The 230,686-nt window shown below is 56.5% G+C and carries 195 protein-coding genes, 1 tRNA gene, 2 pseudogenes and 1 riboswitch (1 of these 199 only partly in view); of the genes and pseudogenes, 78 read left to right on the forward strand and 120 right to left on the reverse strand.

What is annotated here, in order from left to right; all coding sequences use genetic code 11:
• The 16 genes from wcaJ to DG357_RS15130 all read right to left on the reverse strand — a co-directional run.
• On the reverse strand, window positions 1–520 hold the 5' end (the start) of the coding sequence (gene wcaJ / locus DG357_RS15055) for an undecaprenyl-phosphate glucose phosphotransferase (RefSeq protein ID WP_041909129.1). The gene continues 875 nt to the left of window position 1, outside the view; only the first 520 of its 1,395 coding nucleotides appear in the window; its start codon is at window positions 518–520; its stop codon lies off the left edge, out of view.
• Between the two features lie 46 nt (window positions 521–566).
• Window positions 567–1,937 carry a colanic acid biosynthesis phosphomannomutase CpsG gene (cpsG, locus tag DG357_RS15060; RefSeq protein WP_088204821.1) on the reverse strand — a complete coding sequence of 457 codons (1,371 nt, stop codon included), beginning with the start codon at window positions 1,935–1,937 and terminating at the stop codon, window positions 567–569.
• Between the two features lie 108 nt (window positions 1,938–2,045).
• Window positions 2,046–3,482 carry a mannose-1-phosphate guanyltransferase gene (gene cpsB, locus DG357_RS15065; protein ID WP_028013792.1) on the reverse strand — a complete coding sequence of 479 codons (1,437 nt, stop codon included), beginning with the start codon at window positions 3,480–3,482 and terminating at the stop codon, window positions 2,046–2,048.
• A 3-nt stretch (window positions 3,483–3,485) separates the two neighbouring features.
• Window positions 3,486–4,709 (reverse strand): colanic acid biosynthesis fucosyltransferase WcaI, encoded by a 1,224-nt coding sequence (gene wcaI / locus DG357_RS15070; RefSeq protein WP_045260413.1) that lies wholly within the window; start codon window positions 4,707–4,709, stop codon window positions 3,486–3,488.
• A complete protein-coding gene (locus DG357_RS15075) occupies window positions 4,706–5,185 on the reverse strand; it encodes a GDP-mannose mannosyl hydrolase (protein ID WP_088204850.1) in 480 nt (159 codons plus the stop codon). The genes wcaI and DG357_RS15075 overlap by 4 nt, the downstream gene beginning before the upstream one ends.
• A gap of 2 nt (window positions 5,186–5,187) precedes the next feature.
• The gene (gene fcl / locus DG357_RS15080) at window positions 5,188–6,153 is read right to left on the reverse strand and encodes a GDP-L-fucose synthase (RefSeq protein ID WP_024908102.1); all 966 of its coding nucleotides are present in this window, start codon (window positions 6,151–6,153) and stop codon (window positions 5,188–5,190) included.
• A 2-nt stretch (window positions 6,154–6,155) separates the two neighbouring features.
• Entirely contained in the window at window positions 6,156–7,277 is a 1,122-nt protein-coding gene (gmd, locus tag DG357_RS15085) for a GDP-mannose 4,6-dehydratase (protein WP_003863514.1), read from the reverse strand.
• Window positions 7,278–7,301: 24 nt separating this feature from the next.
• The gene (wcaF, locus tag DG357_RS15090) at window positions 7,302–7,850 is read right to left on the reverse strand and encodes a colanic acid biosynthesis acetyltransferase WcaF (RefSeq protein WP_088204820.1); all 549 of its coding nucleotides are present in this window, start codon (window positions 7,848–7,850) and stop codon (window positions 7,302–7,304) included.
• A gap of 15 nt (window positions 7,851–7,865) precedes the next feature.
• On the reverse strand, window positions 7,866–8,612 hold the full coding sequence (gene wcaE / locus DG357_RS15095) for a colanic acid biosynthesis glycosyltransferase WcaE (protein WP_088204819.1): 747 nt from the start codon (window positions 8,610–8,612) through the stop codon (window positions 7,866–7,868).
• 16 nt (window positions 8,613–8,628) lie between these two features.
• Window positions 8,629–9,849 carry a colanic acid polymerase WcaD gene (wcaD, locus tag DG357_RS15100; RefSeq protein WP_028013797.1) on the reverse strand — a complete coding sequence of 407 codons (1,221 nt, stop codon included), beginning with the start codon at window positions 9,847–9,849 and terminating at the stop codon, window positions 8,629–8,631.
• Window positions 9,824–11,038 carry a colanic acid biosynthesis glycosyltransferase WcaC gene (gene wcaC / locus DG357_RS15105; RefSeq protein WP_108780338.1) on the reverse strand — a complete coding sequence of 405 codons (1,215 nt, stop codon included), beginning with the start codon at window positions 11,036–11,038 and terminating at the stop codon, window positions 9,824–9,826. The genes wcaD and wcaC overlap by 26 nt, the downstream gene beginning before the upstream one ends.
• Window positions 11,035–11,526: a colanic acid biosynthesis acetyltransferase WcaB gene (gene wcaB, locus DG357_RS15110; RefSeq protein ID WP_045260418.1), complete on the reverse strand. Its 492-nt coding sequence runs from the start codon at window positions 11,524–11,526 to the stop codon at window positions 11,035–11,037. The genes wcaC and wcaB overlap by 4 nt, the downstream gene beginning before the upstream one ends.
• Complete coding sequence (gene wcaA, locus DG357_RS15115; protein ID WP_028013800.1) at window positions 11,526–12,368, reverse strand: colanic acid biosynthesis glycosyltransferase WcaA; 843 nt, start codon at window positions 12,366–12,368, stop codon at window positions 11,526–11,528. The genes wcaB and wcaA overlap by 1 nt, the downstream gene beginning before the upstream one ends.
• 116 nt (window positions 12,369–12,484) lie before the next feature.
• Window positions 12,485–14,647 carry a tyrosine-protein kinase Wzc gene (gene wzc, locus DG357_RS15120; RefSeq protein ID WP_041909110.1) on the reverse strand — a complete coding sequence of 721 codons (2,163 nt, stop codon included), beginning with the start codon at window positions 14,645–14,647 and terminating at the stop codon, window positions 12,485–12,487.
• 2 nt (window positions 14,648–14,649) lie between these two features.
• On the reverse strand, window positions 14,650–15,093 hold the full coding sequence (gene wzb, locus DG357_RS15125) for a low molecular weight protein-tyrosine-phosphatase Wzb (protein WP_045629833.1): 444 nt from the start codon (window positions 15,091–15,093) through the stop codon (window positions 14,650–14,652).
• 6 nt (window positions 15,094–15,099) lie between these two features.
• Window positions 15,100–16,239, reverse strand: coding sequence for a polysaccharide export protein (locus DG357_RS15130; protein WP_014170829.1), 1,140 nt, complete (start codon window positions 16,237–16,239; stop codon window positions 15,100–15,102).
• 692 nt (window positions 16,240–16,931) lie between these two features.
• Here DG357_RS15130 and DG357_RS15135 point away from each other — a divergent pair.
• Entirely contained in the window at window positions 16,932–18,515 is a 1,584-nt protein-coding gene (locus DG357_RS15135; RefSeq protein WP_047363153.1) for a TerC family protein, read from the forward strand.
• A gap of 92 nt (window positions 18,516–18,607) precedes the next feature.
• Here the strand turns inward: DG357_RS15135 and asmA are convergent, their stop codons facing one another.
• From asmA to udk, 3 genes are all read right to left on the reverse strand, one after another.
• Window positions 18,608–20,458 carry an outer membrane assembly protein AsmA gene (gene asmA, locus DG357_RS15140; RefSeq protein ID WP_045260421.1) on the reverse strand — a complete coding sequence of 617 codons (1,851 nt, stop codon included), beginning with the start codon at window positions 20,456–20,458 and terminating at the stop codon, window positions 18,608–18,610.
• Between the two features lie 22 nt (window positions 20,459–20,480).
• On the reverse strand, window positions 20,481–21,062 hold the full coding sequence (dcd, locus tag DG357_RS15145) for a dCTP deaminase (protein WP_028013805.1): 582 nt from the start codon (window positions 21,060–21,062) through the stop codon (window positions 20,481–20,483).
• A gap of 91 nt (window positions 21,063–21,153) precedes the next feature.
• Window positions 21,154–21,795, reverse strand: coding sequence for a uridine kinase (gene udk / locus DG357_RS15150; RefSeq protein WP_008500855.1), 642 nt, complete (start codon window positions 21,793–21,795; stop codon window positions 21,154–21,156).
• Between the two features lie 343 nt (window positions 21,796–22,138).
• Between udk and DG357_RS15155 the strand changes: the two genes are divergently transcribed.
• Window positions 22,139–25,468: a diguanylate cyclase gene (locus DG357_RS15155; RefSeq protein ID WP_088204818.1), complete on the forward strand. Its 3,330-nt coding sequence runs from the start codon at window positions 22,139–22,141 to the stop codon at window positions 25,466–25,468.
• Here the strand turns inward: DG357_RS15155 and alkA are convergent.
• Complete coding sequence (alkA, locus tag DG357_RS15160) at window positions 25,433–26,305, reverse strand: DNA-3-methyladenine glycosylase 2 (protein WP_088204817.1); 873 nt, start codon at window positions 26,303–26,305, stop codon at window positions 25,433–25,435. The genes DG357_RS15155 and alkA overlap by 36 nt on opposite strands.
• A gap of 130 nt (window positions 26,306–26,435) precedes the next feature.
• On the opposite strand from alkA, the gene yegD reads away from it, so the two are divergent.
• The 7 genes from yegD (at window position 26,436) to baeR (ending at window position 38,885) form a co-directional block, all read left to right on the forward strand.
• The gene (gene yegD, locus DG357_RS15165; protein WP_088204816.1) at window positions 26,436–27,788 is read left to right on the forward strand and encodes a molecular chaperone; all 1,353 of its coding nucleotides are present in this window, start codon (window positions 26,436–26,438) and stop codon (window positions 27,786–27,788) included.
• A 159-nt stretch (window positions 27,789–27,947) separates the two neighbouring features.
• Window positions 27,948–29,150, forward strand: a complete 1,203-nt coding sequence (locus DG357_RS15170) for an MdtA/MuxA family multidrug efflux RND transporter periplasmic adaptor subunit (protein ID WP_041909096.1) — start codon at window positions 27,948–27,950, stop codon at window positions 29,148–29,150.
• Window positions 29,150–32,272 (forward strand): MdtB/MuxB family multidrug efflux RND transporter permease subunit, encoded by a 3,123-nt coding sequence (locus DG357_RS15175; protein ID WP_088204815.1) that lies wholly within the window; start codon window positions 29,150–29,152, stop codon window positions 32,270–32,272. Before DG357_RS15170 ends, DG357_RS15175 begins: the two co-directional genes overlap by 1 nt.
• Window positions 32,273–35,350, forward strand: coding sequence for a multidrug efflux RND transporter permease subunit MdtC (gene mdtC / locus DG357_RS15180; protein ID WP_088204814.1), 3,078 nt, complete (start codon window positions 32,273–32,275; stop codon window positions 35,348–35,350).
• The gene (gene mdtD, locus DG357_RS15185; protein WP_088204813.1) at window positions 35,351–36,766 is read left to right on the forward strand and encodes an MFS transporter; all 1,416 of its coding nucleotides are present in this window, start codon (window positions 35,351–35,353) and stop codon (window positions 36,764–36,766) included. It begins immediately after the preceding gene.
• A complete protein-coding gene (gene baeS, locus DG357_RS15190) occupies window positions 36,763–38,166 on the forward strand; it encodes an envelope stress sensor histidine kinase BaeS (protein WP_028013813.1) in 1,404 nt (467 codons plus the stop codon). Before mdtD ends, baeS begins: the two co-directional genes overlap by 4 nt.
• Window positions 38,163–38,885 (forward strand): envelope stress response regulator BaeR, encoded by a 723-nt coding sequence (gene baeR / locus DG357_RS15195; protein WP_047367938.1) that lies wholly within the window; start codon window positions 38,163–38,165, stop codon window positions 38,883–38,885. The genes baeS and baeR overlap by 4 nt, the downstream gene beginning before the upstream one ends.
• A 125-nt stretch (window positions 38,886–39,010) precedes the next feature.
• On the opposite strand, the gene DG357_RS15200 is transcribed toward baeR, so the two are convergent.
• A complete protein-coding gene (locus tag DG357_RS15200; RefSeq protein ID WP_088204812.1) occupies window positions 39,011–41,026 on the reverse strand; it encodes a hypothetical protein in 2,016 nt (671 codons plus the stop codon).
• Window positions 41,027–41,400: 374 nt separating this feature from the next.
• Between DG357_RS15200 and trhP the strand changes: the two genes are divergently transcribed.
• Entirely contained in the window at window positions 41,401–42,762 is a 1,362-nt protein-coding gene (gene trhP, locus DG357_RS15205; protein ID WP_008500866.1) for a prephenate-dependent tRNA uridine(34) hydroxylase TrhP, read from the forward strand.
• A gap of 248 nt (window positions 42,763–43,010) precedes the next feature.
• Complete coding sequence (gene yegS / locus DG357_RS15210) at window positions 43,011–43,910, forward strand: lipid kinase YegS (protein WP_088204811.1); 900 nt, start codon at window positions 43,011–43,013, stop codon at window positions 43,908–43,910.
• A 68-nt stretch (window positions 43,911–43,978) separates the two neighbouring features.
• Here the strand turns inward: yegS and fbaB are convergent, their stop codons facing one another.
• Window positions 43,979–45,031: a class I fructose-bisphosphate aldolase gene (gene fbaB, locus DG357_RS15215; protein WP_008500869.1), complete on the reverse strand. Its 1,053-nt coding sequence runs from the start codon at window positions 45,029–45,031 to the stop codon at window positions 43,979–43,981.
• Between the two features lie 250 nt (window positions 45,032–45,281).
• Between fbaB and DG357_RS15220 the strand changes: the two genes are divergently transcribed.
• The 3 genes from DG357_RS15220 to DG357_RS15230 are packed head-to-tail and all read left to right on the forward strand — an operon-like array spanning window position 45,282 to window position 48,510.
• The gene (locus DG357_RS15220) at window positions 45,282–46,559 is read left to right on the forward strand and encodes a nucleoside permease (protein WP_028013818.1); all 1,278 of its coding nucleotides are present in this window, start codon (window positions 45,282–45,284) and stop codon (window positions 46,557–46,559) included.
• Window positions 46,556–47,560 (forward strand): ADP-ribosylglycohydrolase family protein, encoded by a 1,005-nt coding sequence (locus DG357_RS15225; protein WP_048959203.1) that lies wholly within the window; start codon window positions 46,556–46,558, stop codon window positions 47,558–47,560. The genes DG357_RS15220 and DG357_RS15225 overlap by 4 nt, the downstream gene beginning before the upstream one ends.
• Window positions 47,557–48,510 (forward strand): PfkB family carbohydrate kinase, encoded by a 954-nt coding sequence (locus DG357_RS15230; RefSeq protein ID WP_088204810.1) that lies wholly within the window; start codon window positions 47,557–47,559, stop codon window positions 48,508–48,510. Before DG357_RS15225 ends, DG357_RS15230 begins: the two co-directional genes overlap by 4 nt.
• On the opposite strand, the gene DG357_RS15235 is transcribed toward DG357_RS15230, so the two are convergent.
• From DG357_RS15235 to thiM, 3 genes are read right to left on the reverse strand one after another with little or no spacing between them, the layout of a single operon-like run.
• Window positions 48,484–49,230, reverse strand: coding sequence for a GntR family transcriptional regulator (locus DG357_RS15235; protein WP_028013821.1), 747 nt, complete (start codon window positions 49,228–49,230; stop codon window positions 48,484–48,486). The two genes, DG357_RS15230 and DG357_RS15235, sit on opposite strands and share 27 nt — an antisense overlap.
• Window positions 49,231–49,272: 42 nt before the next feature.
• Complete coding sequence (gene thiD, locus DG357_RS15240; protein WP_088204809.1) at window positions 49,273–50,073, reverse strand: bifunctional hydroxymethylpyrimidine kinase/phosphomethylpyrimidine kinase; 801 nt, start codon at window positions 50,071–50,073, stop codon at window positions 49,273–49,275.
• Window positions 50,070–50,840, reverse strand: coding sequence for a hydroxyethylthiazole kinase (thiM, locus tag DG357_RS15245; RefSeq protein WP_088204808.1), 771 nt, complete (start codon window positions 50,838–50,840; stop codon window positions 50,070–50,072). Before thiM ends, thiD begins: the two co-directional genes overlap by 4 nt.
• Window positions 50,841–50,875: 35 nt before the next feature.
• Window positions 50,876–50,973: riboswitch (TPP riboswitch) on the reverse strand.
• Between the two features lie 643 nt (window positions 50,974–51,616).
• On the opposite strand from thiM, the gene DG357_RS23205 reads away from it, so the two are divergent.
• Window positions 51,617–52,687 carry a YadA C-terminal domain-containing protein gene (locus tag DG357_RS23205; RefSeq protein ID WP_224222658.1) on the forward strand — a complete coding sequence of 357 codons (1,071 nt, stop codon included), beginning with the start codon at window positions 51,617–51,619 and terminating at the stop codon, window positions 52,685–52,687.
• A gap of 159 nt (window positions 52,688–52,846) precedes the next feature.
• Complete coding sequence (locus DG357_RS15255; RefSeq protein ID WP_088204807.1) at window positions 52,847–53,317, forward strand: hypothetical protein; 471 nt, start codon at window positions 52,847–52,849, stop codon at window positions 53,315–53,317.
• Between the two features lie 48 nt (window positions 53,318–53,365).
• Here the strand turns inward: DG357_RS15255 and DG357_RS15260 are convergent, their stop codons facing one another.
• Window positions 53,366–54,799, reverse strand: coding sequence for a glycoside hydrolase family 32 protein (locus DG357_RS15260; RefSeq protein WP_088204806.1), 1,434 nt, complete (start codon window positions 54,797–54,799; stop codon window positions 53,366–53,368).
• A 17-nt stretch (window positions 54,800–54,816) separates the two neighbouring features.
• Window positions 54,817–56,058, reverse strand: coding sequence for an MFS transporter (locus DG357_RS15265; protein WP_063943473.1), 1,242 nt, complete (start codon window positions 56,056–56,058; stop codon window positions 54,817–54,819).
• A gap of 236 nt (window positions 56,059–56,294) precedes the next feature.
• Between DG357_RS15265 and DG357_RS15270 the strand changes: the two genes are divergently transcribed.
• From DG357_RS15270 to DG357_RS15280, 3 genes are all read left to right on the forward strand, one after another.
• Window positions 56,295–57,302, forward strand: coding sequence for a LacI family DNA-binding transcriptional regulator (locus tag DG357_RS15270; protein ID WP_088204805.1), 1,008 nt, complete (start codon window positions 56,295–56,297; stop codon window positions 57,300–57,302).
• Between the two features lie 343 nt (window positions 57,303–57,645).
• Window positions 57,646–59,022 (forward strand): diaminobutyrate--2-oxoglutarate transaminase, encoded by a 1,377-nt coding sequence (locus DG357_RS15275; protein WP_014884533.1) that lies wholly within the window; start codon window positions 57,646–57,648, stop codon window positions 59,020–59,022.
• Between the two features lie 18 nt (window positions 59,023–59,040).
• Window positions 59,041–60,507, forward strand: coding sequence for a pyridoxal phosphate-dependent decarboxylase family protein (locus DG357_RS15280; RefSeq protein ID WP_028013828.1), 1,467 nt, complete (start codon window positions 59,041–59,043; stop codon window positions 60,505–60,507).
• Window positions 60,508–60,543: 36 nt separating this feature from the next.
• On the opposite strand, the gene DG357_RS15285 is transcribed toward DG357_RS15280, so the two are convergent.
• The 4 genes from DG357_RS15285 to DG357_RS15300 all read right to left on the reverse strand — a co-directional run bounded on the left by DG357_RS15285 (window position 60,544) and on the right by DG357_RS15300 (window position 64,897).
• Window positions 60,544–61,059 carry a protein disulfide oxidoreductase gene (locus DG357_RS15285; protein WP_088204804.1) on the reverse strand — a complete coding sequence of 172 codons (516 nt, stop codon included), beginning with the start codon at window positions 61,057–61,059 and terminating at the stop codon, window positions 60,544–60,546.
• A 75-nt stretch (window positions 61,060–61,134) separates the two neighbouring features.
• Window positions 61,135–63,309, reverse strand: a complete 2,175-nt coding sequence (locus tag DG357_RS15290; RefSeq protein WP_088204803.1) for a polysaccharide biosynthesis tyrosine autokinase — start codon at window positions 63,307–63,309, stop codon at window positions 61,135–61,137.
• Complete coding sequence (locus DG357_RS15295; protein WP_028013831.1) at window positions 63,309–63,758, reverse strand: arsenate reductase/protein-tyrosine-phosphatase family protein; 450 nt, start codon at window positions 63,756–63,758, stop codon at window positions 63,309–63,311. Before DG357_RS15295 ends, DG357_RS15290 begins: the two co-directional genes overlap by 1 nt.
• Window positions 63,758–64,897, reverse strand: coding sequence for a polysaccharide export protein (locus tag DG357_RS15300; RefSeq protein WP_088204802.1), 1,140 nt, complete (start codon window positions 64,895–64,897; stop codon window positions 63,758–63,760). The genes DG357_RS15295 and DG357_RS15300 overlap by 1 nt, the downstream gene beginning before the upstream one ends.
• Window positions 64,898–65,373: 476 nt before the next feature.
• On the opposite strand from DG357_RS15300, the gene DG357_RS15305 reads away from it, so the two are divergent.
• Entirely contained in the window at window positions 65,374–65,706 is a 333-nt protein-coding gene (locus DG357_RS15305; protein ID WP_008500887.1) for an RcnB family protein, read from the forward strand.
• Window positions 65,657–66,136 (forward strand): GNAT family N-acetyltransferase, encoded by a 480-nt coding sequence (locus DG357_RS15310; protein WP_088204849.1) that lies wholly within the window; start codon window positions 65,657–65,659, stop codon window positions 66,134–66,136. Before DG357_RS15305 ends, DG357_RS15310 begins: the two co-directional genes overlap by 50 nt.
• 93 nt (window positions 66,137–66,229) lie before the next feature.
• Here the strand turns inward: DG357_RS15310 and apbC are convergent, their stop codons facing one another.
• Entirely contained in the window at window positions 66,230–67,339 is a 1,110-nt protein-coding gene (gene apbC, locus DG357_RS15315; RefSeq protein ID WP_028013834.1) for an iron-sulfur cluster carrier protein ApbC, read from the reverse strand.
• A gap of 137 nt (window positions 67,340–67,476) precedes the next feature.
• Between apbC and metG the strand changes: the two genes are divergently transcribed.
• Window positions 67,477–69,510, forward strand: coding sequence for a methionine--tRNA ligase (gene metG / locus DG357_RS15320; protein ID WP_049137331.1), 2,034 nt, complete (start codon window positions 67,477–67,479; stop codon window positions 69,508–69,510).
• A 31-nt stretch (window positions 69,511–69,541) separates the two neighbouring features.
• On the opposite strand, the gene DG357_RS15325 is transcribed toward metG, so the two are convergent.
• The 3 genes from DG357_RS15325 to DG357_RS15335 are packed head-to-tail and all read right to left on the reverse strand — an operon-like array spanning window position 69,542 to window position 72,457.
• Complete coding sequence (locus tag DG357_RS15325) at window positions 69,542–70,012, reverse strand: YehS family protein (protein ID WP_045259745.1); 471 nt, start codon at window positions 70,010–70,012, stop codon at window positions 69,542–69,544.
• A 46-nt stretch (window positions 70,013–70,058) separates the two neighbouring features.
• Window positions 70,059–70,778 carry a two-component system response regulator BtsR gene (btsR, locus tag DG357_RS15330; protein ID WP_023312443.1) on the reverse strand — a complete coding sequence of 240 codons (720 nt, stop codon included), beginning with the start codon at window positions 70,776–70,778 and terminating at the stop codon, window positions 70,059–70,061.
• Window positions 70,772–72,457, reverse strand: coding sequence for a sensor histidine kinase (locus DG357_RS15335; protein ID WP_059354110.1), 1,686 nt, complete (start codon window positions 72,455–72,457; stop codon window positions 70,772–70,774). Before DG357_RS15335 ends, btsR begins: the two co-directional genes overlap by 7 nt.
• A 218-nt stretch (window positions 72,458–72,675) precedes the next feature.
• Between DG357_RS15335 and mlrA the strand changes: the two genes are divergently transcribed.
• Both mlrA and DG357_RS15345 read left to right on the forward strand, forming a co-directional pair.
• Window positions 72,676–73,416: an HTH-type transcriptional regulator MlrA gene (gene mlrA, locus DG357_RS15340; protein WP_028013838.1), complete on the forward strand. Its 741-nt coding sequence runs from the start codon at window positions 72,676–72,678 to the stop codon at window positions 73,414–73,416.
• Between the two features lie 69 nt (window positions 73,417–73,485).
• The gene (locus DG357_RS15345; protein ID WP_008500895.1) at window positions 73,486–73,599 is read left to right on the forward strand and encodes a protein YohO; all 114 of its coding nucleotides are present in this window, start codon (window positions 73,486–73,488) and stop codon (window positions 73,597–73,599) included.
• On the opposite strand, the gene DG357_RS15350 is transcribed toward DG357_RS15345, so the two are convergent.
• From DG357_RS15350 to bglX, 5 genes are all read right to left on the reverse strand, one after another.
• Window positions 73,574–74,311: an ABC transporter permease gene (locus tag DG357_RS15350; protein ID WP_088204801.1), complete on the reverse strand. Its 738-nt coding sequence runs from the start codon at window positions 74,309–74,311 to the stop codon at window positions 73,574–73,576. The genes DG357_RS15345 and DG357_RS15350 overlap by 26 nt on opposite strands.
• A complete protein-coding gene (locus DG357_RS15355) occupies window positions 74,295–75,245 on the reverse strand; it encodes an ABC transporter ATP-binding protein (RefSeq protein ID WP_088204800.1) in 951 nt (316 codons plus the stop codon). The genes DG357_RS15350 and DG357_RS15355 overlap by 17 nt, the downstream gene beginning before the upstream one ends.
• Window positions 75,238–76,395, reverse strand: a complete 1,158-nt coding sequence (locus tag DG357_RS15360; protein WP_063155030.1) for an ABC transporter permease — start codon at window positions 76,393–76,395, stop codon at window positions 75,238–75,240. The genes DG357_RS15355 and DG357_RS15360 overlap by 8 nt, the downstream gene beginning before the upstream one ends.
• 12 nt (window positions 76,396–76,407) lie before the next feature.
• Window positions 76,408–77,325 carry a glycine betaine ABC transporter substrate-binding protein OsmF gene (gene osmF, locus DG357_RS15365; RefSeq protein WP_041909045.1) on the reverse strand — a complete coding sequence of 306 codons (918 nt, stop codon included), beginning with the start codon at window positions 77,323–77,325 and terminating at the stop codon, window positions 76,408–76,410.
• Between the two features lie 146 nt (window positions 77,326–77,471).
• Window positions 77,472–79,769: a beta-glucosidase BglX gene (gene bglX / locus DG357_RS15370; protein WP_041909044.1), complete on the reverse strand. Its 2,298-nt coding sequence runs from the start codon at window positions 79,767–79,769 to the stop codon at window positions 77,472–77,474.
• Between the two features lie 189 nt (window positions 79,770–79,958).
• Between bglX and dld the strand changes: the two genes are divergently transcribed.
• Both dld and DG357_RS15380 read left to right on the forward strand, forming a co-directional pair.
• Window positions 79,959–81,707 (forward strand): D-lactate dehydrogenase, encoded by a 1,749-nt coding sequence (gene dld / locus DG357_RS15375; RefSeq protein ID WP_041909041.1) that lies wholly within the window; start codon window positions 79,959–79,961, stop codon window positions 81,705–81,707.
• 112 nt (window positions 81,708–81,819) lie between these two features.
• Complete coding sequence (locus DG357_RS15380; protein WP_088204799.1) at window positions 81,820–82,374, forward strand: GNAT family N-acetyltransferase; 555 nt, start codon at window positions 81,820–81,822, stop codon at window positions 82,372–82,374.
• Window positions 82,375–82,458: 84 nt separating this feature from the next.
• Here the strand turns inward: DG357_RS15380 and pbpG are convergent, their stop codons facing one another.
• A complete protein-coding gene (gene pbpG, locus DG357_RS15385) occupies window positions 82,459–83,382 on the reverse strand; it encodes a D-alanyl-D-alanine endopeptidase (RefSeq protein WP_028013846.1) in 924 nt (307 codons plus the stop codon).
• Between the two features lie 167 nt (window positions 83,383–83,549).
• Window positions 83,550–84,137: a Yip1 family protein gene (locus DG357_RS15390; RefSeq protein ID WP_028013847.1), complete on the reverse strand. Its 588-nt coding sequence runs from the start codon at window positions 84,135–84,137 to the stop codon at window positions 83,550–83,552.
• A 157-nt stretch (window positions 84,138–84,294) separates the two neighbouring features.
• Here DG357_RS15390 and DG357_RS15395 point away from each other — a divergent pair, with 157 nt between their 5' ends.
• Window positions 84,295–84,867 carry a DedA family protein gene (locus DG357_RS15395; RefSeq protein ID WP_088204798.1) on the forward strand — a complete coding sequence of 191 codons (573 nt, stop codon included), beginning with the start codon at window positions 84,295–84,297 and terminating at the stop codon, window positions 84,865–84,867.
• A gap of 44 nt (window positions 84,868–84,911) precedes the next feature.
• Here DG357_RS15395 and DG357_RS15400 read toward each other — a convergent pair whose 3' ends face one another.
• The 4 genes from DG357_RS15400 to DG357_RS15415 form a co-directional block, all read right to left on the reverse strand.
• Window positions 84,912–85,676: an SDR family oxidoreductase gene (locus DG357_RS15400; protein ID WP_047367956.1), complete on the reverse strand. Its 765-nt coding sequence runs from the start codon at window positions 85,674–85,676 to the stop codon at window positions 84,912–84,914.
• Window positions 85,677–85,726: 50 nt separating this feature from the next.
• Window positions 85,727–87,145, reverse strand: a complete 1,419-nt coding sequence (gene mdtQ / locus DG357_RS15405; RefSeq protein ID WP_028013850.1) for a multidrug resistance outer membrane protein MdtQ — start codon at window positions 87,143–87,145, stop codon at window positions 85,727–85,729.
• 152 nt (window positions 87,146–87,297) lie between these two features.
• Window positions 87,298–88,230, reverse strand: a complete 933-nt coding sequence (gene dusC / locus DG357_RS15410; protein ID WP_028013851.1) for a tRNA dihydrouridine(16) synthase DusC — start codon at window positions 88,228–88,230, stop codon at window positions 87,298–87,300.
• Window positions 88,231–88,271: 41 nt separating this feature from the next.
• Entirely contained in the window at window positions 88,272–89,069 is a 798-nt protein-coding gene (locus DG357_RS15415; protein ID WP_045259735.1) for an AraC family transcriptional regulator, read from the reverse strand.
• A 59-nt stretch (window positions 89,070–89,128) separates the two neighbouring features.
• Here DG357_RS15415 and DG357_RS15420 point away from each other — a divergent pair, with 59 nt between their 5' ends.
• The 6 genes from DG357_RS15420 (at window position 89,129) to DG357_RS15445 (ending at window position 94,481) form a co-directional block, all read left to right on the forward strand.
• Window positions 89,129–89,833 carry a type 1 glutamine amidotransferase gene (locus tag DG357_RS15420; RefSeq protein ID WP_028013853.1) on the forward strand — a complete coding sequence of 235 codons (705 nt, stop codon included), beginning with the start codon at window positions 89,129–89,131 and terminating at the stop codon, window positions 89,831–89,833.
• A 190-nt stretch (window positions 89,834–90,023) separates the two neighbouring features.
• Window positions 90,024–90,419, forward strand: coding sequence for a CidA/LrgA family protein (locus DG357_RS15425; protein WP_047363090.1), 396 nt, complete (start codon window positions 90,024–90,026; stop codon window positions 90,417–90,419).
• The gene (locus tag DG357_RS15430; RefSeq protein WP_041909023.1) at window positions 90,416–91,111 is read left to right on the forward strand and encodes a CidB/LrgB family autolysis modulator; all 696 of its coding nucleotides are present in this window, start codon (window positions 90,416–90,418) and stop codon (window positions 91,109–91,111) included. The genes DG357_RS15425 and DG357_RS15430 overlap by 4 nt, the downstream gene beginning before the upstream one ends.
• A gap of 129 nt (window positions 91,112–91,240) precedes the next feature.
• Window positions 91,241–92,125: a cytidine deaminase gene (gene cdd / locus DG357_RS15435; RefSeq protein WP_088204797.1), complete on the forward strand. Its 885-nt coding sequence runs from the start codon at window positions 91,241–91,243 to the stop codon at window positions 92,123–92,125.
• 126 nt (window positions 92,126–92,251) lie between these two features.
• A complete protein-coding gene (gene sanA / locus DG357_RS15440; RefSeq protein ID WP_028013857.1) occupies window positions 92,252–92,971 on the forward strand; it encodes an outer membrane permeability protein SanA in 720 nt (239 codons plus the stop codon).
• 121 nt (window positions 92,972–93,092) lie between these two features.
• Window positions 93,093–94,481 carry a glutamine synthetase family protein gene (locus tag DG357_RS15445; protein ID WP_088204796.1) on the forward strand — a complete coding sequence of 463 codons (1,389 nt, stop codon included), beginning with the start codon at window positions 93,093–93,095 and terminating at the stop codon, window positions 94,479–94,481.
• A gap of 49 nt (window positions 94,482–94,530) precedes the next feature.
• Here the strand turns inward: DG357_RS15445 and mglC are convergent, their stop codons facing one another.
• The 7 genes and pseudogenes from mglC to DG357_RS15480 form a co-directional block, all read right to left on the reverse strand.
• Window positions 94,531–95,541 (reverse strand): galactose/methyl galactoside ABC transporter permease MglC, encoded by a 1,011-nt coding sequence (gene mglC, locus DG357_RS15450; RefSeq protein ID WP_013097952.1) that lies wholly within the window; start codon window positions 95,539–95,541, stop codon window positions 94,531–94,533.
• A gap of 15 nt (window positions 95,542–95,556) precedes the next feature.
• A complete protein-coding gene (mglA, locus tag DG357_RS15455) occupies window positions 95,557–97,077 on the reverse strand; it encodes a galactose/methyl galactoside ABC transporter ATP-binding protein MglA (protein ID WP_028013859.1) in 1,521 nt (506 codons plus the stop codon).
• A 79-nt stretch (window positions 97,078–97,156) separates the two neighbouring features.
• A complete protein-coding gene (mglB, locus tag DG357_RS15460; RefSeq protein WP_008500923.1) occupies window positions 97,157–98,155 on the reverse strand; it encodes a galactose/glucose ABC transporter substrate-binding protein MglB in 999 nt (332 codons plus the stop codon).
• A gap of 294 nt (window positions 98,156–98,449) precedes the next feature.
• Entirely contained in the window at window positions 98,450–99,472 is a 1,023-nt protein-coding gene (galS, locus tag DG357_RS15465; protein ID WP_048960194.1) for an HTH-type transcriptional regulator GalS, read from the reverse strand.
• Window positions 99,473–99,627: 155 nt separating this feature from the next.
• Window positions 99,628–100,785 (reverse strand): DUF418 domain-containing protein YeiB, encoded by a 1,158-nt coding sequence (gene yeiB / locus DG357_RS15470; protein ID WP_088204794.1) that lies wholly within the window; start codon window positions 100,783–100,785, stop codon window positions 99,628–99,630.
• A gap of 18 nt (window positions 100,786–100,803) precedes the next feature.
• Window positions 100,804–101,470 (reverse strand): annotated as a pseudogene (gene folE / locus DG357_RS15475) (GTP cyclohydrolase I FolE).
• A 102-nt stretch (window positions 101,471–101,572) separates the two neighbouring features.
• Window positions 101,573–102,721, reverse strand: a complete 1,149-nt coding sequence (locus tag DG357_RS15480; RefSeq protein ID WP_063943449.1) for a YbfB/YjiJ family MFS transporter — start codon at window positions 102,719–102,721, stop codon at window positions 101,573–101,575.
• A 138-nt stretch (window positions 102,722–102,859) separates the two neighbouring features.
• Between DG357_RS15480 and fghA the strand changes: the two genes are divergently transcribed.
• Window positions 102,860–103,687 (forward strand): S-formylglutathione hydrolase, encoded by an 828-nt coding sequence (fghA, locus tag DG357_RS15485; RefSeq protein WP_088204793.1) that lies wholly within the window; start codon window positions 102,860–102,862, stop codon window positions 103,685–103,687.
• A 268-nt stretch (window positions 103,688–103,955) separates the two neighbouring features.
• The gene (locus tag DG357_RS15490) at window positions 103,956–105,941 is read left to right on the forward strand and encodes a ligand-gated channel protein (RefSeq protein ID WP_088204792.1); all 1,986 of its coding nucleotides are present in this window, start codon (window positions 103,956–103,958) and stop codon (window positions 105,939–105,941) included.
• Between the two features lie 54 nt (window positions 105,942–105,995).
• Here the strand turns inward: DG357_RS15490 and DG357_RS15495 are convergent, their stop codons facing one another.
• Together DG357_RS15495 and yieE are read right to left on the reverse strand one after the other, a co-directional pair.
• Window positions 105,996–107,465, reverse strand: coding sequence for an amino acid permease (locus tag DG357_RS15495; RefSeq protein ID WP_028013865.1), 1,470 nt, complete (start codon window positions 107,463–107,465; stop codon window positions 105,996–105,998).
• A gap of 158 nt (window positions 107,466–107,623) precedes the next feature.
• Complete coding sequence (gene yieE, locus DG357_RS15500) at window positions 107,624–108,490, reverse strand: DNA-binding transcriptional regulator YeiE (protein ID WP_045629869.1); 867 nt, start codon at window positions 108,488–108,490, stop codon at window positions 107,624–107,626.
• Between the two features lie 97 nt (window positions 108,491–108,587).
• Between yieE and DG357_RS15505 the strand changes: the two genes are divergently transcribed.
• Together DG357_RS15505 and nfo are read left to right on the forward strand one after the other, a co-directional pair.
• On the forward strand, window positions 108,588–109,634 hold the full coding sequence (locus tag DG357_RS15505; RefSeq protein WP_028013867.1) for a YeiH family protein: 1,047 nt from the start codon (window positions 108,588–108,590) through the stop codon (window positions 109,632–109,634).
• A 64-nt stretch (window positions 109,635–109,698) separates the two neighbouring features.
• Entirely contained in the window at window positions 109,699–110,556 is an 858-nt protein-coding gene (gene nfo / locus DG357_RS15510; RefSeq protein ID WP_088204791.1) for a deoxyribonuclease IV, read from the forward strand.
• 46 nt (window positions 110,557–110,602) lie between these two features.
• On the opposite strand, the gene fruA is transcribed toward nfo, so the two are convergent.
• From fruA to fruB, 3 genes are read right to left on the reverse strand one after another with little or no spacing between them, the layout of a single operon-like run.
• A complete protein-coding gene (gene fruA / locus DG357_RS15515; RefSeq protein ID WP_049000371.1) occupies window positions 110,603–112,288 on the reverse strand; it encodes a PTS fructose transporter subunit IIBC in 1,686 nt (561 codons plus the stop codon).
• 16 nt (window positions 112,289–112,304) lie between these two features.
• Window positions 112,305–113,243, reverse strand: a complete 939-nt coding sequence (fruK, locus tag DG357_RS15520; RefSeq protein ID WP_010433510.1) for a 1-phosphofructokinase — start codon at window positions 113,241–113,243, stop codon at window positions 112,305–112,307.
• Window positions 113,243–114,373 (reverse strand): fused PTS fructose transporter subunit IIA/HPr protein, encoded by a 1,131-nt coding sequence (fruB, locus tag DG357_RS15525; protein WP_028013870.1) that lies wholly within the window; start codon window positions 114,371–114,373, stop codon window positions 113,243–113,245. Before fruB ends, fruK begins: the two co-directional genes overlap by 1 nt.
• A 361-nt stretch (window positions 114,374–114,734) precedes the next feature.
• On the opposite strand from fruB, the gene setB reads away from it, so the two are divergent.
• The gene (setB, locus tag DG357_RS15530) at window positions 114,735–115,916 is read left to right on the forward strand and encodes a sugar efflux transporter SetB (RefSeq protein WP_088204790.1); all 1,182 of its coding nucleotides are present in this window, start codon (window positions 114,735–114,737) and stop codon (window positions 115,914–115,916) included.
• Here setB and DG357_RS15535 read toward each other — a convergent pair.
• Window positions 115,913–116,167: a YkgJ family cysteine cluster protein gene (locus DG357_RS15535; protein WP_028013872.1), complete on the reverse strand. Its 255-nt coding sequence runs from the start codon at window positions 116,165–116,167 to the stop codon at window positions 115,913–115,915. The two genes, setB and DG357_RS15535, sit on opposite strands and share 4 nt — an antisense overlap.
• 162 nt (window positions 116,168–116,329) lie before the next feature.
• On the opposite strand from DG357_RS15535, the gene yeiP reads away from it, so the two are divergent.
• Window positions 116,330–116,902, forward strand: coding sequence for an elongation factor P-like protein YeiP (gene yeiP / locus DG357_RS15540; RefSeq protein WP_008500940.1), 573 nt, complete (start codon window positions 116,330–116,332; stop codon window positions 116,900–116,902).
• Between the two features lie 45 nt (window positions 116,903–116,947).
• On the opposite strand, the gene uxuA is transcribed toward yeiP, so the two are convergent.
• Window positions 116,948–118,138: a mannonate dehydratase gene (gene uxuA, locus DG357_RS15545; RefSeq protein WP_069733501.1), complete on the reverse strand. Its 1,191-nt coding sequence runs from the start codon at window positions 118,136–118,138 to the stop codon at window positions 116,948–116,950.
• A 205-nt stretch (window positions 118,139–118,343) separates the two neighbouring features.
• On the opposite strand from uxuA, the gene DG357_RS15550 reads away from it, so the two are divergent.
• The 9 genes from DG357_RS15550 (at window position 118,344) to yejF (ending at window position 129,936) form a co-directional block, all read left to right on the forward strand.
• Window positions 118,344–119,810, forward strand: a complete 1,467-nt coding sequence (locus DG357_RS15550; RefSeq protein WP_088204789.1) for a mannitol dehydrogenase family protein — start codon at window positions 118,344–118,346, stop codon at window positions 119,808–119,810.
• A 123-nt stretch (window positions 119,811–119,933) separates the two neighbouring features.
• Entirely contained in the window at window positions 119,934–120,920 is a 987-nt protein-coding gene (locus DG357_RS15555) for a CobW family GTP-binding protein (protein ID WP_088204788.1), read from the forward strand.
• A gap of 33 nt (window positions 120,921–120,953) precedes the next feature.
• Window positions 120,954–121,667, forward strand: a complete 714-nt coding sequence (locus tag DG357_RS15560) for a phosphatase PAP2 family protein (protein ID WP_028013876.1) — start codon at window positions 120,954–120,956, stop codon at window positions 121,665–121,667.
• A gap of 415 nt (window positions 121,668–122,082) precedes the next feature.
• A complete protein-coding gene (gene mepS / locus DG357_RS15565) occupies window positions 122,083–122,652 on the forward strand; it encodes a bifunctional murein DD-endopeptidase/murein LD-carboxypeptidase (protein WP_028013877.1) in 570 nt (189 codons plus the stop codon).
• Between the two features lie 127 nt (window positions 122,653–122,779).
• Complete coding sequence (locus DG357_RS15570; RefSeq protein ID WP_028013878.1) at window positions 122,780–124,336, forward strand: cyclic di-GMP phosphodiesterase; 1,557 nt, start codon at window positions 122,780–122,782, stop codon at window positions 124,334–124,336.
• 74 nt (window positions 124,337–124,410) lie between these two features.
• Window positions 124,411–126,216, forward strand: coding sequence for an extracellular solute-binding protein (locus DG357_RS15575; RefSeq protein WP_028013879.1), 1,806 nt, complete (start codon window positions 124,411–124,413; stop codon window positions 126,214–126,216).
• A 9-nt stretch (window positions 126,217–126,225) separates the two neighbouring features.
• Window positions 126,226–127,320, forward strand: a complete 1,095-nt coding sequence (locus DG357_RS15580; protein ID WP_028013880.1) for a microcin C ABC transporter permease YejB — start codon at window positions 126,226–126,228, stop codon at window positions 127,318–127,320.
• Complete coding sequence (locus tag DG357_RS15585) at window positions 127,320–128,345, forward strand: ABC transporter permease (protein ID WP_088204786.1); 1,026 nt, start codon at window positions 127,320–127,322, stop codon at window positions 128,343–128,345. The genes DG357_RS15580 and DG357_RS15585 overlap by 1 nt, the downstream gene beginning before the upstream one ends.
• 1 nt (window position 128,346) lies before the next feature.
• Window positions 128,347–129,936 (forward strand): microcin C ABC transporter ATP-binding protein YejF, encoded by a 1,590-nt coding sequence (gene yejF / locus DG357_RS15590; protein ID WP_088204785.1) that lies wholly within the window; start codon window positions 128,347–128,349, stop codon window positions 129,934–129,936.
• 3 nt (window positions 129,937–129,939) lie between these two features.
• Here yejF and DG357_RS15595 read toward each other — a convergent pair whose 3' ends face one another.
• The 3 genes from DG357_RS15595 to rsuA all read right to left on the reverse strand — a co-directional run bounded on the left by DG357_RS15595 (window position 129,940) and on the right by rsuA (window position 132,483).
• Window positions 129,940–130,284 (reverse strand): YejG family protein, encoded by a 345-nt coding sequence (locus DG357_RS15595; RefSeq protein WP_088204784.1) that lies wholly within the window; start codon window positions 130,282–130,284, stop codon window positions 129,940–129,942.
• Between the two features lie 279 nt (window positions 130,285–130,563).
• Window positions 130,564–131,760, reverse strand: a complete 1,197-nt coding sequence (locus DG357_RS15605) for a Bcr/CflA family multidrug efflux MFS transporter (protein ID WP_048958051.1) — start codon at window positions 131,758–131,760, stop codon at window positions 130,564–130,566.
• 15 nt (window positions 131,761–131,775) lie between these two features.
• A complete protein-coding gene (gene rsuA, locus DG357_RS15610; RefSeq protein WP_028013885.1) occupies window positions 131,776–132,483 on the reverse strand; it encodes a 16S rRNA pseudouridine(516) synthase RsuA in 708 nt (235 codons plus the stop codon).
• A 152-nt stretch (window positions 132,484–132,635) separates the two neighbouring features.
• On the opposite strand from rsuA, the gene DG357_RS15615 reads away from it, so the two are divergent.
• Together DG357_RS15615 and rplY are read left to right on the forward strand one after the other, a co-directional pair.
• Window positions 132,636–134,396 carry a DEAD/DEAH box helicase gene (locus DG357_RS15615; protein WP_088204783.1) on the forward strand — a complete coding sequence of 587 codons (1,761 nt, stop codon included), beginning with the start codon at window positions 132,636–132,638 and terminating at the stop codon, window positions 134,394–134,396.
• Between the two features lie 125 nt (window positions 134,397–134,521).
• On the forward strand, window positions 134,522–134,806 hold the full coding sequence (rplY, locus tag DG357_RS15620; RefSeq protein WP_028013887.1) for a 50S ribosomal protein L25: 285 nt from the start codon (window positions 134,522–134,524) through the stop codon (window positions 134,804–134,806).
• Between the two features lie 50 nt (window positions 134,807–134,856).
• On the opposite strand, the gene yejK is transcribed toward rplY, so the two are convergent.
• Entirely contained in the window at window positions 134,857–135,864 is a 1,008-nt protein-coding gene (gene yejK, locus DG357_RS15625; RefSeq protein ID WP_008500957.1) for a nucleoid-associated protein YejK, read from the reverse strand.
• A 134-nt stretch (window positions 135,865–135,998) separates the two neighbouring features.
• Here yejK and DG357_RS15630 point away from each other — a divergent pair, with 134 nt between their 5' ends.
• The 3 genes from DG357_RS15630 (at window position 135,999) to DG357_RS15640 (ending at window position 138,155) form a co-directional block, all read left to right on the forward strand.
• Window positions 135,999–136,226, forward strand: a complete 228-nt coding sequence (locus DG357_RS15630) for a YejL family protein (protein ID WP_014884596.1) — start codon at window positions 135,999–136,001, stop codon at window positions 136,224–136,226.
• 19 nt (window positions 136,227–136,245) lie between these two features.
• On the forward strand, window positions 136,246–138,006 hold the full coding sequence (yejM, locus tag DG357_RS15635; protein WP_028013888.1) for an LPS biosynthesis-modulating metalloenzyme YejM: 1,761 nt from the start codon (window positions 136,246–136,248) through the stop codon (window positions 138,004–138,006).
• A gap of 72 nt (window positions 138,007–138,078) precedes the next feature.
• Window positions 138,079–138,155, forward strand: a tRNA-Pro gene (locus tag DG357_RS15640).
• A gap of 38 nt (window positions 138,156–138,193) precedes the next feature.
• Here the strand turns inward: DG357_RS15640 and DG357_RS15645 are convergent.
• On the reverse strand, window positions 138,194–139,381 hold the full coding sequence (locus DG357_RS15645) for an MFS transporter (protein ID WP_088204782.1): 1,188 nt from the start codon (window positions 139,379–139,381) through the stop codon (window positions 138,194–138,196).
• 123 nt (window positions 139,382–139,504) lie between these two features.
• The gene (locus DG357_RS15650) at window positions 139,505–139,765 is read right to left on the reverse strand and encodes a DUF2534 family protein (protein ID WP_008500962.1); all 261 of its coding nucleotides are present in this window, start codon (window positions 139,763–139,765) and stop codon (window positions 139,505–139,507) included.
• Between the two features lie 209 nt (window positions 139,766–139,974).
• Between DG357_RS15650 and eco the strand changes: the two genes are divergently transcribed.
• Window positions 139,975–140,478: a serine protease inhibitor ecotin gene (eco, locus tag DG357_RS15655; protein WP_028013891.1), complete on the forward strand. Its 504-nt coding sequence runs from the start codon at window positions 139,975–139,977 to the stop codon at window positions 140,476–140,478.
• 80 nt (window positions 140,479–140,558) lie between these two features.
• Here eco and mqo read toward each other — a convergent pair whose 3' ends face one another.
• Window positions 140,559–142,208, reverse strand: coding sequence for a malate dehydrogenase (quinone) (gene mqo, locus DG357_RS15660; protein ID WP_028013892.1), 1,650 nt, complete (start codon window positions 142,206–142,208; stop codon window positions 140,559–140,561).
• 188 nt (window positions 142,209–142,396) lie between these two features.
• Here mqo and DG357_RS15665 point away from each other — a divergent pair, with 188 nt between their 5' ends.
• A complete protein-coding gene (locus tag DG357_RS15665) occupies window positions 142,397–143,686 on the forward strand; it encodes a SulP family inorganic anion transporter (protein ID WP_045259768.1) in 1,290 nt (429 codons plus the stop codon).
• Here the strand turns inward: DG357_RS15665 and mgtE are convergent.
• The 6 genes and pseudogenes from mgtE to DG357_RS15695 all read right to left on the reverse strand — a co-directional run bounded on the left by mgtE (window position 143,649) and on the right by DG357_RS15695 (window position 151,014).
• On the reverse strand, window positions 143,649–145,085 hold the full coding sequence (mgtE, locus tag DG357_RS15670; protein ID WP_028013894.1) for a magnesium transporter: 1,437 nt from the start codon (window positions 145,083–145,085) through the stop codon (window positions 143,649–143,651). The two genes, DG357_RS15665 and mgtE, sit on opposite strands and share 38 nt — an antisense overlap.
• A gap of 147 nt (window positions 145,086–145,232) precedes the next feature.
• The gene (locus DG357_RS15675) at window positions 145,233–146,876 is read right to left on the reverse strand and encodes a multidrug ABC transporter permease/ATP-binding protein (RefSeq protein ID WP_041911987.1); all 1,644 of its coding nucleotides are present in this window, start codon (window positions 146,874–146,876) and stop codon (window positions 145,233–145,235) included.
• 69 nt (window positions 146,877–146,945) lie between these two features.
• A complete protein-coding gene (gene alkB, locus DG357_RS15680) occupies window positions 146,946–147,602 on the reverse strand; it encodes a DNA oxidative demethylase AlkB (RefSeq protein WP_041908975.1) in 657 nt (218 codons plus the stop codon).
• A complete protein-coding gene (gene ada / locus DG357_RS15685; RefSeq protein ID WP_088204781.1) occupies window positions 147,602–148,660 on the reverse strand; it encodes a bifunctional DNA-binding transcriptional regulator/O6-methylguanine-DNA methyltransferase Ada in 1,059 nt (352 codons plus the stop codon). Before ada ends, alkB begins: the two co-directional genes overlap by 1 nt.
• A 72-nt stretch (window positions 148,661–148,732) precedes the next feature.
• A complete protein-coding gene (gene apbE, locus DG357_RS15690; RefSeq protein WP_045629880.1) occupies window positions 148,733–149,788 on the reverse strand; it encodes an FAD:protein FMN transferase ApbE in 1,056 nt (351 codons plus the stop codon).
• A gap of 114 nt (window positions 149,789–149,902) precedes the next feature.
• Window positions 149,903–151,014 (reverse strand): annotated as a pseudogene (locus DG357_RS15695) (porin OmpC).
• 743 nt (window positions 151,015–151,757) lie between these two features.
• Here DG357_RS15695 and rcsD point away from each other — a divergent pair.
• A complete protein-coding gene (gene rcsD / locus DG357_RS15700; RefSeq protein WP_048960697.1) occupies window positions 151,758–154,430 on the forward strand; it encodes a phosphotransferase RcsD in 2,673 nt (890 codons plus the stop codon).
• A gap of 16 nt (window positions 154,431–154,446) precedes the next feature.
• A complete protein-coding gene (gene rcsB / locus DG357_RS15705) occupies window positions 154,447–155,097 on the forward strand; it encodes a response regulator transcription factor RcsB (RefSeq protein ID WP_006176468.1) in 651 nt (216 codons plus the stop codon).
• Window positions 155,098–155,209: 112 nt separating this feature from the next.
• On the opposite strand, the gene rcsC is transcribed toward rcsB, so the two are convergent.
• Both rcsC and gyrA read right to left on the reverse strand, forming a co-directional pair.
• Window positions 155,210–158,056: a two-component system sensor histidine kinase RcsC gene (gene rcsC, locus DG357_RS15710; RefSeq protein ID WP_047367976.1), complete on the reverse strand. Its 2,847-nt coding sequence runs from the start codon at window positions 158,054–158,056 to the stop codon at window positions 155,210–155,212.
• Between the two features lie 134 nt (window positions 158,057–158,190).
• The gene (gyrA, locus tag DG357_RS15715; protein WP_028013903.1) at window positions 158,191–160,827 is read right to left on the reverse strand and encodes a DNA topoisomerase (ATP-hydrolyzing) subunit A; all 2,637 of its coding nucleotides are present in this window, start codon (window positions 160,825–160,827) and stop codon (window positions 158,191–158,193) included.
• A 146-nt stretch (window positions 160,828–160,973) separates the two neighbouring features.
• On the opposite strand from gyrA, the gene ubiG reads away from it, so the two are divergent.
• From ubiG to yfaE, 4 genes are all read left to right on the forward strand, one after another.
• On the forward strand, window positions 160,974–161,702 hold the full coding sequence (ubiG, locus tag DG357_RS15720) for a bifunctional 2-polyprenyl-6-hydroxyphenol methylase/3-demethylubiquinol 3-O-methyltransferase UbiG (RefSeq protein ID WP_020690665.1): 729 nt from the start codon (window positions 160,974–160,976) through the stop codon (window positions 161,700–161,702).
• A 347-nt stretch (window positions 161,703–162,049) separates the two neighbouring features.
• The gene (nrdA, locus tag DG357_RS15725) at window positions 162,050–164,335 is read left to right on the forward strand and encodes a class 1a ribonucleoside-diphosphate reductase subunit alpha (protein ID WP_028013905.1); all 2,286 of its coding nucleotides are present in this window, start codon (window positions 162,050–162,052) and stop codon (window positions 164,333–164,335) included.
• Between the two features lie 49 nt (window positions 164,336–164,384).
• Window positions 164,385–165,515 (forward strand): class Ia ribonucleoside-diphosphate reductase subunit beta, encoded by a 1,131-nt coding sequence (nrdB, locus tag DG357_RS15730; RefSeq protein WP_041908962.1) that lies wholly within the window; start codon window positions 164,385–164,387, stop codon window positions 165,513–165,515.
• Window positions 165,515–165,769 carry a class I ribonucleotide reductase maintenance protein YfaE gene (yfaE, locus tag DG357_RS15735; RefSeq protein ID WP_088204780.1) on the forward strand — a complete coding sequence of 85 codons (255 nt, stop codon included), beginning with the start codon at window positions 165,515–165,517 and terminating at the stop codon, window positions 165,767–165,769. Before nrdB ends, yfaE begins: the two co-directional genes overlap by 1 nt.
• 23 nt (window positions 165,770–165,792) lie before the next feature.
• Here the strand turns inward: yfaE and glpQ are convergent, their stop codons facing one another.
• Together glpQ and glpT are read right to left on the reverse strand one after the other, a co-directional pair.
• Window positions 165,793–166,845 (reverse strand): glycerophosphodiester phosphodiesterase, encoded by a 1,053-nt coding sequence (gene glpQ, locus DG357_RS15740; protein WP_041908960.1) that lies wholly within the window; start codon window positions 166,843–166,845, stop codon window positions 165,793–165,795.
• Window positions 166,846–166,856: 11 nt separating this feature from the next.
• Entirely contained in the window at window positions 166,857–168,209 is a 1,353-nt protein-coding gene (glpT, locus tag DG357_RS15745) for a glycerol-3-phosphate transporter (protein WP_028013908.1), read from the reverse strand.
• Between the two features lie 250 nt (window positions 168,210–168,459).
• Here glpT and glpA point away from each other — a divergent pair, with 250 nt between their 5' ends.
• The 3 genes from glpA to glpC are packed head-to-tail and all read left to right on the forward strand — an operon-like array spanning window position 168,460 to window position 172,482.
• On the forward strand, window positions 168,460–170,088 hold the full coding sequence (glpA, locus tag DG357_RS15750) for an anaerobic glycerol-3-phosphate dehydrogenase subunit A (RefSeq protein WP_088204779.1): 1,629 nt from the start codon (window positions 168,460–168,462) through the stop codon (window positions 170,086–170,088).
• Complete coding sequence (gene glpB, locus DG357_RS15755; protein WP_088204778.1) at window positions 170,078–171,295, forward strand: glycerol-3-phosphate dehydrogenase subunit GlpB; 1,218 nt, start codon at window positions 170,078–170,080, stop codon at window positions 171,293–171,295. Before glpA ends, glpB begins: the two co-directional genes overlap by 11 nt.
• A complete protein-coding gene (gene glpC, locus DG357_RS15760) occupies window positions 171,292–172,482 on the forward strand; it encodes an anaerobic glycerol-3-phosphate dehydrogenase subunit GlpC (protein WP_047363036.1) in 1,191 nt (396 codons plus the stop codon). The genes glpB and glpC overlap by 4 nt, the downstream gene beginning before the upstream one ends.
• A 33-nt stretch (window positions 172,483–172,515) precedes the next feature.
• Here the strand turns inward: glpC and DG357_RS15765 are convergent, their stop codons facing one another.
• The 4 genes from DG357_RS15765 to tctD all read right to left on the reverse strand — a co-directional run bounded on the left by DG357_RS15765 (window position 172,516) and on the right by tctD (window position 176,547).
• Entirely contained in the window at window positions 172,516–173,715 is a 1,200-nt protein-coding gene (locus DG357_RS15765) for a nicotinamide mononucleotide deamidase-related protein YfaY (RefSeq protein WP_088204777.1), read from the reverse strand.
• A 93-nt stretch (window positions 173,716–173,808) separates the two neighbouring features.
• On the reverse strand, window positions 173,809–174,348 hold the full coding sequence (locus tag DG357_RS15770; RefSeq protein WP_088204776.1) for a YfaZ family outer membrane protein: 540 nt from the start codon (window positions 174,346–174,348) through the stop codon (window positions 173,809–173,811).
• A 128-nt stretch (window positions 174,349–174,476) separates the two neighbouring features.
• Window positions 174,477–175,886: a sensor histidine kinase gene (locus DG357_RS15775; protein WP_088204775.1), complete on the reverse strand. Its 1,410-nt coding sequence runs from the start codon at window positions 175,884–175,886 to the stop codon at window positions 174,477–174,479.
• Window positions 175,873–176,547 (reverse strand): transcriptional regulator TctD, encoded by a 675-nt coding sequence (gene tctD, locus DG357_RS15780; RefSeq protein WP_028013915.1) that lies wholly within the window; start codon window positions 176,545–176,547, stop codon window positions 175,873–175,875. The genes DG357_RS15775 and tctD overlap by 14 nt, the downstream gene beginning before the upstream one ends.
• Window positions 176,548–176,684: 137 nt before the next feature.
• On the opposite strand from tctD, the gene DG357_RS15785 reads away from it, so the two are divergent.
• From DG357_RS15785 to DG357_RS15795, 3 genes are read left to right on the forward strand one after another with little or no spacing between them, the layout of a single operon-like run.
• Window positions 176,685–177,665: a Bug family tripartite tricarboxylate transporter substrate binding protein gene (locus DG357_RS15785; protein ID WP_047363034.1), complete on the forward strand. Its 981-nt coding sequence runs from the start codon at window positions 176,685–176,687 to the stop codon at window positions 177,663–177,665.
• A gap of 11 nt (window positions 177,666–177,676) precedes the next feature.
• Entirely contained in the window at window positions 177,677–178,108 is a 432-nt protein-coding gene (locus tag DG357_RS15790) for a tripartite tricarboxylate transporter TctB family protein (protein ID WP_014884622.1), read from the forward strand.
• 11 nt (window positions 178,109–178,119) lie between these two features.
• Window positions 178,120–179,634 carry a tripartite tricarboxylate transporter permease gene (locus DG357_RS15795; RefSeq protein ID WP_041908947.1) on the forward strand — a complete coding sequence of 505 codons (1,515 nt, stop codon included), beginning with the start codon at window positions 178,120–178,122 and terminating at the stop codon, window positions 179,632–179,634.
• Here DG357_RS15795 and menE read toward each other — a convergent pair whose 3' ends face one another.
• The 8 genes from menE to DG357_RS15835 form a co-directional block, all read right to left on the reverse strand.
• Window positions 179,635–180,996, reverse strand: coding sequence for an o-succinylbenzoate--CoA ligase (menE, locus tag DG357_RS15800; RefSeq protein WP_088204774.1), 1,362 nt, complete (start codon window positions 180,994–180,996; stop codon window positions 179,635–179,637). It abuts the gene before it with no gap.
• Entirely contained in the window at window positions 180,993–181,958 is a 966-nt protein-coding gene (gene menC, locus DG357_RS15805; RefSeq protein WP_088204773.1) for an o-succinylbenzoate synthase, read from the reverse strand. The genes menE and menC overlap by 4 nt, the downstream gene beginning before the upstream one ends.
• Window positions 181,958–182,815 carry a 1,4-dihydroxy-2-naphthoyl-CoA synthase gene (menB, locus tag DG357_RS15810; RefSeq protein ID WP_088204772.1) on the reverse strand — a complete coding sequence of 286 codons (858 nt, stop codon included), beginning with the start codon at window positions 182,813–182,815 and terminating at the stop codon, window positions 181,958–181,960. Before menB ends, menC begins: the two co-directional genes overlap by 1 nt.
• Window positions 182,812–183,588 (reverse strand): 2-succinyl-6-hydroxy-2,4-cyclohexadiene-1-carboxylate synthase, encoded by a 777-nt coding sequence (gene menH, locus DG357_RS15815; protein WP_088204771.1) that lies wholly within the window; start codon window positions 183,586–183,588, stop codon window positions 182,812–182,814. The genes menB and menH overlap by 4 nt, the downstream gene beginning before the upstream one ends.
• A complete protein-coding gene (menD, locus tag DG357_RS15820) occupies window positions 183,585–185,255 on the reverse strand; it encodes a 2-succinyl-5-enolpyruvyl-6-hydroxy-3-cyclohexene-1-carboxylic-acid synthase (protein WP_048960708.1) in 1,671 nt (556 codons plus the stop codon). The genes menH and menD overlap by 4 nt, the downstream gene beginning before the upstream one ends.
• An 88-nt stretch (window positions 185,256–185,343) precedes the next feature.
• Entirely contained in the window at window positions 185,344–186,639 is a 1,296-nt protein-coding gene (menF, locus tag DG357_RS15825) for an isochorismate synthase MenF (RefSeq protein ID WP_088204770.1), read from the reverse strand.
• 85 nt (window positions 186,640–186,724) lie between these two features.
• Window positions 186,725–187,030 (reverse strand): stress response protein ElaB, encoded by a 306-nt coding sequence (elaB, locus tag DG357_RS15830; protein ID WP_028013924.1) that lies wholly within the window; start codon window positions 187,028–187,030, stop codon window positions 186,725–186,727.
• Window positions 187,031–187,083: 53 nt separating this feature from the next.
• Window positions 187,084–187,545: a GNAT family N-acetyltransferase gene (locus tag DG357_RS15835; RefSeq protein ID WP_069733486.1), complete on the reverse strand. Its 462-nt coding sequence runs from the start codon at window positions 187,543–187,545 to the stop codon at window positions 187,084–187,086.
• Window positions 187,546–187,616: 71 nt separating this feature from the next.
• Here DG357_RS15835 and rbn point away from each other — a divergent pair, with 71 nt between their 5' ends.
• Together rbn and DG357_RS15845 are read left to right on the forward strand one after the other, a co-directional pair.
• Complete coding sequence (gene rbn / locus DG357_RS15840) at window positions 187,617–188,534, forward strand: ribonuclease BN (protein ID WP_088204769.1); 918 nt, start codon at window positions 187,617–187,619, stop codon at window positions 188,532–188,534.
• Window positions 188,535–188,598: 64 nt separating this feature from the next.
• Window positions 188,599–189,603 carry a chemotaxis protein gene (locus DG357_RS15845; RefSeq protein ID WP_088204768.1) on the forward strand — a complete coding sequence of 335 codons (1,005 nt, stop codon included), beginning with the start codon at window positions 188,599–188,601 and terminating at the stop codon, window positions 189,601–189,603.
• Between the two features lie 91 nt (window positions 189,604–189,694).
• On the opposite strand, the gene nuoN is transcribed toward DG357_RS15845, so the two are convergent.
• The 14 genes from nuoN to lrhA all read right to left on the reverse strand — a co-directional run bounded on the left by nuoN (window position 189,695) and on the right by lrhA (window position 206,204).
• Window positions 189,695–191,152, reverse strand: coding sequence for an NADH-quinone oxidoreductase subunit NuoN (gene nuoN, locus DG357_RS15850; protein ID WP_028013929.1), 1,458 nt, complete (start codon window positions 191,150–191,152; stop codon window positions 189,695–189,697).
• A 6-nt stretch (window positions 191,153–191,158) separates the two neighbouring features.
• Window positions 191,159–192,688 carry an NADH-quinone oxidoreductase subunit M gene (gene nuoM, locus DG357_RS15855; protein WP_008500214.1) on the reverse strand — a complete coding sequence of 510 codons (1,530 nt, stop codon included), beginning with the start codon at window positions 192,686–192,688 and terminating at the stop codon, window positions 191,159–191,161.
• 76 nt (window positions 192,689–192,764) lie between these two features.
• On the reverse strand, window positions 192,765–194,606 hold the full coding sequence (gene nuoL / locus DG357_RS15860; protein WP_045629894.1) for an NADH-quinone oxidoreductase subunit L: 1,842 nt from the start codon (window positions 194,604–194,606) through the stop codon (window positions 192,765–192,767).
• Window positions 194,603–194,905: an NADH-quinone oxidoreductase subunit NuoK gene (nuoK, locus tag DG357_RS15865; protein ID WP_003861496.1), complete on the reverse strand. Its 303-nt coding sequence runs from the start codon at window positions 194,903–194,905 to the stop codon at window positions 194,603–194,605. The genes nuoL and nuoK overlap by 4 nt, the downstream gene beginning before the upstream one ends.
• Entirely contained in the window at window positions 194,902–195,456 is a 555-nt protein-coding gene (gene nuoJ / locus DG357_RS15870; RefSeq protein WP_008500212.1) for an NADH-quinone oxidoreductase subunit J, read from the reverse strand. The genes nuoK and nuoJ overlap by 4 nt, the downstream gene beginning before the upstream one ends.
• 10 nt (window positions 195,457–195,466) lie before the next feature.
• Window positions 195,467–196,009: an NADH-quinone oxidoreductase subunit NuoI gene (nuoI, locus tag DG357_RS15875; RefSeq protein WP_003861491.1), complete on the reverse strand. Its 543-nt coding sequence runs from the start codon at window positions 196,007–196,009 to the stop codon at window positions 195,467–195,469.
• 13 nt (window positions 196,010–196,022) lie between these two features.
• On the reverse strand, window positions 196,023–197,000 hold the full coding sequence (gene nuoH, locus DG357_RS15880) for an NADH-quinone oxidoreductase subunit NuoH (RefSeq protein WP_008500211.1): 978 nt from the start codon (window positions 196,998–197,000) through the stop codon (window positions 196,023–196,025).
• Window positions 196,997–199,720, reverse strand: coding sequence for an NADH-quinone oxidoreductase subunit NuoG (gene nuoG / locus DG357_RS15885; protein WP_045629895.1), 2,724 nt, complete (start codon window positions 199,718–199,720; stop codon window positions 196,997–196,999). Before nuoG ends, nuoH begins: the two co-directional genes overlap by 4 nt.
• A gap of 55 nt (window positions 199,721–199,775) precedes the next feature.
• On the reverse strand, window positions 199,776–201,113 hold the full coding sequence (gene nuoF / locus DG357_RS15890) for an NADH-quinone oxidoreductase subunit NuoF (protein WP_006811381.1): 1,338 nt from the start codon (window positions 201,111–201,113) through the stop codon (window positions 199,776–199,778).
• The gene (gene nuoE / locus DG357_RS15895; protein ID WP_006176513.1) at window positions 201,110–201,610 is read right to left on the reverse strand and encodes an NADH-quinone oxidoreductase subunit NuoE; all 501 of its coding nucleotides are present in this window, start codon (window positions 201,608–201,610) and stop codon (window positions 201,110–201,112) included. The genes nuoF and nuoE overlap by 4 nt, the downstream gene beginning before the upstream one ends.
• Before the next feature lie 2 nt (window positions 201,611–201,612).
• Complete coding sequence (nuoC, locus tag DG357_RS15900) at window positions 201,613–203,415, reverse strand: NADH-quinone oxidoreductase subunit C/D (RefSeq protein ID WP_028013933.1); 1,803 nt, start codon at window positions 203,413–203,415, stop codon at window positions 201,613–201,615.
• Between the two features lie 89 nt (window positions 203,416–203,504).
• On the reverse strand, window positions 203,505–204,179 hold the full coding sequence (gene nuoB, locus DG357_RS15905) for an NADH-quinone oxidoreductase subunit NuoB (protein WP_003861482.1): 675 nt from the start codon (window positions 204,177–204,179) through the stop codon (window positions 203,505–203,507).
• Window positions 204,180–204,194: 15 nt separating this feature from the next.
• Window positions 204,195–204,635, reverse strand: coding sequence for an NADH-quinone oxidoreductase subunit NuoA (gene nuoA, locus DG357_RS15910; RefSeq protein WP_014171000.1), 441 nt, complete (start codon window positions 204,633–204,635; stop codon window positions 204,195–204,197).
• A 630-nt stretch (window positions 204,636–205,265) separates the two neighbouring features.
• Window positions 205,266–206,204 (reverse strand): transcriptional regulator LrhA, encoded by a 939-nt coding sequence (gene lrhA, locus DG357_RS15915; protein ID WP_028013934.1) that lies wholly within the window; start codon window positions 206,202–206,204, stop codon window positions 205,266–205,268.
• 938 nt (window positions 206,205–207,142) lie between these two features.
• Between lrhA and alaA the strand changes: the two genes are divergently transcribed.
• Both alaA and yfbR read left to right on the forward strand, forming a co-directional pair.
• Window positions 207,143–208,357 carry an alanine transaminase AlaA gene (alaA, locus tag DG357_RS15920; protein WP_003861471.1) on the forward strand — a complete coding sequence of 405 codons (1,215 nt, stop codon included), beginning with the start codon at window positions 207,143–207,145 and terminating at the stop codon, window positions 208,355–208,357.
• Between the two features lie 94 nt (window positions 208,358–208,451).
• Complete coding sequence (yfbR, locus tag DG357_RS15925; protein ID WP_028013935.1) at window positions 208,452–209,051, forward strand: 5'-deoxynucleotidase; 600 nt, start codon at window positions 208,452–208,454, stop codon at window positions 209,049–209,051.
• Window positions 209,052–209,102: 51 nt separating this feature from the next.
• Here the strand turns inward: yfbR and DG357_RS15930 are convergent, their stop codons facing one another.
• The 4 genes from DG357_RS15930 to yfbV form a co-directional block, all read right to left on the reverse strand.
• Window positions 209,103–210,935 (reverse strand): SLC13 family permease, encoded by a 1,833-nt coding sequence (locus tag DG357_RS15930; RefSeq protein WP_088204766.1) that lies wholly within the window; start codon window positions 210,933–210,935, stop codon window positions 209,103–209,105.
• Window positions 210,936–211,010: 75 nt separating this feature from the next.
• The gene (locus DG357_RS15935) at window positions 211,011–211,670 is read right to left on the reverse strand and encodes a sugar phosphatase (protein ID WP_041908926.1); all 660 of its coding nucleotides are present in this window, start codon (window positions 211,668–211,670) and stop codon (window positions 211,011–211,013) included.
• 11 nt (window positions 211,671–211,681) lie between these two features.
• Entirely contained in the window at window positions 211,682–212,176 is a 495-nt protein-coding gene (locus tag DG357_RS15940; protein ID WP_003861461.1) for a YfbU family protein, read from the reverse strand.
• Between the two features lie 92 nt (window positions 212,177–212,268).
• Window positions 212,269–212,724 (reverse strand): terminus macrodomain insulation protein YfbV, encoded by a 456-nt coding sequence (gene yfbV, locus DG357_RS15945; protein WP_028013938.1) that lies wholly within the window; start codon window positions 212,722–212,724, stop codon window positions 212,269–212,271.
• Between the two features lie 337 nt (window positions 212,725–213,061).
• On the opposite strand from yfbV, the gene ackA reads away from it, so the two are divergent.
• Both ackA and pta read left to right on the forward strand, forming a co-directional pair.
• Window positions 213,062–214,264 (forward strand): acetate kinase, encoded by a 1,203-nt coding sequence (ackA, locus tag DG357_RS15950; RefSeq protein ID WP_041908924.1) that lies wholly within the window; start codon window positions 213,062–213,064, stop codon window positions 214,262–214,264.
• Window positions 214,265–214,339: 75 nt separating this feature from the next.
• The gene (gene pta, locus DG357_RS15955) at window positions 214,340–216,481 is read left to right on the forward strand and encodes a phosphate acetyltransferase (protein WP_041908921.1); all 2,142 of its coding nucleotides are present in this window, start codon (window positions 214,340–214,342) and stop codon (window positions 216,479–216,481) included.
• 107 nt (window positions 216,482–216,588) lie between these two features.
• Here the strand turns inward: pta and DG357_RS15960 are convergent, their stop codons facing one another.
• From DG357_RS15960 to DG357_RS15980, 5 genes are all read right to left on the reverse strand, one after another.
• Window positions 216,589–217,542, reverse strand: a complete 954-nt coding sequence (locus DG357_RS15960) for a transketolase family protein (protein ID WP_088204765.1) — start codon at window positions 217,540–217,542, stop codon at window positions 216,589–216,591.
• Window positions 217,535–218,365 (reverse strand): transketolase, encoded by an 831-nt coding sequence (locus DG357_RS15965; protein ID WP_088204764.1) that lies wholly within the window; start codon window positions 218,363–218,365, stop codon window positions 217,535–217,537. Before DG357_RS15965 ends, DG357_RS15960 begins: the two co-directional genes overlap by 8 nt.
• Window positions 218,362–219,753 (reverse strand): PTS ascorbate transporter subunit IIC, encoded by a 1,392-nt coding sequence (locus DG357_RS15970; RefSeq protein ID WP_045631476.1) that lies wholly within the window; start codon window positions 219,751–219,753, stop codon window positions 218,362–218,364. Before DG357_RS15970 ends, DG357_RS15965 begins: the two co-directional genes overlap by 4 nt.
• A 21-nt stretch (window positions 219,754–219,774) precedes the next feature.
• On the reverse strand, window positions 219,775–220,047 hold the full coding sequence (locus tag DG357_RS15975; protein WP_041908914.1) for a PTS sugar transporter subunit IIB: 273 nt from the start codon (window positions 220,045–220,047) through the stop codon (window positions 219,775–219,777).
• Between the two features lie 80 nt (window positions 220,048–220,127).
• Entirely contained in the window at window positions 220,128–220,571 is a 444-nt protein-coding gene (locus DG357_RS15980) for a PTS sugar transporter subunit IIA (RefSeq protein WP_047367993.1), read from the reverse strand.
• Window positions 220,572–220,803: 232 nt separating this feature from the next.
• Here DG357_RS15980 and DG357_RS15985 point away from each other — a divergent pair, with 232 nt between their 5' ends.
• The gene (locus DG357_RS15985; RefSeq protein WP_041908911.1) at window positions 220,804–221,823 is read left to right on the forward strand and encodes a LacI family DNA-binding transcriptional regulator; all 1,020 of its coding nucleotides are present in this window, start codon (window positions 220,804–220,806) and stop codon (window positions 221,821–221,823) included.
• A 3-nt stretch (window positions 221,824–221,826) separates the two neighbouring features.
• Here the strand turns inward: DG357_RS15985 and yfcD are convergent, their stop codons facing one another.
• From yfcD to yfcF, 3 genes are read right to left on the reverse strand one after another with little or no spacing between them, the layout of a single operon-like run.
• Window positions 221,827–222,393 (reverse strand): NUDIX hydrolase YfcD, encoded by a 567-nt coding sequence (gene yfcD, locus DG357_RS15990; RefSeq protein ID WP_006811396.1) that lies wholly within the window; start codon window positions 222,391–222,393, stop codon window positions 221,827–221,829.
• Window positions 222,394–222,448: 55 nt separating this feature from the next.
• Window positions 222,449–223,000, reverse strand: a complete 552-nt coding sequence (gene yfcE / locus DG357_RS15995; protein WP_028013947.1) for a phosphodiesterase — start codon at window positions 222,998–223,000, stop codon at window positions 222,449–222,451.
• 55 nt (window positions 223,001–223,055) lie between these two features.
• Window positions 223,056–223,700, reverse strand: a complete 645-nt coding sequence (gene yfcF / locus DG357_RS16000; RefSeq protein WP_047367994.1) for a glutathione transferase — start codon at window positions 223,698–223,700, stop codon at window positions 223,056–223,058.
• Window positions 223,701–223,840: 140 nt separating this feature from the next.
• Here yfcF and yfcG point away from each other — a divergent pair, with 140 nt between their 5' ends.
• From yfcG to DG357_RS16020, 4 genes are all read left to right on the forward strand, one after another.
• Window positions 223,841–224,470, forward strand: a complete 630-nt coding sequence (gene yfcG, locus DG357_RS16005; RefSeq protein WP_028013949.1) for a GSH-dependent disulfide bond oxidoreductase — start codon at window positions 223,841–223,843, stop codon at window positions 224,468–224,470.
• A gap of 75 nt (window positions 224,471–224,545) precedes the next feature.
• Window positions 224,546–224,914 carry a dihydroneopterin triphosphate 2'-epimerase gene (gene folX, locus DG357_RS16010; RefSeq protein WP_028013950.1) on the forward strand — a complete coding sequence of 123 codons (369 nt, stop codon included), beginning with the start codon at window positions 224,546–224,548 and terminating at the stop codon, window positions 224,912–224,914.
• Window positions 224,915–224,927: 13 nt separating this feature from the next.
• The gene (locus DG357_RS16015; protein WP_048961438.1) at window positions 224,928–225,821 is read left to right on the forward strand and encodes a TIGR01777 family oxidoreductase; all 894 of its coding nucleotides are present in this window, start codon (window positions 224,928–224,930) and stop codon (window positions 225,819–225,821) included.
• Window positions 225,822–225,865: 44 nt separating this feature from the next.
• Entirely contained in the window at window positions 225,866–226,375 is a 510-nt protein-coding gene (locus DG357_RS16020) for a GNAT family N-acetyltransferase (RefSeq protein ID WP_047367996.1), read from the forward strand.
• Window positions 226,376–226,474: 99 nt separating this feature from the next.
• On the opposite strand, the gene hisP is transcribed toward DG357_RS16020, so the two are convergent.
• The 5 genes from hisP to argT form a co-directional block, all read right to left on the reverse strand.
• Window positions 226,475–227,248: a histidine ABC transporter ATP-binding protein HisP gene (gene hisP, locus DG357_RS16025; protein ID WP_028016220.1), complete on the reverse strand. Its 774-nt coding sequence runs from the start codon at window positions 227,246–227,248 to the stop codon at window positions 226,475–226,477.
• An 8-nt stretch (window positions 227,249–227,256) separates the two neighbouring features.
• Window positions 227,257–227,973: an ABC transporter permease gene (locus tag DG357_RS16030; RefSeq protein ID WP_028013953.1), complete on the reverse strand. Its 717-nt coding sequence runs from the start codon at window positions 227,971–227,973 to the stop codon at window positions 227,257–227,259.
• Complete coding sequence (locus tag DG357_RS16035; protein ID WP_028013954.1) at window positions 227,970–228,656, reverse strand: histidine ABC transporter permease HisQ; 687 nt, start codon at window positions 228,654–228,656, stop codon at window positions 227,970–227,972. The genes DG357_RS16030 and DG357_RS16035 overlap by 4 nt, the downstream gene beginning before the upstream one ends.
• A gap of 87 nt (window positions 228,657–228,743) precedes the next feature.
• Window positions 228,744–229,526, reverse strand: a complete 783-nt coding sequence (gene hisJ / locus DG357_RS16040) for a histidine ABC transporter substrate-binding protein HisJ (protein ID WP_047367997.1) — start codon at window positions 229,524–229,526, stop codon at window positions 228,744–228,746.
• A gap of 213 nt (window positions 229,527–229,739) precedes the next feature.
• Entirely contained in the window at window positions 229,740–230,522 is a 783-nt protein-coding gene (gene argT / locus DG357_RS16045; protein WP_028013956.1) for a lysine/arginine/ornithine ABC transporter substrate-binding protein ArgT, read from the reverse strand.
• Window positions 230,523–230,686 lie beyond the last annotated feature (164 nt).

The raw sequence follows: 230,686 nt of genomic DNA on the forward strand, positions 1-230,686 counted from the left end.
CCACTTCAAAGCCTAACCACGGCTCTTTGCGGAAGCTGTCGAGCAGCACTCTCCCGACCGGTAAATCACCCGCTACGGCGACGAAACGACGGTTATAGCCGCGGTTACGCAGCCAGCCCGCGCCAAAGCGGATCAGGGAACGGCACACGACCATGCCGACGCTGGTTAACAGGTACCAGCAGAGATAGGTCACGAAGCGGTTGTCAAAATCATGGCTGAACGCCACCAGACCGGCGCTGAAGATCAGGCTCAGGGTCCAGTTCTGCAGCAGCAGCATCAGTTCGGTGGTCATTTTCACGCCGCGCCACGAGCGGTAGAAATCGGTCATTCCGCCGATCATCTGAAACACAACCAGCGCAATCAGGGCCATCAGAAGATGCATATATAAGAACGGCAGCCCGCTGATCCGACACACCGCCCACAATCCACCGACCATGATGGTGATATCAGAAAAACGCTGCACCATAGAGATTAACGATGCATTCGTTCTCGCTCGTTCGCGTTTTTTTAGATTCGTCATCGTTGTTCCTGTATTCGGTTCCCCCTCCCGCCGGGAGGGGCAATTGTTACTGATTCAACAGCGCCAGAATGTCCTTCGTTCGGGCTTCCATCAGCGCCGTATCAGCGCGGGATTCCACGTTCAGGCGCACCACCGGCTCGGTGTTGGACGAACGCAGGTTAAAGCGCCACTGCGGGAACGCCATGCTGATGCCGTCCGTACGGTCAATCTCCAGCGCGTGAATGGCAAAGTGCTGTTCAACGCGGGCAATCGCCTCGGCCGGCTGCGCCAGCTTGCTGTTGATCTCCCCGCTCGCCGGGAAGGCCGCCATGCGGTCGCGCACCAGCTCGCCCAGGCTCTGCCCTTTCAGGCACAGCAGCTCGGTCACCAGCAGCCACGGGATCATCCCGCTGTCGCAGTAGGCAAAATCACGGAAATAGTGGTGGGCGCTCATCTCGCCGCCGTAGATGGCGTCTTCTTCGCGCATGCGCTCTTTGATGAAGGCATGGCCGGTTTTAGACATCACCGGCTCGCCGCCCGCGGCCTTCACCACGTCGACGGTGTTCCAGGAAAGACGCGGATCGTGAATGATCTTCGCGCCCGGGTTTTTCTCCAGGAACGCTTCCGCCAACAGGCCAACGATGTAGTAGCCTTCGATAAACTGCCCTTTCTCGTCGAACAGGAAGCAGCGGTCGAAGTCGCCGTCGAAGGCGATGCCCATATCGGCACCGTGCTCGATCACCGCGTTACGGGTGTCGTCGCGGCAATCCGGCAGCAGCGGGTTAGGAATACCGTTCGGGAAGTTACCGTCCGGCGTGTTGTGTACCTTGACGAAGGTCACCGGCACGTTCAGCGCCTTAAAGCGGGCTTCCAGCGCATCGACAACCGGGCCGGCCGCGCCGTTACCGGAGTTGATAACCAGCTTCAGCGGCTTGAGGTTCGCCACGTTGATGTAGCCCAGCAGGTGGTCGATGTACTCTTTCTGCAGGTTAATCTGCTTGTAGCTGCCGCGCTTCGCTTCGTTCACCGGCGGGAAGTCGTTGGCTTCCGCAAGGCGCTGCACGTCGCGCAGGCCGGTGTCGCCGCTAATCGGGCGGGCGCCCTTGCGCACCAGCTTCATGCCGTTGTAGTCCATTGGGTTGTGGCTGGCCGTCACTTCGATACCGCCGTCCACGCCGAGGTGGAAGGTGGCAAAATAGATCTCTTCGGTACCGGACAGGCCGATGTCCAGCACGTCCACGCCCGCGTCCTGCAGCCCTTTTGCCAGCGCCAGCTTCAGGGATTCGCTGGTCAGACGCACGTCGCCGCCCAGCACGATGGTCTTAGGTTTTAAATATTCGCCGTACGCGCGACCGATGCGCCACGCGATGTCTTCATTCAGCTCTTCGCCCAGCTTGCCGCGAATATCGTAGGCTTTAAAACAGGTTAATTTTTCCATGATGACCCCTTTTTCAGGCAACAGTTGGCCCTGACCACTTAATGGCCAATTTATTTTTGTCATTCGTAGGCCCGGCAGGCGCAGCGCCGCCGGGCATGATGCGGCGTGCTACACGCGCCCGTAGCGATCCTGGAAGCGCACAATATCGTCCTCTTCCAGATACGAGCCGGAGCGCACCTCAATTAAGTCGAGAGGAATTTTTCCCGGGTTTTCCAGACAGTGCGTGGCGCCCAGCGGAATATAAATGGACTCGTTTTCACCCAGCAGCTTCACTTCGCCGTCGATGGTCACTTTGGCCGTACCCGCCACCACCACCCAGTGTTCAGCGCGGTGATGGTGCATCTGCACCGACAGCCCCTCGCCCGGCTTCACGGTGATGCGCTTCACCTGATAGCGGTCACCCGCGTCGATGGAGTCATATTTGCCCCACGGACGGTACACTTCACGGTGAATGTGGTGTTCGTGACGGCCATCGGCCTTAATCTTCTCAACCACTTTTTTAACGTCCTGCACGGCGTTACGGTCGGCAATCAGCACCGCGTCTTTGGTCTGGACAACCACCAGATCCTTTACCCCGACGGTGGTGACGAGGCCAGACTCGGCGTAAACGTAGCTGTTTTCGGTTTTGTGGCTAATCACATCGCCGTGATGGACGTTACCCTCCGGGGTATGGGCGCTGATCTCCCACAGGGAGGACCAGGAGCCAACGTCGCTCCAGCCTGCATCCATCGGTACCACCACCGCGTCAGCCGTGCGTTCCATCACGGCGTAGTCGATAGACTCTTCCGGGCAGGCGAGGAACGCCTCTTCATCCACGCGGATAAAGTCGAGATCCGGGTCCACCACCGCCATCGCTTTTTCGCAGGCGTTCAGAATATCCGGGCGGTATTTGCGCAGTTCTTCGAGATAGCGTCCGGCGCGGAACAGGAACATCCCGCTGTTCCAGTAATATTCACCGCTGGCGACATAGGCCTGCGCGGTTTCGAGATTCGGTTTTTCGACAAACTGCGCCACGTCAAACGCCACGCTATCGCCCTCACCCGGCGTTACGCTGCCGCGACGGATGTAACCGTAGCCGGTTTCCGGCAGATCCGGCACGATGCCGAAGGTCACCAGCTTGCCGCTCTCGGCGTAAGGGATCGCGGCACGCACCGCGTCGCGGAATGCGTCTTCCTGCTGGATAACGTGATCTGCCGCCAGGACCAGCATCAGCGGGTCACAGTCAGGGCTGCTGCGTTTTGCCGCCAGCGCCGCCAGTGCGATCGCGGGCGCGGTATTACGTCCGGCAGGCTCCAGGATGATGTTTTCCGTGAGCTTGTTCAGCTGGCGCAGCTGCTCGGCAACGATAAAGCGGTGCTGTTCGTTACAAATCACCACCGGGCTTTCACACTCCACGCCGTGCAGACGGTTTACCGTCGTCTGCAGCATGGTGAGATCCCCTTTCAGGCAGAGGAACTGTTTTGGATAGAGCACGCGGGACAGCGGCCACAACCGGCTACCAGAGCCACCAGCCATCACAACCGGATACAAAGTGGTTTGACTCATGATTTATCCCCGTATATCTGCAATAAATTGGCTCAGCACGTTCTCTTTCTCGAGCGTGCGTTCGGCATATTCACGTGCCACCGTGTTCACTTTTGGCATGGCGAGTGCCTGTTCAATGCCGGTGACCAGCGCGGGAACGGATTCCGGCTCCACGCACACGGCAATCCCCGGATAGCTGCCACACAGCTGGCCTAATTCAGTTTCGGCTTCGGCCGTAATCACCGCGTTACCGCCCACTGCCAGAATGTTGGTCAGCTTGGACGGCAGCACCGCATCCGCCGCGCCGCGTTTTTGCACGACCAGATGGCAATCCGCCATTTTCAGCAGCGCAGGCAGCGCGTCGTACGATTGCAGCGGGAAAAACTTCACGTTGGTCAGGCCGCGTTCACTGGCCATCTTTTCCAGCCGCGCTTTTCCCCCGCCCTGTCCGACAATCACAAACGTCCACGGCTGTTCGATCAGCAGCTGGGCCGCTTCAATAACGCTCTCCAGCCCCTGCTTTTCGCCAATGTTGCCTGAGTAAAGAATGATTTTTTGGTCTTCAGGCAAGCCGAGCCGGGCGCGCAGCGCCTGAGCCTCTTGCTCCGTCACGTCGCGAAAACGCGCCACTTCGGACCAGTTCGGGAAGAAGATCACCTTCTCCGCCGGGACGCCCTTCTCCTGCGCTTTGTTCATCATCGAGCGCGAGATCGTTGAAACGTAATCCACGTTATGCAGGCCGCTGCGCTCAAAGGCGCTGGCGAGCTTCGCCACCTTGCCGCCCTTGCCTTTCCCGGCCATACCCAGACCGAGCATGGCGTCCACTTCATAATCCTGAATGTGCAGCAGGGTGCGCGCGCCGGAGAGTTTTCCCAGCAGGCGCATGCCCGGCGTGCAGAACAGCGTCGGCACCACGCCGATAATGCGATCCGGCTTCCAGCGACGCTGCGCCATCAGCGGGAAGAAACTGCTGAGGGCAAAGCTGCCCAGATGAATTAAACGTTTCAGCGTCGAGGGCTGTTTCGGCACGTAGAGCGGGCAGCGCCAGACGGTCGCGGCCCCCTCTTCGCGGCGATAGCGCCAGCTGGAATAGCGTTCGCCTACCTTCCACTCCGGGTAGTACGGCGGGGCAGTAATCACCCGCACGTCATGTCCCTGGCTCGCCATCCACTCCACCATCTCGCCGGTGTATTTCCCGATACCGGTTAATTCCGGCGAGTAGTTAATTCCGTAGACGAGGATTTTCATAGTCCTGGCACCTCGGCCTGACGTTCCGCGAGGAAGTACGCCCGACTGTTGTCATGGACGTTGTCGCTTGCCAGCAGCGCCTCTGGCGTTAGCCAGCGGTAATCGTCATGCTGAGAATCAGGCAGACGCAGGTCTGCCTCACTCACCTTCAGGCGGAACCCCAGCACGACGTAGTGCGTGGAGAACCCGGTGCCTGAAAAGTTATCGTCATAGAAGTGCTGCCAGACCCCGTAAAACTGGCCCGCTGCCATCGGCAGCTGCAGGCCCAGCTCCGCCAGAGTGAGACGCTCAAACGCATCAACCAGCGTCTCATCCTTCTGCACGCGCCCGCCGGGCACGAACCAGAAGCCCTGTGCAGGACGATTGGTTCGTTTCCCCAGCAAGAACTCGCCGCGTTCGTTCTCCACGATCAAATCAATCGAAATGAGCGGAGTGGAACGCACTACCGTGGCAAAATCTTCCTGACTTAAAAACATCATTACCCCCGGAAGCGGTGCTGGTTTTCCAGGAACCACTGGTAGGTGCTGGCCAGCCCCTGCTCCAGTGAGACCTCGTGATACCAGCCCAGCTGATGCAGACGGGTCACGTCCAGCAGCTTGCGCGGCGTGCCGTCCGGTTTGGTCGCGTCAAACACCACGCGGCCCTTGTAGCCAACCACCTGCGCGATGGTCTGCGCCAGCTCGCGAATGGTGCAGTCCACGCCGGTACCCACGTTAATGTGCGACAGCATCGGCTCGGTGTTTTCCTGCCACACCTCGCGATCCAGCTCCATCACGTGAATGCTGGCAGCCGCCATGTCGTCCACGTGCAGGAACTCGCGCATTGGCGTCCCGCTGCCCCACACCACCACGTCCGGGGCGTTTTCGGCAGTCGCCTCGTGGAAGCGACGCAGCAGCGCCGGGATCACGTGCGAGTTGCTCGGGTGGAAGTTATCGTGCGGTCCATACAGGTTAGTCGGCATCACCGAGCGATAGTCGCGGTTGTACTGACGGTTGTAGGACTCGCACAGCTTGATCCCGGCAATTTTGGCAATCGCATACGGCTCGTTAGTGGCTTCAAGCGTGCCCTGCAGCAGCTCGCTTTCGGCAATCGGCTGCTTCGCCATCTTCGGGTAGATACAGGATGAACCGAGGAACAGCAGCTTGTTCACGTTGTGCAGATGCGCCGCGTGAATGATGTTGCTCTCAATCATCATGTTCTCGTAGATGAAATCCGCCGGGTAGGTGTTGTTAGCGACAATGCCGCCCACCTTCGCCGCCGCCAGATACACCTGGTCAATGCGTTCGTTGGCAAAGAAGTCCTGTACCGCACGGCTGTCGAGCAGGTTCAGCTCGTCACGGGTGCGGACAATTACCTCTACGTCACCGCGCTGTTCCAGCTGGCGGACAATCGCGGAACCCACCATTCCGCGATGACCGGCGACAAAAATACGTTGTTTTGTCATTCTCAGGACTCCAGCGCGATGGCAACCTCGTAGCCATGAGACTTGAGCAGGGAGTGTTTTTTCGCTGCTTCAAGATCTTTGGCCACCATCTCGGAAACCATCTCCTGCAGAGTGGTTTCTGGTTTCCAGCCCAGCTTCTCGTGCGCTTTGGTTGGGTCGCCCAGCAGGGTTTCTACTTCAGCAGGACGGAAGTAACGCGGGTCAACCTGCACAATCACGTCGCCTGGCTTCACGCCCGGCGCGTCGTGGCCGGTCACGGATACAACGATACCCTTCTCTTCCACGCCGGTGCCTTCGAAGCGCAGTTTGATGCCCAGCTGCGCCGCAGCCATCTCAACGAACTGACGCACGGAGTACTGCACGCCGGTCGCGATAACGAAGTCTTCTGGCTGTTCCTGCTGCAGCATCATCCACTGCATTTTCACGTAGTCTTTGGCATGGCCCCAGTCACGCAGGGAGTCCATGTTGCCGAGGTGCAGGCAAGATTCCAGACCCTGAGCGATGTTGGCGATCGCACGGGTGATTTTGCGGGTCACGAAGGTTTCGCCGCGACGCGGAGATTCGTGGTTAAACAGAATGCCGTTACAGGCGTACATACCGTAGGATTCACGGTAGTTCACGGTGATCCAGTAGGCGTACAGTTTTGCTACCGCATACGGAGAGCGCGGGTAGAACGGCGTGGTCTCTTTCTGTGGAATTTCCTGCACCAGGCCGTACAGCTCGGAGGTAGATGCCTGGTAGAAGCGAGTTTTCTTCTCAAGACCGAGGAAGCGAATCGCCTCCAGCAGACGCAGGGTACCCATGGCGTCAACGTCAGCGGTGTATTCCGGGGACTCGAAGGAGACCGCAACGTGGCTCATCGCCCCCAGGTTGTACACTTCATCCGGCTGTACTTCCTGCAGGATACGGGTCAGGTTGGAGGTATCGGTCAGGTCGCCGTAGTGCAGGTGGAATTTCGGGTTTGCCGCGTGAGGATCCTGATAGATGTGATCCACACGTTCGGTGTTAAAAGAAGAGGCACGACGTTTAATACCGTGCACTTCATACCCTTTCTCCAGCAGCAGTTCTGCCAGGTAAGAACCATCCTGCCCGGTAACGCCGGTGATGAGAGCGACTTTAGACATGTTTATATTCCTCTACTTATGAATTTAATCAGTTTCAACGCGTTCGCGTATCACCACTGCGGGGTTGCCACGGCAAATTTTATTTGCCGGTAGCGATTTAAAAACGCTGCTGCGGGCACCGACTACCGTGCCATCGCCAACAGAAATACCTGGTGCAACAAAAACATCCGTTGCCAGCCAGCACTTTTCACCGATCACAATAGGCGAAGCGGTAATATCAAAATGCGGGCTCATAAAGTCGTGGCTGCCGGTGCACAAATAACACTTCTGTGAAACCACCGAATTTGCGCCAATCGTAATCTCGCCCAGGGTATATAACACCGCGTCATCCCCTACCCAGGCGTAATCCCCGAGGGTTAATTTCCAGGGGTAGGTAATCTTTACCGAAGGTCGAATAACTACGTTTTTTCCGATTTTTGCGCCAAACAGGCGCAATAAAAAGGCTCGCCAGCGGTACAGTATTTGCGGTGACCAGGCAAATAAGGTTGCCTGAACCGCCCACCATAACTGTACCTTAATACCGTTCCCGCCCCGAAAACCTTTCGGTACGGAGAAACCTTTTAAATCCTGCATTGCGTTTCCTTATATTCAGGCTTTGTTATATAAGGTTTTCGTTTTACCTGTCGTACGCAGGCGTAATAAATAAGACAATTCCGCCCAGAATCCCGGCACGCGTAATATTTGACGCTGCACCTTTTTTGCATCCTGGCATAATTCCAGATTATTAGACGTTGACACGCCGCCCATCGAAAATTCAGACACCAGCCCTTTAATTCGACGGAACGGGTAACCTGATTTATACAGGCTGGCGGCCAGCGCATAATCGGATGACACCTTGTACTGCAAATCGTAAGGCTGTTTTTTCAGACCGTTTACCGGGAAGAAAATGGCCTGATGGCTGGCTGGCAGGCTGTGGTAGATATACCAGCCTGGCTTGGCGCTGCGGCAGACTTTATGCCCGTCGCCAAAATCGAGCAGCGCATCGCCAATATACATGGCATCCTCTTTCTGGCGCGCCAGCTGACGGGCAAACAGCGCCACGTCGTCGTGGAAAATATCGCCGGAGTTGAGGAAGATGGCATAACGGCCCTGGGCCATATCAATGCCCTTGTTCATCGCATCGTAGATGCCTTTATCTTTCTCGCTGATGTAGCGTAAGTTGAACTCACCGTTGAGTTTTTCCAGAAACTCCGCCGTGCCATCGTTCGAGCCGCCGTCGACCACGATCCACTCAAAGGTGAGGCTTGGATCGCGCGCCAGGTTGCGCAGCGAGCGCCAGGTTTCTACCACCCCTTCGTAATTACGAAAAGCGACAGTAATGACGCTAAGAAACATAAATCACCTCATTTCGTCATACGTTCGTAATATTAAGCGCCTTACGCAAAATAAACGGACAGACAATCAAGAAAGCATATTCCGGGCTAAATATTGACCCGGTAAAAAACAGCGACACCGGCGTAAAAAGATAAAGCTGCACGCGAAAGTTCTGGTTATCACCAAACGCGTTGATCATCATTTTGAAAACTTTAAACAGATACCACAGCGTCAACAGTACGGCGAACCATGAAAAATAAATAATTAACAGATACAGACCATTGTCTATGGTTTTACCGACATCCGCACCGTTAAAGATTCCGAATGATGCAACATATTCGTAAAGTGAGCCGAATCTTACTACACCATCGATATGGGTTAAGGAATAACCCACCATCACCAGCGGACCAATGATGCGATAATAGGACGATGACCCTTCCGTTCCCAAATCACCCAGACGTTCTGAAATGTACGGAAACGCGAATATGACGCCTACTAAAAATACCGTCAGAGAGATTATCGCCAGCGGCAGTTTTTTCTTAATCGCATCTTTGTTCAGGTACTGGAACGCCCACTCCAGCAGGTAAAACAGGATAAATGTCATTACCCCTGAGAACGATCCAGACAGAACGATTCCTGCAAGAATCATAGCATCGGTCTTAGGCGTTTTGATACCAAACTGTTTGATGCTGAGCCAAATTGAGATTAACGCCAGAGCGAAAAACGCCGGTTCAAAATAGAGCGCCGTTGTACGCTTCCCACCAAACTTAATGAAGTTCAGTACATAGCTGTTACTGTAAATGAGATATTTCGAAATTATCTCCATCAGGCTGCTGCCACCGGTCAAAATAATCTGCGCCATTTCCAGTGCGGCAAGCACAACAATTAACGCAACGGCAATATAAAAGAACCTGAGGATTTTCCGATAATTGTGCGGTGAAATAGTTTTGAAGCGAATACTCCAGACCATGCCAATAATAATAACGATATAAACAAACAGCATGGTTGAAGTGACATATTTACTGGCATCCAGCGACTGGCCAAAGATGTAGTTAAACAGCGTCAGGCCCGTGCCCAGCCCCAGGGCAATCATCAGCTTCTTCAGGTTGATTTTATCGACATACAGCAGAAGCAGAACGGGCAAAAAAGTCACGATGGTTATCGGGAAGCTTTCGCCGAGCTGGGCAATTTTGACGTTGACCAGCAGGTAGATCAGCGGCAGCAGCAGATAACTACAGATTCTGATAGAACGAGACATACTCCTCCAGCATCTGTTGTCCACTGTAGGCCTTGCGGCTGCGGTTGCGGAACGATTCCAGGTCAGTGCCAAAAACGGCCTCGGCGATCTGCGCCTTCGGCAGTTGCACCAGAGGCAAAACCTCGTGCGCGGCGAAGGTTTTTCCGCCAGATTTTTCCAGCACTTCGCGCGCTGCATCGCTGTGGGTGGCAATCACCGGCACGCCGATGGAGAGCGCCTCGCAGAGGATCAGCGGGTAATTATCAACGCGAGAGCTGAACACCAGTGCGTCCATACCATTCAGGGCGCTCATCAGCTTGCGCTTGTCGGTTTCAAACCCGTGATTCACCACGTTAGCGCCTTCGAACGGGGAAAACTTGCCGAAGGTGTGCAGTTCAATTTTGTCGCCGAGCGCCATCATGTCGCGCACCAGCTGCTGGTTGGTTTTGCCGTCGTAGCGCAGATCGTGCGCAACGATGGCAATTTTCGGTTTGCCCGCGGTTTCCGCCACCGGCGTCAGCTCGGCCAGGATGGCTTCCGTCGCCACGTCGATACCGTTGTTGATAATCTGACAGCGCCCTGCCCCATACAGGCTGTTGAAGGCGTCGGCCACGTGCTGGCTCGGGGAGATAAACGTGCAGCCGAGCGAAAGCATGTCGCGGAACAACTGACGCTTTCCGTCTACCAACTGATGCGCGCGATCCACTTTCACCGGCGGATAGTTGCTCAACGTCGGGCATTTCTGGCAGCTATCTTTCCAGCCTTCGCAGCCGTCGGTAAACGCGCAGCGTCCGGTCACGCTCCAGTGATCGTGCAGCGTCCAGACGAAGCGGGTGTCGGGCTTGTGGGCCTGCACCTTCTGACAAAACGCCACCACCTCTTCCAGATTCAGCCAGTAGCTGTGCAGCACGTGAAAATGCAGCACAACCGGGCCGGTAGTGCGGGTCACGGTGCGATAAAGACTGTTCAGGTTGCCAAACAGATCGCGGTTAAACAGGCGGAACAGCGCAATGTTGGCAACAGAGGTCAGACGCGGCGTGTGCTTGTGCACCTGCGGGAAGTTATCATGGCTGACGCTTTTCTTGCCGCCTTTGCCGTAGCCGTAATAAACCGGGACTGAGTCCTTTTGCAGGGCACGCTGGTGCAGATCCAGCGCCACGCCTGCCGCTCCGCCTTCTGCGAGGCGTACGTTAAATTGCAGAATGTTCATTTAATCACCTTCACGCGGGCTTTCTCACCCACCACCAGCGCGTTATCCGGAATGCTGTCCAGCACCACGCTACCCGCCCCGATCGTCACGTTGTTACCAATCGTAATGTCGCCAATCATCACCACGTTCGCCCCCAGCTCGACGTTATTGCCGATCACCGGGCAGGCCAGGCTGTCCGGCCCGCGGTTACCGATCGTCACCCCGTGGCGAATGGTGAAATCATCGCCCGCAACCACGAACTTGTTGATCACCACCGCATAGCCGTGGTGGATGGTAAAGCGGCGGCCAATGGTGGCAGCGGCCTGGATTTCATAGCCAAAAAAGCATTCGGTGATGATGCGGTACAGCACCAGAATCGGTGCCGCCCAGATATTGTTCAGTACGTTTTTTTTGCGCCACACCGAGCAAAAGTGCGCGATGCGGTACGCCAGAACCATGCAGCACGGGCGCAGGCTCCAGCTGTTTGCGCGGCAATCTTCCAGAAACATTATTTCCCCCGAAGCCCGTCAGCCAGACGCTTGCCGTTACGCACCGACAGCAGCGTCAGCAGGGTGCGCCAGTTCATGCGCTTATTGCGGATCTGATACAGGGTAAAGAGCTGATACTTACGGCTGGCACGGTCAAACTTGTCCTTGTGCTTGCGATAAAAATGGAAGTAGCCTGAAAACTTCTTCGGTGAGGAGGTGATCTGCATCTCCCCGTGGTTGATGTGCAGGATCTGCGTGGCCTCTTCCACTTTCCACGGCTCGCCGTACTCCACCACCATCCGCAAGAAGATGTCGTAATCCTGCGCGGCCTTCAGTTCGGTATCGAACAGGCACTCCTTAAAGCGCCACGCCCAGGTAAAGACCTGATTACCGATAATGTTGCGCTTGTAGAACAGGCGACGGGAGTACGGTGATTTCGGGTACAGCGGCAGGCTCGCGGGCTGCGAGTAAACCTCGCCCTGGCAGACATAGTCGTTGGCATACAGAAAAGCGTGCGTGACCAGCTGCTCTTTATGCGAAAGGAAGACGGACAGGCGGTTCGGCGTCCATTCGTCGTCATCGTCGATGCCGGTCAGATACTGCCCTTTGGCCTGCATAATCGCCTGATTACGCACCGCGCACGCCCCGGAGTTAATCGGGTTATGGGTATACATCACGCGCGGATCGTTAAGTTCGGTGACAAATTTTTGCAGCTGTTCATACGAGGAAGAACAGTCATCCACGATGATCAGTTCCCAGTTATCGTAATCCTGACGTAAGACCGACTTAATAGCGCGGATCGCCAGCTGCTGACGGTTCCATGTCGGCATATAGATAGAAACTAAAGGGCGTTGTGTGGTCATCTTTTCCTCCTACCCCTCACCCCGGCCCTCTCCCCTGAGGGGAGAGGGTGAAAGGCGGCACCGGACAGTTCCCTCTCCCCTCAGGGGAGAGGGTTAGGGTGAGGGGGGGTGTTTTGTTATTTGCTGTCAGACTTGTATTCGTACTCGTAATAACCGTAATCCTGGTACCCGGTCGCACGACGGAAGATGGAGTTCAGGATGACCCCTTTCACCTCAATGCCGTTCTGCTCGAAGCGGCTCAGGCTGGTTTCCACTTCCTTCAGGGTGTTCACCGCATAGCGCGCCACCATCAGCGTGGTACCCGCATGACGGCCAACCACGGCGGCATCGGTCACGGCCAGAATTGGCGGCGTATCGATCAGCACCAGGTCATAGTTTTTGCTCGCCCACTCAATCAGCTGGGTGAAGCGTTCGCTCATCAGCAGTTCAGACGGGTTCGGCGGTACCTGACCACGCGGGATCAGGTCGAATCTCGGAATCGAGGTCGGCTTGGCGCTCTGGCTAATCTCTCCCTGACCCAGCAGGATTTCCGACAGACCGTTCACATTGTTGGTGCCCAGCAGTTCGTGGGTATAACCCTTACGCATATCGCAGTCGATCAGCAGAACGCGCTTGTTGGTCTGGCTCACCACGGCCGCCAGGTTGGCACAGACAAAAGTCTTACCGATAGACGGGCTGACGCCGGTTAACATCAGGACGTTGTTTTTAGCCTGCATCATGGCGAAGTGCAGACTGGTACGCAGGCTGCGGATCGCTTCAATCGCCAGGTCGGTTGGGTTACCCACGGCCAGCAGCTGGCTCTGTTTGTAACGCTTAACGCCCTTGATGGTCTTGACGCTGTCACGGGATTTTTGCCACTCAGACAGCGGAATGCTGGCATAGACGTTGATACCACTCTCTTCCAGCACCTGCGGGCTTTCGATACCGCGGTTGAACAGCGAGCGCAGCAGGACGCCAACGATAGAGAGCATCAGGCCAAGAATAATGCTGCCGAGAATAATCAGCGCTTTCTTCGGCTTCAGCACGCCAGGCTGGGTAATGGCCGGGTCGACGATGCGCACGTCGCCCACGGTGCTGGCCTCGGTGATTTTCAGCTCCTGCTGTTTGTTCAGCAGCTGCATGTAAACCTGCTGTCCGGACTCCACGTCGCGGGTCAGGCGCACAATCTCCTGCTGCGTTTTCGGCATCGCGGTCACGCGGTCGTTCAGCTTCGCCTTCTCTTCTTCGAGAGTGCGGCGCTTCTCCAGCAGCGTGCGGTAGGCCGGGTGGCGTTTGGTGTATAGCTTGGAAATCTCTGCCTCTTTGAAGGTCAGCTCGTTGAGCTGCGCATCAATATTTACCATCGAGTCGAGAACCGATTTCGCCTCCAGCGGCAGGTCGACGGAGTCTTTATCCTGACGGTAGGCATTCAGCTTGTTCTCGGCATCATCCAGACGGGCACGCACTTCCGGGAGCTGTTTAGCGAGGAACGCCAGGCTTTTCGCCGCTTCCGCCGACTTGCGCTCGACGTTCTGCTCAAGGTAGTTGCGGGTAATGCTGTTCAGGATGTCGCGAATTTGATCCTTATCTTCACCGGTAAAGGTCATGCTCAGCACGCCGGTGTCCTTACCGTTTTCGGTGACGGTCAGGTTGTTCTGCAGATTGTTGATCATTCCCAGCGTGGAGAATTTGGTGACGGTGAATTCACCGCCCTCCTGGGCGTGGATCGCGCTAACCATCATGCTAACGCCGTCTTTGTTCAGCATCTGCCCCACTTCGCCGCGTGCGCTAAAGCCCGCATCGCTGGTCAGCTGATACTGTTTCGGGCCCAGCACCGTCAGGGTAAAGGTTTGATCCCCCGCCCCTTTAGGCAGCACAAAGTCAGTGACCTTTACGGTGTCATTGCTGCGCCCCATCAGACGGTCCCAGCCGGCACCGAAGATCGGGAACGTATTTTTGGTGACGGAGATGTCGAGTCCGAGGTCGTGAACCGTTTTACCCAGCACCAGACGCGACTGGATCAGCTGAATTTCAGCGTCGGATGCTGGCGGTTTGTTCGCCAGCGCGGAGCCGATATCCTGCACCAGCGAGTTGCCGGTATTCTGCTCGATCTGCACCAGCGCGTCGGCGCTGTAGATAGGTGTGGCGAACAGCGTATACACGACGGCCGCTGCGGCAAACACGGCGGTAATGCCAAGCACCCACCACTTTGCCTCGATAACCGTGCCGACCAGGCGACCAATATCAATTTCATCACTGCCCGAAGTCGGGGCGGCAGAAGGTCTTGTTTTTTCTGTCATTGTTATCCCTGCTGAGCTTTCAGTGCCTGCGCCCACTGTTGGGCAGACTGGTCAAGTAAGGTGTAAACCGCCTCGAAGGCTTCATGGCTCTTGCGATACGGATCGGGGATTTCGCGTTCGTTGTCCCAGTGACCAAACAGCATCACCTTGCCGCGCATCTCCGGAGCGATATCGCATAGCGCATGAATATGGCGTTTTTCCATTGCCAGAATCAGGTCATACTCCCGGCACATGCGGCCGGTGACCTGGCGGGCGATATGCCCGTCAAGAGAAAGGTTGTGATCGCGGGCCACGCTCGTGGCGCGCTCGTCGGCACCTTTGCCCACCAGCGCGCCCAGCCCTGCGGACTCGACCGTTAACTCGGGCTGGTACTGTTTCAACAGCCGTTCAGCCGTGGGGGAACGGCAAATGTTCCCCACGCATACCACCAGAATTTTGTTAAACATCGCGGATTACCAGGTATGAATGTCGCGCGCCGTATCCGTCATGTAGCGAACGCCACTGATGGTTGGCAGCAACTGGTTGATCAGACGGTTCCAGCGGGCAACCGGCGCGGTGGTGACGTAAACCACATCGTATGGCTGGAGACGGAACTCCGTCGCCATCACCAGAGACGTCGCATCGGACATATCCAGCTGGTAGATGTTGGCAATCTTGCCCTTCGCGCTGCCTTCACCCTTCAGCGGACGGATGACGAAGATACCGGTCGCGTTAGAGGTGGTCAGATCGATACCTTCAGCATTGCCCAGCGCTTCGGTCAGGGTCATGCCGCTGAAGTCCATTTTGAGGGTGCTCTGTTTCTTCACTTCACCCATCACGAAGACTTTCAGATCGTCGTTGCGCGGTACGTAGAGAATATCGCCCGGATAGAGCAGGCGGTTCTGGGTCAGGTCGCCGTTTTGCATCAGCGCCTGCAGCGAAATGCGCTGCTCTTTGCCGTTGTGGGTCAGCACCACGTTGCGCCAGTCGGCGCCGTCGGTTAAGCCGCCCGCGGCGTTAATGGCGTCCAGAACGGTGAGCGGAACGTTGGTGATGGCCTGCTGGCCGGATTTGTTCACCTGACCGGAGATATAGGCTTTTTGCGAGCGGAATGCGGCGATATTAACGTCCACCTGCGGGTCGGCGATGTACTGCGCTAAGCGGCCGGTAATATCACTACGGATCTCGGCAAGCGTTTTCCCGGCGACATGTACTTTACCAATGTACGGATAGAACATGGTGCCATCTGACTGTACCCAGTTCCCGGTGTCGCTTGAGCTGCGGTACTGGCCCGCTGGCGTGGTCAGTTCAGGGTGGTCCCAGACGGTCACGTTGATCACGTCGCCCGGCCCCACGCGATACTGATAGGAGGCAATTTCCTGGTCCAGAGACATATTCGGCTGGGCAACATTCGGACGTGGACGTAATTGTTCGACCAGACGTGGCGTAAGTGGATAAACATTCACCATTTTGTCGAGATCAAAATCGGCATCCTGTTGCTTGATCACATCCTTACCCATTGTTGACATATTGCTGCCGGGAAAGACCGTGCAACCACTCATCAAGGTCACAGACACCAATAATGGCATCAATTTCATTTTGGATTTCATCATTGATTATTTATCACTTTGGCAGAGTAATTATCCTGTGCAATTTAAATAAGCCTGAGACGTATTGGGTTTCAGCATGCAGTTAATCAAATAGAAATATAACTGGCATCAGTCCTAAAAAAAGCTTATTCATCCATTGGCTATTGACAGAATAATCGAGGCTGATTCACACGCTTCCAGGCACGCTACCGCCCTTGGCTTTCAGTTACCAATCCACTGACTAAACAATGTGTTATGGATAGACACCCTCTTGAGTAAGGTCTTCTGGAAATATATCAGCCGCTTGAAATACACAACGGATAATGAATGACCATTCCGAAGACCAAAACAATAATAGCAACAACAAGATTTAACATTTGATGCTGGGAGAATTGTTGCAGCTAACCTAATAGCAGGCAAGGAGACAACTGTCCTAATATCTGTTTTTAAGATTAATATTAAGAGCAAAGTTTTGACCTTTTAGGATTTTCTTTATATTGACAAAAAGAGAGTAAAAACCATTATCTGCGATATATCCTAAAAAGCACTCAAAATAATAAAATATACGTATTTTGCTTATTTACACTCACCTGAGACTGCTCTCTTTTTTACGCATCGTATTAAGAGAAATCTCAGCCCGACATTGCATTTTCCCCCAGCTTTATCCATGATCGAAGTGTGACATTCGTCATATAACAGAAGGTATTGCTATTACTATGGAATGGATTGCCGATCCATCAATCTGGGCCGGGCTGGTGACGCTGGTCGTCATCGAATTAGTGCTCGGTATTGATAATCTGGTGTTTATCGCCATCCTCGCTGAAAAACTGCCCCCTTCCCAGCGCGACCGCGCGCGCGTGACGGGTCTGCTGCTGGCGATGGTGATGCGTTTACTGCTGCTGGCCTCTATCTCCTGGATGGTCACGCTCACTCAGCCTCTGTTCTCCGTTCGCGGCCTGAGCTTTAGCGCGCGCGACCTGATCATGCTCTTCGGCGGGCTGTTCCTGCTGTTCAAAGCCACGGTGGAGCTTAACGAGCGGCTCGAAGGCAAGGACAGCGAGAACCCGACCCAGCGACGCGGGGCGAGATTCTGGCCGGTGGTGGCGCAAATTGTGGTGCTCGATGCAGTCTTCTCCCTGGATTCGGTGATTACCGCCGTCGGGATGGTGGACCATCTCGCCGTCATGATGGCCGCGGTAATCATCGCCATCACGCTGATGGTGATGGCAAGCAAAGCACTGACCCGCTTTGTGAACAGCCACCCGACAATCGTGATCCTCTGTCTCAGCTTCCTGCTGATGATTGGCTTTAGCCTGGTTGCCGACGGTTTCGGCTTCCACATTCCGAAAGGCTACCTGTACGCCGCCATTGGCTTCTCCGTCATGATTGAAGCGCTCAACCAGCTGGCGATATTTAACCGCCGCCGGTTTCTCTCCGCGAATCAGACCCTGCGCCAGCGCACGGCCGACACCGTGATGCGCCTGTTGAGCGGCAGGAAAGAGGATGCCGAGCTGGACGCCGAATCCTCTGCCCTGCTGGCCGATCACAGCGACGGGCAAATCTTTAACCCGCAGGAGCGGCTGATGATCGAGCGCGTGCTCAACCTGAATCAGCGCACGGTCAGCAGCATCATGACCTCCCGGCATGACATTGAGCATATTGACCTCACGGCACCGGAAGAGCAGATCCGCGCCCTGCTGGATAAAAACCAGCACACCCGCGTGGTGGTCACCGGCGGTGAAGAGGAAGAGGAGCTGCTGGGGGTGGTACACGTGATTGACCTGCTCCAGCAGCAGCTGCACGGCGAGCCGCTCAACCTGCGCGCGCTGGTACGCCAGCCGCTGGTTTTCCCAGAAGCGCTTCCGCTGCTCTCCGCGCTGGAGCAGTTCCGCAACGCGCGCACCCACTTCGCGTTTGTGGTGGATGAATTTGGTTCGGTGGAAGGGCTGGTCACGCTCAGCGACGTAATGGAAACCATCGCCGGTAATCTGCCAAACGAGGTGGATGAGATTGATGCCCGCCACGACATTCAGAAAAACGCAGACGGCTCGTGGACGGCCAACGGCCACATGCCGCTGGAAGACCTTGTGCAGTACGTGCCGCTACCGCTGGATGAAAAACGGGAATACCACACCATTGCCGGTCTGCTGATGGAGTATTTGCAGCGCATCCCGCAGCCGGGAGAAGAGGTTCAGGTGGGCGACTATCTGCTTAAAACCCTGCAGATTGAAAACCATCGCGTGCAGAAAGTGCAGCTTATTCCACTGCGGGATGAGGAAGAGCTGGATTTTGAGGTCTAGGTAAACCAAAACGGCAACCCCGTTGCCGTTTTAGTGTTTGCTCCCTCTCCCGTGGGAGAGGGTCTGGGTGAGGGCATCAGGCCGCACCGCCGTCAAAGCTTATCCAGAAGCTTCTTTACATCCTTGCCGTTCTGGGAATCTTTATTACGATCCGCCCAGCTGTTGAGCCGACGCTTCGCTTCATCCTGCAGATGCTTACGCAGGATCTGATCTACCTGAAGGCTGTAGTTCAGCGCCTGCCATTTGCCGTATACGCTAAGCGGAACCGGCGTCTCTTTGAGGAAGTCAATCAGCTTGCTTTCGCCCTGCCAGCCGGACAGCACCCGGACATTAAAGCGCGTGTCCGCCGTCTCTTTGACGAGATCCAGCGAGCCTTCTCCGGTTAACGACAGCATAGATGAAGTTCCCTGCATCCCGGCCAGCGTCAGCACCCCGTTATCCAGCGTCAGGTCAGTGGTGAAGCTGTCGAGGCGAGTTGCGCTGTCGTAGTTTTCCTGGGCTTTAACATCGCTGCTGCGCTCCACCGCCTGCTGAACCAGCTGCTGGAAGTTGAGCCCTTCCATTCGCGAATCTTTCAGGTCAACATGCGCCTCGCCCTGCCACTCACGGCGGAAGGCGTTGGCATCAATTTTGGTGCCTGAGAAATCGCCCGCCAGCGTCAGCTGACCCGTCAGGGATATCGGATAGTTAAAGGCTTTGAGGATGCTGCCAATCTCAACGTTGTCGAGACGCGGCTGGAATTCAGCGCTGGCAACGTCCTTACGCACGTCCAGCGTACCCGGAAGTGACAGGTGACCCACCCCCATTTTGCCGCTCAGTTCTGAAATTACCAGCAACCCGTTGTGGTTGAACATCTGGCCGCTCACGTCGGTAAAATCAATACCGCGCCAGCGCACGCTGTTGGCTTTCAGCAGAATATCCGCCGTGAAGCCGCGCAGCACGTTATAGTCAGGCTGTTCAAGGTTGGATGAGATAACCGGACGCGACACCGGTGACTGGCTTTGCCCCGTCTGCACGGCATCGCTGTCCGTTGCGCTTGCTGGCACCGGTGGCAGGATGTTCTCCAGGTTGAGCTTGTCAAACTGCAGGTTCAGCACCCACTTCGGCTTATCGTCGAGCGTGACGCTCGCCTGCCCTTTCAGGCTGCTGTCGTTGGCCTGCAGGTTAAGGTTATCCAGCGCCAGCTGTTTTTGCTCTTCGCGCCATACGGCCTGCAGCGTCCCCTGCCCGGCGATCCCCTGGGTCGGGAGATCCGCTCCCGTCAGCTGCCAGCTAAGCTGCTGGATGTCGGCCGTCAGCTGATGCGGATAGTCCGACGCATTCACGTTTGCATTCAACGAGAGGGACAGATCGCGCTGGTCGCGGTTTACCCGTCCGCTAAATTCCAGCGACGCAAGATGGTGTTCATCCTGTTCCATCTGCAGGTTGATGTTGCGAACGGTGACCTGCTCCTGATCCTCATGCTGGAACACCAGCACGCTATCGGCCACTTTCAGTTTGCCTATATCAAAGGACCAGCCCGTATCGGACGGTTCATCCGGTAAGGTATTCTCGCGCGGCGCAACCGGCGCATTCGCGTCGCGCACGGCTTCGGTCTGCGGGGTAAGCTGAATGACCGCGCCCTTCAGCATCACCTGATTAACCTGCAGCTGATGGGAGATGAGCGGGATCAGCGCCACATCGAGACGCATGTTGTCCGCAGAGACCAGCGGCTGTGCCGCGCCCGGCGCGGTTAACGACATGCGGCCAGAGAGAATGCTGAGCTGCGGCCAGACATGCCAGCGCAGCGGCCCGTCAAGCTTCAGTTGGTAACCACTGCGTGCCTCGACCTGCCGCACCATGTAAGCGCGGAAATCATTCGGGTTAACCAGCAGAACCAACGCCGAAAGGCCAGCAACCAGCACTACCAGCAAAATCATCAGCGTTGTCAGAACTCTTCTCATGGCATCCTCAATGGACTAACGATCAGTCTTTATCAATACGGCTGGCAACCGCACCCTGCTGGTCGCGGTATTTTGCGTCCTGGCGGCGGTTATAAGGCCTGTCTGCCGGGCCTGTGAGAGGTTCAAAGCTTAACGCACCGATCATCATTCCGGGGCGCAGCGCCAGCGGCAGTTTACCGGCGTTGAAGAACTCCAGCACGATACGGCCGGACCAGCCTGGGTCGATACGGTGCGCGGTCACGTGAACCATCAACCCCAGGCGGGCCAGAGAAGAACGGCCATCAAGCCAGCCGACGAGATCCGCAGGCAGGGTCACGGATTCATACGTCACCGCCAGCGCCAGTTCACCCGGGTGCAGATAAAAAGCTTCACCTTCGTCAATGATGATTTCATCACTCATGACGCGATCGAGCGCGGCGCTGACTTCATCCTTCGGCCCGCTGAGGTCGATGAACGGCGCAGTATGGCCGCTAAAGGTGCGGAATTTATTCCCCAACCGTACATCAACGGTCACCCCATTGATGCGCTCCACGGGGGGACGTGGGGTAATAGACAAGCGGCCTTCATCCAGCCAGGCTTCAATATCACGATCGCAAAGACGCATGGTTCTTTCTCCTTTCATGCATCGTACCCTGAGCCGTTGAACGCTCAGGGTAAAACCAGGTTATCTCTGAACGGTACACAATTCGCGCGGCTTATTCAAAAAACTGGCTGATTTTCGCTTTTAAGATATCAATAGCAATGCGGTTTTTGCCCCCGCGAGGCACGATGATATCGGCGTATTGTTTGGATGGTTCAATAAACTGCAGGAACATCGGACGGACCGTTTTCTGGTATTGCGCCATGACGGAGTCCATCGAACGGCCGCGCTCGTTAACGTCACGCTTGATGCGGCGCATCAGGCAGATATCCAGCGGGGTATCGACGAAGATGGAGAAGTTCATGGATTCACGCAGGCGGGCATCGGTCAGGAGCAGGATGCCTTCAAGAATAATGACCTTCTTCGGCTCGATGCGGATCGTTTCCTGGGTACGGGTGTGTTCTACGTAACTGTAAACGGGCAGTTCGATCGCCTGGCCGCTCTTAAGCGCTTCTAAATGCTGGAACAGTAAACTGTGATCCATCGCATTCGGGTGGTCGTAGTTGGTTTTTACACGTTCTTCCATCGACAGATGGGATTGATCTTTGTAGTAGCTGTCTTCGGGAATGACGCCGATATGCTCATCACCTACCTGTTCACGCAGTTCGCGATAAAGCGTACTGGCAATTAGACTTTTACCTGAAGCCGATGCGCCGGCGATGCCTATAATGACGCACTGATGAGACTTATCAGTCATAAATTTAGCGACCTGAATAACCTGGATGTTAAGGAAGGACGACGCCGGAGCGTCAAACGCGGCAATTATAGGGATTTCGCGGGCGTGATACCAGTCGAATGCGCAGGTTCTGCGAGACAGGCTGAAAAGTGGCGCATTGATCCCTGAGAGAAATTTTAATGACCGTTTTTTCAGCGTTTAACAGGAATTTTTTAGCGAGTAACTATTTAATAAGTCTATGATGTCAAATTATGAGCAGTCGCCATATGAATTGTAAATTGTTTGTACTAGCATAAACCAAATTATCAAATTCACTCGTGCGTACTTCTCTCCTGACGGCATGGCGTCTCTGGATAAAGCGGTAATGAATAAACAATACCAGCGGGTTTTGGTTACCACCCCACATCCTTTATTACGACTTGTCTGTCTGGGCCTGGTCACCTTTATCTTTACCTTATTTTCGCTGGAGCTTACCCGCTTCGGTACCCTGCTGGCGCCACTCTGGTTTCCTACCGCCATTATGATGGTGGCGTTTTACCGCCATGCAGGAAAAATGTGGCCCGGGATAGCCCTGGCCTGTTCATTTGGCAATATTCTGGCCTCGTGGATGCTGTTCTCCTGGGCGTCGATAACCCCCACCTACACCGCAATAAACGTTATTGAGGCCCTCATCGGTGCCGTGTTACTGCGCAAGCTGCTTCCGTGGTACAACCCGCTGCAAAATTTAAACGACTGGATCCGCCTGGCAATAGGCAGCGCGCTGGTGCCGCCGCTGGTGGGCGGTATTCTGATGACGCTTCTGATCCCCGGCCCTGAACCGCTGCGTAATTTCATCGTCTGGGTGCTATCTGAATCCATTGGCGCGCTGGCGCTGGTGCCGCTGGGGCTGCTGTTTAAATCCCATTACCTGCTCCGCCACCGTGACCCGAGATTGCTGCTGGAAACCCTGGTTACCATGGCCGTAACGCTGGCCCTCAGCTGGGCATCCATCACCTGGCTGCCGTGGCCCTTTACCTGCGTGATTGTCCTGCTGATGTGGAGCGCCGTACGCTTGCCGCGGATGGAAGCGTTCATGGTGTTTCTGGTTACCGTGATGGTCGTTTCACTGATGATTGCCCATAACCCTTCGGCGCTGACCACCCAACATGCCGGGCCGATGATGAACGCGCCGTGGCTGCCGTTCCTGATGCTCCTCCTCCCCGCTAACGTGATGACCATGGTGATGTATGCTTTCCGTGCCGAACGCAAACACATCACCGAGAGCGAAGAGCGCTTTCGTAATGCGATGGAGTATTCCGCTATCGGTATGGCGTTAGTCAGCATGGAGGGCCAGTGGCTTCAGGCCAACAAGGCGCTGTGCAATTTCCTCGGTTACAGCCAGACCGAGCTACAGTCGCTCACCTTCCAGCAGCTCACCTGGCCGGAAGATTTGCATACCGACCTGGAACAGCTGGAGCAGCTGGTCAACGGCGAGATCAACACCTACACCCTTGAAAAGCGCTATTACACGCGCAACGGAGAGGTCGTCTGGGCGCTTCTGGCCGTCTCCGTCGTGCGCCATGCCGATGGCTCGCCGCTCTATTTCATCGCCCAGATTGAAGACATTAACGATCTGAAGCAGACCGAGTGGGTCAATAAACGGCTGATGGAGCGCATTACGCTGGCCAACGAAGCGGGCGGCATCGGCATCTGGGAGTGGGATCTGGAGCCAGACATCATCAGCTGGGATAAGCGGATGTTTGAGCTGTATGAAATTCCGCCGCACATTAAGCCCACCTGGCAGCTCTGGCACGAAAGAATATTGCCGGAGGATCGCGCCCATGCGGAGCAGGTGCTGCGGGATTCACTGGTTTCTCGTCTGCCGTTTAAGCTTGAATTCCGTATCCGCGTGAAGGAAGGCGTGCGCCATATACGATCCCTGGCAAACCGGGTGCTGAATAAAGAGGGTGAAGTCGAACGTTTGCTCGGCATCAATATGGACATGACCGAGGTGAAGGAGCTTAACGAAGCGCTGTTTCAGGAAAAAGAGCGTCTGCACATCACGCTCGACTCCATCGGCGAAGCGGTGCTCTGTACCGATATCGACATGAACGTCACCTTTATGAACCCGGTCGCCGAGAAGATGAGCGGCTGGCTGCAGACCGAGGCCATCGGCCAGCCGATCCTGAAGGTGTTACACATCACCTTTGGGGAACGGGGCCAGCTGATGGAGAATATTCACAGCGGCGATATGTCACGCTCCGATATCGACCAGGATGTAGTGCTGAACTGCCGCACCGGCGGATCGTTTGATATCCACTACAGCATTACGCCACTCAGTACCCTTGATGGGCACAGTATTGGCTCGGTGATCGTTATTCAGGACGTCACCGAGTCGCGCAAAATGCTGCGTCAGCTAAGCTACAGCGCGTCGCACGATGCCCTCACCCACCTGGCAAATCGGGTCAGCTTCGAAAACCATCTCAAACGGCTTCTGCAAACCGTTCGCGAGACGCGTCAGCGTCATGCGCTGGTCTTTATCGATCTGGACCGCTTCAAAGCCGTCAATGATAGCGCAGGCCATGCGGCGGGAGATGCCCTGCTGCGGGAACTCTCTTCCATGATGCTAACCATGCTTCGCTCCAGCGACGTGCTGGCGCGCCTGGGCGGTGACGAGTTTGGGCTGCTGCTGCCGGACTGCAATATTGAGAGCGCGCGCTATATCACCGGTCGTTTGATCCATACCATCAATGACTATCACTTTATGTGGGAAGGTCGCCTGCACCGGATTGGCGCCAGCGCAGGGATCACGCTGATTGATGAGCATAATAACCAGGCGTCAGAAGTGATGTCGCAGGCGGATATTGCCTGTTATGCCTCGAAAAACAGCGGTCGCGGCATCGTGACGGTGTACGAACCGCAGCAGGAGCGGGATCGGAGCGCGCGCAGCATGATGTCGCTGGACGAACAGTGGCATATGATCAAAGACAATCATCTGATGATGATAGCCCGCAGCGTCGCCTCCCCGCGCATACCGGAAAGCTGTAACTTCTGGCTGATTTCGCTACGCCTGTGGACCAGCCAGGGTGAAGTCCAGGAGGAGCACGCCTTCCGTTCTGGTCTGGCGGAGCCCGAACTGCTGCACGCCCTCGACAGACGTATCTTTGGTGAGTTTTTCCGCACCTATGCCGCACAGGTCGCCCGTAAAGGGATGGGGGTAGCACTGCCGCTTTCTGCCGCCGGTTTAGCCAGCGTAACGCTGGTCGATGAACTCCTCGACCTGCTCGATAACAGCCCCATGCCGGGCCGTCTGCTGCATCTGGTTATCGCGAGCGACGTGGTGTGTAATCCGGATGAGAATCTGCAGCGAGGGCTGCAAAAGCTTCGCCAGGCGGGCTGCCGGGTGATCTTCAGCCAGATAAGGCGCGACATGAACGTCTTCAGCCACCTGAGCCCGAACATGGCCGATTATCTGATGCTGGACGCCGAGGTGGTGAGCAACGTGTATGGTAATCTGATGGATGAGATGATGGTGACCATCGTTCAGGGCCACGCCCAGCGTCTGGGGATGAAAACCATCGCGGGCCCCTGCAACCAGCCCATCATGATGGATACGCTTTCCGGCATCGGCATTGATTTTATCTATGGCGACACCATCGCCGAGCCGCAGCCGCTGGATCTACTGCTCAACACCAGTTATTTCGCCATCAACTGACGGCGTCCAGCCGTCGGTATACCAGATGTGCAGCAGCGCGTAGGAGCGCCACGGCTGCCAGCGCTCGGCGTAACGACGGATCTGCGCGGGAGTCATCCCGGCGAAGCGTTGCTTAATCAGATAATCATCCGGCAGGAACACATCTTTCGCCTGCCAGCCTCTCAGGGCCAGGTAATTTGCCGTCCAGCGCCCGATGCCCGGCCGCTGCTGTAGCGCCTTCATGCTCGCCTCAACGTCCTCGGGCGGCGTCAACGGAAACGTCCCGTCAACAACCGACTGCGCCAGATGAATCAGCGCCTCCGCGCGTTTTACCGGCATCCCGAGCGCCTTGAGCGCCAGCGGATCGGCAGCGGCCAGCGCTTGCGGGGAGGGAAAGCAGACATAACCCGGTGCATCCTTCACCGGCTCACCGCACAGGGCGACAACGCGGGAAGCCAGCTTCGCCGCCATCGCCACGCTGACCAACTGCCCGAGAATGGCCCGTACGCCCTGCTCGTACGCATCCATCGCCCCCGGCAGACGCAAGCCGGGGCGGGCAGCGCCGAGATCCCCCAGCGTATCCGCGATGTGCTGCGGGTTACAGGCGAGATCGAACAGGCGCGCGATGCGTTCAAGACACGTCTGCGCAACCGGAACCAACCCCGGGCTGAGCGTCACAATCAGCGTGTGGGTAGCGATATCCGGCGTCACGCGAAATATCCCCTGATGGCCGTCGCAGGCAAAGCTGCGCTCGTAGTAGTCGCTCGTGACGGTTTCAATGCCCGTCACCGCACGCGCGCCGAGAAAGCCAAACATCCACTGCCAGTCGTAAGGGGGTTGCCACGTCAGGGTATACATCGCTGCTCCTTTTTTATTTTTATCAGCATAAACGGAAAGACCTTGTTTTGCCTTGCTTTCATATTCCTGTTGTCGCGATGCAGACATTTCGTTAAAGTCTCGCCCCTTCTCACCGGCATGGGGATTAATCGTGTTTATTGGATTTGACTACGGTACGGCAAACTGCTCGGTTGCGATCATGCAAAACGGCCAACCGCAGCTTCTGAAAATGGAAAAAGAGAGCACGCTGCTGCCATCAATGCTCTGCGCGCCGACGCGCGAAGCGGTGAGCGAGTGGCTGTTCCGCCACCATCAGGTTCCGGCTACCGCGGCGGAGACCCAGGCGCTGCTGCGTCGGGCGGTCAGCTTTAACCGCGAGGAAGACATCGACGTTACCCCTTCAAGCGTGCAGTTTGGCCTCTCCTCGCTCGGGCATTACATTGAAGACCCGGAAGAGGTCTACTTCGTTAAATCGCCAAAGTCCTTCCTCGGCGCGAGCGGCCTGAAGCCGCAGCAGGTGGCGATGTTTGAAGATCTGGTGTGCGCCATGATGCTGCATATCCGCAATCAGGCGCAGTCGCAGGTGCCGGATACTATCACCCAGGCGGTGATTGGCCGCCCGATCAACTTCCAGGGGCTGGGCGGTGACGAAGCCAACCAGCAGGCGCAGGGGATCCTTGAACGTGCGGCGCACCGGGCGGGATTCCGCGACGTGGTGTTTCAGTACGAGCCGGTTGCGGCGGGGCTGGATTTTGAAGCCACGCTGACGGAAGAGAAGCGCGTGCTGGTCGTCGACATCGGGGGCGGTACAACGGACTGCTCGCTGCTGCTGATGGGACCGCAGTGGCATCACCGTCGTGACCGCGAAAACAGCCTGCTCGGGCACAGCGGCTGCCGCGTAGGCGGCAACGATCTGGATATCGCCCTGGCCTTTAAGAGCCTGATGCCGCTGCTGGGCATGGGCGGGCAAACGGAGAAAGGCATTGCCCTGCCGATCCTGCCGTGGTGGAACGCGATTGCCATCAACGACGTTCCGGCGCAGAGTGATTTTTACAGCACCGCGAACGGGCGCTTCCTCAACGATCTGGTGCGCGACGCGCAGGATGCCGAGAAGGTCGCCCTGCTGTATAAAGTGTGGCGTCAGCGCCTGAGCTACCGCGTGGTGCGAACTGCGGAGGAGTGCAAAATCGCCCTTTCCGACCGTCCTGAACATGCGGTCTCCTTGCCGTTTATCAGCGAGGATCTGGCCACGGCGATTTCACAGGAGGGGCTGGAAACGGCGCTTGCTCAGCCGCTGCAGCGCATTCTGGAGCAGGTCCAGCTGGCGCTGGAGAACGGCAAAGAGAAGCCGGATGTGATCTACCTGACCGGCGGTAGCGCCCGTTCGCCGTTGATCAAGAAAGCGCTGGCGGAACAACTGCCGGGCATTCCGATTGCCGGTGGGGATGACTTTGGCTCCGTTACCGCAGGGCTGGCGCGCTGGGCGCAGGTGATGTTTAACTAATGCGGTTGTGCCGGGTGGCGGCTTCGCCTTACCCGGCTAAAACGATCGCCACACTCAGACCATTCCTGACAGTCTTCCATATTTCCTCCATTTTTCCGCTGTGTTAGCTGACTAAACTAGTATCATTCCCCGAAGTATTCAGGATGAGAACGTATAACGATGAAAGGCAGTAACAAATCCCGCTGGGCAATCGCCGCTGGCATCATTGTGGTGGTCCTTGCCGCCGCCTGGTACTGGCACAGTCAATCTGCGAACTCCGCCGCTCCCGCTGGCGCCAGCAGCCAGGCCCAGCGCCCGGCTGGCGGCGGCCGTCACGGCATGCGCGGCGGCGCGCTGGCACCGGTTCAGGCGGCGACGGCGGTGAGCAAAGCCGTTCCGCGTTATCTGACAGGACTCGGAACCATTACCGCCGCCAACACCGCCACGGTGCGCAGCCGCGTTGACGGTCAGCTCATCGCAATCCACTTCCAGGAAGGTCAGCAGGTCAAAGCGGGCGATCTGCTGGCGGAAATCGACCCGAGCCAGTTTAAAGTCGCCCTCGCTCAGGCGCAGGGGCAGCTCGCGAAAGACAAAGCCACCCTCGCCAACGCCCGTCGCGATCTGGCGCGCTACCAGCAGCTGGTGAAAACCAACCTTGTTTCTCGTCAGGAGCTGGACACCCAGCAGTCGCTGGTCAGCGAAACGCAGGGCACCATCAAAGCCGACGAGGCCGCCGTCGCCAGCGCGCAGCTGCAGCTGGACTGGAGCCGCATCACCGCGCCGATTGACGGACGCGTGGGCCTGAAGCAGGTCGATATCGGTAACCAGATCTCCAGCGGCGACACCACGGGCATCGTGGTGATCACCCAGACCCACCCGATTGATTTAGTCTTTACCCTGCCGGAAAGCGATATCGCAACCGTCATGCAGGCGCAAAAAGCCGGCAAAGGCCTGGTGGTGGAAGCCTGGGACCGCACCAACAAGCAGAAGCTGAGCGAGGGTTCCCTGCTCAGTCTGGACAACCAGATCGATACCACCACCGGCACCATCAAGCTGAAGGCGCGCTTTAACAACCAGGACGATGCCCTCTTCCCGAACCAGTTCGTCAACGCGCGAATGCTGGTCGCTACCGAAGAGAACGCGGTAGTGATCCCCACCGCAGCGCTGCAGATGGGTAACGAAGGAAGCTTTGTCTGGGTGCTGAACAGCGACAATAAAGTGAGCAAGCATCTGGTGAAAACCGGGATTCAGGACAGCCAGACGGTGGTCATCAGCGCCGGGCTCTCCGCCGGCGACCGCGTGGTCACCGACGGCATCGACCGTCTCACCGAAGGCGCGAAAGTTGAGGTGGTTGAACCTGCAAAACAGGGAGCGACCTCCTGATGCAGGTTATGCCCCCGAGCTCTACAGGTGGGCCGTCACGCCTGTTTATCCTCCGCCCTGTCGCCACCACGCTGTTGATGGTGGCGATCCTGCTGGCCGGGATCATTGGCTACCGCTTCCTGCCCGTGTCGGCGCTGCCGGAGGTGGATTATCCAACGATTCAGGTTGTCACTCTCTATCCTGGCGCCAGCCCGGACGTGGTGACGTCCGCCATTACCGCCCCGCTGGAGCGCCAGTTTGGCCAGATGTCCGGATTAAAACAGATGTCCTCCCAGAGTTCCGGCGGGGCATCCGTCGTGACGCTGCAGTTCCAGCTAACGCTGTCGCTGGACGTCGCCGAGCAGGAAGTGCAGGCCGCCATCAACGCCGCCACCAACCTGCTGCCGTCGGACCTGCCTAACCCGCCGGTCTACAGCAAGGTGAACCCGGCGGATCCGCCGATCATGACGCTGGCCGTCACCTCCTCCGCCATGCCGATGACCCAGGTCGAAGACATGGTCGAAACCCGCGTGGCGCAGAAGATTTCTCAGGTCTCCGGCGTCGGCCTCGTCACGCTGGCGGGCGGCCAGCGCCCGGCCGTGCGCGTGAAGCTTAACGCACAGGCGATTGCCGCGCTGGGGCTGACCAGCGAAACCATCCGCACCGCCATCAGCAGTGCCAACGTCAACTCGGCAAAAGGCTCGCTGGACGGCCCGACCCGAGCGGTCACCCTCTCGGCAAACGACCAGATGCAGTCCGCCGATGAATACCGTCAGCTGATTGTGGCCTACCAGAACGGCGCGCCGATCCGCCTGGGCGACGTCGCCACCGTGGAACAAGGCGCGGAAAACAGCTGGCTCGGCGCGTGGGCGAACAAGCAGCAGGCGATCGTGATGAACGTGCAGCGCCAGCCGGGCGCCAACATCATCGAAACCGCCGACAGCATCCGCACCATGCTGCCACAGCTGATTGAAAGCCTGCCGAAATCGGTCAGCGTAAAAGTCCTTTCCGACCGCACCACCAACATTCGTGCGTCGGTCACCGATACCCAGTTCGAGCTGATGCTGGCGATTGCGCTGGTGGTAATGATCATTTACCTGTTCCTGCGCAACGTTCCGGCAACCATTATCCCCGCCGTCGCCGTGCCGCTCTCGCTGGTCGGGACCTTTGCGGTGATGGTGTTCCTCGACTTTTCGATTAACAACCTGACGCTGATGGCGCTGACCATCGCCACCGGGTTCGTGGTGGATGACGCCATCGTCGTTATCGAGAACATCTCGCGCTATATCGAGAAAGGTGAAAAGCCGCTGGCCGCCGCGCTGAAGGGCGCAGGGGAAATCGGCTTTACCATTATCTCGCTGACCTTCTCGCTGATTGCGGTGCTGATCCCGCTACTGTTTATGGGCGACATCGTCGGGCGGCTGTTCCGCGAGTTTGCCGTGACGCTGGCGGTCGCCATTCTGATCTCTGCCGTGGTGTCGCTGACCCTGACGCCGATGATGTGCGCCCGCATGCTAAGCCACGAGTCCCTGCGCAAGCAAAACCGCTTCTCCCGCGCCTCCGAGCGGATGTTCGAGCGAATTATTGCCGCCTACGGTCGCGTGCTGGCGAAAGTGCTGAACCATCCGTGGGCAACGCTTGGCGTGGCGCTGGGCACGCTGGCGCTCAGCGTAATGCTGTGGATTTTTATTCCGAAAGGTTTCTTCCCCATCCAGGATAACGGCATTATTCAGGGCACGCTTCAGGCTCCGCAGTCGGTCTCCTTCGCGAACATGGCGCAGCGCCAGCAGCAGGTGTCTGAGATCATCATGAAAGACCCGGCGGTGGAGAGCCTGACGTCCTACGTGGGGGTGGATGGCACCAATCCGTCGCTCAACAGCGCGCGTCTGCAGATCAACCTCAAGCCACTGGATGAGCGCGACGACCGCGTGAACGCCGTCATCGAGCGCCTGCAAAGCGCCGTGGCCCGCGTGCCGGGCGTTGAGCTTTACCTGCAGCCGATTCAGGATCTGACCATTGATACCCAGGTCAGCCGCACGCAGTATCAGTTCACGCTCCAGGCTACGTCGCTTGACGCCCTCAGCACCTGGGTGCCGCAGCTGGTTGAAAAACTTAACACCCTGCCGCAGCTCGCCGACGTCAGCAGCGACTGGCAGGACAAGGGGCTGGCGGCCTACGTCAACGTTAACCGCGACACCGCCAGCCGTCTGGGCATCACCATGTCGGACGTGGACAACGCCCTGTACAACGCCTTCGGTCAGCGCCTGATCTCCACCATCTACACTCAGGCGAACCAGTACCGCGTGGTGCTGGAGCACAACACCGAGCACACCCCCGGCCTGGCCGCGCTGGACTCGGTGCGCCTGACCAGCAAAGACGGCGGCATTGTGCCGCTGAGCGCCATCGCCACGGTGGAGGAGCGCTATACCCCGCTGTCGATTAACCACCTGGATCAGTTCCCGTCCACCACCATTTCCTTCAACGTGCCGGACGGTTACTCGCTGGGCGAGGCGGTGGAAGCCATCCAGGCTGCTGAAAAAGCGCTCAGCTTCCCGTCCGACATTCAGACCCAGTTCCAGGGCAGCACGCTGGCGTTCCAGGCCGCGCTGGGCAACACCGTCTGGCTAATCGTCGCGGCGGTCGTGGCGATGTACATCGTGCTTGGCGTGCTGTACGAAAGCTTTATCCACCCGATCACCATCCTCTCTACCCTGCCAACGGCGGGCGTGGGGGCGCTGCTGGCATTGATGCTGGCGGGCAGCGAGCTGGACGTTATTGCCATCATCGGCATCATCCTGCTTATCGGGATCGTGAAGAAAAACGCCATCATGATGATCGACTTTGCGCTGGCCGCCGAGCGCGAGCAGGGCATGTCGCCGCGCGATGCCATCTTCCAGGCCTGCCTGCTGCGTTTCCGCCCGATCCTGATGACCACGCTGGCCGCCCTGCTGGGGGCGCTGCCGCTGATGCTCAGCACCGGCGTCGGCGCAGAGCTGCGCCGCCCGCTGGGTATCGGTATGGTCGGGGGCCTGCTGGTGAGTCAGGTGCTGACGCTCTTCACCACGCCGGTGATCTATCTGCTGTTTGACCGCCTGGCGCTGTGGACCAAAAGCCGTTTCCCGAAACGTGAAGAGGAGGCGTAAGTGAAGTTTTTCGCCCTCTTCATTTACCGTCCGGTGGCGACGATTTTACTCTCCGTCGCCATTACCCTGTGCGGCGTGCTGGGCTTCCGGCTGCTGCCAGTAGCCCCCCTGCCGCAGGTGGATTTCCCGGTGATCATGGTCAGCGCCTCGCTGCCGGGTGCGTCACCGGAGACCATGGCCTCGTCCGTTGCCACGCCGCTGGAGCGTTCTCTTGGGCGGATTGCGGGGGTCAACGAGATGACCTCCAGCAGCTCGCTGGGCAGCACGCGCATCATTCTGGAATTCAGCTTCGACCGGGATATTAACGGTGCCGCCCGTGACGTGCAGGCGGCCATCAACGCCGCGCAAAGCCTTCTGCCGAGCGGGATGCCGAGCCGTCCGACCTACCGCAAGGCCAATCCGTCCGACGCGCCAATCATGATCCTGACGCTGACCTCGGACACCTATTCTCAGGGGCAGCTCTACGACTTTGCGTCGACCCAGCTGGCGCAGACGATCTCACAAATCAACGGCGTGGGTGACGTGAGCGTTGGCGGCAGTTCCCTGCCCGCCGTGCGCGTGGGCCTCAACCCGCAGGCGCTGTTCAACCAGGGCGTGTCGCTGGACGACGTGCGCTCCGCCATTAGCAGCGCCAACGTGCGTAAACCGCAGGGGGCGATTGAGGACGGCAGCCACCGCTGGCAGATCCAGACCAACGACGAGCTAAAAACCGCCGCGGAATACCAGCCGCTAATTATTCACTACAACAACGGCGCGGCGGTACGCCTGAGCGACGTCGCCAGCGTCACCGACTCGGTGCAGGACGTGCGCAACGCCGGGATGACCAACGCTAAACCGGCGATCCTGCTGATGATCCGCAAGCTGCCGGAGGCGAACATTATTGAGACGGTGAACAGCATTCGCGCCCGCCTCCCGGAGCTGCAGGAGACCATCCCGGCAGCAATCGATCTGCAGATTGCCCAGGATCGCTCCCCGACCATCCGCGCCTCGCTTGAAGAGGTGGAGCAAACGCTGATTATCTCCGTCGCGCTGGTGATCCTGGTGGTGTTCCTGTTCCTGCGCTCCGGCCGCGCGACGCTGATCCCGGCGGTGGCCGTGCCGGTGTCGCTGATTGGGACCTTTGCCGCCATGTACCTGTGCGGCTTTAGCCTTAACAACCTGTCGCTGATGGCGCTGACGATTGCGACGGGCTTCGTGGTGGATGACGCCATCGTGGTGCTGGAGAACATTTCCCGCCACCTTGAAGCGGGCTTGAAACCGCTGCAGGCCGCGCTGCAGGGCACGCGCGAGGTGGGCTTTACGGTACTTTCCATGAGCCTGTCGCTGGTGGCGGTATTCCTGCCACTGCTGCTGATGGGCGGGCTGCCGGGCAGGCTGCTGCGGGAGTTTGCCGTCACGCTCTCGGTCGCCATCGGGATTTCGCTGGTGATTTCCCTGACGCTGACGCCGATGATGTGCGGCTGGATGCTCAAGCGCAGCAAGCCTCACTCGCAGCCGCGCCGCAAAGGCTTTGGTCGTTTTCTGATGGCGATGCAGGAAGGCTACGGCAAATCGCTGAAGTGGGTGCTGAACCATACGCGGCTGGTCGGCCTGGTGCTGATCGCCACCATTGGGCTCAACGTCTGGATGTACATCACCATCCCGAAAACCTTCTTCCCGGAGCAGGACACCGGCGTGCTGATGGGCGGCATCCAGGCGGACCAGAGCATTTCATTCCAGGCGATGCGCGGCAAGCTGCAGGACTTTATGAAGATCATTCGTGAGGATCCGGCTGTAGACAACGTCACTGGCTTTACCGGCGGCTCGCGCGTTAACAGCGGGATGATGTTCATTACCCTTAAGCCGCGCGGCGAGCGCAACGAAACGGCGCAGCAGGTGATTGACCGCCTGCGTGTGAAGCTCGCCAAAGAGCCGGGCGCAAACCTGTTTTTGATGGCCGTTCAGGATATCCGCGTCGGCGGGCGGCAGGCGAACGCCAGCTACCAGTACACGTTGCTCTCGGATGATTTAGCCGCCCTGCGCGAGTGGGAGCCGAAGATCCGTAAGGCGCTGGCCGCCCTGCCGGAGCTGGCGGACGTGAACTCCGATCAGCAGGACAACGGCGCGGAGATGGCGCTCACCTACGACCGCGAAACCATGTCGCGGCTGGGCATCAACGTTGAAGCCGCCAACAGCCTGCTAAATAACGCCTTCGGCCAGCGCGAGATCTCCACCATCTATCAGCCGATGAACCAGTATAAGGTGGTGATGGAGGTCGACCCTCGCTACACCCAGGACATCAGCGCGCTGGACAAAATGTTTGTGATCAACAGCGACGGCAAGGCGATACCGCTCTCCTACTTTGCCAGCTGGCGACCAGCCAACGCGCCGCTGTCGGTGAACCATCAGGGGCTGTCGGCGGCGTCGACCATCTCCTTTAACCTGCCCGCCGGTTCGTCGCTTTCCGAGGCCAGCGACGCGATCAACCGCGCGATGACGCAGCTTGGCGTGCCGTCCACCGTGCGCGGCAGCTTTGCCGGGACCGCGCAGGTGTTCCAGGAGACGATGAATTCGCAGGTGATTTTGATCCTGGCGGCCATTGCCACGGTCTATATTGTGCTGGGCGTACTGTATGAGAGCTACGTTCATCCGCTGACCATCCTCTCGACGCTGCCGTCGGCGGGCGTGGGAGCGCTGCTGGCGCTGGAGCTGTTTGGCGCGCCATTCAGCCTGATCGCGCTTATCGGGATTATGCTGCTGATCGGCATCGTGAAGAAAAACGCCATCATGATGGTGGACTTCGCGCTGGACGCCCAGCGCAACGGCAACCTCTCGCCGGAGGAGGCGATCTTCCAGGCCTGCCTGCTGCGTTTTCGTCCGATCATGATGACCACCCTGGCGGCGCTGTTTGGCGCGCTGCCGCTGGTTATCTCGGGCGGCGACGGCTCAGAGCTGCGCCAGCCGCTGGGGATCACCATCGTCGGCGGCCTGGTGATGAGCCAACTGCTGACGCTGTACACCACGCCGGTGGTCTATCTGTTCTTCGACCGCCTGCGGCTGCGCTTTTCGCGTAAAAACAGAGAAACGGTAAACGGGTAAATGACTGAGCTTCCCAGCAACGTTCGCTGGCAATTGTGGATAGTCGCCTTCGGCTTCTTTATGCAGTCGCTGGATACGACCATCGTCAACACCGCCCTCCCCTCCATGGCGAAAAGCCTGGGAGAGAGCCCGCTGCATATGCACATGGTGATTGTCTCCTACGTGCTGACGGTGGCCGTGATGCTGCCTGCCAGCGGCTGGCTGGCGGACAAAGTGGGCGTGCGGAATATCTTCTTTACCGCCATCGTGCTGTTTACCGCTGGCTCGCTGTTTTGCGCCCAGGCCAGCACCCTAGACCAACTGGTGACGGCGCGCGTGCTGCAGGGCGTCGGCGGGGCGATGATGGTGCCCGTCGGGCGGTTAACGGTGATGAAGATTGTGCCACGCGAGCAGTACATGGCGGCGATGACCTTCGTCACGCTGCCCGGCCAGGTAGGGCCGCTGCTGGGCCCGGCGCTCGGCGGGATGCTGGTGGAGTACGCCTCCTGGCACTGGATCTTCTTGATCAATCTGCCGGTGGGCATCATCGGCGCCATCGCCACCCTGACGCTGATGCCGAACTACAAAATGCAGACCCGACGCTTTGATTTCTTCGGCTTTATCCTGCTGGCGGCTGGCATGGCTACGCTCACCCTGGCGCTCGACGGGCAAAAGGGACTGGGGATCTCCGCCCTGACGCTCGGGGTGCTGGTGGTTATCGGCATCACCGCCATTTTGTGGTATCTGTGGCATGCTCGCGGGAATGACCAGGCCCTGTTCAGCCTGAACTTATTTAAAAACCCCACCTACCGCCTTGGCCTGTTCGGCAGCTTCGCCGGACGTATCGGCAGCGGCATGCTGCCGTTTATGACGCCCGTGTTTCTGCAAATTGGCATGGGGTTTTCGCCGTTTCACGCGGGCCTGATGATGATCCCGATGGTGCTCGGCAGCATGGGGATGAAGCGCATCGTGGTGCAGGTGGTGAACCGCTTTGGCTACCGTCACGTGCTGGTGGCCGCCACACTGGGGCTGTCGCTGGTGAGCCTGCTGTTTATGACCGTGGCGCTGATGGGCTGGTACTACGTCCTGCCGCTGGTGCTGTTCTGCCAGGGGATGATCAACTCCATGCGCTTCTCGTCGATGAATACCCTGACGCTGAAAGACCTGCCGGACGATCTGGCGAGCAGCGGCAACAGCCTGCTGTCGATGATCATGCAGCTCTCCATGAGCGTGGGCGTGACTATCGCGGGGTTACTGCTCGGCATGTACGGCCAGCACCACCTCAGCGTCGACACGCCAGTGGCGCATCAGGTCTTTTTGTATACCTATCTCAGCATGGCGGTGATTATCGCCCTGCCCGCCGTCATCTTTGCCCGCGTGCCGGATGATACCAGCAAGAACGTCGTGATTAGGCGCGGCAAAAGGAGTGGCTCATGAAATTCTGGCGTCCGGGTATTACCGGCAAGCTCTTCGTGGCGATCTTCGCCACCTGTATCGTCCTGCTGATCACTATGCACTGGGCGGTGCGGATCAGCTTTGAGCGCGGTTTTATTGATTACATTAAGCATGGCAATGAACAGCGTTTACAGGGCTTAAGCGATGCGCTGAGTGAACAGTACGCCCAGCACGGCAACTGGCGTTTTCTGCGCAACAATGACCGCTTTATTTTCCAGATCCTGCGCTCGCTGGAGCACGATGCCGGCGACGATCGGCCTGGCCCGGGCATGCCGCCGCACGGCTGGCGCACCCAGTTCTGGGTAATCGATCAGGATATGCGCACGCTGGTTGGGCCGCGCGCCCCGATACCGCCGGACGGCACCCGCCGGGCGATTAAGGTGAATAACGCGACCGTCGGCTGGGTTATCGCCTCACCGGTGGAGCGCCTGACGCGCAACACCGATATCAACTTTGACCGCCAGCAGCGCCGGACCAGCTGGCTGATCGTCGCTCTCTCCACCCTGCTCGCCGCGCTCGCCACCTTCCCGCTGGCGCGCGGTCTGCTCGCGCCGGTGAAACGGCTGGTGGAAGGCACGCACAAGCTGGCCGCCGGGGATTTCACCACCCGCGTCGACACCCGCAGCCAGGACGAACTGGGCAAGCTGGCGCAGGACTTTAACCAGCTCGCCAGCACGCTTGAGAAAAACCAGCAGATGCGCCGCGACTTTATGGCCGATATTTCCCACGAGCTGCGCACCCCGCTGGCGGTGCTGCGCGGCGAGCTGGAGGCGATTCAGGACGGCGTACGCCAGTTTACGCCCGAATCGGTGGCCTCTCTGCAGGCGGAGGTGGGCACGCTCACCAAGCTGGTGGACGATCTCCACCAGCTCTCTATGTCCGACGAAGGCGCGCTGGCCTACCAGAAGGCGCCCGTTGATGTCATTAACGTACTGGAGGTGGCGAGCGGTGCCTTCCGCGAGCGCTTTGCCAGCCGCAACCTGAAAATCGACCTCTCCCTACCGGACAGCGCGGTGGTGTTTGGCGACAAAGACCGGCTGATGCAGCTGTTCAACAACCTGCTGGAGAACAGCCTGCGCTATACCGACAGCGGCGGCGGGCTGCATATCTCCGGCAGGCAGGACAACGGGCGCTTCGCCCTCACCTTCGCGGATTCCGCCCCCGGCGTGCAGGACGCACAGCTGGAAAAATTGTTCGAGCGCTTTTACCGCACCGAAGGCTCCCGCAACCGCGCCAGCGGCGGTTCCGGCCTGGGGCTGGCGATTTGCGTTAACATCGTCGAGGCGCATAATGGCACCATTCGCGCCGCCCATTCGCCTTTTGGCGGGGTTAGCATTACAGTAGAGTTACCTCTGGAACGGGATTTATCGAGAGAAGTATGACCGAGTTACCGATTGACGAAAACACGCCGCGCATTTTGATCGTCGAAGACGAACCCAAGCTGGGACAGCTGCTGATCGACTATTTACGCGCGGCCAGCTATGCCCCGTCACTGATCAGCCACGGCGACCAGGTGCTGCCGTACGTGCGCCAGACTCCGCCGGATCTTATCCTGCTGGATTTAATGCTGCCTGGCGTTGATGGCCTGACCCTGTGCCGGGAAATTCGTCGCTTCTCCGACGTGCCTATTGTCATGGTCACCGCTAAAATCGAAGAGATTGACCGCCTGCTGGGACTCGAAATCGGCGCGGACGACTACATCTGCAAGCCCTACAGCCCGCGTGAGGTGGTGGCCCGCGTGAAAACCATTCTGCGCCGCTGCAGGCCGAAGCGCGAGCTTCAGATGCTGGACGCCGAAAGCCCGCTGATTGTGGATGAGAGCCGCTTCCAGGCGAGCTGGCGCAGCAAGCTGCTGGACCTCACCCCTGCGGAGTTCCGCCTGCTGAAAACCCTCTCCCACGAGCCGGGAAAAGTCTTCTCCCGCGAACAGCTGTTGAACCACCTGTACGACGATTACCGCGTGGTGACCGATCGCACCATCGACAGCCACATCAAAAACCTGCGCCGCAAGCTGGAGGCGCTGGACGCCGAGCAGTCATTTATTCGCGCGGTGTACGGCGTGGGGTATCGCTGGGAAGCGGATGCGTGCAGGATTGCGTGATTTTGCAATGAGTATCGGTGGAAAACAATCCACACGATACTCATTTCTTAGAGACTTAATACAATAATTTGCTTAAATATTTTTTGGGTATAAATATTCATTAAAATAATATTTTCATATTGAACTTAACGTAATGACTTCAAAATTGTGTTTTGTTCAGTTACCATACTATCATAATCAGTTTCAATTATTTTATTAATAAATACTCTTTCCCTGTCAACTTGAAGCGGGTATACATTAACTTTCTCGTGTTTTTTGAAATCATTTACTTGTATAGGTTCTTCAAAAGATCTAATTATATCCATTGCAGATAAGACCTCCCCTTCCCATTGATTTATTATTGCTCTCGACTCCGACATCTTAAACCTTTCCTCATGTGAAATCATTGTTGCATTTATATACTTTGACTTTATTAATCGACTAAATGAAGATGAATCGGTCACATAAACACCATTAATTTTCCCTGGAATTGAATGGGGGAGATTATTCATAATAACAGGGATTATTTCATAATTATGCAGATCAAAACCAAAGTATTCTTCGAATATTTCCGGATATATCTCAAGACCTTTAACGAGCCTCTTGACTTGATAGGTGGTTTCAAAAAGAAATTTTTTCCTCTGATAGGCTCTAGTAACGGATCCAGAAGATAAATTAGTATTCTTGCATTCTAGAACAAATAACTTATCATCTAATAAAAATACAGCGTCATATTCATATTCTTCTTTATCTCGAGTAAATTTAAATTTTTTAACATTTAAGCCATGATCTTCAAGCGTACTTATTATATCCTTTTCAAATCCATATCCTTTTGCCGTAAGATCTGCTTCTTCAGAGGCGAATTTTGATAGTATGATGTTACTAATTAAAGGGGATGTATAAGCAGGAGTGAATAATACATATGTATTATCCTCAACTTTAATTAATGGCGAGTCATATATATCTCGACTTTTCATACTGAATGTAAGCTTATCAATAAATGTTTTCGCACTACTCTCTGACAAACCTCCAAGACGCAGAATGCCTACAAGAGCACTGTGACTATAATGTATTTTTTTCTTTTTATTTTTGGAAATATAAGTAATAACAGAATATCCCCTAACCCACTCACGGATGGTGAGCCCTAGAACTACAGTATTAACATCATTACTCGAAATTACATCAAAGAGAGAAACCAAGGCAGGTAACTCTTCAAGGATTACCATCCTATGGTCAATTTTTCCAGGCCACTCTGTAATATCTTTAAGTAAATTTTCCTCAAGATTATACTTAGCGACTCCTTCCCAAAAATTCTGGCTAATTTTTCTTGAAAGTCTTTCATTGGAGATCACATCATACCTCTCAAGACTATCAATTGTTCTATCAAAAACTACAACTGATTCAACCCCCTCTCTCTTGTAATCTTCTGGAATATCCTTTGACTCCATCGTTAATAATTGATTATCAAAATAGATACAGCTTTTTGTACATGTGAGAAGTTCATTCCAAATGAGAGCATAGTAAAAAACAGGGATTGCTTTTTTTATATCCTCTTCAACCATTACAATATTTTCCGGCAAGACAATTACGTCCCCTTTGCAGAGTTTATTCTCATAGGAAAACATTTTTAACGTAAGAGTCAAATAGTTCACTATTTTATCTAATGCTGAATCAGGAGAGAACGACTTTCCTTCATCATTTTTAATATTCCGAGCATTTGTAGTAAGCATTGATTCTTTGAAATCAAAGCTTTGTATATTTTTCTCTATCAAATCCTGGAGAAAATACCCCTCATCCAGAGCATGGCTAATTACGGACCAACATTGTTCCCGTACCGATTTTTTCATGATCTCTAAATTATGTAATCCATCCTTGATGCCATCAAGTAGATTTTCAGAAATTTGACATGTTGTTAATACTTTTTTCGTCAAGTCTATTATTTCCTGACTACTACAATTTTTAATAATTGATTCTAAAAAAACATTTCTTTTCTCTCTTTTATCAAAGTCATGCATTTGGAAATTTTTAAAATTTTTAACATGATACTCAAGAAAGCTATGTAACCCTCCTTCATTTCCAGTCGAGCTTAATGCATTGACTAATCGTTTGGTTTTGTAATTAACGCAATCCTTAGCTAATTCTTTAAAATTTATATTTGACATTGAAAAGGTTCCTTTTAAATTGAATCCACCATATTTAAAACTGTCAGACTTCATAAAAAATGACAGCAAGTAAAAAAACACGCATAAAAGAAACGGCTTATGCGATATTAAAATTAATAACATAAAAAATCAATAAAAGATAAAACCACTGTTATTTTGCATTTAGATAAATTATTTTAAATCGCATTATTGACTTATTAAATATGAAATAAATTTCAACTACCATAAAGAGTAGTAAATTACTTTTTTAAGAGTCCCGCGCTTTACCTCCCTGCCCCGCAGCGCTACAATGCCCGCCCTTAAAGTGGGGGATCTCCCCTTACCGCTGCACCTGGTGCATGCGGATCTGACCTGTCATCAGAACGAGAACAAACATGTTTAAACCGGAACTCCTTTCCCCGGCGGGAACGCTGCAAAATATGCGTTACGCTTTCGCCTATGGCGCCGACGCCGTGTATGCGGGCCAGCCGCGCTACTCGCTGCGCGTGCGTAATAACGAATTCAACCACGAGAACCTGCAGCTCGGCATCAACGAGGCGCATGCTCTGGGTAAAAAATTCTACGTGGTGGTCAACATCGCGCCGCACAACGCCAAGCTGAAAACGTTCATCCGCGACTTGAAGCCGGTGGTGGATATGGGGCCGGACGCGCTGATCATGTCGGACCCGGGTTTAATCATGCTGGTTCGGGAGAACTTCCCGGAGATGGATATTCACCTCTCCGTACAGGCTAACGCCGTCAACTGGGCGACGGTGAAATTCTGGAAGCAGATGGGGCTGACCCGCGTCATCCTGTCTCGCGAGCTTTCGCTGGAAGAGATCGAAGAGATCCGCACTCAGGTGCCGGACATGGAAATTGAAATCTTCGTTCACGGCGCGCTGTGCATGGCCTACTCCGGCCGCTGCCTGCTCTCTGGCTATATCAACAAGCGCGACCCGAACCAGGGCACCTGCACCAACGCCTGCCGCTGGGAATATAACGTCCAGGAAGGCAAAGAGGACGATATCGGCAACATCGTCCACAAGCATGAGCCGATTCCGGTGACGAACGTTGAGCCGACGCTGGGCATCGGCGCGCCAACCGACAGCGTGTTTATGATTGAAGAAGCCAAACGTCCGGGCGAGTACATGACCGCCTTCGAAGACGAGCACGGCACCTACATCATGAACTCGAAAGATCTGCGCGCCATCGCCCACGTTGAGCGCCTGACGCAGATGGGCGTGCACTCCCTGAAGATCGAAGGCCGCACCAAGTCCTATTACTATTGCGCGCGTACCGCACAGGTGTACCGTAAAGCCATCGACGATGCGGCGGCCGGTAAACCGTTCGATACCAGCCTGCTGGAAACGCTGGAAGGCCTGGCGCACCGCGGCTATACCGAAGGTTTCCTGCGCCGTCATACCCACGACGACTACCAGAACTACGAGCACGGCTACTCCGTTTCCGAGCGCCAGCAGTTTGTCGGTGACTTCACCGGCGAGCGCAAAGGCGCGCTGGCGGCCGTGGCGGTGAAAAACAAGTTTACCAAAGGCGACAGCCTGGAGCTGATGACCCCGCAGGGCAACATGAACTTCACGCTGGAGCATCTGGAAAACGGCAAAGGCGAAGCGATTGAGGTCGCGCCGGGCGACGGGCACACCGTCTGGCTGCCGGTTCCGGAAGAGGTGGAGCTGAAGTTCGCACTGCTGATGCGTAACTTCAACGGTGAAAGCACACGTAATCCACACGGCAAATAGTCAATCAGGGAAATTTTTTCGCGCTGGGATAATTCTTAGAATCGGATCACATACCGCTTCGTTCAATACGGGTATTATCCCCCCGCTGAAAAACATAACCCATAAATGCTAGCTGTACCAGGAACCACCTCCTTAGCCTGCGTAATCTCCCTTACGCGGGCTTATTTTTTGCCTTTCATCCTGTTCTTACCCGCTTTTTTCCTCTCTGCTATACACTCTTATTAACGCTAAAAAAGGGAGCAGCGAGGATGGCAACCTATCCAGACAGTTTATTGATTCTCAATGGCAAAAGTGCAGGCAACGATCCGTTGCGTCAGGCGATTATGGGTTTGCGTGACGACGGCGCACGTATCCACGTGCGCGTGACGTGGGAAAAAGGCGACGCGGCACGCTATATCAACGAAGGCTTAGCGTTAGGTATCAGCACCATCATTTCCGGCGGCGGCGATGGCACCATCAATGAGATCGCCTCTGCGCTTATCGACCTGCCACCGGCAGATCGCCCGGTGATGGGCATATTACCGCTCGGCACCGCCAATGATTTTGCCACCAGCGCCGGGATCCCGGAAGATTTAGAGAAGGCGCTTCAGCTGGCGATCCTCGGCAAAGCCACCGCCGTGGATATCGCCCAGGTGAATGACAAAACCTGCTTTATCAATATGGCGACGGGTGGATTCGGCACGCGCATTACCAGCGAAACGCCGGAAAAACTGAAGGCGGCGCTGGGCGGTGTGTCATACCTGATCCACGGATTGATGCGTATGGACACCCTCAAGCCGGACCGATGCGAAATTCGCGGTGAGGATTTTCAGTGGCAGGGCGACGCGCTGGTAATTGGGATTGGCAACGGACGTCAGGCAGGCGGCGGACAGCAGCTCTGCCCGGAGGCGCTGATTAACGATGGTCAGCTACAGCTGCGCATTTTCACCGGCGACGGTCTGCTGCCCGCGCTGTTTACCACGCTGACGCAGCCGGAAGAGAGCCCGAATATCATTGACGGTAAATCGGCGTGGTTCGAGGTGAATGCTCCGCACGGGATGACGTTTAACCTCGACGGAGAGCCTCTAAGCGGGACGCAGTTCCGCATTGAGGTATTACCCGGCGCGCTGGAGTGCAGGCTGCCGCCGGACTGTGTGCTTTTGCGCTGATGTTTCACACGGTGCGCGATGATGCCCTCACCCCAACCCTCTCCCACAGGGAGAGGGAGATGGAGACGTCAGGCAATTGTGACTTTACTGTCCAGATAGACGTCCTGAACCGCATTGATCAGCTTCACACCGTCGGCCATTGATTTCTTGAACGCCTTACGGCCAAGGATCAGCCCCATGCCGCCCGCGCGTTTGTTGATAACTGCCGTACGCACCGCGTCTGACAGGTCGGTATCGCCGCCCGCCGCGCCGCCGGAGTTAATCAGCCCTGCACGACCCATGTAGCAGTTCGCCAGCTGGTAGCGCACCAGGTCGATCGGGTTATCGCTGGTCAGCTTGCTGTAGACGCGATCGTCGGTGTAGCCAAAGTTCACCGCTTTATAGCCACCGTTATTCTCCGCCATTTTCTGCTTCACGATGTCCGCGCCGATGGTGGCCGCCAGATGGTTCGCCTGGCCGGTCAGGTCGGCGGAGACGTGATAATCCACCCCGTCTTTTTTGAACGCCGAGTTACGCAGGTACGCCCACAGCACGGTCACCATGCCCAGCTCGTGCGCGCGCTCAAATGCTGCGGAGATCTCTTCAATCTGACGACGGGACTGTTCAGAGCCGAAGTAAATCGTCGCCCCGACGGCCACCGCCCCCATGTTGAACGCCTGCTCGACGCTGGCGTAGAGGGTCTGGTCATACTCGGTGGGGTAGCTGAGAGTTTCGTTGTGATTCAGCTTCACGAGGAACGGAATGCGGTGGGCATAGCGACGCGAAACCGAAGCCAGCACGCCGTAGGTGGAGGCTACACAGTTACAGCCCGCTTCAATCGCCAGCTCAACAATATTCTTCGGATCGAAGTAGAGCGGGTTCGCCGCGAAAGAGGCGCCCGCCGAGTGCTCAACGCCCTGGTCCACGGGCAGAATAGAGAGATACCCGGTACCGCCGAGTCGCCCGGTGTTGTAGAGGGTCTGCATGTTTCGCAGAACCGCAGGCGGACGGTTGTTATCCACCATCACGCGGTCAACGTAGTCGTGACCAGGCAGATACAACTGGTCGGCTGGAATGGTCATACAACGATGCTGTAAAAGGCTGTCGGCGTCTTTGCCAAGCAACTGCGCAATATCAGTCATGTGATACTCCCGTAAATCCGACGTCGTGTCGGTGTGTGTTTATCCAGTCCCATCTTTTATGGGCAGACTAAGCCTGGTACCGACTTAACAGATTTTCCACCATATGCATTTTTTTTCAGCACAATCTGCTGGCTCGATTCGTGTACAACAAAACTGTTACATTGATCAAACAATCGCCACAAAGGTATTTAAAAGGTATTATTGAGTGGTATGTTAAAGGCGTACCTTATCTGACATGCAGGATTAAAAAATGAAAACGAAAGTCCAACTGTCATTCATGATGTTTGTTGAATGGTTTATCTGGGGCGCGTGGTTTGTGCCATTGTGGCTGTGGCTGAGCAAAAGCGGGTTTACCGCCGGGGAAATTGGCTGGTCTTACGCCTGTACCGCGATTGCCGCGATCCTCTCTCCTATCCTGGTCGGCTCGCTGACGGACCGTTTCTTCGCCGCGCAGAAAGTGCTGTCGGTGTTGATGTTCGCCGGCGCGATCCTGATGTACTTCGCCGCGCAGCAAACCCAGTTCAGCACCTTCTTCCCGCTGCTGCTGGTCTATTCCCTGACCTATATGCCGACCATCGCGCTGACCAATAGCATTGCCTTCGCGAACGTGGACGACGTTGAGGCTGATTTCCCGCGTATCCGCGTGATGGGCACCATCGGCTGGATCGCCTCGGGGCTGGCGTGCGGGTTCCTGCCACAGATGCTCGGCTACAGCGATATTTCCGATACCAATATTCCGCTGCTGATGACCGCAGCCAGCTCCGCCCTGCTCGGCGTCTTTGCCCTGTTCCTGCCGAACACGCCGCCGAAAAGTACCGGCAAGCTGGATTTCAAAGTCATGCTGGGGCTGGATGCGCTGGTCCTGCTGCGCGACAAAAACTTCCTGGTATTCTTCTTCTGCTCGTTCCTGTTCGCCATGCCGCTGGCCTTCTACTACATCTTCGCCAACGGCTATCTCACCGAAGTGGGGATGAAAAACGCCACCGGCTGGATGACGCTCGGCCAGTTCTCTGAAATCTTCTTTATGCTCGCCCTGCCGTTCTTTACCAAACGCTTTGGTATTAAGAAGGTCTTACTGCTGGGCCTGATTACCGCCGCCATCCGCTACGGCTTCTTCGTCTACGGTGGCGCTGAACAGTACTTCACCTACGCCCTGCTGTTCCTCGGCATCCTGCTGCACGGCGTGAGCTATGACTTCTACTACGTGACCGCGTACATCTACGTGGATAAAAAAGCGCCGGTGCACATGCGCACCGCCGCGCAAGGCCTGATTACGCTGTGCTGTCAGGGGTTTGGTAGCCTGCTGGGTTACCGCCTGGGCGGCGTGATGATGGAAAAAATGTTCGCTTACAAAGAGCCGGTGAATGGGCTGACCTTCAACTGGGCCGGAATGTGGACATTTGGTGCAGTCATGATTGCCGTGATTGCCGTGCTGTTTATGCTGTTTTTCCGCGAATCGGATAAAGAGATCACCGCAATTGAGGTGGTTGATGGCGATACCGCGCTGACACAAGGGGAAGTTAAATGAAACAAGACCGTATTCTCGGGGCCCTTTACGGCCAGGCGTTAGGGGATGCGATGGGCATGCCGTCGGAGCTGTGGCCGAGAAAGCGCGTCAAGGCGCACTTCGGCTGGATCGACCGCTTTTTACCCGGCCCGGCAGAGAATAACGCGGCCTGCTATTTCAAACAGGCAGAGTTCACCGATGACACCTCGATGGCGCTGTGCCTGGCCGATGCGATCATCGAGTGCGATGGGGAGATTAACGCGGACGTTATCGGCAAGCATATCCTGAACTGGGCGCTCGACTTCGACGCGTTCAACAAGAACGTGCTCGGCCCGACCTCGAAAATCGCGCTTAACGCGATTCGTGACGGGAAGCCGGTCAGCGAGCTGGACAACAACGGCGTGACTAACGGGGCGGCGATGCGCGCCTCCCCGCTGGGCTGCCTGCTCCCGGCGACGCGGCTGGAGCACTTTGTGAACCAGGTGGCGCAGGCCTCCAGCCCGACGCATAAATCGGATCTCGCCATTGCCGGCGCGGTGGTGATTGCCTGGGCGGTTTCCCGCGCCATCGATGGGGAACGCTGGCAGAACATCGTCGATGCCCTGCCGGGGATCGCCCGCTATGCGCAGGAGGCGAAAACCACCACCTTCAGCGCGTCGCTCGCGGCGCGCATTGAGCTGGCGCTTAAGACCGTGCGGGACGCCAACGGCATCGACTCCGCCAGCGAGCAGATTTATCAGCTCACTGGCGCAGGTACCAGCACCATTGAGTCCGTTCCGGCAGCCATCGCGATGGTGGAGCTGGCGGGAACCGACCCGAACCGCTGCGCCATTTTATGCGCCAATCTGGGTGGCGATACCGACACCATTGGCGCGATGGCGACGGCCATCTGCGGCGCGCTCCACGGCGTGCAGGCCATTAACCCGGCGCTCAAAGCCGAACTCGACGCCGTTAATCAGCTCGATTTCGGTCACTACTGTGAAAAACTGCTGCACTTCAGGGAGCAAAGGGAGGGCGTATGAATGCATTTGCCCAACGTCTCGACACCCTGCACGCCACGCGCCCGGTGACGGTGTTGGGCGCGGCGGTGATTGACGTCATCGCCGACGCCTACGCCCTGCCCTGGCGCGGGTGTGATATCGAGCTTAAACAGCAGGGGGTGAATATCGGCGGCTGCGCGCTGAATATCGCCATCGCCCTGAAACGGCTCGGCATTGCGGCGCAAAACGCCCTTCCCGTCGGCCACGGCGTGTGGGCGGATATTATCCGTAACGCAATGGCGAAGCAGGATCTGCACAGCGCCGTGGAGGCTGAAACCGGCGACAACGGCTGGTGTCTGGCGCTGGTGGAGCCTGACGGCGAGCGCACCTTTATGTCCTTTAGCGGCGTCGAGAACCAGTGGCAGCAGCGCTGGCTTGACGAGCTAAACGTCCCGCAAAATAGCCTGGTTTATCTCTCCGGCTACCAGCTGGCCTCGCCGTGCGGCGAGCTGCTGACGGGCTGGCTTGAAGGGCTGGAGGACGTGACGGCGCTTATCGATTTCGGCCCACGCATCGCGGATATCCCCGACGCGCTGATGGGGCGGATTATGGCCTGCAGGCCGATCGTGTCGCTTAATCGTCAGGAAGCGGAGCTCGCTGCTGAAAGGCTGGGCGTTGAGGCTGAAAACCTGGGCGAGGAGTGGCAGCAGCGCTTCGGCGCCGCGCTGATTGTGCGGCATGATAAAGACGGTGCTGCCTGGTATGACGGCGACGCATCGGGCGTTGTTCCGGCGTTTCCCGCCACGGTAGTGGACACCATCGGCGCTGGTGACAGCCACGCGGGCGGCACGCTTGCCGGGCTGGCGGCGGGATGGTCGCTGGCAGACGCCGTTCTGCTGGGGAATGCCGTGGCGTCCTGGGTGGTGAGCCATCGCGGCGGCGACTGCGCGCCCACTCGTGAGGAATTACTCCTCGCACACAAAGACGTATAGGTCGCTGCGACAGTAGCTGATGCTGTACTCAATCGGCCGGTGCTGCTGGTCAAGCGCAACCTGCTTGATCACCAGCACCGGTATTTTTTCGTCCATCTTAATGTGCGCCTGAAACTCGCTGTCCGGCATGCGGGCGCTGACCCGTGAACGGGTGCGCTGCGGGAAGATATTCTGACTGCGGAAGTAGTCGTACAGCGAAATCCCTATCGCATCCGGTTCGGGAATGAGCCCGACCGGCACCCAGGACTCTTCAATCGACACCGCATCGTCATCCACATAGCGAATACGCTTCAGCAAAAAGACGTCGCTGTTCGGCTCCAGTGACAGGTGGCCCGCCACCTCTTCCGGGCATTTCACCACGCGTTTATTGACCCACAGCGTATTAGGCGTTTTACCGCGCAGCACCACCTGCTGAGAGAACCCGCGCGCTTCCTTGAGCGAGTATTCGAAGATGTTGTTAATTTGCGTGCCGTAACCCCGGGCACGCGTGACAACGCCCTCGGCTTCCAGCGCCTGCATCGCTTTGCGCACGGTGATCCGCGACACGCCGGTTAACTGGCTCAGATCGCGCTCGCCGGGCAAAATGTTCCCGTGCTCCAGCACGCCGCTGCGCACCGCGTTTTTTACCGTTTCGGCAAATTTCAGGTACAGCGGCGTGTTGTCAGGCGCGGCGATCCGTTCAGTCAGTTGAGCGATTAACCGGGTATGCGCTTGTTCCATCTCTGTTTTCTCAGGCGTGGTGTTTCCTGCCAGTATACTGGGTTACCACCACGCATGAAAATGATGAACCGGCCCAATACCGTGACCGACTTCCAGAGTATCGGCTTTTGCCAGCGCCGCCGACAGCCAGATTTTCGCTTCTCGCACCGTATCAGCCCAGCCGTCATGCCGCGGGCGCAGCGCCGCCAGCGCGGCGGAGAGAGTGCACCCCGTGCCGTGGGTGTTTTTGGTCTGTACGCGCGGAGCCGTAAAACGTTGCTCGCCGTCGCGGGTAAAGAGCCAGTCCGGGCTTTCAGCGTCATCCAGATGACCGCCTTTCATCAGCACCGCCCCGCAGCCCATCGCCAGCAGCGCATACCCCTGCTCTTTCATTTCGCGTTCAGTTTGCGCGTGCGACGTGCCTAACAGCGCGGCGGCTTCCGGCAGATTGGGCGTGATGAGCGCCACCTGCGGCAGCAGCTTATTGCGGAGCGTCTCAACGGCGGAGGCAGAGAGCAGCGGATCGCCGCTTTTTGCCAGCATGACGGTATCCAGCACCACGTTTTGCACCTGATAGCGTTTAAGCCGCTCGGCCACCGCCTCCACAATGTCCGTTTCGGCCAGCATGCCGATCTTGGTGGTATCAATCCGCACGTCGCTGAACACCGAATCCAGCTGCGCGGCAACAAAATCCGGCTCGATACGGTAGACCGACTGCACGCCGCGCGTGTTTTGCGCTACCAGCGCGGTAATCACCGAGCAGCCATACGCGCCAAGGGCCGAGAAGGTTTTCAGATCGGCCTGGATGCCCGCGCCGCCGCTGGGGTCGGTACCGGCAATGGTCACGGCGTTAATCCGCTTCATGCCTGTTCCTCCAGCGTATAGAGCGCATCCAGGAAGGCGCTGGTAAAACTGCCTGGCCCGCGCGAGCGCGCAACGGCTGCCGTTCCGGCGCGCTTCATCCATCCGCAGGCGGCGGCAACATTATCCAGCCTGTTCCCCGGCAGCGAGCAGCTCGCCGCCACAACGGCAGAAAGCGCGCACCCGGTTCCCACTACGCGCGTCATTAACGGGTCTCCGCCCGTTACCGTTCGGGTCCGCTCTCCGTCAGTGATGTAGTCCACCTCGCCGGTGACCACCACAATGGCATAGGTCTGGCGGGCCAACGCCTGAGCGGCAGGCAACGCGCTGGCGGCGGTGTCGGTGGTATCAACACCGCGCCCGCCCGCGCTCATTCCGGCCAGAGCCAGGATTTCAGAGGCGTTGCCGCGAATGGTGGTCGGGTTCAGGGCCAAAATTTGATGGCAAAAACGGGTGCGGAACGTCAGGGCACCCACCGCAACCGGGTCCAGCGTCCAGGGTTTGCCTGCCGCCACCGCGCTTTCAATGGCACGACGCATCGACTGGGCGCGCGGTGCGGTCAGCGTGCCGACGTTGATTAACAGCGCATCGGCTATCGCGGCAAACTGTTCGGCCTCTTCGGCCTCAATCACCATCGCCGGGGATGCGCCAAGGGCCAGCAAAACGTTGGCCGTAAAGGTCTGTACGACATCGTTGGTCATGCAGTGGGTCAGCGGAGAACGGGTACGGAAGTAGTGTAAAACGTGTAAATCGAGCAGGTCAGGCTGCATGGGTTCGCTCCTGCCTTGCGTGAAGAAGCGATGACCGGGAAGGCATCTGACTTCCCTACGCTGGCATTATCCAGATCAGGTAATACGGGTATTTCTCAGCCTTCAACGAAGAAGGGCACCCCGAGTCATTTGGTAAGAATTGACTTACTTTTTGCCAGATTAGGGGAAGTTGCTGGCTGACGCAAGCGCCCTTGTGGGGATCGCTTCTTCACGCAGGGTTGGTGCGAAAGAAAAGGCTAGCAGCGATAATTACAGAACTATTATGCCACTTCTTTAAATCAACACCATCCGCTATAACATTTCCATTACGTCCAAAAAACATCCACTTTTTCAGCGTGTAAGAAATAGCTCGACCAACATAATTTTTTTCCGCTTTCAGTTAGTCTATTTTACGTTTCATTAATCATTAAAACTTATTTCGAATGAAATATAAAGCAATCCCCAAACGGTTTAACCCCGCTAAACATTTAGCCTCTCAATCAAGGGGTTACCGCGAAACTCGCGTTTGGCCTCTCATCTTATAAGTTAATGTAAACATTGAGATATTTGCCTTCACCTCTTAAAAATTCACTTTGGCTATTCATGCCATTTATGATTTAGATCAATATCCAAAAGCTCGCATTAATTGATAGTTACCGCACGTTACGAATTAAGTGATTTATTCAAAATTTAACGTAACTCCGTTATTTTAATCGGGCGTAACCAGACGTTACATCAACACGCCAGGATAGCCAGCCTTGCCCATTTTTACTTTTTAAATGATGAGTGTTTTACAAATGAAAGTTGTTAAAAATGCCGTTACTGCTTTTTTATTTGGTGTTATTTTCACTGGCTCTATGACCGTAACTCAAGCAGCTGATGTAACCGTAAACCTTAACGATAACGTATTCAATTCAGGTTCTTTTATTCAGGTCCAGGGGACTGACAATACCGCTTATAATCTGGATAATATGAAAGCTGAAAATGTAAAACAAGACGGGCAGATCTATAACTTACAAGGCGATCGTGAGCGGATGCAAAACGAGATTGACGCAAGTAATGGTAATATCAGCACTAACGCCAATAATATTTCCTCTCTTCAGACTTCTGTCTCTGGTGTCGATCATGAAGCTAAATTAGCAGGCGCTCTTGCTGACACCGCTAATAAAAAAGGTGATGCGGCGTTACAGGGCGTGCTGACTAACGGAACTGCAATTACTAATATTGAAACTGCTAACGCTGTCCAGGATAGCCGCCTTGCAACTGTTGAAGCTACTAACGGTATACAAGATGGCCGCCTGTTAGCTCTTGAGAATGCACCAAAACCAACTAACGGGGTTGATGGAAAAGACGGCGCTAAGGGTGAGAAAGGCGACACCGGCGCACAGGGCGTTGCCGGAATTAACGGACGTGACGGAGCGAATGGTAAAGACGGCAAAGATGGAAAAAATGGCGTGATGACCACTGTGACACGCACGCAGGTAGACACGACAACAAAGGCTAAAGTCGCTACTAATAGTCAGGCGGTTACGGCCGAGGCTCAGGAGCTGCAGGCGACCAAACAGACATTACAGGCTCTGAATAACAACGCTAACCAGCAATTTAAATCGCTGCGTGAGGAAGTCGATAATAACAAGAAAGAAGCAAACGCAGGTATCAGCGGCGCGATGGCGATGGCCGGTTTACCTCAGGTGCAAACAAATCAGCGCGTGATGTTCTCGGCTGGCGGTGCGACTTACAACGGTGAAAGCGCGTTAGCGGTTGGGGCGTCGGTTAACTTTAACGAACATATGGTTGGTAAAGTGAGCTTCTCTGATGACACAGCAAATAATATGGGGGCTTCAGTCGGCGTAGGGATTGGCTTTTAATAAATAACCAGTATGACAAAATACATTGTTATCTCTGTAATAGTGTACCTGATGCTTATTATCGTTGGCGCATGGTTAGGTATTATGTATCAGGCTTATTATATTTGCGGCTATTAAACCTTCTTCTATAGAATATATTTCACCAAAGGTATCATCGTAATGATAAAGTCACTCTTAGCGGTATTAATAGCTGGTGCTGCCATCCTGCTTTCTGCGTGTACTTCAACTGCTCAGCGCATGGCCGAATGTGAGCGCCAGGGCATTAGCAAAGATACCTGCTACCTGGCTGAGCAAAATCGCCAGAATGCTTATAATGAAGCCGCACAAAATGCAGCATGGGCGAACGCGCGTGATGCCGCATCGGGTACGGGTATCTGGGTTAAAAAAGACGTGAAACAACATGCTCAGGCGGCCAAAGCGTTACACGCCTTTAAATGGGAAGGAATGAAGATCACAATTAAAGGCGAGATCCTGGATGTCGATGGCGTATTGGGCGCGCTGGATGAAAATGAGCCTCAGGCAAAAGTTTATTCACAAGGGCTATACACCTTCATTTACTATCCTGCTAAAGGCAAATTAGCGGTGAGTAAAGAAGGAAAGTTCGAAGGCTACGCAACAAAGATTAAATAGAAGCAGAGGCGACACCTGTCGCCTTTTTAATTCGCAGGCCTTAACGTATTACTCTAGCTGCCACGCCCCGGCATCAATAAGCGATGCGGTTCCCGTCCAGGCAAACATTGCCAGTTCGCGCGCCCCTTCATCAGGATAAATGCGGCTGCTCAGGCACGCCTCCCCTTCATTGACAAACACTTCCACTGACGAGCTGTCAACGAACAGGCGCAGGCTTAGCGTGTCGTTCAGATTCAGCGCGACGCTTCGGGTACCGCACAGGCCATACTGCGGATAATAACGCTCCAGCACCAGGCGCTGCATCTGCGCATCAACGTAGAGACGGAATCCGTCGCCAAGACGAATGCCGTACTGCTCCGCGCTGCTGTTAGCACAGTCCCACTGCAGAATAACCTCCATCGCATCGCAGCTTTCCACCTGAACGATCTGCTGATTGTTGAGCGTGCTCACCGGCCAGGGGAACCACGCTCCCCGCAAGCTTTCCACTTCTCTGGCTGGCCGCATCTGCAGGCGGTTATCCGCGCTTAGCGTCAGTTCGCGCGGTAAAGAGAGCATGCCAGCCCACCCGTCCTGCTGTTCCGGAAGGGGAGATTCCCACATGTCCAGCCAGCCGATAACGATGCGGCGGCCGTCAGGCGTCAGGAAGCTTTGCGGCGCATAGAAATCATGCCCGCTATCCATCTCCACAAACTCACCTTCACGCGCGAAAGGTTGGCCGGGCTGCCACTCCCCCAGCAGGTAACCGCTCTGGAAAAGATTGCGATTTTTGAATCCCTCCGCAGCCAGCCCCTGAGGTGAAAACATCAGCACGCGTTTGCCGTTGAGGGTGAAAAAGTCCGGGCATTCCCACATGTAACCCATCTCTTTTTCAGCCACCGCAAGCACGCCCATATCCTGCCATTCGCGCAGGTCGTCAGAACGGTAAACGCGCACCTGGCCCATCTCGCCATCCCGCGCCCCGACAACCATGTACCAGCGCTCCCCTTCCCGCCACACTTTTGGATCGCGAAAGTGATGCAGCCCAGGCGGCGTGTCAACGATCGTTCCTTGCCGCGTAAAATGGACGCCATCACGGCTGGTTGCCAGGCACTGCACCTGGTAAAGGTTAGCCTCGTCATCCGGATCGCCGTGGAATTTGTGGCCGGTATAAATCAGCGCCAGCGTATCGCCATCCACCACCGCCGAGCCGGAAAAACAGCCGTCCTTATCCTCTGGCCCTTCCGGTGCCAGCGCCACCGGGAGGTGTTCCCAGCGAACTAAATCCTTGCTGCGCGCATGACCCCAGTGCATCGGCCCCCACTGGGTCGAGTACGGATGATGCTGGTAAAACGCGTGATACCAGCCGTCAAACCACACCAGACCATTCGGGTCGTTCATCCAGCCGGCACGCGCGGCGAGGTGGTAACGCGGATACCAGCGCAGGTTAAGATCGCCGCGTTTGGCCTGTAATGATTGTTCAGCTTTGGCAATGGAATACATCATTTGTTTACTCTTTTCAGTCATATAGTGGAAGGTTGCGGCATGAGCGGGTCAGAAGAAGACTTACCCGAGCGCAACAGGAAGATGGAGATGAGCGTGGTGCTGAACACTAACAGCCCCATAATGAGATAGGATTGGGCAAAGCCGTATTTCTCATAGCTGTAACCCGCCAGCGGCGACAGCACAGACGCAATCACCGAGCTTGTACAGGCAAAGCCCACCAGATAGAGCGTGGAAGAGAGCCGCTTATCAAAATGTAAGCTGTTGTATTTAAATACCGAGACCAGCAATACGGGCAGTTCTACCGCGTGCAGCAGCTTGGTAATGGAGATGAGCACCGGCCCCTCAACCAGACCAGATGCCACCATACGCATTGCCATCACCATTCCCGCGAATATCAGGCCGTTTTTCGCGCCGAGGCGGTTCACCAGCCACGGGGCGCAAAACATGCCCGCCGCCTCAAGGAAAACCTGGAAGGAGTTGAGATAGCCGTACATGGCGTTCCCTTCCTGCAACGTCGGGAACTGTGATGAGAAATAGACCGGGAACTGCTGATCGTAAACGCCGTAAATGCAGGTGCCGATAACGAAAAACACCAGCGCCCAGAAACGCGGCAGCGTCAGCAGGCGCAATGCGTCTTCCAGCGTCACCTTGCCACCGGACACCGCTTCCTGCATGGCATGCGGTGCGGAAGAGACCCGCAGGCGCGCGAGCAAAACAAAAAACACCAGCCCGGCGCCGCTCGCGACAGCGAAATTCAGCTTCGGATTGATGTTAAACAGGAGCCCCGCAAAAAAGGTTGCCGCCGCCCAGCCAAGCGATCCCCACATTCTCGCCTTGCCAAACTCAAACTGGCTCTGACGGGCCACGCGTTCGGTATAGGATTCCAGCACCCCAATCCCACCGTTAAACGTCAGGCCAATAAAAATCCCGCCGAAAATACTGCCCAGCAACACGTTAACTTGCAGCAGATAGCCAAACAGCAAAAAGGCCGGACCGGAAAGAATAAGCAGACTGGTCAGAAACCAGAGCAGGTTTTTGCGCAGGCCGAGTTTGTCCTGAATAAATCCATAGCAGATTTGAGCAAACAGCGCGGAGACGGAAAGCACGGCATAGATAACGCCCGTATCCCCCGCTTTTAACCCCACTTCCTGGTGGAGCCAGATAGAGAGCAACGAGCCGGAAGATGACCAGGTGACAAAAAAGAAAAACAGTAATGCGCTCAGTAAGGGATAGCTGTGAGAGTGATGCGTTTTCATCATGGCATTCTCGTGTTGGAGTAATGACCTAATGGTAACGTTAACATACATGCTTTCTCATGCTGCCTGATTAAGATTTAAGATGTTAATCACGAAAGTTAACGTTAACATTAAGGAAGTGAGATCGCGATCATAAATTCATAACTGAGGTAAGCATGACTTAACCTGGTCATCAGCCTTCCTTTTACATCAGCGACTTAGTTGTATACCCTCTCACAGAGCATTAACGGAGTAAGAAAATGGCTTCCCTGAAGGACGTCGCAAAGCTGGCTAACGTATCGCTGATGACGGTTTCCCGCGCGCTTAATAGCCCGGAGCACCTTAAACCGGAAACGCTGGCGCGCGTACAGTGGGCTATCGAACAAACCAGCTACGTTCCCGATCTGTCCGCCAAGAAAATACGCGGCGCGAATGCTTCGCCTAAAACCATAGGCGTGCTAGCGCTCGATACGGTCACGACACCTTTTTCGGTGGAGATTACGCTGTCCATTGAAGAGACGGCCAGGATGCACGGCTGGAATAGCTTCGTCATGAATATGTTTGCTGACGACAATCCGGATGCCATTGTCGATCTTCTGCTCTCCCACCGGCCAGACGGGATTATCTACACCACGATGGGGTTACGTCAGGTTCCTCTTCCTGCCAAGCTGCTCACCCTCCCCTGCGTGCTGGCCAACTGTGAGAGTGTCGGTGAAAAGGTCGCCAGCTATATCCCGGATGATGAACAGGGGCAGTACGCCGCCGTCAGGGCATTACTCGCAGAAGGCTATCGGCAGCCCCTGTGTCTGCATTTACCTGTGGGCCATCTGGCCACAACCCGACGCCGTCAGGGGCTTGAACGCGCCTGCCGTGAAGCCGGAATCGACCCGGACAGCCTGGAGCATGAGTATATGGCGCACGGGGATGAGCATTATCGTGATATTCCGACCGCATTGCTGGCGCGTATCCGGAACGGCATCCCGCGGTTTGATTCCGTTATCTGCGGTAACGATCGTATCGCGTTTATGGTGTACCAGACGCTGCTGGCGCAAGGGCTTCGCATCCCTGAAGATGTCGCGGTTATCGGCTATGACAATATGGTGGGCATTGGCGAGCTGTTTTTGCCGCCTCTTTCAACGGTTCAGTTGCCCCACTACGAAATTGGTCGCCTGAGCGCCCTGCACATTATTAACGGAGCACAACACCGGGAAACGACGCGCGTTGAAAGTCCATTTTTAATGCGTGATTCCATTGCGCGCGCCATGTGACTACCGCTTTTTGTCGTTGATGGAAAAATAAGGGGGTATGAAGGCAGCATACCCCCTTCTTTTGTCAGCCAATGGCACGATTTGTCACACTCTTTTCTGTCATTTAACAACCCAAACAAACTCCGAATAAGCAATTGTTTTTATTGCCAATAAAGTGCAATTTTCTTTTTAAAAATGGTGATATTGCCTCTCCTGTGCTCCATGTCACAAAACAGTAAACAAATTAACCATTGAGCCCCGTGACAAAAGGCTCTATATTGGCGGCGTTTTTTTCAGGCCCCATCTGTTTTTTAACTTTTTATTCAATCGTGGCTCATAGCGAAGCGGCGGTTGTAGGAGTGATATGATGACGGATAAAGTCCGTATTGACACCGTAGATGCCCACAAAAGCAACGAAACCTATCTGGCCCGTCAGGCCGAGTTTGAATCTAACGTCAGGAGTTATCCGCGCAAACTGCCTTTAGCGATTACTAAAGCAGAAGGCGTGTGGATCACCGATGCAGATAATAAAGAATACCTTGACTGTTTAGCAGGCGCAGGGACCCTTGCGCTTGGCCATAACCATCCTGATGTGCTGAAAAGCATCCAAAATGTCATTACCAGCGGCTTGCCGTTACACACTCTGGATCTGACTACGCCTCTGAAAGACGCGTTTTCTGAATATCTGCTCTCTCTGCTGCCTGGTCAGGGCAAAGAGTACTGCCTGCAGTTCACCGGTCCATCCGGTGCCGACGCCGTTGAAGCGGCGCTGAAGCTGGCGAAAAAAGTGACCGGCCGTAGCGGTATCATCAGCTTCTCTGGTGGTTACCACGGCATGACCCACGGCGCACTGTCCGTGACCGGCAACCTGTCTCCGAAAGAAGCGGTTGACGGAATGATGCCAGAAGTGCAGTTCATGCCTTACCCGCACGAGTACCGCTGCCCGCTGGGTATCGGTGGTGAAGCGGGCGTGAAAGCGCTGACTTACTACTTCGACAACCTGATCAACGACGTTGAAAGCGGCGTGCGTAAACCTGCCGCGGTGATCCTGGAAGCCGTTCAGGGCGAAGGCGGCGTGAACCCGGCTCCGGCTGAGTGGTTGCAGCGCATTCGTAAAGTAACTCAAGAACACGGCATTCTGCTGATCCTCGACGAAGTTCAGGCTGGCTTTGCCCGTACCGGTAAATTCTTCGCCTTCGAACACGCGGGCATCGAGCCAGACATCATCGTGATGTCTAAAGCGGTTGGTGGCGGTCTGCCGCTGGCCGTGCTCGGTATCAAAAAGCAGTTCGACGCATGGGCGCCAGGCCACCACACCGGTACTTTCCGCGGCAACCAGCTGGCAATGGCAACCGGCCTGACGACGCTGAAAATCCTGAAAGACCAGAACATCGCGGGCAAAGTGGCTGCACAGGGCGAATGGCTGAAAGGCCAGCTGAAAGAGATGGCAAAACGTTATCCGGTCATCGGTCACGTGCGCGGTCTGGGCATGATGATCGGTATCGAGATCGTTAAGCCACACGAAGCTGCTGACCATATGGGCTGCTTCCCTGGCGACGGCGAGCTGTCTGCGCTGATTCAGAAGAAGTGCTTTGAAGCCGGTCTGATTCTGGAGCGTGGTGGTCGTAACGGTATCGTTCTGCGCCTGCTGCCTTCCCTGCTGATCAGCGACGAAGAGCTGAAAATCTTCCTGGATAAATTCGAGCAGGCACTGCTTGCTGCGGGCGTTCGCCCGGCGTAACCGGAGTAGTTGATTACGATGTCAGATTCAAACCCAATTTTGTTCTCCTCTGCGCAGAGCATTGAAGCTTACCAGCAGGCGATTGAACAAAGCACTCAGGCTGTGATGCAGTGGCTGAAGCAGCCTGAGATGTACCAGGGCAAAACGGTCGCGGAGCTGCGCGACCGTATTAAGCTGGATTTCAACCCGAAAGGGCTGGGCAACGAAGCGGCGATTGAACGCGCCGTGGAGTTCTTCCTGAAAGACAGCTTGTCCGTTCATCACCCGCAGTGTGTGGCGCACCTGCACTGCCCAAGCCTGGTGGTAAGCCAGGCGGCGGAAGTGCTGATCAACGCCACTAACCAGAGTATGGACTCCTGGGATCAAAGCCCGTCCGCAACCATTATTGAGATCAAACTGATCGAGTGGCTGCGTACCCGCGTGGGTTATCAGGCTGGCGACGCGGGTGTGTTCACCAGCGGCGGTACCCAGAGCAACCTGATGGGTCTGATGCTGGCGCGTGACGCATTCTTCGCGCGTCAGGGCCACTCCGTTCAGCAGGACGGTCTGGTGGGCGATCTGCGCAAAATTCGCGTGCTGTGCTCCGAAAACGCGCACTTCTCCGTGCAGAAAAACATGGCGCTGATGGGCCTGGGCTATCAGTCCGTAGTGCAGGTGAAAACCGACGAGTTCTCCCGCATGGATCTGACCGATCTGGCGGCGAAAATCGAGCAGTGCAACGCGAACGGGGAGCAGATTCTGGCCATCGTCGCGACGGCAGGTACTACCGATGCCGGTGCTATCGATCCGCTGCGTGCCATTGCTGAACTGGCGGCGAAGCAGAACATCTGGGTACACGTTGACGCGGCCTGGGGCGGCGCGCTGCTGATGTCTGATCAGTATCGTCACTACCTGGACGGCATCGAGCTGGTGGATTCCGTCACCCTGGACTTCCACAAGCAGTTCTTCCAGACCATCAGCTGCGGCGCGTTCCTGCTGAAAGAAGCGCGTCACTATGAGCTGATGCGCTATCAGGCGGCCTACCTGAACTCTGAGTTCGACGAAGAAGCGGGCGTGCCTAACCTGGTGTCCAAATCTCTGCAGACCACCCGTCGTTTCGACGCGCTGAAGCTGTGGATGAGCCTGGAAGCGCTGGGTCAGGAGCAATACGCGGCGATCATCGATCACGGCGTAACGCTGGCGCAGCAGGTTGCGGCCTACGTGAAAGAGCAGCCTGCTCTGGAACTGGTTATGCAGCCACAGCTGGCAAGCGTACTGTTCCGCTTCCGTGGCCAGGTGCAGATGGACGACGCGGGCATCGCCCTGCTGAACCAGAAAATTGGTGATGCGCTGCTGGAATCCGGCCGTGCAAACGTCGGTGTAACCGAGCATAACGGCATCACCTGCCTGAAGCTGACTCTGCTGAACCCAACCGTGACGCTGGAGGATATCAAAATCCTGCTGTCGCTGGTTGAGCGCACCGCGCAGGAAGTTCTCGCGAAGTAATACAAAACCCCTCTTCCGTCGGAAGAGGGGTTATCTTTATACGCCTGCCCACCACATTCTGCTTTTCAATCCCCAGTAGCTCGTCCAGCCCGTTGTGGTACTGACTACTTTCCCCTTTGACACAATCACCAGCGTCGGCGTTACGCTCACTTGCCACTGCTGCGACACGGCACCGTTTGAATCGTTAATCACCGGCATACTCAGGTTTTTCTTTTCAACCCAGCGAGCGAGCTTTGCATCGTCACCGGAGCGCATGGCAATACTTACGACGTTACCGCCCTCTTTTGCCAGCTTATCGACCGCAGGTGTCGTATAACGACAGATGCTGCACCAGGTTGCCCAGACGTAAATCAGCAGGGGGCGCTCCTTGCTGAGCGCCGAGATATCGTGAATGTTACCGTCGATGCTCTGCATAGGCGTTGCGCTAAAGCTGGCGGGTAATGACGGCTTTCGGTATTGATCCACGCCCCACATAACCGCCAGCGTAAGCAGAATGAGTATGCTCCCTTCCCGCGCCCAGCGGCGCAGGCGACTCAATTTACGGTTATCCATTATGACCTCTCGATTTAACGGAGGTCATCTTAGCGGGCTATACGGCGTCATGCTGTAAAGAAGTGTCGCGTCACTTTATTCCGGGGTATAGCCGTAGTTGTAATGGCTATAACCCGAGTGGTAATAGAACGCAGCGGATTTCACAATGTCATTGAGAATCGCGCCTTCAACCTGGACGCCCATCTGCTGCAGACGCTTCCGGCAGTTTTCGATCTCTTTGACGCTGGTTTTACCGAAACGGGCAACCAGCAACGTGGTTGCCGCGGCTCTGGCGACGAGTAGCGCATCCGTCACGGCCAGCACCGGTGGCGTGTCGACAATCACGATGTCGTACTCTTTGTCTATTCGTGACATTACCGTCTGGAAGCGCTCATTCATAAGCAGCTCGACAGGATGCGAAGGCTGAGGCCCACAGGTCAAGACATCAAAGCCACCTTTCTCGAAGCGTTGAATCGCATCCTGCCACTCTACGCTTCCCCCCAGCACGCCGGACAACCCATGCTGGTTGTTCAGTTTGAAAATATTGTGAACATATCCCTTGCGCATATCCGCATCAATAAACAGTACCCGTTGACCTGCCTGAGCGGCAATCGACGCCAGCGAGGTGCTCACTAAAGTCTTTCCGCAGTCCTGCGAAGGGCCTGAAATCACCACTATCCGATTAACGGCATTCATCATGGTAAAATGCAGACTGGTGCGTAACCCGCGCACCGCCTCGACAAATATATCCGCCGGACGGTCAACGGGCAGGAAAGGTACGTTTGACGTCCTGTGCTTCCAGTGGGAAGCAAACAGCGTCCTCCTGCGCAAATGCGTTTTTTTCCATAGCCACACTGAGCGCGGGAGCGTAGCCAGAAGAGGCATTCCCTGCGCTTCCAGCTGTTCAGACGAGGTGATGCCCCGTTTAAACGCAGAGCGCACCAACACCGTTCCTGCAGAGAGCATCAATCCCACCAGCATACCGCACACAATGATAATCACTTTGTGCGGTTTGACGGGTCCAGGCTGCGTTACTGCCGGATCAATGATCCGCACGTTTCCGATGGCGCTGGAGCGCGAGATATTCAGCTCCTGCTGACGCGTCAGCAGCTGCAGGTAGATGGTGCGCCCGGACTCTACGTCACGGCTTAAACGCAAAATTTCCTGCTGTGTAGAAGGCATGGATGAGACACGGTTATTCAGGCGCGTACGTTCCTGCTCCAGGGTCTGTTTTTTTTCCCGTAAGGCGCGGTAGGTTGGGTGATCCTTTTTGAAAAGCTGAGAAACTTCTGCTTCGCGGAACGTCAGCTCGTTAAGCTGATTTTCCACATTAACAACCTGATCGAGAACCGTCTTCGCCTCAAGGGATAGATCGACAGAATCGCGCTGCTCTCTGTAGGCGTTCAGTCGTGCTTCTGCTTCATCCAGTTCGCGCCTGATTTTAGGTAATTGGTCCTGTAAAAACGTCAGGCTGCGGGTATCTTTAGCTTCCTGGCGCGCAATATTCTGGCTGAGATAATTTTCAGCAATGGTGTTGAGCACCACGGCGATCTTGTCAGGGTCCTCGCCCGTCAGCGTTAAGGTGATAATTCCGCTCTGCTTCGCCGACTCAGAAACAATGAGTCGGCGCTGAAGGGCGTTAATTGCTTCAAGCTTTGTGACGGTTTTGAGGGCAAACCGGGTGCCTGGTGCCGCACTGAGCGAGGTGACAAGCAGCGTTATTCCGTCTTTAACCAGCGTTTTCCCAACAACGCCATCAGCCTCAAGCGTTTTTCCTTCGAGGTGATACCGGCCCTGCTCCTGAACGGTCAGTAAAAGTTCCTGTGGCTTGTCTTCCAGAAGAGGAAGGGTAAGCGCGCCAATTGTCAGTTCACCGGCTTTACGCCCTCGTTCCAGCAGCGGCCCAATGACGGGCAGCACGCGCCGTTTGACGCTGTACGTTAGCCCCAGCTTATCAACGGTCTCTCCCAGAATCATCCGCGACTTGAGCAGCAAGAGTTCGGGCGCAACATCAGGTGAAAGATCGGTACCAAACTGGCTTAAGCTTTTGAGCAACGAGTTGTCCTGCTTCGCTTCTATCTGCACAAGGGCATCAGCCTGATAGATCGGTGTGACGCTATACGCATAGATCCCGGCGCATACGGTGAACAGGAGCGTGATGCACGCTATCATTACCCGATGATCAAACATCTCAGCCAACAGCTGAATGAGATCAATTTCATTATCATGCGGTGTCGCAGCACCAAATTTGTCTGATTTATGAGACGACATTACTGCTTCATTCCTTGTTGACGCAAACGACGAGCCCATTCCTGACTGGCTTTACCTAACTGCTCGAAAACATATTCGAAGGCTTCCCGGCTTTTGCGATACGGGTCGGGAATGTCCTTTGTTTCCAGCCACTGACCAAACAACAGCGATTTCCCCCGATTCTCCGGCGCCACTGAGGCAATAAAACGGAGATGCTCTGGCTCCATCACCAGAATCAAATCGGATTTTTGTAACAGAAAACGTGTGACCTTACGCGCCACGTGACCTTCCAGCGAAACGCCATGACGTAAGGCGACTGCCTTTGCAGTCGCATCCGCCGGGCGTCCTTCAAGCCCGAAAATACCTGCCGAGGTCACCTGCGCGTCGGGTAGCTGCTGGCGCAACAGCCGCTCACCAATCGGTGAACGGCAAATATTGCCGGTGCAAACCACGAGAATTGAATTGAACATTATTGCGGCCACGACCTGATGTAACGGACGGTTTCGGTCAGGTCATGTACGCCACTGATGGTGGGTACCAGCTGGGCGATCACACGATTCCAGCGTGAAAGCGGTGCCGTCGTGACATAGACAATGTCGTACGGTTCCAGCTCGAATTCTGTGCTCAGCACCATGGCTGAGGCATCTTCCGCATTGAGTTGATAGATGTTGGCGATTTTGTCTTTCTCGCCTTTTCGTGAAACCGGGCGAATAACAAAAATCCCGGTTGCATCGGCCATATTCTGGTTCAGCCCGCCTGCATTCCCCAGGGCTTCGGCCAGCGTCATGCCGCTACGATCCATCTTAAGGGTGCTCTGTTTAACCACCTCGCCCATCACAAACACTTTCAGCGCGTCGTTCCGGGGAACAAACAGGATATCGCCCGGATAAAGCAGCTTATTTTGGGTTAAATCGCCATGTTGCATCAGAGCATAGAGTGAAAGGCGCGAGTCATGGCCATCATGCGTGAGCACGACGTTACGCCAGTCGGCATCCGCAGAGAGACCGCCCGCGGCGTTCACCGCATCCATTACCGTCAATGGAATATTGGTTATTGGCTGCTGGCCCGATTTCTCAACCTCTCCGGTGATATAGGCTTTTTGAGAACGGAAGGAGGCAACGCTGACGTCCACCTGAGGGCTCTCAATGACCTCATCCAGCCGCTCGGTGATCTCCTCACGTACCTGCGAAACCGTTTTGCCCGCCACTTTCAGCTTGCCGACGTAGGGGTAGAAAAGCGTACCATCGGCGTTAACCCAGTTACCCGCGTCGCTCGCGCTACGGTACTGCCCTGCGGGCGTCGTGAGTTCAGGGTGATCCCAGACGGTGACCGTCAAAATGTCCCCTGAGCCAATGCGGTATTCCCAGTTTTTGAGCTGCTCATCAAGAGTAGGATTTGCCTGAGATTTAGAAACGGGTGGGCGCAGTTTTTCAATCAATCCAGGGGTTAAAGGAAAAACTTCCACGCGTTTGTCCAGCGGATCGTTAATTTCCTCACCGGTAATGACTTTTTTCCCGGAAAGACTTAAGTTCTGGCCTGGTGAAAATACACATCCTGTTAGCTGGCTGAGCGTCAGAAAGGACAGTAAAAGAGCAGTTGTATTTTTCATTTATATAAAATGTTGATTTATCGTTGCGCTGGGTAGTTAACTCGCAAAAAAAAAGCAAGCAAGACCTTGAAATATCGTTATTTATTATTTCCCCGTGACACTGTAAAACACACGTTCGCTGTTGTTTAAAAAGTTAAAAAACAGCGCACAATTGCGCAAGAAAACGGAGAGTAATAATACTTTATGCGCCGCGATATTAAATGTTATCCCTTACGAAAGCATTCGCTTAACGGTGCTATTTTGACGTATAAACTTATTTTCAGAATAGATTAATAAAATAATAAAAATAACAAATATTCCGCACAATCAACATTCACCGCAATGATGAGCATCACCGTTATCGACTACCCAAACCCCTCCACTTTTGTTACATTTTTTATCAAACGCATCATGCTTTGATACTTAAAATAGACCGTCTGTCTTGTGCTGGGTGCCCTGCAGACGAAAGTCTCTGAAACAATATCACTGGAGAAAAAATGGCTAAGCGTAAATTGCTGCTTCTGGGTGTATTACTGTCTCTGGCGGGCTCCGCGTTTTCTGCCCCGCAAACCGCCGCTGCGCCATCGGGCATCAAGGCCTATGAAGAACAAGAGTTCATCGCCGATTTCACGAAGTTTAAAATCGGCGATACGGCACCGGCGCAGTATCAAACGCCGGAGTACACCATTAAACAGTACCAGCTGCGTAATCTTCCGGCACCGGATGCCGGTACCCACTGGACCTACATGGGCGAAAACTACGTCCTGATTGGCGATGCAGATGGCAAAATCTACAAAGCCTACAATGGAGATATTTTCTATCATCGCTGATACGATCGTAATCCGTCCGTGGCAGGAGAGCGACCGCCCTTTCCTGCGTACGCTCTACCTCCACGCCCGGCGTGAAGCCTGGCCGTGGCTGGACAGTTCTGCGTGGCAGCTTGAAGATTTTGACGCGGCAACCCTGGACGAAGAGATTTGGGTGGCGGAGCAGGATGGGCACCGACTTGGCTTCGCCTCAGTCTGGACGAACGATAATTTTCTGCACAACCTGTTTGTCGACCCGCAGTATCAGAGCCTGGGCGTCGGACATGTGTTGCTTGAGCACGTACATAAGACGTTTACCAGCACGGGCTCACTCAAGTGTCTGGTGAAAAATGCGCGGGCTATTACGTTTTACCAGCGGCACGGCTGGCACATTGAGGCGACGGGGAATTCTCCTGAGGGAGAGTACTATCTTATGCATTACCGGCTTGGGTAAAGTCAGGTGGCGCTTCGCTTACCTGACCTACAAAATCGTATTTCGTAGGCCGGGTAAGGCGAAACCGCCACCCGGCAATCCTGCGCTGGGGGGTTACACCGCGCGGAAGGCGATTTCACCCGGGATCACTTCACCCTGCCAGTAGAGCTGCGCCGCAACGCGCCCCGCCAGCTGGCGATACATCTCAGCGAACTCGCTGTCCGGACGGCTGACGACCGTCGGCTTCCCGCTGTCCAGATCTTCACGCAAGGAAATATGCAGCGGCATCTGCCCCAGCAGCTGGGTGTGATACTGCGCTGCCAGTTTTTCCGCCCCACCCGTACCAAAGATAGGCTCATGGTGTCCGCAGTTGCTGCAGATGTGCATGCTCATGTTCTCGACGATGCCGAGCACCGGCACTTCCACTTTCTCGAACATCACGATGCCTTTTTTGGCGTCGATCAGCGCGATATCCTGCGGCGTGGTGACCACAACGGCCCCCGTTACCGGGATGTTCTGCGCCAGCGTCAGCTGAATGTCACCGGTGCCCGGCGGCATGTCCAGCACCAGATAATCCAGATCCGGCCACATCGTTTCCTGCAGCATCTGCAGCAGCGCTTTGCTGGCCATCGGGCCGCGCCAGACCATGGCGTTATCGTCGGTCACCAGGTAACCGATGGAGTTGGTCGCCAGACCGTGCGCCACGATCGGCGCCATATGCGTGCCGTCCGGCGAGGTTGGACGCTGATTTTCCGCACCCAGCATGTTTGGAATAGACGGACCGTAGATATCGGCATCCAGAATACCAACCTTTGCCCCTTCCGCCGCCAGCGCGAGCGCGAGGTTGACGGCGGTAGAGGATTTACCCACCCCACCCTTACCTGAACTCACGGCGATGATGTTTTTCACCCCGTTGACGCCCGGCTGATTTTTCACACGCTTCAGCGTGGCAATGCTGTGGCTCAGCTTCCAGTCAATCGCTTTCGCACCGGTAATGCGCAGCAGCTCGGCGCTGGTCTGCTCTTTCAGCGCGTCAAAGGCACTGGTCCAGACGAACGGCATCTGCACTTCAACGTGCAGCGTATCGTCCAGCCACGCGACGTGGTGCAACGCTTTCAGCGTAGTGAGGTTATGTTTCAGGGTTGGATGCTGAAAGTTAGCCAGCGTCCCGGCGACCATTGCTCGTAAGGCTTCCGGTGATTTGGCCTGGGATTGAGAACTCATCCCGACTCCTTTGTTCTTGTGAATAAGACCTTAGACAAACAAGTTTACCTGAAAGGCCGTGGTTTGTGCTTACTTAATAATGCCCCTTTTGGTAATATCGAAAACCCTTTTCACAGTTAAAAGAAGTAATGCCTACTATGACTCAAGTCGCGAAAAAAATTCTGGTAACGTGCGCCCTGCCGTACGCCAACGGCTCAATCCACCTCGGCCACATGCTGGAGCATATCCAGGCTGATGTCTGGGTCCGTTACCAGCGAATGCGCGGCCACGAGGTTAACTTCATCTGTGCGGACGATGCCCACGGCACGCCGATTATGCTGAAAGCGCAGCAGCTGGGGATTTCCCCGGAGCAGATGATTGCCGAAATGAGTCAGGAGCATCAGACCGATTTTGCTGGCTTTGACATCAGCTATGACAACTATCACTCCACGCACAGCGACGAAAACCGCGAGCTGTCGGAGCTGATCTACACCCGTCTGAAAGAGAACGGTTTCATCAAAAACCGCACTATCTCTCAGCTGTACGATCCGGAAAAAGGCATGTTCCTGCCGGACCGTTTCGTCAAAGGCACCTGTCCAAAATGTAAATCCCCGGATCAGTACGGCGATAACTGCGAAGTCTGCGGCGCGACCTACAGCCCGACCGAACTGATTGAGCCCAAATCCGTGGTATCCGGCGCCACACCTGTGATGCGTGATTCCGAGCACTTCTTCTTCGACCTGCCGTCCTTCAGCGAAATGCTGCAGGCGTGGACCCGCAGTGGCGCGCTGCAGGAGCAGGTGGCGAACAAGATGCAGGAGTGGTTCGAATCCGGCCTGCAGCAGTGGGATATCTCTCGCGATGCGCCGTACTTTGGCTTCGAAATCCCGAATGCGCCGGGCAAATATTTCTACGTCTGGCTGGATGCGCCAATCGGCTACATGGGCTCCTTCAAGAACCTGTGCGACAAGCGGGGCGACACCGTCAGCTTCGACGAATACTGGAAGAAAGACTCTACCGCCGAGCTGTACCACTTCATCGGCAAAGACATCGTTTACTTCCACAGCCTGTTCTGGCCGGCCATGCTGGAAGGCAGCAACTTCCGCAAGCCAACCAACCTGTTTGTTCACGGCTACGTCACGGTGAACGGCGCCAAGATGTCCAAGTCCCGCGGGACGTTCATCAAGGCCAGCACCTGGCTGAACCACTTCGACGCGGACAGCCTGCGCTACTACTACACCGCGAAGCTCTCTTCCCGCATCGATGATATCGACCTGAACCTGGAAGATTTCGTGCAGCGCGTGAACGCAGACATCGTCAACAAGGTGGTGAACCTGGCGTCCCGTAACGCGGGCTTTATCGCCAAGCGCTTTGACGGCGTAATGGCCGCTGAGCTGGCGGACCCTGCCCTGTACCAAACCTTCACCGACGCGGCAGCCACCATTGGCGAAGCCTGGGAAACGCGCGAGTTCGGTAAAGCAGTGCGTGAAATCATGGCGCTAGCTGACCTGGCTAACCGCTATGTGGACGAGCAGGCGCCGTGGGTTGTCGCTAAACAGGAAGGCCGCGATGCCGATCTGCAGGCCATCTGCTCCATGGGCATCAACCTGTTCCGCGTGCTGATGACGTACCTGAAGCCGGTTCTGCCGCAGCTGGCAGCCCGCGCTGAAGCGTTCCTGAACACCGAACTGACCTGGGATGCAATGGCGCAGCCGCTGCTCGGCCACAAGGTGAACACCTTTAAGGCGCTGTATAACCGCATCGAGATGAAGCAGGTTGAAGCGCTGGTCGAAGCCTCTAAAGAAGAGGTGAAAGCGGCTGCAGCACCGGTAACCGGCCCGCTGGCGGACGATCCGATTCAGGAAACCATCACCTTTGATGATTTCGCTAAAGTCGACCTGCGCGTGGCGCTGATTGAAAACGCAGAATTCGTGGAAGGCTCTGACAAGCTGCTGCGCCTGACGCTGGATCTCGGCGGCGAGAAGCGCAACGTCTTCTCCGGCATCCGTTCTGCCTACCCGGACCCGCTGGTGCTGATCGGCCGTCAAACCGTGATGGTCGCTAACCTGGCGCCGCGCAAAATGCGCTTCGGCATTTCCGAGGGGATGGTGATGGCAGCAGGCCCTGGCGGGAAGGATATCTTCCTGTTAAGCCCAGACGAAGGCGCGAAGCCGGGCCAGCAGGTGAAATAACAAAAAAGCCGGAGATAATCTCCGGCTTTTTTTATGGTTTCGGGTGATGCACCCGATGGGTCAGCCCGCGCAGGAAATTACGCAGAAACTGGTCGCCGCACTCGCGGTAATTTTTGTGGTCCGGCGCGCGCATCATGGCGGTGATTTCCGGCATCGACACGCGGTATTTCTGCTCGGTCATGATCGCCTGGATATCGTCCGTTTTCAGCGAAAAGGCGATACGCAGCTTTTTCAGCACCGTGTTGTTGTTCACGCGACGCTCCAGCGCCAGCTCGGGCGCGGAGTCATCTTTTCCACGTTTATCGTAAATCAGCCCGTTCAGAAAACCCGACAGAATGATGTCCGGGCAGCGGACGAAGCCCTCTTCGTCTTCTTTGGTCATCCAGGTATCAAAATTTGCAGACGTGGATTCCATGTCGGACAGCGCAAGAATGCGCACCATGTCGTTATTGTTTGCTTTCAGGGTGTAGCGCAGGCTACGAAGAATATCGTTACTTAGCATAGAGCCTTCGAATGTCGATGATGCAATGGCGCGCAGTGTACCAGTTTTACAGGCCAATCGCCTCTTTCAAACTTTTCAGATAGCGGCGGCTGACGGGGACGGTCTGCCCGGCGCGCAGCACCAGCTCGGCCTGACCGTTATCTTCCAGACGGATCTCCTTCAGGTGCGCCATGTTCACCAGATACTGACGGTGACAGCGAATCAGCGGCGTGCGGCTCTCGAGCGTACGCAGGGTCAGCTCGGTAAACCCTTCGTTCCCTTCCGCGCTGGTGACAAACACCCCGCTCAGGCGGCTGCTGACAAACGCCACATCATCCATTTGCAGCAGATAGATCCGGCTGTGCCCGGTGCAGGGGATAAATTTCAGCGGCTGCTGGTTCTCCGGCAGCAGCGTGACGTCCTGGACGGTTCGCTCCTGGCGTAAGCGGGTGAGCGTTTTTTCCAGCCGCTTCTCTTCAATCGGCTTGAGTAAATAATCGAACGCGTGCTCCTCAAAAGCCTTAACGGCATATTCGTCGAACGCCGTCAGAAACACGATATAGGGGCGATGCGCCGGGTCGAGCATGCCGACCATCTCCAGCCCGCTGATGCGCGGCATCTGAATGTCGAGGAACAGCACGTCCGGGCGCAGCTTGTGCACCGCACCGATGGCCTCAATGGCGTTGGCGCACTCCCCCACAATCTCAATGTCTGGCTGCTCCTGCAGCAGAACGCGCAGGTTTTCCCGTGCCAGCGGCTCGTCATCCACGATCAGCACTCTTAACATGCGTTTTCCTCCAGCGGCAGTCGAACGGTAATACGGGTAAAACGGTCAGGCTCGCAGGCGACGGTAATGCCACAGTCGTCGCCAAAATGGGCGCGCAGACGTTTATCAACCAGGCTCATCCCTAATCCGCCCGAAGCGGAAGGCTGGTACAGCCCGGCGTTATCTTCAATATCCAGCACCAGATGGTGGTTAAAACGGCTGGCGGCAATGGTTATCTCCCCTGTCCCCAGCAGCTGCGAGGTACCGTGCTTGATGGCGTTCTCCACGATAGGCTGCAGGGTAAAGGCCGGAAGATGCTGATACGCCAGCTCGTCCGGAACGGAGAGCGACACCTGCAGGCGGGACTGAAACCGCGCCTGCTCAATTTGCAGATAGGCATTCACGTGCTCAATTTCATCGGCGAGGGTAACGATCTCTGACGGGCGCTTCAGGTTTTTACGGAAAAAGGTCGACAAAAACTGCACCAGCTGCGCGGCCTGATCGCTGTCGCGGCGGATCACTGCTTTGAGCGTGTTGAGGGCATTAAACAGGAAATGCGGATTGACCTGGGCATGCAGCAGCTTAATTTCAGACTGCGTCAGCAGGGCTTTCTGCCGTTCATACTGCCCGGCCAGAATTTGCGCGGAAAGAAGCTGGGCGATACCCTCCCCCAGCGTGCGGTTGATGGAGCTGAACAGACGGTTTTTCGCCTCATACAGCTTGATGGTGCCCATCACTCGCTGATTTTCCCCGCGCAGCGGAATGACGAGCGTGGAGCCCAGCTTGCACTGCGGATGCAGCGAGCAGCGGTAAGGCACTTCGTTACCGTCGGCATACACTACTTCGCCGGTTTCAATGGCGCGCAGCGTATAGGTCGACGAGATCGGTTTGCCCGGCAGGTGGTGATCGTCTCCGGTGCCGGTAAACGCCAGCAGCTTTTCGCGATCGGTAATGGCCACCGCACCGATATCCAGCTCTTTATAAAGCACCTGCGCGACCTTCATGCTGTTCTCTTCGTTAAACCCCTGACGCAGGATCCCTTCGGTCGAGGCGGCAACCTTCAACGCCGTGGCGGAAAAGGCCGAGGTGTACTTCTCAAACATGGCGCGCTTGTCGAGCAGAATACGCATAAACAGCGCCGCGCCGACGGTGTTGGTCACCATCATCGGGGCGGCAATACTGCTGACCAGGTGCAGCGCATCCTCAAACGGGCGGGCAATCAGCAGAATGATCGCCATCTGCGCCATTTCAGCCACAAATGTAATGGCCCCGGCGGTAAGCGGGCTAAACACCTTGTCCGGGCGACCGCGCTTAATCATATAGCTGTGCACCAGGCCACCAAGCAGCCCTTCGACGATCGTCGAGATCATGCAGCTGAGCGCCGTCATCCCGCCCATGGAATAGCGATGCAGCCCACCAGTTAAACCGACAAGACCACCGACGACCGGGCCGCCCAGCAGCCCGCCCATCACCGCGCCGATGGCACGCGTATTAGCAATAGAGTCTTCGATGTGGAGGCCGAAGTAGGTCCCCATGATGCAAAAAATAGAGAAGGTGACGTAGCAGAGCAGCTTGTGCGGCAGGCGTACGGTGACCTGCATCAGCGGAATGAAAAGACGCGTTTTGCTCATCAGCCAGGCAATGACCAGAAACACGCACATCTGCTGAAGCAACAGCAGCACCAGGTTAAACTCGTACATACTCAAAACCGCACACGCTAAAAAACGCGTAACATACACGGATGCGGCTGAACTTTCTTTGAAGCGCCCCAAAAAAGCGCAAAATCGTGTCCGTTATCACATCTTTTTCTGCACATCGTGCATGGCTCGCATTATTTGTTTAAAAATTAATCAATTCTTCCTGGTTCGGCAAAGTGGGTCTACAGTTAAGCTGGGGACGCGTAAGCCAGGGGGCAAATATGGCGCTTTACACAATCGGTGAAGTGGCACTCCTTTGTGATATCAATCCCGTTACCCTACGGGCGTGGCAGCGACGGTATGGATTGCTCAAACCGCAGAGGACGGACGGTGGTCATCGCCTTTTCAACGATGCCGATATCGACCGGATCCGCGAAATCAAAAGCTGGATCGACAACGGGGTGCAGGTCGGGAAAGTAAAGTCCCTGCTGAGCCACGACGACCCGGACACGCAACGCCTCTGGCGCGAGCAGCAGGAAACGCTGCTGCGGCTCCTTCAGGCGGGTAACCTGCAGCGACTGCGCGCCTGGATCAAAGAGCAGGGTCGCGATTATCCGGCGAAAACGCTTATCACCCATCTTTTCATTCCGCTCCGTCGGCGCCTGCAGTGCCAACAGTCTACCCTGCAGGCGCTGCTCAGCATGCTTGACGGGGTGCTGATCAACTATATTGCCGTCTGTCTTGCCTCGGCGAAGAATAAGGCAGGAAAAGATGCGCTGGTGGTCGGCTGGAACGTGCACGATACCACCCGTCTGTGGCTGGAAGCGTGGATCGCCACCCAAAAGGGCTGGCGCGTGGATGTCCTTGCGCACTCGCTGGGGCAGCTCAAACCCGAGTTTTTCGACGGCCAGACCCTGCTGGTCTGGTGTGGCGAAGTGCCGTCCGCCACGCAGCAACAGCTGCTGACGGAGTGGCGTGAGCATGGTTATCCGGTTTATTCCCTTGGCCCGGATGAGCCATAACGGCATTTAATGGTTCATTAACAGCTGCGCTTCACCGTATAATTGTTCCGTTAACAACAGGAGCACATGATGAAGGCAACTAAACTCGCCATTATTACCCTTTTTGTCCTGATGGCCGTAAGCGGTATCGGCGGCGTGATGCTTGCAGGATACTCGTTTATCGTTCGTGGCGGTGTCGGCTGAGGTACAGCGCCAGCCGCTCAAAAAGGCGATCGACAACGATGGCCGCCAGCGCGACCAGCACCGCCCCCTGCATAATATAAGCCGTATTAAACCCGCTTAAGCCGATGATGATCGGCGTTCCCAGCGTATTGGCACCGACCGTAGACGCAATGGTCGCCGTCCCGATGTTAATGATCACCGACGTGCGGATCCCGGCAATAATAACCGGTGCCGCAAGCGGCAGTTCTACCTTGCGCAGCCGCTGCCAGCGGCTCATCCCCATCCCTTCCGCCACGCTTAAAACAGACGCCGGGACCGCCGCAACGCCCGCCAGCGTGCCCTGCAGAACGGGCAACACGCCGTACAGAATCAGCGCAATAATCGCGGGCTGCTGACCAAAACCCATCACCGGCACCGCTATCGCCAGCACCGCCACCGGCGGAAACGTCTGCCCAATGGCCGCAACCGTCTCCACCAGCGGACGAAACTCCCGGCCCGCAGGTCGCGTGACCGCGATGCCCGCTCCTACTCCCAGCACCACCGCGATGACGCTTGAGAGCGCCACCAGCCAGAGATGCGCCAGGGCAAGGTTAATAAAGCTCTCCTGCTGATACACCGGCCGCGGTAGCCCCGGAAAAAGAGTGTTAAACAGCGCCGCGCTGTGAGGCATCAGAAACAGTAAGGCGACAAAGAGCGCTACCAGCCAGAGGAGTGGATCACGCAGTGCCTTCACGCGTCACCTCCCCGGCCAGCAGATCGCGAAAATGCAGGCTGCCGCACGGCGCACCCCGGACATCCGCCACGGGCAGGACTTCGCACCGGCGCGCGACAAACGCGGAGAGGGCATCCCGCAGGCTCATCTGCTCCTGTAACGGTTCCCCGCCGGGCGGTGCATTCTCCCGGCGCATATAGTCTCCGACCGTCCGCAGGGAGAGCAGCCTGACGCCCAGCTCGCTGCGGCCAAAAAACTCGCGTACAAAGTCATTCTTCGGGCTGGTCAGCAGCGCAAGCGGCGCGCCCTGCTGCACCACCTCGCCGTGGTCCATCAGCACCAGATGATCGGCCAGGCGCAGGGCTTCATCTATATCGTGCGTCACGAGGACGATGGTTCGACCAAGAATGCGGTGAATGCGGGTCATCTCCGTTTGCAGCGCCCCGCGCGTAACGGGATCCAGCGCGCCAAAGGGTTCATCCATCAGCAGCACCTGCGGGTTAGCCGCCAGCGCGCGCGCCACGCCCACGCGCTGCTGTTGCCCACCGGAGAGCTGGTGAGGATAGCGGTCGCGCAACGCGGGCTCCAGCCCCAGCAGAGACATCAGTTCATCAACGCGGTCAGCGATTTTAGCCCGCGACCATTTCTCCAGCTGCAGCACGGTGGCGATGTTCTGTGCCACCGTCCAGTGCGGAAACAGGCCGATAGACTGAATGGCATAGCCTATTCGGCGGCGCAGATCCAGCACCGGCAGGCTGCGGATCTCTTCCCCGGCAAAGCGAATTAACCCGCTGTCATGCTCCACCAGCCGGTTGATCATCTTCAGCGTGGTGGATTTTCCCGAGCCCGAAGTGCCAATCAGCACGGAAAATGCCCCCTCGGCAAAGTTCAGGTTCAGATGGCTCGCCGCCGGGCGGCCGGCAAAGGTTTTACTCACATCATGAAATTCAATCATTGGCTCTTCTCCTGAGCAGCGCGAGCCATAAGGCAAACAGCGCGTCGACGACAACCGCCAGCGCAATGGTAGGGACTACGCCTAACAACACCAGATCGAGGGCGCTGCTCAGCAGCCCCTGGAACACCAGCGCGCCAAAGCCGCCCGCTCCAATCAGCGCGGCAATCACCGCCATGCCAACGGTCTGAACTGCCACCACCCGCAGGCTGCGCAGCAGCAGGGGCAGCGCCAGCGGGAGCTGAATCTTCCAGAAACACTGTCGCGCGCTCATCCCCATCGCATGGGCGCTTTCCAGCACATCCGGCGCAACCTGGCTTAAGCCGGCGACCACGCCGCGCACCAGCGGGAGCAGCGCATACAGCACCAGCGCAATCAGCGCGGGCGTTAACCCCGTTCCGGCGATACCCACCGCGCCCAGCGCGGGAAACGACTTCACCAGCCCGGCCAGAGGGGCAATCAGCAGGCCAAACAGCGCAACGGAGGGAATGGTCTGGATGACGTTGAGCACGGCAAAGATGCTACCCTGACGTGAGGGATGACGATAACACCACATGCCGAGCGGTATCCCGATCAGCAGCGCCGGGATCAGCGTGCCGAAAAGGATCGTCAGATGTTGCGCCAGGGCATCATCAAATACCTCCTGACGGTTGGCGTACTCTTTTAACAGCGAGAGGTTGTTCAGTTCACCACTGAACAATAACAGCAGCGGAATAGACCATATCTGCGCATTAAGCACCCAGCGCCAGACAGAACTGGCGATGAGACGACGAATCGCATCGCTGCTGGCCAGTAAACACAAAGCCAGCCAGAGCCACAGGCCGCTGCCTGGCGTGGTTCTCGCCAGCGGACTTTCCGCCGAGGCCATATGCGTTGCCGCCAGCCCCGCGCTCCAGAACAGCGCGATAAAGAGACCTTCCGAGAGCAGCAGCGTCAGCCACTGCGCCGTTCGCCCTTGCCAGAGCGACAGTGCAACCCACGCGGTCAGCGCAGCCGCCAGCCACCACGGCGTGAAAGACCATACGTCCCAGAGAGCACGCCCTTCCCCCGACATCAGGCGGTTAGGCGCGACGTTCACAAACGGTAACGCGACTGCCGCGATGGCCACGCAGGCCAACAGCAGCAGTACGCGGTTATGACATTTTATTGGCACAGCCCTTTCCCGTTACTTCACAAGCCCTTGTTGTTTCAGGAAGTCGGCGGCCACTTTTTTGGCATCCAGTCCCTCGACGGCAATGCTGGCATTCAGCTGTTGCAGCGTTTTTTCATCCAGCTTTTCGAAGACCGGTTTGAGCCATTCCGCAATATCCGGGTAGGCTTTCAGCACCGCCTCACGCACAACCGGGGTTGGAGCGTAGATCGGCTGAACGCCTTTTGGATCGGTCAGGGTTTGCAGGCCCAGCGCCGCGACCGGGCCGTCGGTGCCGTAGGCCATCGCCGCGTTAACACCGGAGGTTTGCTGTGCCGCCGCCTTGATGGTTACCGCGGTATCCCCGCCCGCCAGCGAGAGCAGCTGCGCCTGGTCGAGCTTGAAGTCGTAGGCTTTTTCAAACGCCGGCAGCGCGTCAGGACGCTCGATAAACTCCGCGGACGCCGCGAGCTTGAAGTCGCCCTTCTCTTTCAGGTAGCGGCTGAGATCCGCAAGCGAGGTGAGCTTCCCTTTCTCCGCCACGTCCTTACGCACGGCGATAGTCCAGGTATTGTTGGCCGGGGCCGGGGTCAGCCAGACCAGCTTGTTCTGTTCCGCGTCGAGTTTTTTGACTTTTTCATAGCCAGCTTTGGCGTTTTTCCATGCTGGATCGTTCTCTTCTTTAAAGAAGAACGCGCCGTTGCCGGTATATTCAGGATAGATATCCAGCTCGCCGGAGGTAATCGCGCCGCGCACGACGGGCGTGGTGCCCAGCTGAACTTTATTGACGGTTTTCACGCCGTGGCTTTCCAGCACCTGGAGAATAATATTCCCGAGCAGCGCGCCCTCGGTATCGATCTTTGAGCCCACTTTTACCGGCTCCGCCGCCTGTAACGGCAGGCTTAGCGCCGCGAGTAGCGCCGCAGAAACTACCATCCCCGATTTAATCGTCATTCCGCTATCCTCATTTTTTTGCTGCCTTTTTCAGAGGCTTGAGAGAAAAGCGTAGCTTAAAACGGCGGATTTACCCGGCAAAATGCCTTTTTAGCATAAGGTAAGACGCATCCCCCGATGGACAGGGGATGCAAAGGAGGGAAAGGTTACAGCAGCTCGAACTCGCCTTTATTTACGCGGGCGGAATCCACCCCGATAAAGACGTTAAACTTGCCCGGTTCCGCATCATATTTCATCTGCTGGTTCCAGAACTTCAGCGCATCCACGTCAATCGGGAAGCTGATGGTTTTGGTTTCGCCAGGCTTGAGATTGACCTTCTCAAAGCCGCGCAGCTGCTTCACAGGACGGCTCATCGAGGCGGTGACATCCTGCACGTACATCTGAATCACCGTTGCCCCTTCACGCTTGCCGGTGTTGGTCACCTCGACGCTGGCGGTGACCTTGCCGTCACGCTTCAGGCTCGGCGCCGACATTTTCACCTCAGAGACCTTGAAGGTGGTGTAGCTCAGGCCATAACCAAACGGGTAGAGCGGGCCGTTAGCTTCGTCAAAGTAACGAGACGTGTATTTGTTCGGCTTGTCGGCGTTGTACGGGCGACCGGTGTTCAGGTGGCTGTAGTAAACCGGGATCTGCCCGACGGAGCGCGGGAAGGACATCGGCAGCTTGCCCGACGGGTTGTAATCGCCAAACAGCACGTCGGCGATGGCGTTACCGCCTTCGGTGCCGGCGAACCAGGTTTCCAGAATGGCGTCAGCCTGCTGGTCCTCTTTCACCAGCGCCAGCGGACGACCGTTCATCAGCACCAGCACAAGCGGCTTGCCGGTCGCTTTCAGGGCGGCGATCAGATCGCGCTGGCTCTGCGGGATGGTGATGTCGGTACGGCTGGAGGCTTCGTGCGCCATACCCTGCGCTTCCCCCACGACCGCGACAACGACGTCAGACTGCTTCGCCGCGTTGACCGCTTCGTCGATCATCTCCTTCGGCGTGCGCGGATCGACCTTCACCGCTTCCTCGTACTGGTTGAGGAAGGTGACGATGTCTTTATCGTCGGTGACGTTCGCCCCTTTGGCGTACACCACTTTGGCGTTTTCACCGACGGCGCTCTTGATGCCGGTCAGGACGGTAACGGACTGATCGGCCACGCCCGCAGCAGACCAGCTCCCCATCACGTCGCGCTTGCTGTCAGCCAGCGGGCCGACCACAGCAATAGTGCCGGATTTTTTCAGCGGCAGCGTGTCAAGGCGGTTCTTCAGCAGCACCAGACTTTCGCGCGCCACTTCACGCGCCTCTTTACGGTGCAGGCGACTTTCGGCGTTGGTATCCGCCGGGTCAGAATCTTTCGGCCCCAGGTGGCTGTACGGATCGTTAAACAGCCCCATGTCATATTTCACGTTCAGCACGTGGCGCGCGGCATCGTCCAGCTCCGCCATCGTTACCTTGCCGCTCTTCACCAGCCCCGGCAGGTATTTGCTGTAGTACTCGTCGCTCATGCTCATGTTGATGCCGGACTTAAGCGCCACGCGCACCGCGTCTTCCGGATCGGACGCCGTGCCGTGCTTGATCAGCTCTTTAATCGCGCCGTGGTCGGAAACGGTGATGCCCTTAAAGCCCCACTGGTCGCGCAGGACGTCTTTCAGCAGCCAGGAATCGGAGGTCGCAGGCGTGCCGTTCAGCGAGTTCAGCGCCACCATCACCGCGCCGCTGCCCGCATCCAGCCCTGCCTTGTACGGCGGCATGTAGTCGTTAAACAGGCGCTGTGGGCTCATGTCGACGGTGTTGTACTCTTTACCGCCTTCCACGGCGCCGTAGGCCGCGAAGTGTTTAACGCTGGTCATCACCGAGTAGCGGTCCGCCGGGCTCTTGCCCTGCATCGCTTCCACCATGGTTTTGCCCATCGTGGCCGTTAAATAGGTATCTTCACCGAAGCCTTCCGAGGCGCGGCCCCAGCGCGGATCGCGCGAGACGTCCACCATCGGTGCCCAGGTCATGTTCAGGCCGTCGTCCGCCGCTTCATAGGCCGACACGCGCCCGACGGTTTTCACCGCGTCGAGGTTAAACGAGGAGGCTAAGCCGAGGCTGATCGGGAAGACAGTGCGTTGGCCGTGCACCACGTCATAGGCGAAGAACAACGGGATTTTCAGGCGGCTGAGCTGCATCACCTGATCCTGCATGGCGCGGATATCCTGGCGGGTGACGGTGTTAAAAATCGCGCCCACCTGGTTCTCTTTGATCATCTCGCGGATGGCCTCTTTCGGGTTATCCGGGCCAACGCTGATCAGACGCAGCTGGCCGATTTTTTCATCGACCGTCATCTTCTTAAGCAACTCCGTGACAAACGCGTCGCGGGCTTCAGGCGTGAGCGGGTGATTACCAAACAAATCCTCTGCCAGCGCAGGTTGCAGCGCCAGGCTGACGGCGACACCTACAGAACATAGCCATTTCATGTTGTTATTCTCTCTCATCAATAATCGCGGGAAGCACCCGGCCAGACCGTGCGAAAAGCGCAGTGTGCCATAAACCCTCTGAACGTTGCAGGGTTATTCTCTGATTTTTCTCGTGAATACTCGACCGCTGAACAGTTAATCGCGCTATGCTTTACAGCGAGAAATTTGCCCCACCACAAGGAGTGGAAGATGACTTCTGTTCGAACTGACGATAACAAAACATTTATTAACGAACTGTCGCGCCTGGTTGGCTCCTCTCACCTGCTTACCGACCCGGCCAAAACCGCCCGCTACCGCAAGGGTTTCCGCTCCGGCCAGGGTGACGCGCTGGCGGTGGTCTTCCCCGGCACGCTGCTGGAGCTGTGGCGCGTGCTGAGCGCCTGCGTTGCGGCGGACAAAATTATTTTAATGCAGGCGGCCAACACCGGCCTGACCGAAGGTTCCACGCCGAACGGCAACGATTACGATCGCGATATCGTGATTATCAGCACCCTGCGCCTCGACAAGCTGCACCTGCTGGACAAAGGCGAGCAGGTGCTCGCGTTCCCGGGTACCACGCTCTACTCGCTGGAAAAAGCGCTTAAGCCGCTGGGCCGCGAGCCGCACTCGGTGATCGGCTCCTCCTGCATTGGCGCCTCGGTGGTCGGTGGGATCTGCAATAACTCCGGCGGTTCGCTGGTCCAGCGCGGCCCGGCCTACACCGAAATGTCACTTTTTGCCCGCATTGATGAAAACGGCAAGCTGACGCTGGTGAACCACCTGGGCATCGATCTGGGCGTGACGCCGGAACAGATCCTCAGCAAGCTCGACGACGACCGCGTGAGGGACGAAGACGTGCAGCACGATGGTCGCCACGCGCACGACCACGATTACATCACCCGCGTACGCGATATCGAGGCCGATACCCCGGCGCGCTACAACGCCGATCCGGATCGCCTGTTTGAATCGTCCGGCTGCGCGGGCAAGCTGGCGGTTTTTGCGGTGCGTCTCGACACCTTCCCGGCAGAGAAAAAGCAGCAGGTATTTTACATCGGCACCAATCAGCCTGAGGTCCTGACCGAAATTCGTCGCCATATTCTGGGCGAATTCACCCACCTGCCGGTGGCGGGCGAGTACATGCATCGGGATATTTACGACATCGCGGAGCGCTACGGGAAAGACACCTTCCTGATGATCGATAAGCTTGGCACCGACAAAATGCCGTTTTTCTTCACCATGAAGGGCCGCACCGACGCGATGCTGGAGAAAGTGTCGCTGTTCAAGCCCCACTTTACCGACCGCTTTATGCAGAAGCTGGGCAACGTTTTCCCTGCGCATCTGCCGGAGCGAATGAAAACCTGGCGTGATAAGTACGAACATCACCTGCTGCTGAAAATGGCCGGGGACGGGATCGCCGAAGCGCAGAGCTGGCTGACCGAGTTCTTCAGGACGGCTGAGGGTGATTTCTTTGCCTGCACGCCGGAAGAAGGCAGCAAAGCCTTCCTGCACCGCTTCGCCGCGGCGGGTGCCGCTATCCGTTACCAGGCGGTGCATTCCGAAGAGGTGGAAGATATTCTGGCGCTGGATATCGCCCTGCGACGCAACGACACCGAATGGTTTGAGCATCTGCCGCCGGAAATCGACAGCAAGCTGGTGCATAAGCTCTATTACGGCCATTTTATGTGCTACGTCTTCCATCAGGATTATATCGTCAAAAAAGGGGTAGATGCTCACGAACTGAAGGAGCAGATGCTCGCCCTGCTGCGCGAGCGTGGCGCACAATATCCTGCGGAACACAACGTCGGGCATCTTTATAAGGCCCCTGACGCCCTTAAGCAGTTTTATCGCGAGAATGACCCTACAAACAGCATGAACCCCGGGATCGGGAAAACAACGCGGAAGAAATACTGGAAAGAGAGTGCAGACGCGGAGCAGCGCATAACGCAAGCGTCTGATTAAACCTTACAGCCAAATTTGAGAGATTGTTTCGCGCGCCTTAATCGTAATAGAGTAGCGGTCTGTCGCCGGAGAAATGTTTCTCCGGCATTCTATAACGAGGAGCAGGCGCATCATGTCGGCTGTTGATGTTTTATCCGAAACCGAACTGGAAGTGCGCGACGCCCTTCCCGATGATGTGCATGCCATCGCCGCCATCTATTCCTGGCATGTGCTTCACGGACGCGCGTCATTCGAAGAAGTCCCCCCCACCATCGACGAAATGCGTCAGCGCATGAAAAGCGTGGCCGAGAACGGTTTACCGTGGCTCATCGCGCTCTATCGCGGCATCGTGGTGGGCTATTGTTACGCCACCCCTTATCGACCGCGTCAGGCCTATCGCTATACTCTGGAAGAGTCGATTTACGTGGATGCCAGCATCACCGGACGCGGTTTTGGCACCGCATTAATGAACGCGCTGATCGCGCGCTGCGAGCAGGGCCCGTGGCGGCAGATGATTGCGGTTGTGGGAGATGGCAATAATAATTCCGGCTCGTTACGGCTGCATAAAAAACACGGCTTTGAGATTGTCGGTCAGCTTCGCAGCGTGGGGTATAAGAAAGGCGACTGGCGGGATACGGTGATAATGCAGCGCCCGCTCAATGACGGTGACTGGACGCTGCCGGAATAAACGCAGTGCGGTCTGGTGCCCTCACCCACAGGGAGAGGGAGAAAACATAAAAAACGGTAACGCATGTTACCGTTTTGCTTTTACCTAATCGTTTTGCGCCGTCGCCATCTGCTCCGCTTTCTGCTTTTTATAGGTCAATGCTGCAGCCGGAACGGGCTGCACTTTCCCGGTCTCAATCCAGGTCCGCAGGCGGCTCGCATCCGCAAAGTGGGTATATTTCCCGAAGGCATCCATCACCACCAGCGCCACCGGCTTACCGTTAAACACGGTGCGCATCACCAGGCAGTGGCCTGCCGCATTGGTAAACCCGGTTTTGGTTAACTGAATATTCCAGTTCTCGCGGTACACCAGATGGTTCGTGTTGCGAAACGGCAGTGTGTAAGACGGATTCGAGAATGTCGCCATGTCCTCACGCGTGGTGCTGAGCTGGCCGAGCAGCGGGTACTGCTTGCTGGCAATCAGCAGTTTCGTCAGATCGCGGGCCGTGGAGACGTTGTTAATCGACAGACCCGTCGGTTCAACAAAATGAGTATTGCTCATCCCCAGCGCTTTGGCTTTGGCGTTCATCGCGCGGATAAAGGCATCGTAACCGCCAGGATAGTGGTGCGCCAGACTTGCCGCCGCACGGTTTTCGGACGACATCAGCGCCAGCAGCAGCATATTTTTACGGCTGATTTCACTGTTCAGGCGCACGCGAGAGTAGATCCCTTTCATCTCCGGCGTGTGGCTGATATCCACTTTCAGCTTTTCGTCCAGCGGCAGGCGAGCATCAAGCACCACCATCGCGGTCATTAATTTGGTTATTGAGGCGATTGGGCGCACCAGGTCCGGGTGGCTGGCGTAAATCACCTTATTGGTATTGAGATCAACAATCATCGCGCTGCCGGACGCAATTTGCGGCTGAGCAGCAGCGGTGGTCACAGCGGGCGTTTTGGCGACAGCTGGCACGGCAGCGGACGCGCCCAGCAGCAGCGCCAGGCTAAGTAAGGAGACACGAAATTTCAGCATGGTGAGACTTCTGATAATTATTCACGCACGTAATGACGTACACCGCCTGTGTCGACGGATAAACACAGGCTGGCTTCGGCATCATAGCGGTCACCGTGCTTTGTCGCCAGCGGATAATCGTGAACAGATGCTGCATTGCTGGCATTTACGCCAGCAATGCAGTGAGCTTAGAAGAGACGGTATCCATAACCCCAGAGAATAACCGTCAGTGCCAGTAACACCTCCAGTACCAGCACCCCGATGGCAAGCGTGGAACCGGAGAAGCTCAGGCCCTCTTCTTTATTGATATTCAGGAAGGTTGGAACGCCCAGATACAGCAGATAACCGGTGTAAAAGAGCGCAACAGTACCGATCAGCGCGCACAGCCAGACCAGTGGATAGAGCGCAACAATACCGCTTAAGAACAGCGGGGTCGCGACGTATCCGGCAAAGACCATACAGTGTGCCAGCGATGGGCGCTGTGGGTAGTTACGCGCCATCCAGTGAATGACGCGCCCCATGACCGCCACCCCTGCCAGCATCAGGCCATAAAAGAGAATGGCCAGATAAAGCCCGGTAAACCAGGAGAGCTGAACCACGGTACCGTCACCGAAGTTCCAGCCGATTTGTGTTGTGCCAATAAACGCGCATATTACCGGCACCGCGGCCATCAGCAGCACATGGTGGGTGTAATGATGCGAGACCGTTTCGTTCTCACTTTTGATGACATGCATTTCACGATCGGGATGGGAGAAAAGTCCCCAGACATGGTTCATAGCGCCCCCTTGTTGTCGGCCCGTCAGCGATACCTTAAGTATAATGCAGGCTTTAGATTATTTTATGTACAGTGGGAAATTTCCGTTGATTGCCGCGCGGTTGATTCATGAGGTATATGATTAAACGAGGAACGCAGAGGGAGATAACCGTTACGTAATGGATATTAACGCACTCATTGAACAATATGGATATGCCGCGCTGGTCATCGGCAGCGTGGCGGAAGGTGAAACCATAACGCTGCTGGGCGGCGTCGCCGCGCATCAGGGCTTACTGAAGTTTCCGCTGGTCGTCGCTGCGGTCGCGCTGGGCGGCATGATTGGCGATCAGCTGCTCTACTTCCTGGGGCTACGCTTTGGCCCGACGCTGCTCAAGCGTTTCGTTAAACACAAAAAGAAAATCAACCGCGCGCAGCGCCTGATCCAGCGTCACCCTTATCTGTTCGTCATAGGCACCCGCTTTATGTACGGCTTCAGGATCATCGGGCCGATACTGATTGGTGCCAGCCGCCTGCCGCCAAAAATTTTCCTGCCGCTGAATATTGTTGGCGCGATAGCCTGGGCGCTGATCTTCACGGCGCTTGGTTACGTGGGTGGTGAGGTGATTGGCCCGTGGCTGCATAACCTTGACCAACACCTGAAGCACTGGGCGTGGTTGATTCTGGTGGTTGTGGCGGTGATTGGGGTCAGGCTGTGGATGCGGCACAGAGAGAAGAAGCGGGATGAGGAGTGAGTCATCCTGGTGCCCCTCCCCCCTTTGGGGAGAGGGGAAACCTGTTACCCTTCCGGCTTAAACTGCGGGTTCGCCAGCATAAAGCCCCCGTCGACGATAAACGATTGCCCTGTGGTATAGCTGGCGTCGCTGTCACACAGCCACGCCACCAGGCTGGCGATTTCTTTGGTGTGGCCCGGCCTTGCCAGCGGGATTTCCGGCATTGACCCTTCCTTCACTTCGCTGTCATCCATATCGTTCATCGGCGTGGCAATGGCCCCCGGCGCGACGGCGTTCACCAGAATCTTGTGCTTCACCAGCTCCATCGCCATCGATTTGGTTAAGCCGCCGAGCGCGTGTTTCGCAGCCGTGTAAGCGCTGGCATCAGGCAGCGGCGTGTGCTCATGCACCGAGGTGATGTTCACAATCCGCCCGCCTTCCCCCTGCTTCACCATCTGCCGTGCCGCAATCTGCGAGCAGAGAAACGCGCCGTCCACGTCGACGGTAAAAATGTTCCGCCAGTCGTCAAACGCCATCTCAAGAAATGGCGCTTTGGTCATCGCTCCGGCATTGTTAACCAGCACGTCCAACCGGCCGAAACGCGCAATGAGCGTTTCAATGGCTTCAGCGCCGTCCGGGAGCGTGCTTAAATCAAGATGGATAGCCTCTGCACGCTGCCCACGCGCTTCAACTTCACGGCAGGATTCCAGCGCCCCTTTTTCATCCGAATGCCAGGTGACGCCAATATCAAACCCGCGCTCTGCCAGCATCAGCGCCGTGGTTTTACCGATCCCGGAATCCGATGCGGTTACAATCGCTACTCTGTTCATACTCACCTCCTGAAAAACTGCAAAGAGGTAAGTATAGATAATGGCCCTGTTTAGCCATGATGATAGCCGCCGCCCAGCGCTGACGTCAGCTGCAGCGTGGCGTCGAGATACTGGCCTTTCAACATGACGCCTTCGAGATGCTCTTTCAGTGCCGGGATTCTGGCTTCGCTGACCCGCGAACCGGCAATAATACCTGCGCTAAAACGCGCCTGCGCCAGCGCCACCACGCGCGCCGCGTCTTTTTCGATCTGCTGCTGGTGACGATTTTTTGCCGTCAGGGTTTCAACTTCACTTGCCGTACGCGCCACCTGATTGACCGCCTCCACCACCGCTTTGTTGTAGTTCGCGACCGAGAGGTTATTCTGCGCCTGGGCGATATCCAGATTAGCGTTCAGCCTGCCGCTGTCGAAGATCGGCAGCGTCAGTCCGGCAGTCACGCCCATCTGCTGGGCTGAAGAGCGGAACAGATCGCTCAGGTGCAGGGCATCCTGCTGTAAGAACGCCATCAGGTTCACGTCAGGATAGAACGCCGCTCTGGCGGCTTCCACCTCGCTCATAGAGGCTTCGATATACCAGTGCGCCTCCTGCAGATCCGGACGGCGTGCCAGCAGTTCATATCCCAGCGTTGACGGTAGCGAGGCTTCGGCTGCAGGCAACGGGTGGCGCGTAAGGTGTGTTGCCGGGGTGCCGGTCAGCGCATCCAGACGCGCTTCAATGGCCTTCATTTTGCCCTTTACGTCGGCCAGCTGTTCATTAGTCTTACTGGCGTGTATATCGGTTTCGACGCCCTCCACCGAGGAGGTAATACCGTGCTGATACAGTTCGCGATCGGCGTCGATAATATTTTCCTGCTCCTGTTTAATCCGGGTAAGAACTTCCCCTGCTTCGGCCTGGGTCTGCCACGCCCAGTAAAGGCGCGCAACGCTGGTTGAAAGCAACTGGCGGGTCTGCTCCAGCTCCGCTTTTTGCGCATTCACTTTACCGATACGCGCTGCAATCCGGGCGCGGTTTTTTCCCCACAAATCGAGATCCCAGCCCGCCGTCAGGCCAAAGGTGCCGTTGGTATACCATGGGCCGGTGGTGCCCGCCGCCGGGTCGGTAAGGGCAAACGGCCCCATCAGCCCCTCTGCCGACATTTTTTGCCGTTCAACATCCGCTGAAAAATCCATTTGTGGGCCATCGGCTGCGATAGCGGCTCTGGCCTGCGCTTCGGCAAGCGTAATGCGCTGCCGGGCAATTTGCATATCGGGCGCATCCGCTATGGCTTTGGCAATAAGCGAATTTAACTGCGGGTCGTTATATTCTTTCCACCATTCATTTTTCGGCCAGTCCGCATGACGAAGTTGGGTATTAACGGACGCGGCTGTCGTTTGCGTTTGAATTGGCGACACCGTGGAATGTTCCGGTGCGCAGGCAGCCAGCATAAAAACAAGGGGAGCACTCAGAGATAAAATAAGAAAACGTTTCATTACGCCATGCACTCAAAAAAATAAAGGCGCAACTTACGCTTGATGACGCGCTATTTTTTAGTAACGCGTGGCAATCCGCAAATTGTCATACACTTACATACTCGGCAAAATATTCACCGAGTGAATTATTTATTTTTAAATATAAATGCCGATTATTTTGACTGTATAACCCGCGCAATATCAGCCGACGTTTGTAGCGTGCGGATCTCCTGAAATAATCCCAGCGCTTCGCTGTACTCTTTACGTAAATAACTCAGCCACTGTTTAATTCGCGCGACGTGATACAAACCGGTGTCGCCCTGTTTCTCCAGACGGCTATATTTTTGCAGCAGCGTGACGACGTCTGCCCACGGCATCCGCGGCTCGTTATATTTCACCACCCGGCTGAGGTTCGGCACGTTCAGCGCGCCGCGGCCAATCATCACCGCATCGCAGCCGGTGGCTTTCAGGCACGCCTGCGCGCTCTCGTAATCCCAGATTTCGCCGTTGGCGATCACCGGAATAGTAAGTCGTTTGCGGATTTCACCAATCGCCTGCCAGTTAATGCGCTCGGCTTTGTAGCCGTCTTCTTTAGTGCGGCCATGCACCACCAGCTCGGTGGCCCCGGCCTGCTGCACCGCATCGGCAATTTCAAACTGTCGGGCGTCGCTGTCCCACCCCAGGCGCACCTTAACCGTCACCGGCAAATGCGAGGGCACGGCCTCACGCATGGCTTTCGCGCCGCGGTAAATCAGCTCAGGATCTTTCAGCAACGTCGCTCCGCCGCCGCTGCCGTTCACCAGCTTCGACGGACAGCCGCAGTTGAGATCCACCCCGTAAGAGCCAAGCGCTACCGCGCGGGCGGCATTTTCCGCCAGCCATTCAGGATACTGGCCGAGCAGCTGAATACGTACCAGCGTGCCGGAAGGGGTCCGGCTCTGGCGATGCAGTTCAGGGCAGAGACGATAGAATGACTTTTCTGGCAGCAACATATCGACCACGCGCAGGAACTCCGTCACGCAGAGATCGTAATCGTTCACCTCGGTCAGAAGCTCGCGCACGAGGGAGTCGAGCACGCCTTCCATTGGGGCCAGTAAAACACGCATAGCAGTACCTGTGAAAAAAGACGCGCTATAGTAGCCGCTCTCTATATCGCTGGGAAGCGCTTCTGTTCAGGCAGAAAATCACCCGGCGTTGCCCCAACAATAGCGCGAAACGCCGCCGCAAATGCCGCCGGGCCGGAAAACCCCAGCATCCAGGCCACCTGCTTAACTGGGTATCCGTTGGCGAGGAGATCCAGCGAGGCACAAATCCTTGCGCGCTGTCGCCAGGCCCGGAAGCTAAAGCCGGTATCGTTGATAAACGCACGTGAAAATGTGCGTTCAGACATCGCGGCCCGTTCCGCCAGCCTTTCCAGAGAGAGATCCCAGAGATTGTTGGCAATGATGTCACAGGCCACGCGATGTAAGCGCTCATCCACGGGCATCGGCAGTTCGGCAGAAATCTGCTGCGTCTCGCTGAGGATGTCGAGCAGCAAAACGGCCATGCTGCGCTGGCTTGCTGGCCGGTATTCCGCGCTGAACAGCCCGGCAATCAGCTCTTTGAACAACGCTGTGGCCATAATCACGTGAACCTCGTCTTTCCGCTTAAAAGGTTCGCATTGCGAAATCAGTGCCGGGCTAAACCAGACCGCGCGAAGCTCCGTTGCGGATAACACGCTGTAGGTATGTTCCTGAAAGGGAGGGATCCACAGCGCGCGCTGCGGCGGTATGACCCAGCGTTTACTGCCGGTTTCAACCAGCATAACCCCCTTAATGGCAAACAAAAGTTGTCCCTGCGAATGCTGGTGAGGCGGATCGACTTCGCCGCGCGTATAGCGAATTGCCCCTCTTGACCATCCGATAGCATCGTCGTGAATTGGCGTTTTATCGATAACGGTTGGCATTTCACATTCCCCCCTTCCTCTTATGATGCTGCTTGTACACGTAACCAGAGAGAGACGCAATGCACATCCATTTTATTATTCATGAACATTTCGAGGCGCCAGGCGCCTATGAAATCTGGGGGAAAAGTCGCGGCTGCAGTCTGAGCTACACCAGAGTGTATCAGGGCGAACCTTTACCTGAGGAACTGGGGGGCACAGACCTGCTTATCATCATGGGAGGCCCGCAATCCCCCGCAACCACGCTTGAGGAATGCCCCTGGTTTGATGCGCAGGCGGAAAAGGCACTCATCAGCCGCGCAATAGAGGCAGGTAAAACGGTGATAGGCGTTTGTCTGGGCTCACAGCTTATCGGCGAAGCGCTGGGCGCAGCGTTTTGCCACAGCCCGGAAAAAGAGATCGGCAAATTTCCCGTCAGGCTCACAGATGCAGGCAAGGCGAACCCGCTGTTTGAGGACTTTGGCAGCGTGCTGAACGTCGGTCACTGGCATAACGATATGCCTGGGTTGACGCCGCAGGCTAAGGTTCTGGCTTACAGCGAGGGTTGTCCCCGCCAGATCGTGCAATACAGCGAACGGGTTTACGGTTTCCAGTGCCATATGGAGCTGACGCCGGAGGTGGTAGAGTTGCTGATTGAGCATTCGCAGAATGACCTCCGCCGTGCGGGTGAATTCCGTTTTGTCGAAACGGCGGAAAAACTCCGCTCGCATGATTATCGCGAAATGAACCAGGTGCTGTTTTCTTTTCTCGATAAACTGACCGCCTGACGCTGATACCTTCTCTGGCGCGTGACTTCGCCAGCGCAATCCCTTTCCTCTAAACTGTAGCCTGCACCAGTAAGGTGATACCGGACGTTCCATTCCGGAATGTCTGGTATGCTCAAAATTCATGATGTGATCCGTGGCACATTTTTAGGTTTAATTGTATGATGAATGCGTTTCAGCAAGGACTATCACCATGAGCAAATCATTGAACATTATCTGGCAATATCTGCGCGCATTCGTCCTGATTTACGCCTGCCTGTATGCCGGCATTTTCATCGCGTCGCTGCTGCCCATCACCATTCCCGGCAGCATTATCGGTATGCTGATCCTCTTCGTTTTACTGGCGCTGCAAATTCTGCCTGCAAAGTGGGTTAATCCAGGCTGCTTCATTCTTATCCGCTACATGGCGCTGCTGTTCGTGCCTATCGGCGTGGGCGTCATGCAGTATTTTGATTTGCTCAAGGCGCAGTTCGGCCCGATTGTCGTTTCCTGCGCGGTCAGCACGCTGGTGGTTTTCCTGGTGGTGAGCTGGAGTTCTCATCTGGTACATGGAGAACGTAACGTGGTCGGGGAGAAAACAAAAAAATGATGGCTAATATCTGGTGGTCACTGCCGTTAACCCTGCTGGTATTCTTCGCCGCGCGCAAGCTTGCCGCACGATTTAAAATGCCCTTGCTGAACCCCCTGCTGGTGGCGATGGTGGTGATTATTCCCTTCCTGCTGCTCACCGGCATTCCTTATGAGCGTTACTTTGCGGGCAGCAAAATTTTAAACGACCTCCTGCAGCCCGCCGTTGTCGCGCTTGCCTTTCCTTTATATGAGCAGCTGCACCAGATCCGCGCACGGTGGAAGTCCATCATTACTATCTGTTTTGTGGGAAGCCTGGTGGCGATGATTACCGGCACGTCGGTGGCGCTGTTGATGGGGGCCTCCCCGCAAATTGCCGCCTCTATCCTGCCTAAATCAGTGACCACGCCTATCGCGATGGCGGTAGGCGGCAGCCTCGGCGGTATTCCGGCCATCAGCGCGATGTGCGTGATTTTCGTCGGTATTCTCGGCGCGGTGTTTGGCCACACTCTGCTGAACGGGATGCGTATTCACACCAAAGCGGCGCGCGGGCTGTCGATGGGCACCGCCTCGCACGCGCTGGGTACCGCACGCTGCGCGGAGCTGGACTATCAGGAAGGGGCGTTTAGCTCTCTTGCGCTGGTGATCTGCGGGATTATCACCTCCCTGCTCGCCCCGTTCATTTTCCCGCTGATTCTGGCGGTGATGGGCTAAAATTTGCGATGCGTCGCGCAAATTTCATTTTGATTTCATAAGTTGCATACATAATGAGAAGTGGATCACATATAAAGGCCTTACGGCTCCGTAAACTACCGATCCATTAACCTTTATGAGGCAAACGCCATGCACCCACGTTTTCAAGCTGCCTTCGCTCAGCTTGCAGATAATTTGCAGTCAGCCCTGGCTCCCGTTCTGGCAGATGCACATTTCCCCGCCCTGCTGACGGCGGAGCAGGTCACGGTGCTTAAACAGGCAACCGGGCTGGATGAAGACGCGCTGGCTTTCGCACTGCTGCCCCTGGCTGCCGCCTGCGCCCGGGCCGATCTTTCCCACTTCAACGTCGGCGCCATCGCGCGCGGCGTCAGCGGAACCTGGTACTTCGGCGGGAACATGGAGTTCCTCGGCGCAACCATGCAGCAGACCGTTCACGCCGAGCAGAGCGCCATCAGCCACGCCTGGCTGCGCGGTGAGAAAGCCCTGAGCGCCATCACCGTAAACTACACCCCATGCGGCCACTGCCGCCAGTTTATGAACGAGCTGAACAGCGGGCTGCAGCTGCGCATTAACCTGCCGGGCCGCGCGCCGCACACGCTGGGCGATTACCTGCCTGACGCCTTCGGCCCGAAAGATCTTGAGATTAAAACGCTGCTGATGGACGAGCAGGATCACGGTTTCGCCCTGTCCGGCGATGACCTGAACCAGGCGGCCATACGCGCGGCGAACAAGAGCCACACTCCGTACAGCAACTCCCCGAGCGGCGTGGCACTGCAGTGCCGCGATGGCCGTATCTTCACCGGCAGCTATGCGGAAAACGCCGCGTTTAACCCAACGCTGCCGCCGCTGCAGGGCGCACTCAACCTGCTGAGCCTGAACGGCTACGATTATCCGGACATTCAGCGTGCCGTTCTGGCCGAAAAGGCCGATGCGCCGCTGATTCAGTGGGATGCCACCGCCGCAACGCTCAAGGCGTTAGGCTGCACGACGATCGACCGCGTCCTGCTGGCGTAAACCTTCCGGCGGACAGAAATGTCCGCCACGTTGCTGAAAAACCCCTCAGTTGAGTCGCTGTTTCTTGCGCTAACCAGGCGGGTAAAGTAGCCTGAGTTAAATTTCATCCACGAACGAGCCATCTTCATGTTAAAGCGCGTTTTTTACAGCCTGTCTGTCCTGGTCGGCATACTGCTGTTTATCGTGCTGGGTCTCGACCGCTGGATGAGCTGGAAAACGGCCCCCTACATCTTTGATGACCTGCAGGATCTCCCCTATCGCCAGGTGGGCGTGGTGCTCGGCACCGCCAAGTATTACCGCACAGGGGTGATCAACCAGTATTATCGCTACCGCATTCAGGGTGCGCTGAACGCCTACAACAGCGGCAAGGTAAACTACCTGCTGCTGAGCGGCGATAACGCGCTGCAAAGCTATAACGAGCCGGTGACGATGCGGAAGGATTTGATTGCCGCGGGCGTGGACCCTGCCGATATCGTGCTCGACTACGCCGGGTTCCGCACCCTGGACTCCATCGTGCGCACGCGCAAAGTCTTCGATACCAACGACTTCATCATCATCACCCAGCGCTTCCACTGCGAGCGCGCGCTGTTTATCGCCCTGCACATGGGCATTCAGGCCCAGTGCTACGCGGTGCCGTCGCCAAAAGATATGCTGAGCGTGCGCGTCCGCGAGTTTGGTGCCCGCTTTGGCGCCCTGGCCGATCTGTATATCTTCAAACGCGAACCGCGTTTTTTAGGCCCGCTGGTGCCGATCCCGGCAATGCATGAAGTGCCGGAAGACGCGCAGGGTTACCCGGCGGTGACGCCAGAGCAGCTGCTGGATATGCAGAAAAAAGAGAAAAAGTAGGCCTGCCTTTATACTTTCTTTACGCCGGCACTGACGCTTTTTATCCCCCCTTTACGCCAGCTCTTTTAACCTGAGTTCACTGCCGCTACGGCTTCATTGAAGAATGACTATGAACTCGATAATGAATGCGTTTTTCCTCAAAAGTCTTCGCCCGTATTTTAATTTCCCCGGTTTATCACTCCCCGGCGCACTTAATTCTGGTCTCTGGCTGGATGAAAAAATTGACGCCCTGCAGCACAATATTGCCGTGGAAGTGGCCGACTATCTGGAACGCTACCCGCAGACGAAACACGTTGACGTTTACCTGAACGATATCAACGGCACGATGCGCGGCAAGCGCCTCACGGTGGAGAGCATGCTGAGTCTGGAAAAAGGCTGTTATTTTCCGCTTTCCGTCTACTCCATGGATCAGAAGGGAAAAATCGCCGCCCCGCTTTATGATGAACCCGACCGGCTGTGCGTCCCGGTCGCCGGTTCTCTGCGTCCCTGTCCGCAGGATCCGGAGCATACCGCGCAGATCCTGCTGACGATGAAGGACAGCGACGGTAACCCCTGCCCGCTTGAGCCACGCGCGATACTGCAGAACGTCGTGGCCCGCTTCCACCAGCACGGCCTTTTCCCGGTCATTGCCCCGGAAATCGAGTTTTACCTGACGGGACAGGGCGAGCGCGATCCGCAAAATCAGGGCTGTTTTCACATGGACACCTCGTCGGCGCATGCGGCGCTTTTTGACGAACTGGAACAGCTGGCGCACCTTCAGCGCATCCCGCTGTCAGGGGTGGTAGCGGAAGCCGAGTCCGGACAGTACGAATTAAACCTGAAGCACAGCCAGCGCGTCGTAGAGGTCTGTGATAACGTGCTGGCCCTGCGCCGCCTGACCCGCTATGTCGCTGAAAAGCACGGTCTTCAGGCTAACTTTATGGCTAAGCCCTTCAGCCAGCTCTCCGGCAGCGGTTTGCACATCCATTTCAGCCTGAACAACAGCCGTGGCGAGAACGTTTTTGCCTCGCCGGTGAACGCGCTGAGCAGCATGATGCGCTTGTGCATCACGGGCCAGCTGGCGCTGATGCCCGCCTCCGTCGCCATTCTTGCGCCGGGGGTCAACGCGTTTCGTCGCCTGCGAAAAAACCTGACGGAACCCGTCTTTAACTCGTGGGGCTATAACACCCGCTCCGCTGCCCTGCGCATTCCCTGCTCGGAAGTGAGCAACCGTCGTATCGAGTACCGACTGGCCGGAGCCGATGCGAATCCGTATCTGGTGGCGGCCACAATCCTGACCGGCATGCTGTACGGGCTGGAACATATCGACGAGGGGGAACTCCCGGAACCGCAGCAGGACCATCCGGAACTCCCGCTGTTCCAGCAGGAGGCAATTGAGGCCTTCGCCCGCTGTCAGTATCTCACCGACAGTCTAGGCGACGCCTTTTCCGAACAGTGGGTCGCCTGCAAGCTTTCTGAACTCGAGTGGTTTGAGCGCATTGTGACGCAAGAAGAGTCCCATCTGGCATAGGGCATAAAAAAGCCCGCTCGGTGAGCGGGCCGGGTATGGCGAGTGACGATTACTTCTTACGGGCGTACTTCAGTGAATCCAGCGCCACCGCGAAGATAATGATGGCGCCCTTGATGATGTACTGCCAGTACGGGTTCACGCCGATGTAGGTCAACCCGTAGTTGATGACGGTAAAGATGATCACACCGGTGACCACGCCGAGCACGGTACCCACCCCGCCGCTGAAGGAGACGCCGCCGACCACGCAGGCCGCAATCGCATCCAGCTCGTACATGAAGCCAAGGTTGTTCGTTGCGGAGCCGATACGGCCTGCTTCCAGCATCCCGCCGAAGGCGTAGAACACACCGGACAGCGCATAAATCATCAGCAGGTTCAGGGCAACGTTTACCCCGGACACTTTCGCCGCTTCCGGGTTACCGCCGATAGCGAAGATGTTTTTACCGAAGCGCGTTTTGTTCCACAGGATCCAGACGAACGCCACCGCAATCAGCGCATAGAAGGTAATGTACGACAGGCGGAAGCTGCCCAGCGCGATAAACCCCTGCGTGAAGGTGGAGAAGCCGCTGTCAAAGCCCGAAATCGGCGACGCGCCCACAAAGTCGTAGTACAGGGAGTTGATACCGTAAACGATGATCATCGTACCCAGCGTAGTGATAAATGGCGTCACGTTCAGGTAAGCGATGATAATACCGTTGATCAGGCCAATCACCGCCCCGATGGCGCAGACAATCAGGATCACCACGAAAATCGGCATAGTCGCCATCTCCGGGAACACCTTGTTGGCGTTTTCCATCGACTGCAGCAGGGTTGCCGCAATAACCGCCGCCAGGCCGACCTGACGACCGGCAGAAAGGTCCGTCCCCTGGGTGACGATAAGGCCCGCCACGCCCAGCGCAATGATGATACGCACGGAGGACTGGGTCAGAATATTACTCAGGTTCAGCAGGCTTAAGAACGTAGGGTCCTGGAAAATAATAATGGCCAGCAGGACTAAAAGAACAACGTAAATACCGCCTTCTTTCAGGTAAGTGAGAAAACTTTTTTTATTTAACGCACTCATGAGGAGCCCCTGATCTTAAAGGTGCAAAGACGCAAGACGCAAAATTTCGTTTTGCGTTGTCGTTTTGGTGTCAACAATACCGGCAACGAGACCATTGCTCATAACCAGAATACGGTCCGTGATCCCTAACAGTTCCGGCATTTCGGAAGAAATAATAATGATCCCTTTATTCTTTTTCGCCAGCTCGGCAATCAGCTGATAAATTTCAAACTTCGCGCCGACGTCAATACCGCGGGTCGGTTCATCCAGCATCAGAATTTCTGGCTGGGTTAATAACCAACGGCCAATAATAACTTTTTGCTGGTTACCACCGGAAAGCGAACCGATTTGGGTACGGTGGCCAGGCGTTTTCACGCGCATGGAGTCAATTACCCACTGGGTATCGCTCTTCATGCGGGAGTTATCCAGCAGCCCGACTTTGTTTTTGTAATTGCGAATATTAGAGATTAACGAGTTAAAGTTAATATCCAGATAAGCATAAATACCGGTCGAGCGACGTTCTTCCGTCACCAGCGCAAAACCGTTATTAATGGCTTCGTTGGCATTATGGTTGTTAATTTTCTTCCCGTGCAGCGTGATGGTGCCGTCGGCCTTCTCGCGGATGCCAAACAGGGTTTCCACGATGTCGGTACGCTTTGCCCCTACCAGGCCAGCAATGCCAAGAATTTCGCCTTTGTGAAGGTCGAAAGAAACATCGCGGATGGACGGCTGACGCAGCGAGGTCAGATTGCGCACTTCGAGGATTACTTCACCTGGCTTGTTCTCTTTGTCCGGGAAGCGCTGGTTCAGGGAACGGCCGACCATCATGGCGATGATCTTGTCCATGTCCAGCCCTTCAAGCGGCTGCGTGGCAATCCACTGGCCGTCGCGCAGGATGGTAATTTCATCGCACAGCTGGAAGATCTCTTCCATTTTGTGCGAGATGTACACAATGCCGCAGCCGCGCTCTTTCAGCTTACGAATAATGGTAAAAAGGTGATTAACCTCTTTTTCCGTTAATGACGAGGTAGGTTCATCCATGATGACGATTTTCGCATCATAGGAGAACGCTTTGGCAATTTCGATCATCTGCATCTGGGAAACGGATAATGTCCCCACGCGAGCGCGCGGATCGATATCAATATCCAGCTCATCGAAAATCGCTTTTGTGTCGCGATACATTTTATCCTGATCGACAAACACACCTTTGGTTGGGTAACGTCCCAACCACATGTTATCCATTACCGAGCGTTGCAGTACCAGGTTTAATTCCTGGTGAACCATCGAGATACCGTTTTCCAACGCTTCTTTCGCTGAATGGAAATCGATCTCTTTCCCCTGAAAAAGAATGCTGCCAGAATCTTTTTGATAGATCCCAAAAAGACATTTTAATAACGTTGATTTACCCGCACCGTTCTCCCCCATTAATGCATGAATAGAGTGAGGACGGACTTTTAAATTAACATTATCAAGTGCCTTAACACCGGGGAAGGACTTGTTGACGCCTGTCATTTCCAACAAGTATTCACCGGACGACTGAGTAGTTGTGCTGACCATAATTATACCTTGTTGGCCTCGCATATCGCGTTATAAAAGGGCGCAACGAATTGCGCCCAGTGAAGACAAAACGAAGATCTTATTTACCGATAAACTCAGCCAGGTTGGACTGGTCTACGCCCACGTAAGGCACGCGAACGATTTTGTTGTCAATTTTCCAGTTGGTGCCATCCGCCGCGCCTTTACCGTCGGCGAGGTTTTTCGCCAGATCGAAGGTCGCTTTCGCCTGGTTGTTGGCATCGTTCAGAACGGTACCAGCCATTGCGCCAGATTTAACCAGCGCCAGCGCTTCCGGCAGGGCATCCACGCCAAATACCGGGATGGACGATTTATTGTGAGCTTTCAGCGCTTCAACCGCACCCATTGCCATCGCATCGTTGTTGGCAATGACCACTTCGATTTTGTTCGCGTTCGGGCCAGACAGCCACGCGTCCATCTTATCTTTCGCCTGAGCGGTGTCCCACATCGCGGTATCTAACGCCAGCTGCTGGGTTTTCAGGCCCTTGTCGTTCAGCTCTTTAATAACATAGGTGGTACGCGCTTCAGCATCCGGGTGGCCAGGTTCGCCTTTCAGCAGCACGAACTGGATCTGACCGTCTTTGTTCAGGTCCCAGTTCGGGTTCGCCGCCCAGTGCTTCGCGATCAGATCGCCCTGAATAATGCCGGACTCTTTAGAGTCAGTACCGACGTAATACGCTTTGTCATAGCTGTCCAGCGCTTTACGGGAAGGTTCTTTGTTGAAGAAGACGATTGGCACGTTCTGGCCGCGCGCTTTCTCAATAACCGTGCCTGCTGCAGCCGGGTCAACCAGGTTGATCGCCAGGGCCTTAACGCCTTTAGCCAGCAGAACGTCGATCTGATCGTTCTGTTTGGACTGGTCGTTCTGGGAGTCATTCATCAGCAGCTGTACGTCTGGCGCTGCTTTCGCATCTTTCTCAATTGCTTTACGCACAACAGACATGAAGTTGTCGTCGTATTTATAGATGGTCACACCAATACGGGTATCCGCAGCGTGCGCTGCTGCACCAAAAAGCATGCTTGCCATTACAGCAGACAGGGTCAACACCTTCTTATTCATGGTATCTCCGGTTTTTTTATGCAGGGTAGTTCTTGTGAATAACGATCGGCAGGCAGGTGTTAATAAAACGTTACTGACAGCCGACGTTCACTTATAAAATTTCTATCTTCCGTGGTCGGTAACGCTCCAGAAATGCGTTTTATTCGTTGTTTGCGGCACATTGGCTATGGTGAAAGCGAATAATCACCGTTACATAGCGTTTCAGCCCCTAAAACGCTGACATCATAGTCAGCGCCTTGTTAAGATACTGTGAATTTACTCACAGATTGAAAACGGTTACATCACCTGGTGTAATCAGTTAGTGATCGGAACCACAATTTGCCGGGCGGCGACGGAATGACGACGCACCAGCGTCGGCATGAAGCAGTGAGTTGCCCCCGGATCCAGCAGCCCTGCCGCTCCCTGTAGCGCCAGCTCGGTCGCCAGTTTTGCCATAGAAGCAATGGGATAGCGCACCGTAGTCAGCTGCGGGTCGGTGTAACGGGCAATCGGAATATCATCGAAACCAATCAATGACAAATGCTGTGGCACCGCAATGCCGTTATCCTTCAGCGCAGTCAGCGCACCTGCCGCCATGCTGTCGTTATAGGCAAACACGGCAGAAAGCTGCAGATTACGGCCCAGCAGTTCCACCATTGCCGCCTCACCGCCCTGCATATCCGGCGTGCCGGTGCCAATCCAGCTTTCTGATGGCGTAATACCGTGCTCTTTCAGGGCGTTTTGCCACCCCTCACGCCGCAGCTCGTCATCTTCAATGTGATGGCTGGAGGCCAGATAGCCGATCCGCTGATGACCGTTATTGATGAGCATTTTGGTGGCCATCATGGCGCCGCTGACGTTATCCAGCCCGACACAGCGGTGGGCATAGCCCGGGACGATGCGGTTGATCAACACCATGCCCGGGATCTGCTCCATAAACCCGACCAGCTCTTCATCGCTTAAGGCTTTTGAGTGAACAATCAGGGCGTTGCAGCGCTGACGGATCAGTACTTCAATGGCATAACGCTCCTTTTCCGCCTCGTGATAGCTGTTGCCAATCAGCACGTATTTCTGATGCTGCTGGGCGACCACATCGACCGCTTTCACCAGCGCACCGAAAAAGGCATCCGAGACATCCATTACCACCACGCCGATGGTATCGCTGACCTGTGTTGCCAGCGCCTGCGCGTTGGCATTTGGCCGGTACCCGAGTTGAGTCACGGCTTTCATTACGGTTTCACGGGTTTCAGGGCTGACCAGCGCGCTGTTGTTCAGCACGCGGGAGACGGTAGCCACAGAAACGCCCGCCAGACGGGCGACGTCACGAATGGTGATCATATTCACCATCCTTCAAAGAATTGCAGCAACTCACAGACACCCCCTGTGTTTAGCAAGGTGGCTATTTTGGCAGCGAGAGAAAGGGGACTACGTGAAGAAGCTCACACTCATGAAAACGCTTACATCCGTTTTGTTAATGATTGTGATCCAGATCGTTATCTGGATGTATTACTCAATGATACCCCCGAAGCATGTGCGGTTAACTGACGCCACACCCACTCCAGCGGTCCCTGGCGGAAATAACGCAGCCAGATGACAGAAAACGCCAGGTTTACTATCCAGACCGGAATAACAAACGCCATTAGTCCGAGGCGGTCGAATTTCATAAACAGGCCAAAGCGATAGAAAATCGTGGTGCAGATCAGCGTCTGCAGGAGGTAATTACTTAACGCCATCCGCCCAACGCAGGCTACGGCGCTGACGATCCACAGGCGAGAAAGCTGCGGCCAGAAACCATAGATCAGCGCCGCATAGCCGATGGTCTGGAACGGCGCGCTCAATTCACGCGGCGCCTGCAGCAGGAACGCGCACCAGCGGTAATCCCAGTGAAGGTGCCACTGCGCCATCACCGCCGGAAGGTTAATCAGCACGCCCAGCAGGACCAGCCCCGCGCCGGTGCGGCGGTAGTGACGCAGGCTGAATTCCCCTTTCAGCCAGCCGGTGCGCATCAGTGACGCGCCCATCAGCATCATGCCCGCCAGCTGCCAGCCGTATTGCGCCCCCAGGGCAAGCAGATTGTCGCCCAGCATATCCGCACGGTTGCTTATCGCTTCCGTACCGCCCTTCAGCTTCCAGTACTGCTCGTACTGGAGGTTAGCGGCGTCCGGGATCCAGGAACGGTTTGTCGCGTCACCGGAGATCAGCCCCAGCAAAAGCAGGACACCGAGCCCCATGAGATAGAGCATCACGCCGGTGTTAAACAGGCTTTTCACGCTGTGCGCGTCGCGAATCAGCCGCCAGCAGATCAGCCCGACTAACCCATAAGCGAGAAGAATATCACCGTCCCAGAAGAACAGGCCGTGGATAAAGCCGAGAATTGCCAGCAGCGTTAAGCGCGACTGGATCCAGCGCGTGCCGCGTTTGAGCAGAAGCTGCAGGCCCGCGCCAAACAGCAGCGCAAACAGCGTGAGGAATTTAACCTGGGCAAACAGGTCGAGGATCGCCCACGTCCAGGCATCGCTTCGGGTGATGTCGCCGTACCAGGCGGGATTGAGGTAAGCGGCCTTCGGCAGACCGAAGGCGCTGATATTCAGCAGCAGGATACCCAGAATGGCGACGCCGCGAACAAAATCGAGCGTGACGTTTCGCTCCATGGTCCCTGCCCTGTCTGATTAGTTGTGGTGACGCACGGCGCGCAGGAACTCCTGGCGGGTGTTCTGGCTCGATTTAAACAGGCCGCCCAGCGAGGTGGTGGTGGTCGCACTGGTCGCATCACGCACGCCGCGCGCTTTCACGCAGTAGTGCACCGCATCAATAGAGACCGCCACGTTATTGGTACCCAGCAGCGTTTGCAGCGCGATCAGGATCTGCTGCGTCAGACGCTCCTGCACCTGAGGGCGCTGCGCGAAGAACTGCACAATACGGTTGATCTTCGACAGGCCAATCACCGTGTCTTTCGGGATATACGCCACGGTCGCTTTACCGTCGATGGTCACGAAATGGTGCTCGCAGGTGCTGGTCAGCGTAATATCACGGACCGTCACCATCTCATCCACCTTCATCTTGTTTTCGATGACGGTAATTTTCGGGAAGTTGGCGTAATCCAGTCCGGAGAAAATTTCGTCAACGTACATTTTCGCGATACGCTTGGGCGTCTCCATCAGGCTGTCATCGCTCAGATCGAGATTCAGCAGTTGCATGATCTCGGTCATATGCCCGGAAATCAGACTTTTACGGGTTTCATTGTCCATATCCTGAACGGGCGGACGCAGTGGCGTTTCAAGACCGCGCGCGAGCAGGGTCGTGGACCAGGGCAGCTTCTTTACTGAGTGATGACATTTTGTTCTCCTGCAGGTGTGGCGTCTTTCGCCCTCGTTGTGGCAAAAGTATGCGCTCATTGTGCGTGAGGCGACGCACATAATCCAGTATTCACGACGATAATTATTGCAATTGCTGTTGCCTTTCAGCGTGGCGATTCCAGACCAGGGCACCTGCGACAAACAGCGCAACGCCAGCCAGCCCCAGCGCAGGCTCCAGCCGGTGGGTTAGCCAGGTTGATAACGCCGAGGTCACCGGCCCCACCAATTGCCCGATGGCATACCCGGTGGTGAGCAGCCCCGCCATATAGCGCGTGTGGTGTGGCGCCAGCTCGCGGCCGTATAAAAGAGAGAGCTGCACCGCGCAGAGGAACCCGCCTCCCACCAGCAGCCCGCCCGTCAGCAAGCCGCCAATGCCCGGCAACAGCCAGGCCGCCAGCACGCCCGCGCCCTGTAACCACAGCACGATAGCCAGCCTGCGGTTAGCCGTTGAGGTGTGGCGCAAAAGAATGCTGAGCGCAATCCCCACCACGGCCGCGGCACCAAAAATCGGCCAGACAAACTGGGCAAACAGGCTGCCGGGAAAACGCACCGCCGCCATTTGCGAAAGGAAGGTCGCCGGAAGGATATAGCCAAATCCCGCCAGGCTGTAGCTCCAGACCAGGCGCTTGAGATCCGTCGTCAGCAACAGCGGCTCTGGCGCGCTGCCGGGTCGATGAAGCTGTCCGGAACGCGGCAAATAGCGCGCCACCAGCGCGACCAATACCAGCGCCAGCACGCCGTAGATTTGCCACGCCGCACCGGCCGAAAGGGATTTCGCCTGAATATAGACCGCGAGCAGGCCGCTCAGGGCGATGCCCGCGCCAGGACCAGCAAACACGGCGGCACTGAGCCCCGGTTTACCCAGCTGTCCCAGCCGCTCGTTGCTCCAGGCGGCAATCAGCACCATTGACCAGCCGCTCATGCAGCCAATCACAAAGCGCAGCAGGCCGTGCACAACGGCGTTATCCGCGGCGGCGGAGAGCAAGGTCAGCGCAACCGCACCGGTGATGCCAAGCCAGAGTCGCGTTTCAACAAAGCGGTGGGCCCGCATGGCATCCCATGCGCCCACCAGATAGCCCAGATAATTCATCGCCGCCACCAGACCTGCGCTGGTGAGCGTGAGTTGCCCGGCGGCAATCATCAGCGGCACCTGAGGCGTAAAGGCGAAGCGCCCTATCCCCATCGCCACCACCAGAACGACAAACCCACTAAGCGCAATACGCAGCGCCATGACCGCTCCAATTGTTAAAGAAAAGTAAATTTATGATGCAGCATCTCGCCGCTCCGCGAAAGTGAAAGTTGCTCACAGGTAAATGAAAACGCTGTATTATGGCTCTAATGAATAGCTATTCTCATTAAGGAGCCCTGCATGGAACTGCTCGAAGAGCACCGTTGTTTTGAAGGTCGACAGCAGCGCTGGCGGCACGACTCCACCACGCTGAACTGTGCTATGACGTTCAGCATTTTCCTGCCCCCGACGGAAAATCCGCCGGTTCTATTCTGGCTTTCAGGCCTGACGTGTAATGACGAAAACTTCACTACCAAAGCGGGCGCGCAGCGTATTGCGGCCGAGCTGGGCATTGCGCTGGTGATGCCCGACACCAGCCCGCGCGGCGATGATGTGGCGGACGATGCCGGGTACGACCTGGGCAAAGGTGCCGGATTTTATCTCAACGCCACCGAGCAGCCGTGGGCGAGCCATTACCGCATGTATGACTACATTCGCGACGAGCTGCCAGCGCTGATTAAGGCCGAATTTACGGTGAGCGACCGCTGCGCCATCAGCGGGCACTCCATGGGCGGGCACGGGGCGTTAATCATGGCGCTGAAAAACCCGGGGAAATACACCAGCGTCTCTGCGTTCGCGCCGATTGTGAACCCAACGCAGGTGCCGTGGGGACAAAAAGCTTTCACAAACTATCTGGGTAAAGATGAAGAGAAATGGCAGGAATGGGACAGCTGCGCGCTGATGCTGGCAAGCCGGACGGAAGATGCGATTCCGATGCTTATCGACCAGGGTGATGCGGATCAGTTCCTCGCCGGACAGTTACAGCCAGCGGTTCTGGCTGAAGCGGCGCGCCAGAAGGACTGGCCGCTGACGCTGCGCATTCAGCCCGGGTATGACCACAGCTATTACTTTATGGCGTCCTTTATTGAAGATCATCTCCGCTTCCATGCGGAACATCTGTTCAGGTAAGTTCAGCCTTTTTGCCCGGTAGCCTCCTGCATACCGGGCCTTTCCCCTCCCCCTCATTTACATAGTTCTATCCGCTTGAATCCAGGCTGGTTTCCTTTCACTCTCCTCAAACACAAATGATTTCAATTATCATTTGTGTTTACAATTCTTCATTCTTTTGTACAATTCCAGGCTCTTCTCCATCTTAAAGAGTTCTTAAAAGACAAAAACATACAGTTCTCAGGGTTATCCTGATGGAGTTTTATTCATTTTTATACGGAATGTACAAATGACAATACCCCGCATTAAGCTCCTGGCCGTCGCCGTTGGCGCTGCCACATTCACCCCTCTCGTTCACGCAGCCGATCAGGACACCGTTGTCGTCACCGCGACGGGTTTTGAACAAAAGATCCAGAATGCCCCCGCCTCCATCTCTGTTATTTCGAAACAGCAGATTGAAGATAAAGCCTACCGTGATGTTACCGATGCCCTGAGAGACGTCCCGGGCGTGGTCGTCACCGGCGGCGGGAGTAGCAGTGATATCAGCATTCGCGGCATGGCATCTCAGTACACCTTGTTCCTCGTGAACGGCAAACGCGTCAGTACGCGAAGCACCCGCCCAAACAGCGACAACTCGGGTATTGAACAAGGCTGGCTGCCGCCGCTGGAGTCCATTGAGCGCATTGAGGTTATCCGCGGCCCGATGTCCTCACTTTACGGCTCCGATGCGATGGGTGGCGTCATCAACGTCATTACCAAAAAAGTCTCAAACACTAAAGCCTGGACCGGTTCGTTGCACGGCGATGCAACCTTCCAGGAAAACCATGATTCCGGCGATATCTTCCAGACCAACGCCTACGCTTCTGGTCCTCTGATTGACGGTCTGCTTGGCGCAAAAGTGACGGGGCTGTTGTCACGCCGCGCCGAAGATAAAATCGTGAACGGGTATAACGAGCAGAAAATGCGTAACGGTGGCATTACCCTGAACTTCACGCCGGACGAGAAGAACGATTTCGACCTCGACTTTGCTCGCGAGCTTCAGGACAGAAACAGCACGCCAGGGATGTCGAAAGCGGCTGAAACCTGCCGGGGAACAACCTGTACGCCAAATACCAAAAGCGACTCGCGCTATGAGCACACGACCTACTCGTTAACCCACAGCGGGTATTACGACGACTTCAATACCACCAGCTATATCCAGCAGGAAGAGACCAATAATCCAGGTCGCGAAATGCGCTCCTATAACACCACCTTCAACAACCAGAACCAGATTTTCCTCGGCGATCATACGTTGACCCTCGGCGGACAGTATCGGTATGAGAAACTGCGCGACAAGGGCAATCAGCTGGAAGCGGCGGACGGTCTGAATAAACTGACGCGCTGGAGCTGGGCCCTGTTTGCCGAAGATGAATGGTCAATGACGGAAAGTTTTACGTTGACCGGCGGCCTGCGTATGGACAAAGACCAAAACTACGGGACGAACTGGACGCCGCGCGGTTACGGCGTATGGCACCTGGCCGATCACTGGACGTTGAAAGGCGGGGTTTCGGCTGGCTATCGTGCGCCGGATCTGCGTCAGTCGTCTGCCAGCTGGGGCCAGGTAACGGGTGGCGGCCGTCTTGACGGTATCATCGTCGGCAACCCGGATCTGAAACCAGAGAAGAGCCTGAGCGAAGAGCTCGCCCTGCTCTGGGATAACAACGATAACCTGAATGCCGGCGTGACGCTGTTTAATACCGACTTCAAGGACAAGATTACGGAAGTTCGCCGCTGTAACAGCAGCGCCGATCCCGCCTGTACGATTGGCGATCACAGCTATGATTTCGTGAGCGACCGCGTTAACGTGGACAAAGCCAACATGCGCGGCGTGGAGTCCTCCTTCGGCTGGAAAATCTCACGCGATGTAAACTGGACCGCAAACTATACCTATACCGAATCTGAGCAGAAGAGCGGTCAGTTCTCAGGCAAGCCGCTGAACAAGATGCCGAAGCACATGTTCAACACTACCCTGGACTGGCAGGCGACGCCCGACGTCGGTTTCTGGAGCCGTCTGAACCTTCGCGGTAAAACGTCTGAGTACCTGAGCCGCACGTCAATGTCCCAGGGCACACCGTCCTACACTCAGGTTGATGTCGGTCTGCGCTACAACGCGAACAAAAACCTGCTGGTTACCGCCGGTGTGTATAACGTGCTGGATAAGCAGATTGACTACGACACGTATGACACCGTGCTGGACGGGCGTCGCTATACGGTTGGCATGACCTACAGCTTCTGATCTGCCCATAAAAAAGCCCGCTCGGTTGAGCGGGCTGAAAGAGAGGAAGCGCGGTTATTGTTTAAATCGTTCCGGGAAATCCATTTCACTGTAGCGAACGAAGCGGGTTCCTTTCGTCAGTTTGTAGCCAAACCAGATGATCAGGAACAGCGGAATACCAATGTAGGTCGCCGTGACGGCACCCCAGTCAATGGTGTCCGCAAGGAAGGCCTCATAGTTCTGACCCAGAGTAATGATCAGGCACAGAACGAAGGCGAAAATCGGCCCCAGCGGGAAGAACCCTGAACGGTACGGCAGGTTATTCAGGTCATGACCCTGCATGACGTAGCCGCGACGGAAACGGTAGTGGCTGATGGCAATGCCCAGCCAGGCGATAAAGCCCGTCATCCCGGAGGTGTTAAGCAGCCACAGGTACACCGTCTGGTTGCCGAACATGGAGGTCAGGAAGCACAGGCCGGCAATCACCGTGGTGGCATACAGCGCGTTGCGCGGTACGCCGCCGCGGGACAGTTTCGAGAAAATGCGCGGCGCTTTGCCGTCGCAGGCCAGGGTATAAAGCATACGGGTGGAGGCGTACATGCCGGAGTTACCCGCCGACAGCACCGCCGTCAGGATCACCGCATTCATTACCGCCGCCGCTGAGAGCAGGCCCGCGTGCTGGAAGACCAGGGTGAACGGGCTGACGCTGATGTCTTTCACGTCGTTACGCAGCAGGCTTGGATCGGTATACGGAATGATCAGGCTGATAATCAAAATAGCGAACACGTAGAACAGCAGGATACGCCAGAACACCTGACGCACCGCGCGCGGAATGTTCTTCTCCGGGTTTTCGGATTCACCGGCCGCGATACCAATCAGCTCCGTGCCCTGGAAGGAGAAGCCGACAATCATCGCCACGCCAATCATCGCCGAGAAGCCCCCGGCAAACGGCGCGTCGCCGATGGTCCAGTTACTCCAGCCCGCAGGTTCAGCCCCTTTGAAAATACCCACGATCATCGCCACGCCGACGACGATAAAGATGATGACGGTGGCCACTTTGATCAAAGAGAACCAGTATTCCGCTTCGCCAAAGCCGCGCACGGAGATGTAGTTCAGCAGGAAGATGACGGCGAGGAACAGGGCGCTCCAGATCCAGCCCGGCGTGTCCGGGAACCACCAGGTCATCACCAGCTGCGCGGCGACGAGGTCCACGGCGATGGTGACGGCCCAGTTGTACCAGTAATTCCAGCCCAGCGCGAAGCCGAAGCCTTCCTCAACGTATTTTTGTCCGTAGGTCGAAAACGAACCTGACACCGGCATGTATGCCGCCAGTTCGCCCAGGCTGGTCATCAGGAAATAAACCATCAGGCCAATCAGGATATAAGAGAATAATGCCCCACCCGGGCCGGCTGCCGAAATCGTTGCGCCAGAGGCAACGAAAAGACCTGTACCGATAGAGCCGCCAATGGCGATCATCGTCAGGTGACGCGCCTTGAGTTCACGACGTAGCGTGGGCGCTTCTGTGGTTTTAGTTTCTGAAACCATGTGAAAATGCTGTCCATTTAATAAATGAGGCGCAATTGTAGCAGACGATCTGCGTTCCTTCCGGCAGAAATACCCTGTTATAAGAGAGCTTCATGACGCGTCCAGGATTATAAGTAACGCATTATTTTTCCCTCTCCCCTTTGGGGTGAGGGGCGCTTTTACATCTCGCAGTAGCGCAGAAAACGCTGCAGCGAACTGGACAGGTGTTTCTGACGATGGTGGATGCACCACAGCGTGCGCACCAGTTTTGGCAGCGGAACGGGGATTTCCACCAGCGATCCGGTCTCCAGCTGTTCGGCAATCACCCGCCGGGAAAGACAGCTGATGCCCAGGCCATGACGCACCGCGTGCTTAATCGCCTCTGAGTTTCCCAGCTCCATTCCCAGCTGGAAATGCGGCAGATGCGACAGCAGCAGGTAGTCGACAATCTCACGCGTGCCGGAACCCTGCTCGCGGAGGATCCACTGCGCCTGCGCCAGCCGCTCCAGCGTCACCTCACCCTGCAATAACGACGAGGCCGGAGACGCAAACACCACCAGCTCATCCTCCAGCCAGGGCTCGGCAATGATATCGACGTTGTGGCAAGGACCTTCGATAAGTCCGATATCCACGCGGAAATCAATCACCGCGTTGATCACGTCCTGGCTGTTACCCACGCTCATCTCCAGCGGCAGGGTCGGGAAATCCCGGCGGTAGCGGGCAATCACTTCCGGCAGGATGTAGTTGCCGATGGTGCTGCTGGCAAAAACGCGGATCGCGCCGTTGTCCTCGCGGAACAGCTGCTCGATTTCAATAGCCTGCTCCAGCAGCGCCAGCGCGCGCGGGTAAAGCAGGCGGCCATGTTCGTTAACCACCAGTCGCTTCCCTACCCTGTCAAACAGCTGGACGCCCAACTGGCCTTCGAGATCGGTCAACGCCGCGCTGACGGCAGACTGCGAGAGCGCCAGCATTTGTGACGCCTGGGTCGTCGAGCCGCTTTTCAGCACCTCGGCAAACACTTCCAGCTGACGCAATGTAATGTGCATGGTTGCTTACCACTTATAAAGATTGATTATAAATATATAATCAATTTTATTTTTAAGCCAGCGCGCCGTAACCTTTAGCCAGACAAAGGAGAAGGTTATGTCAGAAATCACCTTACAACATCATCGTACAGTGTGGCACTTCGTGCCCGGCCTTGCGCTCAGCGCCGTCGTCACCGGCGTGGCCTTATGGGGCGGCAGTATTCCGGCAGTGGCCGGTGCAGGGTTCAGCGCGTTAACGCTGGCCATTTTGCTCGGCATGGTGGTCGGGAACACCGTTTACCCCCACATCTGGAAATCCTGTGACGGCGGCGTGATTTTCGCCAAGCAGCATTTATTACGTCTCGGGATTATCCTTTACGGCTTCCGTCTCACCTTTTCGCAGATTGCGGACGTGGGCGTCAGCGGGATTGCCATTGACGTCCTGACGCTGACCAGCACCTTTTTACTGGCGTGCTTTATCGGTCAGAAAGTGTTTGGCCTGGATAAGCAAACCAGCTGGTTAATCGGCGCAGGCAGCAGCATCTGCGGCGCGGCCGCAGTGCTGGCAACAGAACCCGTCGTTAAAGCCGAAGCCAGTAAAGTGACGGTGGCGGTCGCGACGGTGGTTATCTTCGGTACGCTGGCAATCTTCCTGTATCCGGCCATGTACCCGCTGGTGGCGCACTGGTTTAGCCCGGAAACCTACGGCATCTATATTGGCTCAACCATGCACGAAGTGGCGCAGGTGGTGGCGGCAGGTCACGCCATTAACCCGGAAGCGGAAAACGCGGCGGTCATTGCCAAAATGCTGCGCGTGATGATGCTGGCCCCGTTCCTGATTTTCCTCGCGGCCCGTGTTAAACAGCTGGCACCGGCTGGCGGCAGCGAGAAGAGCAAAATCACCATTCCGTGGTTTGCGATCCTGTTCATCGTGGTCGCTATCTTTAACTCCTTCCACCTGCTGCCGAAAGCGGTAGTGGAGATGCTGGTGACGCTGGATACGGTGCTGCTGGCGATGGCGATGGCGGCGCTGGGGGTGACCACGCACGTCAGCGCGCTGAAAAAAGCCGGTGCGAAGCCGCTGCTGATGGCGCTGGTGCTCTTCATCTGGCTGATTGTCGGCGGCGGTGCGATTAACCTCGCCGTGCACAGCCTGATGGCATAAACCATCTCGTCCTTCTCCTGTTAACCCGCTATCATAAGCGTTTCGGGTTAACAGGAGTTTTTTTATGAAATACGTTGGAGCGCACGTCAGCGCTGCAGGTGGCCTGGCGAATGCCGCCATTCGCGCCGCCGAAATTGAGGCTACCGCTTTCGCCCTGTTCACCAAAAACCAGCGCCAGTGGCGCGCCGCGCCGCTCACCGCTGAGGTCATTGACGATTTCAAAGCCGCCTGTGAAAAATTCCATTACGGGCCGGGTCAGATCCTTCCCCACGACAGCTATCTGATTAACCTCGGGCATCCGGTGCAGGAAGCGCTGGATAAGTCCCGCGAGGCGTTCCTTGATGAAGTGCAGCGCTGCGAACAGCTCGGGCTGACGCTGCTGAACTTCCATCCGGGTAGTCATCTGATGCAGATTGATGAAGATGCCTGTCTGGCGCGCATTGCCGAATCCATCAACATGACGCTGGATAAGACCAAAGGCGTCACCGCAGTGATTGAAAACACGGCTGGTCAGGGCAGCAACCTCGGCTTTAGGTTTGAACATCTGGCGGCAATCATTGACGGCGTGGAAGATAAGTCTCGCGTGGGCGTGTGCATTGATACCTGCCATGCGTTTGCCGCCGGGTATGACCTGCGCACAACCGAGGCCACGAAAAATACTTTCGAGGAGTTCGAGCGCGTTGTTGGCTTTAAATATCTGCGCGGTATGCACCTGAACGATGCGAAAAGCGCGTTCGGCAGCCGCGTTGACCGCCACCACAGCCTGGGCGAAGGCAATATCGGTCACGATGCCTTCCGCTTTATTATGCAGGACGCCCGCTTCGACGGTATTCCGATGGTGCTGGAAACCATCAATCCGGATATCTGGGCGGAGGAGATTGCCTGGCTGAAGGCTCAGCAAACCGCAGAACAGGCGGCATAAAAAAAGCCGGGTTGCATTAGCACCCGGCTTTTTTATTGCTTAGTGCTTACGCTGCTTTTGCCACAACTTCCGCTTCCGGACGTTTCAGCACCGCGTAAGACAGGCCTGCCACCAGCGTACCGGCAACAATCGCCAGCAGATAACCCAGTACCGGGGTGATGGCGCCAGGGATCAGCAGGACGAACAGACCGCCGTGCGGTGCCATCAGCTTCGCGCCAATCGCCATGGAGATGGCACCCGTTACCGCGCCGCCGACGATACAGCACGGCAGAACACGCATTGGGTCACGCGCCGCGAACGGAATCGCACCTTCGGTGATGAAGCACAGGCCCAGCACCAGCGCCGCTTTACCGCCTTCCTGCTGCGCTTTGTCGAACTTACGACGGGCAATAATCGTCGCCAGGCCAAGCGCCAGCGGTGGCACCATACCGGCCGCCATGATCGCCGCCATCGGCGCGTAGGTCTGGGTACTCAGCAGGCCAACGCCAAAGGCGTATGCCGCTTTGTTCACCGGGCCACCCATGTCGGTACACATCATGCCGCCGAGGATTGCGCCCAGCAGCACCGCGTTCGCCGTGCCCATGGTTTGCAGCCAGTGGGTCAGGCCCGCCAGGATACCCGCAACCGGCTTACCAATCAGGTAGATCATCGCCAGACCGACCACCAGGCTGGAGATGAGCGGAATGATCAGGATTGGCTTCAGCGCCTCCATACTCTGCGGCAGCTTCAGCTTCGAGCTAATCAGCTTCGCGACGTAACCCGCGAGGAAACCGGCGATGATACCGCCAATAAAGCCGGAGCCGGTGCTCACTGCCAGCATACCGCCGATAAGACCCGGGGTCAGACCCGGACGGTCAGCGATGGAGAAAGCGATAAAGCCCGCCAGCACCGGCACCATCAGCGCGAACGCTGAACCGCCGCCGATCTGCATCAGCGCAGCCGCAAGCGTCCCTTCTTCTTTAAATGCCGTAATACCAAACGCGAACGACAGTGCGATACACAGGCCGCCCGCAACCACCATCGGCAGCATGTAGGACACGCCGGTCAGCAGGTGACGGTATGCGCCCGCAGACTCTTTTTTGCCTTCGGTCGGCGTTTTTACTGCGCCGGTGGCCTGATACGGTTTGGCTTCTGCCAGGGCCTTATCAAACTCCTGCGCGGTCTTTTTCAGCGCCAGGCCGGTAGAGGTGCGGTACATCGGTTTGCCGGCAAATTTCGCCAGATCCACTTCGATATCTGCCGCCACAATCACCAGATCGGCCTCAGCGACCTCTTCCGGCGTAATGGCATTGCCCGCCCCCACGGAGCCACGGGTTTCAACCTTCACCCACCAGCCGCGTTTTTTCGCTTCGGTTTCAATGGCTTCAGCCGCCATAAAGGTATGCGCCACGCCCGTCGGGCAGGCCGTGACCGCGACAACGCGTTTCGGACCCGAGGCCGCAGCAGGAGCCGCCGCGACAGGCGCGCTGTAGACGGTCGCGTGACCTTTCGCTTCGCTCAGGAACAGTTCCGGGTGTGCCACCGCGCGATTAATATCGCCCAGCCACACTTTTTTGCCGTTCAGCGCGCTGTCAGCGGGAATTTTATCGCCCAGGACAATCGCCAGTTCGGCATCGCCTGGGTTATCAATGATGTCCAGGTGTGCTTTTTGTGCCGCCGCGCCCAGCAGGGTCTTCGCCATGTAGGCGCGAGCCTGTCCGAGACCGGAGTCAATGATCAGCAGCGTTTTCATTATTCCTCTCCTGCTGTTAGTTAAAAGGTTTTAAGTCAACGCGCGCCATCATCGCGGCTAACTGGGTACGATCGGTAATACCGACATTGCTCTGGCTCACGGCCAGGGCTGCAACGGCGGTGGCAAGACGTAATGTATGTTCACTGGATTCACGCATCAGCAGGCCGTAAATCAGGCCGCCAACCATAGAATCCCCTGCGCCAACGGTGCTCACTACTTCCATTGACGGCGGTTTGGCAATCCATTCACCTGAAGCGTTAACCCACAACGCCCCTTCTGCACCCAGCGAGATCACCACGTGAGCAATACCCTGCTCGCGCAGCGCATGGGCGGCCTCAATCACATCTTTTAATTCCGGCAGCTTGCGTCCTGCCCAGATCTCCAGCTCGCGGCGGTTTGGCTTCACCAGCCACGGAGAGGCTTTCAGACCCGCCACCAGCGCATCGCGGCTGCTGTCGAAGATAATGCACGGGCACTGGCTGCGCAGACGCGTCATCCAGTCGGTAAACGCTTCCGGGCTGACGCCGGACGGCAGGCTGCCGCTGACGCACACCATATCGAACTGGCCCAGCCAGGTCAGGGAGTCGGTCACAAAGCGCTCCCAGTCAGCTGGCGTCACTTCGAAACCGGAGAAGTTAAGATCGGTCACTTCGCCGTCTTTTTCCGTCAGCTTAACGTTGATGCGGGTACGGCCCTGCACAACCTGGAAACGGTTGGCAATGCCCAGCTCGCTGAACAGCTGCTGGAAGCCATCCTGGTTATCTTTACCGAGGAATCCGCCTACGGTGACGTCGATACCGAGATCCTTGAGCACCTTCGCGACGTTAATCCCTTTGCCCGCAGCATGCAGGCCAGTGGTACGCACGAGGTTAACTTCGCCGCGTTCAATTTCCGGGCAAAACCCCACCAGGTCATAAGCCGGGTTCAGCGTAATAGTCGCAACACGTCTGCTCATTATGCGCCCTCCCCCAGACCTGCCGCGATGGCGTCGCCAATTGCTTTCAGCGCCTGTTCAGCATCTGCGCCCTGCGCGGTGAAGCGCAGGCGATGGCCTTTCTTCACGCCCAGCGCGACGACTTTCATCAGGCTACGGCCGTTGGCCGGTTTGCCCGAACCATCCAGGTTGGTCACGGTAATCTCGCTTTCAAATTGTTTAATGGTGTTGACCAGCATGGTGCCCGGACGGGCATGCAGGCCGTGTTCGTTGCGCACCACGAACTCGGCGTTCAGCACGTCGTCCGTTAGAGCGTCGTCGCTGGTCAGCAGCGCCAGCACGGTCGCCGCATCGGCGTTCAGCAGTTTTTCAGCTTTATTGTTCAGCAGCAGATCGCCCAGACGCTTCAGCACCGAAACCGGCTGCTCATCGTTCATCGCCACGGTCACCAGCATGGCTGCTGTCTCGCCCTCAACGTCGAACGCGGTGGCGGCGCGGCTCACTGCAATTGCGCTACGCAGGTTGCCTTCAGCGCTGTCGTTCAGCCAGATGCCCTGGCCGAGATTCAGCGGTTTATCGTTAATCACGCGCGTCACAAAGGTGGCATCAGCGGCACCCGCTTCTTTCAGGCGACCCGCGTTCAATGCCTGCAGCGTGACCAGATCGGAGGCCACAACATCCAGCGTCAGCGTGTCGTTATCCAGCTTCAGCGCTTCACTCTGTTTTTCGCCCATCAGCAACGCCCGCAGCTCTTCAGCGGTTGTTGCAGACTTCAGCTGTTCCGCCACGGAGTCATCGCTCAGGACATGCGTCAGCTGACGCAGCAGGCCTAAGTGTTCGTCGCTGCTCGCCGCGATACCGATAGCAACATAAGCCACCTGGCCGTCGCCCCAGAGCACGCCCTGCGGGAACTGATAGACCTTAACGCCGGTTTTCAGCACCTGGTCGCGGGTGTCGGTTGTGCCGTGCGGAATGGCAATGCCATTGCCGAGGAAGGTGGAGGTCTGCTGCTCGCGCGCCAGCATACCGTTTACGTAGCCGTCCGCGACGTTACCCGCCTGCACAAGGGCAGCGGCAACCTGACGAATAGCCTCTTCTTTATCCCCGGCCTGAGCGCCCGGGTGAATATCCTGAACAGATAACTGGAACATGGTTCTCCTCTCCTGCTGAAAGTGAATCGTTTCAGCTTACATGAGAAAAAATGCGCTAGCCTGCTCCGTTTGTTAAAACAAGATAGCGCTGAAACGTTTCAAAAAGTCTTGCGCTTTCTGCATTGGCTTGCAAGAAATGTCGTATTTCCGATATCAGAATTTAGAGATACTGCACATTTCTTCTGCGTTCAGCTAAATTTTGCTGAACTTCAGCAAACCAGTTTCAGCTAAGTTCAGCCAGGTGGGGAGTAAGTTGAAATGCCATTTTGATTTTTCGTGGGGTAATTGACTTCACCCACTGTTTATTTTTTAACTGACGGCGTAAACTCCGCCCCTCTCTGTTACTCGCTAATTATAAAACATGCATAACACCCCTGCGGCCACCGCGCTGAAGCCCTTTGATTTGACGTCAACGGCGTTCCTGATTGTTGCCTTCTTTACGGGCATCGCCGGTGCGTTGCAAACCCCGACGCTGAGCCTGTTCCTGACCAACGAAGTTCACGCCCGTCCGGCGATGGTTGGCTTCTTTTTTACCGGAAGCGCCATCATCGGCATTCTTGTCAGCCAGTTTCTCGCCGGTCGTTCCGACCGCAAAGGCGATCGTAAAAGCCTGATCGTTTTCTGCTGTCTGATGGGGGTGTTGGCCTGCGTCCTGTTTGCCTGGAACCGTAACTATTTCATTCTGCTATTCATCGGCGTTTTTCTGAGCAGCTTTGGCTCAACCGCCAACCCGCAGCTGTTTGCCCTTGCCCGCGAACATGCCGACCATACCGGGCGGGAAGCGGTGATGTTCAGCTCGATATTGCGCGCTCAGGTGTCGCTGGCATGGGTAATTGGCCCGCCGCTGGCCTACGCGCTGGCAATGGGGTTTGGCTTTACGGTGATGTACCTGAGCGCGGCGGTCGCGTTTGTGGCGTGCGGCGCAATGGTATGGTTTTTTCTGCCGTCAATGCGCAAAGAGCCCAAAGTGGCAACGGGCGTGCTGGAAGCGCCGCGTCGTAACCGCCGCGATGCCCTGCTCCTGTTTGTTATCTGCACGCTGATGTGGGGCACCAACAGCCTGTATATCATTAACATGCCGCTGTTTATTATTGATGAGCTACACCTGCCGGAGAAGCTGGCCGGCATTATGATGGGCACCGCCGCGGGTCTTGAGATCCCAACCATGCTGATTGCAGGCTATTATGCGAAGCGTTTTGGAAAGCGTTTTTTAATGCGCATTGCGGCCGTCGCCGGGCTGCTATTCTACGTTGGCATGCTGACGGTCCATACGCCAGCCCTGCTTCTTGCTTTACAGCTGCTGAACGCCGTGTATATCGGCATCCTGGCGGGGATTGGCATGCTCTACTTCCAGGATCTGATGCCGGGGCAGGCAGGTGCCGCCACCACCCTTTATACTAATACCACCCGCGTGGGCTGGATTATCGCGGGCTCGATGGCCGGTATCGTTGCCGAGATCTGGAACTACCACACGGTGTTCTGGATTGCGCTGGTGATGTGTACGCTGACGATTGGCTGTCTGGCGAGGATCAAGGACGTTTAAGGCGCGGTGAGCGCTTCCAGCTCCAGCAGCCATGTCATTGCCTGCGCGCGCGTGCTGCCGCACATTTCAGCTGATGGCTGAAGCCCGGAACAGACCTTCGGGCGCAGGGGAGACTCAAAGATCATACACAGGTTGGATTCAGAGAGCTGAACGCAGCGGGTATTGGCGGGCTTGCCTTCAGGCATGCCTGGAATGGGGCTTGAAATGGACGGAGCGGTACAGCACGCGCCGCAATCTGGACGACAATCCATACATGCTCTCTCGGTGGCGAACACCCGTACAGTCGGGCATCGGGCGCACAGTAACACCTTTTGCGTATTGATAGCAAAAGCCACGAATTCCACTTGCCTGAAAGGCCGCGCGCGAGTAATTTGGCGCGATATTTTTTACCTCCCGTAGACAGGATTACTGCAATGCCAAGAGCGAACGAAATTAAGAAAGGTATGGTACTGAATTACAACGGCAAATTGCTGATTGTGAAAGACATCGACATTCAGGCACCAAGCGCCCGTGGTGCAGCGACGCTGTACAAAATGCGTTTCGCCGATGTGCGTACCGGCCTGAAGGTGGAAGAACGTTTTAAAGGTGACGATATCGTTGATACCGTGACCCTGACCCGCCGCTACGTTGATTTCTCCTACATCGACGGCAACGAATACGTGTTCATGGATAAAGAAGATTACACCCCGTACATCTTCACCAAAGATCAGATCGAAGAAGAGCTGCTGTTCATTCCTGAAGGCGGTATGCCAGACATGCAGGTACTGACCTGGGACGGCGTGCTGCTGGCGCTTGAACTGCCGCAGACCGTGGATCTGGAAATCGTTGAAACCGCGCCGGGCATCAAAGGCGCGTCAGCAAGTGCGCGCAACAAACCAGCGACCCTGACCACCGGTCTGGTTGTGCAGGTGCCGGAATATCTCTCCGCTGGCGAGAAGATCCGCATCCATATTGAAGAAAAACGCTATATGGGTCGTGCTGACTGATTATGGCATTTGTCGGGTGGCGGCTTCGCCACCCGACAATTCCGGTTACAGAAGCTCCGGATACTTCGTCATCTTCAGCGCCAGCTCGACCCCTCGCACTTCCGCCATCCCCTTCAGGCGGCCAATCGCCGAATAGCCCGGGTTGGTTTTCTTACGCAGATCGTCCAGCATCTGGTGTCCGTGATCCGGACGGAACGGAATAGGACGCATATCGCCCGCCTGCTTGCGACGCGCCTCTTCAGCCAGAATAGCGTCGACCACCGCCACCATGTTTACGTCGCCACCCAGATGCGCGGCCTCGTGGAAGGTCTTTGGATTCTCCTCCCGGCAGGTCGCACGCAGATGCGTAAAGTGAATACGATCGCCAAAGGTTTCTATCATCCGCACGAGGTCATTATCAGCGCGCACGCCGTAGGAGCCGGTACACATGGTAAAGCCGTTATAGATGCTGTCGACCGTCTCTTTCAGCCATTGCATATCTTCAATCGTAGACACGATACGCGGCAGGCCGAGGATAGGACGCGGCGGATCGTCCGGGTGTACCGCCAGACGCACGCCGGCTTCTTCCGCAACCGGAACGATAGCGCGCAGGAAATACGCCATGTTTTCACGCAGCTGCTGCTTATCAATATTGCCGTATTCCGCCAGACGCGCGCGGAACTGATCCAGCGTGTACCCCTCTTCCGCACCCGGCAGGCCAGCAATGATATTGCGGGTCAGCTTCTCAACGTCCGCTTCACTGGCGGCATTGAACCATTCAAGGGCCTGCTGCTGCTCTTCAGCGGTGTAATCTGCTTCGGCGCCCGGGCGTTTCAGAATGTGCAGCTCAAACGCCGCAAAGGCAATCTGGTCAAAACGCAGCGCTTTCGAGCCGTCCGGCATCTGATATTCCAGGTCGGTACGCGTCCAGTCCAGAATCGGCATGAAGTTATAGCAGACCGTATCAATGCCGCAGGCCGCCAGGTTGCGAATGCTCTGCTGATAGTTTGCAATCCAGGTCCGGTATTCCCCGGAATGGGTTTTGATATCTTCGTGAACCGGAATGCTTTCTACCACAGACCAGGTTAACCCCTTCTCCGCCAGCAGCGCCTGACGCTGTTGAATCTCCTCAACCGGCCATACCTGGCCGTTAGGAATGTGATGCAGCGCCGTGACGACACCCGTTGCGCCAGCCTGACGCACATCATCAAGAGAAACCGGATCGTTCGGCCCGTACCAACGCCAGGTTTGTTCCATTGCCTCATCCTCTCAAGTTGTTATACCAATATGGGTTACTGCAATGACGACTACCATACATGTTTGCTGTGAAGGGTCAACACGCCGCCGCACATTGATTGATCAAACTCACAGAACGGGGATATTTACGGCTTACCAATTTTATTTGCTGTCATATAACTTTAGACTGGCATTGTTAATTAATGGTTAATCAGGTGTGTATTTCATGAAGACAATTGCCTCAACCGCCCTTCCAGCCCAGGTTCAACAACCGCGCTACGATCGTCATCAACTGCGCTCCCGCATCGTCCATTTCGGCTTCGGTGCGTTTCACCGCGCGCATCAGGCATTGTTAACAAACCGGGTGCTGAATGAAAAAGGCGGCGACTGGGGAATTTGTGAGATTAGCCTGTTCAGCGGCGAAGTGCTGATGAGCCAGCTGCGCGCGCAGGATCACCTGTTTACCGTGCTGGAGAAAGGCGCTGAAGGAAATCAGCCGATTATTGTCGGGGCCGTACATGAATGCCTGAATGCAAAGCTGGACTCTCTGCCCGCGATAATAGAGAAGTTTTGCGAGCCGCAGGTGGCGATTGTGTCGCTCACCATTACGGAGAAAGGCTACTGCATCGATCCCGCGACCGGTAAGCTGGATTTACAAAACGCCCGGATCGTCCACGATCTGGAAAATCCCGCTGAGCCGCATTCCGCGCCGGGGATCCTGGTCGAAGCCCTTAATCGCCGCCGCGAGCGCGGCTTGCCTGCGTTTACCGTGCTTTCCTGCGACAACATTCCGGACAACGGCCACGTGGTGAAAAATGCGGTGCTTGGCATGGCGCAAAAGCGCTCCCCGGCATTGGCGGAGTGGATCGAGGGCCACGTGAGTTTTCCGGGAACGATGGTCGACAGAATTGTTCCCGCCGCGACGGAGGCCTCGCTTGCGGAGATCGCCGACGCGCTCGGCGTTGACGATCCGTGCGCCATAAGCTGCGAGCCGTTTATTCAGTGGGTAGTGGAAGATAATTTTGTCGCCGGGCGTCCGGAGTGGGAAGTGGCGGGCGTTCAGATGGTGCAGGACGTTCTGCCCTGGGAGCAGATGAAATTACGTATGCTTAACGGCAGCCACTCTTTCCTGGCGTATCTGGGGTATCTCGCCGGGTACGCGCATATTAATGAATGCATGGAGGACGCCACCTTCCGCGAAGCCGCCCGGCGGCTAATGCTGGATGAACAGGCGCCTACGCTGCGTATAAAGGATGTCGACCTGACTGCCTATGCCGACAGCCTGATTGAGCGCTTTGCTAACCCGGCGCTGCAGCATCGTACCTGGCAAATCGCGATGGACGGCAGCCAGAAGCTGCCGCAGCGAATGCTGGATGGCATCCGCGTCCACCTTGAGCGTAAAACAGAATGGCCGCTGCTGGCGCTGGGCGTCGCTGGCTGGATACGCTACGTCAGCGGGTTCGACGAACGCGGCAACGCGATTGACGTTCGCGATCCCCTCAGCGATAAAATCCGCACGATTGTCGAGGCCAGCAGCGACGCCGACCGCGTCAATGCGCTGCTGGGGCTGAGCGAGGTCTTCGGTCACGATCTCGCGCAAAATAGCGTTTTCGCTGAGGCTGTTAGCCAGGCCTACCAGCGCATCACCCGCCGTGGCGCACGCCAGGCTGTTATTGAAACGTTAAATCTTTAGCGATTATTGCGCTTAATGCGAACGGACATTGCCTCCGTTCGCCCTCCCCCTTCTCATTGCGCCCGTTTTTCGCCAGGATAAGAGCATAGTGTTATAGCATCACAATTCTCTTGCGGAGCGCACGTGACCAAAACCAACCTCATCACCGGTTTTCTCGGCAGCGGTAAAACCACCTCTATTCTTCATCTGCTGGCGAATAAAGATCCCGCCGAGAAATGGGCCGTGCTGGTCAATGAATTCGGCGAAGTGGGCATTGATGGCGCGTTGCTATCATCCAGCGGCGCAATGATTAAAGAGATCCCCGGCGGATGCATGTGCTGCGTAAACGGCTTACCGATGCAGGTAGGCCTCAATACGCTGCTGCGTCAGGGCAAACCGGACCGCCTGCTGATTGAACCTACCGGTCTGGGCCACCCGAAGCAGATCCTCGATTTACTGACCGCCCCGGTTTACGAGCCGTGGATCGATCTTCGCGCCACGCTGTGCCTGCTCGATCCGCGTCAGCTTCTGGATGAAAAAGCGGTGGCCAATGAGAACTTTCGCGATCAGCTCGCCGCAGCAGACGTTATTGTCGCCAATAAAGAAGATCGCGCCACGGCGGAAAGCCGGGCCGCGCTGGGCGCGTGGTGGCAACATTTCGGCGGCAATCGGACGCGGGTGCAGGCCACTCAGGGGAATATTGATAGCGCCCTGCTGGATCTTCCCCGTCTGAACCTGGCGCAACTCCCGGCCAGCGCAGAGCATGCGCATCACCATTCTGCAAAGCAGGGTCTGGCCGCGCTTAGCCTGCCGGAACACCAGCGCTGGCGTCGTAACCTTAACAGCGGTCAGGGGTATCAGGCCTGCGGATGGATTTTCGATGCCGATACCGTTTTCGATACCATTGGCATCCTTGAGTGGGCCAGGCTTGCGCCGGTCGACCGCGTGAAAGGGATCATGCGCACGCCAGACGGGCTGGTGCGGATCAACCGCCAGGGCGACGATTTCTTTATCGAAACGCAAAACGTCGCGCCACCTGACAGCCGAATAGAGTTAATTAGTGCGGTTAACGCCGACTGGAATGCCCTGCAGTCCAGCCTGTTGAAGCTTCGTTTAAGTTCGGGCGGCTAACGTTGCCCCAGTTTTCACTCAATGCAGAACGTTATGACGACTCGAATTCCCCAGATACTACTGCTTAATGTCGCCGGTCTGGCGCTCTTTTTCTCCTGGTATATCCCGGTGAATCACGGTTTCTGGTTCCCGCTGGATTCATCCCTGTTTCATTTCTTCAACCAGGGGCTGGTGAAGAGTGATGCCTTTCTGTGGCTGGTGGCGATTACCAATAACCGCGCCTTTGACGGCTTTTCCCTGCTGGCCATGGGCTGCCTGATGCTCTCTTTCTGGCTCAAAGAGGATGACACGGGGCGTCGCCGCATCCTGATTATCGGACTGGTGATGCTTCTGGCTGCGGTGATCATTAATCAGCTGGCACAACATCTGATGCCGGTAAAACGTGCAAGTCCTTCGCTCTCTTTCCCGAATATTTATCGCGTGAGTGAACTGCTGCATATTCCAACAAAAGATGCCTCGAAGGACAGTTTCCCGGGCGATCACGGCATGATGCTGCTTATTTTTTCTGGGTTTATGCTGCGCTATTTCGGTAAGAAGGCGTTCGCAATCGCCCTGCTTATTGTGGTGATATTTGCCTTCCCACGCGTGATGATTGGCGCGCACTGGCTGACGGATATTGTCGTGGGTTCCCTTTCCGCGGTGCTGATTGGTCTGCCGTGGGTTCTGATGACGCCTTTGAGCGATCGCCTAATTACCCTTTTCGATCGCTATCTTCCGCGTAGAAAGCAACAAAAATTGAACAAATAATTACCGTTTTTTAACGTAAACTATCAGGGATCATCACGATCCCTGATAATGCCCTTCCCGCGATCTTTCTGCGCTGTCATATTCTTGTCATCACATTCGTGATAAAAATGAATCAATTGCACGATTACGCGGCGGATCTGCCGCTATTTTGTGCAATGACAAATTTTTACTTTCTGTATCACAATTTCTTATAAAAAAAAGGCTCTTTTTACTCGCAATAGCCCTGGCAATCGGTTAATCTCGAACTCGTTTTGCCCCATGGAGATAATTATTTCGATGGTGAATAATTTTGTGCGCTGCACCACAAATGTCACCAGAAACAATTGTCTCAATGTGAACAGATAATTAGTCTCGTCACGTTTGGCATTTTTATAACGATATTTGTCGTTAAGGACTTCAAGGGAAAATAAACAAAATGGTCAAATCTCAACCGTTTCTGAGATATATCTTACGGGGGATCCCGGCGATAGCAGTCGCGGTACTGTTATCTGCATGTAGTACATCGAACACCGCAAAGAATATGCATCCTGAGACGCGTGTTGTGGGAATGGAAGATTCCTCTTCACTGCAAGCCTCTCAGGATGAATTTGAAAATATGGTACGTAATCTGGACGTGAAGTCCCGCATTATGGACCAGTATGCTGACTGGAAAGGCGTGCGTTACCGTCTTGGCGGCAGCACTAAAAAAGGCATTGATTGTTCCGGCTTTGTACAGCGTACCTTCCGCGAGCAATTTGGGTTAGATCTTCCGCGTTCGACCTACGAACAGCAGGAGATGGGCAAGTCGATTTCACGTACCAAACTGCGCACCGGCGATTTAGTGCTGTTCCGTGCAGGTTCTACCGGTCGACATGTGGGCATCTACATTGGTAATGACCAGTTTGTACATGCCTCCACCAGCAGCGGTGTGACCATTTCCAGCATGAATGAACCGTACTGGAAGAAGCGCTACAACGAAGCGCGCCGCGTACTGACCCGCAGTTAATACGATAATTGTATCGTTGGTTATCCCTTGGCTGGCGATACAATAAAAAAAAGCACTGCTTCGGCGGTGTTTTTTTTTGCCCGTTACAATGAATACAATCAGCGGCAATTCAGGAACCACGACGTTTATGCTCACCCGCTACTTCTCCAGTCATCGAAAGATACTGTTCCTCAGTATCATTACCGGCCTGATCGCCGCCCTGCTCCTGGGTTCATTGCAATTTTTCTGGAGCTACCACAAGCGGGAAATCCGATTCGATACGTTGATCATGGATGTGCGCATCTACATGGAGAGCTATTTTGACGAGCTGAAAGCCTCCATCGACGTGCTCCAGCCGCTGACGCTCAATAATTGCCAGGACGTTAACGCGGAGCTGACCTCACGCGCGGCCTTCAGCCTCAACGTACGCGCCTTCCTGCTGGTCAGAGACAAAATGGCGTTCTGCTCGTCAGCCACAGGGCCAATGAATGCCCCGATGGAGGAGCTGATACCCGAGCTGCACATCAACAAGCAGGTTGATATCGCACTGCTCCCCGGCACGCCCATGCTGCCCAATAAGCCCGCAATTGCCATCTGGTATCGTAATCCGCTTGTGAAGGACGGCGGCGTATTCACCTCGGTGAATCTCAACCTGACGCCGTACCTTCTTTACACCGCGCGCCAGGACGAGTTTGCAGGCATCGCGATCGTCATCGGCGACAATGCGTTATCCACTACCTCAAGCACCCTCGTCAAAGCGAAGGATTTACATGAAACGCCGGCGCGCACCGCGACGCTCAAAGACGTTCCTCTGACCATCAACCTGTACGCCGAGGAGTGGACGACCGATGAGATACTTTACGCCCTGTTCTTCGGGCTGGTGTGCGGGATTGCGGCAGGGTCGCTTAACTTCTACATCCTCACGACGCGTCTCAATCCGGGCAAAGAGATTCTGAGCGCCATCAAGCGCGGCCAGTTTTATGTGGTTTATCAGCCCGTTGTCGACGCCAAATCGCTCAGGATGACCGGGCTTGAAGTGCTGATGCGCTGGAAGCACCCGACCATGGGTGAGATCCCGCCGGACGCCTTTATCAATTTTGCCGAAGCGCAGAAGCTGATTGTTCCGCTCACGCTGCATCTTTTTGACCTGATTATTCACGATGCGCCAGTGCTACAGACCGTGCTGCCGCCGGGTGCCAAAGTGGGCATTAATATCGCGCCGGGGCATCTGCATGCGGAAAGCTTCAAAGACGATATGCGCACCTTCAAAGCCCTGCTGCCGCCTGATTACTTCCAGATCGTACTGGAAATTACCGAGCGCGATATGCTGAACCATCGGGAAGCTAACAGCCTCTTCGAATGGCTGCATAACGAAGGGTTTGAAATTGCCATCGACGATTTCGGCACCGGCCACAGCGCGCTGATTTATCTTGAACATTTCACCATGGACTACCTGAAAATCGACCGTGGTTTTGTCAACGCCATTGGCACAGAAACCGTCACCTCCCCGGTGCTGGATGCCGTACTGACGCTGGCAAGACGACTGAATATGTCGACCGTTGCGGAAGGGGTGGAAACACCGGAACAGGCGGCCTGGCTGCGCGAGCATGGGGTTAATTACTTGCAGGGTTACTGGATTAGCCGCCCGATGCCGCTGGAGCAGTTCCGCACGTGGCAAAATACAGTGTCGCCTGACGGGGAATAATTTCACATTGCCCGTGGCGTCACTTATTATTCAGCTTAACTGAGCCGGTCTGTAAAAGAGGGAGCCGCCGCGAGATGTTTATGCGCTTTATGTTGCTTTGGTTGGCAGTCGTGAGCCTGTCCAGCCAGGCGCAAACCATCAAAGAGAACATCGCGTTCGCCGTGATTGGCGAGCCAAAATACGCGGTCAATTTTACGCACTTCGATTACGTCAATCCTGCCGCCCCTAAGGGTGGAAAGGTCACGCTCTCGGCTACGGGAACGTTCGACAACTTTAACCGCTTCGCCCTGCGCGGCGTGGCCGCGGCGCGAACGGAATCGCTCTATGACACGCTTTTTGTCACGTCGGATGATGAACCCGGCAGCTATTACCCGCTGATTGCCGATAACGTGCGCTACGCGGATAACTTCGCCTGGGCCGAAATTACCCTAAACCCCCGGGCCCGCTTTCACGACGGCACGCCGGTCAAGGCCAGCGACGTCGCTTTTACGTTTCATAAATTTATGACCGAAGGCGTTCCCCAGTTCCGCATTGTGTATAAAGGCGCAACGGTGCGCGCCATTGCGCCCCTCACCGTACGCATTGAGCTGAGCGAACCGAACAAAGAGAATATGCTTAGCCTGTTCTCGTTGCCGGTGATGCCTGAATCGTTCTGGAAAAACCATAAGTTAAGCGACCCGCTCTCCACACCGCCGCTGGCCGGTGGCCCTTACCGCATTACCGACTGGCGCATGGGGCAGTACGTGGTCTATTCCCGGGTGAAAGATTACTGGGCGGCTAACCTGCCGGTAAACCGCGGGCGCTGGAATTTCGACACCCTTCGCTATGACTACTACCTCGACGATAACGTGGCGTTTGAAGCGTTCAAGGCCGGCGCCTTCGATTTACGCGTGGAGAACAGCGCCAAAAACTGGGCGACCCGCTATATCGGCAAAAACTTCACGAAAGGCTACATCGTCAAAGACGAGCACAAAAACGAATCCGCCCAGGACACGCGCTGGCTGGCGTTTAATATTCAGCGCCCGGTATTTACCGACCGCCGCGTTCGGGAAGCCATTTCCCTGGCCTTCGATTTTGAATGGATGAACAAAGCCCTGTTTTACGGGGCGTACAGCCGCGCGAACAGCTATTTCCAGAACACCGAATATGCCGCGCGCGACTACCCTAAAGCCGACGAACTGCTCCTGCTGGCGCCGCTGAAAGCGGAAGTGCCGCCGGAGGTGTTTACCACGGTGTTTCAGCCGCCCGCTTCAAAGGGTGACGGCTACGACCGCGACAACCTGCTGAAGGCCAGCAAGCTGCTGGATGAGGCAGGCTGGCAGCTGAAGAACCAGAAACGCGTCAATGCGAAAACCGGCAAGCCTTTAAGCTTTGAACTGCTGCTCTCCTCCGGTGGCAACGATCAGTGGGTGCTGCCGTTTAAGCACAACCTTGCGCGGCTGGGGATCACCATGAACATTCGCCAGGTCGATAACGCGCAGATCACCAACCGCATGCGCAGCCGTGATTACGACATGATGCAACGCCTGTGGCCCGCGCAGCCGTGGCCCAGCTCGGATCTGCAAATCTCCTGGGCCTCCAGCTACATCGACTCCTCGTACAATGCGCCAGGCGTAAAAAGCCCGGCGATTGATGCCCTGATTGCGAAAATTGTGGCGGCGCAGGGCGATAAAGATAAGCTCTTGCCGCTTGGTCGCGCCCTCGACAGGGTGTTAACCTGGAACTACTACATGCTGCCCATGTGGTATATGGGCGAAGACCGCCTTGCGCGCTGGGACAAGTTCTCCGTGCCTGCCGTGCGCCCTGTCTATTCTCTGGGCTTTGACACCTGGTGGTATGACGTGAATAAAGCCGCCAGACTGCCCGCCGAGCGGCGATAAGGAATTATCATGGGTGCCTATTTAATACGCCGACTTCTGCTGGTCATTCCCACGCTGTGGGCCATTATCACCATTAACTTTTTTATCGTGCAAATTGCCCCGGGCGGGCCGGTCGACCAGGCCATTGCCGCCATTGAGTTTGGCAACAGCGGCGGCATGCCCGGCGGCGGCGGAGAAGGCATGGGCGCCAGCCATGCGCGAACCGGCGTGGGGAATATCAGTGAAAGTCACTACCGCGGCGGGCGCGGGCTGGATCCTGAAGTGATCGCCGAGATCACCCATCGCTACGGCTTTGATAAGCCGATACACGAGCGCTATTTCAAGATGCTATGGGATTATATCCGCTTTGATTTTGGCGATAGCCTGTTCCGCAGTGCGTCCGTATTAACGTTGATCAAGCAAAGCCTGCCGGTTTCGGTCACGCTGGGGCTGTGGGGGACGCTGATTATCTATCTGGTCTCTATACCGCTCGGGATCCGAAAAGCGGTGCATAACGGCAGCCGCTTCGATATCTGGAGCAGCACCTTCATCATCATCGGCTATGCTATTCCGGCGTTTCTGTTTGCCGTTCTGCTGATTGTCTTCTTTGCCGGAGGCAGCTATTTCGACATCTTCCCGCTGCGGGGGCTGGTCTCCGCCGATTTCAGCACGCTGCCGTGGTACCAGAAAATCACCGACTATCTCTGGCATATCACGCTGCCGGTGCTGGCGACGGTGATCGGCGGGTTTGCCGCCCTGACCATGTTGACCAAAAACGCCTTTCTCGATGAAATCCGCAAGCAGTATGTCGTGACCGCCCGCGCCAAAGGGGTCAGCGAGAAGCAGATTATGTGGAAACATGTTTTCCGCAACGCCATGCTGCTGGTGATTGCCGGATTTCCAGCCACGTTCATCAGCATGTTTTTTACCGGCTCGCTGCTGATTGAGGTGATGTTCTCGCTCAACGGTCTCGGCCTGCTGGGCTACGAAGCCACCGTATCGCGCGATTATCCGGTAATGTTTGGCACGCTCTATATTTTCACCCTGATTGGCCTGCTGCTGAATATCATCAGCGATATCAGCTATACGCTGGTCGATCCCCGAATTGATTTTGAGGGCCGCTGATGCCGCGTTTAAGCCCCGTTAACCAGGCCCGCTGGACCCGTTTTCGCCATAACCGCCGCGGCTACTGGTCGCTGTGGATTTTTGCTGTCCTGTTTGTCCTGAGCATGTGTTCAGAGCTGATCGCCAACGACAAACCGTTGCTGGTGCACTTTAACGACCGCTGGTACGTGCCGGTCCTGGCTAACTACAGTGAAAGCGACTTCGGCGGCCCGTTTGCCACCCCGGCGGAGTACCAGGATCCGTGGCTGCGCCAGCAGATCGAACAGCACGGCTGGGCCCTCTGGGCTCCGGTACGCTTTGGCGCCAACAGCATTAACTTCGCGACCACAACCCCCTTCCCTTCTCCGCCCTCTGCGCAAAACTGGCTGGGAACAGACGCCAACGGCGGCGACGTGCTGGCGCGCATCCTCTACGGTACGCGGATTTCTATTCTCTTTGGACTGATGCTGACCGTCTTCTCCAGCGTAATGGGCGTAGTGGCCGGCGCCGTTCAGGGCTACTACGGCGGAAAAATTGACCTGTGGGGGCAGCGTATCATCGAAGTCTGGTCCGGTATGCCAACGCTGTTTCTGATCATTCTGCTTTCCAGCGTGGTACAGCCGGGCTTCTGGTGGCTGCTGGGCATCACCGTTCTGTTTGGCTGGATGGCGCTGGTGGGCGTGGTGCGGGCAGAGTTTCTGCGCACCCGTAATTTCGACTATATTCGCGCCGCGCAGGCGTTAGGCGTGAGCGATCGCGCAATCATCTTCCGCCATATGCTTCCCAATGCGGTGGTGGCGACCCTCACCTTCCTGCCCTTTATTCTGTGCAGCTCCATCACCACCCTCACCTCGCTGGACTTTCTGGGCTTCGGCCTGCCGCTGGGGTCGCCGTCGCTCGGCGAACTGCTGCTGCAGGGCAAGAACAACCTGCAGGCGCCGTGGCTGGGCATCACCGCCTTTCTTTCCGTGGCCGTGCTGCTTTCGCTGCTGATTTTTATTGGCGAAGCCGTGCGCGATGCCTTCGATCCCAACAAGGCGGTATAAGATGACGCAGCCTCTTCTCAGTATTGATCGCCTGTCGATTGCCTTCTCGAAGCAGGGCGAGACCCGTACCGTGGTCACCGACCTGTCGCTGCAGATCCAGCGCGGTGAAACGCTGGCGCTGGTGGGTGAATCCGGTTCGGGCAAGAGCGTCTCGGCGCTCTCCATCCTGCGTCTGCTGCCCTCCCCGCCCGTGAGCTATCCGCAAGGGGATATTCTGTTCCACGGCAGTTCGCTGCTGCACGCTGATGAACATACCCTGCGCGGTATTCGCGGCAATAAGATTGCCATGATCTTCCAGGAGCCGATGGTGTCGCTCAACCCACTGCATACGCTGGAAAAACAGCTCTATGAAGTGCTGTCACTTCATCGGGGGATGCGCAAAGAGGCCGCGCGGGGCGAAATTCTGGATTGTCTGGAACGTACAGGCATACGCAACGCGGCCAAACGGCTGAATGATTTTCCGCATCAGCTCTCCGGCGGCGAACGCCAGCGGGTAATGATTGCCATGGCCCTGCTCACGCGCCCCGAACTGTTGATTGCCGACGAGCCGACGACGGCGCTGGACGTCACGGTGCAGGCGCAAATTCTGACGCTCTTGAGGGAGCTGCGTGACGAGCTGGACATGAGCCTGCTGTTTATCACGCACAACCTGAGCATCGTGAAAAAGCTGGCCGACAGCGTCGCGGTCATGCAAAACGGGCGCTGCGTTGAACAGAATACCGCGTCCACGCTGCTGAACGCGCCGCAGCATCCCTATACGCAGCGCCTGCTCGACAGCGAACCTTCCGGCGACCCGGTGCCTCTCACGGCAGACAGCACACCGCTGCTGCGCGTCGATGATTTATCCGTCTCATTCCCGATCCGCAAAGGCGTTCTGCGGCGCATCGTTGACCAGAACCCGGTGCTGAAAAATATCCGCTTCTCGCTGCGACCGGGTGAATCCCTGGGGCTGGTGGGCGAATCCGGTTCGGGGAAAAGCACTACCGGTCTGGCGCTGCTGCGCTTAATTGCCTCTCAGGGCGAGATCCTGTTTGACGATATGCCGCTGCACCGCTGGAACCGCCGCCAGATGCTGCCCGTGCGGCCCCGCATGCAGGTGGTATTTCAGGATCCCAACTCCTCGCTTAACCCGCGCCTCAGCGTGTTGCAGATTATCGAAGAGGGCCTGCGCGTTCACCAGCCTGGCCTGAGTGCGCAACAGCGGGAACAGGAGGTTATGCAGGTGATGGCGGAAGTGGGCTTAGATCCCGACACTCGCCACCGCTACCCTGCGGAATTTTCCGGCGGACAGCGCCAGCGTATCGCCATCGCCCGCGCGCTGATCCTGAAACCGGAGCTGATTATTCTGGATGAACCGACCTCGTCTCTGGACAGAACCGTACAGGCGCAGATCCTGGCGCTACTCAAAGGGCTACAGGAAAAGCACCGGCTGGCCTATATCTTTATCAGCCATGATCTACAGGTGGTTCGGGCGCTATGCCATCAGGTGATTGTGCTACGACAGGGTGAGGTGGTCGAACAGGGTGATTGCCAGCGCGTATTTACTGCGCCAACGCAGAACTACACGCGCCAGCTGCTCGCGGCAGACTAGCGCTTAAAACGGATACTGGCCGGAGAAAGGTTCAGCAATCGCAACGCCAAAGTTTTTCAGGCGGCAGGTCGCGGCGAATTCGTCCTGGCTTTTGACAAACAGGCACGGCTCCCCTTCGCACTCCAGTACGGAGCTGTCCACTTCGATATCCGTCAGGGCCTGGCTGAGACGCTCCATCACCCGCCACGCATTTTCGTCGCTCGGGCTCAGCAGCTTGAGCGCCACCAGGCAATTCTCACAGCCCACGACGCTTTGCGGAATCGGTTCAACTTTCGAACCTGCAAAACCCGCCGACCAGCGATAGCTCTGGGGCAAGCGATGGACAATGGAGAGTTGTAATGTATTCACGTTCGTTCCCCGGAAGCAAAATTTACTTCACAATTTATTTACATTTATAGTAACACATCATCGCCAACCTGCACTATTCAGCGCTTTTTTATCGGTATCGAGGCTCGCGTCGGCGCTATATGTACCCGTTTCTGCGATCTAACTCAACCTTTTTGAATACAATGATGTGACTTTTTACATAAATAGATTTTACATAAAATAAACAAACACGGAATAAACGAACGCGAGTTTGGTTGATATGCGTCAACAAAAAAGGCCCTTTCGGGCCTTATCTGCGCGTTAGTGCGCCGCTTTTCGCGGCCGACTGGCGTAAAGACAGAAAAGCACAGAGCTGGTTGCGCAAAAAGCCATCGCCCACAGCATAGGCCAGGCCGTAGTAAAGGTCGCCATAGAGAGTAACGCCCCGACGATGGCACCAATCCCGAAGCGGAAGGTTCCCGCCAGTGACGATGCGGTTCCCGCCATGTGCGGGAATTCGTCGAGGATCACCGCCATCGCATTGGACGAGATCATCGACACGCAGCCGACAAAGGCCGCCACGCCGATCACCAGCGCCCAGAAGCCCACGCCCAGAAACGCGCTCACCACCAGCCAGACCGCCATCACAAACTGGATCCACAGCCCGGCACGGAACATGTTCAGCGCGCCCACCCGCCGGACAAAGCGGCTGTTAATGATGGTCAGGACAAACAGGAAGACGATATTGAGCGCAAAATAATAGCCAAAGTGCTGCGGCGAAACGTGGTTCAGCTCGATATAGACAAACGGCCCGGCACTCAGGAAGGAGAACATTCCGGCGAAGCTGAACCCGCTCGCCAGCATGTAGCTCAGCACCCGCTTGTGGCGAAACAGCGAGGCAAAGTTGCCTATCGTGGTTCGAATATGAAATTTCTGGCGGCGCTCGACGGGCAGCGTTTCATCAATAAAGAAGAAAATCATCGCCGAGGCCAGCAGCGCGGCCAGCGCCAGGATCCAGAAAATCGCGTGCCAGCTAAACCACACCAGCACCGCACCACCGGCCATCGGTGCCACCAGCGGCGCAATCGTCGTCACCAGCATGACGAACGACATCATGCGGGAGAACTCTTCTTTCGGGTAGATATCACGCATCAGGGCGTTGATCACCACGCTCGCGGCAGCGGCGGCCAGCCCGTGCAGGAAGCGCATGATAATCAGCTGATCGATACTCTGCGCCAGCGCACAGGCGACCGCTGCGGCCGCAAAGACCAGCGTCCCGCCAAGAATAACCGGCTTACGCCCCAGGCTGTCGGCCATTGGGCCATACAGCAGCTGTCCGAGCGCGAAACCGAGAATATAGGTGCTGAGCGTCATCTGCGCGCTGCCTGCCGGTACGCCAAACTGCGCGGAAATCACCGGCAGCGCAGGCAGATACATGTCGATAGACAGCGGCATCAGCATCGCCAGCAGGCCAAGAATGAAGACAATTTTGAACGACGAATGTGGCCTGGTGGTCACAGGGTTCTCCTGAAATTAGTGCGAAGGCAGACCGACGCTGGCAATCTCTTCTTCCGTCAGCGGACGATATTCACCGGGCGCCAGGTCGGGATCGAGCGCAATCGCACCGATGCGTTCACGGTGCAGGCCCACAACGTGGTTACCCACGGCGGCAAACATGCGTTTCACCTGATGGTAGCGTCCTTCGCTGATGGTCAAACGGACCTCCGTCGGGGTGATGACCTCAAGCACGGCGGGTTTGGTCAGATCCTTTTCATTATGCAGCTGAACGCCTTTCGCGAATTGCTCTGCCGTGTCATCCGCAACCGGTGACTCCAGCGTGACCAGATAGGTTTTCTCACAGTGGTGGCGCGGGGAAGTGATGCGATGCGACCACTGACCGTCGTCGGTCATCAGCACCAGACCGGTAGTGTCGATGTCGAGGCGGCCCGCGGCGTGCAGCTTATGCGCTACCGGTTCGTCGAGGAAATAGAGCACCGTCGGGTGATCCGGATCGTCCGTTGAGCAGACATAGCCTTCCGGCTTATTGAGCATGAAATAGCGGGGACCGTGCTGCTGGGTCAGCGGATTGCCGTCGTACTCAACCTGATGGTCAGGCTGCAGTTTGAACGCGCTGTCTCGCACAATGTCGCCATCCACGGTAACGCGGTTGGCGCGAATTTCGCGCCCGGCAATAGCGCGGCTTACGCCGAGTTGCTGAGCGATAAACTTATCAAGTCGCATGAAATCTTTTTAGCCTTAATGGTGCTGGAAGTCGGACCGTGCGTCCGAAAAAAGAAGCAGTCAGGAACGGTTCAGTATAATGGTCTGGTTGCGCCACTCAAGGGAAAAAGTTTCGTGGCATACTATATGCGGATTAACGAAACCGAGACCCCATGACTTTTACACTTCGTCCCTATCAGCAGGAAGCCGTTGACGCGACGCTCGCCTGGTTCCGTAAACACCGGGAACCGGCGGCTATTGTCCTCCCGACCGGTGCAGGCAAGAGCCTGGTCATCGCCGAACTGGCGCGCCTGGCGCGCGGTCGCGTGCTGGTGTTAGCCCACGTCAAAGAGCTGGTGGCGCAAAACCATGCCAAATATTGTGCGCTGGGGCTGGAAGCCGACATTTTCGCCGCCGGGCTGAAGCGCAAAGAGAGCCACGGCAAAGTGGTTTTCGGCAGCGTACAGTCGGTGGCCCGCAACCTGGATCTGTTCAGCAGCGAGTTTTCGCTGCTGATTGTCGACGAATGTCACCGCATCAGCGATGACGACGACAGCCAGTATCAGCAAATCCTCACTCACCTTAAAGAGGTGAACCCTCACTTACGCCTGCTCGGCCTGACGGCAACCCCGTTTCGTCTGGGCAAAGGCTGGATCTACCGCTTTCATTATCACGGCATGGTGCGCGGCGACGAGAAAGCGCTGTTCAGCGACTGTATCTATGAACTTCCGCTGCGCTACATGATTAAGCACGGCTACCTGACGCCGCCCGAGCGGCTGGATATGCCGGTCGTGCAGTACGATTTCAGCCGCTTACAGGCGCAGAGCAACGGGCTGTTCAGCGAGGCGGATCTTAACCATGAGCTGAAAAAACAGAAGCGGATCACGCCGCATATCATCAGCCAGATTGAAGAGTTCGCGCAAACGCGTAAAGGGGTGATGATTTTTGCTGCCACCGTCGAACACGCGCGCGAAATCACGGGACTGCTACCCGCTGACGACGCAGCGCTGATCACAGGCGAAACGCCCGGCCCGGAGCGCGACAGGCTGATTGAGGCTTTCAAAGCCCAGCAGTTCCGCTACCTGGTGAATGTCTCCGTATTAACCACCGGGTTTGACGCCCCGCACGTCGATCTGATTGCGATTCTGCGCCCGACGGAATCCGTCAGCCTGTATCAGCAGATTGTCGGCCGTGGCCTGCGCCTGGCGCCGGGCAAAACCGACTGCCTGATACTGGATTACGCCGGCAACCCGCACGATCTTTACTCCCCGGAAGTGGGCGCGCCAAAAGGCAAAAGCGACAACGTGCCGGTACAGGTGTTTTGCCCGGCCTGCGGCTTTGCCAACACCTTCTGGGGAAAAACCACCGCCGACGGCACGCTGATTGAACACTTTGGCCGCCGCTGTCAGGGCTGGTTTGAGGATGATGAGGGGCATCGCGAGCAGTGCGATTTCCGCTTCCGCTTCAAAAACTGCCCGCAGTGCAACGCCGAAAATGACATCGCCGCCCGCCGTTGCCGCGAGTGCGACACGGTGCTGGTGGACCCGGACGACATGCTGAAAGCGGCGCTGAAGCTGAAAGATGCGCTGGTGCTGCGCTGCTCCGGCATGGCGCTGCAGCCCGGCGCGGATGAAAAAGGCGAATGGCTGAAAATCACCTATTACGACGAGGATGGCGCTGACGTCAGCGAACGGTTCAGGGTTCAGACGCCTGCCCAGCGCACGGCATTTGAGCAGCTGTTTATCCGGCCGCATACCCGCACGCCTGGCGTGCCGCTGCGCTGGATAACCGTGGCGGATATCGTGCATCAGCAGGCGCTGCTGCGCCACCCCGACTTCGTGGTCGCCCGTAAGAAAGGCCAGTTCTGGCAGGTTCGCGAGAAGGTCTTTGACTATGAAGGTCGCTTCCGTCGGGCAAATGAATTGCGCGGTTAACGGGACTTTTCATTGATGTGCGGGGCATTTGAGTATAAAATGCCGCCCGCTTCACATCCGTGGGGCAGAACACTCACCTGCTGCTGGGTCGCCTGTAGTAGGGTTTTAAATACAGAGAGAAATCAATGTTCACTATCGAAGCAGAAGTACGTAACGTGCAGGGTAAGGGTGCGAGCCGCCGCCTGCGTAACGCTAACAAGTTCCCGGCTATCGTTTACGGTGGCGAAGCTGCTCCAGTTGCTATCGAACTGGATCACGACAAAGTGTGGAACATGCAGACCAAAGCTGAGTTCTACAGCGAAGTTCTGACCATCGTTGTTGGCGGTAAAGAAGAAAAAGTGAAGGTTCAGGCTGTTCAGCGTCACGCGTTCAAGCCAAAACTGACTCACATCGACTTCGTTCGCGCGTAATCGCAAACCTGTCGAGAAAACCCCGCTTCGGCGGGGTTTTTTTATGGCTGCTATTTACCGCCAGACGTGCGGCGCTGAAGCTGATCGCGCAGGTTCGGTGGCGTACCTTTGATGGTCAGGGTATCGGTGGCCGGATCCCAGAAGATGCGTTCCCCCAACAGCATGGCGTCAAAGTTGATGGTTAACCCACCGCCGCTGCCGGCAAATTTGGTTAACTGACGCAGCGTGCTGCGATCCGCCGGGAAGCTCTCCTCAAGCTCATAGCCCTTCTCCGCGGTGAATTCCTGGAAGCTCACTTCGCTGACGCCCGCCAGCTCTTTTGACAGGGACTCCAGTTCAATCTCTTCCCCCGCCTGCAGCTGCTCGTTGCAGTAGCTGTAAACCTGCTGACGCACGGTCTGGCGTTCAGATTTATCGAGTTGCGCTTCCGCCGTGAAGTCATCAACGGCCTGCAGCAGCCCTTTGTTCTGCGCTTTGGCGTTCAGGCCTTCGCTGGCACCGAGGAAGTCCATAAAGAAATCCGCCACTTTGCGGCCCACCCGCCCCTTCAGGAAGGTGAGGTAGCGGGTCGACTCCGGGTTAGTTTCCCACTCGGTCAAATCAATACGCGCCACAATATCCGCATGGTTGATATCCAGATAGTGCGTTGAGCTGATGTCCAGCTGCTCGTTCACGCGCATGCTGCTTAAGTTATTCAGCACGGTAACCAGCAGGTACTCGACCGCCAGGTAACGATAGTGGCAGAACAGGACAATACCGCCGTCGGCGAACGGGTATTTCGCCAGCTCGTCGCGCAGACGCCCGGTTGCCGCGCGGCTAAACGCCAGGAAATCCTCCTCGCCCTGACGCTGCAGGCGCAGGCTATCGGCCAGCTCACTCTCTTCGCTGAACAGACCATAGGCTTTATTTTTAGCGCTGTAGACGCGATGCAGCTCTGCCATCATTTCCACAACGGTTGCCGTGGGTTCCAGTAACGAATCGCGTAGCACCACTTCAAGGGTTTGCTCATCACGCTTGATAAGCTGGTGCAAGGCAATCTGGTTGATTTCCAGACTCATGATAAACTCTCCTTTTAGACCGGGCGGTATTCAACCACCACCAGGACATGTGTGCAACAACAGATAAAAAAGGGGAAAAAAAGCTGTTGCTACGGTAATATGTTGCCCTTTCATCAACAAACTGATTTTGATTTATGCCACAACATTCCCGCTACAGTGATGAACACGTTGAACAACTGCTCAGTGAGCTGGTCAACGTACTGGAAAAACATAAAACGCCGACCGATCTCTCCCTGATGGTTTTGGGAAATATGGTCACCAACCTTATCAACACCAGCGTTGCTCCGGCTCAGCGTCAGGCGATCGCCAAATCTTTCGCCCAGGCGTTACAGTCATCCGTCAGCAACGACCAGGCCCATTAAGGGAAACGAACAACAGTTTATGGTGACGAATCGTCAGCGCTACCGTGAAAAAGTCTCCCAGATGGTCAGCTGGGGACACTGGTTTGCCCTGTTCAACATTCTGCTAGCGACGGTAATTGGCTGTCGTTATCTGTTTGTCGCAGACTGGCCCACAACGCTAACCGGGCGTATCTACTCCTGGATAAGCGTTGTTGGTCACTTTAGCTTTTTGGTATTCGCCACCTATCTGCTGATCCTGTTTCCTCTGACGTTTATCGTCATGTCGCAGCGTTTGATGCGGTTCTTGTCCGCAATCCTTGCGACGGTGGGGATGACGCTGCTGCTTATCGACAGTGAAGTGTTCACCCGGTTCCACCTGCATCTCAACCCTATCGTCTGGGAACTGGTGATCAACCCCGACCAGAACGAAACGGCCCGCGACTGGCAGCTGATGTTCATCAGCGTTCCGGTGATCCTGTTGATCGAGATGCTGTTTGCCACCTGGAGCTGGCAAAAGCTCCGCAGCCTGACCCGACGCCGCCATTACGCGAAGCCCGTCGCCGCGCTCTTTTTCGTCTCATTTATCAGTTCGCACCTCATGTATATCTGGGCGGATGCGAACTTCTATCGCCCTATTACCATGCAGCGCGCTAACCTGCCGCTCTCTTATCCGATGACGGCCCGTCGTTTCCTTGAGAAACACGGCCTGCTTGATGCCCAGGAGTACCAGCGCCGTCTGGTCGAACAGGGTAATCCGGAAGCGGTTAGCGTGCAGTATCCACTGAGCGATCTGCGCTATCGCGATATGGGTCGCGGGCAAAACGTCCTGCTGATTACCGTCGATGGCCTCAACTATTCTCGTTACGAGAAGCAGATGCCTGCGCTGGCCGATTTCGCGAGTCAGAACGTATCATTTACCCAGCATATGAGTTCAGGTAACTCAACCGATGCGGGTATCTTTGGCCTGTTCTATGGCATTTCTGCCGGATACATGGACGGCGTGCTGTCTGCGCGCATTCCTGCGGCGCTGATCACCGGGCTTAATCAGCAGGGCTATCAGTTAGGGCTGTTCTCATCGGACGGCTTCAACAGTTCACTGTACCGCCAGGCGCTGCTCTCTGATTTCTCACTGCCTGCCGCGCAGAGCCAGTCTGATGCCCAGACCGCAAACCAGTGGATAAACTGGCTGCAGCGCTACGCGCAGGAAGATAACCGCTGGTTCTCGTGGGTGGCCTTTAACGGCACAACGCTTAACGACAGCAACCAGGCAGGCTTTGCGCGCCGCTACGGCCGCGCGGCCAGCGATGTTGACGCACAGATTGGCCGCGTGCTTGACGCGCTACGTGAATCAGGCAAGCTTGATAACACGGTCGTGATCGTGACCGCGGGGCATGGCGTACCGTTAGGCGACGAGACGAAGAGCATGAGCTGGTCACGTCCAAACCTGCATGTTCCGCTGGTGATCCACTGGCCGGGAACGCCGGCGCAGCGCATCAATATGCTCACAGAACATAAAGACGTCATGACGACCCTGATGCAGCGCCTGCTGCACGTCAGTACGCCAGCAAACGAGTATTCGCAGGGGCAGGATCTCTTCAGCGCCACGCGCCGCCATAACTGGGTGACTGCAGCTGACGGTAACACGCTGGTGGTGACCACGCCGAAGCTGACGCTGGTGCTGAACAGCAACGGGAACTATCAGACCTATAATCTGCAGGGTGAACGGCTGAAGGACCAGAAACCACAGCTTAGCCTGCTGTTACAGGTTCTGACGGATGAGAAGCGCTTCATCGCTAACTGATTAATAATAAACCAGTTAGCGACGGATTCCCTTGCATTCGAAACGGAATCGAGTAGTATTCTTTCTATGCGTCGGCACGTAGCGCAGCCTGGTAGCGCACCGTCATGGGGTGTCGGGGGTCGGAGGTTCAAATCCTCTCGTGCCGACCAAAAAAAACATTAAAAACCAGCCTCTTACGGCTGGTTTTTTATTTTGCCTCGTCCGGTGTTTTGCGCAGGTACATCAGCGTAACAAGACAAATCACGGCTCCGGCATAAAACGTATATTCCGCGCCAAACGTTTCCCAGATGGCCCCGGCGCCCAGGCTGGCGACTAACAATCCCACGCCGCTGACCAGACTAAAAATGCCGTAGGCGGTACCGCGCAGATCCGCAGGTGCCGTTTTTGCGATCATTGCCGCCAGCAGCCCCTGCGTCATCCCCATATGCACTCCCCAAAGCGTAACGCCCAGAAGCATTCCAGCCCAGTGGGTGCTTAGCGCCAGCACAATATCTGCCCCAATCAGCATCACCAGGCCCCACTGCAGTAGTCGGGTGTGGCTCATCCCGTCCGATAACTTGCCAAACGGATAGGCTGAAAGGAAATAGAGCAAATTCATGGCCACCATCACCAGCGGGATCAGCGCCAGCGGCACCCCCGACTGCTGTGCGCGCAGGACAAGAAAGGCTTCACTGAAACGTGCGAGCGTGAAGATGGCGCCCAGGCCAATGACCCACCAGCAGCCTTTCCCGAGGCGCCTGAGGTTCTCTTTTTTGATGGGGTTCGTGCGTTTATGTTCGACGGGCGTTTTCGGCTCATGCAGGCCGAAGAAAAGCAGCGCCACGCCGAGGACGCCGGGGATCACCGCAATCCAGAAAATCGTGCGGAAATCATCGTTCCACAGCAGCATCAAGCCTACGGCCAGCAGCGGCCCGAGAAATGCGCCGACGGTATCCATCGACTGACGCAGCCCAAAGGCCGCGCCGCGAAGTTCCGGCGGCGTAACGTCAGCGACCAGCGCATCGCGCGGCGCGCCCCGGATCCCCTTCCCTACCCGGTCGATTAAGCGTGCCCCCAGAATCATGCCCGACGAAGAGGCGATAGCGAACAGCGGCTTACTCAGCGCGCCAAGACCGTAGCCCAGCACCGCCAGTCCTTTACGTTTACCCAGGTAGTCACTGATGGCACCGGAAAAAACTTTGATAAACAGCGCGGTGGCTTCAGCCAGGCCTTCAATCAAGCCAATGAAAATCACGCTGGCTCCCAGCGTCGTGACCATAAACAGCGGCAGCAGGCTGTGAATGATCTCCGAGGAGATATCCATCAGCATACTGACCCCACCCACAACCCAGACGCCTTTCGGGATCCGGCTGAGCGTTGCAAACCGGGATAACATTGAACATCTCCTGCTTTATGTCGAACGACCTTGTTCGACACAGAATACCCTGGAAATGCGAATAAATATCATCACATATAAAAAAGCCAGCCCGCAGGCTGGCTTCTTATAGCAGGTGAATGCTCAGTGTTTTTCACGTCCGCCCAGGAAGAAAATGCCCAGCGGAATGGCCAGCAGAACGGTGAAGACAAGGCTGTAAACGAAGATCATCGCCGACTGCAGCACATACATGCTGGTAGTCCAGGCGGAGAGAGGAATGTTGTACTGTTCAATGACGCCAACAATGGTGGCCCGCCCGACGCACGCGGCAGCAATCATAAACACGACGAGTAGCGCCAGGAGGAACTTGCGGCCTTCAGGTGTTTTCAGTTTTGCACGAACCATCTCTCTTCCCTTTCACAGATGAATAACATTATCGATGGACTAAAATAACACGAACGCCCGTCACACTCCACACCAGTACAAACACCTGCCAAAACGGTTAATATTAAGTTTATTACGCTGCATATAATGAAAATGTAAGTAAATCACACCAATCATTCATACTCGTTATGTTAGTGTGTTCAGGACCGTTTTGACATAAAGGAATGACAATGAAAAACGCACCTAAATTTGCCATCGCGCTTCTCGCCGCCGCGTGCGTCAGCACCAGCGCTTTCGCCAGCGACGCCCAAAAAGCGCAGCCGCTGGAAAAAGTTGCACCCTATCCGCAAGCGGAAAAAGGCATGAAGCGTCAGGTGATTCAACTGCCGGTTCAGCAGGACGAAGCGAATTACAAAGTCGAACTGTTAATTGGCAAGACGCTGGAAGTGGACTGCAATCAGCATCGTCTGGGCGGCCAGCTGGAAAGTAAAACCCTGGAAGGCTGGGGTTATGACTATTACGTCTTTGATAAAGTGACCTCTCCGGTCTCTACCATGATGGCCTGCCCGGACGGCAAGAAAGAGAAGAAATTTGTGACGGCCTATCTGGGCGACAACAGCCTGCTGCGCTACAACAGCAAGTTGCCGATCGTGGTATATACGCCTGAAAACGTGGAAGTAAAATATCGCGTGTGGAAGGCAGAAGAGACGGTCGGACAAGCGGTAGTACGTTAAAAACAAGTCGGGTGGCGGCTTCGCCTTACCCGACCTGCTAAACTAAAAACGGTAACAGATGTTACCGTTTTGCTTTTACCTTACAGCGCGATATCCGCAACCGGCTTGTTTTCCGGCTGAGGCTTCAGCTCCGCCTTCGGCGCAGCATCCGCAGCCTGCGGCTTCACGTACTGCAGCTGCAGCACGCGGCTGGTGTACTCCAGCTCTTGTTCCGTCGCATCCACGTTACCGTTCAGCTTCGTGCCGTAGGATGGAATAATGGTTTTCAGCTTCGCCTGCCATTCCGGGCTGGCAACTTTGTCTTTAAACACTTTTTCCATCAGGTGCAGCATGATTGGCGCAGCGGTAGATGCACCCGGTGACGCACCCAGCAGCGCGGCAATCGTGCCATCCTTATCGCTCACCACTTCGGTACCCAGACGCAGCACGCCGCCCTCTTTCGGATCGCGCTTGATGATCTGCACGCGCTGACCCGCCTGCCACAGACGCCAGTCTTCTTTCTTCGCCTGCGGATAGTACTCTTTCAGCGCCTCGAAGCGTTCTTCATCAGAAAGCATCACCTGGCTAATCAGGTATTTCACCAGGTCGAAATTATCCAGGCCCACGTCCATCATCGGTTTGACGTTAGAGGTGGTGGTCGCGCTCAGCAGATCCCAGAGGGAGCCGTTTTTCAGGAACTTGGTTGAGAAGGTCGCGAACGGTCCGAACAGCACCACGCGTTTACCGTCAAGCATACGGGTATCGATATGCGGGACGGACATCGGTGGCGCACCGACGGAAGCCTGACCGTACACTTTTGCCAGGTGACGGTTCACCACTTCCGGGTTCTCGGACACCAGGAACTGGCCGCCGACCGGGAAGCCCGCGTAGTCGTCAGCTTCAGGAATACCGGATTCCTGCAGCAGCTTCAGCGCCGCGCCGCCCGCACCGATGAAGACAAATTTAGCCTTAATGACGTGCTCGGCTTCATTGTTTTTCAGATCGGCAACCGTCACGCTCCAGCTGTTGTCCGCATTGCGCTTAAAGCCGCGCACTTCGGTGCTGAGCTGCAAATTGAAGTTATCTTTCTTCTTCAGGGACGCCACCAGCTGACGGGTAATTTCGCCGTAGTTCACGTCGGTGCCAATTTCGGTACGGGTCGCCGCCACTTTCTGGTTCGGGTCACGGCCTTCCATGACCAGCGGCGCCCACTCTTTAATCTGCGCGTGGTCTTCGGAGTATTTCATCCCGCGGAACAGGGTGCTCTGCTGCAGCGCAGCGTAGCGTGCGCGCAGGAAATTCACGTTTTGCTCGCCCCACACAAAGCTCATGTGCGGCACGGTATTGATGAAGGAGTGCGGGTCGTGCATCACGCCGCTGTTGACCTGGTGGGACCAGAACTGACGCGAGATCTGGAACGCTTCGTTGATCTCTACCGCCTTCTCGATACTAATGGAACCGTCCTTTTTCTGCGGCGTATAGTTCAGTTCCATGAGTGCCGAATGGCCCGTACCAGCGTTATTCCAGCCGTTCGAACTCTCCTGCGCCACGCCATCGAGGCGCTCGACCATGGTCATGGACCAGTCCGGCTGCAGTTCTTGCAGATAGGTTCCCAGCGTGGCGCTCATGATACCGCCACCAATTAAAAGGACGTCCGTTTCCTGCTCTTTTGGTGCGTCTGCTTTCGCTGCCATTGAGACGGCGTTGAGCCCGACAGCCAGAGAAAAGAGCATGGCAGTCATTTTTTTCATAATTTATGCCTTAGTGTAAAAGTGCTTGATGCGTGGAAATTGCAGGTGAAAAAAGCTGCGTGGGCACGGTAACAACTTTTAAATATTGTTTAAAGGTTACGAAATTATTGTAATTGTGAAATTTAATGATGGATTGTTTGTAGGGGATTGCGGCGCGCAACTGGTATAAGGAGGAATTTATGGCTACTATGCTGCACTTTGTGATCGCGCGCACGGAAGCCTGCCCTAACCAGCGAACTGTTATGTCCTTACCTCATTCTGCCGTATCCCCTGAAGACAGTGTAGCCAGCGTGCTGCACTCCCCTAAACAACTGGCGCGTGAAACGCTGGCGGGCGTGATTACCGCTCTGGCGCTGATCCCCGAAGTGATCTCATTTTCCGTGGTGGCGGGCGTTGACCCGAAGGTCAGCCTGATCGCCTCCGTGGTGCTGTGTCTTGCTCTCTCCGTGCTGGGCGGTCGTCCGGCGATGGTCACGGCTGCGGCCGGTTCCGTAGCGCTGGTGATTGGCCCGATGGTGCATCAGCACGGGGTACAATACATTCTTCCCGCCGTGCTGATGGCTGGCGTGATCCAGATTCTGTTTGGCGTGCTGGGCATGGCAAGGCTGATGCGCTTTATTCCCCAGTCGGTGATGACCGGATTTGTTAACGCCCTTGGCATTTTGATTTTCTTCGCTCAGGTGCCGCATTTCTGGAGCCGAAGCCCGCTGATTGTGGGCCTGTTCGTGCTGACGCTGCTGATTGTGCTGTGGGTGCCGCGCTATATTAAAAGCGTCCCTTCCCCGCTGATTGCGATTGTGCTGTTAACCCTTTTCACCGTCACCACCGGTCAGATCCTGCCGACTGTCGGTGATGAAGGCTCAATGACTGGCGGTCTGCCTGGATTTACCGAGCTGCTGGTGCCGCTTAATTTACAGACGCTGAACATTATCTGGCCGTGCGCGTTGAGTATTGCCTTCGTCGGTCTGCTGGAGTCCCTGCTGACGGCAAAACTGGTGGACGAACTGACGGTTACGCCCTCCAGCAAGCGTCGCGAGAGCATCGGGCTGGGCGTGGGGAATATCATGGCCGGGCTCTACGGTGGCATTGCGGGCTGCGCGATGATCGGACAAACCATCGTTAACGTGGAGATGGGGAAAGGACGAAGCCGCATTTCAACCATTGCGGCGGGCATCGTGCTGCTGCTCCTGGTGACGGCACTCAGCGAAGTGATGGCCAAAATCCCGATGGCGGTGCTGGCGGGGATTATGGCGATTGTTGCCGTCAAAACCTTCAGCTGGCACAGCCTTCAGCCCGCCACGATAAAAAATGCCCCGGTTGCCGAAACGGTGGTGATGCTGGTGACGGTAGCCGCCACGGTATCAACCGGCAACCTGGCGGTTGGCGTGCTGGGCGGGATTATCGTCATGGCACTGATCCCCGCCCGCATTAAGCGTCGGGTTAAAGCAGAAAAATCGTTGCCAGCCCAAGAAAAATAAAGAAACCGCCGGTATCGGTGATGGCGGTGATCATCACGCTCGACCCCACCGCGGGGTCGCGCCCCAGTTTGGTCATCGTCAGCGGGATAATGACGCCCATCATCGATGCCACCAGCAAATTCAGCACCATCGCCAGCATCATCACGCCGCCTAAGGCCATATCGTCATACAGCCACCACGTGATGCCGCCCATAATGCCGCCCCATACCAGGCCGTTAATCAGCGCCACGCCCATTTCCCTGAAGATCAGAAAGGCGAAGTTACCGGGCTGAATATTTTCCAGCGCCAGCGCGCGGACGATCATGGTGATGGTCTGGTTTCCGGTGTTGCCGCCAATTCCGGCCACAATCGGCATCAGCGAGGCCAGCGCCACCAGCTGCGAAATGGTGTGTTCAAAGCCGTCAATCACACGGGAGGCGATGAAGGCGGTACACAGGTTAATAGCCAGCCAGGCCCAGCGGGTTTTCACCGCCTTACCGACGGAGGCGTGGACGTCATCTTCGGCGCTGATCCCGCCTAGCGCGCGCAGGTCGTTATCGGTCTCTTCATAAACCACGTCAACGATTTCATCGATGGTCAGACGGCCCATCAGCTTGCCAACGGAGTCTACGACCGCCGCACTCACAAGGTCATCACGTTCAAAGGTACGCGCCGCTTTTTCCGCATCGTCTTCCGGGGAGAAGACCATCGGCTCGTTTTCCATCACCTCGCTCACCCGCTGCTGGGCGCTGTTGAGCAGGATGGTTTTCAGCTCCAGCTCGCCAAGCAGGGTTTTATCCCGCGAGGTGACAAACAGCTTATCGGTGTTGTCCGGCATTTTGCCCAGGCGGCGCAGGTAGCGCTGCACGGTACCGAGCGTGACGTCCGGACGTACCGTGATAACGCCGAACTCCATGATCGCGCCGACGCTGTTTTTCTCGTAGTGCATCACCTGACGCACGCGCGCACGTTCATCGGCAGGCAGAGAGGCCAGCAGGCGGCCGGTCAGGTTACGCGGCAGATGCTGTACAAGGTAAATCTGCTCGTCGATATCCAGGGTTTGCAGGGCGTCGAGGATATCCCGATCGCTCATCTCATCGATCAGGTCATCCCAGACGTTTTCCGAGGCTTCAAGCAGAACCTGGCCGCGCTCGTGATCCTGTACCAGGCGCCAGAGGGCGTGACGCTCTTCCGAAGGAAGCGCTTCCAGGGTATCCGCCAGATCCGGCGGCGGTAAATGAGCAACCAGCGCACCTACCTCAGCAATATCGTCGGCTAAGGTGCCGACATCATATTGCTCAGCCAGGGTCAGTTTGCCTAATAGCGTAGACGTGACCGCTTTATCGGTCGTGAGAAGCCAGATGAGTCGCGCACGTTCCTGGTCACGCTGCCTGGCGCTGTTTTTCTTTAATACCGACATCAATCATAAATCCATTAAATGAGTTGAGACTAAGCATAGCGCGAGGATATGTAAATAAGAATAAACAGCGAGGCGGGATGGAGAAAAAAGCGGCATTACGGCCACGATTATCCCCTCTCCCCGTGGGAGAGGGTTAGAGTGAGGGCATCAGGCCGTGCGCGCCACCGCGTCACGCGACGCCGCATCGCGCTCGTCGCCGGTCAGCTCGCTCAGCCTGCCGTCGCGCATCTCCAGCAGACGGTCGGCGTGAATGAAGTAATGATCGTCGTGGCTGATGGCGAAAATGGTCTTGCCCATCTCCTGCATCAGCGGCAGCAGCACCTGATAAAACTCGCGACGGAAGTGCGGGTCTTGATCCGCCGCCCATTCATCCAGCAGGATGATGTCACGCTCTTCCGCCAGCGCCAGCAGCAGCGCCACGCGCTTCTTCTGACCCTTAGAGAGCTTGAGGTTCAGGATTTTGCCGTCCTGGAGCTCCAGCTTGTGCGACATCTGCAGCTGCGCAAGCCATTTCTCAACCAGAGCCGGATTGGCCTGCTGCCCTTCCGGCCCCAGCAGCTGGTCAAACAGCCAGACATCGGTGAATACCGCTGAGAAAAGCTTGCGGTAATCCTCGGGTTTCTCCGCGCTCAGCGCCTTACCGTCCAGCAGGATCTCGCCCGACTGCGGCTGGTAAAGTCCGGTGAGTAACATCGCCAGCGTGGATTTTCCGCTACCGTTGCCGCCGATGAGGAACAGCAGTTCGCCGCGGTGAATCGTCAGGTTGACCGGTCCCACGGAGAAGGCGTTGTCCTGATAGCGGAACGTCACGTCGCGCAGCTCCAGGGTCTGCCAGTTCGGGAAGGCCTGCGGGCGCGGGAATTCAGCCTTAAATGGCGCCAGGTCGAACTTCTTAAGCTTGTTAAACGCCACCTGCGCACTCAGCAAGGTGGGCAATGCGCCGACGGCAGAGAGCAGCGGCGTACGCAGGAACAGCAGGGTCAGCGAGTAGGTCGCCGCCACGTTGGTGTCCGCCCAGCCCAGGCTGTTCGCCATCCAGAATACCAGGCCAATGGCGCCCAGCATCATAATGTTGGACCAGTTCACCGCGCTCAGGTGGAAGGTATCGGCGCGAATAATGTGGTGCCGGTATTCGCGCGCGTCCGGGATATAGAGGTTATTGAAGATATGCTCGGCACGCTCGCGGTTGAGCGTCAGCTCTTTGCGCCCTTCCAGTACCGTCTGGTAATCGTTATAGAGCTTATCTTCCGTTTCGCGCAGGACCGCCATGTGTTTATAGACGCGCGACACCAGCACGAAACCGCCCCAGATGGTGATGGCAATCCACACCGCGGTCACCGCCAGCATTTTGGTCGAAAGCCAGGCGAGATAGGCCGCCGAGCCAAAGGTCAGGATGATCCCCTGCACCAGCTCCGGCAGGCGGACAAACGCGATGGTAATCGCGCGCACGTCGCTGGTCAGCCCCGCCAGCAGGGAGGCGCTGCCGAGCTGCTCCACGCGCTCAACCTGCGTGTCGAGGATCCGCTTGATGAACTCGCTGCGCAGGCGGAAAACGAAATGGTGACCAAGCGCGGTCAGCGCCAGCTGAGAGCCGAGCGTAACCGCCATCAACAGCAGCAGCAGGCCGAGAAACTCCGGCAGAACCGAGAGTGAGGTATCGACCATTTCGATCAGCCGCACGTTTATAAACGCGATCAGGCCAATACCCAGCGCCGCGCTGGCAAGGCTTAAGGCCATTACGGCAATGAAGGGCCAGCGGTACTGACGCCAGACAAGAAGAAGTAGTTGCATGCAGGCAATCCGGACAATAAAAATCAGCCAGCAGTGTAAACTGCCCTGAGCGGACATCAAGAATAATTCTTATTTTTGTTTGTTCAATCCCGCCTGACGGAAAGTCAGATTATAGCGGTACTCGCCAGTGAGGGGGTGAACCCCGGGCTTCAGGGGCTGAATGCCGTGATAGTACAGCCGTGACTCCCTGCCCCACACCACCACGTCGCCGTGCTCCAGCATAATGCGCCTGAGCGGATCGTTGCGGCGCAATCCGCCAAACTGGAAGACGGCGGGCAGACCCAACGATACCGAGACGATGGGCGCGCGCAGATCGGGTTCATCCTTGTCCTGATGCAGGGAGAGCTTCGCGCCGATGGCGTAGCGGTTAATCAGGCAGGCATCCGGCCGGAAGTCTGGATAATCCGCTGCAACGGCAGCCTCGTGACAAAGCGCCTGAAACACCGCAGGCATGGGAGGCCACGGCCGGCCGGTCGTGGGATCGTTCGGGGCATACACATACCCACGTTCGTTCGTCGCCCACCCCAGTTCGCCGCAGTTGGCCATGGCCACCGACATGGTGTAGCCGCCCGGCGTCACCATATGGCGAAACGGTGAAACCGCCGTGACCTCTTCAATACCGGCAAGCAATGCCGCCGCACGGGAGAGTGCAAAGCGGCGCAGGATCACTGCCCCGGGCGCAAGCGGCTCCTGCCACGGTTCAGCATCCGCAAAAAGATCGAGCATTATCCCTCCCGGCGTTTCGCCTCACGTTTCAGTAATAGCGCTTTTCGCGCCGCCCCCCAGCGATAGCCCGACAGCGCGCCGTCAGTACGGACCACGCGGTGACAGGGGATCACAATCGCCAGCCTGTTTGCCGCACAGGCTCCCGCGACGGCACGCACCGCATTGGGCTGGCCAATCGCCTTCGCCACCATCTGATAGCTGGCCGTTTCCCCGCAGGGGATGTCACGAAGGGCTTGCCAGACCCGCTGCTGGAACGCGGTGCCGCGTATATCCAGCGGCAGCGCCAGCGGCACCGCGTGGTTATCAATACTGGCAATGACCTGTCTGATACGCTGGGCAAAGGCATCTTCCTGCGGGGCATGCTCCGCGTTTGGAAACAGCGTCGCAAATTCTTCTGCCAGTTTGGTATCGTTGTCGCCCAGCAGTATCGCGCAAATCCCCCGCTCGCTTTCCGCAACCAGGCAGCGTCCCAGCGAACAGTCGCCGATGGCGTAACGCACCGCCACCTCGCCTTTGCGGTACTGCTTCGCCGTCATGCCCAGCGCATCGTTGGCTTTGCGGTAATAGCTGCTGCTGTCGGGAAACCCTGCCGCCAGCACGGCATCGGTAATTTTGTTTCCCTGCGCAAGCGCCGCGCGCAGACGCTGCCCCCGCGCCGCCTGCTGCCAGGCTTTTGGCGTCATCCCGGTGACGGACTTAAACAGCCGGTGGAAATGGAAAGGACTCATGGCGACCTGCTGCGCCAGGCCTTCAAGCATCAGCGCGGGATCCTGCTCCAGAAGGCGACAGGCGTGCTCCACTTTCGCCAGCTTTTGCTGATTCGGATCGCGTTTGTCCGGCATGCAGCGCTTGCACGGGCGAAACCCTGCCTGAACGGCATGCTGGACATCGGGATAAAAGCAGACGTTTTTACGCAGCGCGTGACGGGCGCGGCATGACGGGCGGCAAAAAATCCCCGTCGTCTGCACGGCAAAGACAAACCGATCGTCAGCGCGCGGATCGCGAGCCAGAACGGCCTGCCAGCGATCCTCATCATTCATATAGGTTGGATTTTTCATCATCAGCTCCTCTTACAAGCATACCTTTAGCGTGCCCGAGTGCCAGTGATAAAAAACCCGCAACCTTGCTTTTTAATTTTTGTCGCTCACCAGGAAGCTGTTGAACTGCGGCGAGCTCCAGGTTTTGAACCCGTCGCCCTCTTTAGTGATCATATAAACCGCCAGTCCTTCCTGACGAACCACCTCTTTGGCTTTTTCCGGGCCGAGAACCATTAATCCGGTATCCCAGGCGTCGGCTTCCAGCGCAGTGGGGGCAATCACGGTCACCGAGACCAGGTTATGCGTGATGGGACGTCCGGTCAGCGGATCGATCACGTGCGAAATTCGCTTCCCGTCGAGCTCGTAATAGTTACGGTAGCTCCCGGAAGTGCTGATGCCGTGCCCGTTAATATCCACAATGGCCTGTACGGCGTTTTGCCGATCGGTCGGTTTTTGAATCGCCACGCGCCACGGTTTACCGCTGGCGTTCATGCCCCGGCTGACTAACGCGCCCCCCACGGAGACCAGGTAGCGCGATATCCCTTCCTGCGTCATCAGCGCGGCAAGGTGATCCGCCGCGTAACCTTCACCTACCGTCGACAGATCGACAAACAGATCGGGGATGTCTTTCTGCAGATACTGCTGGCCGTACTGGTTGATCACCGTCAGATGCTTTAGCCCTGTCCGGGCGCGGGCATCATCAATGGCCGCCTGATCGGGTGTGGTATCCGGCTGTTTGTTCGGGCCAAATCCCCAGAGATTGACCAGAGGCCCGACGGTGACATCCATCGCGCCGTTGGTTTTATATCCCACGCGCATTGATTCGGTGACGATATCGGCCATCGCTTCGCTCACCGGCCACAGGGAGGTACTGGTGGAAAGATTAAAGCGCATCAGCGCCGAGTCATTTTTATAGGTTGAGAGCAGCTGGTCGTCGGCGTCCAGCTGAGACTGGATTTTACCGCGAAGTTCATCAGCGCGCGTTTTATCCAGGCCCATCACGCTGACGCGCCAGAAGGTGCCCATCGTTTTGCCTTCGAGCACCGTCGCGGCGGGTGCATCGGTTTTCGCCACGGGCGCGGAATCGTCACACGCGGTCAGGAAAAAAAGCATAGCCAGAAAGCTGGCGCGTAAAAAAGTCATGTCCATTCATTATTATCCTCATGCCAGGGCGGCAAGAGTACACCAAAACGGTTGCATTGTGAGGCCAAAAAAAAGCACAAAAAAGGGGCCTTCAGGCCCCTTAGTCACACGATGACGCGATTAGAACTGGTAAACCAGACCCAGCGCGACGATATCATCAGTGCCGATACCGGCCTGACGGGTGAACTCATTTTCATCAACCAGGTTGATTTTGTAATCCACGTAGGTGGACATGTTTTTGTTGAAGTAGTAAGTCGCACCCACATCAACATATTTCAGCAGATCCTGATCGCCGTAACCTTCGATGTCTTTACCTTTGGACTGCAGGTAAGCCACGGATGGACGCAGGCCGAAGTCGAACTGGTACTGAGCAACCACTTCGAAGTTCTGCGCTTTGTTAGCAAAACCGTAAGCGGTAGTCGGGCTGCTGCCGTTAGAGGTACCGAAGCGGGTTGCGTTGTAAGTCTGAGAGTACTGCGCAGCCAGGTAGATGTTGTTGGCATCATATTTCAGGCCGCCAGAATAGACTTCTGCGTGATCGCCGTTACCATAAACGCCCGGTGCGTTCTGGTCAGCGGTACGTTTGGAGGAGGACATCGCACCACCCACACTGAAGCCTTCGCCCAGGTTATAGGTTACGGATGCACCGTAGCCGTCGCCGTTCTGTTTCAGCAGGCTGCGTCCACCGACGTTTTCGCCGCTTACGCTACCGTTTTTACCCTGATACTGCAGCGCAAAGTTCAGGCCATCCACCAGACCAAAGAAGTCCTGGTTACGATAGGTCGCCACGCCGTTACACGAGACTGCAGGAAGTTGTCTGAGCCGTAGGTATCGCCGCCAAATTCTGGCAGAACGTCAGTCCAGGAAGTTACGTCGTAGATCACGCCGTAGTTACGACCGTAATCGAAAGAGCCCGCTTCAGCGAATTTCAGACCGGCAAACGCCACACGCGTCCAGGACTGGTTGTCGCTTTCAGTCGTGTTGCCCTGGATCTGGTATTCCCACTGGCCGTAACCGGTCAGCTGATCGTTAACCTGAGTTTCGCCTTTGAAGCCAAGACGCATGTAGGTCTGGTCGCCGTCAGCACTCTTGTCGTCAGAGAAATAGTGCAGACCATCAACTTTGCCGTACAGATCTAATTTGTTGCCATCTTTGTTATAAATTTCGGCCGCATTTGCTGCGCCTGCTACCAGCAGTGCTGGTACCAGGAGGGACAGTACTTTAACTTTCATTTTATTAACCCTCTGTTATATGCCTTATAATTGCCACTGCTTACTGGTTAACCCTCATTAACCAGTCGGCAAATTCATTCTCCGCAAAATTACAGAATAATCCAATGCGAATATGATACGAAAACTTTGAAGATGTTTCATTTATCCATCAACATGTTTCAAAATGTAAATGAAAAGGAACTTTTACAAAGCACATAAAGCTTAGAAATTTAGCACTTATAATCAAAACGAAAAATGACCCAATACATATCAAAGAGTTAAAATAAAAAACGTTACCGCACTGAATGACAAAACAAGATCGACTCCAGTCTCTAAAATAACTCTCGCTATCATCATTAACTTTATTTATTACCGTCATTCAGCTTTGAATGTCTGTTTATCCCTAATTCAACCGGATGCGTCGCATTCGGTTTTTTTTTACCCTTCTTTACGTAACTTTTCCTTTTTTGTGCTACCGCCGCGTAATTGTAACGACTATTAACTAAATTCACGCTCGCCCCTGTGCATAACGGGAAAATTCGCTCAAAACTTAATTTCTTGTTAATTCGTGCTATTTTCTGACGAAATGCATTTTTTATTTGTACATACATTATGTGCTTGTACACATTTAAGGCGTACTTCCTCTCTCGCACGGGTCATCGAAAAAGTCGCTTGTTCAAGGACAGTGGCGCTGGAAATTCAGTTATTACCCTTTATACTGCCCTATCGCCACAGAGCACGACCATCACGGGTTAAAGATATCAATGAGTCAGACTGAAACTACCGCCCAAAGCAAATTCTCCCTTCTGCCCGGGAGCATCACCCGTTTCTTTCTTCTTTTGATCGTGGTGCTGTTAGTCACAATGGGCGTGATGGTGCAGAGCGCGGTTAACGCCTGGCTGAAGGATAAGAGCTATCAGGTGGTGGATATTACCCACGCCGTACACAAGCGCATTGATACCTGGCGCTACGCCACCTGGCAGATTTACGACAACATTGCGGCAGCGCCTGCCAGCTCATCCGGAGATGGGCTTCAGGAGACGCGGCTGAAGCAGGATGTCTACTATCTCGAAAAACCGCAGCGTAAGACTGAAGCGCTTATCTTTGGCTCTCACGACAGCGCGACCCTTGAGATGACGCAGCGTATTTCGACCTACCTGGATACCCTCTGGGGCGCCGAAACGGTGCCGTGGTCGATGTACTATCTGAACGGTCAGGACAACAGCATGATCCTGATCTCGACGCTGCCGTTGAAAGATCTCTCTTCCGGATTTAAAGAGACGACGGTCGGCAGCATTGTCGACTCCCGCCGGGCAGAAATGCTGCAGCAGGCCAACGCCCTTGATGAACGTGAGAGCTTCTCATCGCTGCGCCGATTGGCCTGGCAGAATGGTCACTATTTTACACTGCGTACCACCTTTAACCAGCCGGGTCATCTGGCGACGGTCGTGGCCTTCGATTTACCCATTAATGATTTGATCCCGCCGGATATGCCGCTCGACAGCTTCCGTCTGGAGCCGGACAGCAGCACCCAGAACATGCGTGCGGCGTCCGATAAAGAGGCCGCAGAGAGCGTCACCATCTCCTTTAACGGCTCGAAAATTGAAATTGCCTCGTCGCTGAACTCAACCGGCATGCGTCTGGTGTGGCAGGTACCGTTCGGCACGCTGCTGCTTGATACCCTGCAAAATATTCTGCTGCCGCTGCTGCTGAATATTGGCCTGCTGGCGCTGGCCCTGTTTGGCTACAGTACCTTCCGCTTCCAGCCGGGACGCCAGAGCGACGCGTCTGCGGTCTCCGCGGGCAATACCAACGAGCTGCGCGTATTGCGCGCGCTCAATGAAGAGATTGTCTCCGTGCTGCCGCTAGGGGTGTTAGTTCACGATCAGGAATCGAATCGCACGGTGATGAGCAATAAAATTGCTGACCATCTGCTGCCGCACCTTAACCTGCAGAACATCACCACTATGGCGGATCAGCACCAGGGGGTTATTCAGGCCACGATTAACAATGAACTTTACGAGATCCGTCAGTTCCGCAGCCAGGTGGCCCCGCGTACGCAAATCTTCATAATTCGCGATCAGGATCGCGAAGTGCTGGTGAATAAAAAGCTCAAGCAGGCGCAAAGGCTGTATGAGAAGAACCAGCAGGGGCGCGCGGCATTCATGCAGAATATTGGCGATGCCTTCAAGCAGCCGTTAAAAACGCTGGCGACCCAGGCGGCGGCGTTAAACACGTCTGAAAGCCACCAGCTCGCCTGCCAGGCCGACTCGCTGGTCCGCATGGTGGATGAGATCCAACTGGCAAACATGCTGGAGAATGATTTCTGGAAAGGCACCCCTTCTCTCTTCTCCATTCAGGATCTGATCGATGAAGTGGTTCCGGAAGTCCTGCCCGTAATTAAGCGTAAAGGGCTGCAGCTGCTAATCAACAACCATTTACCCGCCAATGACGAACGTCACGGCGACCGCGAGGCGCTGCGTCGGATTCTGCTGATGATTATTCAGTACGCCGTGACCACCACGCAGATCGGCAAGATCACCCTTGAAGTGAGCACCGACGAGTCGGCGGAAGATCGCCTGACGTTCCGCATTCTGGACACCGGGGAAGGCGTGACGGCGAGTGAAATTGATAATCTGCACTTCCCGTTCCTGAATGACACGCAAAGCGATCATTACGGCAAGGCTAACGCCCTGACCTTCTGGCTGTGCGATCAGCTGGCGCGTAAGCTCGGCGGCCATCTGAATATCAAGGCCCGTGAATCGCTCGGCACCCGTTACTCTCTCCACGTGAAAATGGCCGCCAATCCACAGGAAGAAGATGAAGAACGCCTGCTGGATGACGTCGTGGTGATGGTGGATGTGACCTCAAACGAGATCCGCAATATTGTGGTTCGTCAGCTCGAAAACTGGGGCGCGGCCTGCATCACGCCGGATGAAAGGCTGGCAAGTCAAGAATTTGATCTGTTTTTAACTGATAATCCGTCTAATCTTACTGCCTCGGGCTTGCTTTTAAGCGATGATGAGTCAGGCGTGCGGAAAATCGGCCCTGGCCAGCTGCGCGTCAACTTTAATATAAGCAATGCGATGCAGGAAGCTGTACTACAACTAATAGAAGAGCAGCTGGCGCAGGAAGAGATAACGGAATCCCCGTTAGGCGGTAATGAAAATGCCGAGCTTCACGCCAGCGGATACTATTCCCTCTTTGTTGATACAGTACCAGATGATGTGAAGCGGTTGTATACTGAGTCCGCTGCGAATGATTTTGCAGCGCTGGCACAGACAGCACACCGGCTTAAAGGGGTGTTTGCCATGCTTAATCTGGTTCCCGGCAAGCAGTTATGTGAAACGCTGGAACATCTAATTCGTGAGAAAGATGCCTCTGGCATTGAAAAATACATCAGCGACATTGACGCCTACGTCAAAAGCTTGCTGTAGCAAGGTAGCCTTATACATGAACAATATGAACGTAATTATTGCCGATGACCATCCGATTGTACTGTTCGGTATTCGCAAATCACTTGAACAGATCGAGTGGGTGAATGTAGTCGGTGAATTTGAAGACTCTACAGCACTGATCAATAACCTCCCAAAGCTTGATGCGCACGTGCTCATTACCGATCTCTCTATGCCTGGAGACAAATACGGTGATGGGATAACGCTCATCAAATATATTAAACGTCACTTCCCGGACATCTCGATTATTGTTCTGACCATGAACAACAACCCGGCGATCCTGAGCGCCGTGCTGGATCTGGATATCGAAGGGATTGTGCTGAAGCAAGGCGCCCCGACCGATCTGCCAAAAGCGCTGGCTGCGCTGCAGAAAGGCAAGAAGTTCACGCCTGAGAGCGTCTCTCGTCTGCTGGAAAAAATCAGCGCGGGTGGCTACGGTGACAAACGCCTGTCGCCGAAAGAGAGCGAAGTTCTGCGCCTGTTCGCCGAAGGTTTCCTGGTGACCGAGATTGCCAAGAAGCTGAACCGCAGCATTAAAACCATCAGCAGCCAGAAAAAATCAGCAATGATGAAGCTGGGCGTGGACAACGATATTGCCCTGTTGAACTATCTCTCCTCCGTTACGCTGAGCGCATCGGATAAGGATTGATCCCCCACTGTAAATGCCGGATGGCGCTCACGCTTACCCGGCCTACAGAACCCGTAGGCACTCGCAAGCGCAGCGCCGCCGGGCAAATAAAAAAGGCCCTTACGGGCCTTTTTTATATTCTGGTTTTTCTCACGCGATCCGCATAAACAGACAGCGTTTGTTTGAGCACGTCCAGCGTCACCGGTTTCGACAGGCAGCTGTCCATGCCCGACTCCAGACAGCGCTGTTTCTCTTCCGCCAGCGCGTTCGCCGTCACGCCCACGACCGGCAGCGTCAGGCCAAGCTGTCGGATGCGCTGCGTCAGCCGGTAGCCGTCCATGTTAGGCATGTTGACGTCGCTCAGCACGATATCAATATGATTTTTACTCAGCACATTCAGCGCATCCACGCCGTCATTGGCGGTTTTGCACTGATAGCCCAGCGATCCGAGCTGGTCAGCCAGCAGGCGGCGGTTAATCGGATGGTCATCCACCACCAGAATCATCATATCGTCATTCACTGACGCCAGACCTTCCGGTGACGGCAGCGCGACTGCACCGTCGTTCTCTTCCAGCTCGACTTTATAGATACGGGCCAGCAGGCTCAACAGCTCATGCGGCGTTGCGACGCTGTGCACCCATTCCCCCGGCGCACGTTCAACCGGTATGCCAATGTGGCGACGGCAGAAGAGCACCGTTCCTCTCCCCTGCCACGGCTGTTCCGGCATCTCGTCGGCGATGAGCACATCGTCCACGTCCGGCGTCTGGCCTTCATAGCGGCAGACCCTAACGCCGCTATGGGCGAGCAGCGCCGTCAGATAGTCATTCAGCGAGGCATTGTTGACCGCCAGCCAGCAGCGCTTATCGTTCAGCCCGTCAACCGTGGCTTTTGCCGGATACTGCGCGGAATAGAGTGGAATGCGGATCGTGAACTGGCTGCCCATGCCGGGCTCGGTATCCACGGAAATGTCACCGTCCATCATGCTGACGAGCTTCTCGCAAATCGCCAGCCCCAGACCGGTGCCCTGGAAGTTACGCTGCACGCCGGTGCCGACCTGGAAGAACGGATCGAACAGACGCACCACCTCCTTGGCCGGTATGCCCACCCCCGTGTCGCGCACGCGGATGCTGAGATAATCTCCCGCCCGGCAGACGTGTAGCACAATGCAGCCGATATCGGTGAATTTGATGGCATTGCTGAGCAGGTTAGAGATGACCTGCTGCAGGCGCATCGGGTCGCCGTGCAGCGTCAGCGGCACGTCCGGTTCAATGAAGCAGTAGAGCCCCAGCTGTTTACGCACCACCAGCGGCAGATAGTTGGCGCTGATGTGGTTCATGACCTCACGCGGCGAAAACTCACGCGGCTCGATTTTCAGCTGCTCAGACTCAATTTTAGAGAAGTCGAGAATATCGCTGATGATCTTCAGCAGCAGGCTGGAGGAGTTGTTCATCGCCGTTACCAGCCGGTCGACGCCTTTCGGCAATTCCTTCGTCTGCAGCAGATCGAGGTTACCGATAATCCCGTACAGCGGCGTACGCAGCTCGTGACTGACGGTAGCCAGGAACATGGATTTCGACTGGCTGGCCTGCTCCGCGGCCTGCGCCATCTCCTGCAGCGACTCTTCCATCTTCACGCGCGCGGAGACATCCACCAGCACGCAAATCGCTACGTTTTCATTGCGATAGCGGGAATGAACAAAGCTGATCTGCAGGTTAGTGTGGGTGCTGGTGAGCACGTCGACAAAGTTCACCTGCTGGCCGCAGATGATTTGCGTCAGCCTTTGCCGGTCCTCGTGCGTCAGCATGTTCAGGTAGTTGTGCGCCAGCTCGTTACTCAGGATGTTGGTCCCGTCCTGGGTACGAAGAATGCAGATCCCCACCGGAGCCGAGGCGACAATCTTGCGGTTGAACTGCTCGTGCTCCTCCAGACGCTGGGCGTCACTTTCGGCGGGAATAAAGATTCTCCGCTCATACATGCGCGCCAGCGTAAACAGCGCCCCGCCCACCAGCAGGTTCAGCAGGATCGCATTCATAATAAGAATGCGTATCCGCTCAAGGACCATATCCACCGGCAGCGAGTAAACAATGCTCAGCGACGATGGCGGCAGGCTTTTTTTCAGCACCAGCTCGCGGAAGCCGGAGGTGTAGCCAAACCATGAGCGTTCCTGCATCCAGTGCGGATCGACGTTCAAACTTTTATCCGGCCCGGCGAGTGAGATCAGCTGATGCCCGTTTTCATCCAGAATGGTCACGCCCATCGGCAGGCTTCCCGGCGTGAAGAAGTTTTCCATGCGGATGGTCTGTTCAATCCCCAGCAGCGCCTGCAGGCGATTGCCCAGGTAGACCGGCGTCAGCGCGTAGAAATAGCCCACGCCCATGCGCGGCCCCTGGCTAATCCAGAAGATGTTGTTCCCGCGCTCGTCCTGCGGCGCATTGCGATATTTCACAATACGCTCGTGCAGGCTTTTCAGCGCATCATCGCGCTCGACGGGCACATCGCGCAGGCCAAAGTCAGCCATGCAGAGATTCTCGCTGCCAATCAGGAATACGCGGTTGAGATCGTAAGCGGCGGAGAAGTTGTCGCGCCAGTAGCGCATAAACCAGGCGAGGGATTCCAGCGACCCGCGCCAGGTGCTGCTCATGGTGGAGCAATCCGAGTCCGGGAACAGCGGCTGGAAGTCCGGTACTTCGGTTTTATCATTGCGCCCGCGCAGGGCAAGAATACCGTTTTCTGCCGTCAGCCGATTTTCGGCAATATACTTCAGCTCCTTCATCACGTCAGACGTTCGCTGAATGTAGCGCTGGGCCTGATCGGAGCTTAAATTAAACTCCTGGCGGATCTCCGCTTCTTTCTGGTTCAGCGCATTGACGATGTAAAATACCGACAGCAAGGCCACCAGCAGCCAAAGCAGGAGCGCCAGCGCCCGGAACAGATAGCGAGAAACTTTCAGCGTGGTACGAAAGGAGACGAGGTATTTCAAAGGGGCGAGGCTCCGCCGTCGGGATCAAAAGAATGTGGTTAAGGTAGCGGTAAACGCGGCTTGTCGCAACGTTCACGTATCTGCATCTGCAAAAGAAAAGGGCCGGAATCCGGCCCTTTATGCGTCAGAAGAGATTACTCGTCAGCGTCATCCGCTGCGTCGTCGTCGCTCTCTGCTTCCGGTGCGATTTCATCATCACCTTCCGCGACGCTGCCGTCGATGGAATCGAGCTCTTCGTCGTCCACCGGCTCAGCAACGCGCTGCAGACCGACCACGTTTTCATCTTCCGCCGTACGGATGAGGATAACGCCCTGGGTATTACGGCCCACCACGCTGATCTCGGATACGCGCGTACGCACCAGCGTACCGGCATCGGTGATCATCATGATCTGGTCGGCATCGTCCACCTGCACCGCGCCCACAACAGAACCGTTGCGCTCGGTAACCTTGATGGAGATAACGCCCTGCGTGCCGCGTGACTTGGTCGGGTATTCGCTTTCCGCCGTACGTTTACCGTAGCCGTTCTGGGTGACGGTCAGGATTGCGCCTTCGCCACGTGGAACGATCAGGGAAACAACGGAGTCTTCACCCGCCAGCTTGATACCGCGCACGCCGGTCGCCGTACGACCCATTGCGCGCACGGCGTTCTCTTTGAAGCGCACCACTTTACCGGCCGCAGAGAACAGCATCACTTCATCAGAACCGGAGGTCAGATCCACACCGATCAGCTCGTCGCCTTCGTTCAGGTTTACCGCAATAATACCGGCAGAACGCGGACGGCTGAACTCGGTCAGCGCGGTTTTCTTCACGGTACCGCTGGCGGTCGCCATAAAGACGTTCACGCCCTCTTCGTACTCGCGTACCGGCAGGATGGCGGTGATGCGTTCGTTCGCTTCCAGCGGCAACAGGTTGACGATTGGACGACCGCGCGCACCGCGGCTCGCTTCCGGCAGCTGATAGACCTTCATCCAGTACAGACGGCCACGGCTGGAGAAGCAGAGGATCGTATCGTGGGTGTTAGCCACCAGCAGACGGTCAATGAAGTCTTCTTCTTTAATACGTGCCGCAGATTTACCTTTACCGCCACGACGCTGTGCTTCGTAGTCGGTCAACGGCTGATACTTCACGTAGCCCTGGTGAGACAGAGTCACTACCACGTCTTCGCGGTTGATCAGATCTTCAATGTTGATATCAGAGCTGTTGGCCGTGATTTCGGTACGACGCTCGTCGCCGAACTGATCGCGGACCAGCTCAAGCTCTTCGCGGATCACTTCCATCAGGCGCTCGGCGCTACCCAGGATGTGCAGCAGCTCAGCAATTTGCTCCAGCAGCTCTTTGTACTCGTCGAGCAGTTTTTCATGCTCAAGGCCGGTCAGCTTCTGCAGGCGCAGATCCAGAATCGCCTGGGCCTGCTGTTCAGTCAGGTAGTACTGACCGTCACGCACGCCGAATTCAGGCTCGAGCCACTCAGGACGCGCGGCGTCGTCGCCCGCACGTTCCAGCATCGCCGCCACGTTGCCCAGATCCCACGGACGCGCAACCAGCGACGCTTTCGCTTCTGCCGGCGTCGGCGCACGGCGGATCAGCTCGATGATCGGGTCGATGTTCGCCAGCGCAACGGCCAGCGCTTCAAGGATATGAGCGCGATCGCGCGCTTTGCGCAGTTCGAATATGGTACGACGGGTCACCACTTCGCGGCGGTGACGCACGAACGCGCTCAGGATCTCTTTCAGGTTCATGATCTTCGGCTGACCATGGTGCAGCGCAACCATGTTGATACCGAAGGAGACCTGAAGCTGAGTCTGGGAGTACAGGTTGTTCAGCACAACCTCACCCACCGCGTCGCGCTTGATTTCAATCACGATGCGCATACCGTCTTTGTCAGACTCGTCACGCAGCGCGCTGATGCCTTCAACGCGTTTCTCTTTTACCAGCTCGGCGATTTTTTCAATCAGACGCGCTTTGTTCACCTGATACGGGATCTCGTGAACAATGATAGTTTCACGGCCGGTTTTGGCGTCCGCTTCCACTTCGGCGCGGGCACGGATGTAAATCTTGCCGCGACCGGTGCGGTACGCTTCTTCAATGCCGCGACGACCGTTGATGATCGCCGCCGTCGGGAAGTCCGGGCCCGGGATGTGTTCCATCAGCCCTTCAATGCTGATGTCTTCATCGTCGATATAGGCCAAGCAGCCGTTGATCACTTCCGTGATGTTGTGCGGCGGAATGTTGGTCGCCATACCCACGGCGATACCGGACGAGCCGTTCACCAGCAGGTTAGGGATCTTCGTTGGCATGACGTCAGGAATTTTTTCCGTGCCGTCGTAGTTATCAACGAAATCAACCGTCTCTTTTTCCAGGTCGGCCATCAGCTCATGGGCAATCTTCGCCAGACGGATTTCCGTATAACGCATTGCCGCGGCGGAGTCGCCGTCGATAGAACCAAAGTTACCCTGACCATCTACCAGCATGTAACGCAGCGAGAATGGCTGCGCCATACGGACAATGGTGTCGTACACCGCGGAATCACCATGGGGATGGTATTTACCGATTACGTCACCAACGACACGGGCAGATTTTTTGTAGGCTTTATTCCAGTCATTGCCCAATACGTTCATGGCGTATAGTACGCGACGGTGTACCGGCTTCAGGCCATCGCGGACGTCCGGCAGCGCACGGCCAACAATGACCGACATCGCATAGTCCAGATAGGAGCTTTTCAGCTCTTCCTCGATGTTAACCGGTGTAATTTCTCTCGCAAGGTCGCTCATCTAACCGCTATCCCTCTACTGTATCCCGGATTCAAAGGTCGCAAATTATAACACAGCCGCGGTGATACAGGTAAACCTATACGCTTTATTCACAGGGATTGCCTGATATACTCATTTGTCTTGCTAAATAAGGAGTAAAAGCGCCCATGAATGCCGAAAAATCCCCGGTGGCACACAACGTTGACCACGAAGAGATTGCCAAATTTGAAGCGGTGGCGTCCCGCTGGTGGGATCTCGAAGGTGAGTTCAAACCGCTGCATCGCATTAACCCGCTGCGTCTGGGCTATATCGCGGAGCGTTCCGGCGGTCTGTTCGGTAAGAAAGTGCTCGACGTCGGCTGCGGCGGCGGCATCCTGGCGGAGAGCATGGCGCGCGAAGGGGCCACCGTCACCGGCCTGGACATGGGCTTCGAGCCTCTACAGGTTGCCCGTCTTCATGCGCTGGAGTCCGGTATACAGGTGGAATATGTGCAGGAAACCGTGGAAGAGCACGCGGCAAAACATGCCCACCAGTACGACGTGGTGACCTGCATGGAGATGCTGGAGCACGTTCCGGATCCGCAGTCCGTGGTAAACGCCTGTGCAAAACTGGTGAAGCCGGGCGGCCAGGTCTTCTTCTCGACAATTAACCGCAACGGTAAAGCCTGGCTGATGGCCGTGGTCGGCGCAGAATATGTGCTGCGCATGGTGCCGAAAGGGACGCACGACGTGAAGAAGTTTATCAAGCCTGCCGAACTGCTGGGCTGGGTTGACCAGACGTGGCTTAAGGAGCAGCACATCACGGGCCTGCACTACAACCCGCTAACGGACAAATTCAAACTTGCCCCGGGCGTGGATGTTAACTATATGTTGCATACAACCGCCAAAAACGACTAACGTCATCCATTATTCTTATAATGATTGCGCGACATCATGTTGCGCAATTCTGACCTCCCGTTGAAGAAATCAGCACTCGATCAAATTTTGAATTTTTTTTCTAAATTATTGACATCTCTTCCAGGCCTTACGGTACGAGGACTTACGCTTTTTTACCCTTTCACAACCTCAATTTAACCTCAAAATCAACCCTTGTGCTGAAAAGATTCGATACTAGAATACTCACCATATAGCGTTTTTCTTATCGCAAACCCCCTATATGTAGTATTTATCCACAGAGTTAGTCACAAGACGGATCTGTGGATAAGCGGGGGATATTTTTTATTTCACGGACAGGTAAAACCCACATGAATCAGAGTCTGCTGGTGACAAAGCGCGACGGTACTACCGAGCGTATCAATCTGGACAAAATCCATCGAGTTCTCGACTGGGCAGCAGAAGGACTGAATAACGTATCTATATCCCAGGTTGAACTGCGTTCTCACATTCAGTTCTACGACGGCATCAAAACGTCTGATATCCACGAAACCATTATCAAAGCAGCGGCGGATCTGATCTCCCGCGACGCACCGGATTATCAGTACCTCGCTGCGCGTCTGGCGATTTTCCACCTGCGTAAGAAAGCCTACGGCCAGTTCGAGCCGCCAAAGCTTTACGATCACGTGGTGAAAATGGTTGAGCTGGGCAAATACGACACGCATCTGCTGGAAGACTATACGGAAGAAGAGTTCGAGCAGATGAACGGGTTTATCGATCACTGGCGCGACATGAACTTCTCCTACGCGGCGGTGAAGCAGCTCGAAGGCAAATACCTGGTTCAGAACCGTGTGACCGGTGAGATCTACGAAAGCGCCCAGTTCCTCTATATTCTGGTGGCCGCCTGCCTGTTCTCAAACTACCCGCGCGACACCCGTCTGGACTACGTGAAGCGTTTCTACGATGCGGTATCGACGTTCAAAATTTCTCTGCCAACGCCGATCATGTCTGGCGTGCGCACTCCTACCCGTCAGTTCAGCTCCTGCGTACTGATCGAGTGTGGTGACAGCCTGGATTCCATCAACGCCACCTCCAGCGCCATCGTGAAATACGTCTCGCAGCGTGCCGGTATCGGCATCAACGCCGGTCGCATCCGCGCGCTGGGCAGCCCGATTCGCGGCGGTGAAGCGTTCCACACCGGCTGTATCCCGTTCTACAAGCACTTCCAGACGGCGGTAAAATCCTGCTCTCAGGGCGGCGTGCGCGGCGGCGCAGCGACCCTGTTCTACCCAATGTGGCACCTGGAAGTGGAAAGCCTGCTGGTACTGAAAAACAACCGCGGCGTGGAAGGCAACCGCGTGCGTCACATGGACTACGGCGTGCAGATCAACAAGCTGATGTACACCCGTCTGCTGAAAGGGGAAGACATCACCCTGTTCAGCCCGTCCGACGTCCCGGGCCTGTACGACGCGTTCTTCGCCGATCAGGACGAGTTCGAGCGTCTGTACACCAAATATGAAAAAGACGACAGCATCCGTAAACAGCGCCTGAAGGCGGTAGACCTGTTCTCCCTGATGATGCAGGAGCGCGCCTCTACCGGCCGTATCTACATCCAGAACGTTGACCACTGCAACACCCACAGCCCGTTTGATCCGGCGGTTGCACCAGTGCGCCAGTCTAACCTGTGCCTGGAGATCGCCCTGCCAACCAAACCGCTGGAAGACGTGAACGACGAAAACGGCGAAATCGCCCTGTGTACGCTCTCCGCGTTCAACCTGGGTGCGATTAAGAGCCTGGACGAGCTGGAAGAGCTGGCCGTGCTGGCGGTACGTGCGCTGGATGCCCTGCTGGACTACCAGGATTACCCAATCCCGGCCGCTAAACGCGGCGCAATGGGCCGTCGTACCCTGGGTATCGGCGTGATCAACTTCGCCTACTGGCTGGCGAAAAACGGCAAGCGTTACTCCGACGGCAGCGCTAACAACCTGACGCACCAGACGTTCGAAGCGATTCAGTACTACCTGATGAAAGCCTCTAACGAGCTGGCGAAAGAGCAAGGCGCGTGCCCGTGGTTCAACGAAACCACCTATGCAAAAGGCATTCTGCCGATCGACACCTATAAGAAAGACCTAGATGCGATCGTCAGCGAGCCGCTGCACCTGGACTGGGAAGGCCTGCGCGAGTCCATCAAAACGCACGGCCTGCGTAACTCCACGCTCTCTGCCCTGATGCCGTCCGAGACCTCTTCGCAGATCTCCAACGCCACCAACGGTATTGAGCCACCGCGCGGCCACGTCAGCATTAAAGCGTCGAAAGACGGCGTGCTGCGTCAGGTGGTGCCGGATTACGAAACGCTGGGCAACAACTACGAGCTGCTGTGGGAGATGCCAAACAACGACGGCTACCTGCAGCTGGTGGGTATCATGCAGAAGTTTATCGACCAGTCGATCTCTGCCAATACTAACTACGACCCGACGCGCTTCCCGTCCGGCAAGGTACCGATGCAGCAGCTGTTGAAAGACCTGCTGACCGCCTACAAATTTGGCGTGAAAACGCTGTACTATCACAACACCCGTGACGGTGCAGAAGACGCGCAGGATGACCTGGTACCGTCAATTCAGGACGATGGCTGCGAAAGCGGCGCATGTAAGATCTAATGAAGGGCGGGGATATCCCCGCCTTTATTTCGTAAGACAGGACACACTCATGGCATATACCACCTTTTCACAGACGAAAAACGACCAGCTCAAAGAGCCAATGTTCTTCGGCCAGCCGGTCAACGTGGCACGCTACGATCAGCAAAAATATGACATCTTCGAAAAGCTGATTGAAAAGCAACTCTCCTTCTTCTGGCGTCCGGAAGAAGTTGACGTTTCCCGCGACCGTATTGATTACCAGTCGCTGCCGGATCACGAAAAGCATATTTTCATCAGCAATCTGAAGTACCAGACGCTGCTGGACTCCATTCAGGGCCGTAGCCCGAACGTGGCGCTGTTGCCGCTGATCTCGATTCCTGAGCTGGAAACCTGGGTGGAAACCTGGGCGTTCTCTGAGACGATCCACTCCCGCTCTTACACCCACATCATCCGCAACATCGTGAACGATCCGGCGGTGGTGTTTGACGATATCGTCACTAACGAGCAGATCCAGAAGCGCGCGGAAGGCATTGCGCACTACTACGACGAGCTGATCGAGATGACCAGCTACTGGCATCTGCTGGGCGAAGGCACCCACAGCGTGAACGGCAAAACCGTTACCGTGAACCTGCGCGCGCTGAAAAAGCAGCTGTACCTCTGCCTGATGAGCGTTAACGCCCTGGAAGCGATCCGCTTCTACGTGAGCTTCGCCTGCTCCTTCGCCTTTGCCGAGCGCAAGCTGATGGAAGGCAACGCCAAAATCATCCGTCTGATCGCTCGTGACGAAGCCCTGCACCTGACCGGCACCCAGCACATGCTGAACCTGCTGCGCAGCGGTACGGATGACCCGGAGATGGCGGAAATCGCTGAAGAGTGCAAGCAGGAGTGCTACGACCTGTTCGTGCTGGCGGCTCAGCAGGAGAAAGAGTGGGCAGACTACCTGTTCCGCGACGGCTCCATGATTGGTCTCAACAAAGATATTCTGTGCCAGTACGTGGAGTACATCACCAACATCCGCATGCAGGCGGTTGGTCTGGACCTGCCGTTCCAGACGCGCTCTAACCCGATTCCGTGGATCAACACCTGGCTGGTATCCGATAACGTGCAGGTTGCGCCGCAGGAAGTGGAAGTGAGCTCTTATCTGGTCGGTCAGATTGATTCTGAAGTCAACACCGACGACCTGAGCGACTTCCAGCTCTGATGACGCGCGTAACGCTGAGCCTTTCTGGCACCCAAGTGCTGTGCCAGGATGAGCACCCTTCCCTTCTGGTGGCGCTTGAAGCGCATCAGGTGGAGGTAGAGTACCAGTGTCGTGAAGGCTATTGCGGCTCCTGCCGCTGCCGTCTGGTCGCAGGCCAGGTGGACTGGCTGACCGAACCGCTGGCCTTTATCAGTGAAGGGGAAATTTTGCCCTGCTGCTGCCGGGCAAAAGGCGATATTGAGATCGAGATGTAAAAAAGGGCCTTACGGCCCTTTTTCTATTTTAAGAACGTCACCGCTTTATCCGGGAAATCCGTAAACAGCCCGTCCACGTCCGCCTGCTTATACAACACCTCGTAAAGCTGATTCACATCGGTGGCATATGGCGGCAGCTGGTCGGCACGCACCGTGTACGGATGCACCTGCATCTTGCTGGCGTGCGCCTCTTTCACCATCGCCGTCAGCTTCACGTGGCCAGGCGTTGAGCCTTCCGCCACCAGCATGTGATAATCCGGCCCGATGCCGTCAGCGTACTGCGCAATCTGCTTCATCGCGCCCGGCTTGAACATCCAGTCGTAGCTGTAGTTCACCCACTTCCCGTCCGGCTGTTTCTCCTGGGTTTCGTTCCAGTCGGTGTAGGCAATCAGCTGCACCAGATTGAGATCCATCCCCATCTTCGGCTCCAGCTCGGTTTTGATGCGCTTCAGCTCGGCTGCGTCAAAACACTGCAGGTAAACTTTGTCCTTCTTGCTGGTGTAGCCGTACTGTTTCAGCACCTCCAGCGTCTTCGCGGCAATGTCCTTCCCTTCCTGATGGTGGAACCACGGCGCTTTGATTTCCGGGTAGATACCGATGTTTTTACCGGTGGAGTGGTTCAGCCCCTGAACAAACTCAATCTCTTCCTGGAAGGTATGGATCCGGAAGTCAGATTTGCCCATCGGGAAGCGTCCCGGGTAGACCTGCACCTTCTTGCCGTTTTCAATCTCAAAGCCTTCGGTAAACTTCAGAGAGCGAATTTCATCCAGGGTAAAGTCGATGGCGTAGTAACGACCGTCTTTGCGCGCGCGGTCCGGGAAACGCTCCGCCACGTCCGTGACGCGGTCAAGATAGTGGTCATGCAGGACGACCAGCTGGTCGTCCTTCGTCATCACCAGATCCTGCTCCAGATAATCCGCGCCCTGGGCATAGGCCATCGCTTTCGCCGGCAGCGTATGCTCCGGCAGATAGCCGCTGGCACCGCGGTGGGCGATAACGATTTTATCCGCCGCCAGGGCAGAGCCTGTCATAAGGCCTGCCAGCAGCAGGCCGGTGGTTAATGGAGTTAATTTCATCGCAATGCTCCTTATTGACGACGCGCCAGCACTTCCGCGTGGTGACGTTTCTCGCCGATCATCACAACAACCAGCAGCAGAACCGCCAGCACGCTGCCGCCGATCATCACCATAAAGCCGCCGTCCCAGCCGAAGAAGTCAACGGTGTAGCCCACGATAGCGCTCGCCGCGACGGAACCGCCGAGGTAGCCAAACAGACCGGTAAAGCCTGCCGCCGTGCCCGCCGCTTTTTTCGGCGCCAGCTCAAGCGCGTGCAGACCGATCAGCATCACCGGGCCGTAAATCAGGAAGCCGATAACGATCATACAGGCCATGTCTACTGATGGGTTACCCGGCGGGTTAAGCCAGTAAACGACAGTCGCGATGGTCACCAGGGTCATAAAGAACACGCCCGTTGCGCCGCGGTTGCCTTTAAACACTTTGTCCGACATCCAGCCGCAAATCAGCGTGCCCGGGATCCCGGCGTATTCATACAGGAAGTACGCCCAGGAGGATTTATCCAGCGCGAAATGCTTCACCTCTTTCAGGTAGGTCGGGGACCAGTCAAGGATGCCGTAGCGCAGCAGGTATACGAACACATTCGCCACCGCGATGTACCACAGCAGCTTGTTCGGCAGCACGTACTTCATGAAGATCTGTTTCGCGGTCAGCTCTTCTTCGTGCTTCTCGCTGTAGTCATCCGGATAGTCGTTTTTGTACTCTTCGATTGGCGGCAGCCCGCAGGACTGCGGTGTGTCGCGCATCAGGGCGAAGGCAATAATCGCCACCAGAATAGCACCAAAGGCAGGCATGTAGAGCGCCGCGTGCCAGTCGTTGAACCAGGCCATCCCCAGCAGGAACAGCAGAGGTGGAAGCCCGCCCCCGACGTTATGCGCGCAGTTCCACACCGACACAATGCCGCCACGCTCCTTCTGCGACCACCAGTGCACCATAGTACGTCCGCACGGCGGCCACCCCATCCCCTGGAACCAGCCGCAGAGGAACAGCAGCACGAACATGATGGCAATGCTGGACGTCGCCCACGGCACAAAGCCCATGAACAGCATGACCGCTGCAGCGAGGATCAGACCGGCGGGCAGGAACACGCGCGGATTCGAACGGTCCGACACGGAACCCATGATGAATTTAGAAAAACCGTAGGCGATGGAGATCCCCGACAGCGCGAAGCCCAGGTCGCCGCGAGAGAAGCCCTGTTCCACCAGATACGGCATGGCGAGCGCAAAGTTTTTACGTACAAGATAGTACGCCGCATACCCGAAGAAGATCCCGAGGAAGATTTGCCAACGCAGACGGCGGTAGAGAGGATCGATCTCTGCCTCTGGCAGTCGCGCCCGATGCGGCGCAGGTTTGAAGATACTGAGCATAACAGCCTCCGTGGCCTTTCAAAAAATGACCAGGCATCTCGCGCCCGGTTACAGAGGCGGGGATGTTAAAAAAACATGCGGTTTGTTACTGTGAATCAACGCACAGATTGTTACAGAAATATGACAGAATGCGCAAAAAAGCGCATGAAATCACGTTTCAGTTTCGAATTTCGCGCGTTTATGTTCGAAATCAAACAAACCACACGATCTATGTGGCTAAATGCTAAAAAACGAACATAGAGGAAAGGCAATGACAATTCACGATCCACGCTACAGCGATGTGATTATCATTGGCGGTGGCGCAACCGGCGCCGGCATCGCACGCGACTGCGCCCTCCGCGGCTTAAGCGTCACGCTTCTGGAGCGCCACGATATCGCCACCGGCGCGACGGGACGTAACCACGGCCTGCTGCACAGCGGCGCGCGGTATGCGGTCACCGACGGTGAATCCGCGCGCGAATGTATCGCTGAAAACCAGATCCTCAAGCGTATCGCCCGACACTGCATAGAGCCGACCGACGGCCTCTTTATTACCCTTCCCGAAGATGACCTCGCCTTTCAGTCAACCTTTATAACCGCCTGTACTGTAGCAGGTATTCAGGCGGAGGCCATGGATCCGGCGCTGGCCCGGCGGCTGGAGCCGTCGGTGAACCCGGCGCTGATCGGCGCGGTGAAGGTACCTGACGGCACCGTCGATCCGTTCCGCCTGACCGCCGCCAACATGCTGGACGCCCGCGAGCATGGCGCGCGCATTCTGACCGGACATGAAGTGACCGGGCTTATCCGCGAGGGTCATCGCATCTGCGGCGTGCGGGTGTTTGATACGCAGTATAACGAGCACAGCGAGCTGCACGCCGCCGTGGTGGTCAACGCGGCGGGGATCTGGGGCCAGCGCATCGCGGAATACGCCGATTTATCCATCCGCATGTTCCCGGCCAAAGGTTCGCTGCTGATCCTTGACCACCGCATCAATAACCACGTCATCAACCGCTGCCGCAAACCGTCTGACGCCGACATTCTGGTGCCGGGCGACACCATTTCGCTCATCGGTACGACGTCAACGCACGTTGACTACAGCGACATTGACGTCAACCGGGTCACCGCCGAAGAAGTGGATATTCTGCTGCGCGAAGGGGAAAAGCTGGCGCCGGTGATGGCGCAGACGCGTATTCTGCGCGCCTACGCGGGCGTGCGTCCCCTTGTCGCCAGCGATAACGATCCGAGCGGACGTAACGTCAGCCGGGGCATCGTGCTGCTCGATCACGCCGAGCGCGACGGCATGGACGGGTTTATCACCATTACCGGCGGCAAGCTGATGACCTACCGGCTGATGGCCGAGTGGGCGACCGATGCCGTCTGCCGCAAGCTCGGAAATACCGAACCGTGCGTTACCGCAGAACAGCCGCTGCCGGGATCGCGCCAGTCTACCGAAAAAACGCTGCAAAAAATCATCTCCCTGCCCGCGCCGCTGCGCGGTTCGGCCATCTACCGCCACGGCGACAGAACGCCGCAGTGGCTCGGTGAAGGACGACTGAGCCGCAGCCTGGTGTGCGAGTGCGAAGCCGTTACCGCAGGCGAAGTGCAGTACGCGGTAGAGAACCTGACGGTCAACAGCCTGTTGGATCTCCGCCGCCGCACCCGCGTCGGAATGGGGACCTGTCAGGGCGAACTGTGCGCCTGTCGTGCCGCCGGGCTGCTACAGCGTTTTCATACCACCACCGCCACCCAGTCGCTCGATCAGCTCAGCGCGTTTCTGAACGAGCGCTGGAAAGGCATTCAGCCTGTCGCCTGGGGCGATGCCCTGCGCGAAAGCGAATTTACCCGCTGGGTCTATCAGGGGCTTTGCGGCCTGGAGAAGGAGCAACACGATGAAATTTGATACCGTAATCGTCGGCGGCGGGCTGGCAGGCTTGCTCTGCGGCATCAAACTCACGAAGCAGGGGCTTCGCTGCGCCATTATCACCCGCGGCCAGAGCGCCCTGCACTTCTCGTCGGGATCGCTGGATCTGGTGGACGAAGCGTACCGCGACAGGCTGCCGCCGGAGCACCCCTATCACCTGGTTGGCGCGCAGCATATTGACCGCTTTGCGCTGGAAGCCGAAGCGCTGCTGGCGGGCTGCGGCGCGCGTCTGAAGGGAAGCGCCAGGCAAAATCACCAGCGCATCACGCCGCTCGGCACCCTGCGCTCCGCGTGGCTCAGCCCGGAGGAAGTCCCCGTGGCCCCCGTCAGCGCGGGACGAGTGCGGGTGGTGGGTATTAGCGGCTTTCTGGATTTTCAACCCCATCTCGCGGCGGCCTCGCTCTGTCGCCAGGGCATCAACGCCGACACGGCAGAAATAGAGCTGCCCGAGCTGGATGTCCTGCGCGATAACCCGAGCGAGTTTCGCGCGGTGAATATCGCCCGTTTTCTGGATAACGAGGACAAATGGCCGCTGCTGTATGACGCGCTCAGGCCGCTCGGTGAAACCTGCGAAGCCCTGTTAATGCCCGCCTGCTTTGGTTTAAACGACAACCGGCTCTGGCGCTGGCTCTCGGATCGTCTGCCCTGCACGCTCGGTTTACTGCCGACGCTTCCCCCTTCCGTACCCGGCATTCGTCTGCACACCCAGCTTCAGCGCCAGTTTGTTGCGCAGGGCGGCGTATGGATGGCGGGTGACGAGGTGAAAAAAATCACCCTGACCGACGGCGCGGTGAGCGAAATCTGGACGCGCAACCACGAGGATATTCCGCTTCGCGCCCGCTATACGGTGCTGGCGAGCGGGAGCTTCTTCAGCAACGGGCTGCTGAGCAGCCGGGAGGGCATCCGGGAAGCGATTATGGGGCTGGATGTGCGGCAAACCGCTTCCCGCGCGGACTGGTATCAGTGTGATTTCTTCACGCCGCAGCCCTGGCAGCAGTTTGGCGTAATTGTCGATAACCGGCTACATCCGCAGCTTTCCGGTATGCCCGTCGGTAATCTTTTTGCCATCGGCTCGCTGCTGGGCGGATACGATCCGATCCCCCAGGGATGCGGCGGCGGGGTTTGCGCCGTCACGGCGCTGTATGTAGCCGAGCAGATTATCCAGCGCGTGGAGGCTGAACAATGAACGATACCCGTTTCGAAAGCTGCATTAAATGCACGGTCTGTACCACCGTCTGCCCGGTCAGCGGCGTAAACCCGCGCTACCCTGGGCCAAAGCAAGCCGGGCCGGACGGCGAGCGCCTGCGCCTGAAGGACGGCAGGCTGTACGACGAGGCGCTGAAATACTGCATCAACTGCAAGCGCTGCGAGGTCGCCTGCCCGTCGGACGTGAAAATCGGCGACATCATCCAGCGCGCCCGGGCGCGCTACAGCACGCAAAAGCCGACACTGCGCGATGCGATCCTGAGCCATACCGATCTGATGGGCAGCGTCTCCACGCCGTTTGCCCCGCTGGTGAATGCCGCAACCTCACTCAAGCCGGTGCGTCAGCTGCTGGATGCCACGCTTAAAATAGACCATCACCGCAGCCTGCCAAAATATTCTCACGGCACCTTCCGTCGCTGGTATAAAACCGTCGCGGAGCAGCAGGCGCAGTACGACGATCGGGTAGCCTTTTTCCACGGCTGCTATGTGAACTACAACCACCCGCAGCTGGGAAAAGACCTGCTGAAGGTGCTGAACGCCATGGGAACCGGCGTACAGCTGCTTAGCAAAGAGAAGTGCTGCGGCGTGCCGCTGATTGCCAACGGGTTTACCGATAAAGCGCGCAGGCAGGCCAAAAGCAACGTCACCTCCCTGCGCGAAGCGATTGTCGATAAAGGCATGCCGGTGCTGGCGACGTCGTCCACCTGCACCTTCACCCTGCGCGATGAGTATCCGCACCTGCTGGACGTGGATAACGCCGGACTGCGCGAGCACATCGAGCTGGCGACGCGCTTCCTCTGGCGCAAGCTGGACAGCGGACAGACGTTGCCGCTGGGAACATTGCCGCTGAAGGTGGTCTATCACACCCCGTGTCATATGGAGAAAATGGGCTGGTCGCTCTATACGCTGGAGCTGCTGCGGTTAATTCCGGGGCTGGAGCTGACGGTGCTGGATTCGCGCTGCTGCGGCATCGCAGGCACCTACGGCTTTAAGCGTGAAAACTACGAAACCTCGCAGGCAATTGGTGCCCCGCTGTTCCGCCAGATTGAAGAGAGCGGCGCGGATATCGTGGTGACGGACTGCGAAACCTGTAAATGGCAGATTGAGATGTCCACCAGCAAGCGCTGCGAACATCCGATTACCCTGCTGGCGAAAGCGCTGGGCTGAACGTTGCCGGGGCGAAAGGCCCCGGCACAGGCATTACTCAACGAACAGCGACTCGACAACGTTAATCCAGCCGTGCTCGCTGGCGACCTCTTTGCCGTTGAGCCAGCGGCGCAGCATATTCAGCGCCATCATGGCGCACACCTCCTGACGCACCGCCAGGCTGTGGCGGGTGATGCTCATTTTTACCCGCAGCGCCCAGGTGCCTTCCGGCGTCGCCAGCGCGAAGTTGAGGTAATCCTCATCCAGCCCGCCGACAAACAGCGCCAGACCGGCAAAATGCTTCACCCTTCTTTCGGAAGCCCAGCGGGCGGTTTGCGCCAGGGTCTCCTGCTGAAACGGCACCACTTCGCTGGCGAGCAGCGGCGCGTTGACGCGCGACAATTGCAGCGCCAGCAGGCCACCGGTGAACTGCTCGCTTAAGGTCACGCTGAGCTGGCGAGTCTGCAGATGTTTTGCAATCTGCTCTGGCAACCCTTCCGTCCCTTCAAAAATCAGGCTTTCGCCCGCCACGCGCTGCACCTCAGGCCACAGGGCCAGCATCGCCTCTTTCTGCGTGGCCGGTCCTGTTAATTTGAGTTCAATGATCGGCATAGAGGAGCGATAGCCCATGGAGACGCCCGGCGGCAGCGGAAGGTGGTCAAGGCTCTGGGCCAGATCGCTTTCCGAGCGGCCAAAGGTGGTCAGGCGCAGGCACAGCGGAGGTTCAGGCAGAGTAAAACTCTGGCGAAGGCGCGGCAGGATTTGCTGCTCGACCATTACCTTAAATTCGGAGGGCACGCCCGGCGTGAAGAACATCAGGCAGCGGTTCAGCTGCATGGCAAACCCGCATGCGGTACCGACCGGGTTATCAACCAGCTCGGCGCTGGCGGGAATTTCAGCCTGTTTACGGTTGCTGGGGGCCATGACGCGGCCACGTTCGGTGAAAAAGCGCTCCATCTGCGAAAGCCACGCCTCGTGCAGCATCAGCCCTTCGCCTTTTGCGGTCGCGGCGGCCAGCGCGCTGAGATCGTCACCGGTGGGGCCGAGCCCGCCGTTCACAATCAGCACGTCGCACTGTTCACTGCGCTCGCGCAGAACAGCGACCAGTGACTCCAGATTGTCGCCCACGGTATTGCGGCGCGTTAACGGTAATCCTTGCTCAAAGAAAAGATCGGCAAGCCAGGCAGCATTGGTATCAATAATCTGTCCGTGCAGCACTTCGTCGCCGGTGGATAACATCTCCACGTTAATCATTGTGTTCTCCCGCTTATTTGGTCAAAACACTATAGCGCAAACGCGGGGTGGAGATGAGAGAAACTGGCGCGACGGAACGCCGCGCCGGAACGATTAGAAGCCTGCGCTCACGCCCACGTACGGGCCGTCAGCCAGCGCGTTATCGCGGTTGCCGTCTTTACCGGCCAGATTCAGATAACGGTAGCCCGCTTCGATGGTAATCGGACGCATGATGGTCCAGCGCGCGCCGACGTTGGCTTCTTCATAGCTGTCGATGCCGCTGGAGAGGGAATCCGGAGAGTAGTAGTACTCGCCAAACAGGCCGAAGCTGTCGCCAATTTTCCACTGCAGACCGCCGCCCACAGCCGCCGCATACCCTTCATCACCGTCATTTGGGTTGGTGTAGATACCTTTACCGCCAACGGTGGCCAGGAATGGGCCAAGAGGAATATTCAGACCGAGGCCGAGGCTTGCCGCGTCGCCGTCGTCATCGTTGTGCGTCCAGCCGCCGGTCATTGCCAGACCGGAGGTGTCAGTACCCATGCCAAAACCGAGGTGGGTATAGTCCTGACCCGCCGAACCATTAATGCTAATGGCGTTAGCCGCCGCAGATACAACCATCAGGCCGAGGCCCAGTAATGCCACTTTTTTCATTATCGCGATCCTGCATAATTATAGAGAAGTCCCCAAAACCGCGAGATTTTAACCTGAGTCTGCGGGGGATCAAGCACTCTGCGTGCGGCGGACAGGAAGATTGTAACGATTTGAAACCCCCGGCTTTTTTACGTAAGCAGCAGAAAGCGCATTTTGACGCAAAGGCCACCCAGCGTTTCGCTGCGAGTGAGCTGCAAATGGCTGCGGTGCAGCCGGGCGATATCCCCCGCCAGCGCCAGCCCGATCCCGGAACCGGCGGCGTTCCCGACGTTGTCCAGACGGTGGAAAGGCTGCATCGCCTGGTAGATCTGCTCCTCTTCAATGCCGGGGCCGCTGTCCTCAACGCTCAGCTCAACGGCGCCGCCATCCACGCGCAGGAATACGGTCACGGTCCCGCCTGCAGGCGTATATTTAATCGCGTTCTCCAGCAGGTTGGCGCACAGCTCGCCCAGCAGAACGTCATCGCCTTCGATCGTGACCGGCTGCTGTACACCGTCATATCCTAAATCGATCGCCTTGCTCCGCGCCTGCGCCAGCCGGGAAAAGCAGCAGTTCTGCACCACCTGAACCAGATCCACAGGCGTAAAATGACGATCCCCCTGCTCTTTTCCCTTCACCGCTGAAAGCTGCAGCAGCCGCTCGGTGAGCACGATAGTGTCGTCCAGGGTGACATTCATTGCCCGCAGGCTCTCCTGCCACAGGGCGGGATCCTGACGCGCGAGGGCGACGGAGACCTGGGTTTTAAGCACCGCCAGCGGCGTTTTCAGCTGGTGCGACGCATCCGCGTTAAAGCGTTCCTGACGCGAAAGCACGCCGCGCAGCCGGTCGATATAGCGGTTAAAGGCGACTATTAGCAGCCGGGTCTCGGACCAGGGCAGCAGCTCCGGCAGCGGTGCGAGCAGGCCCGGCTCGCGCCGCACCATCAGTGACGAAAGCTGGCGCATTGGGCGCAGCACGCGGCGCAGCAGCCATGCGGTCAGCACCAGCGTCAGCAGCACCAGCAGCCCCTGTGAAACCCAGGATGAAAAGAGCAGCTGGCTGGCGAGATAGCGGCGGGACTGGAGCGTCTCGGCGACGTAAATCTCCGCCATGCCAAAAACATTATCTTCATTTACGGGCTGCAGCAGGCGCGCCACCCGAATCGCCTGGCCGCGATATTCGGTGTGGTAAAACCAGGCCAGCGCCGGATAGAGCGTGGTGCGCGACGTCGCAGGCGGCATCTTCGGCAGATCGTCATAGCCGGAGATCACCCGTCCGTCGGGGTCTACCACCTTATAGTAGAGCCGGTCGTTCATGTTGAGCTCAAAGCTGTCGAGCACCACCCAGGGCACGTCGACCGCCAACCTGCTGTTGCGCACCTCCAGCCGCTCGGAGATGGTGCGGGCAGAGGATAACAGCGTGCGATCGTAGGCCTGCGTGGCCGCCTGCAGCGCGCTAACGTAGCTGTTAAAGGCCGACAATCCCCACAGCAGCAGCAGCGGTAGACCCAGGAAAAGCAACAGCTGCAGATAGAGCGACTGCGGCTTAACCCACCTCATCGCCGCACTCCAGCACGTACCCAAGCCCCCGAAGGGTGGTTATCCGCACGCCGCTGCCGGTCAGCTTCTTACGCAGCCGGTGAATATAGAGATCGATGCTTTCAGGGCTGACGTCGTCGTTCAGGCTGAACACCTGGTCGAAAAGCTGCTGTCGTGAAACCGGACGGGTCCGGCGGTGCATCAGCACTTTCAGCAGGGAGAGCTCCCGCGGCGTCAGGGAAAGCGGTTCATCGCGCAGCAGGAAAAAGCCCTCGTCGTCATACTCCAGCTCCCCAAGGCGCTGACGCTCCTGCGTTCGACCCTCGCTTCGGCGCAACAGGGCGCGCAAACGCGCGTCAAGCTCCTCCAGCTCAAACGGTTTTGGCAGATAGTCATCTGCCCCGGCGTTCAGTCCCTTCACCCGATCCGCCACGTTGCTGCGGGCGGTAAGAAACAGCACCGGCAGCGTCTGCCCTCGTTTTCTGAGGCGGTGGACCACTTCCAGACCGTCAAAACCGGGCATGCCGATGTCCAGAATAGCAACCGCGTAGTTTTCACCCTGCAGCAGATGGTCGGCGGCACGTCCGTCGGAGACGCAGTCCACGGCAAAGCCTTCCTGCACCAGCGCTTTCTCCAGCCAGTGAGCCAGCTCACGATTATCTTCTGCGAGTAAGAGACGCATGTCACATCCTGTAAAGTTGGTGTCCCGTTGAAAGGGAAATGAAAGGTTATTGTTTTAACAATCACGCAACGGAACCGCTACAAGGTGGTTCACATAATCAGAAAAAAAGACCCGTACCCCCGGCGTGAGGATAAACGATGAAAAAACAATTACTTTCTACCCTTGCTGCAAGCGTATTGCTGTTAAGTACCTCTGTCGTTCAGGCCCAGGACGCTCCGTCCCGTACCGAATGTATCGCCCCGGCCAAACCGGGCGGCGGTTTCGATCTCACCTGCAAGCTTATTCAGGTCAGCCTGCTGGAGACGAAGGCCATTGAGAAACCGATGCGCGTCACCTACATGCCAGGCGGCGTGGGCGCGGTGGCCTATAACGCGATTGTCGCGCAACGTCCGGCGGAAGCGGGAACGGTGGTGGCCTTCTCCGGCGGCTCGCTGCTGAACCTGTCGCAGGGCAAGTTTGGCCGCTACGGTGTGGACGACGTGCGCTGGCTGGCGACCGTCGGCACCGACTACGGAATGATTGCCGTGCGTGCCGATTCCCCGTGGAAATCCCTGAAAGATCTGCTGACCGCTATGGAAAAAGATCCGAACAGCGTGGTGATCGGCGCAGGGGCGTCTATCGGCAGCCAGGACTGGATGAAAGCGGCCCTTCTCGCCCAGCAGGCGAAGGTTGACCCGCACAAGATGCGCTACGTGGCCTTTGAGGGCGGCGGCGAACCGGTCACGGCGCTGATGGGCAACCACGTTCAGGCCGTTTCCGGCGATCTCAGCGAGATGGTGCCGTACCTGAGCGGGGATAAAATCCGCGTGCTGGCGGTCTTCTCGGAAAACCGTCTGCCGGGCCAGCTGGCGAACGTCCCGACCGCCAAAGAACAGGGTTATAACCTGGTCTGGCCGATCATCCGCGGCTTCTTCGTCGGGCCAAAAGTGACCGACGCCGAGTACCAGTGGTGGGTCGACGCGTTCAACAAGCTCCAGCAGACGGAAGAATTTAAGAAACAGCGCGATCTGCGCGGACTGTTTGAGTTCAACCTGACCGGTAAGCCACTGGATGAGTACGTCAAAAAACAGGTGAATGACTACCGCGAACAGGCGAAAGCCTTTGGCCTGGCGAAATAACCGGAGGCGCTATGAGCGATCGTATTTTTGCCGGGATATGGCTGCTGCTCTGCGTTGGCGGGATGTTTGTCGCCTGGCAGATCCATAGCGAATACAGCTATGAACCCGTGGGACCCCGTCCCTTCCCGATGGGCATCGTCGGCCTGATGCTGCTCTGCTCGGTGGCGCTGCTGCTTCGCCACCCGGATACCGTCGAGTGGCCGCCGCGTCGCATTCTGCAGCGTCTGCTGGTGATGGTGATTGTCCTGCTGATGTATGCCTGGGGCTTTGAGTGGCTCGGCTTCCCGGTGGCGACCGCCATTCTGACGATGGTCATCGGCATGCTGTTTAACGCCACCCTCCCCGCGGCGGGGATCTCAGGCGTGGTGATGGGGATTTTACTGTGGTACGCCTTTGACCGCCTGCTGGACGTGACGTTACCGCTCGGCGCCTGGCTTAATTAACGGAGCACGCTATGGATACCTGGATTTACCTCTCGCAGGGGTTCGCCGTGGCGATGACCCCGGAAAACCTGGTGATCGCCCTGATCGGCTGTTTCGTGGGCACGATTGTCGGCCTGCTGCCGGGCCTTGGGCCGATCAACGGCGTGGCGATTTTACTCCCGCTGGCGTTTGCCCTGCATCTGCCTGCGGAATCGGCACTGATCCTGCTGGCAACGGTCTACATCGGGTGTGAATATGGCGGACGCATTTCGTCGATCCTGCTTAACGTGCCGGGGGATGCGGCGGCGATCATGACCGCGCTGGACGGCTACCCAATGGCGCGGCAGGGACGCGGCGGCGTGGCGCTCTCCATCTCTGCGGTCAGTTCATTCTTTGGCTCACTGATTGCCATTGGCGGCATTATTCTGTTCGCTCCTGCGCTGGCCCAGTGGTCGCTGGCGTTTGGTCCGGCAGAATATTTTGCCCTGATGGTGTTCGCCATTGCCTGCCTCGGCAGCATGATGGCGCAAAATCCGCTGAAGTCGTTTTTATCCGCGCTGATTGGCTTAGGGTTAGCCACCGTCGGCGTGGATGCCAACACCGGGGTCTATCGCTTTACCTTCGACAGCGTTCACCTGTCCGATGGCGTGCAGTTCATTGTCGTCGTGATCGGCCTGTTCTCTGTCTCTGAGATCTTACTGATGCTGGAGCATACCAGCAGCGGGCAGACGCTGGTGCGCAAAACCGGCCGGATGCTCTTTAGCGCTAAAGAGGGCGCGCAGTGCATCGGCGCCACGCTGCGCTCGTCGGTGATTGGCTTCTTCGTCGGCATCCTGCCGGGCGCCGGGGCCACTATCGCCAGCGCCATCACCTACATGACCGAGAAGAAGCTCAGCGGCAATAGCGACAGCTTTGGTAAAGGCGATATTCGCGGCGTCGCCGCGCCTGAGGCGGCCAATAACGCCTCGGCCTGCGGCTCGTTTATCCCGATGCTGACCCTGGGCGTGCCGGGATCCGGCACCACGGCGGTGATGATGGGCGCGCTGACGCTCTATAACATCACGCCCGGCCCGGCGATGTTTACCGAGCAGCCTGATATTGTCTGGGGGCTGATTGCCGCGCTGCTGATCGCCAACGTGATGCTGTTGGTGATGAATATCCCGCTGATTGGGCTGTTCACCCGCATGCTGACGATTCCGCTGTGGTTCCTGGTGCCCGCCATTGCCGCCGTCTCTGCGGTGGGGGTTTACGCGGTGCACAGCACCACGTTTGACCTGGTGCTGATGGTGGTCCTCGGCGTGTTCGGCTACATCTTGCGAAAAATGCACTTCCCAATGTCTCCGCTGATTTTGGGCTTTGTGCTGGGTGAGATGCTGGAGCAGAACCTGCGCCGCGCCCTGTCCATCAGCAACGGTAATGTGTCGATACTGTGGGACAGCAGCGTCGCGAAGGTTCTGTTAGCGCTCGCGGTCATGGTGATTGTGGTGCCGCCGGTGTTGCGCCTGCTGCGTCGTCGCCAGCGCAAACCGGAGCCGGATATCGGCTAACTATACGGACAGCTGGGCATTGACCCACTGCTTTAACGCCTGGCGGGAGATCTTAATCCCGCCATTTTTTAGCTCAGCCGGCAGCACCAGCCAGTGAACGGGCTGCTCAAAGCGCGCCAGCCTGCCCTGTACCCAGGTCGGGAAACGGGTGATATCCGTTCCCGGCTCGCACTCCACCACCGCCACCGGACGCTGTCCAAACTCGGCGTCATCCAGCGGGACGATAAACACCTGGTTAATCTGCGGATGCGCGGCGATAACGCGCTCCAGCGATTCCGGCTGGATCCCCTCTCCACCGCTGAAAAAGAGATTGTCCATGCGGCCTAAAATCGTCAGACGGTCGCCATGCCATTCCCCGCGATCGCGAGTGGCAAACCAGCCCTGCGCGTTGGTCAGCGGTATCAGGGCGCCGTCCCGCCAGTAGCCGGAAGCCATGCTCTGCGCTTTGATCCAGACTTCACCGTTAACGACCTGCACCTCTCTGCCCGGCAGCGCACGGCCCACGTCCGGATCGCCGTCAGCCTCTTTTGCGCAGACGGTAGAGGCAAACTCGGTGAGGCCGTAGCCGCAGTACGTCCGAACGCCCTGTTCCCGGGCCTTTTGCGTCAGCGTCACGGGAATGGCCGCCCCGCCGAGCAGCACCGCTTTCAGTGCGATGTGGCTTTCGCTATTCAGGAGACGCCAGAGCTGGGTCGGCACCAGCGAGGCGTGGGTGCAGCCGCGCAGCGCCTGCTCCAGCGGCTGCTTCTCGCGCACGGTTAAGCGCGCACCGGCATGCAGCCAGCGCCATAAAATCCCCTGGCCGGAAACGTGAAACAGCGGCAGCGAAAGCAGCCAGTCGTCATTATCCCCGTAGGGCATCAGCGACAGCACGCCGCGGGCGCTGGCAAGATGGGCGGCGCAGGTATGCACCGCCGCCTTCGGCAGCCCGGTGGAGCCGGAGGTGAGCGTCATGGTGGCCAGCCGCGACGGCTGCCACGCAGCGCAGTACGCATCTGCTGGCTCGCACATGCTCAGGCCATGAAGGCCGTCGTAGCTGCCGTCCAGCACCAGCGCAAAGCGCAGCGTCATCTGCGGGATCAGCACGTCGAGCAGCGGGCGCGGCAGCTGCGGATTAACGGGAAGAATACGTGCCCCGCACTGAAGCAGCGCCAGCCACGCCAGCAGCGTTTGCGGGTGGTTATAGGCCAGCAGCAGTACGCCGTCGCCCTCCGCCACGCCCTGCTGGTGAAACCCTGCCGCAAGGCGGTCGACGCGCACGCACAACTGCTGCCAGGTGAGCGCTTCATCATTCAGCCGCAGGGCCGGTTTATCGGCAAAAAGCGCGCGCCAGTGACGCCAGGGCCAGTCGGTAAAACTCATAGCAACGGCTCCAGCGCCTCTGCGTCGAGGCACGGCAGCGTGCTGGCAGGCCACTCGCGGAGAAGCTGAGCCTGCATCAGGTTCAGCGTGTCGAGGCCGGGAACCGTGTCCGGCGTTAACCAGGCGGCAATGCGCGCCAGCTGGGTCAGCCCCAGGCTGGACTCTATCGACGAGCTGATCACCGCCGTCAGCCCCAGCGCGTGCGCCGCCGAGACCTGCTCGCGCACCTTCGCCAGGCTGCCGGTTAGCGTCGGCTTAATCACCACCGCGCTGACGCCGGGCTCGGCGACAAATTCAAAATCGTCCTCGCGCAGGCTTTCATCCCAGGCGATGGCGATCCCCGTTTCGCGGGCAAAGGCGCGCGAGTCATCGCGGGTTTTGCACGGTTCTTCGAGGAAGGCAATGCGGCTGCGGTACGCCGGGTTGACGTACCTGGCGAACTGCTGCGCCTTAAGCGGCGTCCACGCGCGGTTGGCATCCAGACGCAGGTGCAGATCGGGGATTGCTTCCAGCAGCAGATTGGCGACCATGCCGTCACGCACCGCTTCGTAGAGACCGACTTTGATTTTCGCCACTTTCTCGCCCGGCATGGCGGCGAGCAGCGCGAACAGCTCGTCCGGGTCGCCCGTGCAGAGCGGTGCCGCGCGATAGTTAGCCTCTTCCGGCAGGCTACCGTCCAGCTCCGCCAGCGCGCAGCTGATGCCAAAGGCGGCGGAACGCGCGTCCGGTAATGCCGGGTTTGCGCCCTCACGCCACGCCTTTCCCCACGTCAGCAATGCAGACTGCGCCTCATCCAGCGACTCCAGGCTAAAGCCCGGCAGAGGCGAAATCTCGCCCCAGCCTTCCCGCTCGCCCTGCTGCAAATGCACGAAGAAGCCGTCACGGGTTTTTAACCGCCGTTCACGCAGCACCACGCCCGCGTCCATCGGTATCTGCCAGCGGTAAACCTGCGCGCGACGCATTACGGGTTCCGTTTGTATTTGCTGAAGTCCGGCTGGCGTTTTTCGTTAAACGCGTTGCGTCCTTCCTGACCCTCTTCGGTCATGTAGAACAGCATGGTGGCGTTACCCGCCAGCTCCTGCAGACCCGCCTGACCGTCACAGTCCGCGTTCAGGGCCGCCTTCAGGCAGCGCAGCGCCATCGGGCTGTTTTGCAGCATCTCGCGGCACCAGCGCACGGTCTCTTTTTCGAGATCGGCAAGCGGCACCACGGTATTCACCAGGCCCATATCCAGCGCTTCCTGTGCGTTGTACTGGCGGCACAGGAACCAGATTTCGCGGGCTTTTTTCTGCCCGACGATGCGCGCCATATAAGAGGCACCCCAGCCGCCGTCGAAGGAGCCCACTTTCGGGCCGGTCTGGCCGAAGATGGCGTTTTCAGCAGCGATGGTCAGGTCGCACATCATGTGCAGCACGTGGCCGCCGCCGATGGAGTAGCCCGCCACCATCGCCACCACCGGTTTCGGGCAGGTGCGGATCTGGCGCTGGAAATCGAGGACGTTCAGGTGGTGCGTGCCCGTATCGTCCTGGTATCCGCCGTAGTCGCCGCGCACCTTCTGATCGCCACCGGAGCAGAAGGCCTTCTCGCCTTCACCGGTCAGCACGATCACGCCGATACTGTCGTCGTAGCGCGCATCCGCCAGGGCCTGAATCATCTCTTTGACGGTCAGCGGACGGAAGGCGTTACGCACCTGCGGACGGTTGATAGTGATTTTGGCAATGCCGTCGGCGGATTTGTGGTAACGAATGTCGGTGTAGCCTTCGGAGCAGTCCTGCCATTCAACCGGCGCATAAAGCATGTGTTCATCAGGATAGATCATAGAGTGTCCTTTATTCGAAGACGCAGTATCTGAGCCAGACTCGCGGCAACCGCGTCGGGGTTTTCCCGGTGGGCGTTGTGTCCGGCGTTTGGAATCGCATGGCGAACGGCGTCCAGTTCAGCGGCCAGGGCCGCGAACTTCTGGTCACGTTCACCGTAGATATAGTCAAAAGGGAAATTGCATACGCTAATCGCGGCACGCAAATCGGGCTGCACGGCCAGCGACGTTGCTTCGAGCATCTTCGCCAGCGTCGCGCCGTTGTTCTGGCTGCGCAGGGCAATAAGCGCCTTGCGCTGGTGGTCAGTGAGGGAAGCAAATACCGGCTGTTGATACCAGTCGGTAAAGACCTTTTCCAGCGGTTCGGTGCGAAAACGCGTCGCCCAGCGGCGGTCGGATGTCCACCGCGCGTGACGCTCATCCTCATCCTGCAGGCCCGGATGTCCACCTTCAACGATCACCCCCAGCAGCCCCTTTGGCTGCTGGCAGGCATGAAACATCGCAATGCGGCCGCCGAGGGAGTACCCCACCAGCCAAAAGTTCAGTATGTTGTAACTAAGCAGGGTTCGGGTAAGCAACGTGCTCATCTCGTCGAACCCCGTCACGGCAATATCCCCGGACGCACCGTGGCCCGGCAGGTCAAGATAGAGCCGGGAATACTCGCCGAGTGGCTTCCAGACAGTCTGCCACTCGCGGCAGTCGCCGGAAAAACCGTGCAAAAAGACCAGCCAGGGATAGCCCGGTTTTCCGGCCTGCTGCACACCCGAGAGGATCACAGCTGGCTCACCTGCGCCAGCAGGCTTTGCAGGGTCTGCGCGCCGTCGGCCTCGTTCACCACCAGCTCAATCAGCGTCGCGCCCGGCTGCTTCCAGGCGGTGCTTAACGCCGCTTCCAGCTGTTCCCAGCTTTCCGGGCGATGGTATTTCAGGCTGAACATCGCCGCAGCGTGTTCAAACTGCACGTTCTGCGGCATCAGGTAGAAGCGCTCGCGCTCGCTCTGGGGCGTTGGCAACAGGGAGAAAATCTGCCCGCCGTTGTTGTTGACCACAATCAGCACAAACGGCGCGGATGCCTGACGCAGTAGCGCCAACGCGTTGAGATCGTAGAGCGCGGAGAGATCGCCCACGATCGCCAGCGTCGATTTCGCGCTGGCGCGCTGCACCCCCGCCGCCGTCGAGATCAGCCCGTCGATGCCGCTGGCACCGCGGTTGCTGTACACCGGGTAGCCCGCCGGCAGCTGCGAAAAGGCATCGATCAGCCGCACGACCAGGCTGTTGCCGACAAACAGCTGCCCCTGTTCCGGCAGGTATTGGCGAATACGGTGCGCCAGCCCGGCCTCGCTGAATGTCTCACAGCACGCTTTGGTGATTTCCCACGCCTGACGCGACAGCTCAGGGATCGCCACCGCCCAGGGCTGACGTTTTTCCGCCGGGTGCAGTTCCAGCCAGCTATCAATTTTGCTCACCAGACGACGGCCGCGATGGTGCGCCGGGTCGAGCCGCCCTTCCAGCGCGTCCACCACCCAGTATTCTTCCGGCGTGCAGGTCGCCTGCCACTGCAGCAGACGTTTTCCGGTCAGGCTTGCGCCGATCTGGACCACAATCTGCGCCTGCGAAAGCTCAGTAACCGCTTTCGCGTTACCCAGCCAGAGATCGGCGCACGGCAGCGGCTGGCCGGTCTGGGAAAGCACGTCGCCAATCAGCGGCCAGCCGAGGGTTTGCGCCCATTCGGCGACCAGCCTGCCTTCGGCGGCGCTCATGCGCCCTGCGATGACCACACCTCGCTTCTGCCGCCAGAAGAACCAGTCGCGCTGTTTCGCGCTCTCAAGATGCGTCTGCTCGCGCAGCCACGGCTTTTCGCTCTGCCACCATTCGCCGAGCGACCGCTGCCAGTCAAGGCCGGTATCGTCCAGCTCGCCGTACAGCGGCTCGGCAAACGGGCAGTTGATATGCAGCGCCCCGCTGCGCAATGTCGCCATGGCGTGATCGACGGTGGAGACCAGCCAGCTTGCAGGAATATCCTGGGTGGGACGCGGTAACGAAACCGTCTGCGAAGGGTGCGTAGAAAAAAGTCCGGGCTGGCGAATAGCCTGATTGGCGCCGCAGTCGATTAGCTCAGGCGGACGGTCGGCCGTCAGCAGGATCAGTTTTTCACCTGTTAACCCGGCTTCAATCAGGGCCGGATAGAGGTTCGCCACGGCGGTACCGGAAGTGACAATCACCGCCACGGGTTCTTTGCTGACCTTCGCCAGCCCGAGCGCGAGATGTCCCAGACCTCGCTCGTCAAAGTGGGTGTGGTGAACAAACGCCCGGTTTTCAGCCGCCGCCAGCGTCAGCGGCGTTGAGCGAGAACCCGGTGCAATACACACGTGCCTGACGCCATGGCGCGTCAGGGCTTCAAGGATCACCGCCGCCCAGCGTCGGTTAAAAGAACTTACTGACATGAGATTGTCCGGTATCAAGAATGCGACACAGTATAAATAATAGAAAAAATTGGAATTTTGATATGAATCGGGATTGCGCGAATCAGTATTAATCCCTTAGGAGCAGAGAGCGCAATCCGGCGGCTTTATTTTCGATCTCCCGCCATTCCTGCTCCGGGTCAGAGCCGCTGACAATGCCCGCTCCGGCGTAAAGCCGCAGAGCGTCTTCCTGTACGCGCGCCGAGCGCAGCGCCACGCAGAATTCGCTTTGTTCGGGGGATAAATACCCGGCCGAACCGGCGTACCACTCGCGGTTAAAGGGTTCAACGTGCTGAATAAACTCGCGCGCTGGCTGTCGCGGAAGCCCGGCAACCGCCGCCGTCGGCTGTAGCACGTGCAGGCACAGCTCATCGTCGGCCTGCTTGAGCTCGGTCCAGATACAGCGGCGTAAGTGCTGCACTTTGCGCAGGCGGACGACCTGAGCCGGCAACACCTCCAGCGTCTGCGTATGGTGTTGAAGACGCTGGCAGATATCTTCCACCACCAGCATATTTTCGCGCTGGTTTTTATCGTCATTCAGCAGCCACTCGCCCAGACGCTGCGCCTGTTTATCGTCAGTATGGCTGGCGACGGTACCCGCCAGCGCTTCAGTGCGCAGCAGCTTGCCGCGCCGCCGCCAGAGACGCTCGGGCGTGGAGCCGAGAAACGCGTTGCTGGCGTCGAATATCATGCAGAAATGATAGCAGTTTAAATTCAGGGCGCGGCTGGCGGCCATCAGCGCGACGGGGTTAACGCGCTGTTTACACTGCAGGTCGGTGGCTCGGGCGAGAACGACCTTTTCGAAATCACCGCGTGCAATCGTCTCTGTCGCTTTGCCGATAAGGCTAAGCCATTGCGGTTTTTCCGGGTGATGGGTTTCGCGCTCAACCTGCACGGAGAGCGGACGGATCGGTCTGGCGGGAAGCAGTTGCTGTAAGAACGCCCGCGCGGTGTCGGCATCGTCCTCAAGCGAGCTGTCGCTCCACAACTGCAGACGCAACGTGGCGTTGCCAGCGGTACGTCGCCACAGCAGACGCGGTAAAAAGAGGCTACCCTGCTCCGGGTTAAACGCGTTCAGGCCGCAGATTCGGGTATCTTCAGGGGCGTGTTGCGCACTTAAAAACTGCGAGGCTAACGCCAGAGAGGAGAATTGGACGACCGCTCCCAGCGCGGCCAGCTCTTCATCGCCGTTACGCTGTTGCCAGTAAAACTGGGGATAGCACTGCTGCTCGCCCAGCCAGGCGAGGGGATCGAAGGCATCGTTTAACGGGAAAGAGACGTCGAAATGACGCAGGCCGGATGCGGCAGGTAACGCTTGCGAAAGATGGCTACGCAATTGTTCCAGCGCGAGGAAAATCGAATTCACGCGAACCTCTCCCTGTTAAAACCTCATATTATACGGGGTACCATAAGAAATATCAGTACCCACGTATAGGGAGTGGTTAAACGGCTTAACGACGGGCCAGCAGCAGCCCCAGCACCAGCCCTACGGCTGCGCCCACCCCAATGCCCTGCCACGGTTTTTCATGGACGTAATCATCGGCACGATAAACCGCTTTTTTGGCGCGGTAGTAGTATGTATCAGACGCATGGCTGACGCGGTTTTTAACGTCGTGGAGCGCCTGCTCGGCACGGGCTTTCAGCTCGATATATTTCTGATCGGCAGGGTCGCCCGAGGAACGTAACACCTCTTCCAGCGTTTCGCTCAGTAAGGTCAGGTCGTCGTCGATACGGGTATCCCAGGATTGAAATGACATATTTTTCTCCATGTTAGTACACCAGTCCGCTAACTATAGACAACGACGCGCCATTACGCCTGTTTCGCTTCCCGCGCCATGCCGATGTGCGGAATACCGTCTTCGTCGTAGATGTCGGTGACCGGCATAAAACCGAAATGACCGTAGAAGGATTGCAGGTGCGCCTGCGCGCCCAGGTATAACGCCTTGTCCGGCCACTGTTTCTGGCATGACTCCAGCGTTTTTTCCATCAGCTGATAGCCCAGTTTCTCACCCCGCGCGTGACCGCTGATAATGACCCGGCCTATCACCACGGGCTCGACATCGTCCTCGCTTTTCAGAATCCTCGCATACGCCACCAGCTCGTTATCCTTCCAGCCGAGGATATGGCGGTTTTCGCCAACGAGGTCATCGCCGTCGATGTCCTGATACGGGCACGTCTGTTCAACCACAAACACTTCGCAGCGCAGTTTAAGCAGCGCGTAGAGCGAATGAACGGTGAGCTCACTATGATGTAAATCTTGCCACTGGATCATCTCTTTCTCCCTCCTGGGGTTCATCACGTTATACTAAACCCCTCCCCGTTCGGCAAAGGGCTGATTGCGTTATGGAACTGATTTTTCTGGGTACGTCCGCTGGCGTGCCAACCCGCTCACGAAACGTGACGGCAATTCTGCTGGATCTTAAGCACCCCACCCGCGGCGGGCTGTGGCTGTTTGACTGCGGTGAAGGGACGCAGCATCAGCTGCTGCACACCGCGTATCACCCCGGCAAGCTGGATAAAATTTTTATTACTCACCTGCACGGCGACCATCTGTTTGGCCTGCCGGGCCTGCTGTGCAGCCGCTCCATGGCCGGCAACGCCAATCCGCTGACGATTTACGGGCCTGCGGGTGTGCGTGAATTTGTTGAAACCGCGCTGCGCCTGAGCGGGTCGTGGACTGACTATCCGCTGGAGATCGTTGAGATTAGCGAAGGCCTGGTTTTCGATGACGGTGATTATAAGGTGAGCGCGCAGCCGCTGAATCATCCCGTTGAGTGCTATGGCTATCGCATTGAAGCGCATGACAAACCCGGTGCGCTGGACGCCGCCGCGCTGATGGCCGCGGGCGTAAAACCCGGACCGCTGTTCCAGCGCCTGAAGCACGGCGAGACCGTCACGCTGGAGGATGGTCGCGTCATCAACGGTCAGGATTATCTCGCCGCGCCCGAGCCAGGCAAGAAGCTGGCTATCTTTGGCGACACGGCCCCGTGCGCTGCCGCCCTTCAGCTTGCCTGGGACGTTGACGTGATGGTGCACGAAGCCACGCTGGAAACGGCGATGGAAGAGAAAGCCAACGGCCGCGGCCATAGCTCAACGCGTCAGGCGGCGCAGCTTGCCCGCGACGCGGGCGTCGGGAGGCTGATCGTCACTCACGTCAGTTCCCGCTACGACGCGCGGGGGTGTGCAAGCCTGCTGGCAGAGTGCCTGGCGGTGTTCCCGGCGTGCGAGCTGGCCGAAGATTTCGCTAAGGTCAGCGTTTAGCCCTTCATTTTTCTCTCAGAATGCCGATAACGATTAAAAGGTCAGCATTTCTCTCGAGGGTAGAATGGATAATTTCCAGAAAGATATTGATGACAGGGCGAATCTCACCCTGTCGAACCGTTTTGAACTGTTGCTGTTCCGTCTTGGCACCTCTCTGAACGAAAATAAATCCGAGCTGTTTGGCATTAACGTCTTTAAGCTGCGTGAAATTGTGCCGATGCCGGAATTCACAAAACCCGCCGGGATGAAATCACCGCTGATGGGGATGGTGAATATTCGCGATCAGGTGATCCCGGTGATCGATCTGGCCGCCGTGGCGGGCTGTAAGCCTACCACCGGGCTGAACATCCTGCTTATCACCGAATATGCCCGCAGCGTGCAGGCCTTTGCCGTGGAGTCGGTTGAAAACATCATGCGTCTGGACTGGAAGCAGGTGCACGCGGCGGAGACCGCCGTCAGCGGCCGCTATATCACCAGCATTGCCTGCCTGGATGAGAAAACGGATACCAACGATCTGGCGATGGTGCTGGACGTTGAGCAGATCCTGTATGACATCACCCCGGCCAACCACGATCTGCACGCCACCAATCTGAAAACCACCAAGTTCAACATCAAGCCGGGCGCAGTCGCGATTGTGGCGGAAGATTCCAAAGTGGCGCGTTCGATGCTGGAGAAAGGTCTGCAGGCGATGGAGATCCCAGCGCAGCTGCACATCACCGGCAAAGACGCGTGGGAAAAAATTGGCGTGCTGGCCGCACAGGCACAGGCTGAGGGCGTGCCGATCACCGATAAGATCGCTCTGGTGCTGACCGACCTCGAAATGCCGGAGATGGACGGTTTTACGCTGACGCGCAAAATCAAAACCGACCCGGCTCTGAAGGATATTCCGGTAGTGATCCACTCCTCCCTTTCCGGCAACGCCAACGAAGATCATATTCGCAAGGTGAAGGCGGACGGGTACGTGGCGAAGTTTGAGCTGAACGAGCTCTCGTCGGTGATTGAGGAAGTGCTGGATCGTTCGATGAAGAAGATTGGCGGGCCGCTTATAAGCAGGAAGCAGCTGGCTTAGGTCCTGTGCGGGCTGGTGCCCTCACCCCATCCCTCTCCCACAGGGAGAGGGCGCAAACCATAAAAAACCCGCCGAGGCGGGTTTTTTGTTTTTACATTAATGGCATCGCTCGCTGCACGATATCAATCAGCGGCTGCGGATAGATACCGAAGATCAGCACCAGCAGCGCGGAGATAAGCACTACGATACCACCGGCGCTGTACTGCCAGTTGCCTGGAGCATCACGGTTGAGCTGCTGAGGCGCGCTCAGGTACAGGCTCACGGCCACACGCAGGTAGTAGTACAGACCAATCGCGGAGCCGATAACGACACCGGCAGTCAGCCACCACAGGTGCGCCTGCACACCGACGGCCAGCACGTAGAACTTACCGATAAAGCCCAGCGTCATCGGGATACCCGCCAGAGAGAGCATCATCACGGTCATTACCGCGGACAGAATTGGACGGTGCCAGAACAGACCACGGTAGGAGAACAGTGAATCGGCATCCGGACCACGGTACGGGCTGGACATCAGGCTCACCACACCGAAGGCGCCGAGGCTGCTGAACAGGTAACCGGCCAGATACACGCCTACGGCTTCCATCGACATCTCACCGCTCTGCAGCGCAATCAGCGCCACCAGCAGGTAGCCCAGATGAGAGATAGACGAGTAGCCCAGCAGACGCTTGATGTTGGTCTGGCTCAGCGCCATCAGGTTACCGAAGATGATGGAGACGAACGCGATGATGCCCAGCACCACGCGAACGGCTTCACTATCACCCACCGGCGCGTACAGGAACAGACGCATGACCACACCGAAGATAGCGATCTTGCTCGCCGTCGCCAGGAAGGTCGACACCGGAGCAGGCGCCCCCTGGTATACGTCTGGCGTCCACAGGTGGAACGGAACCAGAGAGAGCTTGAAGCCGAGGCCAACGATCATCATGCCCAGACCCGCCAGCAGCAGCGGCTCATGCAGCATGCCGTCGCCGAGGCTCTTGCCGAGCGCCATGAAGGAGAGGTTACCGGACTGTGCGTACAGCAGCGCAATACCAAACAGCAGGAAGGACGACGCGGCAGCAGACAGAATGGTGTACTTGATGCTCGCTTCCAGAGAGCGCTTCTGACGGAAGGCGTAACCAATCAGGCCGAACAGCGGCAGAGAGATCAGCTCAATACCGAGGAACAGCGCGGCAAGATGGTTGGCATTCGCCAGCAGAATACCGCCCAGCGCGGCAATCAGAACCAGCAGGTAAAACTCTTCTTTGTTGTCGTTGTAGCCTTCAAGCCACGGGTAAGCAAAGGTACAGGTTGCCAGGCTCGCCAGCAGCACCAGCCCGGTGTAGAGCATGGCGTAACCGTCAACGCGCATCAGCGGCGTGACGTCCATCGCCCCGCCCTGGCCAACAAACCAGAGTGAGACTAACGCGGCATTCAGGCCGATGACCGACAGCGTGGCATTCAGGAAGTGATTGCGTCGCCACGCAATGGAGAGCATCACAACCACCACCGTCAATCCGACGATCAGCAGCGGTAGCAGCGCGATCAGTTGTTGTGGAGTTATTGTCATGGCGAATTACGGCCTTGTAGTAGAAACAGAATTAACAAACCACTGCTGGATATTGCCCATCGCGCTGTGCGAGGTATCCAGAATCGGCTGTGGGAAGAAGCCCAACAGCACCAGCAGTACGACCAGCAGCAGGATGATGAACAGCTCACGCAGCGACATCCCCGGCAGTTCTTGTGCAGCAATTTCGCTCTTCGCTTTACCGAAGTAAGCGCGGTGCAGCATCGCCAGCGAGTACACGGAAGCGAACACCAGACCAAAGGTGGAGATCACGGTAATCACCGGTACCACTTTGAAGCTGCCGAACAGAATCATAAATTCGCCGACGAAGTTACCGGTGCCCGGCATCCCCAGGGTAGCCACCGCGAAGAACATGGAGAGCGCTGGCAGCCATTTAATTTTGCTCCACAGACCGCCCATCATACGCATGTCGCGGGTATGCAGACGTTCGTACAGCTGGCCGCACAGGATGAAGAGACCGGCTGCGGACAGACCGTGCGCAATCATCTGGATCACCGCGCCCTGGTACGCCAGCTGGCTGCCGGTGTAGATAGCAATCAGCACGAAGCCCATGTGGGAAACGGAGGTATAAGCAATCAGACGCTTGATGTCGTATTGCGTGAAGGCCATCCAGGCACCGTAGAAGATACCGATCACACCCAGCCACATGGCAATCGGTGCGAACTCCGCGGAGGCATTCGGGAACAGCGGCAGTGCGAAACGCAGCAGACCGTAGGCCGCCGTTTTCAGCAGGATGCCCGCCAGGTCAACGGAACCCGCCGTTGGTGCCTGGGAGTGCGCGTCTGGCAGCCAGCCGTGCAGAGGAACCACCGGCATTTTCACCGCGAAGGCAATGAAGAAGCCCAGCATCAGCAGGTATTCAACGCCGTGTGACATTGGCGTCTTCAGCAGGTCTTCGTAGTTGAAGGTCCAGGTGCCGGTTGCGTTGTGATGAACGAACACCAGCGCCAGAATGGCAATCAGCATTACCAGACCGCTCGCCTGGGTATAGATGAAGAACTTGGTTGCCGCCGTGATACGCGTTTTACCGTCGGACGCCTTGTGGCCCCACAGCGCGATCAGGAAGTACATCGGCACCAGCATCATCTCCCAGAAGAAGAAGAACAGGAACATGTCGATGGCAAGGAACACGCCGATCACGCCGCCCAGGATCCACATCAGGTTCAGGTGGAAGAAGCCCTGGTATTTTTCGATTTCTCGCCAGGAGCAGAGTACCGCCAGAACGCCGAGCAGACCGGTCAGCACCACCATCAGCAGCGACAGACCGTCAATCGCCAGGTGGATCGTAATGCCGAAACGCGGGATCCACGGCAGGATGAACTCAGACTGCCACTGCGGAATGCCCGCAGACTGGGTCAGTGAGTAACCGCCCTGCAACCACAGTTGCAGGCCAAGCGCGAGCGTCAATCCCATGGTGATCAGCGCGATCCAGCGCGGCATCTTCACGCCAAAGCGTTCGGTCTGCCAGCACAGGAAGCCGCCGATGAAGGGAATTAATATTAGCCAGGGTAGTAACATGGCGATTTACATTCCTTTTTAAGGCCCCCAGCAGGGGCCTGATTTTCAACGAATTCGAATAAAATTCACTTAACGATCAACGCAATACCATCAGCAGCGCCAGCACCACAACCGCACCGATGCTCATGGACGCCACATACCAGCGCAGGTAACCGTTCTCGCTGTACAGCAGGCCTTTACCTGCAAAGCGGGAGAGGATCGCCGGGATGTTCATCAGGCTGTTCAGCGGGTCGCGCTTCAGCAGCCACGCAACGCCCAGGAACGGCTTAACGAAGATCATGTCGTACAGCCAGTCGAAGCCCCACGCGTTGTACCACCAGGTGCCCAGCAGGCGGCCCGGCGCACTGTTGGCCACGGCAGTGACCAGCGTACGTTTGCCCAGCCACAGCCATGCCGCAATCAGGATACCCGCGATAGCGACCACACCGGAGGTGATTTCAAGCGTCAGAACGCGACCGTGCTCAAGCTCGGTGGTGTCTGGCAGTACGCCCTGTAGCGGTGGCACAATCATCGCGCCAACGAAGGTGGACAGTACCAGCAGCACAATCAGCGGCAGGTGGTGGGTAATCCCCTTCCCTGCGTGAGCGTGAATTTGTTCTTTACCGTGGAATACGATGAAAATCATACGGAAGGTATACAGGGAGGTCATGAACGCACCGACCAGACCCGCAACCATCAGATTGATATGACCATTCGCCATGGCACCCGCAAGGATTTCGTCCTTACTGAAGAAGCCCGCGGTGATCAGCGGCAGTGCCGCCAGCGCCGCGCCGCCCACCAGGAAGCAGACATAGACCAGCGGGATGGACTTACGCAGTCCGCCCATTTTGAAGATGTTCTGCTCGTGATGGCAGGCCAGAATCACCGAACCGGATGAGAGGAACAGCAGCGCTTTGAAGAACGCGTGCGTCATCAGGTGGAAAATGGCCGCGTCCCACGCCTGAACACCCAGCGCCAGGAACATGTAACCAATCTGGCTCATGGTGGAGTACGCGAGAACGCGCTTGATGTCGGTCTGAACCAGCGCGGCAAAGCCTGCCAGCACCAGCGTGACCGCACCGACGATACCCACCAGATGCAGAATTTCCGGAGTCATCAGGAACAGGCCATGGGTACGCGCAATCAGGTAGACACCGGCGGTAACCATGGTCGCGGCGTGGATCAGCGCGGAGACAGGGGTTGGACCCGCCATCGCGTCGGCCAGCCATGTCTGCAGCGGCAGCTGCGCGGATTTACCCACGGCACCGCCCAGCAGCATCAGCGTTGCCCACCACAGCATGTTATTGCCTGCGGCGAAGTGTGCTGGCGCCAGTTCCACCATTTCGCGGAAGTTCAGGGTGCCCAGTTCGTTGTAGAGAATGAACAGCGCGAACGCGAGGAAGACGTCACCCACGCGGGTCACGACAAACGCTTTCATGGCCGCTGCGCCATTCTTCGGATCGGTATAGTAGAAACCGATCAGCAGGTAAGAGCACAGGCCCACGCCTTCCCAGCCCAGATACATCAGCAGCAGGTTATCGGCCAGCACCAGAACGACCATGCTGGCAATAAACAGGTTGGTGTAGGCGAAGAAGCGGGAGTAACCCTCTTCACCGCGCATGTACCAGGAGGCAAACATGTGGATCAGGAAGCCGACGCCGGTGACCACGGAGAGCATGGTCAGCGAGAGGCCGTCCAGCACCAGGTTGAAACCGATGTTGAAATCACCGACCGACATCCAGGTCCACAGCGGCACGCTGAAAGGCTGGCGTCCGTTGTTAAAGAAGTCGATACCCGCATACGCTGTGACCAGCGCGGCCAGGCCGACAGAGCCCATGCCAACGGTCGCGGACAGATTCTCAGACCAGCGGCCGCGAGAAAACGCCAGCAGCACGAAGCCAATCAGCGGAAAAATAATGGTTAAGGCAAGCATGTTCATCCACGCAACTCACTTACTGAATCGATGTTCAGATTCTGGCGGCGACGATGGAGCTGCAGCAACAGCGCCAGGCCAATACTCGCTTCAGCAGCCGCGAGGCTGATGGCGAGAATGTACATCACCTGACCATCGGTCTGGCCCCAGTAGCTTCCGGCGACCACGAAGGCCAGCGCGGAGGCGTTAATCATGATTTCCAGGCCGATCAGCATAAACAGCAGATTACGGCGGATAACCAGACCGGTCAGACCCAGAACGAATAAAATCGCAGCGAGGATCAGTCCATGTGTTAAGGGGATCATGCGCGCTCCTCCGTTTTTCTTTTCGCGCGGTCGTCAGTGCGGTTGCTCAGCACCTCGCCAGCACGCTCTTCGCGGCCAACGTGGAAAGCCACAACCAGGCCTGCCAGCAGCAGCATAGAGGCCAGTTCCACCGCCAGAACGTATGGGCCAAAGAGCGTGATACCCACCTCTTTCGCACCAATTGGCGTGCCGTCGATGCCCTGATCGTTGACGCCCAGAATGGCGTAAACGATCACCACCAGCATGATGGCCGACAAAATTGCCGGGCCAATCCACACCTGCGGTTTTAACCACTGACGTTCCTGCTCAATTTCAGAGCCGCCCAGGTTCAGCATCATCACTACGAACACGAACAGCACCATGATGGCCCCGGCGTAAACGATGATCTCCAGCGCACCGGCGAAGTGCGCGCCCAGCGCGAAGAACACCCCGGAAATAGCCAGCAGCGAAATGATTAAGTACAGCAGCGCATGCACCGGATTGGTGTGCGTAATCACTCGCAGCGTAGCCAGGATGGCGATAAGGCCACAGATATAAAAAGCGAATTCCATTGCCCTCTCCTTACGGTAACAGGCTCTTGACGTCGATAGGCTTAGCTTCGTTCTCTGCTTCGCCCTTATCTTTGCCGTCGATTGCCATACCCGCCATCCGGTAGAAGTTATATTCCGGGTATTTGCCCGGACCGGAAATCAGCAGATCCTCTTTCTCGTACACCAGGTCCTGACGCTTGTACTCACCCAGCTCGAAGTCTGGAGTCAGCTGAATCGCCGTGGTTGGGCACGCTTCTTCACACAGACCGCAGAAGATGCAGCGTGAGAAGTTGATGCGGAAGAACTCAGGGTACCAGCGGCCGTCTACCGTCTCGGCTTTCTGCAGCGAGATACAGCCGACCGGACACGCTACCGCACACAGGTTACAGGCAACGCAGCGCTCGGAACCGTCCGGGTCGCGCGTCAGCACGATACGGCCACGGTAGCGCGGCGGCAGATATACCGGCTCTTCCGGGTACATCCGGGTTTCGCGTTTAGCAAACGCGTGCAGGCCGATCATCCAGATACTGCGTACCTGGGTACCGAAACCTACCAGTAATTCTTTTAAGGTCATGGTCTATAGCCCCTTATGGCTGCTGCCAGAGAATGACAGCTGCCGTTACCAACAAGTTGACGAGCGTCAGCGGCAGGCACACTTTCCAGCCGAAGGACATTACCTGGTCATAACGTGGACGCGGTAACGCTGCGCGAATCAAAATGAACATCATCATGAAGAACGCGGTTTTCAGCGCGAACCAGATGAACGGCGGTAAGAACGGGCCATGCCAGCCACCAAAGAACAGCGTTACCATCAACGCTGAAATGGTGACGATACCGATGTACTCGCCCACAAAGAACAGACCGAACTTCATGCCGGAATATTCAATGTGGTAACCGTCGGCCAGTTCCTGTTCGGCTTCCGGCTGGTCAAACGGGTGACGGTGACACACGGCCACGCCCGCGATAGCAAAGGTAATAAACCCAAAGAACTGCGGGATAACGTTCCAGATGTCGGCCTGATTGTTGACGATGTCGGTCATGTTGAATGAACCGGCCTGCGCCACCACGCCCATCAGGGAGAGCCCCAGGAACACTTCGTAGCTCAGCGTCTGCGCGGAAGCACGCATCGCGCCCAGCAGCGAGTATTTGTTGTTACTGGACCAGCCTGCGAACAGGACCGCGTAAACCGCAAGACCTGCCATCATCAGGAAGAACAGAATGCCGATGTTCAGGTCAGCGACCACCCAGGTCGGGCTGACCGGAACGATAGCAAACGCCAGCAGCAGCGAGGTGAAGGCGATCATCGGTGCCAGAGTAAAGATCACGCGATCAGAGAAGCGCGGGATCCAGTCCTCTTTAAAGAACATCTTGATCATGTCCGCGACCAGCTGGAGTGAACCACCCCAGCCCACGCGGTTCGGTCCGTAACGGTTCTGGAACAGACCGAGCAGACGACGTTCACCAAAGCTCATGAACGCGCCGCAGGTGACGACCACCAGCAGGATAACAATCGCTTTCAGAATGCTCAGCAGGATGTCGATAAGATCCGGCGTTAACCAACTCATGCTTTTGCCTCCTGCAGATTATCAAGACGCGCACCCGCCAGAACCGGCGCGATGCCAGGCATACCCATCGGCAGACCGACCTGCCCTGCTGTCAGATTTTCAGAAATAATCAGCGGCAGGCTGATGGTCTGGCCGTCATAGCTAAAGGCGATGTTCGCGCCCGCGTTAACGCCAAGCTTCGCGGCATCCGCTGGGTTGAGCTTGATGTACGGCTGCGGCATACGGGTCTGGAAGACCGGTGAACGCTGGGACAGCTCGTCGCTACCGAACAGGTGGTAGTACGGGGCAATACGCCAGCTACCGTCCTGCGCCTGGAAGCTCGCCGGTACGGTGGTGAAGAAGTCCAGACCGGTTTCGGAAGCTTCAATCAGACGCACGCCCGGATCGCCGTGGCGCAGGGAGCCGCCCACTTCCGCCTGGAACTTGTTCCACGCCTGCGGGGAGTTCCAGCCCGGAGCCCATGCGAACGGGATTTGCGAACGCGGGGCAGACGGCTGGTTGTTCCCTTCCATGGAGAAGGCGAACATGGTGTCTTTATCCTGCGGCTGGCGCGGTTCATGCACGCTGATATTGGCGCGCATCGCGGTACGGCCGCTGTAGCGGTGCGGTTCACGCGCCAGCTTCTGGCCGCGGATGCGGAAGCTTGCTTCAGGTGCGGCATCTTTAATGCCTGCCAGCTGAGGCAGTTTTTCCACGACCGCGTCGATAACGTGGTCGAGCTGCGTCCAGTCCACTTCACGGCTCTGCACGGTGCTGTGCAGGGAGTGCAGCCAGCGCCAGCTTTCCAGCATCACGGTGTTGCTGTCGTAGTACGCCGGGTCATAAACCTGGAAGAAACGCTGGGCGCGGCCTTCGTTGTTGATAACGGTACCGTCGCTTTCTGCGAAGCTTGCCGCAGAGAGCACCAGGTGCGCTTTGTCCATGATCGCGGTGCGCTGATGGTCAATCACCATCACCAGCGGCGCTTTGGAGAGCGCGGCGTCAACGCGAGCGGCAGACGCATGGCGGTGCAGGTCGTTTTCCAGCACCACCACGGCGTCAGCGGAACCGGATTCCAGTTCGCTTAACGCTTCTTCCAGCGAGCCGCCGCCAATCATGCCCAGACCGATGCTGTTTACCGCACGGGCAATCATGGTCACGCCGACGTCTGCACCGCGGCCTTTCAGGGCTTTGGCAACGTTCGCGGCGGCCTGAATGATTTCAGCGCTACCGGCGTTGGTTCCGGAGATAATCAGCGGTTTCTTCGCACCTGCGAGGGCCTGAACAATCACGTCGACCTTGTTTTGCAGGTCGCGATCCAGCTCAACGGCCGGTGAGCTGTTGTCCAGCGCGTGGGCAATGGCAAAGCCCAGGCGCGCCTGGTCTTCAACCGGCGCGCAGTAGGTCCACGCCGCGATATCGTCCAGACGGGTGTTGTCGACGTTGGTAACAAACAGAGGATGCTTCGCGCGCTGGCCGATGTTGAGGATCGCCGCAATCTGCCAGTCAGCCACTTTCTGCGCAGCTGCCATTTCACGTGCTTTACCCTTCACCGCCTGACGAACCGCCAGAGCCGCGCGGGCGCCGGTTTGCGTCAGGTCTTCACCCAGCACCAGAACCGCATCATAGGATTCAATTTCGCGCAGCGCAGGGGTATGGATACCGCCTTCACGCAGCACTTTCAGTACCAGCTGAAGACGTTCCTGTTCGCCCTGGGCGATACCGGTATAGAAGTTTTCCGCCCCGACCAGCTCGCGCAGCGCGAAGTTGCTTTCGATGCTGGCGCGCGGGGAGCCGATACCGATCACTTTCTTCGACTGGCGCAGAATATCTGCCGCGCCCTGCATCGCCTGTTCAGCGTTCAGGGTAATGAAGTCGTCGCCACGGCGCTGAACCGGCTGACGCGGACGGTCTTTCAGGTTCACATAGCCATAGCCGAAACGACCGCGGTCGCACAGGAAGTAGTGGTTAACGGTACCGTTGTAACGGTTTTCGATACGACGCAGTTCGCCGTAGCGCTCACCCGGACTGGTGTTACAGCCGAGGGAACACTGCTGGCAGATGCTTGGCGCAAACTGCATGTCCCATTTACGGTTGTAACGCTCGGAGTGGGTTTTATCCGTGAATACGCCGGTCGGACAGATTTCTACCAGGTTACCGGAGAATTCGCTCTCCAGCACGCCGTCTTCCGGACGGCCGAAGTAGACGTTGTCGTGCGCACCATAGACGCCCAGATCCTGACCGTCCGCGTAGTCTTTGTAGTAACGCACGCAGCGGTAGCAGGCGATGCAGCGGTTCATTTCGTGAGAGATGAACGGCCCCAGATCCTGGTTACGGTGGGTACGCTTGGTAAAGCGATAGCGACGGAAGCTGTGACCGGTCATCACGGTCATATCCTGAAGGTGGCAGTTACCGCCCTCTTCACAAACCGGACAGTCGTGCGGGTGGTTGGTCATCAACCACTCCACCACGCTTTCGCGGAACTGTTTGGCTTCTTCGTCATCAATCGAAATAAAGGTGCCTTCGGTGGCTGGCGTCATACAGGACATCACCAGGCGACCACGCGTGTCTTCCGCGTTTTGATATTGCTTCACCGCACACTGGCGGCAAGCACCGACGCTGCCCAGCGCCGGATGCCAGCAAAAGTACGGAATATCGAGGCCAAGAGACAGACAAGCTTCCAGCAGGTTGTCCGCCCCGTTGACTTCGTATTCTTTGCCGTCTACATGAATCGTAGCCATTAGCATGCTTCCAGTTGGCTCAGTCGAAACCGAGCGTTAATCAAAATTCTTGTCGTTACCAGCGCGCTTTCAGCAGGTTCGGCTGAATACCATTGATCGAATGGGTATTGCTGAACGGCTGCTTGATGCCTGCTTCGAATTCGTCGCGGAAATATTTAATCGCGCTCTGCAGCGGCTCGACGGCACCCGGTGCGTGAGCGCAGAAGGTTTTACCTGGCCCTAAGAATCGACACAGTTGCTCAAGTGTCTCGATATCGCCAGGCTGGCCTTCGCCACGTTCGATTGCGCGCAGGATCTTCACGCTCCACGGCAGACCGTCACGGCACGGCGTACACCAGCCGCAGGACTCGCGAGCAAAGAACTCTTCCAGGTTACGTACCAGCGAGACCATGCCGATCTCGTGGTCGACGGCCATCGCCAGCGCCGTACCCAGACGGCTGCCTGCTTTTCCAATGCTTTCGAATTCCATCGGCAGGTCAAGGTGGGCTTCGGTCAGGAAGTCCGTCCCTGCCCCGCCCGGCTGCCAGGCTTTGAATTTCAGGCCATCGCGCATGCCGCCGGCGTAGTCTTCAAGAATTTCGCGTGCGGTGGTACCGAACGGCAGTTCCCAGACGCCAGGGTTTTTAACGCGACCGGAGAAGCCCATCAGTTTGGTACCGGCATCTTTGCTTGAGGAGATGCCCTGATACCACTCCACGCCGTTGGCGAGGATAGCCGGGACGTTACACAGGGTTTCGACGTTGTTTACGCAGGTCGGTTTACCCCACACGCCGGAGCTTGCCGGGAACGGTGGCTTGGAACGCGGGTTCGCACGGCGACCTTCCAGGGAGTTAATCAGCGCAGTTTCTTCACCGCAGATGTAACGCCCGGCACCGGTGTGCACGAACAGTTCGAAGTCAAACCCGGTACCCAGGATGTTTTTACCCAGAAGGCCGGCTTCGGTGGCTTCGGCAATCGCGCGACGCAGGTTTTCTGCCGCTTCGATGTACTCACCGCGCAGGAAGATGTAGCCACGGTACGCTTTCAGCGCAAACGCGGAGATCAGCATGCCTTCCACCAGCAGGTGCGGCAGCTGCTCCATCAGCAGGCGGTCTTTATAGGTGCCTGGCTCCATTTCATCGGCGTTACACAGCAGGTAACGGATGTTCATGGATTCGTCTTTCGGCATCAGGCTCCACTTCAGACCAGTGGAGAAGCCCGCACCGCCGCGGCCTTTCAGACCGGAATCTTTCACCGCATTAACGATGTCGTCCGGCGCCATGCCGCCGAGGGCTTTACGCGCACCGGCATAGCCGTTTTTGCTCTGGTATTCGTCGAGCCATACCGGCTGTTTGTCATCGCGCAGACGCCAGGTCAGCGGATGCGTCTCAGCAGTACGAATTACAGTTTTCATTTGTACTGCTCCAGCAGGTCAGGAATCGCTTCCGGCGTCAGATGGCTGTGAGTGTCCTCATCAATCATCATGGTCGGCCCCTTGTCGCAGTTACCCAGGCAGCAGGTTGGCAGCAGAGTAAAGCGTCCATCGAACGTGGTCTGGCCCGGCTTAATATTGAGCTTTTTCTCAATCGCAGCCTGAATGCCCTGATAGCCGGTAATGTGGCAGACGACGCTGTCACAGTAGCGGATCACATGGCGGCCTACCGGCTGACGGAAGATCTGGCTGTAGAACGTGGCTACGCCCTCTACGTCACTTGCCGGAATGCCCAGCACTTTTGCGATCTCGTAAATCGCCCCATCCGGCACCCAACCACGCTGTTTCTGTACGATTTTCAGCGCTTCAATGGACGCCGCACGCGGGTCTTCGTAGTGGTGCATCTCGTGCTCAATGGCGGCACGCTCTGCTTCACTCAGCTCAAAAGCCTCGGTTTGTGGTTGTTGATTCTCGTGCATAATTAGCGGTCCACATCTGACATAACAAAATCGATACTACCCAGATACACAATCAGGTCAGAGACCAGACTGCCGCGGATGGCGGACGGGATCTGCTGCAGGTGCGCAAAGCTCGGCGTACGCACGCGGGTACGGTAGCTCATGGTGCTGCCGTCACTGGTCAGGTAGTAACTGTTAATACCCTTGGTCGCTTCAATCATCTGGAAGGATTCTTGCGCCGGCATGACCGGGCCCCAGGAAACCTGCAGGAAGTGGGTGATCAGGGTTTCGATATGCTGCAGCGTGCGCTCTTTCGGCGGCGGCGTGGTCAGCGGGTGATCCGCCTTGAACGGGCCTTCCGGCATGTTGTTGAGGCACTGCTCAAGGATGCGCAGACTCTGGCGCAGCTCTTCCACTTTCAGCATCACGCGGGTGTAGCAGTCGGACACACCGCCGCCCACCGGGACTTCAAAGTCGAAGTTCTCGTAGCCAGAGTAAGGACGGGCTTTACGCACGTCGAAATCAATACCGGTCGCGCGCAGGCCAGCACCTGTGGTCCCCCACTCCAGTGCTTCTTTCGCGCCATAGGCAGCAACGCCCTGGGAACGGCCTTTCAGGATGGTGTTGCGCAGCGCGGCTTTCTCGTAAGACGCCAGACGCTTCGGCATCCAGTCGAGGAATTCACGCAGCAGGCGGTCCCAGCCGCGCGGCAGATCGTGCGCCACACCGCCAATACGGAACCAGGCCGGGTGCATACGGAAGCCGGTAATCGCTTCCACCAGATCGTAGATTTTCTGACGATCGGTAAAGGCGAAGAAGACCGGGGTCATCGCGCCCACGTCCTGAATGAACGTGGAGATGTACAGCAGATGGCTGTTGATGCGGAACAGTTCTGACAGCATAACGCGAATCACGTTAACGCGATCCGGTACGGTGATGCCTGCCAGTTTCTCAACGGCCAGCACGTATGGCATTTCGTTTACGCAGCCGCCGAGGTACTCGATACGGTCGGTATACGGAATGTAGCTGTGCCAGGACTGACGCTCGCCCATCTTCTCAGCACCGCGGTGGTGGTAGCCGATGTCAGGTACGCAGTCGACAATCTCTTCGCCATCAAGCTGAAGAATAATACGGAATGCACCGTGCGCAGACGGGTGGTTCGGACCGAGGTTGAGGAACATGAAGTCCTCGTTTTCAGTACCGCGCTTCATGCCCCAGTCTTCCGGCTTGAAGGTCAGCGCTTCCATCTCCAGATCCTGCTTGGCTTTGGTCAGCTCAAACGGATCGAATTCGGTCGCACGTGCCGGGTAGTCTTTACGCAGCGGGTGGCCGGTCCAGGTCTGCGGCATCATGATGCGCGTCAGGTGCGGGTGGCCGTCGAAGGTCATGCCGAACATTTCCCATGTTTCACGCTCATACCAGTTAGCGTTCGGGAAAAGTTTGGTGATCGTCGGCAGATGCATGTCGTTTTCAGACAATGCCACCTTGAGCATGATATCCGTGTTGCGGTCTATTGAGATCAGGTGGTAGAAAACGGAAAAATCCGCAGCAGGGAGACCCTGGCGGTGCGTTCTCAGACGTTCGTCCATGCCGTGTAAGTCAAACAGCATGACGTAAGGTTTTGGCAATTTCTTGAGGAAATCGACAACTTCCAGCAATTGTTCACGCTTCACCCAAACAACGGGTACCCCGGTGCGGGTCGCCTGAACGGTAAAGGCATCCGGCCCAAAACGGTTGCGCAGTTCGCCAATAACGGGGTCATCAAGATGATCCCGGGTCTGCCAGGCGGCTTCTTGCGCGGTTAAGTCGGTCATATTGTTCACCATTGCAAATGGTCCGTGGTGACTGTTAAGCCTGGCTTCGCGCTATTTGAGTAGTGATATGCGAAGGTTTTCTCCAGGCCTACAGGCGCAAATTAAATTTCGTCAGGCGTACGCAGGTTGGTGACGGCAATACGTTCACCACGTTTACGCTCGCGCTCGGACTGCATGTTCGCGCGATAGACACCCTGATCGCCAACAACCCATGAGAGTGGGCGACGTTCTTTACCGATAGACTCCTGCAGCAGCATCAGCGCCTGCATATAGGCTTCTGGGCGCGGCGGGCAGCCCGGGATGTAAACATCCACCGGAATGAACTTATCAACGCCCTGCACAACGGAATAAATGTCGTACATACCGCCGGAGTTTGCACATGCGCCCATGGAAATAACCCATTTTGGCTCCAGCATCTGGTCATACAGACGCTGAATAACAGGTGCCATTTTGGTAAAGCAGGTACCGGCCACCACCATCAGGTCAGCCTGACGCGGGGAAGCACGCAGTACCTCGGCCCCAAAACGCGCAACGTCATGCACCGCAGTGAATGACGTCACCATTTCAACGTAGCAGCAAGAAAGGCCAAAGTTGTATGGCCAGATGGAGTTCTTACGACCCCAGTTGACCATATCGTGCATGGCATGTTCGAGTTTGCCCATGTACACGCTTTTGTTGACTTCTTGCTCCAGGGGGTCGGTTACGATCTCCTGTTTTTGCAGGGGGTAACGGTCATTCTCACCGTTAGGATCTATGCGGGTGAGCGTATAATCCATCTTATTGCCTCGCTGTTACTGCTGACGATTAGAGATACTGTTTTCCGGGTTGATGTGTTCACGACGTGAACGCGCAGGCGTCCAGTCAAGCGCGCCAATACGCACCAGATAAACCAGACCGGCCAGTAGCACTAAAATGAAAATTGCGGCCTCGACAAAGCCCACCCAACCACTTTCGCGAATGGAGGTCGACCATGCGAACAGGTAGAGCGCTTCCACGTCAAAGATGACGAAGAACATCGCTACCAGATAGAACTTGGCAGACAGGCGTAAGCGAGCGGAACCTACTGAATCAATACCTGATTCGAAAGGTGTGTTTTTGTGCCTTGCACGGGCGCGACCGCCCAGGAACCAGCCGCCGACTAACATCAGGCAGCACAGGCCAATGGCTACAATAAGAAAGATTGCGAATGCCCAGTGATGAGCGATGACTTCTGTGGATGTTGACATACTCATTGCTTACTCATCAAAAGTGATACCGACGACACTGCTCTTGCTGGCAGATGGGCATCACATCGATTCATGGGGAGGAACAATTAACCTTACACTAACTGTCTGAAATGAGACGTAGACAGCAAAATGATGGGGTTTTTTACTCCTTTCTATAACCTATTGTCAACTTTAACAAAGGTTTCTTCACATTAAATTACATCGAGCGATTCTCATTAACATTTGGTGCCCTTTAACCCTGGTGGTTACCTGACTTTTCGTCAAATGCATGTTGTTGAATCGTGTCCGTTTTGGAAGTAAAAAAAATAACCCTCCTATTTTGACAGGATTTGCCAACGATTCCTCCCCCCAAATAGGAGTATTTTCTTGATCTGAGACACGCTTTTGTTAATTCACCCAAAAAACCGGCAACATATTTGCTGCTTTTTTAACATCAAGGGGTTATGGATGAAGTTAGAACGGAAAGTGAACAAGATTTAAGCAGAAGCATTTATTCCCTTGATATGTATGTTTTATTTATGAAAACCCTGTTACGAAAGAGGATAATAATGGCAAAAAAAAGCCACTGCGTGCGAAAACGGCACGAGTGGCTTTTTTTTACACTTACAATTTGTTACCAGAATTTTGAGCTTTTGATCACTCAAAGTCACCTTCAACGATCAGGGAATCATCCCCCCCTTCGGAGGTAACATGCTCGAACTGCCATGGGTTATGGTAATTTTCCATCGCCTCAAACACCACCTTCGCCAGCTCGTTATGACTGGACGCGTTATGGCAAAGCAGATACTCGGTATCCGGCAGTGCTGGGAGACCATCAGATTTACCGAGAACGCGCAGATCGGGGCTCATCATCTCTACCGGACGGGCCGTTACGCCAAGACCCGCTTTCACGGCGGCACGCACCGCGGGCAGCGTGGACGCTACATAGGCCAGACGCCACGGAATGTTGGCTTCATTTAACGCCGTAAGCACCATATCCCGGAAAGGACTCGGATCGTCCAGTAAAACCAGCGGTACGGGTTCCCCTTTTTGCAACACGTATTCCGCTGCGCAATACCAGTGCGTTGGCGATGTGCGCAAGGTCAGACAATCAAACTGTCCGGGACGATGCGTCGTGACCACCAGGTCGACCTTGTTCTCATTTAACATCTCAACCATAAAGGCATTACGCTTTACGCTCACATCCAGCGCAAGCTTCGGATAAACCGAGCTAATTCGGTTGAGAAGAAACGGCAATATTGTATCCGCTGACTCATCAGATGCCCCTAAGGTTAACACCCCTTGAAGGTTGCTAAACATTAATGACATACATGCTTCATCATTAAAGCGAAGAATTTTCCTGGCATAACCCAGTAGCTGAATACCGTGTTCCGTTAAGAGCTTATTACGCCCGTGACGGGCAAAAAGCTCTTTCCCAACCAGTTGCTCCAGCCGCTGCATTTGCTGGCTAACGGCGGACTGAGTTCGGCAGACGGCGGCAGCAGCTGCTGCAAAAGTGTTGAGATCGGCGACCGCAACAAACGTTCTCAGCAGATCGAGGTCGAGATTCATTATCGGACGATTTGCATTTATCATATCTATTCACTTTCAGGTTGCTCGTGCGGAGCTGCCCGGGTTGAAGCTGTGTGTAACAGTTAAGCAATTCCTTCTGAAGGTTTTCCCTCGCATCCCGGCCCGGCAGACTGCCTGACAGATAGTTATTGTGCTGCTTTATATCAACAGTCAGAAAGCACGTTTCATGACGTTATTTTTATTCTCTTAAACGTTCAGGATATTTAGATGTTCGCAGGGTTATGTAAATTACATTAAAGGCGTAACACTTTTTCTGCCATCTTTTTCGCAGCGCTGTCAACGTAGCAGGAGATGTTTGACACATTCCAGCCAGAGATAACTCCAACAATAACAATCAATTAAATCGGAAAATCAGTTTCAAAAATGCAAAACCACTGCATCTTTCTACTGCTTTCCGTATAGACATCTTAACCCAAATCCACTTTATTTATAAGTCTTATTGCAATATTCAGGATTAAAGAGGTTTGTTAAGCTTCTAAACTAATTTTATTAGAATTAACTAAAGTTGCATTTTGTTGGTTAATAATAAATAAATTTTAATTTAGATTATGGCCATTCATTAATAACACTTAACATTAATTTCACATGATTAACTTTTAGCCGCTCCGGGCTATTACTGCAAGGTCCCTTCAACACTCAGGTTTTACGAAATGTCACCCAGCGTAACTTCTGCTTGTTGTCTGCGCGTTTTTTATTTTCCATCAGAACAATATACATAATTCACATAAATTCGTAGCACAATCAACCTTTATTTATGGTTTGCACATGACGTTAAGGCGGTGAAAGCGACAGTCAATAGTTAAAAAGATTCATCACAATTTCTCTATGGGCACAAAATCTTCTTCTGCACACCCTTCAAAACGAAGCGTGGGGGGAGTACATTATTCCGTGCTGACTTCCACGGCAGGGAGTGGCAATAATAGCGAAAAGGTTAAAGGTTCATGTCCCCTATCGAAAAATCCAGCAAGCTAGATAACGTCTGTTATGACATCCGTGGCCCGGTTCTGAAAGAGGCAAAACGCCTTGAAGAAGAAGGCAACAAGGTTCTGAAGCTCAACATCGGCAACCCCGCGCCATTTGGTTTTGAAGCGCCGGATGAAATTCTGGTTGATGTGATCCGCAACCTGCCTACGGCACAAGGCTATTGTGACTCAAAGGGACTTTACTCCGCCCGTAAAGCCATTATGCAGCACTACCAGGCGCGCGGTATGCGTGACGTTACCGTCGAAGATATCTATATCGGCAACGGCGTCTCTGAACTTATCGTTCAGGCCATGCAGGCGCTGCTGAACAGCGGTGACGAAATGCTGGTTCCCGCGCCGGACTATCCGCTGTGGACCGCTGCCGTATCGCTCTCCAGCGGTAAAGCGGTACATTATCTTTGCGACGAATCCTCTGACTGGTTCCCGGATCTGGATGACATTCGCGCGAAAATCACGCCTCGCACGCGTGGGATTGTGATCATCAACCCGAACAACCCGACGGGCGCGGTCTATTCAAAAGAGCTGCTGATGGAGATCGTAGAGATCGCCCGCCAGCACAACCTGATCATCTTCGCTGACGAAATCTACGACAAGATCCTGTACGACGCGGCGCAGCACCACTCTATCGCCGCGCTGGCACCCGACCTGCTGACCGTCACCTTTAACGGACTGTCTAAAACCTACCGCGTGGCCGGTTTCCGTCAGGGCTGGATGGTGCTGAACGGCCCGAAAAAGCACGCAAAAGGCTATATCGAAGGGCTTGAGATGCTGGCGTCGATGCGTCTTTGCGCCAACGTGCCTGCGCAGCACGCGATCCAGACGGCGCTGGGCGGCTACCAGAGCATCAGCGAGTTTATCGTCCCTGGCGGTCGCCTGTACGAACAGCGTAACCGCGCATGGGAACTGATCAACGATATCCCGGGCGTCTCCTGCGTGAAGCCGAACGGGGCGCTTTATATGTTCCCGAAAATTGACGCGAAGCGCTTCAATATCCACGACGATCAGAAAATGGTGCTCGATTTCCTGTTGCAGGAAAAAGTGCTGCTGGTTCAGGGGACGGCGTTTAACTGGCCGTGGCCGGACCACGTGCGTATCGTGACCCTGCCACGTGAAGACGATCTCGAAATGGCCATCAGCCGCTTCGGGCGATTCCTCTCTGGATACCATCAGTAATCTTAAAATCAGGCTACTTCGGTAGCCTGATTTGCATCTTCCCTCCCCTCCCCGCACAATGAAGTCCTGTCGCAGTGAAGACAAAAGGTAACCTATGAGTCAGAGCCATTTCTTTGCCCACCTCTCCCGCCTGAAACTGATCAACCGCTGGCCGCTGATGCGCAACGTGCGTACAGAGAACGTGTCTGAGCATAGCCTGCAGGTTGCTATGGTCGCTCATGCGCTGGCTGCCATTAAGAATCGCAAATTTAACGGGCAGGTGAATGCCGAGCGCATCGCTTTGCTGGCGATGTACCACGACGCATCAGAGGTGCTGACCGGCGACCTGCCTACCCCAGTGAAATATTTCAATTCTCAGATTGCTCAGGAATATAAGGCTATCGAGAAGATTGCCCAGCAAAAGCTTATCGAGATGGTACCCGAAGAGCTACGCGATATCTTTGAACCGCTCATCGACGAGCATCAGTATACGGAAGATGAAAAGTCGCTGGTCAAGCAGGCCGACGCGCTGTGCGCCTATCTGAAGTGTCTGGAAGAGCTGTCTGCGGGCAATAATGAGTTTTTACTGGCGAAAACGCGTCTGGAAAAAACGCTGGAATCCCGCCGCAGCGAAGAGATGGACTACTTCATGCAGGTATTTGTGCCGAGCTTCCATCTATCGCTGGACGAGATTAGCCAGGATTCACCGTTGTAATTTAGCCGGGTGGCGGCTTCGCCTTACCCGGCCTACGTTTCTGCGCTCACGCTAAAACGGGAATAAAACCGGAATTAACACCACGCACACCACCATCACCAGCACGGTGAACGGCACGCCCAGCTTCACGAAATCGCTGAACTTATAATTCCCCGGCCCCAGCACCAGCGTGTTCACCGGCGATGAAACCGGCGTCATAAACGCCGCGGATGCCGCCATCGCGACCATCATCGCAAACGGGTACGGCGACACGCCCATGGATTTCGCCATCGCCAGCGCAATGGGCGCCATCAGCACCGCCGTCGCGGTATTAGAGATAAATAACCCTATCGTGGCGCACATGACAAACAGACAGACCATCATCATGTACGGTCCATACCCGCCACCCACGTCCATCAGGCCTTTTACGATCAAATCTACCCCGCCGGTTTTTTGCAGTGCCAGGGCAAAGGGCATCATCCCGACGATAAGAATAATGCTCGGCCAGTGAATGGCTTTATACGCGCTTTCGGCGTCAATGCAGCGGAATTTCCCCATCAGCAGGCAGGCGATAATGGCCGCGACCGGATTAGGGATTTCATCGGTCAGCATCAGCGCCACCATCAGCACCAGACAGAAAATCGCATGGGGCGCCTGGCTGTGCGCCGGGGAGGCATCGCTCTCCTCGACCGGCATGTTGAGCACCACAAAATCACGCCCTTTTTGCCCGAGCTGGCTTATCAACTTCCAGTTGCCGACCACGAGAAAGATATCTCCCAGCAGGATCGGCTCATCGACGACGGCCCCTTCCATCGCCACGCCATCACGCTTCAGCCCCACTACGTTCAGGCCATAGCGGGTACGGAACCCCATTTCACGCACGGTTTTACCCAGCAGTTCCGATTCCGGTATCAGCGACACTTCGGCCATCCCCACATCCAGCGCCTGGTCGGAGAAATACTCGCCGCGTAGCACCATCGGCTCCAGCAGCTGCTCGCTACAGAACTCTCGCAGATCCACGTCCGCCGTTGACATATCAATCAGCAGGACGTCACGCGCGCGGAACTCTGATACCCCGTTCACGTTAACGATCACTCGACGAAAACGACGCCAGCGCTCAACCCCGATCACGTTCGCGCCATAACGCTCGCGCAGCTTAAGGTCGTCGAGCCGCTGGCCGACCATCGGCGAGCCAGGGCGAATGGCCAGACGGCGCGCCCGCCCGGTGAGGCGGTACTCTTTGATCAGATCGCGGAAGGTGCGTCGCTTCCACCCCTCTTTATTCTTATCCTGTTTGTCGCCTTTGAGGGCAAAACGGGTCAGCAGCATGTAGACCACGCCAATCGCCAGAATCACCAGCCCAAGCGGGGTGACGCTGAAAAAGCTGAAGCCCTGAAACCCTTCACGAATCAGCTCGCTATTGACCACCAGGTTCGGCGGCGTCGCCACCAGCGTCATCATTCCGCTGATCAAACCGGCAAAGCTCAGAGGCATCATCAGGCGCGACGGCGAGCTCTGCATCCGCATTGAAACGCTCAGCACCACCGGAATAAAAATAGCGACCACGCCCGTTGAGCTCATAAACGCCCCCAGCCCGGCGACCGTCAGCATCAGGTAGATCAGCATTTTAGTTTCACTGCTGCCGGCCACCTTAACCAGCCACGCGCCCATGATGGTCGCCACGCCGGTGCGAACAAGGCCGTCGCCGATGATAAACAGGGCAGCTATAAGGATAACGTTGGGGTCGCTGAACCCGGAGAAGGCTTCCGGTAGCGTGAGCGTGCCGCTCAGCACAAACGCGACGATGACAAACAGGGCGACGGCATCCATGCGCACCTTGCCTGTGGCGAAGAGAATAATGGCGATTAAAAGCAGGCTCAGAACCCAGATCAGTTCACCGTTCACAACCTATCCTTGTCAGTGGAAGATGAGAAATTTTGCCATAAAAAAGCCCCAGCAGCGTGGGGCTATATCATGGGATTACATTTTTAGCGAGACGGTTACAACTCCGTCGGGCGCTTTTGACACCGCCAGCGCCGTCAGAGAATGAATCACAAAGTCCGCCTCGTCCAGGCGTGGAGACCCCGCCGGAACGTTAACGGCAATGACGTGGCTCCCGGCGTTCAGCCCGGCCAGCACGCCAGCGGCCGCATCTTCCACCACCACACACTCTGCAGGCGCGAAGCCCAGCATTTCTGCACCAAGCAGAAACGCATCCGGCTCCGGCTTGCCGCGTTTAACGCGCTCAGCCGTAATGAACACCTCTGGCTTCGGTAAACCGGCCGCCTTATGGCGGGCATGCGCGACCGGAACAGAGCCGGAGGTGACGATAGCCCACGGGATTTGCGCTTCATTCAGATGCTCAAGCAGTTCGCGCGCCCCGGGCAGCGCGGTAATGCCCTCGGTGTCGGTGGCCTCAATCTGCTCCAGGTATTTGAACTCCGCCTGGATCTCTTCCTCAGAACGCCCCGCTAAAAAGTGCCGCAATGAGGTAATGGCCTGTTTGCCATGGATAAAATTCAGCACGTCCTGGTGGTCGATGCCGTGCCGGTCGGCCCAGTGGCACCACGAGCGTTCCACCACCGGCAGCGAATCCACCAGCGTACCGTCCAGATCAAACAGAAAACCTTTACACTGCACACGCACCTCCGTCAGGCATTAATGATTTGTTGAATTTCGTTGCTGCTTAAATGGTACTGACGCGGGCAGGCGTGCCACGCGCTCAGCATACGTTGATATTTATCCCACATGGGGGTTTGGGCGTTGAAGCCGTGCGTTCCCGCATCAAAATGGGTGTAGCGCCCTTCGGTGTTCACCATAAAGCGAACATAGCTCAGATAGCGCGCTTCCGTCGCGGCATCAAAGCCTAAGAAGGTCACGCGACGTTCGTCAATGGTCTGCTGGTCTTTGAGGTTCGTCCAGGAGACGTGCAGAGCGTGATACATCTCCATAATGTCGATCACGATGCGGCAGGTTTCTTCTTTCAGCTCGCCAAACTCGCGGTCCAGTTCGCGCATTTGCAAACCAAAACCGCGTTCGACGATGGTTTGCAGGCGGCTGTAGCGCGCAGCGTTATCGGGATCAAGCATAGTCATCATCTTGTACTGGTTAGACAAAATCAGACGTTGAGCATGGGTCATTTCCATCTTTCGACTCCTGTAGCGCATTGCACTGTAAAAAAAAGACACGGTAACGGTGTGTTACTGTGCCTTCTTTTGTTAGTCGTTTCGATGATCAATCACAAGTCATCGAGGAATGTTTTATCCAGCTGCTTAAAAGCACGCTTTAACGTGTCCGCCAGCGCCTGGTAATCCGGCTTGCCTTCAACCGGGGCCAGCGCCTGCCCGGCCTCCTCCAGTTTTCCACGCACTTCATAAAACCAGTGTAAAATAGAAGGCGGAAGCGGCGTAATGGAGCGTTTGCCTAACCACCACAGCCCCTGCATCGGCAGGCTTAACGCGAAGAGCGCCGTTGCGACGGCAGGACCAAGCTGTCCACCGAGGGCGATTTGCCAGCACAGAGTAAAGATAGCGACCGGAGGCATAAAGCGAATCGCATAGCGCGTGGCGCGGATCGTGCGATTCTCAATAAACATCGGCGCAAGGCGCTTTTCCATTGGCCACGTCTTTGCGTAATGCTGTCCCCGACGAAACAGACTGAAAAAGCTCACGGACGGGATTTCGGGTGTCGACATGGCTGTACCTCAACTTCACATATAAAAATTAAAATTTTTGTGCAAAACCACAACAGGCTATGACAACGTTCAAAATATTTTGTCATCGCTACCCCGTATCGGGTATTCTGTGCCAGCCTGATAGGGACGTAGACGAGAAGCGTTAACTCGTCAAATTATCGCATATTATGCCATTGTCTGAAAAATGTTCAAAATGGCTTAAAATCATAGGTATTTCTTCCATCCTGCCAGAATGTTCGTTTGGCATGATGTTAATCATAAACGTCTGGGTCAGCTTGCGTTACGCTTTTAGGCTCATTGACGTTTTTTTAGCCACGTATCAATTATAGGTACTTCCATGTCGAGTAAGTTAGTACTGGTTCTGAACTGCGGTAGCTCTTCACTGAAATTCGCCATCATCGATGCGCTCAACGGTGACGAGTACCTCTCTGGTTTGGCCGAATGTTTCCATCTGCCTGAAGCACGTATCAAGTGGAAGATGGACGGCAGCAAACAAGAAGCGGCTTTAGGTGCAGGCGCCGCTCACAGTGAAGCGCTGAACTTTATCGTTAACACTATTCTGGCACAAAAACCAGAACTGTCTGCTCAGCTGACTGCGATTGGTCACCGTATCGTCCACGGCGGCGAAAAATACACCAGCTCCGTTGTCATCGACGACTCTGTTATCCAGGGCATCAAAGACTCTGCCTCTTTTGCTCCGCTGCATAACCCGGCGCACCTGATCGGTATCGCTGAAGCGCTGAAGTCCTTCCCGAATCTGAAAGACAAAAACGTGGCCGTGTTTGACACCGCGTTCCATCAGACAATGCCGGAAGAGTCTTACCTCTATGCCCTGCCGTACAGCCTGTACAAAGAGCACGGCGTACGTCGCTACGGCGCGCACGGCACCAGCCACTTCTATGTGACTCAGGAAGCCGCAAAAGTCCTGAACAAGCCGGTTGAAGAAGTCAACATCATCACCTGCCACCTGGGCAACGGTGGTTCTGTTTCTGCTATCCGCAACGGTAAATGTGTTGATACCTCTATGGGTCTGACCCCGCTGGAAGGTCTGGTGATGGGTACCCGTTCCGGTGACATCGACCCGGCGATCATCTTCCACCTGCACGACACTCTGGGCATGAGCGTTGACGACATCAACAAAATGCTGACCAAAGAGTCTGGCCTGCTGGGTCTGACCGAAGTCACCAGCGACTGCCGTTACGTTGAAGACAACTACGACAGCAAAGAAGACGCGAAGCGTGCAATGGACGTTTACTGCCACCGTCTGGCGAAGTACATCGGTTCTTACACCGCGCTGATGGACGGTCGTCTGGACGCGGTTATCTTCACCGGCGGCATCGGTGAGAACGCGGCAATGGTACGTGAACTGTCCCTGGGCAAACTCGGCGTTCTTGGCTTCGAAGTCGATCACGAGCGTAACCTGGCTGCCCGCTTCGGCAAGTCTGGCTTCATCAACAAAGAAGGCACCCGCCCGGCTATCGTTATCCCAACTAACGAAGAGCTGGTCATCGCGCAAGACGCGTGCCGCCTGACTGCCTGATTCCACACCGCCAGCAATGCTGGCGGTGCTGTTTTGTAACCCGCCCAACGCGGCGGTAACGAAAGAGGATAAACCGTGTCCCGTACTATTATGCTGATCCCTACCGGAACCAGCGTCGGCCTGACCAGCGTCAGCCTCGGCGTGATCCGCGCTATGGAACGCAAAGGCGTTCGTCTGAGCGTCTTTAAGCCTATTGCCCAGCCTCGTGCCGGTGGCGATGCGCCAGACCAGACCACCACCATCGTGCGTAAGAATTCCAATCTTCCTGCGGCTGAACCGCTGAAGATGAGCCACGTTGAGTCTCTGCTCTCCAGCAACCAGAAAGACGTGCTGATGGAAGAGATCATCGCCAACTACCACGCTAACGCGCAGGACGCGGAAGTGGTTCTGGTTGAAGGCCTGGTCCCGACCCGCAAACACCAGTTTGCCCAGTCCCTGAACTTTGAAATCGCGAAAACCCTGAACGCAGAGATCGTTTTCGTGATGTCTCAGGGTACTGATACCCCAGAGCAGCTGAAAGAGCGTATCGAACTGACGCGCAGCAGCTTCGGTGGTGCGAAAAACACCAGCATCACCGGCGTGATCGTTAACAAACTGAACGCACCGGTTGATGAACAGGGCCGTACGCGCCCTGACCTGTCCGAAATCTTCGACGACTCTTCCAAAGCGAAAGTCATCAAGGTTGATCCGGCAAAGCTGCAGGAATCCAGCCCACTGCCTGTACTCGGCGCAGTGCCATGGAGCTTCGATCTGATTGCCACCCGTGCAATCGATATGGCGCGTCACCTGAACGCGACCATCGTTAACGAAGGCGATATCAACACCCGCCGCGTGAAGTCCGTGACCTTCTGCGCGCGCAGCATTCCGCACATGCTGGAGCACTTCCGCGCAGGTTCCCTGCTGGTGACCTCCGCAGACCGTCCGGACGTGCTGGTTGCTGCCTGCCTGGCGGCGATGAACGGCGTGGAAATCGGTGCAATTCTGCTGACCGGCGGCTACGAAATGGACGCGCGCATCAGCAAGCTGTGCGAACGTGCGTTCGCTACCGGCCTGCCAGTCTTCATGGTGAACACCAACACCTGGCAGACCTCTCTGAGCCTGCAAAGCTTCAACCTGGAAGTGCCGGTTGATGACCACGAGCGTATCGAGAAAGTTCAGGAATACGTTGCGGGCTACATCGACGCAGACTGGATCGAATCCCTGACCGCGACCTCCGAGCGCAGCCGCCGTCTGTCTCCTCCAGCCTTCCGCTACCAGCTGACCGAGCTGGCGCGTAAAGCGGGCAAACGTGTGGTTCTGCCAGAAGGCGACGAGCCACGTACCGTTAAAGCGGCGGCCATCTGTGCAGAGCGTGGTATCGCGACCTGCGTGCTGCTGGGTAACCCGGACGAGATCAACCGCGTTGCGGCGTCTCAGGGCGTTGAGCTGGGCACAGGCATCGAAATCGTTGACCCGGAAGTGGTTCGCGAAAGCTACGTTGCCCGTCTGGTTGAGCTGCGTAAGAACAAGGGCATGACCGAAGCCGTTGCGCGCGAGCAGCTGGAAGACAACGTCGTGCTGGGCACGCTGATGCTGGAGCAGGACGAAGTTGACGGTCTGGTTTCCGGTGCGGTTCACACCACCGCTAACACCATCCGTCCACCGTTGCAGCTGATCAAAACTGCGCCAGGCAGCTCTCTGGTCTCCTCCGTGTTCTTCATGCTGCTGCCTGAACAGGTTTACGTTTACGGCGACTGCGCGATCAACCCGGATCCTACCGCAGAACAGCTGGCAGAAATCGCTATCCAGTCTGCGGACTCCGCGACCGCTTTCGGTATCGAGCCGCGCGTAGCGATGCTCTCCTACTCCACCGGCACCTCTGGTGCAGGTAGCGATGTAGAGAAAGTCCGTGAAGCGACCCGTATTGCGCAGGAAAAACGTCCAGACCTGATGATCGACGGCCCGCTGCAGTACGACGCCGCAGTAATGGCTGACGTGGCGAAATCCAAAGCGCCGAACTCGCCGGTTGCCGGTCGCGCTACCGTGTTCATCTTCCCGGATCTGAACACCGGTAACACCACCTACAAAGCGGTACAGCGTTCTGCCGACCTGATCTCCATCGGGCCAATGCTGCAGGGCATGCGCAAGCCTGTGAACGACCTGTCTCGTGGTGCGCTGGTTGACGATATCGTCTACACCATCGCGCTGACGGCGATTCAGTCTTCGCAGCAGCAGTAATGTTTTGCCGGATGGCGCTTCGCTTATCCGGCCTACAGAACCTTAGGCCCGGTAAGCGCCAGCGCCACCGGGCAACAAAAAGGCGACCACACGGTCGCCTTTTTTTATTACAGCAGCTCCCGCGCCGCCGACACAATGTCATGCGCCGTCAGGCCATACTCTTTTTGCAGGAAGTCCTGTGTGCCCACCTGGCCGTAACGCTCCTTCACGCCCACGCGACGCATCGGCACCGGGCAGGTCTCCACCAGCACTTCCGCCACCGCTGACCCGAGACCGTTGTGAATACTGTGGTTTTCGCAGGTGACGATGCGCCCGGTTTTCTCGGCATAGTTTTTCACCAGCATCCGATCGATAGGCTTCAGGGTAAACATGTCGATGACCGCTGCGCTTACCCCCTCCTGTTCAAGCTGGCGCGCCGCTTCCAGCGCTTCCGCCACCATGATGCCGTTGGCAATCAGCGTGATATCGCTTCCCCCGCGCAACACGTTGCCTTTGCCAATGGTGAAGGTTGAGCCCGGCGCATAGACGCTCGGCGCCTGCTTGCGGATGGTGCGCACCCAGTAGAAGCCTTCGAGATCGATAAGCTGGCGCAGCACATCCTCGAACATCACCGCATCGGTGACTTCCAGCACCACCGAATGCGCCAGACCGCGCACGATGCCCATATCCTCGAAGGACATGTGCGTCCCGCCGTTGTGGCAGGCCGTCACGCCCGCATCCGAGGCAATCACCTTCACGTTGTTGCGCTGGTAGTCCAGGGACATAAACAGCTGGTCGAAGCAGCGACGGCTGGCAAACGCGGTGAAGGTGTGCACGAACGGCTTACGGCCGGTGAGCGACAGGCCCGCCGCAGTACCGATGACGTTGGCCTCCATAATGCCGCAGTTAATCACGTGCTGCGGATAATCGCGCGCTACGCCGTCCATCGCCATTGAGCTCATCAGGTCCGCTTCCAGGGCGATAATCTCGCTGCCGGCCTCAATCTGCTTTGCCACAAAGCCCGCGTAGACCTTGCGCATCTCAACGGCGTCTTTCTGTCCTGCCGGTGCAACCTTAATCATGTGAAGCCTCCAGTTGGCGAATCGTCTCATTGAGGGCCGCTTTGCTCTCCGCGGTCAATCGCAGGTGGTGCGAGTTGCTGAGCTGTTCCAGGTACGGCACCCCCTGCCCTTTGATGCTGTCGAGGATCACCACCCGCGGACGCGCATCGGCCTCCGGTACCCTTGAAGTCACCTTCAGCAGTGCCGGGATGTCATCCCCTTTGACCGTCACCACGTCAAAGCCAAAGGCGCGGAATTTGCCCTCCAGGTCGAAGGCACAGATGATTTCGTCCAGTTCGCCGTCGAGCTGCTGTTTGTTCCAGTCCACGAACACGGTCAGGTTGTTCAGACGATGGTGAGCGATAAACTGGAACGCTTCCCAGCACTGGCCTTCGTTCAGCTCGCCGTCGCCAACGATGCAGAAGACCCGATTCGGTCGCCCGGCCAGCTTGTGCGAGAGTGCCATACCGCCCGCAATGGAGATCCCCTGCCCCAGCGAGCCGGTGGTGGCATCCACGCCGCGCGTTTTCAGGCGGTCCGGGTGGCTGGGCAGACGCGTGCCGTTCTGGTTCAGCGTGCTCAGCTCATCAACCGGGAAGTAGCCCTTAATCGCCAGGGTGCTGTAGAGCGCCGGGCCTGCATGACCTTTCGACAGCACAAAGTAATCGCGCTCAGGCCAGTCCGGATCCGCCGGGTCGATCTTCATCACGGCGCCGTACAGCACCGCCAGGGTTTCCACCACCGACATGCTGCCGCCGTAGTGCCCAAAGCCCAGCTGCGTCAGGGATTTGAGGGTTTCAAGACGGATCTGACGCGCCAGTTCGGTTATCTCGTTCTCATTCATGATTTGGCTCCGGTATTTTCCTGCGCGTTACTACCCGCAGGTTTGTTTTTCGCGAAGATGTTGTAGGCCACCAGCAGCGCGAACAGCGCCACAACCAGCCCGGTGATGGCAAGCGGTGACAGGAAGCGCGCCAGGTTGCCCAGCACAATCCCGACCGCGCCGAAGTCGGCGTCCGAGAAGGTGGTGTTAGCAAAGCCAATCGCACCCAGTACCGGCAGCAGCAGGACCGGGAGGAAGGTAATCAGCAGGCCGTTAGCAAAGGCGCCTATCATTGCCCCGCGGCGTCCACCGGTGGCGTTACCGAACACGCCCGCCGTTGCGCCGGTGAAGAAGTGCGGCACTACGCCCGGCAGGATCAGCACCCAGCTAAACTGACCGCAGATCAACAACCCCACAATTCCCCCGAGGAAGCTGAACAGGAAGCCAATCAGCACCGCGTTTGGCGCATACGGGTAGACCACCGGGCAGTCCAGCGCCGGACGCGCGTTCGGCACCAGTTTTTCTGAGAAGCCGGTAAAGGCCGGGACGATTTCCGCCAGAATCAGGCGCACGCCCTGCAGGATGATGAACACGCCCGCCGCGAAGGTGATCGCCATGATGATGGCGTAGACCAGGTAGTTTTGCCCGCCGCTAAAGGTGGACTCCACGTACTCACGCCCGGCGCTTACCGCCATGATCAGGTAGATAATCATCATGGTCAGGGAGATGGAGATCGAACTGTCGCGCAGGAAGCTGAGGTTTTTCGGCAGGTTCATCTCTTCGGTGGAGCGCGAGCCTTTGCCGACCCTGCTGCCAATCCAGCCGGACAGCACGTAGCCCAGCGTACCGAAATGACCGAAGGCGATCTCATCGTTGCCGGTAATACGCTTCATATAGCGCTGCGCAATCGCCGGGAAAAAGGCCATAATCAGGCCGAGGATCAGCGAACCGGTAAATACCAGCCCTACTCCCTCGAAGCCTGCGACCGTCAGGATCACGCCAATCATGCACGCCATGTAGAAGGTGTGGTGCCCGGTCAGGAAGATGTACTTCAGGCGGGTAAAGCGCGCGACGACAATGTTCGCCACCATGCCGAAGGCCATGATCAGCGCGGTCGAGGCACCGTATTTTTCCAGCGCGATCGACACAATCGCTTCATTGTTTGGAATAATGCCCTGGATATTAAAAGCGTGCTCAAACATACCGCCTAACGGGTTTAACGACCCCACCAGCACCGTGGCGCCACCGCCCAGTACAATAAAGCCGAGAATCGTTTTAATTGTGCCTTTTACGACATCAGAAAACGCTTTTTTCTGCGCGACCAGACCAATTAACGCAATTAAACCCACCAGCACCGAAGGGACTTTTAAAATATCGACAACGAAATTCAGCGTTTCAAGGATAAACATATCCACCTCGCCTTATCAGGGTTATTGTCTGTCGAACCAGGCGCGCAGCTGCGCTTCGAGTTCGTTGATATCAATGATGTTGTTGATCACCACCAGCTGGCTTTCCGGCACGCTGGCGCTGGCCGCAATGTCTTTCGCCATCACGAACAGGTCCGCCGCGCCCGGCGTGGCGGAGGAGAGATCGGAGTGTTCAACCTCGGCCTCAATGTCCAGCTTTTTAAGCACTTTTTTAATGTTCATTTCGACCATAAAACTGCTGCCCAGGCCAGAACCGCAAATAGCCATGATTTTCATTGTTGTCCCCTTATTTTGAGTAGAGCACGCCCCATCACGCTGGCGCGTAATGTTGTGAATAATCGGATTAAAAAATTAAATCAGAAGCGGTCAATAATGGTTTTAATGTCCTCCAGGGTATTCGCCTGATGTAATTTCTCCATATCTTCGTCGCTGGAAAATAATTCAGCGAGCGCGGATATCATTTCGATATGGCTATGTTTATCCGGTGCCGCAAGCATAATAATCAGATCGACAGGGTCAAACTCTCCGGCACCAAAAGAGACGCCCTGTTTTAGTTTTAGTAATGACAAGCCCAGTCCTTTGGCGCCTTCCTCCGGCCGCGCATGCGGCATGGCTAGCCCTGGTGCCAGCACATAATAGGGTCCTAACGTATGGTGCTGCTGAATGATTGCCGTCACGTACTCCGGTGCAATCACCTGCAGATCCAGCAGCGGTTTCGCGCATATCTCCAGCGCCTGTGGCCAGCTTTCCACGCTATCCTGCAGCGTGATGGTTGTATCATATATCCACTTTTTGAGCATTTTCCCTCCCGCCAAACGCTAAAGATGGGCAAACTTTATTCAACCCATCAATCATTGACTGCGATCGCGATCACAAAGATAGCGCTACCAATTACCAACATGCAGAAATGTGATAGCGCTATCAAAATGTAATCATGGTGTGAAATCACAGCAAAAAAAGGGATTTAAGGCGTATACTGCCTGTCACCTGAAATGAAGGAAAAAAGAACGCGTCTGGTCAGCAGGAAGGTGTATGTCTTTAACCCGAAAACGGCGCAGTACCGGAAAAGTCACGCTCGCTGATGTCGCGCAGCTTGCCGGAGTCGGCACGATGACCGTCTCCCGTGCGCTCCGCACGCCCGAACAGGTTTCCGATAAACTGCGTGAAAAAATTGAAGCTGCGGTGCAGGAGCTGGGTTATATGCCCAATCTCGCCGCCAGCGCACTGGCATCCGCGTCCTCATGGACGATTGCGATGGTTGTTCCCAACCTTTCCGAAGCCGGTTGCTCTGAAATGTTTGCGGGCCTACAGCAGGTGCTGCAGCCCGCCGGATACCAGATCATGCTGGCAGAGTCCCAGCATCGGCTTGAGCAGGAAGAGAAGCTGCTTGAGACCCTGCTGGCGTCAAATATCGCCGCCGCGATTTTGCTCAGCGTCGAGCACACCGACACTGTTCGCCACTGGCTGAAAAACGCCTCGATTCCGGTAATGGAGATGGGTGCGATGCGCGCCGATCCGATCGATATGAATATCGGGATCGATAACGTGGCGGCCATGTACGAGCTGACAGAAATGGTGATTAGGCGCGGCTACCAGAATATCGGCCTGCTGTGCGCCAACCAGGAGCAGTGGATTTTCCAGCAGCATTTGCAGGGCTGGTACAAGGCGATGCTGCGCCATCATCTGTCGCCAAACCGGGTGATTAACGCGGCGATGCCGCCGAGCTTCTCGACTGGCGCGGCACAGCTGCCAGAGTTCTTGCTGGCGTGGCCGGAGCTGGATGCGCTGGTGTGCGTATCAGACGAGCTGGCCTGCGGCGCGCTGTATGAGTGTCAGCGTCGACGCATTAAAGTGCCGGACGATCTGGCTGTCGTGGGCTTTGGCGATAGCGATGTGAGCCGCGTCTGCCAGCCGCCGCTGACGACGATGGCGGTACCGCATCGAAAGATTGGGATTGAGGCAGGTAAAGCGCTACTGGAACGTCTGAATGACGGAGACTGGCGCGACCAAAAACCCATCGCGTCCAGCCTGTGCCTGCGGGAAAGCTGTTAAGGCTTACTCAGCCTCTTCCTCTTTTTCCGCTTTGTTTTCCGGCTTAGCGGATTCGTTTTTGGCGTTGCGGGTCATCCACAGCGCCAGCGCTTTTAACGAATCCGGCGTGAACTCGTCGCAGCGGGCGGTAATCTCTTCCGGCGTCATCCAGCAGACTTCGCTCACTTCCTCTTCCTGCAGGGCGAAAGGCCCATGGGAAACGCAGCTAAACAGTCCACCCCAGACGCGGCAATGTTCGTCTTCGAAATAGAACTGCCCGTGCTCGGCAAACGGCACCCCGGCGATACCTAACTCTTCTTCCGCTTCACGGCGTGCGGAATCCAGCAGCACTTCATCGGCCTGCACGACGCCGCCTGCGGTGGCATCAAGCATGCCCGGAAGAAAATCTTTGGTGTCCGTGCGGCGCTGGACCAGAATCTTGCCCATGCCGTCATGCACAACGATGTACGTTGCACGGTGACGCAGTCGCTCTGCACGCATTTGTTCGCGGCTCGCCTGCGCGATCACTTCATTTTCTTCGCTGACAATGTCAACCCATTCAGTACTTGCCAAATGATTCTGCTCCACCATCGGGAAACCTTCTCGTCTAAGCGCTCTTTCGGCGCGTTTGCAGTTGTGGTGTAACTTACGGATTAATCGCTACCTGCGCAATAACTTGCTGATCATTAAGTGCGATAACGCTCAGGGTATTTCCATCGAGCAGGCCATAGCTCGCAGGATATCCGCCTTTCGGGATGCTGACCGACCCCGGATTAAAGTGATAAATCTCACCGCGTTTTTCAGCCACCGGAATATGAGTATGGCCGTAAACCAGGACATCGCCAGCCGCGAGCGCCGGGAGATTATCCGGGCCGAAAAGGTGTCCGTGGGTAAGAAACAGGCGGCTGTTTTCCAGCAGAACCTGTTGCCATGGCGCGGTAAGGGGAAAATGCAGCAGCATCTGGTCGACTTCGCTGTCGCAATTACCGCGAACGGCGATAATGCGCGAGGCAAACGGGTTAAGCTTTTCCGCCACCTGCGCCGGGGCATAGCCTTCCGGCAGCGCATTACGCGGACCATGATTTAACACATCCCCCAGAATCACCAGCCATTGGGCCCCGCTTTGCGAAAACAGAGAAAGCACTCGCTCGGTCGCGGGCAGCGATCCATGGATATCTGACGCAAACATCAGTTTCATCCGTCACTCCCTGGTAAAAAAACTCCCCTTATCATACCTGAAGCGTCAGGGCTTATCAGCCCGCGCGCTTAGCGGAGAGTGCCACATAGCGCTGTACGGAGGCTCGCTGCCACTGGAACGCCGCATAGTCCACCAGCAGTTGAGGGACCTCATCGCCGTTGAGGATCAAACGGTTCAGCATCAGCGCCAGATCGGTATCGGCAATACACCATTCACCGAACAGGTTCGGGTTGCCGTGAGCGAGCAGCGAGGCTGCAGTTTCAATCAGCTTTTGCGCGCTGTCGACGCCTTCTGCGCTGAGCGCTGGCTTTTTCACACCGGCAAACACGACATCCGTGGAGCGCTCGACGCGAATCGGCACCAGGTCGCTACGCAGCCACGCCTGGATCTGCCGGGCGCGGGCGCGCTTTTGCAGATCGTGAGGATAGATGCGCTCCCACTCCGGCGGCGCAAAACGATCTTCCAGATATTCATCGATCGCCGAGGATTCGCTCAGTGCAAAACCATCCAGTTCCAGCACCGGCACGCGTCGCGTCAGGTCGTAACCCTGCCACTGGGGTTTGAGGTGTTCACCACCGTCGAGATCGACGGTCTTCAGTGTAAAAGAGAGCCCCTTTTCGGCCAGCGCGACGTAAACGCTCATAACATAGGGAGAAAAGAAATTTGCATCGGACCACAACGTAATTACGGGCTGGTTCATAACATCCTCATCGGCTGATCGGTTTTTACTCAACATATAATCTCTTTGCTTCGCTGTCACTTGATGAAAACTCACGATTTACAACAAGCACCTATACTCATTTGTCATGGCACCACTATTTGCATGGACAGGAGTTGAGAATGATTGACCTTTATTACGCCCCTACCCCAAACGGCCACAAGATCACCCTCTTTCTCGAAGAAGCCGAACTGGATTACAGAATCATCCGCGTGGATATCAGCAAAGGCGAACAGTTCAACCCTGTGTTTTTGGCTATCTCGCCCAACAATAAAATTCCGGCCATTATTGATAGCCAGCCGGCGGACGGAGGCAGGCCGTTAAGCCTGTTTGAATCCGGTGAAATTTTGCTTTATCTGGCAGAGAAAACCGGCAAGCTGCTGAGCGGTGAACTGCGCGAGCGTCACCACACTCTGCAGTGGCTTTTCTGGCAGTCAAGCGGCTTTGGGCCGATGCTGGGGCAGAACCACCACTTCACCGCCTTCGCGCCGCAGACTATTCCTTACGCCATTGAGCGATATCAGGTTGAAACCCAGCGTCTTTACGGCGTTCTGAACCAGCGGCTGGAGAAAACGCCGTGGCTCGGGGGCGACCATTACAGCATTGCCGATATCGCCTGCTGGCCGTGGGTAAATACGCATGATAAACACCGGATTGACTTAGCGTCTTACCCGGCGGTGAACAACTGGTTTGAGCGTATCCGGACCCGCCCAGCCACCGAACGCGCAATGCAAAAAATCCAGCAGGTTTAATCACCTATGAGGCTGGGTGGCTGAGAGGCTCTCATGTATTATGGGCGGGAAATACTGACACGGAGAAGACCTGCAATGTCACAGCCAGACGCTATTATTCGTATAAAAAATTTACGCTTGCGCACGTTCATTGGTATCAAAGAGGAAGAGATTGCCAACCGTCAGGATATTGTCATTAATGTGGTGATTCACTACCCGGCAGACAAAGCGCGGGCCAGTGAAGACATCAATGACGCGCTGAACTATCGCACGATCACTAAAAACATCATCCAGTACGTGGAAAACAACCGCTTCTCTCTGCTGGAAAAATTAACCCAGGATGTGCTCGATATCGCACGCGATCATCACTGGGTCACTTATGCTGAAGTAGAGATCGATAAACTTCACGCCCTGCGCTATGCCGACTCCGTCTCCATGACGTTAAGCTGGCGACGCCAGGCGTAAACCTGGAGGTTGTATGAAGATTCTGCTGACCGGCGGTACAGGCCTGATTGGGCGCCATCTCATTGCGCGTTTGCAGGCGCTGCATCACGACATTACCGTAGTGACCCGCAGCCCGGAAAAAGCGCGCCAGGTGCTGGGCGCGGGGGTCGATATCTGGAAAGGGCTGGCCGATCGGCAGAATCTGGACGGCTTCGACGCCGTCATCAACCTTGCGGGTGAACCCATCGCCGATAAGCGCTGGACCGAAGAGCAGAAACAGCGGTTGTGCAGCAGCCGCTGGAACATCACCGAGAAGCTGGTTGAGCTGATTCGCAACAGCCAGACCCCGCCGTCGGTGCTGATTTCAGGCTCTGCGACGGGCTATTACGGCGATCTTGGCGAAGTGGTGGTGACCGAGGAAGAGCCGCCCCACAACGAGTTCACCCATAAACTCTGCGCCCAGTGGGAGCGCATCGCCTGCGCGGCGCAAAGCGATCGTACCCGCGTCTGCCTGCTGCGTACCGGCGTGGTGCTTGCGCCGAAAGGCGGCATTCTGGGTAAAATGCTTCCGCCCTTCAGGCTGGGGCTCGGCGGGCCGATCGGCAACGGGCGACAGTACCTGGCCTGGATCCATATCGACGATATGGTGAACGGCATTATCTGGCTGCTGGATAACGATCTGCGCGGGCCGTTTAACATGGTTGCGCCGTATCCGGTGCGAAATGAACAGTTTGCCCACGCGCTGGGGCATGCCCTGCATCGCCCGGCGATATTACGCGTGCCTGCGACGGCAATTCGCCTGTTGATGGGCGAAGCGTCCGTGCTGGTGCTGGGCGGTCAGCGCGCGCTGCCAAAACGGCTGGAAGCGGCGGGGTTTGCGTTTCGCTGGTATGACTTAGAAGAGGCACTGGGGGATGTGGTACGCTGAATATGTTACAGTGATACGCCATGTTCCGATGAAATGGCGTAACAATGGCAACCATCACAACTCCCCGGCTTCACCTCACCCCTTTCGAACCCTCTGACTGGGCGTTCTTCCGTTCGCTGCGCGAAAACCGCGATATTATGCGCTATATGGCCGCGATTGCGCCTGAGAAAGAGACCCGACGCGTGTTTGCCGCACGCCTGATGGCGGAGCATGTCTTCGTGATCCGCTTTCTGAATGAAGATACGCCGCTGGGCGATATTGGCCTGCAAATCAGTCCTGAGAATCGTGAAGAGGCGGATATCGGTTATACGGTTGTGCCTGCCGCGCAGGGAAAAGGCATCGCCAGCGAAGCGCTGCGCGCGGTGTGTGATTATGCGTTCAACCAGACCGGCGTGAAGGCGATTAATGCGTACGTACTGGCGGACAACGGCGGGTCAGTGCGGGTGCTGGAGAAAGCGGGATTTGTGCGCACTCAGGTGCTGGAAAAAGCGTATGAGATTGATGGCGTGCGGTATGACGACTGGGTGTATCGCCTGGAGTGTGGTGCGGCCTGAATGCCGGGCGGCACTGCGTTTGCCCGGCCTGGGGTTTTGTAGGCCCGGTAAGCGAAGCGTCACCGGGCGATTGGGCTGCACTGCGGGCTGATGCCCTCTTTATTTCAGAGATCCTTTAAGGAACTGCTGCAAACGCGGGCTTTGCGGGTTCGCCAGCACCTCGTCCGGGTGCCCCTGTTCTTCAATTTTCCCCTGATGCAGGAAAATCACGTGGTTCGAGACGTTACGGGCGAAGCCCATCTCGTGCGTCACCACCACCATCGTTTTGCCCTCTTCGGCCAGCTTCTGCATGATGCGCAGCACTTCGCCGACGAGTTCCGGGTCCAGCGCGGAGGTCGGTTCGTCGAACAGCAGCACTTCCGGCTCCATCGCCAGCGCGCGGGCGATGGAGACACGCTGCTGCTGGCCGCCGGAGAGGTGTACCGGATACTTCATCTGCTGGCGCTCATCGATCCCCACTTTCGCCAGGTATTTCACCGCGCGTTCCCGGGCTTCCTGCTTGCTTAGGCCGAGCACCTGAACCGGCGCTTCCATCACGTTCTCCAGCACCGTCATGTGGCTCCAGAGGTTGAAATGCTGGAACACCATCGTCAGGCGCGTACGCAGCAGGCGCAGCTGATTCTTATCCGCCACCTTCAGCTGGCCGTCTTTGTCACGCACCAGGTTGATGTTCTGCCCGCTCACCACAATCGAGCCTTCGCTCGGCTTTTCGAGGAAGTTAATGCAGCGCAGGAAGGTACTTTTACCCGAGCCGGATGAACCGATGATACTGATTACGTCGCCTGCGTTAGCCTGCAGCGACACCCCTTTCAGCACTTCATGTTCGCCGTAGCGTTTGTGCAAATCAATAACGTTTAATTTGTTCTCAGCCATCATCTTTCTCAGTGCGTCGAAGAAGGTTTTATATGCTGCAGCCAGCGTTTTTCAGCCTTACGGAACAGGCTAATCAGAACATAAGAGATAATTAAATAGAGCACCGCCGCAATGCCAAACGCGGTAAACGGCTGATAGGTCGCGGAGTTGATATCGCGCGCGATTTTGAGCAGGTCCGGCACCGTGGCGGTAAAGGCGAGCGCGGTGGAGTGCAGCATCAAAATCACTTCGTTGCTGTAGGCCGGTAACGCAATGCGCAGCGCCGACGGCAGAATAATGCAGCGGTAAAGCTTCACCGAGGAGAAGCCGTACGCGCGCGCGGCCTCGATCTCACCGTGCGGCACGGAACGAATGGCCCCGGCGAAAATCTCGGTGGTATAGGCGCAGGTATTGAGCGTTAGCGCCAGCACCGTACAGTTCAGCCCACTGCGGAAGAACGCATTCAGCATTTCCGTGCCTTTTACGATCTCCAGCGTATACATCCCCGAATAGAACACCAGCAGCTGCACGTACAGCGGCGTGCCGCGAAACACATAGGTAAACAGCCAAATCGGGAACTGAATAAATTTATTGTTTGACACGCGACCGATGGCGAGAAACACCGCCAGAATGCCGCCCATCACCACGGAAGAAATCAGCAGCCAGAGCGTGATCGCCACGCCGGTAAAGCGGTAGCCATCCGTCCACAGCAGGGATTTCCAGTATTCCTGAATAATCTCAATCACAGGTCAGCCCTCTTCACACCCACGGAGTAGCGACGCTCGAGCAGAAGCAGCACACCATTGGAGACGGTCGTAAAGACCAGATAGATCGCGCCGCAGACCACCGCAAAGTAGAACGGCTCCCAGGTGCTCTTGCCCGCCAGCTGAGTCGCTTTCACGACGTCTTCCAGACCGAGCAGCGAGACCAGCGCCGTCGCTTTGAGGATAACCTGCCAGTTGTTACCGATGCCCGGCAGCGCATAGCGCATCATGGCCGGGAACATAATCCGGCGAAACGTTTGTGAAGAGGTAAAACCAAATGCGGTTGCCGCTTCAATGTGTCCTCTGGGAACCGCCATATAAGCGCCACGGAAGGTTTCCGTGAAGTAGGCACCGTAGATAAAACCGAGGGTGATAATACCGGCCACCATCGGGTCGATATCAATTTGTCCCATGCCCATCGCATCCGTCACGCTGTTCAGGGCAATCTGCAGGCCGTAAAAAATAAGCAGCATCAGCACCAGATCGGGTACGCCGCGAATGAGCGTGGTATAGCCTTCGAAAATGAGCGCCAGCGGTTTGTTAGCCGAAAGCTTCGCCCCTGCGCCCGCCAGACCTATCAGCACCGCCAGCACCACGGAGCTGATAGCCAGCTCAAGGGTGACAAGCGCGCCCTGTAAAATAACGCCAGAAAATCCGTACAGCATACCGCGAGCCCTGTCGTATCGTGAGTGGTAAACCGTGTCTTATCCCCTCCCCCAGCGGGAGGGGCCGCACGTTATTTGACGGAGCGATTAGCCGCCGTACACATTGAAATCGAAGTACTTTTTCGCCAGCTTGTCGTAGGTACCGTCAGCGCGCATTTCAGCAAACGCTTTGTTCAGCGCCTCACGCAGTTCGTTGTCTTCCTTACGCAGGCCCATACCGGTACCCACGCCAAAGAGCTTCTCGTCCTTAATGGACGGACCGCCGAACTTGTAATCTTTGCCTACCGGCTGCTTCAGGAAACCTTCGCTTGCCGCGACTTCATCCTGGAATGCCGCATCAATACGGCCTGCCGTCAGGTCTGCGTAAATATTTTCCTGGCCCTGATAGGAGACGATTTCGATCCCCTTCGGCGCCCAGTGTTCGTTACCGTAGGTTTCCTGCGTGGTGCCCTGCAGCACGCCTACGCGTTTCCCCTTCAGCGACTCGAGGGTCGGTTGAATGTCAGAAGACTTAGCCACTACCAGACGTGAATCGGCCGCATAGAGCTTGTCGGTGAAGGCAATCTCCTGCTGACGTTTCTCGGTGATGGAAAGCGAGGACATAATCACGTCTATTTTTTTTGCTTTCAGTGAAGGGATCAGCGCATCCAGCGGGTTCTCTACATAAGTACACTGTGCTTTGATGCGTTTGCACAGCTCATTGGCCAGATCGATGTCAAAACCCACCAGTTCACCCTTTGAATTCTTCGATTCAAACGGCGCGTAGGTTGGATCGGTGCCAATACGAATTTTCTGCGGAATGGCTGCGAAGGCCGCGGTGGCGCTGGAAAAGGCCAGTACCAGAGATAATGACAACACGAGTTTTTTCATATTTGTCCTCAACAAACTGTCTTCATACGGTTTTTTTACGACGACGGGGTGGGGTTAATGTGCCATTAATCCACGCTGTCAGGCAAAGAATAATGCCTTTCAGACGGGAAATTTTGCATTATAAATGCTTAAGTATGCACGTAGCGACCCAATATGGTGCACAAATTGCACCATATTGAATCATCCACATCCGCGACGCACCACGCTGGTGCGTTAGTCACCGTAGACGTTGAAGTCGAAGTATTTCTTCGCCAGTTTGTCGTAGGTACCGTCTTTGCGCAGCTCCGTGAATGCTTTGTCAAAGGCGGCTTTCAGCTCTTTATCGTCCTTACGCAGGCCGATGCCGGTGCCGTCACCAAAGTATTTTTTGTCTTTCACGGACGGGCCCGCAAAGGCGTAATCTTTACCGGCCGGCTGCTTCAGGAAGCCTTCGCTCGCCGCGACTTCATCCTGGAACGCGGCATCCAGACGGCCTGCCGCCAGGTCAGAGTAGATCAGATCCTGGTTCTGGTAAGCCACCACGTCGACGCCCTTCTCGCGCCAGTTGGCATTCGCGTAACCTTCCTGGGTCGAGCCCTGGAGCACGCCCACATGCTTGCCTTTCAGCGAGTCGATGGTCGGCTGGATCGGGGAACCTTTCGCGGCAATCAGACGCGAATCCGCAGCGTAGAGCTTGTCGGAGAAGGCAATCTCCTGCTGGCGTTTTTCGGTGATGGAGAGAGAAGAGATAATGGCGTCGATTTTCTTTGCCTTCAGCGACGGGATTAACGCGTCGAAGTCGCTGCCCACCCATGTGCATTTCACTTCCATACGTTTGCACATTTCATTTCCCAGATCGATATCAAACCCCACGAAATCGCCTTTCGCATCCTTGGAAGAGAATGGCGCGTAGGTTGCGTCTGTACCGATACGAACCGTCTGTGGAAGCGCTGCGTAGCTACCTGCCGCCGCACTTAACCCCACCAGCAAAGACAGAGCCAGAACCGTCTTCTTCATACATTTACCCTCAAGTACCGTGATTTTATTATGTATTGTGTTGTGTGTTGTGTTGCAGGCTTCTCTTGCAGGTCTTATGCCACATTGCCGTCTGGTCAAAAGTTCGACGTTAAATATGTTAATAAAACGTTGCGATATTGCCTTAATGGTGAAAGATAGCAGGT

The organism is Enterobacter bugandensis (assembly GCF_900324475.1).
Taxonomy (GTDB): Bacteria; Pseudomonadota; Gammaproteobacteria; order Enterobacterales; family Enterobacteriaceae; genus Enterobacter; species Enterobacter bugandensis.

Coding starts and splice junctions, on each gene's coding strand:
- DG357_RS15965 (WP_088204764.1), bottom strand. CDS start 218,365: ATGAATGAGAACGAGATAACCGAACTGGCGCGTCAGATCCGTCTTGAA.
- pbpG (WP_028013846.1), bottom strand. CDS start 83,382: ATGCTGAAATTTCGTGTCTCCTTACTTAGCCTGGCGCTGCTGCTGGGC.
- apbE (WP_045629880.1), bottom strand. CDS start 149,788: ATGGACATGACTTTTTTACGCGCCAGCTTTCTGGCTATGCTTTTTTTC.
- DG357_RS23205 (WP_224222658.1), top strand. CDS start 51,617: ATGAAAGTTGTTAAAAATGCCGTTACTGCTTTTTTATTTGGTGTTATT.
- DG357_RS15345 (WP_008500895.1), top strand. CDS start 73,486: ATGAAGGCAACTAAACTCGCCATTATTACCCTTTTTGTCCTGATGGCC.
- DG357_RS15495 (WP_028013865.1), bottom strand. CDS start 107,465: ATGGTTTCAGAAACTAAAACCACAGAAGCGCCCACGCTACGTCGTGAA.
- rsuA (WP_028013885.1), bottom strand. CDS start 132,483: ATGCGACTTGATAAGTTTATCGCTCAGCAACTCGGCGTAAGCCGCGCT.
- yejM (WP_028013888.1), top strand. CDS start 136,246: ATGGTGACGAATCGTCAGCGCTACCGTGAAAAAGTCTCCCAGATGGTC.
- dcd (WP_028013805.1), bottom strand. CDS start 21,062: ATGCGTCTTTGCGATCGTGATATTGAAGCCTGGCTGGATGAAGGCCGC.
- DG357_RS15255 (WP_088204807.1), top strand. CDS start 52,847: ATGATAAAGTCACTCTTAGCGGTATTAATAGCTGGTGCTGCCATCCTG.
- menC (WP_088204773.1), bottom strand. CDS start 181,958: ATGCGTCGCGCGCAGGTTTACCGCTGGCAGATACCGATGGACGCGGGC.
- DG357_RS15775 (WP_088204775.1), bottom strand. CDS start 175,886: ATGAGGTGGGTTAAGCCGCAGTCGCTCTATCTGCAGCTGTTGCTTTTC.
- yfcD (WP_006811396.1), bottom strand. CDS start 222,393: ATGGTGGAGCAGAATCATTTGGCAAGTACTGAATGGGTTGACATTGTC.
- gmd (WP_003863514.1), bottom strand. CDS start 7,277: ATGTCTAAAGTCGCTCTCATCACCGGCGTTACCGGGCAGGATGGTTCT.
- ackA (WP_041908924.1), top strand. CDS start 213,062: ATGTCGAGTAAGTTAGTACTGGTTCTGAACTGCGGTAGCTCTTCACTG.
- nuoE (WP_006176513.1), bottom strand. CDS start 201,610: ATGCACGAGAATCAACAACCACAAACCGAGGCTTTTGAGCTGAGTGAA.
- mqo (WP_028013892.1), bottom strand. CDS start 142,208: ATGAAAAAAATGACTGCCATGCTCTTTTCTCTGGCTGTCGGGCTCAAC.
- mglA (WP_028013859.1), bottom strand. CDS start 97,077: ATGGTCAGCACAACTACTCAGTCGTCCGGTGAATACTTGTTGGAAATG.
- wcaE (WP_088204819.1), bottom strand. CDS start 8,612: ATGTTTCTTAGCGTCATTACTGTCGCTTTTCGTAATTACGAAGGGGTG.
- yfcG (WP_028013949.1), top strand. CDS start 223,841: ATGATTGACCTTTATTACGCCCCTACCCCAAACGGCCACAAGATCACC.
- DG357_RS15980 (WP_047367993.1), bottom strand. CDS start 220,571: ATGCTCAAAAAGTGGATATATGATACAACCATCACGCTGCAGGATAGC.
- hisJ (WP_047367997.1), bottom strand. CDS start 229,526: ATGAAAAAACTCGTGTTGTCATTATCTCTGGTACTGGCCTTTTCCAGC.
- mgtE (WP_028013894.1), bottom strand. CDS start 145,085: ATGTCGGTATTAAAGAAAAACAGCGCCAGGCAGCGTGACCAGGAACGT.
- wcaD (WP_028013797.1), bottom strand. CDS start 9,849: ATGTCTCGTTCTATCAGAATCTGTAGTTATCTGCTGCTGCCGCTGATC.
- nrdB (WP_041908962.1), top strand. CDS start 164,385: ATGGCATATACCACCTTTTCACAGACGAAAAACGACCAGCTCAAAGAG.
- glpT (WP_028013908.1), bottom strand. CDS start 168,209: ATGCTCAGTATCTTCAAACCTGCGCCGCATCGGGCGCGACTGCCAGAG.
- menD (WP_048960708.1), bottom strand. CDS start 185,255: ATGTCAGTAAGTTCTTTTAACCGACGCTGGGCGGCGGTGATCCTTGAA.
- eco (WP_028013891.1), top strand. CDS start 139,975: ATGAAAAACGCACCTAAATTTGCCATCGCGCTTCTCGCCGCCGCGTGC.
- DG357_RS15425 (WP_047363090.1), top strand. CDS start 90,024: ATGAGCAAATCATTGAACATTATCTGGCAATATCTGCGCGCATTCGTC.
- DG357_RS15170 (WP_041909096.1), top strand. CDS start 27,948: ATGAAAGGCAGTAACAAATCCCGCTGGGCAATCGCCGCTGGCATCATT.
- DG357_RS15785 (WP_047363034.1), top strand. CDS start 176,685: ATGAAAAAACAATTACTTTCTACCCTTGCTGCAAGCGTATTGCTGTTA.
- tctD (WP_028013915.1), bottom strand. CDS start 176,547: ATGCGTCTCTTACTCGCAGAAGATAATCGTGAGCTGGCTCACTGGCTG.
- rcsD (WP_048960697.1), top strand. CDS start 151,758: ATGAGTCAGACTGAAACTACCGCCCAAAGCAAATTCTCCCTTCTGCCC.
- yeiB (WP_088204794.1), bottom strand. CDS start 100,785: ATGGAGCGAAACGTCACGCTCGATTTTGTTCGCGGCGTCGCCATTCTG.
- DG357_RS15430 (WP_041909023.1), top strand. CDS start 90,416: ATGATGGCTAATATCTGGTGGTCACTGCCGTTAACCCTGCTGGTATTC.
- nuoJ (WP_008500212.1), bottom strand. CDS start 195,456: ATGGAATTCGCTTTTTATATCTGTGGCCTTATCGCCATCCTGGCTACG.
- fbaB (WP_008500869.1), bottom strand. CDS start 45,031: ATGACTGATATTGCGCAGTTGCTTGGCAAAGACGCCGACAGCCTTTTA.
- menE (WP_088204774.1), bottom strand. CDS start 180,996: ATGAGTTTTACCGACTGGCCCTGGCGTCACTGGCGCGCGCTTTTTGCC.
- DG357_RS15280 (WP_028013828.1), top strand. CDS start 59,041: ATGTCAGATTCAAACCCAATTTTGTTCTCCTCTGCGCAGAGCATTGAA.
- dusC (WP_028013851.1), bottom strand. CDS start 88,230: ATGCGTGTTTTACTGGCCCCAATGGAAGGCGTGCTCGACTCCCTCGTG.
- dld (WP_041909041.1), top strand. CDS start 79,959: ATGACTTCTGTTCGAACTGACGATAACAAAACATTTATTAACGAACTG.
- DG357_RS15420 (WP_028013853.1), top strand. CDS start 89,129: ATGCACATCCATTTTATTATTCATGAACATTTCGAGGCGCCAGGCGCC.
- DG357_RS15310 (WP_088204849.1), top strand. CDS start 65,657: ATGGCAAAATCTACAAAGCCTACAATGGAGATATTTTCTATCATCGCT.
- udk (WP_008500855.1), bottom strand. CDS start 21,795: ATGACTGATAAGTCTCATCAGTGCGTCATTATAGGCATCGCCGGCGCA.
- alkA (WP_088204817.1), bottom strand. CDS start 26,305: ATGTATACCCTGACGTGGCAACCCCCTTACGACTGGCAGTGGATGTTT.
- fcl (WP_024908102.1), bottom strand. CDS start 6,153: ATGACAAAACAACGTATTTTTGTCGCCGGTCATCGCGGAATGGTGGGT.
- DG357_RS15260 (WP_088204806.1), bottom strand. CDS start 54,799: ATGATGTATTCCATTGCCAAAGCTGAACAATCATTACAGGCCAAACGC.
- mdtQ (WP_028013850.1), bottom strand. CDS start 87,145: ATGAAACGTTTTCTTATTTTATCTCTGAGTGCTCCCCTTGTTTTTATG.
- nuoF (WP_006811381.1), bottom strand. CDS start 201,113: ATGAAAACTGTAATTCGTACTGCTGAGACGCATCCGCTGACCTGGCGT.
- uxuA (WP_069733501.1), bottom strand. CDS start 118,138: ATGGAACAAACCTGGCGTTGGTACGGGCCGAACGATCCGGTTTCTCTT.
- glpB (WP_088204778.1), top strand. CDS start 170,078: ATGAAATTTGATACCGTAATCGTCGGCGGCGGGCTGGCAGGCTTGCTC.
- DG357_RS15550 (WP_088204789.1), top strand. CDS start 118,344: ATGAAGACAATTGCCTCAACCGCCCTTCCAGCCCAGGTTCAACAACCG.
- wcaA (WP_028013800.1), bottom strand. CDS start 12,368: ATGACCACACAACGCCCTTTAGTTTCTATCTATATGCCGACATGGAAC.
- DG357_RS15295 (WP_028013831.1), bottom strand. CDS start 63,758: ATGTTCAATTCAATTCTCGTGGTTTGCACCGGCAATATTTGCCGTTCA.
- DG357_RS15230 (WP_088204810.1), top strand. CDS start 47,557: ATGAATGCATTTGCCCAACGTCTCGACACCCTGCACGCCACGCGCCCG.
- btsR (WP_023312443.1), bottom strand. CDS start 70,778: ATGTTAAGAGTGCTGATCGTGGATGACGAGCCGCTGGCACGGGAAAAC.
- DG357_RS15770 (WP_088204776.1), bottom strand. CDS start 174,348: ATGAAAAAAGTGGCATTACTGGGCCTCGGCCTGATGGTTGTATCTGCG.
- DG357_RS15970 (WP_045631476.1), bottom strand. CDS start 219,753: ATGTTTATCCTTGAAACGCTGAATTTCGTTGTCGATATTTTAAAAGTC.
- DG357_RS15985 (WP_041908911.1), top strand. CDS start 220,804: ATGTCTTTAACCCGAAAACGGCGCAGTACCGGAAAAGTCACGCTCGCT.
- DG357_RS15960 (WP_088204765.1), bottom strand. CDS start 217,542: ATGATTAAGGTTGCACCGGCAGGACAGAAAGACGCCGTTGAGATGCGC.
- yfaE (WP_088204780.1), top strand. CDS start 165,515: ATGACGCGCGTAACGCTGAGCCTTTCTGGCACCCAAGTGCTGTGCCAG.
- wzb (WP_045629833.1), bottom strand. CDS start 15,093: ATGTTTAACAAAATTCTGGTGGTATGCGTGGGGAACATTTGCCGTTCC.
- DG357_RS15220 (WP_028013818.1), top strand. CDS start 45,282: ATGAAAACGAAAGTCCAACTGTCATTCATGATGTTTGTTGAATGGTTT.
- yejK (WP_008500957.1), bottom strand. CDS start 135,864: ATGAGTCTGGAAATCAACCAGATTGCCTTGCACCAGCTTATCAAGCGT.
- rplY (WP_028013887.1), top strand. CDS start 134,522: ATGTTCACTATCGAAGCAGAAGTACGTAACGTGCAGGGTAAGGGTGCG.
- yfbV (WP_028013938.1), bottom strand. CDS start 212,724: ATGTCGACACCCGAAATCCCGTCCGTGAGCTTTTTCAGTCTGTTTCGT.
- fruB (WP_028013870.1), bottom strand. CDS start 114,373: ATGTTCCAGTTATCTGTTCAGGATATTCACCCGGGCGCTCAGGCCGGG.
- nuoH (WP_008500211.1), bottom strand. CDS start 197,000: ATGAGTTGGTTAACGCCGGATCTTATCGACATCCTGCTGAGCATTCTG.
- cpsG (WP_088204821.1), bottom strand. CDS start 1,937: ATGGAAAAATTAACCTGTTTTAAAGCCTACGATATTCGCGGCAAGCTG.
- DG357_RS15975 (WP_041908914.1), bottom strand. CDS start 220,047: ATGAAAATCATGGCTATTTGCGGTTCTGGCCTGGGCAGCAGTTTTATG.
- sanA (WP_028013857.1), top strand. CDS start 92,252: ATGTTAAAGCGCGTTTTTTACAGCCTGTCTGTCCTGGTCGGCATACTG.
- fruA (WP_049000371.1), bottom strand. CDS start 112,288: ATGAAAACGCTGCTGATCATTGACTCCGGTCTCGGACAGGCTCGCGCC.
- gyrA (WP_028013903.1), bottom strand. CDS start 160,827: ATGAGCGACCTTGCGAGAGAAATTACACCGGTTAACATCGAGGAAGAG.
- elaB (WP_028013924.1), bottom strand. CDS start 187,030: ATGTCATTTCAATCCTGGGATACCCGTATCGACGACGACCTGACCTTA.
- DG357_RS15645 (WP_088204782.1), bottom strand. CDS start 139,381: ATGTTATCCCGGTTTGCAACGCTCAGCCGGATCCCGAAAGGCGTCTGG.
- DG357_RS15490 (WP_088204792.1), top strand. CDS start 103,956: ATGACAATACCCCGCATTAAGCTCCTGGCCGTCGCCGTTGGCGCTGCC.
- DG357_RS15325 (WP_045259745.1), bottom strand. CDS start 70,012: ATGCTAAGTAACGATATTCTTCGTAGCCTGCGCTACACCCTGAAAGCA.
- asmA (WP_045260421.1), bottom strand. CDS start 20,458: ATGAGAAGAGTTCTGACAACGCTGATGATTTTGCTGGTAGTGCTGGTT.
- alaA (WP_003861471.1), top strand. CDS start 207,143: ATGTCCCCTATCGAAAAATCCAGCAAGCTAGATAACGTCTGTTATGAC.
- DG357_RS15415 (WP_045259735.1), bottom strand. CDS start 89,069: ATGCCAACCGTTATCGATAAAACGCCAATTCACGACGATGCTATCGGA.
- DG357_RS15355 (WP_088204800.1), bottom strand. CDS start 75,245: ATGATTGAATTTCATGATGTGAGTAAAACCTTTGCCGGCCGCCCGGCG.
- DG357_RS15650 (WP_008500962.1), bottom strand. CDS start 139,765: ATGGTTCGTGCAAAACTGAAAACACCTGAAGGCCGCAAGTTCCTCCTG.
- DG357_RS15835 (WP_069733486.1), bottom strand. CDS start 187,545: ATGATCCAGTGGCAAGATTTACATCATAGTGAGCTCACCGTTCATTCG.
- DG357_RS15615 (WP_088204783.1), top strand. CDS start 132,636: ATGACTTTTACACTTCGTCCCTATCAGCAGGAAGCCGTTGACGCGACG.
- yfcE (WP_028013947.1), bottom strand. CDS start 223,000: ATGAAACTGATGTTTGCGTCAGATATCCATGGATCGCTGCCCGCGACC.
- yfbR (WP_028013935.1), top strand. CDS start 208,452: ATGAGTCAGAGCCATTTCTTTGCCCACCTCTCCCGCCTGAAACTGATC.
- folX (WP_028013950.1), top strand. CDS start 224,546: ATGTCACAGCCAGACGCTATTATTCGTATAAAAAATTTACGCTTGCGC.
- argT (WP_028013956.1), bottom strand. CDS start 230,522: ATGAAGAAGACGGTTCTGGCTCTGTCTTTGCTGGTGGGGTTAAGTGCG.
- wcaF (WP_088204820.1), bottom strand. CDS start 7,850: ATGCAGGATTTAAAAGGTTTCTCCGTACCGAAAGGTTTTCGGGGCGGG.
- yieE (WP_045629869.1), bottom strand. CDS start 108,490: ATGCACATTACATTGCGTCAGCTGGAAGTGTTTGCCGAGGTGCTGAAA.
- baeR (WP_047367938.1), top strand. CDS start 38,163: ATGACCGAGTTACCGATTGACGAAAACACGCCGCGCATTTTGATCGTC.
- mglB (WP_008500923.1), bottom strand. CDS start 98,155: ATGAATAAGAAGGTGTTGACCCTGTCTGCTGTAATGGCAAGCATGCTT.
- fruK (WP_010433510.1), bottom strand. CDS start 113,243: ATGAGCAGACGTGTTGCGACTATTACGCTGAACCCGGCTTATGACCTG.
- mglC (WP_013097952.1), bottom strand. CDS start 95,541: ATGAGTGCGTTAAATAAAAAAAGTTTTCTCACTTACCTGAAAGAAGGC.
- DG357_RS15265 (WP_063943473.1), bottom strand. CDS start 56,058: ATGATGAAAACGCATCACTCTCACAGCTATCCCTTACTGAGCGCATTA.
- DG357_RS15570 (WP_028013878.1), top strand. CDS start 122,780: ATGCTCACCCGCTACTTCTCCAGTCATCGAAAGATACTGTTCCTCAGT.
- setB (WP_088204790.1), top strand. CDS start 114,735: ATGCATAACACCCCTGCGGCCACCGCGCTGAAGCCCTTTGATTTGACG.
- trhP (WP_008500866.1), top strand. CDS start 41,401: ATGTTTAAACCGGAACTCCTTTCCCCGGCGGGAACGCTGCAAAATATG.
- DG357_RS15400 (WP_047367956.1), bottom strand. CDS start 85,676: ATGAACAGAGTAGCGATTGTAACCGCATCGGATTCCGGGATCGGTAAA.
- alkB (WP_041908975.1), bottom strand. CDS start 147,602: ATGCTCGATCTTTTTGCGGATGCTGAACCGTGGCAGGAGCCGCTTGCG.
- DG357_RS15580 (WP_028013880.1), top strand. CDS start 126,226: ATGGGTGCCTATTTAATACGCCGACTTCTGCTGGTCATTCCCACGCTG.
- nuoG (WP_045629895.1), bottom strand. CDS start 199,720: ATGGCTACGATTCATGTAGACGGCAAAGAATACGAAGTCAACGGGGCG.
- nfo (WP_088204791.1), top strand. CDS start 109,699: ATGAAATACGTTGGAGCGCACGTCAGCGCTGCAGGTGGCCTGGCGAAT.
- nuoC (WP_028013933.1), bottom strand. CDS start 203,415: ATGGTGAACAATATGACCGACTTAACCGCGCAAGAAGCCGCCTGGCAG.
- nuoL (WP_045629894.1), bottom strand. CDS start 194,606: ATGAACATGCTTGCCTTAACCATTATTTTTCCGCTGATTGGCTTCGTG.
- nuoM (WP_008500214.1), bottom strand. CDS start 192,688: ATGTTACTACCCTGGCTAATATTAATTCCCTTCATCGGCGGCTTCCTG.
- DG357_RS15305 (WP_008500887.1), top strand. CDS start 65,374: ATGGCTAAGCGTAAATTGCTGCTTCTGGGTGTATTACTGTCTCTGGCG.
- DG357_RS15940 (WP_003861461.1), bottom strand. CDS start 212,176: ATGGAAATGACCCATGCTCAACGTCTGATTTTGTCTAACCAGTACAAG.
- glpA (WP_088204779.1), top strand. CDS start 168,460: ATGACAATTCACGATCCACGCTACAGCGATGTGATTATCATTGGCGGT.
- nuoB (WP_003861482.1), bottom strand. CDS start 204,179: ATGGATTATACGCTCACCCGCATAGATCCTAACGGTGAGAATGACCGT.
- wcaB (WP_045260418.1), bottom strand. CDS start 11,526: ATGTTTCTGGAAGATTGCCGCGCAAACAGCTGGAGCCTGCGCCCGTGC.
- nuoK (WP_003861496.1), bottom strand. CDS start 194,905: ATGATCCCCTTAACACATGGACTGATCCTCGCTGCGATTTTATTCGTT.
- DG357_RS15135 (WP_047363153.1), top strand. CDS start 16,932: ATGGAATGGATTGCCGATCCATCAATCTGGGCCGGGCTGGTGACGCTG.
- DG357_RS15585 (WP_088204786.1), top strand. CDS start 127,320: ATGCCGCGTTTAAGCCCCGTTAACCAGGCCCGCTGGACCCGTTTTCGC.
- DG357_RS15075 (WP_088204850.1), bottom strand. CDS start 5,185: ATGTTTTTAAGTCAGGAAGATTTTGCCACGGTAGTGCGTTCCACTCCG.
- yeiP (WP_008500940.1), top strand. CDS start 116,330: ATGCCAAGAGCGAACGAAATTAAGAAAGGTATGGTACTGAATTACAAC.
- DG357_RS15535 (WP_028013872.1), bottom strand. CDS start 116,167: ATGGATTGTCGTCCAGATTGCGGCGCGTGCTGTACCGCTCCGTCCATT.
- DG357_RS15675 (WP_041911987.1), bottom strand. CDS start 146,876: ATGCAACTACTTCTTCTTGTCTGGCGTCAGTACCGCTGGCCCTTCATT.
- DG357_RS15445 (WP_088204796.1), top strand. CDS start 93,093: ATGAATGCGTTTTTCCTCAAAAGTCTTCGCCCGTATTTTAATTTCCCC.
- DG357_RS16015 (WP_048961438.1), top strand. CDS start 224,928: ATGAAGATTCTGCTGACCGGCGGTACAGGCCTGATTGGGCGCCATCTC.
- nuoN (WP_028013929.1), bottom strand. CDS start 191,152: ATGACAATAACTCCACAACAACTGATCGCGCTGCTACCGCTGCTGATC.
- DG357_RS15665 (WP_045259768.1), top strand. CDS start 142,397: ATGCTGCACTTTGTGATCGCGCGCACGGAAGCCTGCCCTAACCAGCGA.
- nuoI (WP_003861491.1), bottom strand. CDS start 196,009: ATGACCTTAAAAGAATTACTGGTAGGTTTCGGTACCCAGGTACGCAGT.
- DG357_RS15225 (WP_048959203.1), top strand. CDS start 46,556: ATGAAACAAGACCGTATTCTCGGGGCCCTTTACGGCCAGGCGTTAGGG.
- DG357_RS15630 (WP_014884596.1), top strand. CDS start 135,999: ATGCCACAACATTCCCGCTACAGTGATGAACACGTTGAACAACTGCTC.
- DG357_RS15155 (WP_088204818.1), top strand. CDS start 22,139: ATGAATAAACAATACCAGCGGGTTTTGGTTACCACCCCACATCCTTTA.
- DG357_RS15575 (WP_028013879.1), top strand. CDS start 124,411: ATGTTTATGCGCTTTATGTTGCTTTGGTTGGCAGTCGTGAGCCTGTCC.
- glpC (WP_047363036.1), top strand. CDS start 171,292: ATGAACGATACCCGTTTCGAAAGCTGCATTAAATGCACGGTCTGTACC.
- glpQ (WP_041908960.1), bottom strand. CDS start 166,845: ATGAAATTAACTCCATTAACCACCGGCCTGCTGCTGGCAGGCCTTATG.
- DG357_RS15235 (WP_028013821.1), bottom strand. CDS start 49,230: ATGGAACAAGCGCATACCCGGTTAATCGCTCAACTGACTGAACGGATC.
- yejF (WP_088204785.1), top strand. CDS start 128,347: ATGACGCAGCCTCTTCTCAGTATTGATCGCCTGTCGATTGCCTTCTCG.
- ubiG (WP_020690665.1), top strand. CDS start 160,974: ATGAATGCCGAAAAATCCCCGGTGGCACACAACGTTGACCACGAAGAG.
- yegS (WP_088204811.1), top strand. CDS start 43,011: ATGGCAACCTATCCAGACAGTTTATTGATTCTCAATGGCAAAAGTGCA.
- cpsB (WP_028013792.1), bottom strand. CDS start 3,482: ATGAGTCAAACCACTTTGTATCCGGTTGTGATGGCTGGTGGCTCTGGT.
- ada (WP_088204781.1), bottom strand. CDS start 148,660: ATGAAAAATCCAACCTATATGAATGATGAGGATCGCTGGCAGGCCGTT.
- metG (WP_049137331.1), top strand. CDS start 67,477: ATGACTCAAGTCGCGAAAAAAATTCTGGTAACGTGCGCCCTGCCGTAC.
- DG357_RS15845 (WP_088204768.1), top strand. CDS start 188,599: ATGGATAATTTCCAGAAAGATATTGATGACAGGGCGAATCTCACCCTG.
- DG357_RS15480 (WP_063943449.1), bottom strand. CDS start 102,721: ATGGCGCTGCGTATTGCGCTTAGTGGGTTTGTCGTTCTGGTGGTGGCG.
- wcaI (WP_045260413.1), bottom strand. CDS start 4,709: ATGAAAATCCTCGTCTACGGAATTAACTACTCGCCGGAATTAACCGGT.
- baeS (WP_028013813.1), top strand. CDS start 36,763: ATGAAATTCTGGCGTCCGGGTATTACCGGCAAGCTCTTCGTGGCGATC.
- DG357_RS15290 (WP_088204803.1), bottom strand. CDS start 63,309: ATGTCGTCTCATAAATCAGACAAATTTGGTGCTGCGACACCGCATGAT.
- DG357_RS15790 (WP_014884622.1), top strand. CDS start 177,677: ATGAGCGATCGTATTTTTGCCGGGATATGGCTGCTGCTCTGCGTTGGC.
- lrhA (WP_028013934.1), bottom strand. CDS start 206,204: ATGATAAATGCAAATCGTCCGATAATGAATCTCGACCTCGATCTGCTG.
- DG357_RS15130 (WP_014170829.1), bottom strand. CDS start 16,239: ATGATGAAATCCAAAATGAAATTGATGCCATTATTGGTGTCTGTGACC.
- rbn (WP_088204769.1), top strand. CDS start 187,617: ATGGAACTGATTTTTCTGGGTACGTCCGCTGGCGTGCCAACCCGCTCA.
- wzc (WP_041909110.1), bottom strand. CDS start 14,647: ATGACAGAAAAAACAAGACCTTCTGCCGCCCCGACTTCGGGCAGTGAT.
- DG357_RS15335 (WP_059354110.1), bottom strand. CDS start 72,457: ATGTACGAGTTTAACCTGGTGCTGCTGTTGCTTCAGCAGATGTGCGTG.
- DG357_RS15200 (WP_088204812.1), bottom strand. CDS start 41,026: ATGTCAAATATAAATTTTAAAGAATTAGCTAAGGATTGCGTTAATTAC.
- fghA (WP_088204793.1), top strand. CDS start 102,860: ATGGAACTGCTCGAAGAGCACCGTTGTTTTGAAGGTCGACAGCAGCGC.
- cdd (WP_088204797.1), top strand. CDS start 91,241: ATGCACCCACGTTTTCAAGCTGCCTTCGCTCAGCTTGCAGATAATTTG.
- galS (WP_048960194.1), bottom strand. CDS start 99,472: ATGATCACCATTCGTGACGTCGCCCGTCTGGCGGGCGTTTCTGTGGCT.
- thiM (WP_088204808.1), bottom strand. CDS start 50,840: ATGCAGCCTGACCTGCTCGATTTACACGTTTTACACTACTTCCGTACC.
- DG357_RS15765 (WP_088204777.1), bottom strand. CDS start 173,715: ATGATTAACGTGGAGATGTTATCCACCGGCGACGAAGTGCTGCACGGA.
- rcsB (WP_006176468.1), top strand. CDS start 154,447: ATGAACAATATGAACGTAATTATTGCCGATGACCATCCGATTGTACTG.
- DG357_RS15380 (WP_088204799.1), top strand. CDS start 81,820: ATGTCGGCTGTTGATGTTTTATCCGAAACCGAACTGGAAGTGCGCGAC.
- mdtD (WP_088204813.1), top strand. CDS start 35,351: ATGACTGAGCTTCCCAGCAACGTTCGCTGGCAATTGTGGATAGTCGCC.
- DG357_RS15795 (WP_041908947.1), top strand. CDS start 178,120: ATGGATACCTGGATTTACCTCTCGCAGGGGTTCGCCGTGGCGATGACC.
- bglX (WP_041909044.1), bottom strand. CDS start 79,769: ATGAAATGGCTATGTTCTGTAGGTGTCGCCGTCAGCCTGGCGCTGCAA.
- osmF (WP_041909045.1), bottom strand. CDS start 77,325: ATGACGATTAAATCGGGGATGGTAGTTTCTGCGGCGCTACTCGCGGCG.
- yfcF (WP_047367994.1), bottom strand. CDS start 223,700: ATGAACCAGCCCGTAATTACGTTGTGGTCCGATGCAAATTTCTTTTCT.
- DG357_RS15395 (WP_088204798.1), top strand. CDS start 84,295: ATGGATATTAACGCACTCATTGAACAATATGGATATGCCGCGCTGGTC.
- mepS (WP_028013877.1), top strand. CDS start 122,083: ATGGTCAAATCTCAACCGTTTCTGAGATATATCTTACGGGGGATCCCG.
- DG357_RS15300 (WP_088204802.1), bottom strand. CDS start 64,897: ATGAAAAATACAACTGCTCTTTTACTGTCCTTTCTGACGCTCAGCCAG.
- nrdA (WP_028013905.1), top strand. CDS start 162,050: ATGAATCAGAGTCTGCTGGTGACAAAGCGCGACGGTACTACCGAGCGT.
- DG357_RS15270 (WP_088204805.1), top strand. CDS start 56,295: ATGGCTTCCCTGAAGGACGTCGCAAAGCTGGCTAACGTATCGCTGATG.
- DG357_RS15560 (WP_028013876.1), top strand. CDS start 120,954: ATGACGACTCGAATTCCCCAGATACTACTGCTTAATGTCGCCGGTCTG.
- DG357_RS15285 (WP_088204804.1), bottom strand. CDS start 61,059: ATGGATAACCGTAAATTGAGTCGCCTGCGCCGCTGGGCGCGGGAAGGG.
- DG357_RS16020 (WP_047367996.1), top strand. CDS start 225,866: ATGGCAACCATCACAACTCCCCGGCTTCACCTCACCCCTTTCGAACCC.
- DG357_RS15505 (WP_028013867.1), top strand. CDS start 108,588: ATGTCAGAAATCACCTTACAACATCATCGTACAGTGTGGCACTTCGTG.
- menB (WP_088204772.1), bottom strand. CDS start 182,815: ATGATCTATCCTGATGAACACATGCTTTATGCGCCGGTTGAATGGCAG.
- DG357_RS16035 (WP_028013954.1), bottom strand. CDS start 228,656: ATGCTGTACGGATTTTCTGGCGTTATTTTACAGGGCGCGCTTGTCACC.
- DG357_RS15275 (WP_014884533.1), top strand. CDS start 57,646: ATGATGACGGATAAAGTCCGTATTGACACCGTAGATGCCCACAAAAGC.
- DG357_RS15175 (WP_088204815.1), top strand. CDS start 29,150: ATGCAGGTTATGCCCCCGAGCTCTACAGGTGGGCCGTCACGCCTGTTT.
- thiD (WP_088204809.1), bottom strand. CDS start 50,073: ATGAAGCGGATTAACGCCGTGACCATTGCCGGTACCGACCCCAGCGGC.
- apbC (WP_028013834.1), bottom strand. CDS start 67,339: ATGAGTTCTCAATCCCAGGCCAAATCACCGGAAGCCTTACGAGCAATG.
- nuoA (WP_014171000.1), bottom strand. CDS start 204,635: ATGAGTATGTCAACATCCACAGAAGTCATCGCTCATCACTGGGCATTC.
- hisP (WP_028016220.1), bottom strand. CDS start 227,248: ATGGCTGAGAACAAATTAAACGTTATTGATTTGCACAAACGCTACGGC.
- wcaC (WP_108780338.1), bottom strand. CDS start 11,038: ATGAACATTCTGCAATTTAACGTACGCCTCGCAGAAGGCGGAGCGGCA.
- mlrA (WP_028013838.1), top strand. CDS start 72,676: ATGGCGCTTTACACAATCGGTGAAGTGGCACTCCTTTGTGATATCAAT.
- DG357_RS15390 (WP_028013847.1), bottom strand. CDS start 84,137: ATGAACCATGTCTGGGGACTTTTCTCCCATCCCGATCGTGAAATGCAT.